Here is a 230686-nt window from a genome sequence, read left to right on the forward strand (position 1 = left end):
GATGGTACTGCAACTTGGTGGTTGTGGGAGAGTAAGTGACTGCCGCAATATTCTTTAGTGGGGAGGCCATCCTGTCGTTGACAGGGTGGCCTTCCTGCATTCAATGGGGTCATTCCGCTTTTGGTGGGGTGGCCCCTTTTCTCGTATTCATGGCCTTGTGTGTTTTCGTGTGCGTGGGGTTGTGTTGGGGGTTGTCTCGTGTGTTGCGGGATGACCCCCTTTTTCATATTCACCGGCCCCTTCGGGGTGGCCGGCAGGTGACAGATGGACTTGTCACAGCCAGGGAGACACGGAACGTCCGTCCATTGTCATTGCTGTGTCATCTCCTCGCGTTACCCTGGAGGCCGAACTACCGAGCAACGGGCTCATGGGCATAAAACTGAGGAGCAGAGTGGAAACGGACAGGCGCACGATCATCAAGTCAGCAAGTGTGGTAGGCGGAGTCGCAGTCGTCGGCTCCTCTGTAGGGCTCACCTCGGCGTGCACCTCGGGGGAGCCAAGCGACTCACAGTCCGACTCCGGCGCAGATGTCACCGTTGAGGCCAGCGAGGTTCCTGTCGGATCCGGAACCGTCGTCGACGAAACCTATGTCATCACCCAGCCGAAGGAGGGCGAGTTCCACGCCTTCTCTTCCGTCTGCACACACCAGGGCTGCCAGGTTCGCACCGTGACCGAAAAGGAGATCGTGTGCCCGTGTCATTCCTCGAGGTTCTCGACCACTTCAGGTGAGGTGACCGGCGGTCCCGCGACCGAGCCACTCGCCGAATATTCGGTGTCTGAAACCGGCGGGAAGCTGACGATCTCCGGCAGTTCCTGAACCGAGCGCACCTCACCTCTTGGGAGGGGCATCTTCGGTGATTTCGGTATTGTACGTTGCCGACGGTCCTAGCTCAGCAGCAGTCCCGGTACCACTAGGGCACCGGAGACGGCGAGCGTGAGGACGCTCGAGACGCTGAGATTGGCCATCTCCGACCGACGCGTCTTCTTATTCGCTGCCCTCCACGAGAGGGTCGGCCACACTGTTGCCGCCAGGTACACCGCGATCACATAGCCGCAGAGGCTGAGCATCCAGACGTAGAAGAACCATGAGTTCCAGCCGCCGAAGTCGGCGATGAGCCGGACGAGCAGCAGCATGGCGACGGCAACGAGAAGATTGCTCAGCAGCATTGTTCGGGTTGTCGCTCGAGTTGCCCGGATAGCGGCGAAGGACCCCCACGCGACGACGACTGCGCTGGCGATCTGAGAGAAGAGTTCGGGATTCATGATCGGTCTCCGGCCGACGAGATCAGATCGGCGGCGTCGTCGACCCAGTGAGCTGAATCGACGAGGACGACGATCCCCTCGCGCGAATTGGGGTCAAAACCGAGGTAGGACCGGTACCCGCCGGTGCCGCCGTTGTGCCAGGTGAGATTCGGACTGCGATCCTTCGTTGTGAACCAGGCCCAGCCGATGCGGTTGCACTCGTCGTAGTCTTCGCGAGGTTCGATCGCCTCGGCGCCTGGAGCTGTCCCATCCATCGTCGCTCGCAGCCAGATGCTCATATCGTGCGCCGTCGACCTGGCGGCGCCCGACGGGGCCGTCCCGCCCAGCGTCCAGGGAGCAGCCGGAAGCCCGGAGGCTGTGTACCCGTGGGGCAGTCCCTGCGCCGATTCGGGCACGTACGTGTTATCCATCCCCAAAGGCTCGGTGATCCGGTCGCGAACGAGATCTCCGTAGCTGGATCCGGTGACCGTCGCGAGGGCCTGGCCGAGGATCCCGAAGGCGAAGTTCGAGTACTCCGGCTTCTTCTCACCCACGTCTGCATCCTTGAGTGAGCCGGCGAGGTCCCTCGCGGTCCCGCGATAGGGGTCGGTGTGGAGATATCTCGAAAGGAGGCTCGCAAGGCCGTCTCCGAAGTTCAGCGCCGGGTCCTGTTTGGGCAGACCCGAACGCTGCGTGGCGATCGAGGTCAGGGTCACCTCGGCGATATCTCCTTCGAGATCGGGCCACACATCGCCAAGTCGGGCGTTCTCGTCGATCTCACCCCGCTCGATGGCGTCGGCGAAGAGCGCAGCGGTGAAGGTCTTCGTGATCGACCCGATCTCGAACTCGGTATTCTCGTCAGCACCGACCCCACCCAAGGTGACCTCATCGCCGTTGACCTTCGCGGCCGCAGCATGGTGCCAGTACGCGCTGCCGAGGGTCTCTTCGACCTGTTTGACCAGACCGGCGTTGCCGGTGGTCTGGCCTTGGAATCCGCGGGGGAACGGTGTGATGACCACGAGGAGAGCGGCAGTGATCACAGCGGCGATGATTGCAGTGAGCCGTCGCTGAGGTATGGCCGGAATCCCGTGCGGGGGAGGGGTGCGCGTGTGCGAGGCGTTGGTACTGGTGTCCATGTGCTGTCCTGTTCCACGGTCAGTGCGGTGTCAGTGGGTGCCGATGAGGATGAGTGTGAGCAGGGGGATGATCTTCTGACCAGGGACCCTCCAGTGCCCGCGCCGAGAATTCTCGAGCCAGCCGGCTCCGGCGAGAGCGTGGACGTGGTGGTAGATCTGGCCGGTTGTGCCGAATCGGTCATCCTGGCCGAGCTGGGACACAGTGGTCGTGCCCTCGTAGACCGCCTGCAGGAGCTCAAGTCGGACGGGGTGTCCCAGTGCTGCCAGGGCAGGGGCCGCCTCGGCGAAGTTGAGGTCTTCGAGTGCAGCCGAGGGCAGACCCATCTGCCAGGAGACCGGGGACTCGGCGCCCGGTGGGGTGGTGTGGCCGGTGTAGACGACACCACCCTCGTCTCCCGCATGGTCGAGGAGGCCGTTGAGAGCCCAGAAAGTATCGTCCTCGGCAGCTCGGGCCGGTCGTCGGCTTGGGACAGAGTCGGATGCTGCCGCGGCAGGAGCAGCGGGTGCGACCGCAGCATTCTCCAGGTCGGCGACCTTGCGCTCGAGTTCTGCCAGACGAGCCTCGACTGGGCTCCTTGAATCATCCTTCGACGGGGTACTCATAGCATCAGAATACAACTGATACGTAATTACGTAAAGACGTGAATTGCTAGTGGCGAGCCCGGTACCAGACAGACTCAGGTGAGAGACCTAAACTGGTGGTGTGATGAGTACCAACGAACCGCGCACCGAGTCCACGCAACCGCGACCTGAAGCACTGCCCCAGGCCATCTCCGAGTCGAAAGCGCTCGGTGCTCCGATGGTCGTCCGCGGAATCCTCGGCGTCGCTTTCGGCTTCGCGACGGTCTTCTGGCCACGTGATGCGGCAAGCCCCAAGCACCTGTCGATGGGCGTCGACATCGTCGACATCCTGTCCATCAGCTACCTCGTGCTCTTCGCTCTCGCCCTTGTCTACCAAGCACTCCGCTCGCCGCTGAGCGTGCGCACAGCGGTCTACGGCCAAGCTGTCATCACGATCCCCGCGATCGTGTTCCTGTTCCTGGCAGACCAGCCCGCGGAGCTGCGCGCGGCAATGAGCATCTGGGCCCTGCTCCACGGACTCATCGAGCTGTACAACTACCGTCAGCTCAAGTCCCACCCGATGGCCTCGGACTTCCTCATCGCGGCGGCCTGCCATGTGCTGCTCGGCGTAATCCTCATCTTCGGAGACGGATTCGGTGCGCTGTGGATCCTCGGCTTCACCGGTGTGGCCACGCTCATCGCCGGCGTCATCTTCATCATCGGCGGCTACTCGCGCATCAGCAAAGCCAAGCAGATTGCAGCCGGCGGCGAATCATTCGTCGATGCCCTCCCCGCAGCCGAGACTGATGATCCAACTGCTCCCGACACACCAGGCACTCCCGACAAACCAGACGCTCCTGACGATAAGAACTGACACTCGCGGCGCAGCCGCCGAATACCACGTCACCCGACGCCCCCAGCCGAACTCGAGAAGACCGAGGTGAGATGAGTACCGTCGAGCACGACTACGAGAATCTTTCCCCACTGACTCCCATCGCCGCCTCCGTCAGCTCCTCGGGCCTCTTGGGTGACTTGGCCGAAGCCAGCCGCGAACTCTCCCCGGAGCTCTTCCGCCGCCTCTTCGAAGTCTCACGGTCGCCCTCACTCCTCATCGCCACCGACTACGACGGCACCATTGCGCCGATCGTCGACCTCCCCGGCCAGGCCTTCCCGCTGGACTCCTCGGTCGACTCACTGCGCGCGCTCGCTCTGCTCCCGTCCACCTCGGCGGGGGTGATCTCCGGTCGCAGCCTCCGCGATCTCGCGGCGATGTCACGGCTGCCCCGGGAGGTCCACCTCTTCGGCTCCCACGGCGGAGAGACGGACACCGTCGCCATCGACAGCCTCATTCCGGAGCAGCGCACGGCTCTCGACGGCCTCCGGCGAGACCTGTTCCAGACGCTGCCGACCACGATCATCGAGCACAAGACCACCGGCGCGGCTGTCCACCTGCGCGGGCTCGACGAGGGGGAACGCCACAAGGTCGAATCTGCGGTGGATGACCTCGTCGACACTCATACGATCTTCCCGACTCGGGGCAAGCAGGTCATCGACCTCTCGGTGGTCCCGTCGTCGAAGGCCGATGCTCTGCAGCGTCTTCGGGAGCAGACCGGGGCAGAGGTGGTCGTGTTCATCGGCGATGACACCGCGGACGAATTCGCCCTCGAAACGCTGGGGGAGGCTGACCTGGGGCTCAAGGTGGGCCGCGACCCTGCAGAGACGCACGCGGACTTTCCGATCAGCTCCCCGGAGGAGGTCTCCGTCGTCCTCGCCGCGATCTATGAGCTGCGCAAATCCTGGCTGTTCGGCAGACGTGCGACCCCGATCCACCGGCACAGTCTGCTGGGTAACGGGCAGTCGACGGCACTGGTCGACCCTTTCGGCAGCATCTGCTGGATGCCGCACCCGCTGCCGCACTCCTCGTCGATGTTCTCTGAAATCCTCGGCGCCGAGGCTGCCGGATTCTTCGCCGTCGACACCGAAGCCGGCACCGTCCCGCTGACACAGCGCTACCTCACCCACTCCACACTCCTGGAGACCCGCTGGCCGGGCCTGAACTGCATCGACTACCTCGCCCCGGTCGACGCCAACAGCGATGACACCATCGTTGTGCGCGTGCTCACCGGCGACACTGCCGCCCGCATCCGCTTCGCCCCACGACTGGACTACGCCACCGTGCCGACGCGTATGATCCGCACCCACGACGGTGTGAAGCTGCTCGGCACCTCCGAGCCCATCTCCCTGATCGCGCCCGGTCTCGACTTCGAGATCAGTGAGACCGGACAGTCACACACCGCCGAGGCGGTTGTCGTGCCCTCTGACATGCCGGGTGGCGTCGTGGTCCTCGTTCTGGCCTGCGGCACCGGCACCGGCGATGCCCGCTACATGGCCGCCGGCGGTGAGCACCATGTGCGCGAGCGCGCCCTCAACTTCTGGACCAACTGGGTCGACACCCTCAACATCCCCAGCCACCACCGCGAAGAGGTCATCCGCTCGGCGGTGACCCTGCGCGCCCTGTGCCACGAACCGACCGGAGGGGTGCTCGCGGCACCGACGACCTCCCTGCCCGAGGGCATCGGCGGCGTGCGCAACTGGGACTACCGCTACACCTGGCTGCGCGACGGATCGATGACCGTGCGCGCGCTGCTCTCCCTCGGGTCCACAGGCGAAGCCGAAGGATTCCTGTCCTGGCTGACGGGAATCCTGGCCCGTACAGTGTCTCCCGAGCAGCTCCACCCGCTCTACGCCGTCGACGGTTCCGCACTGACCACCGAGGCGGTGCTGGCCCACCTGCCCGGATACGCGGGATCCCGCCCGGTTCGGGTGGGCAACGCGGCCGAACACCAGGTCCAACTCGACGTCTTCGGCCCGGTCACCGAACTCCTCAACGAACTCAGCGAACACCTCGGCGATCTTCCGGATTCGTATTGGACACTGACGTGTCAGATGGTCGAAGCCGTGAGCAAACGGTGGTTCGAAGCCGATCACGGAATCTGGGAGGCCAGGCGTCCGCCGAAGCACAACGTCTACACGCGTGTGATGTGCTGGGTGACCGTCGATCGGGCGCTGCAGATCGCAGAGCGCTTCGGCCGCGAACTTCCCGGTGCCTGGCGGCAGCTGCGCGAGGAGATCGCTCACGATGTGCTTGAGAACGGCTACAACGAAGAGGTCGGGGCCTTCACCGTTGCCTACGGTGAGACCGACCTCGACTCGGCGTGCCTGTTCGTGGGGCTCTCGGGCCTGCTGCCGGCCGACGACCCGCGCTTCGTCTCAACCGTCGATGCCATCGAGCGCGAGCTGCGAGCAGGTCCGACGGTCTTCCGCTACCGCTACGACGATGGGCTGCCCGGTCTTGAGGGCGGCTTCCACATCTGCACGACCTGGCTCATCGAGGCCTTCATCAAGGTCGGACGCATCGACGACGCCTGGGACCTGTTCCGTCAGCTGGACAACCTGCTGGGGCCCACCGGACTGTTGGCCGAGGAATACGACCCGGTCGCGGAGATGCACCTGGGCAATCACCCGCAGGCCTACTCTCACCTGGGCTATATCCGCGTCGCGCAGATGCTCGACGCCTACCGCCCCAGCTGAGCACGGCATACGGCAACCGGCAACCGGCAACCGGCAACCGAGAAACGGGGCGAGTGTCGATACACGGGTGCAAGCGTGTGTTTTTCGACATGCAACCCGTGCCTCGCCGCAGGTGGCGTAGCCTCACTCGACGAGGAGGGTGACCACCTCGGCGATGCACGCAGGGCGGTCTTCGCCTTCGATCTCGATGACGTGCTTGAGGATGACCTGGGTGCCCTTGTCGCCGGGAATGACCTCGTTGACGCTGACGGTGCCGCGCAAGCGGGAGCCCACCGGCACCGGCTGCGCGAAGCGGACCTTGTTGAGGCCGTAATTGACGCGGATGGACACGCCCTCGATCGTGAAGATCTCGCTCGAGAACTTCGGAATCAGGGACAGGGTGAAGAAGCCGTGGACGATCGTCGAACCGTAGGGGCCCTCTGCCGCGCGCTGTTCGTCGATGTGGATCCACTGGTGATCGTCGGTGACATCGGCGAAGGTGTTGATCGCGGCCTGGTCGATCGTCGTCCACTCGGACGAGCCCAACTCGGTGCCGACGAGCGAGGTGATCTCAGCGATTCCATTGAGTGTGCGCATTCTTGGTTCTCCTTTGATCCGTGACGGTCGTGCATGATGGTCGTCAGTGGCGAGCGTCTTGCGTGTTCTTAGCGGACATTCGATTGAAGGAATGTCAGTACTTGGCACCTTACTTGTTCGCCTCGCACTTGGCACCGGTGTGTCCGGGATTCGGTAATGACTCGGCGATGGTGTGTCCGGATTTCGGTGAGGTTGGTGGCATGGAACCACTGACTCAGCCGCTCTCGCCCCGGTGGGTCGACCGGCCGGCAGACTACCGACACTTCGAATCAGCCTACTTCGTCGGTCATGGCCGCGAGACTTTCGACCGCTGCGCGGAGGAGCTCCTGCATTGGGAGGTGAAGATCCGCAGCGGATTCGACATCGGTGCGCGGGCTTCGGAGGACGAAACGGGGTCCTTAAGTGCGGGCACGGGGTCCTTGAGTGCGGGCACGGGGTCCTTGAGTGCGGGCACAGGCGCCGCGCGGGTTCGCGCCGGTCAGGAGCCGACGATCTTCGTGCGGCTCGGGCCGTTCCGCTTGCCGGAGCCGGCACGCCTCATCGAGGTATTCGAGACCGAGCCACGACGTGGTTTCACCTACGGGACGAAACCCGGGCACCCGATCACAGGCGAGGAGTCATTCATCCTCATCCACGCTGACGATGATCGAGTCTTCCTCGTGCTGCGCTTCGTCTCACGAGCGGGAATGGGGATCTGGCGCCTCGGCGACCCCTTTGTCCGCCTCGCCCAGATCATCTACCGCAGGCGCTACTCGCGCGCCTTGCGTCGATGAGGACCGCGATTCCAGAGAGGACGAGGCCCACGCAGCCTGGGCAACCGCCATTGTGCGTACCGTCATTGTTGGCTCGCGTTCGAAATTTCCCACGAAATCGCACGCAACTGCACAATGACGCAACTGCGCAACGCAACTCCACAATCACGCACCGACTGCTGCCTTCCAGAGGCTGTCCAACAGTGGCCAATCGGTGCCGTGGGCCCTGCGAAGCTGCCCTGCTGAGACCTCAGGCAGATTCGAGATACTGCTGGAGTGCTGAGTCCTGTGCCTCGGGGTCCGGGAAGATCGCCTCGGTGCGGGCACCGCCGGTGATCGGATCATTGCTGAAGATCAGGCGAATGCCCAGCAGACGGGCCTGCCCCTGTGCGATGACGAGTCCCAGGCCCATGCCGCCGCCACCGGCGGAGACGAAGCGGGTCGGGCCGGTGTTGACGATGTCGGGTGGGTAGCCGGACCCGGAGTCGGTGATCGTGATGCTCCGGGTGCTCGTCTCCAGGCGGATCGGGTCCCCGCCGTGCTTGATCGCGTTGACGAGCAGGTTGGTGATGATGCGTTCGAACCGCCGGACATCGGTGACCAGCGTCGAATTCAGAGCCGCGAACTGGGTGTCGATCTCGTGGCCGCCCAGAGCGCCGGAGGCCGTCATCGTGCCCAGCAGCGACTGGACCGTCTGGTCGATGTTGACGCGGGTGAACTCGGGATTCGCGCGACCCGCATCGAGGCGCGAGACTTCGAGCAGGTCTTCGACGAGAACCTGCATGCGCTTCACCCGATCCTTGACGAGCTCGGCAGGACGCGAATCCTCTTCGAGCAGGTTGGCCGCGTTGACGAGGCCGGTCAGCGGTGTCCGCATCTCGTGCGCCAGGTCCGCGGTGAAGCGCTGCTCGGAGTCGATGCGCTCAGTCAGTCGCGTCACGGCTGTGTCGACCGCCGAGGCGAAGGCCGCGACCTCCTGGTCAGTGTCGTCGACGACATCGGCGATCCTGATGCTCGTATCTCCGGCTGCGATCTTCCGCGCGGCCTGGGCGCCCAGAGTCAGCCTGCGTGAGATACGCCCAGCCACGATGGAGCCGACTCCGCCGACGACCAGCGAGGAGCCGATCATTCCCACCAGCAGCGCCTGGTCGATGCGGCCGATGAGCTCCTGGCTGTCCTTGGTCGAAGCGCGCACGGAGATCACCACGGTGTGGGAGCCGACCTCCATCGGGGCGGCCGCCCACACGATCTCCTCACCGTCGACCTCGGAGCGCATCGTCACGCTCTGGTCCTTGAGCGCCTGGGCGCGGGCATCCTTCGGCAGGTCGGGGTCGTCGATGCGGGCATTGAGGGTGAGCACTCCGGTTTCGGAGAAGATGGCGACGGAGTTCGCGAGCTGCTCGGTCACGGTTGAGCGCATGCGGTCATCCTCGGCACGGGCCGCGGACTGGCGCAGCACGATGGAGCAGGAGAGCACGGCGATGATGACCGAGGCAACGATGAGAAGGGAGATCTTCCAGCGCAGTGACATCGGATCAGCCCGCGAAGCGGTATCCGAATCCGCGGACGGTCTCGATCATGTTGGCGCCGATCTTCTTCCGCAGGCGCTGGATATGGACGTCGACGACACGGGAGTCACCGGCCCATTCATAGCCCCAGACGGTGAAGGCGATCTTCTCACGGGAGTAGACGTGCTCGGGCTGTTCGGTCAGGAGCAGGAGGACTCGCAGCTCGGTGGGGGTGAGGTGGACTTCCTCGCCGTCGATCTCCACGGTCAGGCGACCGGTGTCGAGGACCAGGGAACCCAGCCGCGTCCGGAACGGGCCGAGCTCGCGGTCGGACTCGGTGCTGCCGTTGCTGTTCGCGCCCATACCCTTGTAGCCGCCCTGGCTGGAGCCGGCCTGCATGGCCGGTGAGCTGTCAGGGCGGGGAGGAACGGTGACATCGCCGCCGATCATCTGCTCGTTGCCGCTGTCGTTCATGTCCCCCGAGGTGAACTTTCCGCCCGCGCCCAGGAACGTGTCATCGGACTCGAGTTGGGCCTTGAGGCGTTCGCGGGTGTCCATGCCTGGGCTGGCTCCGAGCACCTCGGGGATTCCGTCCCCAGTGATCATGCCGCCGGGGCCGATCACGGTTTCGTGCTCCTCGTCCATCTCGGTGGTCGGGGAGTAGCCGAGTTTGTCGGTGCCGGTGGTGATGAAGCGGCGGACGACAGCGCGGATGCGGGCGTTGAGCACCTGCATGTCGAACGGCTTGGTGAGATAGTCGTCGGCTCCGGCTTCGAGCGCCTGGACGATGTCGATCGCATCCGAGCGTGCGGAGATGATGATGATGGGAATGGTGGACCGCTCACGCACGGCCCGGCAGATGGATGCGCCGTTCATTGTGGGCAGCATGAGGTCGAGGAGCAGAACGTCGGCACCATGTGCAGCGACGAACTCGTACCCCTCGCGACCGTCGGCGAATGCCGACACCGTGTAATCGAACCGTTCCAGGCCGATCTGGGTTGTCTCCCGGATGACCTCGTCATCCTCAACCAGAACAATATGCATTACGTTTCTCCATTAAGCCGCGTGAAGCGTTGACCCGGTTCAAACCTACCTTCATGCAGGCGGAAGACCTGCACCGACCAACCCGAAGGGCAGCAGGCATCGTCACCGTCGGCGTACATCGCCTCCTGCACCACCAGTGTCCCATTCTTACCTGGGCTGAGTTTCAGCTGGTTGCCGGTGGCGATCAGTTCAAGGCGTGGTTCGCCGTCCTTTTCGCTGATGACGGCGCCCGCAACGATCTCGCTCTTCTGCTGGGGATTGGCCACGGTGACGAGTTGGAACCTCTTATCGTCACTGAGGAAGGGCGTTGAGAATTTGAGGCATTCCTTGCAGTCGGCGACGACCTGCGCAGACTCTGTCGCCTTCCCCGTCACTGCGATTCCCGAAGCGTCGACGATGAGCTTGCGGATCTCCTTGAGCGAGAAGGGCTCGTCGGGTCGACCCGAATCTTTGTTGGCAGGTTCGAACATTGAGGGGGATGTCTCACCTTCAGGTTCGACCCGCAATCCCCTGTCCGGACCGCATGCGGCCATGCCCGCCAGTGTGAGCGTCGCAAGGACGGCTGCGATCACTGTTCTGCTGATCGTGCGCGGGCGCGACTCCTGACCAGGGGTGACCTGGTTCGGGCTGAGCGCGCGCGACACCTCATCAGAGGGGCGCCGAATGGGGTTGGGCACGTAGACATTTTTGCTTGTTCTGCTCGGGTAGTCCACCTGAGCCGCGTTTCGGGCGAATCAGGAACGGTTGATTGCTCACCTCGTCTCCGGGCTGCTGAGCGACCTCGGTGCACCGATTCTCAGCTGAGGTCGGTACGCTGGGGGCATGGCAGCATCGAAGTCTGAGAAGAAGTCCACCAGCACCGTGTCCTACAGGGATGCGTTCAAAGTGGGGCTCGTCTGCGGCATCGCCGTTCTGATCCTGTCGATCATCGTCACCCGCGCCTGGCAGGACGGGACCGCGTTCGGGTTCGCCTTCGTCTATGCTGGTGCCGCGTTCGTCCTGGTCAGCGCCTGCGCCTGCATTCTCAATTGGGTGATGCGCAATGACACCCAAAATGACGATCAGACCTACCCGATCCTCAAATGAGCACAGCGGTCCTCACGTAACCACGGTCAGCAGACATGACCCCCTGCCAGCAGACATGACCCCTGTCGGCTGAGGCCCACCTCGGTGACGTAGGATTTTTCCATGGAGACCTGGAACACAGAACTGACACCGTTGTCCTTCCTGCGCCGCTCTGCCGACGTCTTTCCCGACAAGCGCGCCGTGGTCTACAACGACCAGGAGATGACCTACCGCGAATTCGCCGCGGCCGTGGAGACCCGGGCGCATGCTCTTCGCGCAGCGGGCATCAAGCCCGGCGACCGAGTCGCCTACCTTATGCCCAACCTCCCAGAGGCACTCATCGCGGAATTCGCCGTGCCGCTGGCCGGCGCCGTGCTGGTGCCGATCAACACCCGGCTGGCCCCCGAAGAGGTCCGCTACATCTGCAACCACAGCCAGGCGAAGCTGCTGGTCGTGGACACGCAGCTGTGGCCCAGCGTCGCCCCCGTCATCGATGGCCTCGACACCGTCGAGCGCATCGTCGACGTCGAGGACACGACGATCGATTCCTCCGCCGAGGCGGTCCGCCCGGATTCGTCCTCACCTGTCGTGACCGGCCTGGACGAGTTCCTGTCCGGCGCCGAAGCCGACACCGAGGCACTCAGCTGGAGCGTCGAGGACGAGCGCGCGACGCTGTCGATCAACTACACCTCCGGCACGACAGGACGGCCCAAGGGCGTGATGTACACGCACCGGGGCGCCTATCTCAACGCTCTCGGCGAGGTCATCCACTCCGAACACGACGAGAAGAGCGTGTACCTGTGGACTCTGCCCATGTTCCACTGCAACGGCTGGTGCACCGGCTGGGCGCTGACCGCAGCCGGCGGCACCCAGGTGTGCCTGCGCGACGTGCGCGGAGACGTGATCTGGGATCTCATCGATCGTCACACGGTCACCCACCTCAACGGTGCCCCGACCGTGATGAGCACGGTCATCAACGCCGAGCAGGCCCATTCCCTCGACCGGGCAGTGACAGCAACGATGGCAGGCGCCGCACCGAGCCCGACCCTCATCTGGCAGATGGAGGCACTGAACTTCGAGATCGTGCACGTCTACGGCCTCACGGAGACCTACGGCCCGTACACGGTGTGCGAGTGGCAGGATTCGTGGGATTCACTGGATGACAAGTCCCGAGCCAGGCTCCGCGCACGGCAGGGGGTCGGCATGGTCCAGGCCGATCAGGCTCGCATCGTCGCCCTCGAGTCAGGTGACGAGCTCGTCGACGTTCCAGCCGACGGACAGGCGATCGGAGAGATCGTCATGCGCGGCAACAACGTGATGAAGGGCTACTTCCGCGATGAAGACGCCACCGCGAAGGCCTTCGCGGGCGGCTGGTTCCACTCCGGCGACTTGGGCGTGATGCACGAGGACGGCTACATCGAACTGCGTGATCGGTCGAAGGACATCATCGTCTCCGGCGGAGAGAACATCTCGACCGTCGAGATCGAACAGGCGATCTCCTCGCACCCGGCAGTCCTCGAGGTCGCCGTCATCGGAGTCCCCGACGACAAATGGGGCGAACGGCCGAAGGCATTCATCATCGTGCGTGAGGGACAGCCAGTCACCGAGGCCGAGGTCATCGACCATGTGCGCACGCAGATCGCTAAGTACAAGGCCCCGCGTGAGGTCGAAGTCGTCGAGGCCCTGCCCAAGACCTCGACCGGAAAGATCCAGAAGTTCGAACTCCGCAACCAGGAGTGGGGCGACCGGCCCTCACGAATCCAGGGCTGACGTGTGAGGGCCCTCACTGGGGCTAACCGCGGCGAGGGCCCTCACGCGCTGGAAGTTCTACCTGAACTTCAGCAGCCGCAGGCTGTTGAGGACGACGAAGACCGAGGAGAACGCCATCGCGGCACCGGCGATCATCGGGCTCAGCAGCCCGAACGCCGCGATCGGAACGGCAGCCGTGTTGTAGGCGAAGGCCCAGAACAGGTTGCCCTTGATCAGGCCCAGAGTCTTCCGGGACAGGCGGATCGCCTGCGGGATCTGACGCGGATCCGAACGCACCATGGTGATGTCCGACGCCGCCATCGCCGCATCGGTGCCCGATCCCATCGCGATGCCCAGGTCGGCACCGGCCAGGGCCGCGGCGTCGTTGATGCCGTCACCGACCATGGCCACCGCCTGCCCCTGAGCCTGCAGCTCATTGACCACGGCGATCTTGCCTTCGGGGCGGACATCGGCACGGATCTCGGTGATGGAAAGCTTGCCCGCGACCACCTCGGCGGCTTGGGCATTGTCCCCGGTGAGGAGGACGGTGTTGATGCCGAGCGAGTGCAGCTCGGAGATCGCCTCGGCGGCACCGGCCTTGATCTCGTCCGAGACGAATGTCAGACCCCGGAAGTGAGAGTCGATGGCCAGGGCGACGATCGTGGCACCGATGGGCACATCCACAGCCGAGAACGAGACGTCGATTCCGCGCTCCCGGAGCAGATCCGGGCGCCCAGCGATCACCTCGGCGCCGTCGATCGTGGCCTGCAGTCCGCCGCCGGGAATGTTCTCGAAATCATCCACCGACGAGGCGGCCGATCGTTCCTGAAACGCGCTCGCCTGCGCGAGCGGCTGAGCCTCGACCCGCGAATCCGTGTCGGACCATTGCCGCGTGCTGGCGGACTCGACGATCGCGCGGGCCACGGGATGCTCGCTCTGTGACTCCAGTCGAGCCAGAACCGCGAAGTCCTCGTCACTGAGCTGCGTCGCCTGCAGGGACATGACGCCCGTGGTCAGGGTGCCCGTCTTGTCGAGGACGACCGTGTCGATCGAACGAGTCGACTCGAGTGCTTCGGGCCCGGAGACGAGGATGCCCAGTTGGGAACCGCGTCCGGACGAGACGGCCAGAGCAGTCGGCGTGGCCAGACCCAGCGCACAGGGGCAGGCGATGATGAGGACGGTGAGCGCGGCGTGCAGGCCCATCGCCCAGTCGCCGGTGATCAGTCCCCAGGCCAGGAGCGTGAGGGCGCTGATCGCGAAGACGATCGGCACAAACACCGCAGAGATCCGGTCGGCCAGGCGCTGGACGGCCGGTTTGCCCGTCTGCGCACGGCTGACCAGATCGGCCATGGCGGCCAGGGTCGTATCGGATCCGACTCGGGTGGCTCTGACCTCGAGCGCACCCGAGGTGTTGATCGTGGCGCCGGTGACCGAGTCACCGAGTCCGACCTCGACGGGAACGGATTCGCCGGTGAGCATCGCCTGGTCGATAGCGGAGTGGCCGGCGATCACTTCGCCGTCGGTGGCGATCTTCTCGCCCGGACGGACGATGAAGACATCGTCGACGGTGAGCTCGTCGATCGGGACCTGGACTTCCTCCCGAGCGCCGTCGCTGCGATCGCGCAGCACGCTCGCGGATTTGGCGCCCAGTCCCAGCAGCGCCTTGAGGGCGGCGGTGGCGCGGTTCTTCGCCCTGTCCTCGGTGAGCTTGCCGATGAGCAGGAACACTGTGATCGCGGCCGCGGCTTCGAACCACACGTGATAGTCGCCGGGGATCTGCCAGCCGTGGCCCGCGGCCACCGCCCGACCCAAGGTGATGTAGGAGTAGAGGCTGGCGACGATGATTCCGACGCTGACGAGGGTGTCCATGGTCGTGGACCTGCCCCGTGCGGCCTTGAACGCTGCCGAGTGGAACGGCCACGCGCCCCAGGTCACCACGGGCAGGGCGAGGATCGCGACGATCCACTGCCAGCCGGGGAACTGCCAGCTCATGACCATGGAAACGGCCACGATCGGCACTGCGAGAATCAGGGATCCGAGGAACCGAGGCCGCAGATGCCTGGGATCGTAGTCGACGATCTCAGGCCCGCTCGCCGAGGTGGTCTTGACCGTGGCGCCGTAGCCGGCCTTCTCGACGGCGGCAGTGAGGTCCGCGTCGGTGAGCTCGGATTCGACGACCACGTGCGCGGAATTGAGCGGGAGATTGACCTCCGCGCTGACTCCGTCCAGGCGTGTCAGCTTCTTCTCGATGCGCGCCGAGCAGGATGCGCAGGTCATTCCCGTGATGTCGAGATCGACCTCGCGTGACATCACTTCACCTCATAGCCGGCTTCATCGACGGCGGCGCTGATCGCCCCGTCGTCGAGGTCCCTTTCAGAGGTAATGGTCACGGGGGAGTCGCCGCCGGCATTGAGCTCGACGGCGACGTCGGTGACTCCGGGCAGCGCCCCGAGCTCTTCCCTCACGGCTGCTTCGCAGTGGCCGCAGGTCATTCCGGTGACGTTGATGGTGGTTGTCGTCATGATGTGTCTCCTGTCTTCGCGCGTCAACCGGCAGGTATGCCGATGTTGCCGCCTCAGCTCTTGATGAGCCGGGCAATAGCGGCTGAAGCCTCTTCGATCTTCTTGCGGGCGGCGTCGTCATCCCCTGAGGATGCGGCGTCGACCACGCAATGAGCGATGTGCTCTTCTAAGAGGTTGATGGAGACCGCGTGCAGCGCGGCCGTCGCTGCGGAGACCTGGGTCAGGATGTCGATGCAGTACTTGTCGTCATCGATCATCTTTCCGATCCCACGGACCTGACCTTCGATCCGTTTCATCCGCTTCGCAAGGGCGTCCTTCTGCGGGGTATATCCATGGTGCTCAGTCATGACGATACTCTATACCCCTGTAGGGTATCGGTCAAGGGCGCTCGATCGTTCTCCGCCATTGTGCAATTGGTCTCACCGTGGGCACCGGGCGTCGCCAAGCTCCTACAATCGAATCATGCGTGTTGCCAGACTGTATCGATTCCCCGTCAAGGGGTTCCCCGCCGAAGAGATCTCCGAGGCGGATGTGCGCACCGAGCGAGGCATCATCGGCGACCGGGTCGCCGCGTTCACCAACGGCAGCCTCGACGTCCCCGACGACAGCTGGCACAGATACTCCGCGTTCACCGTGCTCAAGAACAACACCGACCTGCAGAGATGGCAGGTGGCACTCGACCTCGCCGAGGTGCCTGAAGGGTCTGCGGCGACCGTGACCCTGACGTCCCCGACCCAGGAGTTCACGACCTTCCGCACCGATGACCGGGACTCAAGGGCCGCCTCGGCGGACTTCCTCTCTGCCCGCATACCCCCGCAGGGTGACTTCCCTCGCGCACTGAGTGTCGCGGATCAGGGGATGTTCGATTCCAAGGCCTCGGGAATCTCGATCATCAACCCGGCCACGGTCTCGGCGATCTCCCAGACCGCCGAGGGGCAGGCGGCCCTGTCGCCGGACGAAACCGAACTCGACCCGCTGCGCTTCCGCGGCAATGTGCTCGTCGAGGGACTCGCTCCCTTCGAGGAGTTCGCACTCATCGGCAAGATCGTCCGCCTCGGCGGGGTGCGCCTGGCCATCACCCAGGCGATCGAACGCTGCCCGGCGACCACGGTCAACCCCGCCACCACCGAGGTCGACGTCAACGTCCCCCGGGTCCTGGCCTCGGCGTGCGGCCACCTGCACTGCGGCATCTACGGCCGCATCCTCGAATCCGGCCTGGTCAGCACCGGTGATCAGATCGAGATCGAAGGCGAGGCCCCACGTGAGCTCGTCAAAACCGCGCGGACCCCGCGCTTCATGACGGTGCTGGGCAGCCAGCAGATCTGCAACGACATCGTCGAGGTCTCACTGCGCGATGACCAGGGCTGGATCCGCGAATTCGACGAACCCGGCACCAATCTGCGTGTCCACCTCGAACTGGGCGAACCGTTCTGGCGAACCTATACGATCACGGACGTGTCCGAGGACATCGTCCGGGTCGCGGTGCGCACCCAGGGCAAGGGCTCCCGAGCGGTCGCAGAGCTCGCCGCCGGAGAGTCCATTCTCGCCTCCGGCCCGCACGGAACCATGACCGCCGACAGGGTCTTCGGCGGCACGACCGCGTTGGTCACGGCGGGCATCGGAATCACGCCGAGCCTCGGACTGATGCGCGGGGCGGAATTGTCCGGCACGGACAAGATCAGGCTCTTCCACGTCGACCGCGACCACCGGACGGCCTGTCTCTGGGACCGCCTGCAGAAGCGGGCCGAGTCTCGGGCGGTCCCGGTCGAGGCCCACCATCGTGACACCGCGAGCCAGGGCAGGCCGGGTCACGCAGACCTCGTCGACTGGCTGGCAGGCTGCGACAACGTCATGGTCTGCGGACCCGCCGATTTCACCCGCGCAGTGCTCGACGCCAGCGCCGAAGCCGGAGTCCCGGCAGTGCACCAGGAGATCTTCGCCTCTCCGCACACCGGCATGAGTGAGGTCATCGCCCAGTGCCCGCCCGCCGAGGTGACCCTGGAGAACTCGGGGACCAGCTTCCTCTGGGAGCCGCAGCAGGGGACCCTGCTCGATGCGCTGGAAGCGCGCGGACTGCGTGCCGACAGCTCCTGTCGGGGCGGCTCGTGCGGAACCTGCGCCGTGTCCTTGGCCGCCGGGTCAGTCATCTACCCGGTGGAGCCCGCCGCGCGGATCACCGCCGACGAGGTGCTCGTGTGCTCCGCCGTCCCCGCCGGGCCCATCAGCCTCGGGATCTGAACAGCCTCAGGATCTGATGGGCCCCAGCCTCGGACACTGATCGACCCGAGCCTCGGCCTCGGCCTCGGAAACGGATCGACCTCAGTCTCGGCGCAGTGGGTGGCAGAATGGAGCCATGCCTAAGGATCCGCGTGCCGCATTGTCAGGAGGACTGACAAGATCAGTGGGACGTGTGAGCCGACGAATGAAGCTCGGTGTGGCCGGACGCATCATGTTCGCGAACTCGATCATGCTCGTGGGCATCATGGTGCTGACCACGAGTCTCCTCTACATCCAGCTCTCCCAGCTGAATCAGAAGCGCGAACAGGACCTGCTGCGCTCTGCGGCTGACAATATGTCGATCTCGCTGAGCCTCGTCGGGTCCGGTGAGACCAGTTCGGCCGATTTCATCGACCAGGACTCGCATGACAACGTCGAGACGATGCTCGGCAATGTCGTGAGCGAATACGACTTCGATGTGGCCGCAGTCGTCCCGATCGACTACTTTGTCACCTCTCCGTCCTTGGGTTCATCGAACCGGCAGGAGCGCAACGAAGCGAATATCGTGTCCTCGAACTCGGGCGATGTGCCCGATGACTCCATCGATCAGCTCGCCGCAGCAGTCGACGGTTCGCAGGTCTCCGACGGTGAGTCCATCGTCCGCTTCCTCCACGACGGCGGTCCCGGCGGGGGCACGATGTACGTCATCAGTCCGGTCTTCGCGAAGCACCTCGGCGTTGATGAAGTCGGTCCCAACACCGTCGTCGGTGCCGTCATCGTCGGCAACTCCGCCGATTCGGTGCGGGAGGGCTTCTTGGCCCAGAGCAACTGGCTCATCGGCATCGCCATCACGACTCTGGTCCTGGGCATCGCCGCCTCCTGGGCGACCTCCCGCGGCCTGCGCCGAGTCACCGGAGACTACGGGGCCACGGAGCTGCGCAACATGCTCGAGTTCTACTCTTCGGTGCTCAAGGCCGTATCTGAAGGCCTGCTGCTCGTCGACCGCTCGACGGGCATCGTCCTCATCAACGCCGATGCACGCGAACTGCTGGGGCTTCCCTCTGCCGGCGGGGGCTCCACGGGTGAGGAGATCCCAGGCACCGACGACCCAGTCGGGGCGACCTCGCCGATCGGCGGCATCGCGCTGCGCGACCTCCATCTGCCCGATGCCCTCATCGATCTGCTCTCGTCTGGTCGGTGGGCCCGCGATGAGATCCACTACACCGACGATCGGGTGCTCGTCGTCAATCAGCAGCCCACCGATGCCGCCAGCGACACCTGGGTCGTGACGATGCGCGACCACACCGAACTCGCCGAACTCTCCGGTGAACTCGTCTCCGTCCGATCGTTCTCCGACTCACTGCGCGCACAGACCCATGAATACGCGAACCGACTCCATATGGTCGTCTCCCTGCTGGAGACCGGACATGTCGACGAGGCGATCGATTTCGCGGCCAAGGACCTCGATGACCTCAACCGGGTCGCCGGCGATGGCCAGATGAGCTTCGACCACCCCGTGCTCTCCGCACTGCTGCTGTCGAAGATCGCCCAAGCCGCCGAGGTGGGCATCGACATGACGGTGGACACGGCGAGACTCTCGGGCCGCCTCGGCGGGGACGACCGTGACCTGGCGACCATCCTCGGCAACCTCATCGACAACGCATTCGACGCCCTGAGCAGGCAGGACGTGCTGCCTGAGCACAAGCGAGTGCATGTGCACCTGAGCGGGGCAGGCGGGGCAGGCGGCTTCACGATCGAGGTCAGCGACGATGGTCCGGGCATCGACGAAGAGTACGTCGACGCGATCTTCGAGCGGGGCTGGTCGACCAAGCACGACGGCGTCGAGACCGACAAGGGACTCGGCCGACAGGAGACCGGCACCCGTGGGGTCGGACTGTCATTGGTCGTCCAGGCGATCCGGCGCCTCGGCGGGGCCGTGGATGTGCAGGGCCGAGGTGAGGACTGCGACGATTTCCAGGGTGCTGTGCTCACGGTGTGGCTGCCCGACGGTGAGTACGTCGATCCCGGTGCGCTCGGCCAGACATCCGGGCACCTCACCTCGGGTGCTGCGGCATCGAACCAGCCGCGGACGGGAAATCCGCCCACGGGGCCGATCCAGATCGTGCGTGACGACCGCGACGACCGCGACGACCGCGACGACCGCGACGACCGCGACTGAGCCGCCGGCGGCCCGGCAGTTCGCGCCAACTTCGCCGGCGGCCGGCAGTCTGAGCTGCTCAGCGGGCGGCCGCCAGTGTTGGGCGACGTCCCAATGAATGAAACATTTCCGCGCCATCGCCTCGATCCGGCTTAGGCTGTGCAGGAATGCCGGGCTGGTGACCACGTGTCAGCGGCTGAAGCGAAAACGAGTGGAGGAACTATGGACCAGGACATCGTCGTTTGCGAACCGCTGCGCACCGCAATCGGAGGGTTCGGAGGACAGTTCCGCGACATCCCCGCCCACGAGCTCTCTGCCACCGTCGTCCGCGAGCTCATGGCCAGGACCGGACTCGATCCCGAACTCGTTGCCGACGTCATCATGGGGCAGGGCTACTCCACCTCCGAGGCACCCGCCATCGGCCGTGTCACCGCACTCGATGCCGGCTTGCCCGTCACGGTTCCCGGTCGCCAGGTCGACCGCCGCTGCGGTTCGGGACTGCAGGCCGTCGTCGACGCCGCGATGATGGTCGGCTCGGGCAATGGTGACTTCGTCATCGCCGGTGGCGTCGAGTCGATGTCCCACGCACCCTTCTACAACGACACCATCCGTTGGGGAGTCCGCGGCGGCAACGCCGAATTCACCGACTCCCTGGGACGTGGTCGTACGACGCCAGGCGGGAAGAATTACCCCGTCGAAGGCGGCATGCTCGAGACCGCAGAGAACCTGCGCCGCGAGTACTCGATCGGCCGCGAAGAGCAGGACGAACTCGCATACAACTCACACCAGCGTGCAGCCGCAGCCGCCAAGGACGGACGCTTCGCCGAAGAGATCGTGCCGGTGACGATCCCCGGCACCCGCAGAGTCGCCGAACACCAGGTCGACGCCGATGAGCACATCCGTCCCGACACCAGCATCGACAAGCTCGCCAAGCTGCGCCCCATCCTGGGCAAGGGTGATGACCAGGCGACGGTCACCGCAGGAAACGCTTCGGGACAGAACGACGGAGCTGCAGCGAGCATCGTCACCACCCGCGCCGCCGCCGAGGCGCAGGGGCTCAAGCCGCTCGGCCGTCTGGTCAGCTGGGCAGTGGCCGGCGTGCCGCCGAAGACCATGGGCATCGGCCCCGTCCCGGCCACCGCCAAGGCACTCGAGAAGGCCGGGCTGAGCTTGGCCGACATCGACCTCATCGAACTCAACGAGGCCTTCGCCGCCCAGGCGCTGTCGGTGACCCGCGAATGGGGCTTCGGCAAGGACGACTTCGACCGCCTCAACGTCAACGGCTCCGGAATCTCCCTGGGCCACCCGGTCGGTGCGACCGGCGGCCGGATTCTGGCGACGATGCTGCGCGAGATGGAGCGCCGCGACGCTCGCTACGGACTCGAGACCATGTGCATCGGCGGAGGCCAGGGCATCGCCGCAATCTTCGAGCGCGCCTGAGGCTCTGCTGCCGCCAGCGGCGTTCGGCACGGTCAACAGTCGGTAAATGGTGGTCGCCGAACGGCCAATATTCGACCACCATCTACCGACTGTTCGCTGAAGAGCCGGCTGAGAGCTCACTCTGCCGGCTCCACTGCTCCTCCGGGCCATCCAGGCGGCGTTGCGATCCTGTGTCACGGATGTGCCCAGGCTGTAACACGAACAGGGGCAGACCCGCAATGGCGACGGTTAGACTGGCGGCATGTCAGATACAACTGCGCCTGAGTCGAGCATCGGTGTGCTCGTGGTTGAGGACGAGGCAGTCGCCGCCCGAGCCCACGCGAAGTACATCGAGCGCATCGACGGCTATCACCTCGCCGGCGTGGCGAAGAACGCCACTCAGGCGATGGCTGCTCTGACCGGAAAGATCTACGGTCTCAATGCGGACTGCATCAACCTCGTCCTCCTCGACATGAACCTCCCCGACGGCCACGGACTGCAGGTCTGCCGGGCCATCCGCGGTCATCGCGTCGACGTCGACATCATCGCCGTCACCGCGGCCCGGGACATGCAGATCGTGCAGGAGGCACTGTCCTACGGTGTTGCCCAATACATCATCAAACCGTTCACCTTCCCGGTCTTCAAGTCCAAACTCGAGGCATACTCCTCCTTCCGCAACAGCCTCGGCGGGGACAGCACCGAAGGCGAGGTCACCCAGACCGACGTCGACACCGCAATCGCAGCACTGCGCACCCACACGGTGACTGCGACTGCCAAGGGCGTCCCGGATGCCGTGCAGTCCGAAGTGAAATCCGTCCTCGACGCCAAACCCGGACAGTCCGCCGCCGAGGTGGCCGAGGGTCTCGGCGTCTCCCGAGTGACCGCACGTCGATACTTGGAGGCCATGGCCGACGCGGGCATGCTCGCCCGCCGACCCCGGTACGGAGCGGCCGGCCGGCCGGTGCTCGAATACACCGTCGTCACCGAGGACGCCTGAACCACCCCCTCGACACCCGGACCTCGATCCCCACCACCCTCGGAGCCCGGATTCGTACCCCGCGCGTTCACCCAGACGCGTGTTCACCCAGACGCGTGTTCACCCGACTGCTAGTTCACCCACCCGCTCGCGCGCCCGCCAAGTGGACTTACCGAGTGAGCGCATCGATGATTGACCTATGACAAAGAAGTCCACAACCTGGCTGGCCATCGCAATCGTCGTCGTGCTGCTGGTCGGCGCGGGCACCTTCGCCTTCTTCGCATTGCCCCTCAAAGCAGAGACCGCAGCCGAAGACGCCACCGCCGACCTCAACAGCGGAACCATCGAATCGAGCGTCTGGTCGGATGAGAAGACGGCGAAGAAGCTGCACGAACTGGTCCTCGGAACTGTCGCTCAGAGCATGAAGAAGCGCTCGGTCGAGCTCACCGGCACCGAGAAGCATGGTGACGACGTGATCGCGACACTGAAGTGGACATGGACGAACCAGGATGGAGAGCCCTGGGAATACACCTCCGAGCTTCCTCTGCACAAGAGGGGTCTGCTCTGGTCGGCCGAGCTCACCCCCACGGTGCTTCACCCGGACCTCGACGACGGCCGAGTCCTCGTCTCGCAGAAGAGCCCCGGCGAACGCGGTGCGATCCTCGGTGAGGACGAGAAAGAGCTGATGACCGAGGGGCCCGTCGTCGATATCGGCATCCACCCGGCCAAACTCAAAGAAGCCGGGGGCGGCAACAGCGAAGGTGGCCAGGACACTCTCACCACGCTTCAGGACGAACTCGATATCGATCTCAAGGCGCTCAAGGAGCGCATCGACAAGGCCGAACCCGAGCAGTTCGTTCCCGTCATCACCTTGCGCGAGAGCGACTACAAAAAGGTCAAGGACACGATTCACTCCCTGCCCGGCACCGTCTTCAACTCGCACACTCAGCCGCTGAGCCGGAAGAAGGGCTTCGCGGGTCCGACGCTGGGAACGGCCGGAGCCGCCAGCGCCGAGGAGGTCGAGGCCTCGGACGGAAAGCTCACCGGCGAGTCCGTCGTGGGCAAAAGCGGAATCCAGAAGGCCTTCGACGAAGACCTGAGCGGGCCGGGCAGCGAAGCGATCTACATCGCGGACGCCGAGAAGGACAGCGGCGACGAAGGCGCCGGCGAAGGCAGCGATTCCGACGAAGGCAAGGCCGCCGAGCCCGTGCTGGTTCACGAATTCCCCGATCATGACGGCGAGGACATCACCACGACACTCAATGTCGGCGTGCAGGAGGCCGCAGACGAAGCGGCCGCGACGGGCAAGAAGCCCACGGCTCTCGTAGCGATCCGGCCCAGCGACGGTCACATCATCGCTGTGGCCAACCAAGATCCCGAAGGTGCCGCCTGGGACAGGGCGCTGACAGGGCAGTACGCGCCCGGGTCGGTGTTCAAGATCGCCTCGGGCCTCGCCCTGCTGGAGTCAGGTGTCGACGCGAAGACGACTCTCGACTGCCCGAAGACCACAACGGTTGATGGAAAGAGCTTCAAGAACGCCGAAGACCATGTCCTGGGCGAGGTGGCCTTCGAAGATGACTTCGCCGAATCCTGCAACACCGCGTTCGTCAATGCCGCGGAGAAGGTCTCGGCCTCGGACGTGGCGAATGCGGCGTCGAGCCTGGGCATGGACGACGTCGATCTCGGAGTCGATGCGAAGATGGCGACCGTTCCCAGCGAAGATGACGCGGTGACGCACGCGGCGCAGATGATCGGTCAGGGCAAGGTCAATTCCAGCCCTCTCGCGGTGGCGGTGATGGCCGCCTCCGTGGCCGCGGGAGACACGGTCGATCCGCTCCTCATCGTCTCTGGCGAAAGCGAGGATGAGAGCGGCGGTGAAAGCGAGAGGAAGAGCAGCCAGGTGATCGACGCCGATGCCGTCACGACGATGCAGAAGCTCATGCGCCGGGCCGTCACCGACGGGACTGCCGATGCGCTGAAGGACGTCCCCGGCGAACCGGTCCACGGCAAGACCGGCACCGCCGAATACGGTGGAGAGACCCCTCCGCGCACCCACTCCTGGTTCGCCGGGTATCAGGGCGATGTGGCCGTGGCCGTCCTCGTTGAGGACGGCGGATTCGGCGCCGAGGCGGCTGTGCCGGTGGCGAAGACGTTCTTCACAGAGCTCAACTGAGGAAGGACCTCACCCGAGCTGCCCAGCGGAAGAACCTCACTTCATCCGCAGGGCACGCATGACCTCGAAGGCCGTCGTCAACGTGCGAGCGAACCGAGACTGATCGATCGGGCCGAATGGGGCGATGGGAACCAGATTCTGCTCGGCGATGCTGTGCGTGTGCATGAACTGGTAGAGACCCTCAACGCCATGCCGATGGCCCATTCCTGAAGCCTTGACGCCGCCGGCAGGGGAATCGATCGACCCCCAGGCGGCGACGTATGCCTCATTGACATTGACCATCCCGGATTCGAGCTGCCGAGCTGTTTCGATCCCACGGGACTGGGAGTAGACGCTGGCATTGAGGCCGTATTCGGAAGCGTTGGCCCGTTTGATCGCCTCCGCGTCACTGGCCACCGGATACACGGCGACGACCGGCCCGAAGGTCTCCTCAGCAAACAGCTCGGCGTCCTCGGTGACATCGGTGAGCACGGTCGGCGAGTAGAAGTACGGGCCCAGCTCCGGGACCGGGTGGCCTCCTGCGATGACCTGAGCACCGCTGGTTCGTGCCTGTTCGACGTGCTCGCTGACCCGGGCAAGCTGCTTCGGTCCAGCCAAAGTCCCCATTCCCGGCCCATACGCGTAGTCGGCGCTGAGTTCGAGGTTCCGGGTCGCCTCGGCGAAATGGGCACAGAACTCGGGGTAGAGATCCTCATGGACATAGATGCGCTCGATGGACAGACACAGCTGACCGCCCGAGGAGAAGCACCCGCGCACCGCCCCATCCACGGCCGAGGGAAGATCGGCATCGGAGAGGATGAGCATCGGGTTCTTTCCGCCGAGTTCAAGGGCGGTCGGGAGCAGACGTCGAGCAGCCTCGGCGGCAATGGAGCGTCCCGCAGCGGTCGAGCCGGTGAAGGAGATCCCATCGGCACCGGCCATCAGGGCAGGGCCCACCTCTTTGCTGGGTCCGGGAACCAGCTGCCAGGCCTCTGCGGGCAGGCCGCAGGCAATGGCCAGACGACGCATGATGATGGCCGTCAGGGTTGTCTGGCTGTCAGGCTTGTGCACCACCGCATTGCCGGCGGCCAGAGCTGCAAGCAGGTCGGTCGCGCCCAAAGTCAGCGGATAGTTCCAGGGGGTGATGAACCCGACGACGCCCAGGGGAGTGCGGGTGACCTCTGTGCGCGTGAGGACGGGAACGGCACCGCGGCGACGCTCCGGCCGCAGACGGGCGGGAGCGGTCACGCCATAGTGACGGCACACATTGTAGGTGTCGAGAATCTCGTCATAGGCGTGGATGCGGGCTTTGCCGGTCTCGTATTGGATGATGTCGAGGAGGAGATCCTCGTGCCGGCGCAATGCGGAATGCAGGCGCAGCAGCACTCGGGCGCGGTGCTCGGGGGACCGTGCGGCCCAGGCCTCGCCGGCGATGCGCGCAGTGGCATAGGCCCGTTCGATATCAGCCGGGGTGTTGATGGAGAAGCGGGGGAGTTCGAGGCCGGTGAACGGGTCGGGGCTGACCATGGGATCGCCGCTGCCCGACGCCTCGGCGTAGGGATCGCTGTCGAGGAATTCGCGGAGCCGATCGGTGACATGGGTGATGTGGTCCGTGGGGGTGGCGGTGCTGGTGGCGTTCGTGTGCATCATGCCTCCGTGTCGTCAGCGAATGGGTGGAATGCGGCCTGTGGAACCACTAACTTACGCTACAGTATCTTCATGGTCTCACGTGAACTGCGTCACGCTTTGAGTGGGGTCGAGGCCCCCGTCGCTGTGATCGATCTGGAGGCGTTCGACGCGAATGTCACCGCCTTGGCCCAGCGCGCTCAGGGCCTGCCGATCCGCGTCGCCACGAAGTCACTGCGCACTCCCGCTGCGATCGACCGCGCGCTCGCTCATCAGGGCTACTCGGGTGTCTTCGCCTATTCTCTGCCGGAGGCGCTGGTTCTGCACGCCCGCGGAGTCCGTGACATCCTCGTCGGCTATCCCACCGTGGACCGGCGCAGCCTCACCCAGATGTTCGCCGAGGCGGGGGCTGCGCAGAACATCACCCTGATGATCGACTGCCCCACCCACCTCGACATCATCGACAGTGCCCGCAAGGCTGCGGCTGCAGGCGGGACTGAGGTGGCTGGCAGCAGTGCGGCCAGCAGCGACGTGGCGGCCGACATCGCGGCACAGACGGTGCGTGTGTGCCTCGACATCGATGCCTCGTACCGCCTCAGCGAGGGGGTACTCGGCAGTCGGATCCACATCGGGGCCAGGCGCTCGCCGATCCGAGATTCGGCCTCGGCCGTCGATCTTGCCGAACATGTCATCGCTCGACCCGGCGCCGACCTCGTCGGGCTGATGTCCTACGAAGGACAGATCGCCGGGACCGCTGACGCTGGGGCAACGGTCAGGCAGGTGATGGTGCGCGCCATGCAGAAGCGCTCGAAAGCAGAGCTGAGGGTGAGGCGCTCAGGCGTCATCGACGCGGTACGTGAACTGACCGAGCTCGAATTCGTCAACGGCGGCGGCACCGGGTCCTTCGAGTCCAGTGCTGCCGAAGGCACGCTGACGGAACTGGCCGCCGGCTCAGGGCTCTTCTCCCCGGGACTCTTCGACGGTTACACCCACTTCCACCATGAGCCTGCCGCCTACTTCGCCACGCCCGTGGTGCGCCGGCCAGGACCCGGCTGGGTCACGGTGTTCAAGGGCGGTTTCATCGCCTCCGGCGTGCCCGGAGCGGATCGTGTCCCGACGATCGCCTGGCCGCAGGGACTTGACTACGCGGGCCTCGAAGGCGCGGGTGAAGTCCAGACCCCGCTCACTGGTCCCGGCACCGAGGACCTTCGCATCGGCGACCTGGTCTGGTTCCGGCATGCGAAGGCCGGTGAGCTCGCCGAGCACTTCAACGAATTCCTCGTCGTCTCCGGTTCGCAGGTCATCGACACCTGGTCGACCTACCGCGGACAGGGGTGGGCGCTGTGAGCGGGGGCGTGACGACTGCTCGACGGCTGTTCCGGAACTGGTCCGGCCACGTCCACGCCCATCCGCACACCTTCGTGCAGCCCACCTCGGCGGGGGCACTGGCCAAGGTTCTGACATCCGCGGCCGCCGCCGGTCACCGTGTCCGACCCGTCGGTGCCGGGCACTCATTCACCCCCGTCGCCGCAGGTGACGACGTCATGATCAACCTCGACCACCTCAGCGGAATCATCACCGTCGACGAGGCGAGCGGGCGGGTGCGCTTCCACGCCGGCACCCGGCTGCGTGACATCCCGGCCCTGCTCGCACCTTTCGGACTGGCCCTGGCTAACCAGGGAGACGTCAACCCGCAGGCGCTCGCCGGAGCGATCTCAACGAGCACACACGGGACCGGGCTCGGCTTCACCGGATTCGCCGGAACCGTCACCGGTCTCTCGCTGATGGGCCCCGACGGTGCCGTCCGCACCCTGTCTGCGACGAGTGAGCCGGAGATCTTCGACCTGGCCCGCGTCGGCCTCGGCGTGCTGGGCATCGTCACGGAGATCGAGCTGCAGTGCGTGCCGGCATTCGACCTCATCGCCGAGGAGCGCGTGACTGATTTTGACGAACTGCTGGCCGACCTCGCCCCGCGGATGCGTGCGGCCGACCATTTCGAGTTCTACTGGTTCCCGCACACCGATACCGCTCTGACCAAGACGAACACCAGAGTCGGTCTGGGTGAGATCGGCCCGGGCCACCTCGCCGAGGCGGGGGTTCGCAACCGGATACTCAACCTTTTGGACAAGGAGGTCGTGGAGAACGGTGCTCTGCGCCTTGCCGTCGAGCTCGGCGCCGCAGTGCCCAAACTGGTGCCGCACATCAACCGACTCGCCCAATCCGCGATCTCGGACCGGACATACCGGGCACCTGGATACGACGTCTTCGTGACACCTCGGCGGGTGCGGTTCAACGAGATGGAGTACGCGGTCCCCTTCGCATCCGGCACCGAGGTGATCCGGGAGATCCGTGCCGCCATCGAGTCGAGAGGGTGGACGATCTCATTCCCGATCGAGGTCCGATCGGCGGCGGCCGACGACGTTCCACTGTCGACGGCCCACGGGCGAGAGACGATGTACATCGCCGTGCACCGGTTCGTGAAGGAAGACTTCGCCGAGTACTTCCGTGTCGTCGAAGGGATCTGCAGGAGCCATGGGGGCCGCCCGCACTGGGGCAAGATCCACAGCTTGGGCGCCGGTGATCTGAGTGAGCTCTATCCACGTTTCGAGGACTTCTGTGAGCTGCGGAGCCGGCTGGATCCGCAGGCGATGTTCGGAAACCGATTCACCGACTCCCTGTTCGGGCTGGACCCGCGCGCGGGCTGAGAATTTCCAAGCAACCTGACCACGGGCTCTCACCAGCAGTAAGGTGGGCAGGAGAATCTCGACGATCAGCCCTGGCCGCTGCCGTCGAGGGCTCAGGCCGCAGCATTTCCTAAGAAATGGAATCGTCGATGTCAGATTTCGAACCGCAGGCCCCATCGGACCCCGCAGCAAGCTCCAGCCCGCAGCAAGAGAAAGGGCGCCGCCGGTCCATGCTGGTCGCGGCCTTCGGCACCGTCGTCGAGTGGTACGACTTCTCGATCTTCTTCTACGTCGCGACCATTCTGACCACGGAATTCTTCGGTGACCAGACCGATTCGCTGCTGCTGACCCTCGGGGTCGGTGCCGCCGGATTCCTGTTCAGACCCCTCGGTGCCATGGTCTTCGGGCACCTCGGTGACAGAGTCGGCCGTAAGTCCGCACTGGTTGTCTCCGCTGTGCTCATGGCCGTCGCGATGCTCGGGATCGCCGTCATGCCCACCTACGACGCCATCGGCATCTGGGCCGGTGTCGGAATGGTCTTCTTCCGCTGCCTGTCCGGATTCTCCGTCGGTGCCGAATACACCGGAATCATGGTCTTCCTGATGGAATCGGCCGGCAGCAAGCGGCGCGGACTCGCCGCCAGTTGGGCCGCCGCCAACAGTGAGGTCGGAGCCCTGCTCGCTGTCGGCTCCGGCGCACTGCTGGCCAATACGCTCTCGGCCGAGGCAATGAGCTCCTGGGGTTGGAGAATCCTCTTCATCCTCGGTGCGCTGCTCGCTGCACTGATGGTTCCGCTGCGGCGAATGATGGAGGAGACAGACACCTTCAAACGACTGCAGGCCGCGGAGAAGAAGAAGCCCGCAGTCAAGCACACCCGGTCCCCGCTGCTCATCGCCTTCATCCAGCAGCCCCGCGCAATCCTCGTCGCGTTCCTCATCTCCTCGATCGGTTCGGTCAGCTACTTCCTCAACATCACCTACGTGCCGACCTATATCGAAGAGGTCTCGCAGGTGAAGAACTCCGGGTCCCTGGCACTGGGCACGATCGCTGCCGTCGTCGCGATCGTCATCACCCCGTTCTTCGGCATCGCCTCGGACCGGTTCGGACGGAAGAGGACTTTGGCCGTGCTGATGGTCGTCTTCATCCTCACCACCATCCCCGCATACGCGCTGTTGGCCGACGGGAACTCCGGGATCGCGATCTTCGGCGTGGCATTCCTTGCCGTACCTGCCGCCGGCTGGAGCGCTGTGGCGGCGGCCATGGTTCCCGAGCAGTTCACCGGCACCAGCCGCTTCTCCGGAATGGCCATCGGCTACAACGTGGCCACGGTCCTCTTCGGCGGACTTTCGCCGCTGATTGCGACCGCACTGATGTCCTCCACCGGTCTGACGCTGGCTCCGGCGATCTATGCAACCGTCATCGTCGTGGCGGCAGGCGTTCCGACGCTGTTCCTGGCGCGCAATATGGCGGGCAGGCCTTTGGCAGAGGTCGATCGCGACAAGGATCTCGTCCCGGCGTGAGGTCAGTTCTGGGGGAGTCGATCCAACAGCCAGGAGATGATCTCGGGCCAGGCTCTTTCGGCGACCGAGCGTCTCAGCAGGCCGTGATGACCGATTCGGGAGACCTCGAGTTCCTGTGGTGTGAAGGTGCGTCGTTCCACCTCGGCGAGGCGGGCATGGTCGAGGAGTGCGTCGACCTGCGCTGGTGATGCCCAGTTGTCGTCGCTGGTCCCGATAGCGAACACCGGGGTGCGCAGGCGGGCCATCCGGGTGGAGGCTGCCAGGCTCAGATCGTCGAAGAAGTACTCGGACATGCGCACCCACCGGCCCCATTCGAGCATGGCTGCGGTGGGGATGTCCTCGCCGAGGCCGAGACGTCTGCCGGGTGCGTAGCCGACGAGCGGACTGACCAGGGGGCCGAGTATCCGGAGGATGAGACCGACCCGCAGTCGTTCGGCCAGTGGGTTGATGTCGCGCAGCGCCGCTCGCGCGGTGGCCACGGTGACGATCCCGTGCAGGTCTTCGGCGGCGTTCCCCAACAGCAGGGCATGACCGCCGAGGCTGTGCCCGAGAGCGACCTTGGGCAGTTGAGGGAATTCGTTCGCGACCCAGGCGGAGACGGCATTCGCGTCCTGCTGCATCCAATCGCGCATCCGCAGCCGGGCGTGCTCCCGTGCCGGACCGGATGCAGCAACGCCTCGCACATCGTAGGTGAGCACGGCCAGGCCGCGTGTGACTGCATAGTCGGCGAAATTCGTGTAGAAGCGGGCCGGCGTCGCCGTGGCGGAATGGATCGTGAGGAGCCCGACCGGGGGTTCCTGAGGCATCAGCAGTGTGCCGACGATGCAGCTCTGACGGCCGGATTCGCTGCCGTCGGGACTTCCGTCACCGGCGGCAGCGGTGCCCGGGCTGCCGGTGACCGGAATGCGCACGGAACTCATCATTGTGCTCGTCATGAGCACAAGGTTAGTGAAGATCAACCATATTATCTACTGTTCGGTAACAGTGAGTTCCGTGCACCGGGATCAGCCCTGTGTGCGGGCCTTCCAGTCGGCGACCTCTGATTCGGCCAGCTGCGCGGCGACGCCGACGTAGGTGGCCGGAGTCAGTGCGGTCAGCAGTTCGGTCTCTGCCTCGGGCAGTCCGAGACCCGCGACGAAGGACTGCAGATCGGCCTGATCGATGCGCTTGCCCCGGGTGAGCTCCTTGAGCTTCTCGTAGGGGCTGTCCATGCCGGGTACGCCCTGCAGTCCGGCGGCGCGCATGACCGACTGGATTGCCTCTCCGAGGACCTCCCAGTTGGAGTCGAGGTCGGCGGCCAGGGCCTCTTCGTTGATCGCGAGCCGTTCGAGGCCCTTGACCAGGTTGTTCAGCGCCAGCACCGAGTGTCCGTAGGCCACGCCGATGTTGCGCTGCGAGGTCGAGTCCGTGAGGTCCCTCTGCATCCGCGAGGTCACCAGGGTCGACGCGAGCGAGTCGAGCAGCGCGCAGGAGAGTTCGAGGTTCGCCTCAGCGTTCTCAAAGCGGATGGGGTTGACCTTGTGCGGCATCGTTGAGGATCCGGTGGAGCCGGCGACGGGAATCTGCTTGAAGTAGTTCATCGAGATGTAGGTCCACATGTCCGTCGCCAGGTTGTGGGCGATGCGGTTGAACCGTGCGATATCGGCGAAGAGCTCCGCATCCCAGTCGTGGGATTCGATCTGTGTGGTCAGCGGGTTGAACGTCAGTCCCAGGCTGCCTTCGACGAAGGTTTTGGCCAGCTTCGGCCAATCCGCGCCGGGCACGGCGGCCAGATGGGCCGAGTAGGTGCCGGTCGCGCCGTTGATCTTGCCGAGGAACTCGTTGCCTTCGATCCGCTCGTATTGGCGGCGCAGGCGGTGGATGAAGACCGCAAGCTCCTTGCCCATCGTCGTCGGCGTCGCTGGCTGGCCGTGGGTGTGGGAGAGCATCGGAACCTCGGCCAGCGCCGAGGCGGTGTCTGCCAATGAGTCGATGAGCGCCTTCGCACGGGGCAGCCACACATCGACGGTGGCGCCCTTGATGCCGAGAGCCCACGACAGATTGTTGATGTCCTCCGAGGTGCAGCAGAAGTGGACGAGCTCGCTGAGGTCCTCGGCTCCGAGGTCGACTAGCGCTTCTTTGATTGTGTACTCGACGGCCTTGACGTCGTGAACCGTGACAGCCTCATGGGCGGCGAGGGTGGCGATCGTCTCGGCATCGAAGTTTTGGGCGAAGGCACGCAGCCCGATGACCTCATCCTCGGTGAGGCGACGCACGCCCTCGATCACGGTGTTCTGCGCGAGGTGGATGAACCACTCGACCTCGACGGTGATCCGGTTGCGGTTCAAGGCCGCCTCGGAGAGGTGATCGACGAGGTCAGCGGTGTCTTTGCGGTAGCGGCCATCGAGTGGTCCGAGAGCAATGGCGGGCGAGATGTCAGCAAGCGAAACGGTCGGCATGGCCCCATTTTCTCATGAGCTGGGCAAGGACGCGGAACCGACCACCAGGCGGTCGTTCCGAGGTCTGAGGTCCGTGGTGCGACTCGTGCTCATGCAGCTGTGGATTCGGTCGTGACTTCGACGCGGGAGCCCTGTGGAGCGTTGACCGGTTTCCACAGGACGAAGTGAAGCGCTTCCGGTGGCAGATGCCGATTCGTACGGTGAAGGCCGACACCAATTCGGAGAGGAGGACGGCAGTGATCACCGATGAGCTGGCACTCAACCGGGACGGGTGGAAGCGGCGAGCAGACGAGCTGCGCAGCTTGGCGCAGACCTGTCGGAAGGTAGAAGGGTGGGATTCCCCGGCAGGGCGGATGCTCACCGATCGTCTGCTGACATGTTCGGACTCGATCAGCATCCTCGCGGAGAGGGCCGACAAGCTCGCCGAAGCCTACGACCTGCACCTGCAGGTCGTCTCAGTGGGAGGTCGGATCCAGATATGAGAGGCAGGGTGAAGGCATCGGCACGGGTGGGCGGGTCTGTTGCCGAGTCTGGCAGGTCTGCCGTGGGGTCGGGCGGGTCTGCCGTCGGGTCGGGCGGCACGTGGTTCGCCGTCGACATCGCACGGATCATGGGACTGCCCGAGCGGTTGAGAACTCTCTGGCCCCATGAGCTGATGCCACGTACGGAGGCTGCCGAAACCACCTCGGCGGGGGTGAGGGCAATGGGCGTGACCCCGGACGCCGGAAGGGAGATCACGGAAACTGTGATGCTGGGGGAATCTGCAGGCAGGGGCTCAAAACGTGGGCCCGATGTGCTCACTGCCTGGCTGACCGGGTTCACGGCCGAGCTCAATCTCACCCGTTCCCGGATCACCATCGTCATCAGCTCCGGGGATGAGACTGCCCATCTCGAGGTGTCTTTGTGCGATGACATCTGCCTGGCCATTCTGGTGCTGCACGGTGAGGGGTTCGAGGAGTTCGAAGGCTTCGAACTCCTCAGGCGCCTCGAGCCTTCCGAGCTCGGTCGGGTCACCGAGGAGCTGTGCTCTCTGGTTGAGAAGGACTGTGTGTTCACCCTGACCTATCTCAGCGAGGCCGAAGTCGCCGGGATGGAGTTCCTGCACAGGGTTGACGGGACCTGGGCCCGACCGACCTTGGAACGCGATGGTGAGACGATCACAGTGGGGCCCGAACGCAGCCTCGAAGCCAATGCTGTACGAGTCCTGCTTGCGGCGACTCTGACGAGGCTGCAGACGACGACTGGCCGCCGGCCATGATCGCGACCCGAACTGCTGGCGGCCCGCAGCTGAAGATCGATGACCGGGCAGATTCCAGCGGAGACGATCTGCAGCGCATCTGCGGCACCATCGGTGATCTGACCGCGGAAGGATCACTGGCCGACTTCGACCTGGCCACGCTCCTGACGCAGGTCCCCGCTCCGCTCACGGCGCTCAATGTCGACGCCGCCCGGATCGTCTACCTCCACCAGTCGGCGCGCGTGCTCATCGAACTCGAAGCCACCGTCCTCGCCGTCAGAGCCGCAGCCCTCGCCTACAGGCAGGCTGAGAAGGGCATCAGCGACACATTCGGCGGACTCCTCGACTATTTCGGATACGTCACCGGTCGCGTCATCGCGATCACTCTGCCCGTACTCATCCCGATCGGCATCGCGGTCGGGGCACCGATCTGCCTGGGGGTGAAATTGCTCGACGCCACAGGCCTCGACGATGTCGTGGCCAAACACTTCGGCATCGACCTGAGGCAGACGAAGGCAGCGGCCAAGGAAGCCTTCATAGCCCTGGTGTTCGAGAACTCTGATGCCTCCGGGGCCATCATCGAACACGTGCTGCCTGGAATCGTCGTCGGCTTCATGGGGCTGCCGCCGATGGTCTTGGCCGCCGAGGGGGACCATGCGCTGTGGCCACACGACTCGTCATCGATGACGGCGTGGATCCTGGGAGGTGCGAACATGTTCGGACTGCTCCTGCCCTCAGACGTGGAGGTGTGGAGAGCCAAGGGCATCACCCCGGCCGATGACGAACCGCCGCGCGACCTCGAGGACCTCTACGGCAGAGAGGCAGACCGCCACCGCGGCGCCGAATCCGGGCAGGTGAGGATCGAAGAGATCACATCGCCCGACGGGACTACCCGCTATATCGTCTACGTTCCCGCAACGACCGACTGGTCGCCCGAGCCCGGGCAGAACACCACCGATCTGACGACGAATGTGCAGGCGATGGCCGGCAACGACACCGTCATGGCGGAGATGGTCCGCCAGGCCATCGCCGATGCGAATATCGGTTCTGATGCCGAGGTCATGCTGGTGGGGTATTCGCAGGGTGGAATCACTGCCGGTTCCCTGGCCGCCGACCCGGCGTTCTTGGCCGATGTGAATGTCACCGCGCTCGTGACCGTGGGCGCACCGATTTCAGACTTCCCTGTTGACGAGGGCGTCGACGTCCTCTCGATCGAACACGAACAGGACCTGGTGCCTGACCTCGACGGCAATGAGAATCCAGCCGAAGACCATTGGTCGACGATCACAGTCGACTACGATCCCGAGCAGCTGCGCCAGGCTCCGAACCTGAAGGGCAAGACCGATGCCGAACTCGATGAGCTGTTCTCCTCCGCCGGGGCAGCGCATTCCTCGGCCGCCTACACCGCCTCGATCGGGCTGATGCTCGCAGGCGGCCATTCCGGTCTCAACCGGTTCACCGCGAAGAACTCAGGATTCTTCACCGGGGATCTCAAGCAGACGAGGGACTACCAGGGCAAACGCAGATGAACATGCCGCTGGCTGGGAGGGGGCCGGCGGGTGGGCACGGAACCCGGGGACCGCCTCGGCGAAACCGGAGCCCCACCTCGGTGCGGTAAGGCTCTGAAGTGCTCGGACGTGCGTTTGTCGGACGTTGGAGCAACTCTGCGACCATCGACAATTCGACATGGAAGCCTTTGGACGTGGACCACACGCCCGAATTTCGCGTCCTAGGCTGAACCCGACCATAACAATTGGCGCTCGACGCACGTTGCCGATGTGGCATGCGGTCGGTGGATTCGGTATCGTGGTATCACCTGTGAATCACATCACTCGAGGGCGAGAACTCACACCAGAGGTCCCGTCCTCAGGACACCGTCCGCCACTGGTCACCTCCGGTGCGCTTGGACCTTGAACAAAGGAGAACTGGAATGACCTCCAACATTTCAGTGGGAACCGGGACTGCCCACAGTCAGTCATCGGAACCTCGGATGATCCAGATGCTCACCGAAGACGGCAATCGCGTCGAATCCGGTGAATATGACGCCTTCGCAGCAGAACTCACCGATGAGGATCTGCGCGGCTTCTACCGGGACATGGTCCTGGTGCGTCGCATCGATGCTGAGGGTGCGGCCCTGCAGCGCCAAGGACAGCTCGGCCTCTGGGCGCCGATGTTCGGTCAGGAAGCAGCCCAGATCGGAATGGGACGGGCGGCTCGCCCCCAAGACTTCGTATTCCCCACCTATCGCGAACACGGCCTGGCCTACACTCGCGGTGTCGAACCCGAAACCCTCCTCGGCATGTTCCGCGGCCAGGACCACGGCGGCTGGGACCCTCAGGAACACCGTTTCCACACGTACACGATCGTCATCGGATCGCAGACACTGCACGCCACCGGCTACGCCATGGGCGTGTCCATGGACGGCGATGTCGGCACCGGTGACCTGGAACGCGACACCGTGGCGATCGCCTGCTTCGGCGACGGAGCCACCTCGCAGGGCGACGTCTCAGAGGCGCTGACCTTCGCAGGAGCCTTCCACGCACCCGTGCTGTTCTTCTGCCAGAACAACCAGTGGGCGATCTCCGAACCCACCCACGTCCAGTCCGCGGCACCACTGTGCAAGCGCGGAGAAGGATTCGGTGTTCCCGGCCTGCGCGTCGACGGCAACGACATCATCGCGATGTACGCGGTGGCCCGGGCCAGCCTGGACTCGGTTCGCGCCGGCAACGGCCCAATGCTCATCGAAGCCTTCACCTACCGTCGCGGTGCCCACACCACGGCCGATGACCCGACGAAGTACCGTGATCGGGCAGAGGAAGAGATCTGGGAGGATCGCGACCCGCTCAAGCGGCTCAAGGCCTACCTCGACAACCACACCGAGACCGCAGACGAATTCTTCGCCGAGGTGGACGCCGAGGCTGATACTCTCGCCGCGCGCATCCGCCACAACTGCATGACCATGGAAGATCCCGATCCCGTCGAGATGTTCGCCCATGTCACCTCCGAACCTCACCCCCTCGTCGATGAGGAACGTGCGGAATTCCTCGCATACCAGGCCTCATTCGCCGATGCAGGTGAGGCCTGATGGAGAAACTTCCCCTGTCAAAGGCCATCACGGCCGGAATGCGCAAAGCCATGGAGGACGACCCGAAGGTCGTCCTCATCGGTGAGGACATCGGAAAGCTCGGCGGCGTCTTCCGCGTCACCGAGGGTCTGCAGAAGGACTTCGGTCCGCAGCGGGTCATCGATGCGCCGCTGGCCGAATCCGGAATCGTGGGAACCTCGATCGGCATGACGCTGCGCGGCTACCGCCCGGTCATCGAAATCCAGTTCGACGCATTCATCTTCCCGGCCTACGACCAGATCGTGACTCAGGTAGCCAAGCTCTACAACCGCACCCTGGGCAAAGAGAGAGTGCCGATCGTCATCCGCGTGCCCTACGGCGGCGGCATCGGTTCGCCCGAGCACCACTCGGAGAGCCCCGAGACGGTCTTCGCCCACCACGCAGGACTGCGCCTGGTCTCACCGTCGAACGCCCACGACGCCTACTGGATGATGCAGGAAGCGATCAAGAGCGACGACCCGGTGATGTTCTTCGAACCCAAGCGCCGCTACTGGCTGCGCGGAGACGTCGACACCGCGAACCGAGGCAGCCTGGGAATGCACGACGCTCGTGTCGTCTCCGAGGGCACCGACGTCACCCTGGTGGCCTACGGCCCGCTGATGCCCACGGCCAAGGACGTCGTCGCAGCCGCGGCCGACGAAGGCAAGAGCGTCGAACTCATCGACCTGCGCAGCCTGAGCCCGATCGACTTCGCCACGATTGAGAAGTCCGTGCAGAAGACCGGTCGCCTGGTCGTAGCGCATGAGGCGCCGAAGTTCCTGGGGCTCGGCTCCGAAATCGCGGCACGCCTGTCCGAGCGCTGCTTCTTCAACCTCGAGGCTCCGGTCATCCGAGTCGGTGGCTATCACACGCCGTACCCCGGCTCGCGGATGGAAGAGCACTATCTGCCTGACCTGGATCGCATCTTCGATGGTGTCGACCAGGCACTGGCCTACTGACTCAAGGAGAGTTGATATGTCTTTTGAATTTTCTCTTCCTGATGTCGGTGAGGGTCTGACAGAGGCCGACCTCGTGTCATGGAAGGTCGCCGTCGGCGACACAGTCACCGTCAATCAGATCCTCGTCGAGATCGAGACGGCCAAGTCTCTGGTCGAACTGCCGAGCCCACAGGCCGGACCGATCGAGGCTCTGTTGGTCGATGAGGGCCAGACCATCGAGGTCGGAACACCGATTATCCGCTTCGGCGGCGGCGATCCTGCCGGCACCTCCGAGCCCGCAGGAGCATCGTCACCCGCAGCCGGAGATGCGCAGGCCTCGAGCGAAAGCACAGACGAAGCCGAAGGCGGCGCCACCCTGGTCGGCTACGGTGCCAAAGCGGCCTCGTCGAAACGCCGCCCCCGCAAGGGTGCAGGTGTTCCGGCACCGGCTGAGACCACGGCACCGGCCACCGCCTCGGCGGGCAAACCGCTGGCCAAGCCTCCCGTGCGCAAGCTCGCAAAGGATCTCGGCATCGACCTGGCTGCGGTCGTTCCGACCGGTTCCCGCGGTGAAGTCACCCGAGACGACGTCAAGGCCGCGGCCAGCGGCACCGGCGCGGCAGCCACCTCAGCGACAGGCTCGAACGTCGGGGCCGCAACCGCCTCGGCGGGGGCCGGCTCCGCTGACGAACTCGAAGAGCGGATCCCGTTCAAGGGCGTGGCGAAGATGATGGCCAAGGCCATGGTCGACTCCGCGTTCACGATGCCGCACGTCACCGAGTTCCTCGACGTCGACGTGACCGAGACGATGGCCTTCGTGCGTAAGCTCAAGTCCACGAAGTTCCTGGGCGAGGACATCAAGGTCTCTCCCTTGCTGCTCGTGGCCAAGGCTGTGGCCTGGGCTGTTGCCCGCAATCCGCGGATCAATTCGTGCCTCGAAGGCGAAGAGATCGTCGTCAAGAAGTACGTCAACCTCGGCATCGCCGCAGCCACCCCGCGTGGTCTGATCGTGCCGAACATCAAGGGTGCACACGCGATGGGCCTGACCGATCTGGCTCAGAGCATTCAGGATCTGACTGCGCTGGCTCGTTCGGGCAAGACGCCTCCGGCCGACCAGTCGGGTGGAACGATCACCATCACGAACGTCGGCGTCTTCGGCGTCGATGCGGGTACTCCGATCATCAACCCTGGCGAGGCTGCGATCCTGGCCTTCGGGCAGATCAGGAAGAAGCCATGGGTCGTCGGCGACGAGATCGTTCCGCGTGACATCACGACGCTGTCGGTGAGTGCTGACCATCGTGTCGTCGATGGCGAGATCATCTCGAAGTTCCTCGCCGACGTCGGTCGCGGACTCGAGGATCCGACGCTGCTGCTGGCCTGAGAGGGCTGGGCTAAAGCAAGGACAGGTATGAAAGCCGCCTACGTCAATCACCTCGGCGAGGTCGACGAAATTCGGTACGGTGACCTCCCGGACCCCGTCCCGGGTCCCACCGACTATCTCGTCGAGGTGGCTGCGGCCAGCCTGAACCCCGTGGACACCCTGGTGCGCTCCGGACGGTTCCCCACCCTGGCCCCTCTGCCCTTCATCCTGGGCAGGGACCTGGTGGGGACCGTTGTCAGCGCGCCTGTGGGCGGGACTCTCCTGCTTGGTGAGACCGTGTGGTGCAGCAGTCTGGGCTACGACGGACGGCAGGGCACTTATTCCGACTACGCCGTCGTCCCCGCCGACCGGCTCTACCCGGCACCACCATCGGTGCATGCTGGGCCGGATCGGACCAGCGGCGACGTCCATCGGCTCGTGGCGCTGGCCCACCCGGCGACGACTGCGTGGTTGGGGTGGTTCGAACACGGACGACTCGCCCCGGGCCAGAACGTCTTTGTGGGCGGGGGAGCAGGCAACGTCGGCACTGCCGCGATCCAATTGGCAGCGGCCCTCGGAACCACGATCATCGCCAGCAGCCACCCGCGTGACTTCGACGCGGTCAGAGCCGCCGGCGCCGAGGTTGTCCTTGATTACCGAGACCCTGACCTTGCAGAGGCCTGTGCGAAAGCGGTCCCGGAAGGGTTTGACCTGGTCTGGGACACGTCAGGGCACCACGACGGGCAATTTCTTGCTGCTGCGACCGCACCCGGCGGCCGAATCCTGGTCACCGCTGCCGCTGAGGCGTCCACACTGCTGCCCTTGGGGCGGCTCTATACGAAAGATGTGTCGCTCATCGGCTTCGTCATGTCTCGTGCGAGTGCGGATCAGCTGGCCCGGGCGGCGAAGGGGCTGATGCCCGTCCTCGAGCCGGGGACGCCAGGTGCATTGACGACTGCCATCACTCAGGTGCTGGACTTGAGCGAGGCTGCCCGGGCCCACCGCATGATGGAAGCCGGCGAGGTTCGCGGTCGAATCGTGATTGCGGTCTGAGCCGAACGTCGGTGCCCAGGCGCCGTGTTCAGAGCCAGAGTCCTGTCCCGGAGCCCTACTTGTCGAGGTAGGCGCTGTTGTCGGTGGGGCTTCCGTCCGTGACCAGACGTTTGGCGAGGCAGTGGTTGCGGTCCAAGCCCCAGGAGCGGCACTGATCGAGTGCGGGTTCGGGATCGCTGTAGGGGGTGTCGATGACGGTCACCCAGTAGTTGTCGTCCTTGTAGGAATCCCAGTCGCCGCTGCGGATGAGGATCGCACCCGGGTACTTGACGCGGTTGGCCTCGAACTCGTCGACGATGTCCTGTGCACTCCACGTCTTACCGTCGGCCTCCAGACCGACGTCTTTCGCACTGACCTGCGTCACCCACTGCCCCTCGAGGTCATCGGCCTTCTCAGTGCCCTCCTTCGTGTAGGCCGACAGTGCCTCCTGCGGACTCGCTGTCGGCTGCACCAGGGCCTCGGAAGGAGAGGGAGAGGCAGATCCGGTCTCTTCGCCGCCGAAGTCGACGGGCACCGTTCCCGTCGACGGTGCCAGCCAGCGCACTCCGAAGTAGGCCAGGAGCGCGAGAATCATGACGATGGCGATGATGACGACGGTGATCTTGGCCCCGTTGCCCTTCTTCGGGGCCGGAGCCGGCTGGAGCGGGATCTGCCCGGAAGCCGGACCATCGGAGCCGTGTTCGGTGTGTCCCGAGTGTGCGGGCTGGTTGCCCTTGTGACCGGAGCCCTCAGTCTGCCTGCGCGTACCGGTCTGACCCCGTTGTCCTGTCGATGATGCTCCGGGGGAGCTCTGAGATTGTTCCTGGAATGGGGAAGCGCCCGCGGGGGCGAAGACATTGCGCGTGCGACTTTTGGATACGGGTACGTCGCCGGTGTGCTTCTCGAGATATTCGTAATAGGTCGAGTTGTCGAAGTCGGCAGCACTCTGGGCGGACTCGTGGCCCGGCGACGGGGTCGGACTGGCGCGTTCCGATTGGTCCTTCTGCCAGTCATCACTGGTCGCTGGACGGATTCGCGGCCTCGGTGGAACGTCGCTCATCGGTCCTCCTGAGTGCCAGATGTGGTGGCAATCATCTTCTTACCTTGGCACGTCATCGGCACGTGTTCAACACGAGCCAGAGCAGGATGCGTTGTCTGCTGGATGGCGCGCGCGAACATGCGTGCGAGATGAGTGTCAGGTGGGAAGCGGCGTTGGGCCCTCGGATCCGGGCGCAGTGCGTTCTGAGGTCCTCAGCGGCAGCACGTCCAATGAGGTTCTGCGACACTGTTTCAGTGAATTTGCTCTGAGGGCCTGTTTCTCTCTAAGATTGTTATCTGTTGTGTCGTAGCAGTTCGATCACCGATTGATCTGCTCAGGCCAACATGGTGCTCACCCACCGCTGCACTCCAGCTTCGGCCAATCTCTCACAGGCTACGGCTTCAGCGCTGGTGAGACATCTCGCCCGAACGGGCAAACCTGTTTTGGCGTACACAATTTTCATTGCGAACGCCTCATGCCGGGCAGCAGCCTGGTCAGCGGTCGGACACCAGTCCGGCCGAGCAGCATTCGTGAAAATTTGTTGATGTCTTCCGACATCGGCGCAAGCGAGCGTGGATCCCACGCAGACATGCTTGTTTCGAGAGTCGGTAACTTGTGAACTGGAGGAGAGTCATGGCAGCAAACTGCCAAGTAACCGGGGCCGTCCCTGGTTTCGGACACAATGTGTCCCACTCGAAACGAACCACCAAGCGTCGTTTCAACCCGAATATTCAGAAAAAGCGCTACTACGTTCCGTCTCTGCGTCGCAGCATCACCCTTAACCTGTCCGCCAAGGGCATCAAGGTGATCGATGTGCGCGGTATTGACGCCGTCGTCGGCGAACTCATTGCCAAGGGAGTGAAGCTCTGATGGCTAAAGCACAGGACATTCGTCCCATCATCAAGCTCAAGTCGACCGCTGGCTCCGGGTTCACCTATGTGACCCGCAAGAACCGCCGCAACAACCCGGATCGCATGGTACTCAAGAAGTACGATCCAGTTGTTCGCAAGCACGTCGATTTCCGAGAGGAGCGCTGAGCGCATATGGCTAAGAAGTCAAAGATCGCACGCGACAAGCAGCGTCGCGTCATTGTTGAGCGCTACGCGGAGCGTCGTGCGACGCTCAAGCGCCAGCTGACACACCCAGACAGCACCGACGAGCAGCGTGAAGAAGCACGCCTCGGACTGCAGAAGCTTCCTCGCGATGCCTCACCAGTGCGTGTGCGCAACCGCGACCAGGTGGATGGCCGTCCACGCGGCTACCTCCGCAAGTTCGGTCTCTCCCGTGTTCGCTTCCGCGAAATGGCACATAACGGCGAGTTGCCCGGCATCACGAAGTCAAGCTGGTAATCTCGAGGAAGTTCGTTATCGGAAAAACGGACCGGTAACCGACCGACTTGTCCTAAGGAGGACACTTTTATGGCTAAGAACCGCAGTGAGCTCGTAGCAGAAGTTGCAGAGAATTCCGGACTGACCCAGAAGCAGGTCTCGGACGTTCTTGACGGTGTCTTCGATGTCTTCTCAGACGTCGTCGGCAAGGGCGAAAAGCTCACCATCCCTGGATGGCTGTCTGTCGAGCGCACCGAACGTGCCGCTCGCAAGGGACGCAACCCGCAGACCGGCGAAGAGATCCAGATCAAGGCCGGCTACTCCGTGAAGCTGTCCGCTGGTTCGAAGCTGAAAGCTGCCGCTGGCAGCCCTAACTGAGCCTCGCGCATCAGCGTGGAATGACCCGGACCTTTTGGTCCGGGTCATTTCTTGTCTCCTCGCCGAGATCCCGACCACGTCCGCGCCTCGCAATTGGCTCGGTCTCAGGCTCCGGCGATATCCTTGAACCATGAATGAAGCGGCGGTCTGCCACCAGTGAGCACTCAAGTCTTCGAATCGGTCACCCGATTCGCGTCTCGCGCGGCTGTTCCCCTCGTCGTCATCGGCGGCCTCGGTGTGGGTATGGCCGCGATGCTCTTCACCGGAGCAGCGGAGTCAACACTCCTCAACGACCCCGGCCCCTACGTGCGATTCGGTCTTCCGGCCGCGAAATTCTTCTTCAACATTTCGATGGCACTGACTCTGGGCGCACTGATGTTCGCCCTCCTCATCCTGCCCCGCACACAGGGGCGAAGCCGGAACAGGAAGACGAGCCCCGCGGCCGCGAAGTCGGGCACTGCCGATGAGCTCCCATTCAATTCGCTCTGGGAGAAGACCCTGAAGATCGCCGAGGTGGCATCGGTGGTCTGGACGATCTCTGCAGTGGCCGTCCTCGTCCTCACCTTCGCCGACACCGTCGGCGCACAGGCCTACCTGGACTTCTCCAATCAGCTCGGTGTGTTCCTGACCCAGATCGCCTTCGGTCAGCTCTGGACACTCATCGTCGTCCTCATCGCCGTCGCCTCGACTCTGTGCTTCGGCACACGCAGCTACCTCGGCATCGCAGCGGCGGGCGTGCTCGGCGTCGGCGTGATGATCCCGTTGGCACTGATGGGACACTCCGCTGAAGCCTCCGGACACACCCAGGCCGTCAACAGCATCGGTCTGCACCTGCTGGGCGTCACCATCTGGTTGGGCGGCCTCTTCGTCATCGCCCTCCTGGGCTCGGACCTTGCCCGCTCCAACCACCTGCGCAGTACGATCGAACGCTATTCCTCGTTCGCACTCATCGCCTTCGCCCTCGTTGCCTTCTCCGGCGTGGTGAACTCGCTGTTGCGCGTGCACAGCCTCGCTGACGTCATGACTCCCTACGGGCAGGTGATCGTGGCGAAGGCCTTCGCCACGATTCTGCTCGGTCTCATCGGGTTCTGGCACCGTCAGTTCGTCATCCGCCGTCTGGGCACCGCAGCCTCGGCGACCAGGGAATTCTGGCGGCTCATCATCGTCGAGTTCGTCATCTTCGGCGCCACGATGGGCCTCGCGGTCGCTCTGTCGCGGTCCCAGCCCCCGGTCTCACAGGAGCCGGTGGGTGACCCGTCGCCGGCTGAGATCCTCACCGGCGAGCCGCTTCCTCCGCCGCCGAGCTTTGCCCGATACTTCACCGAGTGGTCCCTGGACCCGCTGTGGGTCGTCGTGGCCGTGGGTCTGGCCACGGCCTACATCGTCGGCTTCGTCAATCTCCGGCGCCGAGGTGATTCCTGGCCGGTCCATCGCCTGATCTGCTGGTTGCTCGGCATGATCTTCCTCGTCTACGTCACCTCCGGCGGCGCCAGGGTCTACGGTGAGATCCAGTTCTCCGGACACATGATCCAGCACATGCTCCTGATCATGGTGGTGCCTCTGCCGATGGTGCTCGGCGCACCCATCACGATGCTCATGCGTGGAACGAAGGCTCGTACGGACGGTTCGCGTGGGATCCGCGAGTGGGTGCTCTGGCTCGTCCACACCCCGTATATGCGCTTCTTCGCGAACCCGATCTTCGCCAGCGTGAATTTCGCCGGTTCCCTCGTCATCTTCTACTACTCGGGCGTGATGAAGTACGCGCTCGAATGGCACCTCGGCCACGAGCTGATGATCATCCACTTCCTCGGCGCGGGCTATCTGTTCGCCCAGGCTCTCATCGGCATCGATCCCGGCGTGGAACGCCCGGGATATCCGCTGCGACTGCTCATGCTGCTCATCACGATGGCCTTCCATGCGTTCTTCGGGATCTCGATCATGAGCTCCGAAGTCCTCATCGAGGGCGACTGGTTCGGCAACATCGGCGCCGACTGGGGCTATTCGGCGATCGAAGACCAGCAGACGGGCGGCGGAATCGCCTGGGGCATCGGCGAATTCCCCACCCTGTTCATTGCGATCATGGTGGCCTTCCAATGGTCGAAGTCCTCGGATCGAGAGGCTAAGCGCATCGACCGCAGCGAAGCGCGCACCGACGACGCGGAACTTCGCGCCTACAACGACATGCTCGCCAACATGGCCCAGCGCGACGCGAACAGTGGTCAGAGGAGCAGATGACTGCACACCTCGTGTGCGGGAATGTGCACAGATAATTCCCGGATTCGAGCCCCTTCTGCACCCAATCGCCTGCCGGATGGCGCAGACTGTTGCATGGATCATATTCATCCACAGCGTCACGCAACCCGCGCCGATGACGTGGACCTGAAGCCGCATTGCAGGGGCTTGCAGGTTCACCTCCGCACGGGTCGAGACGCCACAGCGAGTCGATCCGCGCATTCAACGGTGATGCGGATCGTGGAAATCAAGGAGAGTCATGAGTTCTTCGAACAATGCCGAGAGGAAGACGATACGCGCACAACTGCGCAAGGTCGTCGCCGCTTCGATGGCAGGAACCGTCGTCGAGTGGTACGAGTTCTTCCTCTACGGTTCGGCCGCCACCCTGGTGTTCAACCACATTCTGTTCCCACCGTCGGACGACCCTCTGACACCGATCCTGGCGGGCTTCGCCACCTACGCGGTCGGCTTCATCGCTCGACCCATCGGCGGCATCGTCTTCGGCCACTTCGGTGACAAATACGGACGCAAGAAGCTGCTGCAGCTGTCGATCGTCCTTGTCGGTGCGGCCACATTCCTCATGGGATGCCTGCCGACCTTCGACCAGATCGGGCCCTTCGCCCCGATTCTTCTGGTTCTTCTGCGGGTCGTCCAAGGGTTCGCAGTCGGTGGCGAATGGGGCGGAGCTGTTCTCCTCGTCGCCGAACACGCACCGAACAAGGAACGCGGCTTCTGGTCGTCCTTCCCGCAGTCAGGCGTGCCCCTGGGCAACCTGCTCGCCACCGGCGTGCTCTTCGTCCTCACTTCAACACTGACCGAAGAGCACTTCCTGTCGTGGGGTTGGCGTGTGGCCTTCTGGCTCTCAGCCATCATCGTGCTCATCGGCTACTACATCCGCACCCGTGTCTCCGACGCTCCGATCTTCGAACAGGTCCAGGCTGAGGAGATCGAAGAGGGCGTGGACTACGGAATCAAGGCCGTCTTCAAGCGCTACCCGCGTGAGGTCTTCGCCGCGATGGGGCTGCGCTTCGTCGAGAACATCCACTACTACCTCGTGGTGACCTTCTCGATCACCTACCTGGCGATCGCGGTCAAGATCGAAGCCGCAGAGATCCTCGGGCTCCTTCTCGGAGCCCACGCGATCCATGCCGTGCTCGTGCCCCTCGTCGGGGCGATGGCGGACAAGGTCGGGCGCAAGCTGCCCTACGGCATCGGAATCGTGCTCACCGCTTCGTGGGGCTTCTTCGCCTTCCCGATGTACGACACCGGCAGCGGTGTGATGATCTTCCTCGCCTTGCTGCTGGGGCTCATCTTCCATGCACTGATGTATGCCGGACAGCCGGCGATCATGTCAGAGATGTTCCCTACCCGCATGCGCAACTCGGGTGTCTCGACCGGATACCAGGTCACGGCGATCGTGGCCGGATCGTTCGCTCCGATCATCGCCACTGCGCTGCTGCAGAAGTTCGACTCCTCGGTGCCGATCGCGTTCTACCTCCTGGCTGCCGCCATCATCTCGATGGTCGCGCTTCTGTTCACAAAGGAGACGAAGGGCATCGATCTGCGTTCACTGGACCAGGTGGACAAGGACCGCCGTCACGCGGTGAAGCGCTGATACTCACACCTCAGCACTCGAACGCACACCAGTGAGTTCGGAATTCGGGGCGGTGCCGATGATCGTCGGCACCGCCCGAATGCATGACAGCGGACAACACAACAGCGGACAACACCGTCGAATTACGACACGATCGAAGGGACTGCAATGGTCGATCTCAACAAGAAGCGCGCCCTGGTCACTGGGGGAGCCTCCGGCCTCGGCAAGGCGATGAGCGAAGCCTTCGCCGCAGCCGGAGCACACGTCATCGTCGCCGACGTCAACGCGGAATCTGCGGAAGCCGTAGCCAGCGACATCGGAGGAGTGGCGTGGACGGTCAACCTCGCAGACACCTCGGCGCTGGATGGAGTCGACCTCGACGTCGACATCCTGGTCAACAACGCCGGCATCCAGCGGATCCATCCGATCACGGAATTCCCGCTCGACGAATGGCGACTCATCAACACGCTCATGCTCGAAGCGCCGTTCGTGCTGACCAAGGCAGCGCTGCCCGCGATGTACGCCAAGGGATGGGGCAGGGTCATCAACCTCTCCTCGATCCACGGGCTGCGCGCCTCGGCGAACAAATCAGCTTACGTGGCGGCCAAGCACGGGCTCATGGGATTGACGAAAACGACCGCATTGGAAGCCGGTCCGCACGGTGTGACCTGCAACGCGATCAACCCTGGTTATGTGATGACACCGATGGTCAAGGGTCAGATCGCCGATCAGGCGAAGACGAACGGCATCACCGAGGACGAGGTTCTCGAACAGGTCTTCCTCGGACATTCTGCCGTGCCGAAGCTTGCTGATCCCGGCGACATCGCCGCTCTGGCACTGTTCCTGGCCAGCGATGCTGCCGCCGTCATCAACGGCAGCGCACACAGTGTCGACGGCGGCTGGTCCGCCGCCTGAGGCCTGCGGATGACTGAGCTGCCGCGCAGAACCAGGCTCGAGGCAGCGTGAGTGCAGGCCCGATTCAGAGGACCTCGAGGACGCTGCGGACTCCTGCGTTGCGCAGGGATTCGTGGCGGACCGAGGCCCAGTAGGAGACCGGTTTCGAGAATTCCTCGGGCAGCACCTGCACGAGGCGACTGTTGCCCACGGCGAGGAAGTCGGGCAGGATCCCGATCCCGACTCCGTTCGACGTGGCGAGCACGTGCGCATGCACCGAGGTGGAGCGGAAGAACCCCTTGCCGCGCGGCAGCGCATTGCCCGCCTCGTCGAGGTCATCGACCTGGAGCGAGTTCTCGATGTAGTAGATGAGCCGGTGCTCGGCAAGATCATCAAGCGTCGTCGGCATCGTGTGGGACGCCAGGTACTCACGGGAGGCGTAGAGCTGGAGCCGATAGTCGCGGATGTGCTTCGCGACGCTGCGTGGTGCGTCCGGCCTGCCGACGACGACCTCGATATCGACACCCGAACGGTACTGCCGGGCCCGCTGCGTGGCAGTGATGAGTTCGAACTGCAGACCGGGATGGCTGCGTTGCAGCTGGGTCAGGGCCGGGACCGCGAATTCAAGGGCGAAGGCCTGCGGGCAGGCCAAACGGATTGTCCCTGACAGGGCGGAGCTGGCGTGGGCGTCGATGCGTCCCAGGGCAGACTCGATGTCCTCGGCCACGGGAAGCAGGTGACGTCCGGCAGCGCTGAGCTCCCAGCCGTCGGGTGAGGCCACGAGCATACGCTCGCCATAGGCCTTCTCCAGGGCGGCGATGCGTCGGGAGACTGTCGTGTGGTTGAGGCCCAGGCTGTGCGCAGCGGCCGTGAACTTGCCCAGCCGAGCCACGGCAAGCAGCGTCAGCAGATCTTCGGGAGAGATCTGCGAACCGGATCCGCCTGGTGCATATGAAGCCATAGTGCTTCCATCCTATCTGCGTGCACGCACATATCTGGTGCGGAATATGTGATTCCGCTCGACAGGTGTTGGTCGAGCGACTGGCGTAATGTGAGTGGGAACACTGCAGCAGCTGCGTTACAGACTCAGCAGCATTTGAAGAACATGATGCGAGGAGGCATTTTATGTCGACAATTGGATGGGTCGGCCTGGGAAACATGGGGCGTCCGATGACAGCGAACCTGGTCAAGGCCGGTCACACTGTGAATGGCTTCGATCTCGTCGAGATCGCCGTCGAAGAGGCGGCCAAGCACGGGGTGAATCCTGTGAAGTCCATCGCCGAGGCGGTCGCCGGAGCCGACATCGTGTTCACGATGCTGCCCAAAGGTGAGCACGCCCGCGCCGTCTACCTCGAGGCCGACGGCGTGTTGGCCCACGCAGATACCAAGACACTCCTCGTGGACTCGTCAACGATCGACTTCGACTCCGCCCGCGCACTGCATGCGGAAGCGGCCAAAGCCGGCTTCCGTTTCGTCGACGGTCCCGTGTCCGGCGGCGTCACCGGTGCCGAGGCAGGCACGCTGACCTTCATGCTCGGCGGCACCGATGAGGACGTGGCCGAGGCGAAGACGTTCATCGAGCCGATGGCCGGCAACATGTTCCACGCCGGTGGCGAAGCCGCGGGTCAGGCTGCCAAGATCGTCAACAACATGATGCTTTCGATCAGCCTGCAGGGCGTCGTCGAAGGGGCCGTGCTCGCTGATCGCTTCGGTCTCGACCCGAAGGTCTTCTATGACATCGCGACGGTCTCCTCCGGAGATTCCTGGCCCCTGCGCACTTGGTATCCGGTGCCGGGCGTGACGGAGACCGCGGCTTCGAACAACTCCTTCAAGCCCGGCTTCGCCGCGGCACTCATGCACAAGGACGTCGGCCTCGCGCTCGCCGGTGCCGAGACTCAGGGCGTGGACCTGCCTGCAGCGCAGCTCGTCCACGCTCAGCTGCAGAAGCTCGTCGACGCGGGCCTCGAAGGCCTCGACACCTCGGCGCTGATCAAGAACATCGACGCCAAGGCCGAGGGCCTGCCCGAATAAGGACGAGCGCGCGAATCTGACGCAACGCGGCTGCGATGGGCGTCGTTGCGATGAGCACCGCTGCGATGAGCACGGCAGCGACGGCAACAGCGACGTGCGCGGCAGCTGACAGCCTCGTTCCGCCGCACAGACACCAACGGTTGGTCAGTTCTCTTCGATCCACGAGCGAGCGTCGAGGTGAACTTACCAACCGTTTGCTGTGCAACAGGGCGCGGTGCCGGCGACATGCAACTCCGACGGGTAGGGCCTGCGTCTCCGACGGGCAGAACCTGCAACTTCGACGGGTACATGTAAGACTTGAAGCATGAGTTCCCCAGGCACACCTGAATCACAGAACACACCAGAATCATTGGCACCTGACGCCATCGCCTCCATCAGAGACAACCTCGACGAGGTGGCCACTCGTGCGGCAGCCGCCGCCGAGGCGAACGGTCGGACGAGTGATGATGTGAAGGTTCTGCTCGCGACCAAGACTCAACCGGCGGCGAAGATCCGAGTGGCCCTCGAACATGGGTTCACCCTCATCGGGGAGAACAAGGTGCAGGAGCTGGTCGGCAAGGCAGACGACTTGGCCGATCTGGACCATGAAGCCCACCTCATCGGTCCTCTGCAGAAGAACAAGGTCAATCACACCCTGCGCCATGCGCACTGCATCCAGTCCGTCGACAATCTGGAACTGGCGACGAAGATCAACAACCGTCTTGAGGTCCTCGACCAGACTGTGGACTTCTTCGTACAGGTCAACACTTCCCGCGAAGATTCGAAGTCCGGGATCGCGCCCGAGGAGACGGAGGCGCTCATCTCTGAACTCCGGGACCACACGCGGATGCGACTGCGTGGTCTGATGACGATCGGTCTGCCCGGACGCACACCGGAAGAGATCCGTCCCAGCTATGCTGACCTGCGAGAACTCAGCGAGAAGCTCATCGCCTCGGGTGCTATGTCAACCGACGCCACTGAGCTGTCCATGGGCATGAGCAACGACTTCGAGCTCGCAATCGCCGAGGGTGCGACCATGGTCCGCGTTGGTTCCAGTGTGTTCGGTGCCCGCGATTACACCTGAGGCAAGCAATGACCACTCCTGAAGCAAGCGGCGACCACACCTGAGGCAAGCGGCGACCACTGCTGAGACACCCACGGCTGACCGTCACGTTCGAGGACTGGGGCTTTGGTCACATGATGACACCAGGCCTCCCACCGCGGCGGTGAATCTGTGAAGATGGAGCTATGAACACCAGTCCGCAGGAATCCCAAGCGTCCGCGGCGCCTGCCGCCGCGCAGTCCCACCAGGTCAAGGTGCGCGCACCCGAGCTCATCGGCCGCAGGTGGATGAACTCCGGCGGCAAGGAGCTGAGCCTGGCCGATCTACGCGGCAAGGTGATTCTGCTCGATTTCTGGACCTTCTGCTGCATCAACTGCCTCCACGTGCTCGACGAGCTGCGTCCGCTCGAGGAGAAGTACGCACAAGAGCTCGTCATCATCGGCGTCCACTCGCCGAAGTTCGAGTTCGAACGCACCGTCGAAGCCGTTGATCAGGCAGTCGAACGCTACCAGGTCGAACACCTCGTCCTCGACGATCCCGACCTCGTCACCTGGCAGGCATACACCGCCCGTGCCTGGCCCACGCTGGCCGTCATCGACCCAGAGGGCTACCTGGTCGCGACCCTGTCGGGCGAAGGTCATGGTGCCGGCCTCGGTGAGATCATCGAAGGACTCATCGAGGAGCACTCGGCGAAGGGCACACTGCACTCCGGCGACGGGCCCTACGTGCCGCCGCCAGCACCGGAGACCGAGCTGTTCTACCCCGGCAAGGTCACCGCATTGCCATCGGGCAATCTCCTCGTCGCCGATTCGGGACACCACAGCCTCGTCGAATACGATCGTTCGGGCCAGGACATCATTCGGCGCATCGGCACCGGCGAACGCGGCGCGGGCGACGGCGATTTCGCGCAGGCGTCCTTCAGCGAACCCGGCGGCATCACCGTCCTTCCCAGGGACATGGCGGCGAAGGTCGGCTACCACCTCGTCGTCGCCGACACCGTCAACCACACCCTGCGCGGCATCAACCTCGAGACCGAAACCGTGACGACGATCGCCGGCACCGGAGCTCAGCACATGGTCGGCGCGATCGACAACGTGGTCGGCACCCACAGGGAACTCGGCCGCTACGACGGCCCCGCCCTCGACGTGAAGCTGTCCTCACCGTGGGACGTCCTCTACGTCCCCTCCACCGCCGAGGTTGTTGTGGCGATGGCCGGCAACCACACCATCTGGTCGTTCAACCCCGAAGCCGGGTCGATCCGGCTGCTCTCGGGCACCATGAACGAGGGCCTGGCCGACGGTGATGCGGACAGCGCATGGTTCGCGCAGACATCGGGCCTCGACCTCACCTCCGATGGCGAGGTGCTCATCGCCGACTCGGAGACCTCGGCAATCCGACGTCTCGACCCGAACACCGGAGCTGTGTCCACGCTCATCGGTGAAGGACTCTTCGACTTCGGCTTCCGTGACGGTCCCGCCGCAGAGGCCAGACTGCAGCACCCGCTGGGAGTGCGGAGCCTGCCGGACGGATCGATCGCGATCGCCGACACCTACAACGGGGCGATCCGCCGCTATGACTTCACCACGAACGAGGTTTCGACTCTGGCGCGCGGCCTCCGCGAACCATCCGACATCTTCGTCCTCGACGCCGCCGACTCCGCACCGGCCGAGCTCCTCATCGTCGAATCGGCCTCGCACGCCCTGACCAGAGTGAAGCTGCCCAAGAACGCCCAACGAGTCGACGAGGGTGCGCTGACCAGCAAGCGCCCCTCGACTGAGATCTCCTCGGGCCCAGTGGCAGTGTCCGTGAGTTTCACTGTTCCAGCAGGTCAGAAACTTGATGACCGGTGGGGAGACCCCACATATCTGCAGGTCTCGTCGACACCACCGGAGCTGATCGTCTCCGGCGACGGCGGCGCAGAAGGACTGAAGCGCGACATCGTCATCAACCCCGAACTCAAGTCAGGGGTCCTGCACGTGACCGCACGAGCCGCTGCCTGCGATGGCGAACCAGGCGGAGAGATCCCCCTGCACGCCGCGTGCCACCTCTACCAGCAGGACTGGGGCATTCCAGTCGACCTCGTCGCCGCAGCTCCGGCCGAACTCACCCTCGACCTCCGCGGAGCCTAAGGCCCGCCGCAACCTGCTCGTCATTGTGGACTTACGTTCGAAAATCGCGAACTTCTCGCACGCAAGTCCACAATGACGCGGGGCTCAGTTGCGACGGCTGCTGCGCGGGGCTCAGTCGCGACGGCTGCTGCGCGGGGCCTGAAGGACCAGTGAAGCCGTCGTAACAGCCCTTGGGCAGCTATTTCACGGTCACGTCGCCGAGGCGGCGGGGATCGAAGCGGACCTGCGAGGACTTGACGACGACGGAACCTCCCATTTCGAAGGAGAGCGTCTCGTCGAAGTCGTGCTCGGCCGCCGTGACGATGTCGCGATAGCGTCCCTGGATGCGCACCTCGACCGTGGACGGGGTGAGCTCGAGATCGTTGCCCGAGGCGGTCAGGCTGACCTCTGGTTCGCGAGCCAGTGACCACTTCACATCGCCGAGGATCTCGTTGTCCGTCTCGTAGCCGAACACGCAGTCCGAGGGGTAGAGGGTCTTCGACTTCACACATTTCTGCAGATGCTCGGTGACCTGCTCATCGACCGACTGCTCCAGCTTCGCCGTGGGCTCGGGCGAGAGCGCGATCTGGGCGGTGTCGGTCGGGGCGATCACCTCGGCGCGTTCGGGCTTCGACTTGAGGTAGGTCGCATCGAAGCCGACGAGGTAGGTGGCCGGAAACAGCACGGGTACCGTTCCGGCGGCGACTCCGTAGCCGTTGACCGTGGCCGTTGACGACCCTTCGACTTGCAGGTCGAGGGTCGGCCACTCCTCCTGCTCGATCGCCCACCGGTCGAACAGTCCGGCAGTCGCCGGCAGCTTGATCATCGACAGATCCACGGTCTGCGTCTGCGAGGACAGAACATAGCTCAGCGAGACCTTCGCATGGTCGCCGTCCATCGATACCGTCGTCGCCTCAGCATCGCGCGGCAGGTCAGGGGCGGCAGAGAGCACATCATGATTGAGCGCCAGAGTCGACGATGGGGTGGGAGAGGCGAGATAGGAGAACGCACGTTCGGCGTTGGCATCCTCGATCGCGGAAATATAGGCTTCAGCGGCGCGGGCAGGAGTGTAGACGGTGAGGTTGAGGAGGGGAACTGCTGCCACGGTGAGGACGATGACCAGGAGCGCCGCAATCAGAAGCTTGCGCGAAGTTCGCATTGCGTCTCCTGATTCGGTGGGGGATGAAGGAATTTCAGTGTAATGCCAATTGCCCGCCACCCGGCTCTATGAACGGCGAGGACGCGCGGGCAGGGGAGTCGGACGCGCGCCGGTGGGGTCATTCCACCGAGTACGCGTGCAGCGCCTGGGTGTCGACCTCGACGAAGACGTGGGTGCCGACCTTGACGTTGGCACGCAGGGCGGGGATCGACTCGCCGAGGCTGGGGTGGAGCACGCCGAATCCGCTCTCGCTGTCGGACACGCCAGCCAGATCCGCCAGGTCCACGTCGAGGGCGAGTCCCATCTCGGTGTCGACCGGCGACAGCTTCGCCTGCAGACAGGAGCCGCGGTCGCGCAGTCCGATGACGACGGCTTCGAACACCGTCGCCGAGGTGAACGCCGGGTCGTGTTCGTCCAAGGACAGGAGAGCACTGCGCCACCCGAGAGTGACGAAGACCTTCCCGTCGAGTTCGGTCCGAGCCTTCACCGCAGAGTGCCCGATCGACAGCCAGCCCTTGCGTGCCAGCCCGGAGTAGACGTTGACCCTGCTGAGTTCGGCCGGCAGGGAGCCCCTGGGCTCCGTGACGACCTGTTCCAAAGTGCCGAACGAGACGAGCTCGCCTTTTTCGATATCGGCCACCCCCGCCTCGGCGACGGTGAAGTCGGTCAGTGTATTCGAGGTGAAGACGATCCCGCGGCCGTGCGCTGCGGCCAGATCGGCCAGACGACCGCGCAGGCCGGCGCGCACATGTCCGGGGACGGAAGCGAAGGGGTCGATGAAGGTCAACCACGGCAAGCCGCTCGCCCAGGCCACGGCCAGGCCGAGTTTCGCACGCTCACCGGCATCAAGTTCGCCGAACCGGCGCCTCAGGACGTCAGGGTTGACTCCGAACTCCGTGCACGCCAGAGCCAATGCCGCCTCCCCAGATCCGGCATTGGCTTCGCGAAGATATGTTCTGACCCACCTGCGCACACGTGTGAGACCCGACCGGAGCCCGGTCGGGAACCGCGGCGGAGGTGCGACGTCGGAGCGCGCAGCAACGGACAGCACCACCTCAGTGGTGCTGTCCGTGCTGCCCATGAGACCGAGCATTGTCCCTGCTCGGAGACGACCGAGATCGATCTGGTGTCTGCCGAGGTGCAGCCCCGCTAGGGACAATTCATCGTTCAACGGATCTTAGAACTCCGCAGGATCGTCGGAGGCGGTCATCCGCCGACGAGTGATGACGACGGCTGCGGCACCGACGACGAGGAGTCCGACTCCGAGCGCCAGTCCGGTCATCTCGGCACCGGTGCGGGGCAGGTCACTGCCGCTGTCGCTGCCGTTCTCCCCGCCCTCATCGACCGAGGTGCCGTTGGTGACGACGGTGAAGCTGCCGCCCTGTGCCTTGTCGAAGCTGTCGGCCTGGGCTGTGACGTTGTACGTTCCCAGCACAGCCTTGACCTTCGCCTGCACGCCGAAGGTCGCCTTGCCCTCGGAATCGGCTTCCTTGGTCATCGTGTAGCGATCGACCTTGCCCTGAGCATGCTCGACCGTGATCGTGATCTTCTCACCTGGCTGCGCGCCGGTGATGCCGAGCTTGATGCCCTCATTGAGGAAGTCCTCGGAGCTGATCTCGGTCGGGTCGATGATGAGCGCCTGGGCCGCGGTTGCCGCGGCCTTCTTCTCACCGTCATCGGTGCCGGGGCTGGCCGGAGCGGTCGTCTCCGACGGCTCTGCCTTCGGAGCGTCCGACTCCGGAGCTTCGGGCCCGGCCTCGGTGGGAGCAGGGGCCTCCGACTTGTCCTCGGTCTCCGTCGGCTCGGGAGTCTCGGACTCCTTCTCGGTCGGCTCGGGAGTCTCGGACTCCTTCTCGGTCGGCTCGGGAGTCTGAGTTTCGGTCTCCGTGGGCTTGGGTGTCTCGGATTCCGTCTCCGTCGGTTCCGGAGTCTGAGTTTCGGTCTCGGTCGGCTTCGGAGCTGCGGGCTTCGGGGCTTCCTTGGTCTCCGTGGGCTCTTCGCTCGGCTCTTCCGACTTGGTCTCGGTCGGAGCCGACGTTTCGGATGGCTCATCGGTCGCGGTCTCGGACGGTTCTGGGGCCGGTCCTGTTGCAGGTGAGCAACCGGAGCCCTTGGCGTCCTCGTCGATGTCCGAGTCACTGGCCACGACCTCGAAGGAGACCTTCGAGGAGTCCTTCTCGGTCTTCTCATCGGTGAGGTAGAGCGAGTATTCGCCGGAAGGAACCTTGGCGTTGTCCGTGACGGAGAAGAAGTAGGTGCCGGACACCTTGCCCTTGTCGTCGACGGTCAGCTTGGTCTCCGGCGAGTACTTGGACCCGTCGGTACCGACGACCGTGACGGTCGCCTTGCTGTCGGGGGTGAATCCGGTACCGGAGAATCCGATGCCCTTTTTGCGATCCGCGATATCGGCCCGGGTGACCTGTGCCGCAGACAGTGTCGCCTGCGGGTCCGAGCTGTCGGGAACCTTGGAATCTGGGTCGTTTGACTGCTGCGCACCTTCATGTGCACAGAGCGGGCCTGCCGGCACCGGAGCGGACTCTGTCGCTGCGAACGCGGGAGCGCCAGCAAGACCTGTCAATGCAACGGCTACTGCGGGGGCAAGCACAAGACGCGAGGTCTTCACAGTAATGCCTTTCGTTCGTTGTCAACCCACGAAAGACGATGGACTCCCGGCATTCCTTGGCTTAAGAAGAGGAAGGCACCATCGTGCGCGGGTTCGTACAGCTCCTAACTCTAAGGCATTCACGATCGGCTGTGGGGAGACACACGGGAGAAAACCAGCAAAAACACCACTGATCGTTATCGAGTCGTTACCAAACTCCGGTGTGTCGCGGAGTCTGTGAGCAATTTCGCCCCTTCGTGGGTACTGCTCACTGCACTCCTGAGCCCGGGGCGACTACCATCGGATACGTGACTCTCCTTTCCGATCGCGACATTCGCGCCGAGCTCGACTCCGGACGCATCGCCCTCGACCCCTATGACCCTTCTCTGATCCAGCCAGCCAGCGTAGACGTGTGCCTGGATCGCTACTTCCGTCTGTTCGACAACCACAAATACCCGGTCATCGACCCGAGTCTCGATCAGCCCGAACTCACCCGCTTCGTCGAAGCAGCGCCAGGAGAGCCGTTCGTGCTGCATCCGGGCGAATTCGTGCTCGCCTCCACGCACGAGCTCGTCACACTGCCCGACGATGTGGCCGCGCGGCTGGAGGGCAAGTCGTCACTAGGACGCCTTGGACTGCTGACCCACTCCACGGCAGGCTTCATCGATCCCGGGTTCAACGGTCATGTGACTCTCGAGCTTTCGAACGTCGCGACTCTGCCCATCACCCTGTGGCCGGGAATGAAGATCGGCCAGCTCTGCTTCTTCCGCCTCAGCTCGGCTGCGCTCAATCCCTACGGTTCGCAGGCCACCGGCAACCGCTATCAGGGGCAGCAGGGCCCCACGGCCTCCCGTTCTCACCTCAACTTCTACCGGAGGGGCATGTGACCACCCGCCGAGAGCTGCGGATGCAGCGTGAGGCCGCCGAGCGTGTCAGCGACACGGATGTCTCGGCGGACCTGCGCGGCTTCCATCTGCTTCTCCTCGACGAAGGGGTCGAGGTCTCCGATGTGCTCGCGCTCGTGCACAACAGGCTTCCCGACCTCGCGCCCCGCCTGGATGAAAGAGGCCAGCTGAAGCTGAGTCGACACTCGCGTCTGAGTGAGGGAGTCGACCTCGATGCTGCCGCGATCGCCGCGCTCGAGGTTCCCGACTGGGCTCATCACGCGGTAGTCATCGACTGCCCCCGAGACCGCGAACCGGTCCCGCCGCCGGACTGGTTCAGCGACGCAGACGGACTCCATGAGGCGTTCCCGGCAGGGCTGCCCGACCGGGAGGAGGAGCGGATGCTCAGCCTCATCCTGGGCGTCGCATCACGCCTGCACACCGGTGTCCGCCTCGCGGACGAAGCGGGCCTGCCGACTCGGGTCATCGTGCCCGACCCGGAGGCGAAGATCGACCTCTACCTCTACTCGTCCTATTGGCTCGAGCCCGACGTGGCGCTGTCGCTCGTCCGCAAGCACGCTCCGCACGCCTTCCAGCAGGCGCTGCCGACGCCCGACGAGGCAGTCCTGGCTCAGGCCACGATCGACGATCCGCTCTTCGATCCCTCGGCACCGGTCATCCTCGACGGCTATTCGCTCCTCGTCCCTCTCGGGGAGATCAGCGAGAAGGCAGGCATGATTGAGATCCGCGTATCGGAGGCTGACTGGGTGCCGCCGATCATCGGCAAGCATCTTCAGATGCCGCTGATCGAGTACCACGTGCACTGGATGGATACCGAGTCGAAGCGCTACCAGCCAGTCCCGACCCGTCGTTTCCGGCGAATGCGCAACAAGGTGGCCGGCCTCGTCGACAGCATCGGAGCAGAACTGCTCATCGGCTGTGACGGCACAGGCCTGGATGAGATGGGCTTCCTCGTCACGAGCAGCCAGCTCCGCAGCTGACGCAGGTTCCAGCCCGCAGCCCCAGCTCGCCGCCCCCACCCCCTCTGCCAAGTCGACTTCGCCGGCAGTGAACGTTTTGAATCGAGCAGAATTCGCGCAGAACCTGTGTCAAATGGGCGTGGAACGGGCGTGGAATCTGAACAGAATGTGTTCATAATGACTGCTGCGAACGGCCTCATTGATTGGGAGATACGCGGGGTGTCGTGAGAAAATAATGTTGAGCACTACATTCTGGCAAATCTTATAAATGACGGAGGTGTCCGCCGGTGATAGTCATGACAGGAGCCTTTTTCGGGGCTGCTGTCATTGCGTACCCACTGGTCAGACGCCTCGGTCGCAACGGGTTCTTCTTCCTTGCGCTGGTGCCGTTCGCCGCGCTGATCTTCAGCCTGGCCCAGGTCCCCGACATCTTCGGGTCCGCAGGTTCGCCCTTGGTCGAGAGCATGAACTGGCTGCCGGCACTCGGCCTCGAGGGGATCTTCCGCCTCGACGAACTCTCCTGGATCATGAGTCTTCTGGTCACAGGCGTCGGTGCCCTCGTCTTCGTCTACTGTGCCCGCTACTTCCCGCCCGATGAGCCCGGCCTGGCCCGGTTCGCCGCAGTCTTCATGGCCTTCGCCGGAATGATGTACGGACTCGTCGTCGCCGATGAGCTCCTCATGCTCTACCTGTTCTGGGAAGGCACCACGGTCTTCTCCTACCTCCTCATCGGCCATAGCCAATCCCGCCGTCGCTCCCGCCAGGCCGCACTGCAGGCCCTCATCGTCACCACGGCCGGCGGGCTGGCCATGCTCGTGGGTATGATTCTGCTGATGGCCGCGACCGGAACAGGCCAGATTTCCACACTCATGGAACGCGCCAGTCTCGGTCTGGACACCGGGCCCGTCATCGTCACGGCCGTGATCCTCATCCTCGTCGGTGCGGTCTCGAAGTCCGCGCTGATTCCCTTCCACTTCTGGCTCCCCGGCGCCATGGCAGCACCGACCCCGGTCAGCGCCTACCTGCATGCAGCGGCGATGGTCAAAGCGGGGATCTACCTCATTCTGCGTCTGGCACCGGGCTACCACTCACTGCCGGGATGGTCGGAGACCCTGCTCACGCTGGGTCTGCTCACGATGTTCATCGGCGGCTGGCAGGCCCTGAAGCAGACCGACCTCAAACTTCTGCTCGCCTTCGGCACGGTCTCCCAGCTCGGATTCCTCACGACGATGGCCTCTTTCGGCACACCCGACATCACCAAAGCCGCGCTATCGATGCTCATCGCGCACGCCCTGTTCAAGGCCTGTCTGTTCCTGTGCGTGGGCATCATCGACCATCGTGCCGGCACGCGTGACCTGACGAAGCTCTCCGGAGGCTGGAAGGCCTTCCCCGTCGTGGCCGTCTGCGCCACGATTGCCGCAGCCTCGATGTCCGGCCTGCCGCCGCTGCTGGGCTTCGTGGCCAAGGAAGCGGTCTATTCGACCCTGCTGGCCTCTGGGGACAAGGCATCGATCATCGCGCTGATCGGCGTCATGATCGGGTCGATGCTCACCGTGGCCTACTCGGCACGCTTCGTCTGGGGCGCGTTCTCGAGCAAAGCGGGCGTCGACGACATCGCCCGCCGCGATGAGAAGATCACGCTCATCATCTCCCCAGTCATGCTCACCGTGCTCACCGTGGCGTTGGGACCGGCCGCCGGGCTCATCGACGGTTACTTCGGAGCCTGGACCTCGACGCTGCCGGTCATCGACCCCGGCGACGGCGACTACCACCTGGCCCTGTGGCACGGGCTCGAACCTGCACTGGCCCTGTCCGCGATCACGATCGCCGTCGGTCTGGGCCTCTTCTTCCTCCGCGACTCGTTTGCCAAGGTCCAGTCGACGCTGCCCTCGGGCCTGGACTTCCACGACCTCTACAGCAAGCTGATCAGCTGGATGGAGAGGTTGGCCCTGTGGGTCACCTCCCGCACCCAGCGCGGTTCGCTGCCGTTCTACCAGAGCGTGATCTACCTCGTCCTCGTCGCAGGCATCGGTCTGGCCGTGATCTCGAACGACACCTGGAACATCGATTTCAAACTCTTCGACACCCCGCTCGACCTCATCATCGCAGCGGTCCTCATCATCGTCGCGGTCGCAGCCACCCGCGCAAAGAAGCGTTTCACCGCCGTGGTCGTCACCGGAATCTCGGGCTATGCGATGGTCGCCTACTTCGCCTTCGTCGGAGCTCCGGACCTGGCCCTGACCCAGGTTCTCGTCGAGACCATCACCATCGTCGTCTTCGTCCTCGTCCTGCGCCGACTCCCGGCTCGGATCGGTCAGAGCACCGGACGCTTCACCCCGGCCTGGCGTGCCATCATCGGTGCCGCAGTCGGCGTGACCATGATGGTGGTCGTGCTCATCGCCGCCGGTGTGCGCATCAGCGACCCGGTCTCCGTGGACTTCGGTCAGCTCGCCTATGAACTCGGCCACGGCAAGAACATCGTCAACGTGACTCTCGTCGACATCCGCGTCTGGGACACCCTCGGTGAGATCTCGGTCCTCGTCGCTGCCGGCACCGGAATCGCCGGACTGATCTTCGTCCGCGGCCGTGAAGGACACCTCCACCGCTTCGTGTCCCGCCGTGACGGCACCGAGCTGCAGGGGCGGGTGCGCTTCCAGCCCGTCGCCGAGGAGATCGGGAACTTCCACGCCTCTCAGCGCGAGGATGTGACACAGCGGCGAGTCTCCTGGCTCATCGCCGGACGCACACTGGCCCCACGCAACCGATCCATCATCCTCGAGGTCACCGCCCGCCTCGTCTTCCACGCTGTCCTCATCTTCTCCCTCTACCTCCTCTTCGCCGGCCACAACGAACCCGGCGGCGGCTTCGCCGGTGGCCTCGTGGCCGGTCTGGCACTGGTCGTGCGCTACCTCGCCGGCGGCAAATTCGAACTCGCCGAGGCAGCCCGCTTCACCCCCTCGGGCATGCTGGGAACCGGAATGATCATGGCCGTGCTCACCGGCGTCGGCGGTTGGATCTGGGGCGACACCGTGTTCAAGTCCGTCTATCTCGAGGGCGACATTCCGGTGCTCGGGCACCTGTCGTTCGGAACCTCGACGTTCTTCGACATCGGCGTCTACCTCATCGTCGTCGGCCTCATGCTCGACATCCTCAGATCATTGGGCGCCGAGGTGGACCTGCACCAGGAGCGCGATGAGATGGTGCTGACCAATCGACTCAACCAGTCGTACAACCTCTCGGAGAACTTCAGCGCCGAGGCCGAGCACGATGCGGTCTCCTCGATCCTCGACCGTGTCAACCACCTCGACGTGGACAACGGCGCGGAAGGGGGACGGCTATGACTGTGCCCTTCATCATGGTGCTGGCGATGGGATTCCTCTTCGCCTGTGGCATCTACCTCATGCTCGAACGCTCGCTGACCCGTGTGCTGCTGGGCTTCATCCTCCTGGGCAACGGAGTCAATCTCCTCATCATCCTCACCGCAGGCAGGGGAGCTCCGCCGTTGACTGACGGGAAGAACCTGTCCACGGAGGGCATGTCGGATCCGCTGCCACAGGCGCTCATCCTCACGGCCATCGTCATCACGTTCGCGGTCACAGCGTTCCTGCTGGCCATGATCTACCGCTCCTGGCGATTGGTTCGCGCCGATTCGCTGCAGGACGACACCGCCGACCTGCAGGTGGCGATCACGAAGATGATCGACTCCGAGGCGGAGGCGAGCACGGACTACGACGACACCGAGTTCGGTGATGAGGCCGAGAGTCCGATCACCGGAGCCATCGACCTCGACGACGACGGCAAGCCCCACGAACGTGAAGACAACGAGGTCAGCACGGACAGGGCCGAGAACAGCGCGGGCACGGGCAGGGCCGGGGCCACCTCGGCGAACAAGGACGGCGGAGGTTCCGAAGGAACCGAGACGGAGGAGAAGAAATGATGGATCTCCTTCCCATGCTTGTGCCGCTGCCCGTCCTCCTGCCCCTCCTCGGTGCAGGCTTGGCACTGGTGCTGTCGAAGCACTCGCGGGCGCAGAACATCGTGTCGATTCTGATCCTCAGCGCGGTCATGATCATCTCCCTCATCATGCTCTTCGGCGTCGACGCCCACGGCCCGCAGGTCGTGGCGATCGGCGGGTGGGAGCCGCCCGCAGGGATCGTGCTCGTCGCCGACAGGCTCTCCTCGCTCATGCTCGTCGTATCCTCCCTGGTCACCTTGTGCGTGCTCGTCTACGCGCTCAGCCAGGATGCCAACGACGATTCGAACGAGACCCCGATCTCCGTGTTCAACCCCAGCTATCTGGTGCTGTGCGCGGGTGTCGCCAACGCCTTCCTCGCCGGTGACCTCTTCAACCTCTACGTCGGCTTCGAGATGTTCCTCGTCGCCTCCTATGTGCTGTTGACACTGGGTGCCACGGCCGAGCGGATCCGGGCGGGCGTGACCTACGTCGTCGTCTCGCTCGTGTCCTCGATCATCTTCCTGGCAGCGATCGGCGTCATCTACTCGGCGACCGGAACAGTGAACATGGCCCAGCTGTCCGAGCGGCTGAGCGAGCTGCCGCCGGATGTGCAGATGATCCTGCATGTCCTCCTGCTCATCGGCTTCGGCATCAAGGCCGCGATCTTCCCGCTGTCCTTCTGGCTGCCCGACTCCTATCCGACCGCTCCAGCCCCGGTCACGGCTGTGTTCGCGGGGCTGCTGACGAAGGTCGGCATCTATGCGATCATCCGCACCGAGACGCTGCTGTTCGCCGAATCCTCTCTGCGAGTGCCTCTCCTGATAGCGGCAGCATTGACGATGGTGGTCGGAATCTTAGGCGCAATCGCCCAGTCGGAGATCAAGAGGATCGTGTCCTTCACCCTCGTCTCCCACATCGGCTACATGCTCTTCGGTGTGGCGCTGGGGACCACTGTCGGACTCTCTGCCGCCATCTACTACACGGTCCACCACATCATCGTCCAGACCGCGCTGTTCCTGGCCATAGGAATGGTGGAAATGCGAGGTGGGTCGACCTCGACCAGGTCCTTGGGTGGGCTCATGGTGCTCTCACCGGCGCTGTCGATCGTCTTCTTCATCCCTGCCCTCAACCTCTCCGGCATCCCGCCGTTCTCCGGGTTCATCGGCAAGGTCGCCCTCTTCGCCGCCGGCTTCTCCGACCACGACTGGCTCGCTGTCAGCCTCATCGTCGCCGGCACGGTGACCAGCCTGCTGACCCTCTACGTCATCGGGCGTACCTTCAACCTGGCCTTCTGGCGTGACCCCGCGGATGCGGAGGAGCCGAACGAAGAGCTCGTCGCAGAATTCGCCGAACGCAAGAAGGCCAAGCTCGCGGGCAAGCCCTGGAAGTCGCAGATCGGCGTTCCGGGATCGATGTTCGCCGCCACCACTGTGGTCGTGGTTGCGTCGATCGTCCTCACGGTCTTCGCAGCCCCACTGTGGGATATGTCGGACCGTGCCGCGGAGAACCTGCAGTCGCCTGTCAACTATGTGACGACCGTGCTGGGCGGTGATGACTCATGAGCCCGAACAGGCCACCTCGGATGACGAAGGGACGAAGCTTCGTCCAGCAGCTCGTGCTGGTGTTCTTTCTCGTGGTGCTGTGGGTGATGCTCTGGGATGCGGTATCGCTCATGCACATCATCACAGGTGTCGTCCTCTCCCTGGTCGTGACCCGCGTGTTCTATCTGCCGCCGGTGGTGCTCTCCGGCAGGTTCAACATCATCCACGCCCTCAGCTACGGACTGTGGTTCCTCTATTCGCTCATCATCGCCTCCGTCGAGGTGGCTTGGTACGCATTCCGGCCCCGGGCGGTGGGCGCCGGATCGGTCATCGCCTGCGACCTGCGCACGAGTTCGGACCTTCTGATGACGCTCGTCGCCGACACCGCCAGCCTCATCCCCGGATCGATCATCGTCGACAGCGACCGGGCGCTGGGCGTCCTCTATCTGCATGTTCTCGACTGCGATTCCGAGGAGAAGGTCCTCAACGCGAAAGAGCTGGTCTACCATATCGAAGAGCTGCTCATCAAAGCCCTCGGCTCCCACCGTGACCTCGCTGCACTGAAGGTCAACCCCGATCCGTTGGCCGACGAACGCGGAGGTGACCGATGAGCCAGATCGTCCTCGACACCCTCGTGGTCATGGCCTCGGTGCTGCTGGCCTCCTCGGCGATCATCGCCCTCTATCGCATCGTCCGTGGGCCCTCGATCCTCGATCGCATGATCGCCACCGACGTCGTGCTGGCCTCCATCATGTGCGGTTTGGGCGGGTTCATGGCCCTGTCCGGTCGCACGGACCTCCTGCCCGTGCTCATCGTGCTGGCGATGCTCGGGTTCGTGGGCTCCGTCAGCGTCTCCCGGTACGTGTCCAAGTCCGATTCCATGACCCCCGGCGCGGAGGTGGGCTCACTCAGTGACTTCTCCAGCTCGGACTGGCACATGCCCAAGGAATCAGCCGATGGCGCCGAGGGGCACAGTGACACCGAGACCCGCCAGCAGGCACAATCCTCGGTCGGTGAGGAGTGGCCCGATGACGTGGCCCGCGGAATCTCCGATGTCGCCGACGGACCCGATGCGATCACCGTGCAGGAAGACGAAGAGCCAGTGACCGTGGGACTCGACCAGGGAACCGACCCCGGTGCCGTTGCCGACCCCAGCGCCGAACCCAGCGTCGATCCCGACGCCGACCCGGAGGCGCAGGGCGAGGGGTTGGGCACGGGACCCGACTCGGGACCCGAGGACTCCGACGACGGTGAGCGCACCGGACCTGAAACAGATGACGACGAAGGTGGACGCCGATGATCCTCGACATCATCTCTGCGGTGCTCATCCTCCTCGGCGGGGTGCTGTCGCTGGCTGCCGCGCTGGGTCTGCTGCGCTTCGGCGATCTCCTCTCACGCATGCACGCGAGTGCAAAGCCCCAGATCCTGGGGCTGCTGATGGTGGCTGTCGCGATTGCGATCCAGTACCCGGCATGGTCGACGGTGACGACGTTGGCGATCGTCATCTCGTTCCAGCTCGTCACGATCCCCGTGGCCACGCACATGGTCGGACGCGCCGGTTATCGCACCAAGCACCTGCGTCGTTCTATGCTGTACCGAGATGAGCTCGCCGAGGCGGTCGATCGGGCAGAGGCCAGGGAAGCCGCGTGGGAACGCAGAAAAGGAATCGGAACGGACCACAATGACGGTTGACACTCAGCACGAACCCCAGCCCTTGGTGCTGGTCGCCGATGACGAACCCGATGTCCTCGGCGCCGTCGTCCCCTTCCTCGAACGATCCGGTTTTCGGGTGCTCGCCGCCAGCGATGGCTTGCTGGCCCTCGACGAGATCCACCGGCACAGTCCCGATGTCTGCGTCCTCGACGTGCTCATGCCCGGTGCCGATGGCAGACAGGTTCTGCGACGGCTGCGCCAGGAGGAGAACTGGGTCCCGGTTCTGCTGCTGACCCAGGTCGGAGAGGCCGTTGAGCGGGCGATGGCGCTCGAAGAGGGTGCCGACGACTACCTCAACAAGCCCTTCGACCCGCACGAGCTCGTGGCGCGCATCCGCGCGGTGCTGCGTCGGACCCGGACAGACGGGCCTCCCTTGGCCACTGCTCCGGTGCTGGCTTCGAGCTTCGGTCTGCGCGTCGATCGTGTGGGCAGGCGCGCCTGGATGGGCAATCGCGAACTTGTCATCACGCCCAAGGGCTTCACCCTGTTGGAATACCTCATGGTCCACAAGGACGAACTCATCGAACGGTCCCGTCTGCTTGAGATCCTGTGGGGCTTCGAAGAGGCCGTGGGCACACGTGCGGTGGATTCCCGTGTGGCCGAACTGCGCCGAGTCCTCGGGGAGGACGCCGCCGAACCTCGATGGATCGCCACCGTGCAGGGGCGGGGCTACAGATTCGTCGGTGAGGTCCGAGGGGAAGATGGTCAGAGGTCCCCATGACGAACTTTCTGGTCTTCGAGATCCAGATCTGGCTGTTCCTGCTCCTGCTGTTCCTCGTGCTGGCAGGTTTGGCCGTCGGTGCCTTCTTCGCCTGGAGGTATCTGCGCAGACGTGAGGCCGCGTTGAAGGAGTCGATTGAGACGGCGGCGAGTGAGGACTCCCTGGCCAAACGCAATCGGATGCTCATCCGACTCGATCACGAGCTGAAGAATCCGCTGACCGCGCTGCGCACCTCGGCCGCGAGCATCCGCGACGTCGTCCGCGAGGGCGGCTCGATCAGCGAAGTCGAATCCTCAGCCAAACAGGTCGACATCTCCTCGCGCCGGGTCGCGCGACTCCTCGCAGACCTGCGCAAACTCGCCGACGTCGAGACCCGCATCATCGAATACTCCCGAGTCGATCTCGATCGGCTCATCCACCAGGCCGTCGAGGATGCATCGACGGCGCCCGGCGCCGAAGACCGCATGATCGTGGCCACGGTCGCCCGTGCCCCCTGGCGTCTGCCCGATGTCGCCGGTGAGGAAGATCTGCTGCTCACAGCGATCCTCAACCTATTGGGCAATGCGCTCAAATACTCCTCTCAGGCCGAAGTCGTCGAACTGCGTGCCAATGAGCAGATCATCGACAGCCACCGCTGGGTCGTCGTCGAGGTGGCCGACACCGGCAGCGGCATTCCGCTGACCGAGCAGGAGCAGGTGTGGGACGAACTCTCACGCGGCTCGCGCGTTCGGGCAGTGGCCGGTTCCGGCATGGGACTGTCACTGGTGCGGGCGATTGTGACCCGTCACGGCGGTTCGGTGCAGCTGTTCAGCCAAGAAGGTGTGGGCACCTCGGTGCGTATGGTGCTGCCGGTTCTCGGCGACGCCGCGCAGGTGACGGTGCCGCCGATGGCCGATCAGGTCGGGCACGCCGCGGCCGGATCTCATCCGGTCCAGCCGGTGCAGCTTCCCGACTCGGGGCAGTCTCCCGGATTCCTGCCTCCTCGGCAGCCCAATGAGGCGGAGCTTCAGGGACGGATCCTGGGCACACCGCGAAGAACCTCGAAGCGACGTCTCGAGCGAGTCGACGGCAACCTCGTCCACCGGTCGACGGGAGAATCCCTGGGCGGCGGTTTCCCACCGGACTCTGGTCAGCACTCCCAGTTCAAGCCCGGCCCCGGCGTGGGCCGGACACCCGGGAACCCACAGGCATCGCCGCAGTCTGGGCCGCAGCCTGGACCCCAGTCGGGCCCGGTGCAGGGTGCTGGCGGTCCGCAGTCGGGCCCGGTGCAGGCCTATGGAAGCCAGCCGGGACCGCAGCAGTATTACGGCAGCCAGCCCGGACCGCAACAGGCCTGGCAGCAGCAACCGCCGCAGCCTCAGCAGCCTCCGGCGCAGCCGCCTCAGACACAGCAGCCGGATTCGGGACAGCAGCCACGCAGCCGCCGTGAGCTGCGGCCGAGGGACGAACGGTGATGACACGCGCTGCGAAGGTGCGAACAGTCGTGGCGGGAGCGGCACTGTGCAGTCTTGCCCTCAGCGGTTGCTCGGCTCTGCAGATCCGCACCGCAGAACGGGATTCCGGTCCCGTCCGTGTGGCAGTGCAGAAGAAGGCCGGCGAGAACCGCAGCACGGCACCTCCTGACGACGGAATCCCCAAGGGGATGAAGGAAGTCTCGGTCAACCTCGGCGCCGAATGCCCCGTCGACGTCAGCGTTGCGATGACAGATGACTGGACTCAGGGATCGGCCACCGACGATTTCCACTCCTTCTCCCGCGGAACCTCCGTCGCCGACAGCGACACGATCCTCATCACCTGCAGCAAGGGCTACGACGAGTCTCCGCAGTCAGTCGTCGATGCGAAGAAGAAATACACGTTCGCGGAGCCGGACTCCTCGGTGATCTCTCAGCGCACGGGCAGCCTCGCGGCCGGATCCTACTGGTCTTACCAAGGTGTGCTCGGTCCGACGGAGATCTTCGCGATCAACCAGGAGCCGACAGTCATGTACGGGACCCGGATCGGATATCAGACCAATGGGCGCCTCGTCGACATCGGCGTCGAGATGCGCGCTCTCGAAACGGACACGGACGCGGCAGAGGAGTTCAAGCAGATGCTGCCCACGGTCACCATCGACGGCGAAAAGGTTCCCGCCCCGAGATTCAAATAGAAGTTTGCAGGCCCGAACATCGGCGGTGATCCTAGGATGGTTCTATGACGATCAACGACGCTGTGACTGCTCTCCTCGATGCCCGACGACTGCAAGGCCTCCTGACGAACCAGACCGGCCGTGTCATCGCCCAGTATTCCTTCCTCAACGACGAGGGCAGCAGCTACCTCTCTCACCTGGCAGATATCAGCGGTGAACGACCGCACCGAATCACCCGCGGCGATCAGTCCATCGGCCCGGCCGCCATCAGCGACTCGGGCACCGTCTACTTCGCGGCCAAGCGCACCGGCGAAGACGGCAAGGATGCCGAAAGCCCCAGCCTCTGGGCCCTGCCGGAGACCGGGGAAGCACGCAAGCTCGCCGATCATGACGGCGGATTCTCCCGAATCGCGGTCAAAGGCCACTCCATGATCGTGCAGTTCCCCGTCCACACCTGGGCTGCGAACGAGGACGAACACCAGGAATACAGTCAGGAACGCAGGAAATCGAAGGTCAGCGGAATCCTCCACACGGGTTTCCCCATCCGCCACTGGGATCATGACCTGGGTCCGGGACAGGAGACTCTCGCGGTCGCAGACCTGACTGAGATCACCGACGAATTCGACGAGGACCTCACCCCCGACGCCGCACGGGACGCTGCCGAATCCGTAACGACCACGTCCGACGGTCCCACGTCCACAACCCCGACCGCCGAGGCCACCAGCTTCAGCGAAGATTCGACCACAGCCGCATCCACCGGACTCACTTTTCGCTACCTGCCGCTGCCGTCGGGACGACTCGTCGACTGGGCCGTTGACGAGGAAGCACAGTTCGTTCTCGTCCAGGTCGAGAAGCCGATCTCGGGTCAGCTCGAGGCCAGCGAGATCTGGCAGATCGACCTGCACAAACACAGTGCGCCCCGCCTGCTGGTCGAGGCTGCCGCCGACCACGGTTTCGGCATCGACGCGATCAGCCCCAACGGAACCCATGCCCTGGTCACCCGGGAGCAGTTCTGGACGTCGAAGACGAATCTGTCCGCGACGCTCATGCTCCTCAACCTCGACACAGGGTCATTGGAGACAGTCTGGCCCGAAGCCGATCACTGGTTCGACCCCGTCTGGGCCGACGATTCGACGATCGTGGCAACCGCTGACGACCACGGACGCGGCAGTGTCTTCATCGGTGAAGTCAACGACGAACAGCCTCGGCGGCTGGTGGGCGGTCCGGGGCAGAAATATGCCTTTGCAGGACTGCAGGTGCAGGGAATCACGGTCGTGGCGACCGCCTCGGCGATCGATGTCGCACCACTGCCCATCGCCATCGACCTGATCTCGGGGCAGATCAGCGAGCTTGCCAACCCGGCGAACGTCATCGACGGAGCAGGCACCCTCACCGAGGTGGCCGCCGTTGGTGACGACGGCACCGAGGTGCGAGCCTGGTTGGCTCTGCCCGACGGGGAAGGTCCGTTCCCACTCGTCGTATTCGCCCACGGCGGGCCCTGGGGATCCTGGAACTCCTGGACCTATCGGTGGAACCCGGGACCGTTCGCGGCCGCCGGATATGCGGTGCTCCTGCCGGATCCGGCGATCTCCACCGGCTACGGCCAGTCGATGATCGACCGCGGTCAGCAGGAACTGGGCGGGGCACCCTTCACAGACATCCTCGCACTCACGGATGCAGCCATCGAACGCCCCGACATCGATGCCGAGCGCACCGCTCTGGCCGGCGGATCCTACGGCGGGTACATGGCGAACTGGGTGGCCGGGCACACCAGCGAACGGTTCAGATGCATCATCACGCACGCCTCCCTGTGGAACACAACGTCGATGGGACGGACCACGGACAACGCCTCATGGGACGTGGCCATGCGGAAGCAGTCGGGGACGTATTCGCCGCACCTGTTCGCCGACCGGATCGAGGTGCCGATGCTCGTCATCCACGGTGACAAGGACTACCGGGTGCCCATCGGGCAGGGGCAGGAACTCTGGTACGACCTGCTGTCCCGGTCGAAGACACCGCTGGACGCGGAGGGGCACACTCAGCATCGCTTCCTGTACTTCCCCGACGAAGGTCACTGGGTGGCCGGTCGCGGCAATGCCGAGGTCTGGTATCGCACGGTCCTGGCGTTCCTCGACAGGCACGTCCTCGACGTCGACGCCCAACGCGCCCGCACCCTAGGGTGAAGGGGGACTCCGCAACGATGACGACCGACAACGACCGGGTGAATAGGGCGAGGCCCGCGGACACGATCATCCACAACGCCATCATCCTCGACGGCGATCCGGCTGGTTTCACCGTGGAAACGTCCGATGACTGGCTTGCCGAGGCCGGGGGAGTCGTCATTGCGCGCGGCCGCGGTTCGGGCTGGCAGGACCTGAGCACCTCGGCGAGAGTGAGGACCATCGATGCAGAAGGCGTGTACCTGGCCCCCGGTTATGTCGACATCCACTGCCATGGGGCCGGCGGCTCAAGCGCCGAGGACGGGGATGACGGACTCGACGAGGTGCTCGCCGTCCACCGCCGGCACGGAACCCGGGCGCTCGCCCTGTCCTTCGTCTCGGACACGATCGAGGGTCTCTGTGACTCCCTGACGACCGGAGCCAGGCTCGTGAGGGAGAAGCCTGGCGTGCTCGGACTGCATGCCGAAGGTCCGTTCCTGTCCCCGGACTTCAAGGGTGCCCACGCACCCGAAGTGCTCACGGTTCCCACCCCCGAGGCGGTCGAATCGATCCTGACGGCTGCTGACGGAACGCTGGCCCAGATCACGATCGCCCCCGAACTGCCCGGTGCGCTCGACGCGATCTCACGGCTCAGCTCGGCGGGGGTGAGAGTGGCCATCGGGCACACCGCGGCCGGCTACGAGGAAGCGGCCCGTGGCTTCGACGCGGGCGCGAGCATCCTCACCCACACGTTCAACGCTATGCCCGGCATCCACCACCGGGCGCCCGGTCCGATCCTCGCCGCGATCGAGGCAGGACACGTCACGCTCGAACTCATCAACGACGGAGTGCACGTGGCGACTGCTCCTGCAAGGATGCTGACGAGCCTGGTGCCCGACAGGATCGCGCTGATCACCGATGCCATGGCCGCGACTGGGATGGCTGACGGGCGATACATGCTCGGATCTCTGCCGGTGCAGGTGGAGGATTCCGTGGCGCGCCTGCTGGGTGAGGACGGTTCGACCGGGTCCATTGCCGGCTCCACCCTGACCATGGAAGATGCGGTGATGAGAGCAGTCACCGAGGTGGGCATGACTCCACTTGAGGCGGTCCGGGCCGCGAGCCTGGTGCCGCTGCGGGCACTGGGGGTCATCGCCGAGGATGAGCTCAGTCTGCTGCGCGTGGGAATGCCCTCCGAGCACCTGCTGCTGAACGCGGACATGAGCATCCGAACAGAGAACATGGCACGATAGGAGACATGGATGCCCTGCTCCTCATAGACACCGACGACGCCAGTTACATCTCCGACGACAACGCCGAGATCTTAGTCGACATCGTCGGCCGTACTCGCACCGTCGGCGGTGTCCTCATCTTCGCTTCGACGAAGGACGAACTCTTCGACGTCGCCGATGAGGAGCTGTCCATCTTCGTGCCCGACGAAGAGGACCTCGTGCTGCGTTCGGAGAAGCCTGACGTCTTCGACGGCATCCGAGACCTGGCCCCCGGTCTCCACGACATGGGCATTGACCGCATCGTCATCGCCGGTGGGGACGTGAGCACAGTCGAGTCCTTCGACGATGTGGATACAGTCGATGTCGCTGACGATGCCGATGTCGCTGATGACGCGAATGCCCCGGTCGACGCGGATGCTCCGCTCGACGCGGATGCTTCCGACGGCGCCGGCGCTTCTGACGGCACCGGCGCCGGCGATCTGCCGGGATCGGTTCGTGCCTCCGCGATGGCCGCTCTCGTCTGCAACTTCGATGTCATCGTCCTCTCCGACGCGGTGATCGACCCCGAAGGCCAACCTGTGACCTGGCTGGACTCGGCCGAAGAAGCTGGAGCCATGATCAAGAAGACCGCTGACACCTGGCTGAGGATGTAACCTCTCTGGCGTCGCGGGTACTCTTGATTCTACACTGTGTAGAAGATTTGAGTCTCCTGAGGCTCAGCCACGGTGCCATCTGCGCGAGCAGCCCAAGGAGAGGAGAGATATGACCGGTTCGAACAAGTCGGTTCGTGCTCTCTTCGCCGCGCTCATGACGACTCTGCTGGCCGTGCTGATGCACGTCGGCGCCGGTGGCACGACCTCGTTCGTCGGCATCGTGATCGTCTTCGTCTTCGCCTTATGGGCCGCAATGATCCTCGCTGGTCGTCGGCTCGGATATCTGGCATTGGGATCACTGCTCGGCTTGGGCCAGATCCTCATGCACCTGTCGATGGGGTGGTTCACCGCCGCACCCGCTTCCACCGGTGCAACGACGACCGGAACGGCCATGGGCCACCAGCACATGAACCACGGGACCGGTGCTCTCGACTTGGACCAGGCTGGGTCGATGTCCCATCCGATGTCGCACATGGCCGGTGACGGCTCGAGTGCGAGCCTGGCCATGGTACTTGCTCACATCGCAGCGGTCATCGTCACCGCAGTGGCTCTCAAACGCGGCGAAGACATCATTCTCACCATCCTGCAGCTGGCGCTGGGACCGGTCGCCACCGCACTCCGGTCACTCGCCGAGGCGGTCGGCGTACTGGCCGAATTCCCGGCCCGACTCGTCCAGAGCGAGTTCCACCTGCCGCAGGCCATCACCTCTGCCGTCGTCGGCCCGAACTACCGACGCGGACCGCCCGCTCTCGTCTGAACTCAGAACCTCACCATCGGCGGAGACCCCGCCGACCCACACATCATTGGTGACAGCCGTGCACCGTCGCAGACGAGCCGTACCGTGTGCCCGATCGAGTCCATGCGACTGATCGCGTCCGTGTCCGATCGCGTCCGCGTCGACGCTAGTCGCGACCTGTGCTCGGCTGCACCGACAAGCTGAAAGTGCAGACGAAATGCGTAAGAACACCACTCTGATGGTCACCATGTCAGTTGCCTTCATGATCGGCCTCAGCGCTTGTAACCAGAGCCAGGCCAGCGAACCCGAAGACACGAGCAGCTCCCAGGTCAGCGTCGACTCCCTGAGTCTCGACAACGCCTGGGTCAAGGCCGCCGACGATGGCATGACCGCTGTATTCGGAGAACTCAAGAACAACAGCGACAAGGACATCAACCTCGTCGCCGCGAAATACGATGACGCCGACCAGGTCCAACTCCACGAGACTCTCGAAGACAACTCGGGAGGCATGTCGATGCAGGAGAAGAAGGGCGGCTTCACGATCCCTGCGGGTAAGTCCCTGAGCCTCAAGCCCGGTGGGGATCACATCATGGTCATGGGGTTGGCGAAGCCGGTCAAGCCGGGCGAGGAGATTTCGTTGGAGCTCGTCACCGCCGATCAGCAGAGCTTCCCGGTGACCGCCATCGCCAAGGACTATTCGGGTGCGCAGGAGAACTACGCCCCGGGCGAGGCCGATGACGAAGGCGACGGCGCCGACCATAAGGACATGGACCATAAGGGCATGGATCACGGGGACATGGACGATGACGAGATGGACCACGGGGACAGCGGTGACCACTGAGCCCGAGTCCAGAGATGCCTCTTCCGATTCTCACGGCTTCAGCCGCCGACGCCTCATCGCATCGGCAGCCGCGGCCGGAGGGACGGGAGTGGTCGGCGCCGTCGCAGGCTTCGGTGTGGGACGGTCCGGTGCCGACGGCCGTGCCGAGGCCGCGCCGTCCCGGGATCTCAGCGGAGCCAACGGCCCGGTCACCGAACCGTTCTACGCCCCTCACCAGTCCGGGGTGGAGACTCCTCCGCAGGCTCACGCGCACTTCCTCGCGTTGACGCTGAAACCCGGCATCAACGCCGCCGAGGTGGTCCGCTGGCTTCGACTGCTCACCGCAGATGCCGCCGCCCTGACGCAGGGCAGCGGCCCACTGGCCGACTCCGAACCCGAACTCGCCCACGATCCGGCGCGACTGACCATCACATTCGGATTCGGCCGCGGCCTGGTGAAGCTGGCGGGCGCGAAAGCCGTGCCCATCTGGTTGGGTCCGCTGGAGAAGTTCCCAATCGATGATCTCGATCCCGACCGGTGCACCGGAGATCTGCTCCTCCAGATCTGCGGCGACGATCCACTGACCTTGGCACATGCTCGAAGGATGCTGTGGAAGGATTCCCGGACCTTCGCCGAGGTGGCCTGGCAGAGGGATGGGTTCCGCCGTTCCTACGGCAGCAAAGCAGAAGGGAAGACCCAGCGGAACCTCTTCGGACAGTTGGATGGGACAGCCAATCCCGGATCGGGATCCGAAGACTTCGCGCGCATCATCTGGGGACAGGGCACAGGCCGGGAAGATGCGGTGTACTCCGCGCGCGGGGAACCGCCGGACGACCTCGGCGCGCATCTGCCTGAGTGGATGCGCGGGGGAACGACTCTGGTGCTGCGCGATATCGCGATGAACCTGGACACCTGGGACAAGGCTGACCGGCCTGCACGTGAGTTCGCGACGGGACGGACCCTCGATCAGGGTGCACCGCTGTCGGGAACTGACGAGTTCGATACTCCCGATTTCACCGCCGTCGACAAGCGCGGCCTGACGAAGATCTCGGCGGCTTCGCATGTGGCCAGGGCTCGCGATGGGCTGGGTCCGGAGACTCAGATCCATCGGCGAACGTTCAACTATGAGACGGGCGCGGGGGAGGGGGCCGGACTGCTGTTCGCTTCGTTTCAGGCCGACATCGACCGGCAGTTCCTGCCGATCCAACGCCGCCTCGCCGAGGTGGATCTGCTCAATGAGTGGACCACGCCGATCGGGTCGACGGTGTGGGCGATTCCGCCGGGCATCACAGAGGGAGAGTACATCGGGCAGAGCCTCTTCGAGGGCTGAATCGGTTCAGAACAATGGGCGGGGGAGTGCATCCTCGAACTCGAGCAGCCAGCGCTTGGTGGCCAACCCCTCGCCACGACGACCGCCGGAGTAGCCGCCCAGCCCATCGCTGGCGACGACTCGATGGCAGGGGATGACCAGCGGGAGTGGATTCAGGCCCATGATGCTGCCGATTGCCCGTGCGGGGATCCCCGTCCCGCTGCGCCGGGCAAGCTCGCCGTAGGTGACGGTGGTGCCGGGCTCAACCGTCTCGTCGAGAGTGGTGAGCACTGTCCGCGCGGTCGCCGAGATCTGTCCCAGGTCCAGGGGCAGATCGAAGGTGGTCAAGGTTCCGTCGAAGTAGGCGCGAAGCTGTCGCAGTGCTTCGCCGAGAAGCGGGTCAGTGTGGTCAACGTCGGGGCCAGCAGTACCCCGACCGGTGTCGTGGAGCTGGCCGGATTCTGTGTCCGTTTCTCGCCAAGTGACTCGAGTGATGGATCGCCCGTTGCTGGTGACGGTGATGGGGCCGACAGGAGTGCCCGTCGTAGCTTGAGAAGAATCATCCTCGGCATGGAACTCGTGCGAACTCATCGTCACGCATCTCCTCCCTGTTAGTGCAAACGTAGCGCACTATTGCGGCCGGGCCATAGTGCGCTGTGAGAGTCACAGCGCTGAGCTCGTTCAAATTCAGCGAAAGACCCTCCGGCTCATGTGAATGAGCCGAAGGGTCTTTCGAAAGGGTTGGATCACTTCTCTTCGTCGGTGATCTCACCTTCATAGGCGTCTGGGTTCGCCTTCAGCCACTCTGTAATGGCCTTGTCGCCCTTGTCCTTGTATTTGTTGACGACCAGGTCTTCGAGGTCGCCGTACTGAGCATCATCGAGCTTGATCTTGCTGATGTAGTCAGCAGCCTCGGAGAACTCGTCGCTGAAGCCCTTGGTGGCTGTGAAGTGAAGCTTCTCAGGATCACCCATGGCACCCTTCGGGTCCTTGAGGTCCTTGACCGGGTAGGCATTGTTCGCCCAGAACGGACGCCACAGTGTGACGACAATGTCCTCTTCGGCGTCGGTGGCGTTGCCGAGCTCGGTGAGCATGGCTGCGGTCGAGGAGGTGACGAGTTCGTACTCCTTGTCCAAGCCGTACTTGGGGATCATTCCCTTCGTCGCCTTGGTCAGACCGGCGCCGGGCTCGATGCCGATGATCTTCCCGTCGAAGTCTTTGCCTTTGCCCTTGAGGTCTTCGATCGAGTTGATGTCCTTCATGTACTTCGGCACCGCAATGGTGAGCACGGCGTTGTCGTAGTACGCGCCGACGTCTTCGAGCTTGTCGCCGTACTCGTCCATGTACTGCTTGTGCGTGACCTCAGGCCACGACGAGGGGTACATGTCGACATCTCCGTTGGCGACTCCGGCATAAAGGACAGCAGCGTCACTGAAGGTTTCGGTCTCGACGTTGTAGCCGAGCTTGCTGAGCTGGTTCTCCAGCAGCAGCGAGACGCTCTGGCCATCGGTCCAGCCGGTGACGTAGCCGAGCTTGATATCGCCCTTGTCTCCGCCGCCTCCGTCGTCCTTCGCCGCTTCCTGCGAACAACCGGTCAGGGCCAGGCCGAGAGCTGCCACTCCGGCGACGAATGTGGTGAGGAATCTATTTTTCATTTCGTGTTCCTATTCTCTTGTATTCGACATCTTCTGTCCGTGATGGCTTGGGTCGTTCAGGCTTGCGCAGCGACGGCCTTGGTCTTCGCCTTGCGCTTGCGCATCATGGCGACAAGCGAAGTCGGGAAGTCCTTCGCAGTGCCCAAAGCCGCGGTCACTCGATCGAGGTAGACCGCGATGATGACGACACCGAGTCCGGCCTCGACGCCAAGGGGCAGGTTCTGAGTGGCGACGGCCTCGACGACGTTCTTGCCCAAACCGTCGGCACCGACGAACCCGGCGATGACGGCCATAGCTAGGGCGAGCATGATGACCTGGTTGATGCCGGCCATGATCGTCGGCGTGGCCAGAGGCAGTTGGACGCCTCGGAGAATCTGACCCGGTGTGGCTCCGAAGGATTGACCGGCTTCGACCGTCTCCGAGTCGACTCCGCGGATTCCAAGTTCGGTGAATCTCACACCGGGAGGCAGAGCAAAGATGACGGTTGATACGAGTCCGGGCACCACGCCGATGCCGAAGAAGGTCACAGCCGGGATGAGGTAGACGAATGAAGGCATCGTCTGCATGAAGTCGAGCACGGGCCGGATGGCGGAGGATGCCCTGTCGTTCCTGGCGGCCAGGATGCCGACCGGAACCGCGATGACGATCGCAATGACTGCCGCGATGATGACCAGTGCCAGGGTCTGCATCGCCGGCACCCATTGGTCCATCGTCATGATGAAGAAGAGTGTGATCAGTGTGCCGATCGCCATCTGCCAGGACCGCAGGAGCCAGCCGATAAGTGCAAGCAGGACGATGATGACGAACGGATGGAGGTCGACAAGCACATTTGTCAGCGTGTCGATGAGGAAGTTGAAGAGGAAGGTGACGAAGTCGAAGAACCACGAGACGTTCTCTTTGAGCCAATCGAAGAGGGTATCGACCCACGCTCCCACCGGGATTCTGATGTTCTCCATTAGAGATCGCCCCTCCCACTTGCCGCACCGGCTTCTGACGCATCATCCGTCTCGGCGAGGATTTGGTCGATGAGTCCGGTGTCCACTGGTGCAGTCCACTCCAGGCTGTCGTCATCGGGGGTCTGCTCTCCGTCTCCGTTCTGGTTGCCCAAGGCGGCGAGCAGGGTCGCTCGAGGGACGACCCCGACGAGATGCCCTTCGTCATTCGTCACCGGTACAGGAAGAGGGGTCTCCGAGGACGGTAGGAACAGCTCGATGAGCAGATCCTCGGGTGATGCTGATGTCGACATCGGTTGGATGATCTCGTCCAGAGTCTTCCCGCCGTTGCGGAGATGGTCGATGCAGTCGCGATCGCTGACGACACCGAGGAATTTGCGGTGGCGATCGGTGACGTAGATCGCCGAAGCGCTGCTCTCACGCATGTTGCGCAGAGCGAGTCGAGGCCCGTTCTGGTTGGTCACGACCTGTCGTGCCTTTTCCATCACGTTGCTCGCTGTCAGGACACGGGCACGATCGACGTCGTGGACGAACTGTGCGACGTAGTCATTGGCGGGATCGGTGAGGATCTCTTCTGGTGTGCCGACTTGGACGATGCGCCCGTTGCGCATGACTGCGATCCGATCACCGAGGAACATTGCCTCGTTGAGATCGTGGGTGATGAAGATGATGGTCTTCTTGAGTTCGCCCTGCAGCTCCACGAGCTGCTCCTGCATCTCGCGTCGGATGAGCGGATCCAGGGCAGAAAATGCCTCGTCCATGAGCAGGATGTCGGTTTCGGCAGCGAGTGCTCGTGCCAGACCCACACGCTGCTGCATGCCGCCGGAGAGCTGCTCGGGGTACTTGTCTCCCCAGCCTTCGAGGCCGACGGCCTTCAGCCAGCGGTCAGCGACTTCGTCGCGCTTTGCCTTCTCCGTCCCTCGGATTTCAAGTGCATAGGAGGCGTTGTCGCGAACCGTCCGGTGCGGGAGCAGTGCAAAGTGTTGGAAGACCATTGAGACGTGTTCGCTGCGTACCTTGCGCAAAGCTGCCGCATCGATCTTGGCGATGTCTGTGCCCAGGACTTCGACTGACCCCGTGGTCGGAGCCCACAGCCCGTTGAGTGTGCGGATCAGAGTGGACTTGCCCGAACCGGAGAGTCCCATGACGACGAAGATCTCACCCGCTTCGACCTCAAAGCTGGCATCGATGACCGCTGCTGTGCCGAGCTTTGTGAGTTCGTCGCGATCTGCACCTTCTTCGAGACGCTTGACGACTTCCTTCTGGCGCTTGCCGAAGACTTTGTACACGTTTGACGCTTTGACTACGCTCACGTGATTCCTCCTTACATTCTTGAACTTCCGCAAGAACGAGAGGCTTCACCCCCGTTTTTCGATGCGGTGGTGGTCGATCCGAACTGGTTGGATCGCACACTCGCCTCACCGCACACGGATATCTCACTCCCTATTGTAGTTTTGTTCAGGGTTTTCGGTACAGGCTTTGTCGATAGGACGCGGTGTGGCGGACTTGACGACCGCTCTGACCAGGGGCGATGCGAAAGCATACGTTACTTGATTGTTACAAACCGCTCTTGAGGCATATAGGTATGGCCTTATCCGATTTGTTACACAGTGCGGATTTTTGATGGTGAACGAGGTTGGCAGCTCTCCGAGGAGATGTGGCCGTGAGCCAGGGCTATTCAGGAACGTGAGTCAGGGACTCTTCCGGAAGAGGTGTTCAAGACCCAGCGCTCAGGAACCCGAGGATCTCAGGGTTGACCACCTCGGCGAACTCTTCGAAGAAGCCATGCCGACCACCAGGGCAGATGCGGATACGAGAGTGCGGTATGCGCTCATGCAGAAGGTGGGCGTTGGCGACGGGATTCATGAGGTCGTCGTCGCCGTGGACGATGAGTGTCGGTGCAGTGATCTCCGGCAGGCGCTCCCACGCATTGTGACGGGCACTGATGCGCAGATGAGCCGCGGACTCCTGGGCGGTCATCGTGTCATCGCCGAGGAGTTTGCTGTACCTCGGGGCCACGGTCCAGTTCGGAGTGTAGAAAAGTGAGAACAGGTACTGCGTATGTTCACGACCGCGCAGTCGCGCCAGATTCTGGCCCACCTCCCGGGGCCGTCTGACGGAATTCGGACCTCCGGGTGTTGTGCACCCCAGAACCAGCGCGCCGACGCGATCAGGGAAGTCCGCAGCCAGCATCTGAGCGACGCGCCCACCCATCGATGTCCCGTAGACAGCAGTGCGGGTGATGCCCACGTGGTCGAGAACCTCGGCGGCGTCGGCGGCGAAGCTTGCAGTCGAGAGTTCACTCAGTTCACCGCGGCTGCCGCCGGTGCCGCGGTAGTCGAAGGTGACGGTGCGAAACTGAGGTTCGAAGTCCGAGCGCAGTTCGTCCCACCATTCGTGAGAGTTCGACTGCCCCGGGAGAAGGAGCAGGGCTGGTGCCTCCGGTGGGCCGCTGACCTGGATCGCGAGCGGAAATCCGTCTCGAGCGGTGATGGTGAGCTGGTCCCTGGTCTCCACGTGGTGTTCCTCTTCGCTGGTGCGCCGACCCAAGCACCTAGGCTGGGGGCATGAAGCAATTGCCGTTCCTCAATGATGCCGCAGATCCGCAGCGCCCGGCCATCATCGTTCCCGTCCAGGCAACCTCGGCGGAGGACATCGCACGGCAGTGCGGCGCCATCGCCGATACAGCAGTCGTCGACGTCATCGAATGGCGCATAGACCCCGTGATCGACTGCGTCGCGGGTGAGAGCAGCCAGGGGACCGTCGCGATTGACCCCCAAGGGCTCGCCGAGGCGGTCCTGGGCTTGGCGGTACACGTGAGCACGGCTGGACTGCCGGTTCTCATCACACTGCGGACGGGGTTCGAGGGCGGCAGCGCCGAGGTCAGCGAAGACGTCTACACAGAGATCATCAGGGCTGTCATCACTGGACTGCATGAGAAGTCCGGGATATCCGAGGCGCCGGATGGGGCTGCGGGTGTCACGTGGGCACTCGATGTCGAAATTGATCGCCGAGGTGCGGCAGAGCTCATCGACTTGGCGCATGACCAGGGCCTGTCGGTGGTGGCCTCACACCACAACTTCGCCCGAACGGACTCGGCAGAGGCATTGGCAGCCACATTCACCAGGATGGCTGCGGCCGGGGCAGATGTGGCGAAGATAGCGATGATGCCGGTGACTCGTGCGGATGTCGCGGAGCTCCTGCGTGCCACTGCGCTCGCCGAGGAGGCTCTTGAGATTCCCGTGCTCGGAATCTCGATGGGTCAGCTGGGCAGAACCAGTCGCGTCATGGGTGCGGATTTCGGAAGCTGCGCAACGTTCGCACAACTGGGGCAGGCGTCGGCACCCGGCCAGATCGCCGTTGCGGATCTGGCCGGGATCATCGACTCGCTCTACGGCTGAAAGGCCAGCGGGACTGACTGGTCAGTCGACGTCTTCTTCGATCTGCTTGCGGAACTTCTTGGGCAGAGCGTCGTCGCCGAAGCTGTTCCGCACGGTGCTGGCGGCGATGCGCTGCACGACGAGCTGTGCCACTGCCACGCCGACACCGGAGACGATGGTCCAGGCCAGAGCCTCGGACATCGAGATCTCGTCATCGACGGGGTTGTTCGGTGCTGGTCGTTTGGTCGCCTTCTCCCAGGTGAAGGTCAACGCCTTTCGAGCCGCGAATGCTGCCACGATGGGCGCTCCGACGCCGATGACCTGCCATGCGAGCTTTCCCATGCTCGTGTCCTTTCGTTAGACGTTGTGCCTGCGGCGATGATGCGCCGCGCAGATGTCGCTGGGGTGCGAATCCGTACGTGACCACACTAGCGCAGGAGACCCATTCATACGCAGGAGGCAGAACTTCATACTTTCGAGGGATGTGGCGCGCGCATGCGAGCGATAGATTGAAGCTTCAGCGCACGAGAGGAGCTGGAATGCTCAGCAGATGGAAAGTCGCGGTCATCACCGGGCTGTTCGCCTTCGGCGCGCTGAGTTTCGTTCTGGGTCTCTTCCCGCTGCTCGCCGACATCTTCTGGATCCTGTGGTTCGCCGGCTGCGGAGCCTGCATCCTCGCGCTGGTCCTGACGGTGATCGTGCCGTCTCCTCGGTCCGCAGCGAACCGGCATACACTGAGGTCTTCGGCAGCGGATTCGGCCGACGGCGTCAGCCAGCCATGATCAGCCTCTGAAGCTCCGCTGTCAGCTCCTCGTCTCGCGGGATGGGGTTCCCGTCAAGCTGATTGAGTGACACGGCCGTGCGCATCGACGACACATACCAAGCGCCATCGGCCCCGACCACCTCGCTCAGACCGAAGTCCGCATATTCGGCATTGAGCCCGAGCTCTCCCGCATGGTCGAAGATCAGGCGCTGGGTCGTGCCCGAGAGCAGACCTGCTTCCGGATTCGGCGTGAGGAGTCGGTCGCCTCGGCGAATGATGAGGTTGGACGTCGGGCCTTCGAGGACGACTCCATCATGGGAGACGAACAGGGCCTCGTCTGCGCCCTGCTCCGCCGCGTATCTTCCGGCGGCCTGGTTGACCGCATAGGATAGGGTCTTCGCCCCGATGAGCAACCAAGGTGCCTTGCTTCCCAGGTAGGCGTCGTAGCCGCGATCGAGGCTGACGGCGGAGATGCCGTGTGCGCGTGCTCGCGTGATCTTCTCGTCGACGGGAACGTTGAAGGCCCAGCCACGTGGGCTCTGGCTTCCGTCTGGGTTCTGGGTGCCGCGTGACAGCGCGTAGCGGACACCGAACTCGGTGAGGCTCGGATCGGCCGCGCGCACCTCGGCGATCACGGTGTCGAGCCCGCAGTCCCACAGCTCCGGTGCCGGATCGGGCAGGCCCAGCGCCGAGGCAGATGCGCAGAAGCGTGTGAAATGGCGATCACGAGACACCACGGTCACGCTGTCGCCGATGCGCACGAGAACGGTCTCGAAGATGCCGTCGCCACGATGGGCCGACAGGTCCGTGACAGGGAGCTGCGGGGCACCGAGGTCGGCTACCTCGACGATGGACGCGGCAGGGTCGATCAGGACAAGAGCATCGGTCATACAGACAGTCTAGGTTCTCGGAAAACCTGCGCCGAGAGGATGCTGCGCTCAGCCTGTGCGCAGCAGAAGCCGTGGTCAGCCTGCGCTGACGCCGAACAGGAGGCCGAGAGCGTATGTCACGGCTGCTGCACCGAATCCCACGCCAAGCTGTCTCAGGGCGCGTGGTCCCGGAGCGGTTCCGGAGAGCAGGCCGACGGTGCCGCCGGTGAAGAGGAGTGCGATGCCGACGAGGCCGGCGGAGAGGAACACGGCGGGCAGGCCGGACATGCCGAAGATGTAGGGCAGGATCGGGATGAGGGCGCCCGAGGAGAAGAAGGCGAAGCTCGACAGCGATGCCCCCAAGCCGGTGCCCAGCTCGTCGCGGTCGACGCCGGAGTCGAGGCTGGGCAGCTGAGGAGCCACGTTCTTGTTCTTGGCTGCCGCGATCGTCCGATGTGCTCGAGCATCGGCTTCAGGGGAGTCCATGCCCCTGGCGCGGAAGACGAGAGCGAGCTCATTGGCGTCGATGTTGAGATCGGCCAGTGCGTGGCGCGATTCAGGATCCGGCGTCGAGGCATCGAGCAGCTCGCGCTGGGACCGCACGGAGATGTACTCCCCGGCCGCCATGGACAGGGCTCCGGCGAGCAGGCCGGAGACGCCGGTGAGCAGGATGACGTGGTTGCCCACCCCGGCGGCGCCGACACCGAGGACGAGCGCGAGGTTGGACACGAGCCCGTCATTGGCGCCGAAGACCGCGGCCCGGAAATTGCCCGACAGGCGGGCCCGGGAGCGGGCGGCGAGAGCGCGGACAACCTCGGCGTGGATCCGCTCGTCGGCGGCCATCTCTGCCGATGCCGCTTCGTCGTCGTCATAGGGTGAACTCGTCTCCGACTGCTGTGCCAGGGCGAGAACGAAGACTGACCCGAACATCCGACCCAGGAGCGCGAGGCTCAGGGTGACCAGATCGGGGGCTCGCTTCTTCTGCGCATGCTCGCCGAGGAGGTCGATCCAATGTTCCTGATGTCGGGATTCGGCGGTGGCCAGAGCGAGGAGGATCTCCCGATCTTCGCCAGTGCGACGATCGGCCAGATTGCGGTAGACGCGCTCCTCGAGCCGCTCGTTCGCAAGATACCGCTGCCAGCGTCTGATCGTCCGGCGGTCGGGCTCATGGACAGCGCCGGGGGGAGTCGATTCGTTGTTCATCACTGGTCAGATTCTACGTGGAGTAGGCATTTGAATTCAACACTTGCGCAATCGACGAAGTGTGGGTTGTTATCAATTCGTTACCTCAGCGACCCAAGGGATGGACTAGATTAAAGCTCAATGTGAGTTGTGTCACCGTTTCGTTATAGATGTATGTATTTCGTTACCAATGGCGAAGACATTGCGAAACGTGAGAATCAAGCTTCCCCTTGAGCTCGACCGGTTGTCACCGCTGCTGTTGCGAACTTCTGACAGCAGCGGTGGCAGCCGGTCAGCGCTCAGCTATTCGTGTGCTGCGATTACCCCGTGGGTGACGTTCGGTCGATGACCGGGCGCGGTCAGAGATGCCCGCTCGCGAACGTGTGCGAAAAGCAATCATGGTTCGTCTGGCACCTGAGGAGCGAAAGGAACTCCATGAAGTTGCGTACCAAAACATGGTTGGCGGTCACCGCCGCCACCGGTCTGGCTCTCGGCGGATTCAGCCCGGCACTGGCGGCTGGGAACGCGGGACCGACCGAGCACACCGATATGGGCGTCACCGGCGACGCCGTGATGGATCATCTGCAGAAGATCTCCGATATCTCGACCTCCCACGCCGATGAGGGGTTCCGCGCGTTGGGGACTCCCGGCTATGAGGAGTCGGTTGAATACGTCGAACAGACGCTTGAGGCAACAGGTGCCTTCGACGTCGAACGGCAGGCCTTCGAGGTTGACGATCAGACGTTCGGCGAGGTCGCGGTCAGTGTTGACGGCGAGGAGGTCGAGGTCACCCCGGCCAGCTACACCGAGGGCACCGAAGAACCGCTGACCGATCTGTCGGTGGCGCTGCCGGTCGACGATGACTACAGCGACCTGGGCGGCGGTCAGCTGGGCTGCGCGGCCAGCGACTTCGATGACAGCGCCGAGGGCGCACTCGTCCTTGTCGCCCGAGGCACCTGTTCCTTCGGAGAGAAGACCCAGGCGGCCACGGATGCCGGAGCCGCGGCGGTCATCCTCTACAACAACGACACCTCTGCCCCCGATGAAGCACTCAACGCCACCCTCGGCGAACGTGTCGAGAACGGAGCGCCCACAGTCGGCGTCAGCTACAACGTCGGCAACGATCTGCTGACAAAGATCGAAGGTGCCTCCGAGGAAGAGCCGCTGCTGGCTGACTTCACTCTCGAAACCGAATACACCACCTCGACGACCTGGAACGTCGTTGCCGAGACCAAGGCCGGCGACCACGACAACGTCCAGATGTTCGGTGCCCACCTCGACGGTGTCCGCGAAGGTCCGGGAGCCAACGACAACGGGTCCGGCTCAGCTGCACTGCTGGCCAGCGCCGAGGCTCTGGCCAAGCAGCCGACCGAGGCCGACAACGCCATCCGCTTCGGCTGGTGGGCCGCAGAAGAGGTCGGACTCGTCGGTTCGACCCACTACGTCGAAAGCCTCGGCGACGCCGAGCTCGCGAAGGTCAAGTCGTACATGAACTTCGACATGATCGGCTCCGACAACTACATCGTCGGCACCCTGGATTCGGACGGCTCCGATGTACCGATTCCGGACGGCGTCAATGTGCCCGAAGGATCGGCGGAACTCGAGAAGATCTTCACCGACTACTTCGCCGATAATGATCAGCCCAACGTCGGAACTGACTTCTCCGGCCGTTCGGACTACCAGGCCTTCATCGACAACGGCATTCCAGCCAGCGGCCTGTTCTCTGGTGCGGATGGAACGAAGACGGAGCAGGAGGCCGAATGGTTCGGCGGAACCGTTGGTGACAAGCACGACACTAACTACCATCAGCCCACGGACACGATCGAGAACGTGAGCCAACAGTCTCTCGACATCTTCGCGCCGGCCATCGGCTATTCGGTGCACACACTCGCATACGATCTCAGCGATGCGCCGGACCCGACCGATCCGCCGACCACCCCACCGACGGATCCTCCGACGGAGACTCCTACCGAGACGCCGACGGATGATCCGACGGAGGCCCCGGGCGAGCGGAGTCTGAGCATCGATCCGAAGACGATCGACCAGGCTGACTTCGTCGGTGAGAAGGGCGTCCAGGTGGCAGCTGCCGGCTGTACCCCAGACACCACCGCCACGATGACCGTGGAGCCGCAGAACGGTGAGATCGAGACATTCGAGCAGACCGCGACGGCAGATGCCGATTCCGTGGCCAAGTTCGGCGTACGCGGTCTCGACGAGTCCAAGGCCGCAACCTACGTCGGCAAGTACGACGTCACGGTCGACTGCGAGGGCGGTGACCCGCTGTCCGGTTCGTTCGAGGTCCTCGCGGAGGACAGCGATGGCCCGGGTGCCGGTGATGGCGGCGGAGACCTGCCGCGCACTGGCAATGAGGCACTGCCCCTGGTGATCTCGGCTGGTGCACTTATGGTGCTCGGCGTGATCATGACAATGGGAGCTCGCCGCCGCAAGGCCTGAGCATCCCCCGAATGCCACGCGGGCCGGTGACTGAAAAGGTTCACCGGCCCGCGTGCCCATTCACAGCCTTCAGCACCTGCTCATCTTGGTCAGGCAGAATTGGCTCGTGACTCCCAAACTCTTCTTCAAGACCTTCGCCATTGCAGAGACCATCACCTGGACTCTGCTCATCATCGGCATGATCCTCAAGTACACCCATATCACCGAGATCGGGGTGCGCATCGGCGGCGGCATCCACGGGTTCGTCTTCATCTGCTTCGTCATCGCCGTCATCGGCGTCGGCACCTCGCAGATGTGGAGCAAGAAGCGCATCGCCACGGGCCTGGCCTCGGCCATCATTCCCTACGCCACGATTCCCTTCGAAAGATCCGTGGAGAAGACCGGAGCATTGGAGGGCAGCTGGGGACTGGGCGCGAACGGTCGTGCCCCGCGGAACTGGTTCGAGAAGCTCACCTCCTGGGCGATCCGCTCACCATTCCTGGCCATCGGTGCGGGAATCATCTTCGTCATCATCATCTTCAGCGGACTGCTGTTCCTCGGCCCTCCCGGCGAATGGGGCAAGTGAACCTCGCATAGCCTCGGTGGCCTGTCCAGGACACGGCGGGCCTGTCCAGGACAGGCAGACTCGCATAGGATGACCACAACGGGCGCCGTGGTCTCACTGCGCCTGGTCCCTTCCAATCCAGAATCTCGGAAAGGCTCATGTGGATTTCATCCTGGGCGCCGTAGTCATCGGTGTCATAGTCATCATCGCCCTGATCGCGTTCTTCGTGATCATGCGCTCGATCAAGATCGCCTCCCCGTCTGAGGCGCTCATCATCACCGGCCGCAATGCGAGCAGTTCGGGTGGCACCGGTCGCATCATCATCGGTGGGCGCTCAGTCGTCTATCCGATCGTGCAGAAGGCATTCATCCTGTCGCTGTCCTCGCGTCAGATCGCCGTTGCGATCGACGGCATCTCGATGAACGGCATCGCCTTGCGCCTGCACGGAGTTGCGCAGGTCAAGGTGGGCGGCACCGAGGAAGACGTGCGCAAGGCAGCGCAGCGCTTCCTCGATCAGCAGGATCAGATCGAGCCCTACAGCACAGAGATCCTCTCCGGTACGCTGCGTGCCGTCGTCGGTACGCTGACCGTTGAGCAGATCATCCAGGATCGCGCTTCCTTCGCCTCGCAGGTGCAGGAGGAGTCCGCGCACTCGATGAACAACCAGGGTCTGGTCATCGACACATTCCAGATCTCCGCGGTCGAGGACGAGGGCAGCTACCTGAAGGACTGGGGCCGCCCACAGGCAGCCGAGGTCGCGAAGAACGCCGCCATCGCCGAGGCGAACGCCAGTCGTGCCTCGGCCGTCGAGGAAGCGCTGCAGAATGAGTCGACCCAGAAGCAGCAGGCCCTGACGGATCAGGCCATCGCCGAGCAGCAGCAGCAGCTTGCGCTGCGGCGTGCGGCGCTGAAGGAAGAAGCCGATCAGCGTCAGGCGGGTGCCGATAACGCCGGTCCGCTGGCGAATGCGGCGGAGAAGCAGAAGCTGCTCGAACGCGACCGAATCGTCGCGAAGGAAGCCGCAGAGCTGCGTGCCGAACAGCTCGATGCCGAGGTCAGGCGTCCGGCCGATGCGGAGCGGTACCGACAGCAGGCAGAGGCCGACGCGCGAGCCTACGATGTCGAAGCCCAGGGACGAGCCGAGGCAGCCGCCGAGCTGCATCGTCGTTCGAAAGACGCTGAGGCCATTCGCCTCGAGGGCGAGGCTCAGGCCGATGCGATCAGGGCTCGCGGTGAGGCAGAGGCGGGAGCGCTCCAGGCTCAGGCCGAGGCCTACAAGAAGTTCAACGATGCCGCCGTGCTGTCGAAGGTCCTCGAAGTTCTGCCGACCATCGCCGGCGAGCTCGTCGCGCCCTACGCGAATATCAAGGACCTCTCGATCGTGTCGACCGATGGTGAGTCCAAGCTCGCGAACTCGGTATCGAACAACCTCGCTCAGGTACTCGAGGTCGTTCGCGGCACCACCGGAATCGACCTCAGCGATCTGGTCAGCAAGGCCCAGAACCAGGGCGGATCGAACTCCGCTACCGGCTGGGGCCGCGATGACTCGACCGCATTCGACGATGCGGGTGATTTCGCCGGGTCTGAGTCTGCAGGTGGTGGCGCCGGCGACAACGATCAGGTCGTCGACGGTGAGATCTCCGAGGGCCACGGCGGCCAGCCGGGTCGCGGAGATCGTTCGGGTCGCGGAGGGGCGAATCCCGCTGGTTCGGGAGATCCCAGCGCATGGTCGAGTGGGAACTTCGACCCGAAGGACTACCTCGACGAGAACGGTGAGCTCGACCTCACCCACATCGGCGATGACGTGAAGAAGGCCACCGGAATCGATGTGCAGTCCTACATCGCCGAGGCGCTGCGCCGACGCGACGGCCGTGACGGCGATTCGGACGGGCCGGGCGGTCCCGACAAGAAATAGTCTGTGCCGTGATCGGCATTCACACTGCGTGGCGGTGACCCGCGGGGAGTGTGCAGAATTGATGCGTACGTGCTTGGCAGCAGATGCCGGGCACGTACGCTTTCTGCGTCCGAGTCTGCGTCTGCGTCTGCGACCGGGGCCGCTGCTCGGGCCCGACTCGGCGGCAGTTGGAAGCCGGGGCGGGATGGACGGCGGAAACCGGTATGCCCTGAGCTCGCGTGATGACGCACTCATTCATAAAGAAATACGCATATGTTAATGTGATTGCGGAGGAGGTTTCCATGGCTCATGACCACTCGCACAGCTCAGGATCGCGTCGACGGTTGGCGATCGTCTTCGGCATCGTCCTGGTGATCTTCGTCTTCCAGGTGATCGGCTCGATCATGACGGGCAGTCTGGCGCTGCTGATCGACACCGGACATAATTCCGTCGACCTCATCGGCATCGGGATCGCACTCTTCGCCGCCACCCTGGTCCGCAAGCCGCCGAAGGGTCAGAAGACCTGGGGGTTTCGCCGAGCCGAGGTGCTTGCCGCCGGAGCGCAGGCGACTCTGCTGCTGGGACTCGGCGTCTACAGCCTCATCGAGGGCATCCGTCGCTTCTTCGTCCCGCCCGAGGTGCCGGGCCCGGAACTGATGTTCTTCGGTGCCGTCGGACTTCTCGGCAACATCGTGTCGATCATCATCCTCAGTTCCTCCAAAGAGCAGTCACTCAACCTCAAGGCCGCATTTCTCGAGGTCATCGCCGATGCGTTGGGATCCGTCGCCGTCATCCTCGCCGCCGTCTCCATCTGGCTCTTCGACTGGACCCGCGCCGATGCCGTGGCAGCTCTGTTCATCGCCGCGCTGATCGTCCCCAGAGCCTTCTCCATCCTGAAGGAGACCGGATCGATCCTGCTTGAAGTCGCCCCCAGGGAACTCGACCTCGAGAAGGTCAAGATGCACATTGAGGGAGTCGAGCACGTCCAAGAGGTCCACGACCTTCACGTGACGCGCATCGATTCGAACCTCCCGGTGCTCACCGCCCACGTGGTCCTCGCTGACGAATGCTTCTACGACGGACATGCCCCGCGAATACTCACCGCGCTCCAGGAGTGCCTCGCTGAGCACTTCAAGGTCGCCATCGAACACTCGACCTTCCAGTTCGACAGAGCGAAGGACGCGGCCCAGGAGACGCACACCCACACCTGAGGCCGTCTTGGACGGTGGCTCAGCTCGTTCTGCTGCTTTGCCTGCAGGGCTCACTTCGCGGTGGACGCAACCGGAGTCTTCGCGTGGATCGCCTCGAGCTGAGCGACGATTGCCTCCGTCATCTCAAGTGTGTTGGAATCTCCGCCGAGGTCACGTGGGAGGATGCCCGCGCCGGTCACGTTCTCAATGGCCTGCCGAATCTGCAGGGCCTCGGCGGTCAGTCCGAACTGGTCGAGAGCATCGTCCCTGTGATGATCGGAGTCGTGGGTCTGGGACAGTAGGGGCCGGCGCACGACAGTTGGTAAGTCCTGGTCGAAAATCTCGCTCTCGTCGACCAGGAGTTACCAACCGTTTGCCTATTCGGCGGTGGCCGTTCGGCGGCTCAGCTCTGCGGCAGGATCTGCAGCGAGTCGGTCCGGAACTTCTCGAGCCTCGCGGGGTCGATCGAAACGCCGAAGCCGACACCTGTGGGCACGTCGACCTTGCCGTCGTACATGACGATCTCTTCGGTGATGTCCTCGTTGAAGAAGCGATTCGATCCGGAGATGTCTCCGGGCAAGGTGAAGCCGGGCAGCGATGCCAGGGCGGCATTGGCGGCACGGCCCAAACCGGTCTCGACCATTCCGCCGTGCCAGACTGCTACACCATGTGCGGCGCAGAGATCATGGATCTTCTTCGCCTCGATGAAGCCGCCCACTCGCCCAGGCTTGATGTTGATGACGGCTGCCGCACCCATGGAGATCGCATCGGCGGCGGCTTCAGCGGAGTCGATCGACTCGTCCAGACACATCGGAGTCTCCATCAGCTTCGCGAGCTCGCCGTGCTGGCGGATGTCGGCCTCTCCCAAGGGCTGCTCGATGAGGAGGAGGCCGTACTCGTCTAGCCTGCGCAGGTGGGAGGCATCGACGAGGGTGTAGGCGGCGTTGGCATCGACCTGGAAGCCGAAGTCATCGCCGAAGGCCTTGCGCACAGCGGCTATTGGGGCAATATCCTTACCCGGCTTGATCTTGAGTTTGATGCGGGCATAACCCTCGTCCAGATACCCGCCGATGACCCTGACCGTCTCTTCGACAGAATCCTGGATGCCCACAGAGACTCCGGAGGGGACGGAGTCGACGACGCCGCCCAGGTAGGTCTTGAAAGACTGGTCATTGAGTTTGAGCTGGGCCTCGATGACCGCCATCTCCAGCGCCGACTTCGCCATCGGGTGACCGATCACGTGACGCAGATGCCAGGACACGGTCTCCGCAGTCAGATCGTCGACGTCGAAGAGGATCGGAGCCAGCCACCGCTTCGTCACATCGATGCCCGAAGCCACGTATTCAGAAGAGTAGAGCGGGGAGATCATCGCCACCGACTCACCCCAGCCCGTGATCTCACCCTTCGGGGTGTCGAAGGTGGCCTCGACGAGGTAGCAGTCCTTCTCCGTCTCCCGCATGAACGAGGTCTCGAAGGGGGTGACGAGGGGAATGGAGACCTGGTGGAGAGTGATCGAGTTGAGTTTCATGCGCCATGCACCTTCTTTGTGTTCGGGGCTGATGATCCTGTGGCCCAGCCTATAACCACTCGCAGGACCACCTCGGCGGGCATTGGAGTATGGGACGCAGATGGACATCCGAAGTGCGGAACCCGCCGATTTCGGTGGACCAGAATGGTGGGTTCCAGCGGCGAGATCGACATGAGTCTCCCTCGGAATATTCCGACAGGATTCCTTGTGGACACCCGCGGCTCGCATCACCCGTCTCACGCGCCGGTCTGCCGCTGGAGCGCGTGCGCCCGACATTGGTACTGTGAGTCAAAGATCCTGCTCAACTCAAGGGAGAGCTACGTGAACGACTACCTGCGGTCACTCAAAGGCCGGAAGCAGAAGTGGTTCGGACTCAAACTGCCAGTCAAGGCTGCACTTGCGCAGCCGTATCTCCACCCGATGCTGAGGACGGTCGCGCCCCACATCAACGGCATCAAGGTCGGCAGGCTCCCCGCACCGATCGGACTCACCGAGGTTCGCGGGCGTGCCGGAGGCGCCGGCTTCTACCTCGTCGATCCGTTCCGCTGCGAGATCGCCAAGGAATTCTACTGGGGCAAGGGCCGCCGGACGGAGGCAGAGGACGCCTTCGCGCTCGACCTCATGGTCGAACTATCCCGCGACGCGGACGTGTTCCTCGACATCGGCGCCTACACCGGGGTCTTCACGATGGCGGTGCTGGCCGCGAATCCGACCGCGGTCGCTCACTCGTTCGAGATCATCCCCGCCGTCGTCACCGGGTTGGAGAAGAACGTGGCGCGCAACCACCTCGGCGATCGGGTGACTGTTCATCCGACGGGCGTCGGCAAGCCCGGCACCACGATGCAGGTGCCCACCGGCGATGGGGGATCGGCATTGCCGTCGTTCTATGGGACTGGCATGGACTTCGACTCCGGTGCGCAGGTGCGCTTCACCTCGCTCGACGAGCTCCTCCCGGATCTGCCGCCCGGCCGTCCGCAGGTGACTGTGAAGATCGATGTGGAAGGTGCGGAGAACGACGTCCTCGACAACGGTCGGGAACTGATGGGCACACTGCAGCCGGACATCCTGTGCGAGGTCCTCGACGACCGGGCACAGCCCGAGCAGCTGATGCGCATCCTCGACCGCTTCGACTACCACTACTACCTCGTCGGCGACGACCACCTCAGCGCTCATGACGAGATCGTCCCCGACCCGCATTTTCGCGACTGGCTCTTCACGACGAAGAACCCGGAGGATATGCGGGTCGCGGGCTACCCGGTCAGGTGATCGACCAAGTCAGCGCAGCGCGCTGAAACTCACTTCAGCCCTGCGGCCGAAGGCTGGTCTCAGCCCTGGACCTGACCAGTGAAGTCAGCCCTGGATCTGATCGGCGATGAGGGCCGCGAGCAGGGCTGTGCGCGGGGCGATCTCAGCGATGACCGCGTGCTCATGCTCGGCATGCGCACCATCGCCCACAGCACCCAGGCCGTCAAGTGTCGCAATGCCGTCACCGGCGGTGAAGTTGCCGTCCGAAGCGCCGCCCACGGACACGCCCTCCGGAGCGGGCAGGCCGAGCTCAGCAGCCAGGGCAGTGGCACGATCGAAGAGTTCAGCCGACTGCTCGCGTTCGAACGGCGGACGGTTGATTCCGCCGATGACCTCGATCGACGAGCCTTCCAGCTGCGGGCGGGTGGCGAGTTCACGCATGGCTGTGTCGACTCGATCGAGTTCGGCAGCGGTGCGTGCACGCACATCCACATCAACGCGCGCCTCGGCGGGAACCGTGTTCGAGGTGGTGCCCGCACTGATCACGGTCGGGACCACAGAGGTGCCCGCTGAAGCATCGGCAAGATCTGCGACAAGGGGCAGGTGCAGGGCCAGCGCCATGCCCGCGTTGATCCCCTTCTCCGGTTCGAGCCCGGCGTGGGAGGCCTTGCCTGTGAACACGAGAGTGTAGTTGCTCGTGCCCTTGCGCTCGAGCTTGAGCGCACCACCGGCGCTCGCCTCCAACACATACACGGCCTTCGCCTCGGCCGCCTCGGCGCGAATGAGATCGGATGACGAGATCGACCCGATCTCCTCATCACCGGTGACCAGAATCGACAGTCCCTCAAGGGCCCCCTCGCCGAGGTGCTCGCGCAGAATCGCGCTCGCGTGGATGCTCATGATCGCCCCGGTGAGCATGTCGAAGCTGCCCGGACCGCGCAGAATCCCCTCGTCGGTGGAGAAGGGCTTGCGGTCCAAGGTTCCGTGCGGCCACACCGTGTCCTGATGGTTGAGAAGGACGACGCGGGCCGGGCCCGAACCGAAGCGCAGGCGCACATGGGCAGTGTCATCAACGGTGATGACCTCAGCGGTGGCTCCGAGGCGCTCGTGCAGCAGTTCGACGAAGTCCTGGGCTCCCGCGGCCACGGCTGCTTTGTCGTGCGACGGTGTCTCCTTCGTGATGACGCGTCTGATGTCTTCGAGGATGAGTGGGAGACGGTCGGTGGCCTTCGATACGAGGTCAGCGGACTGGAGATCTGAGGACAGTGAGGTGGTCATGCGCCGATTCTACGATGTGGCCTGCAAGGGCGGTTGCGGCGTCCGCATCATGCGACGTGGCTCAGCCTATACGGGCCGAGAAAAGTCGGACTTCACACACGCGCAGACCGGGTCAGTCTGTGGTTTGCTTAACCCATGGGTGAGGCAGTCAATTCCAAGCGGTACACGCCGGAAGAACGCACGCTGTATCGGGAGAAGCTCGCGGAGAACCTCGAGCTCTTCGACACGTATCTGCGCCATGCGGAGTTCAAGTCCGCGGGCACGATCGGTCTGGAGCTCGAACTCAACCTCATCGACTCCGACAATCAGCCGAGCCTGAACAACACGAAGGTCCTCGAGCGCCTCGACGATGAGTACCAGTCGGAGATCGGCGGGTTCAACCTCGAACTCAACCACCCGGTGCTGCAAGTGGCCGGGCGTGGGCTGAAGACGCTGGAAGCGGGCGTGGCGCACCGGCTGGGCAAGGCCCAGAAGGCCGCCGAGGCGGAAGGGCTGAAGGTCGCATCGATCGGGACTCTGCCGACCCTGAGCACCCAGTTCCTCACCGAAGAGACATGGATCACCGAAGAGAATCGCTACGAGGCGCTGAGCAACTCGATCGTCGACGCCCGGGGCGAGTACGTCCGCATCGAACTCGACGGCGAGGAGAAGTACAAGCACGAATTCTCCGATATCGCCCCGGAAGCATCCTGCACCTCGATGCAGCTGCACCTGCAGGTCGCACCCAACAAGTTCGCCGAGGCGTGGAACGCCTCCCAGGCGATCGCAGCAGCCCAGGTCGCGATGAGTGCGAACTCCCCACTGTTCGTCGGTCGCAAACTCTGGCACGAATCCCGGATTCCGGTGTTCACCCAGTCCATCGATACGCGCACCCCCGAACTTGTCAACCAGGGAGTTCGGCCCCGAGTCTGGTTCGGGGAGCGCTGGATCACGAGCGTCTTCGACCTCTTCGAAGAGAACGTCCGCTACTTCCCACCGCTGCTGCCCGAGATCAAGGACTTCGTCGAGTTCAGTTCGGCCGATGCTCCGAAGCTCTACGAACTCAACCTGCACAACGGCACCGTGTGGCGCTGGAACCGACCCATCTACGACTCCTCGGACTCCGGAGCCCATATCCGTGTGGAGAACCGACTGCTCCCAGCCGGCCCGACACCCGTCGACATGGTCGCCGATGCCGCTTTCTACTACGGTCTGGCCGAATTCCTCGTCGGAGAGAACCGCCCCGTGTGGTCGCGGATGTCCTTCAGGGAGGCGGAGGAGAACTTCTTCGCCTGCGCCAAGGACGGCATCCACGCGCGCGTGACCTGGCCGAAGATCGGCCACATCGATGTCGCGGATCTCGTACTCGATGTGCTCATTCCGCAGGCGCGCAGGGGGCTGAGCCGATTGGGCATCGACAAGGACGTCATCGAAGAGTACATGTCGATCATCGAAGGCCGGGCCGAGAAACGGACCAACGGTGCGACCTGGCAGCTGAAGATGCTTGACCGCCTGGCCCCGGACAGTGCGCCGGACTCACCGGAGCGCCGCGAAGGACTCAAACAGATGATGGACGCCTACGTGGCGAACCAGGCCTCCGGCGAACCCGTCCACACCTGGGACGTGCCCGTCTGAGCGTTTGCCTGTCCGAGCATTCGTCCGACCGCGGCGATGTGGGCCCGCTGCGGCGCAGGCACCAGCGGCGCAGCCCCGCTGGGGCGCAGACACCAACGGCGACGCGCGCATCCGACATCGCTTAGGTGGTCGAAATGGTGCGGTCGTGAGCAGCGCGATGCGTCCAAAAAGACCACTTAGGGCCCAATCAGGGACGGTCGGCCTCATGGAGGGGCAGTCAGAGGCGTTCGACCTCGACGAAGACGATGTCGTCGGTGCCATCGGGATTCGAGACCTCATGTTCGGATCCTGCGGCGCGTGTGTAGCTGACTCCTGCTTCGAGATCGGCGACGATCGACGTGCCATCCGAGTTCCGCACGTGCATCGCATCGGTGACCATCGGAATGACGACGTACTCATACTCATGTCTGTGCATCGGGATGACCCCATCAGGCTGGATCGTCCACCTGGTCACGCGGAAGACTCCGTTGTCGAGCTGGACCTCACTTGTCGAACCGGTGTTCTCATCGCTCATGATTGACACTCCTTCTGGTCGTCGCTGATGGTCTGCTCCTCACCCTAGCCTTCAGCACAACAGCATCCCAGCCCTGCACGTGACCCGTGGCACACAGGAACCGCCTCGACGGTTAGCATGAGCAGTATGCGATACCCCTATGCTGACATCGACGATGTCGAAGACGATATCCGCGAAACCATCCTGGCCGTGTCAGAGAAATCGGGCTTCGTGCCCAATGTCTTCCTCTCCCTGGCCCGGCGGCCGGCCGAGTTCCGAGCATTCTTCGCCTACTATGACGCTCTGATGGAGAAGGAGACCGGGAACCTGACCAAAGGTGACCGGGAGATGATCGTCACGGCCACCTCGGCGGTCAACAACTGCCTCTACTGCGTCGTCGCTCACGGAGCCGTGCTGCGGATCATGGAGAAGAAGCCCCTGGTCGCAGACCAGGTGGCAGTCAACTACCGGCAGGCCGACATCACCGACCGTCAGATGGCGATGCTCGACTTCGCGATGAGGGTCTGCACAGAGCCCTGGGCGCTCGGCGACGCTGACTTCGCGGCCCTGGCCGAACACGGGTTCGACGACGAGGACGCCTGGGACATCGGTGCCATCACCGGATTCTTCGGCCTGTCCAACCGCATGGCACACGTGGGCGGAATGATGCCCAACCCCGAGTTCTACCTCATGGGACGCGTCCCGCGCGAGAGGAGGTGACCGATGACCATGAGCACTCAGACGAGCGCACCCCGCGTCTCTGACCGGGCCGGACTCGTCCAGCCCTTCGCCGCCATGAATATCGTGGCCAAGGTCCAGGAGATGTCGCGCCAGGGCAAAGACACCATCGCCATGTGCCTGGGCGAACCGACCCAGGGTGCACCGGGGCCGGTGCGCAGGAGAGCCGCCGAGGTGGTCACCGACGGCACGAACCTCGGCTACTCTCCGATCTTCGGCATCCCTGAACTGCGCACGGCCATCGCCGGGCACTACCGCGACTGGTACGGCGTTGAGGTGCCCACGGAACGCATCGCCATCACCACGGGTTCCTCCGGTGCTTTCCAAACGGCCTTCCTGACCTGCTTCGACGCAGGTGACCGCGTCGCGCTCGCCCGCCCGGGCTACGGCGCATACAAGAACATCCTCGCCGCATTGAACTGCGAGATCGTCGAACTCGACTGCGGTGGAGACCATGGGTTCCAACCGACCGTCGAACTCCTCGAGCAGGCACATGCGCAGGCCCCGCTCAAGGGACTCATGCTCGCCTCGCCGGCGAATCCGACGGGGACGATGATCTCAGGCGACCACCTCGGCGAACTCATCTCCTGGTGCGCCGAACACGGTGTGCAGGTGATCTCCGACGAGATCTATCACGGCATCAGCTACATCGGCACGCGTGGTGAGACCGCGTTGGCCCATGATGACAATGCCATCGTCATCTCCTCGTTCTCGAAGTACTGGGCGATGACCGGATGGCGGCTCGGCTGGGCGATCCTGCCCGAAGAGCTGACTGATGCTGCCCAGAACGTGACCGGAAATCTGTCGCTGTGTGCCCCGGTTCCCGCCCAGTATGCGGCCGTGGCGGCCTTCACCGAGGAGTCCTATGCCGAATGCGAGGCGGCGGTCGAATCCTTCGCCCGTGCCCGCAAGCACGTTCTCGACGCCACTGCTGACCTGGGGTTCTCCGATATGGCCCCGCCCGATGGGGCGTTCTACATGTATGCCCGCATCGACGAGATCCTGCAGCGGTCGAGTGGCGACATCGTGACTGCGACCGATTGGTGTCAGGCGCTTCTCGAGGCCACCGGAGTCGCCTTGGCTCCGGGTGATGACTTCGACTCCCTCAACGGGTCGCGTTCGGTGCGGCTGTCGCTGGCTGTCGGTGCGGACAAGACCGCCGAGGCGCTCGACCGGATCCTTGACTTCATGCGATGACTTCGAACTCGGCCGCGGCCCATGGCGAGGAGCCGCCCGTACAGCCGCCTGCGTCCTCGGGGTCACCAGCCACCTCAGAACCGTCGCCTTCAGGGCTGCCGACACTGGGCATCATCGTGTCAGCACTGCTCCTGGGTTCGGCCGGTCTGTTCGTCATCCTTGCCGAGGCGAGTGCTCCGACCGCGGCATTTCTGCGCTGTTGGATCGCTGTCATCGTCTTGGCGCCCTTGGCGATCCTCGAGCTCCGACGCCATGGGCCCCTGCCGTCCAGGGCCCTCATCGTCGCAGCTGTCTCGGGTGCGGCACTGGGCATCGACTACGTGCTGTGGGCCCAGAGCGTCCTCGATGCTGGAGTCGGCGTCTCCACTGTCCTCATCAGCGTCCAGGTCATCGTATTCCCGGCACTGGTATGGGTCTTCGGAGGAACGCAGCCCGGGTGGCTGTTCATCACGTGCATTCCCATCATGATCATCGGCATGCTGCTGACCGGAGGCGTCTTCGGCGCCGATGAGGGAGCGGCGAATCCGGTGCGCGGCGCGATCTTCGGAGTGCTCTCGGGAATTCTCTACGGCGTCTACATCTTCGGTATCCACCACTGTCGGAAGGCGGCACCGAACTTCGTGGTCGCGCCCGTGGCGGTGGGCACCATTGCTGCGGGAGTGATGACAGCGATCGCCGGTGTCGCACTCGGCGGGCTCGACTTCGACCTGGGCTGGGACGGGTGGGCGTGGATGGTGGCGCTGGCCGTCTTCGGCCAGGCTCTGTCATGGGTGCTGCTGAGCATCTCGAGCCCGCTGGTGACGGTGTCGCGGACCGCTGCCCTCATGCTGCTCCAACCGCTGTCGGCCGTGGTCCTGGGCTCGGTCATCGCCGGAGAACGGCTGCAGTCGCCGCAGTGGATCGGTGCGGTGCTGGTCGTCGTGATCGTCTGGGTCGTCGGTGGTGGACCGGAGGCACTGCGCAGACGACGCTGATGGCGGGGCGAGGCCCGACGACTGATGTGTTCAGTGCTCGTGACCTTCGACGGTGTGGGCAAGAGCGTCGAGGATGATGTGAGCGACGTGGTCGTCCTTGAGCGAGTAGTAGGCTTCGCGGCCGATTCGGTTGACTCCGACGAGGTGGAGGCCGCGCAGGAACTTCAGGTGTTGGGAGACCAAGGGCTGCGAAAGCTCGGTGGACTCAACGATGTGCGTCACTGTCGCCTCACCGTGGGCGAGAACCAACAGCATCTTCAGCCTCGATGGTGTGGCCAGTGCCTTGAATAGGTCGGCGGTCTCTGAGATGGCTTCGAGATTGCCCTCGGGGTTGCGCAGGAGCTGCTTGACTGCGGCATTGACCGGGGTGGAATCTGAAGTGGAGGCCATGGATAGAGATTACCGGAAATTCTGCGGCGAACTCACCGTTCAGCTCAGGGCTTCGACGTCGTCCTGACTGCCGATGAGGTCGTCGGCCAGAGACTCCCACTGCTCATAGGCGTCAGGCAAGGCGGACCGTTGGACGGCCTGTGCCGCCTCGGTGGGGGCCATCGTGTGCCAACCATCGATCTGCACGAGTCCCGGGTTCTCGATGTCCGGGTTGATTCCGTAGAAGGACTTCGTGGCAAAGATGGGGTCGTTGAGGCGCTCCGGTTCACCCCAACCCTGCGACGGGCGCTGTTGGAACAGACCGATCGAGTCGCGGTCACCCGAGTCGAGGTTCCGCAGCGAGGATTCCTGGAGCGCGGTCATGAGAGCGATTCTGATGGCACGGTCATCGAAGTCGCCGCCGCGACCGATGCCGATGATCAGTCGGGCATTGTCGATCTGCTGTTCGGTCAGTTGATTCACTGAAGCCATCTGCATCTGCCTGATCGTAGTCGAGCCGAACGAGACCGGTGAGTTGACGATGACGACGGCGGCAAGGACCAAGGCCGCCACCGCTGCCCCGAAACCGATCAGGGCACCACGAAGCACGGACCGAGAGCCCTTGCGGTGTCGAGTCGTTCCAGCCATGAATATAACGATAATGCAACAAACTGAGGGATGCATGTGTCCACGCCGTGCCCTTTGTCACAGAACGGTCACGGAAGTGAACTTTTTTGTGTGCCTCGGAGGCGATGCTTCCTGTTCCAACTCTGCGACATCTCCTCAGGGCGAACCGACCAGCGTGCTGACTAAGATCGGATCATGATCTTCGTGAGACGACGCAACCCGAGATCTCGACTCTTCGGATGCCTGGTGGGTGTGATCGCGGCAGTCATCATGGTGGTCATTGTCATCGCAGTCGTCGCTGCAGTGGTTCTTGTGGGCGCTGGCACCGACAGGTCGGGCGGGAACTCAGACGCGGACTCGGGTGGGGGCGAGGCACCGAGCAGCGCCCCGGCCTCCCGCGGGCACTGGTCCAGCGGCGGCTGAGCAGCCGCGCGGGCCGGGTTGCTTCAGCTCTCAGTCCTGCTGCCGGCGACTGATCGCCGGGACAGTTCTCGAGATGGTGGTCTTTCGTTTCGCCATGGCCTTGACCTTGACACGATGTCAAGGGCTTCACTGGTCTCAAGGAGGTGGGATCAATGACCAACCCACACAGCACCACGCAGACATATGAGGGCCAGGAGCCCGTCATCGCGGCCTTGTCGTCGTCGAACCCGCAGCAGCGACTGCAGGCGGCGCTCTCCGTCGGAACCACCGCCGAGGATCGCCACCTCGGCGTTCTCGTCCAGCGGTGCAGAGTCGAACCGGACTTCTTCGTTCGTGACATGCTCACCTGGGCGATCACTCGGATGCCCGCCGAGGCGACTGTGCCGCTGCTCATCGTCGAGCTGAGCTCCGATGTGCCGCAGGCCCAGAGTCAGGCGCTGCACACATTGTCGAAGATCGGTGATCCCCGCGGCTGGGAGGCCATGGACCCGGGAGCTATCGGAGACAGTCTGATCGCTCACGCGGACACCGAGGTGGCCCGCAGCGCGTGGAGGGCTGCCGTGGCACTTGTCCCCGGTGATGATCGAGAGCGGTTGGCATTGTCCCTGGTCACACAGCTTGGGAGAGGTGGCATCGAGACGCAGAAGAGCCTCAGTCGAGCCCTCGTCTCTCTGGGTGAGGATCTCGTGTCAGTGCTCGATGGAAGACTGCAGGCAGAGGAAGAAACAGTGCGGACACACGCCATGGCGACTCGGGGGATGTTCACCGACCCGGATGCCGGCTTCGCTCACGCCTTGGGTGAAGCCAAGCGCGTGGTCGCACTGGGGTCCGAGGCGTCAGCATAGGTCGATTTTGGGAAGGGTCGACCGAGGCGGCACTGCCGGGCGGGGCAAGCTCGCGCAGTGCTGCGTGCGACACCTCGGGCTCCTTTCTCATGAACTGGATGCGCTGATGGCGCAGCCGCGACAGCGTGACCTGTCTATAGTGGAAGAGGGAGAGAGGTGCTGATGCTGATCGGCGAGGTGGCCAAACGGTCAGGCGTGAGCGCCCGCATGCTGCGGCACTATGAATCCTTGAGGCTCATCGATCCCAGTGGGCGCACCTCGAGCGGGTACCGCGAGTATTCCGCGGCCGATATCGGACGCATCTTCCACATCGAAGGGCTGCGCAAGCTCGGAATGTCGCTGGCAGAGATCGGGACTCTCCTCGATGATCCTGCGTTCGATCCGCGTCGTCTGATTCGCGAGCTGGTCGAGGCGTCGAGGCGACGCATCGCGGCCGAACAGGAGCTGCTCTCCCATCTCGAGCGCATCGACCGTCTCCACCATGCCGATGGGGAGGCGCTGCTGCTGACCATCGATCTCCTGCGTTCGCTGGAATCCGGCGATGTCATCCAGCGGCATCAGGCAGCACTGGGCAGCGGCGTCGACGGAACTGTGCCCGTGGAGTCCCTGTCGGCAGCCGTTCTCAACGAACCTGTGCTCAACGCTGCCGGGGCCATGCGCTGGGCCCTGGTCCAGTCGGGCCCCGAAGCGGTCCGCTATCTGGCGAAGGGAATGGACGACCTCTCCGTCGATGTCCGTCGCAACGCGCTTCTAGCGCTCGACGAGATTCGTCGCAATACAGGCAAGGACGAGCTCGGGCCCGTCGCTGAGGCGACCATCACCGAGGCGCTGCACTCCGGCCTCGGCGACACTGATTTTCAAGTGCGCAGCGGCGCCGCTCTTGTTCTGGGGCAGATGGGAGATCTCGCTGCAGTCGCGGACCTGCTCGAAATCGCGATGGAGGGCCCCAAGGACATCGAAGCCGCCGAGGCACTCGCCGCCTTCGTCAACGACGCCCCGGAAGAAGGAGAGCGTGCTGAGGTCGCGACGCGGATCATGTCGAATCTGCGTCGGCATGCGCGGTCGCCAGAGGCGATTATGCGGTTCCGAGTGCTGCAGGTCCTCATCGAGATTCCGGGTGCCGAGGTCGATGAGCTCATTGCCGAACTCAGCACCGACGAAAATCTTGAGGTCGCGGCGACGGCGACTGCGACCCTGAATCGCCGCCGCGATCATTAAACTTGTCCCATGACCTCCGGAACAACGACGCCCGAACCTGGGCCTGACAGCTCGGATGCCTCGTTGAACCGACGACAGAGGCAGCCGTTCGCATTCCGGCGCCACCGTTTCACCGTCACCGGGGTTCTCGATTACCTCTTCTTCCTCTTTGGGGGTGCTTCATCGACGTGGTTGGCGATGCTGATCCTGCTCGAGGGGTTCTCGCTCGGGTGGTGGCAGGTGCTGACCCTCCTCGTCTTCTGGGGAGTGGTCTCGTACCTGGCGCTTCCACGGCTGCATCGCATCCTCTCTCAGATCTACGTCCCGAACTATTTCATCGGTCGGGCTCGGACCTCGGACGGACTGCTCGGTGACCCGGTCAACCTCGCATGGCGCGGTGATGAAACGCAGATCCATCACGCGATGAAGGCTGCGGGCTGGATTCTTGCCGATGGCATCACACCAGCCTCAACCTGGGAGATCATCAGATCCACTCTGACGCGGCGAAGCTATCCCAAGGCGCCGGTGTCGCCCCTGCTGCTGTTCGGCAGGCGCCAGGACTTCGCCTATCAGCAGGAGGTCGACGGCGACCCCGGCCAGCGCCACCATGTGCGGTTCTGGAAGTGCCCGGCCGGTTGGATGCTGCCCGGTGGGCATCAGGCGGACTGGCTGGCGGCGGGCACCTATGACAAGAGCGTCGGGATCTCACTATTCACACTGCAGTTCACCCACAAGATCGAAGAGAACACCGATGTCGAACGTGACTACATCGTCGACACGGTGGCTTCGGCCGATGAGGCGATCGTCGTCCAGCACATTGAGGACTTCTCGACTGGTTATCACTCACGCAACGGTGGTGGGGACGCGATCATCACGGACGGGGATCTGCCGATCATCGAAGTCACCGAGGTGACCGCCGACGAAACAGATACTCCTGACCGACTTGAACTCGCCCTCGATGCGACTCAGATCTATTCCGACGCGCGGTCGGTCAGAGAAGTGACGAAGACCCTGTGGCACAAGCGGCCGCTGCAGACGGTCGTCGGTGCCGCCCTCGTCCTGGTTCTGCTCATCTTTCAGGCGTGGGATGTGCTGGGCACAGTGCTCGACTGGGATGGACTGCGCACCGAGGTCGTTGACTACAGCGAAGACATCGAAACTCTCGCCGATGAAACCGCAACACGGATCGTGGCAGGAATTCTCATCGGACTCAGCCTCCTCATCGGCTGCCTGCAGGTGATCGCGAGCATCTCCGTTTTCCGCGGCAGCAATCGGGCTCGATTGTGGATCCTGACTCTTTCCACGGTGTCCGTGATCGTGTCGATGACGAACTATTTCACGGGAGACCGCGACCTCGCGACCAACATGTACGTGCTGACGACGATCGCCATGCAGGTCGCCGTGCTGCTGTCGCTGTCCAGCGATTCCTCACGGCTCTTCACTCGTTTCAGCACCGCGGAGCTGCGAGCCGAACGTCAGGAGCAGGCGCTCGAGGACTGAGTGCCAGTTCCCGATTCGGCACAGAAATACCTGGACCGAGCAGAAAGCTGTGTATCCTGACGGCGACTGCATGACGGCGGGGCGAAGCTGCCGTCGGAACCGGACACCAGCGAAGAGGCGGAACCCCATGACCGAACCGACATCCAACTCACCTGCTCCCACTGAGGGGAATGCTGCCCCCGACGCCACGATCTTCGACACGATTGACCCGGCGCTCAAGGTGGTCAGTGCGGAAATCGAGATCGCAGCACCCGCCTCGGAAGTCTTCGACCTCATCGCGGACCCTGTCCGCCAGCCCGAATGGGACGGCAACGACAATCTGGGCACAGCCGCCCAAGGTCAGCGGCCGACCAGCGCCAGTGGATCCTTCATCACTACTTTGACCAAAGGCGTGGATCGAGAGAACCATATCGTCGCCTTCGAGGAGGGCAGGCTCATCGCCTGGAAACCCTCCGAGGTCGGTGGTGAACCGTTCGGCCAGAAGTGGACATGGGAGATCGAAGCAACAGGAGAACGCTCAAGCCTGGTTCGCCAAACCTATGACTGGACCGAATTGAGAGACCCCCTGCGACTGCCACGCGCGCAGTCGACGACGTCCGAGAATCTCTTGGCGTCGCTTGAGAGGCTCAAGACACTCGCCGAAAGCTGAAGCGAAAAGCTCCTCACCGAGGCCAGGCATCTGCCAAGCGTGAGAGCAGCTGAGCCAGGAGTGCACGCTCCTCATCGGTGAACCCATCAAGGGCCAGGTCGACACTCTCACGTTGGGCTCCCCGGAACCTGTTCGAGATCGCGCGACCCTTCTCCGTCAGCGCAATAAGAGTGCGACGGGCATCATCGGGATCGGCTTCACGTTGGAGCAGCCCCAGTTCGACGCCCTGTGACACGAGGCGGGAGGCGCGAGGCTGGTCGACGCCGATGGACTCGCCGATCGCACTGACGCCAAGTGATCGGTCGGCCTGAGCAAGGGCGATGAGCAGTCGCAGCTGCGCTCGCCCGCCGAAGTGGGCGCCGAATCTCCCTTTCCAGTCGTGTTCGTCCTCGTGCCGACCGCGATCACCGCCATGGCGACGCCTGTCCTCGCGTGCGTCCTCTTCGTGTCGATCGTGCTGGCTCTGTGGGGGTCGCTCATCCCCGCTGCTTTGGGGATGGCGGCCGCGACCGAACGGGAAGTCGCCCCGTCCTGGACCGCCGAACCCGGGATGGCCACCGAAACCAGCCGCACCGCCTGGCGGTCCGAATCCGCGCGGGCCACCGCCGGGGCCGCGCCTCCACTGCAGGCGTGTCAGCGCCTCGGCGATCCTCTGACTGGCATTGTCCGTGCCCTGGTCGCTGTCTCCCTGATTGCTCATACTCCGATTTTACATGTTGATTGACATGCACTCTAAATGCATGTCATGATACATGTACATGTCAGATGACAAGCAAAGGAGACGACATGAACTCGCACAACAACAGCGAACAGAATGACAACAACACCGGCAGTGGCCAGGAAGGTCGCGAGGACCGTGCAGGTGATCGAAGTGATATTCCCAGTCAGGAGAGTATGAATATGAATGATGGACACGAATTCGACGAGGCCGGCCCTGCCGAGAGTGGCCATTCCGACATGCGTGACGAGACCCCGGAGTTGTCGGACCTTCTCAAGCAGGCGAGCCGCCTGCTGCGCCGAAAAGTCTTTGCTGCGGCTGCTGCGGGGGAGTCGGGAAGCCGCGGCCAGACGATCTATGAACAGGTCGATGCGGTGATCGACGAGGCGCTGTCGGATGAGGAGCTCGAGTCTCTGACGGAGCATCTGGGCAAAATCGTTGACGCGCTCGGCGGGCATGCAGGGGGTGCAGGCGATGAATGGAATGATCGCCGAGAATTCGCCGCTCGGCGCGGCTTCGGGCCTGAATTCGGACCCGAGTTCGGACCCGGGCGCGGGCACGGATTCGGTCCTCGCCGCGACCGGGGCCAGCGTCATGAGTGGGCCTCGCGAGGTGGCTGGGACTCACCCGAGGAATGGGGCGATGGTATCGCAGACGAAGGCCGTTTCGTCCACCACCGCGGTCATGACGAGTGTGGACCAGGCAATCGCGGCGCCGACCACCGAGGTCGTGACCACGATGTTCGTGACTATCAAGACCGTGACCACTGTGGACATGACCACCGTGGACCTGGCCACCGCGCTGGCAGCCGACGCCGAGGCATGGGCAGGATGATCGGGGCTGCCTTCGACCACGGATTCGCAGCAGGCTACAAGCGCGGTGTCCGGTCCTGAATGCTCAAGGACTCAGAGCATTAACGGCTCAGCTGCGCTGGAGCACTGACTCCATCGCCTCGAGCACTGCAGGGTCCTCAATCGTCGAGGGCACGGCCGGGGAGTCGACTCCGTCGGCGATCTCGCGCATCGTCTTGCGCAGGATCTTCCCCGACCGAGTCTTCGGCAGGGCAGAGACGATATCGACCTGCTTGAAGGCGGCGACGGGGCCGATCTCCTTGCGCACCAGCGCCACGAGTTCGGCGATGACCGCATCCGGATCAGTCGCCTCGGCGGAATCACCGAGAACGACCAGTGCACGCGGATTCTGTCCCTTCGTGTCATCGTGAACGCCGATCACTGCGGTCTCCGTGACCGCAGGATGGGAGGCGATGACGGCCTCGATCATGCCCGTGGACAGGCGGTGGCCGGCGACGTTGATGACATCGTCGGTGCGGCCCATGACGAAGATGTATCCGTCTTCGTCGAGGTAGCCCGAGTCGCCGGTGAGGTAGTAGCCGTCGAACGCGGACAGATACGAGGACACGAATCTGGAGTCATCGCCCCAGACGGTGGCCATCGTCCCCGGCGGCAGGGGCAGCTTCATAACGATGAGGCCCTCCTCGCCGGCCGGCATCGGCTTACCGGTTGGATCGAGGACTTCGACCTGGAAGCCCGGCACCGGCTTCGTCGGGGACCCGGCTTTGAGGGGGAACTGAGTGAGACCGAGCGGATTGGCCGCGATCGGCCAGCCGGTCTCCGTCTGCCACCAGTTGTCGACGACGGGAATGTCCCGACCGGTCGCCTCGGCGAGGATCTTCGTCGTCCACTCATAGGTGTCCGGGTCGAGGCGTTCACCGGCGAGGAATGAGGCCCGCAGGCTGGAGAGGTCGTACTTCTTGATGAGCTCGCCGTTCGGATCTTCCTTGCGGACGACGCGCATGGCCGTCGGCGCCGTGAAGTGAACGTTGACCCCGTGGTCTTCGATGATGCGGAAGAAGGTGCCCGCATCGGGGGTGCCGATCGGTTTGCCCTCGAACAGGACCGAAGTGACTCCGGCCAGCAGCGGCGCGTAGACGATATAGGTGTGGCCGACGACCCAGCCGACGTCGGATGCGGTGAACATCGTGTCGCCGGGATTGAGTCCGAAGATATTGGGCATCGAGAAGGCCGATGCCACCGCGTAGCCGCCGGAATCGCGCACGATGCCCTTCGGCTTGCCCGTCGTACCGGAGGTGTAGAGGACGTAGAGCTCGTCGGCGGCCATGACGGTGACCGGATCAATGCCCTCGGGAGTGTTCGCGAGCAGTTCGGCGTAGTCGAGATCGTTCTCGCCCATCTCGCAGCGGTGCTCGTCACGTTGGACGATGACGGTGAACTCGGGTTTGTTCTCGGCGATGTCGATCGCCTCGTCAACCATGGGCTTGTACTCGAGGATGCGACTCTTCTCGACCCCGCACGAGGTGGAGATGACAGCCTTCGGTGAGGTGTCGTCGATGCGAACAGCCAGCTCGTTGGGGGCGAATCCGCCGAAGACCACCGAGTGGATCGCGCCGATGCGGGCACAGGCGAGCATGGCGACAGCGGCCTCGGGGACCATCGGCATGTAGATGATGACCCGATCGCCCTTGACCACGCCCTTGTCGGACAGCGCCCTGGCGAAACGGGAGACCTCATCGAGGAGTTCTGAGTATGTGATCGTGCGAATCGTGTCGGTGACAGGCGAGTCGTAGATGATGGCCGGCTGTTCTCCGCGTCCGGCCGCTACATGGCGGTCGACGGCGTTGAAGCACACATTGAGCTCGCCGTCGGGGAACCAGCGGTAGATGGGGGCGTTCGCATCGTCGACTGCGCGAGTCGGTTCGGTGACCCAGTCGATGTGTCGCTTGGCCTGGTCGAGCCAGAACTCTTCAGGATCGGCATCGATGCGAGCGATGACGTCGTCGTAGCTGGGGGGCTGGTCCTGTGCGATCGTGTTCATGGTTCCATTGTGACCCATGGCACAACGCCCAGGGGGCGCGGGGTCAGGTGATTGTGGGGTCCGCGATGGTTGCGCGGGAGCCGTTTGGGGGTTAGGGCACCCCTGCCTCCGTAGCGGGCCCGACCGATCTGCGTCTGGTGGTGGTTCGGACAGGCCGGCCATCTGCACGGTCGTCACAGCAATTGGCTGAGCTCAGACGGCTCACGACAGATATCTGCCGACATCGCCTGATTGCGTTCGCAGACAAGGCACAATGGAGACATGAGATACCTCGTTGCTCTGATCATCGGAATCGGCGTCCTGTTCGGCATCAACTTCTTTGCCGACCTCTTCTCCATGCCGCGTCCGTGGGGTTCGCTGCTGATGGGTGCCATAGTCGGCATCACTATGGTGGTAGTCCTCCTGATTTGGGAAGTCGTCAAGCCGAGCCACAGGGACACAGCTCCTGCGAAGCCCGCGATGAGCGAGGAGGAGCGCGCGAATGCACGCGCCGAACGGCGTGCTCGATTGGCTGCCGATGCGGGCGTGAGCATCGATGATGACGAAGGATCAGGGGCGAAGGCGAAAGCCTCATCCACGGAGCCGAGGGTCCCACCGATACCACCCGCGGCGAACGAAGCAGTGGCGAAGAAGGCCGAGGTGTCACCGGATGCGGATGAGTCCTCGATCGAAGCTGAACCCAAAGACACCGAACGCAGCAGCAGCGACCATAATGACAGCGGGTCAAACGACAGCGAGTCGCAAGTCCCAGAGGTCGGCAGGTCAGAAGAGCCCGATAGTCTCACACACGATGAGTCGATGGTCAATGAGCCGAGGGCTCGCACAGAGGATGAAGTCGATGCAGAGACGGCGGGGTCGTCATTGGAGAACCCTCCGACCGGCGAACCGGGAATCTCCGTAGATGCGCTGAACGGTTCGGAGCCCGCACCGGCTGACGGCCGCGAGAGCGTCGATGATACCGACGACCCTTCTGGGAATGACGGAACCTCGAAGTACTGAATAGGTTTCGCAGTGCGACGCGATCGCTCGTTGATGAGGGCAGTCGATCGATCTACTATCGAGAGATAGCGCACGGATATCCACGACGGGCGCAACGAGGTACAGCCCGTCGGCCTTTGCTGGACGAGGAGGGCGACCATGGCGGTTGAACAATATGTCGAATCGTATCGACAGCTGAGCGGGACAATTCACGATTCCGGACTGCTGCGACGACGCCGGGGCTTCTATCTCACCAGAATCATCATCTGGCTGCTGGCGCTGGCGGGTCTGCTCGCCGCTGTCGTCATCTTCGGCGCCACCTGGTTTCAGCTGATCACTGCCGGCCTGATCGGAATGGTCATGGCGCAGCTCGGCTTCCTCTCGCATGAGGCCGCTCATCGTGAGATCTTCGCGTCCAGGGAGCTCAACGAGTGGACGTCGCGCATCATCGCCGGACTGTTCATGGGGCTGAGCTTCAGCTGGTGGATGGCCAAGCACAATACGCATCATGCGTACCCCAATCAGGAGGGTGAGGACCCGGACATCGAGTCCAACCTGATAGCAATGACACCCAATGCGGCCGGCCGGAGGAGGGGGTTCGGTGCCTTCCTCGCCAGTCATCAGGGTGCCTTCTTCGTTCCGCTTCTGTTTCTGGAAGGGGCGAATCTTCACTATGCGTCATTGAAGACTCTATTCACTGCCCCGAACGTGCCGCACCGGGTGACGGAGATCGTGCTGATCGCGATCCGATTTGGTGCCTACTTGACGTTGCTCTTTCTGGTGCTGCCGTTCGGAATGGCGTGCGCGTTCTTCGGGGTCCAGATCGGATTCTTCGGAATCCTGCTGGGCGGTGCCTTCGCGCTCAATCACATCGGAATGCCCACTGTGGAAAAGGGCATGCATATTGATTTCCTGCGCAGGCAGGTTGTCATGTCCCGGAACATCAAAGACGGGCCGGTGGCACGGTTTCTGCTGGGCGGCCTGCAGTTCCAGATCGAACACCACCTGTTCCCGGCGGCTCCGCGTCCCAGTCTTCCCGTGATGCAGACGATCGTCCGTGAGCATTGCGCCAAGCACGACATACCGTATACGGAGAGAACTCTCACCGAGGCTGCCGCCACGGTGATCGCCTATCTCAGTCAGGTCGGTGTGAAGGGTCAGGACCCCTATACGTGCCCTCTTGTGCGACGCTATCGGGGCTGAGGCTCCTGCCGAGCTCCGACCGAACAGACACGAACGCCGCAGGCCACGAGAGGAAAGATCCCATGAAAATCACTCTTCATGCGAGCATGTGCGTTGCTTCAGGCAATTGCGGGTTCGTCGCCCCCGAGGTCTTCTCCAACCCGGAGGACAACGGTGGTTTCGCCCAACTCAATGACTCCGCCCCGCCTGAATCGGAATGGGAGGCGGCCGCTGAAGCAGAATTCCTGTGCCCATCCAAGGCGATCCAGATCGACAGACACCAGATACCGCCTCGCTGATCAGCCCCGGTAGTGGTCTGCGATCAACCCCGGTAGTGGTCTGCCAGGATCTTCAGTCCCTCTTCGATGCTGACTCGCGGTGTCCATCCCAGAACCTCCTGGGTGCGGCGCTGGTCGAACCAGTGCGCAGTCGACAGCTGTTCGGCCAAGAACCTCGTCAGGGGAGGTTCATCGTCATGCTCCCCCAGATCCCACACCTTCTCCACAATGGATCCGGCCGCCAGCGCGGGCCCCACGGGAACGCGCAGCTTCGGCACCCCGGCGCCGCCGGCGATGGCGATGCGTGACATGAGCTCCCCGATGGGGCGCGGCTGACCGTTCGTCACCACCAGCGACTCACCGTGCGTGGACGCGACGGCGTCGACGGCGGCGACGATTGCCTCGACCGCATTGTCGACGAACAGGGCATCGACGAGTGGTGCACCCGACCCCAGCACCGGCATCCGGCCGGCCCGCGCGCGATCGATGACGCGCTCCGTCAGCTGAGTGTCGCCTGGCCCCCACATGAGGTGCGGGCGCAGGACGAGGACCTTGAAATCCTCGGAGTCGGCGGCCAAGGCGATGAGCTCACCGGCGGCCTTCGTTCGTGCGTACTCACCGCGCGCCAGTTCGGGGGAGGCCGGGCCCGCGCCCTCGCCGATGATCGAGTCCCCGGTGTGTGCCACAGACGGAGAGGAGATGTGGACCAGCCGCTGCACCCCTGCGGCCACAGCAGCATCGACGAGAGTGCGCGTGCCGCCGATGTTCACGGCCTCGAACTCACTGGGGTCGCCCATCATCGACACCTTCGCTGCCAAGTGCACAACAGCCTCGGCGCCGGTGAGTGCTTCGGCGACGCTGCTCGGATCGGTGACCGACCCGATGACATCTTGAACGCCAGCCACCGAGGAGGGGCGACGCTGCAGAGTCGTGACCTCGTGGCCGCCTGCCACCAGTGCGCGAGCGACGGACGAACCCAGGAGCCCGGAGGCCCCGGTGACGGTGATCTTCATGAGGACTCCTCAGACGGTTGGGATTCAGACCTTGGTACGCACCGAACCGCCGGATAGGACGTGATCGGCCCAGGTGGCCAACCGGGATCGGTCGATCTTCGAATTGTGGCGGATGTCAGTCGGGAACGTGGGAGCGACGAGCACCGCGGTGAGGTCATGTCCGAGGACCTCGGCAACCAGCTCCCGCAATCTCGACGTCAGGTCCAGCGGTGCCAGGCCAGGGGAGAGATCGGTCCCTTCGGCATCGAGGACAGCCACCAGAGACTGTGTCCCGGTCGGGCCGATGCCCACGATCGAAGAACGGCTGACCTGCTCGTCGGAATCGATGAGTGCTTCGAGACCACCGGGGCCCACCGGCCCGCGAGGTGTGGTGACCACATGCTGCAGACGGCCTTCGAGCCAGACCCGGCCCTCGGCGTCGATGTGGCCGATGTCGTTCGTCCGGTGCCAGGTCCGACCGTCGAGGTCATCCCGAGCTGAGGCAGCGGTGGTGGCCCAGAGGTTGTCGTAGCCGGACTTGATGTGGGCGGCGCTGACGACGAATTCGCCCAAACGGCCCTGCGCTTCAACGCCTTGTGCCAGCGCGTCTGCAGACGCACCCGAGTCGTCGATCGCAGCCAGTGCCAACTCGACGCCGTCGATGGGTCGGCCCACGCACACGCCGAGGTTGGACGTGGCAGCTGCCGCGGTGACACCGGCACGGTCGATGTCGGTCAGCAGGAGGCCCTCGGTCATCCCATACGGCGAGTGGATGCTCGCGTTCGGGAACACCTCGGCGATGGAATCCATCAGATCCAGCGGTACGGGAGCCCCAGCCGAGAGCACGAGCTCGACCTGCGCGCATGCGGCCTTCTGCTCCTCATTCAGAGCAGAGGCAGTGGCGGCGACATTCTTGTACGCAGCAGGCGAGGCGAAGACCATCGTGGAATGACCGGCGATGATCGCATCGGAGATGGCGCTGGCTGTCAGTGTCTTCGGTTTGGTCACGGACATGTCCGGAGTGACCGAGGTGGCCCCGATGGCCGGTCCCAGGAGAGCGAAGGGCGGGAACCCGGCGACCAGGCCGGTGCCTTCGTGCACGTCGAAGACTCGGGTCAGGACTGCTGCAAGGGCGGAGATGTCGCCGTGGGTGTAGCGCACGCCCTTGGCCGGTCCCGTCGACCCGGAGGTGAAGAGGATCGCGGCATCGTCGGTGGCTGCCGGGGTGGGCAGCTGCGCGTGGTGTGTGGTGCGCGAAAGCGCGGTCAGGCTGGTCTCGACCTTGAACAGTGTGGCCCGCACCGGTCCCAGAGGGGACACGGAGATGCGCCGGCCGGGCCAGTTGAAGGCTCGGGCGAGGCCGAGTCCAGGCAGTTCCCCGATGATCCACGCCGGATCCGCCGAGGTGGTCGCCCGAGTCATGCCCTTCGGCCCCAGTCCGGCATCGGCGACGACCGCGACGGCACCGATCTTCAGACACGCGTAGAGGGCTGCAGTGAGGTTGTTGCCCGGAGGGACGAGCATAGAGACCCGATCGCCCGGGCGCACTCCGAGTTCGAGCAGGCCGCCTGCGATGCTCGTCGTCACGTGCCAGAGATGACGCCAGGTGATCTGCTGCGCCGGATTCTGTGCGAAGTCCACCGAGGCGATGGATTCGTCATCATGGCGTGCGTCGAGGATCGCGGTGACTCCACGCGCAGGAGCTGCCGCAGTCGTGTTCTCGGCAGCGGATGTGCCGGAGGCGGCTTCAGGTCCAGCATCGTCGACGGGGAACTGCGTCTTCAGCCAGTCGGTCACGACACCGGCCACGTCGTAGTCCTCGCTGACTAAGTGTGAGCCCAGTTCGAAGCGGTGCACGTCGGCCTGGGGCAGGCGCTGACGCAGGTCACGCAGATAGCGTTCGAGGAAGACCGGGTCCTTCGGTCCCCACACCAGGAGGGCAGGGTGCTCGTAGGCCGCGATATCGGCGCCCACGCGCTGCAGCTCCGAGTAGGACGGGTGGTTCTCGTTGACGGGGATGTCGGCGACGAAGCCGCCGATCCCATGGCGCTGTGAGGCGGTCTCATACGGGGAACGGAAGGCGCCCTTGATCTCTGGATCGAGATCCCCGAGGCTCATCGTCACCCGCAGGAACCCGTCGGTGGCCACGGTGGCAGTCGGCAGCATGGGTCCGGCCAAGGTTGCCCGCAGAGGTGCCGGGATCGGGGCGTCCTCGGGTTGGTGGACGGCCGTGTTGAGGCTGATCGAGGCGGAGACGAGATCGGTGTTGCGTGCTGCCCATCCCAGGGACAGGACGCCGCCCCAGTCATGACCGATCGTCACGATCGGATGCTCTGCCGAGGCGGTTGCGTCGTCGGGGGCAGAGCTCCCGGCCTCCTCGGCGAGGAGAGACGTGACGACGGCGTCGAAGTCATCGATGCGCTGGGACATCCGGCGCACCTCGGTGCCGTGCGGAGTCGGCAGAGACTCATGCGCCAGCCGCTCAGAGAAGCCCATGTCGAGCTGGTCGGGAGCGATGAGCCGCCACACGCGTCCACCGGACCGGGCTGTGTCCACCGTTGCCTGGGCAAGATGTCGCCACAGGTACGACCAGGTCGGGTTGCCGTGCAGGGCAAGGATCGTGCCGCTGGGTTCGAGCCCGTCGGCGCGCAGCACCTCGAGGGTGTCGAGGACATGGAAGGAATGCTGCCCGTCGGGTGTCGTGGCCTCGACGATTCGGGACCAGGCCGGGTCCCACTCGGGCAGCTTCGGGGGAGCCTGAGCCGGCCGTGCAGGAAATCTCATTGAACCTCTACCACTCGATTTCGGTCATTGCGGCGTTGAGTCCCGACCCGACTCCCATGCACAGGATGCGGTCGCCGGGTCTGAGGTGTGATGCCTCACGGCTGAGCGTGATCGGCAGGGAAGCCGGTCCCACATTGCCGAGTTCGGGATAGGTGACCGGAATCCGATCGGGATCGAGGTTCGCGGCCTTCGTGATCGAGTTGACGTGCACGTCGGAGACCTGGTGCATGACGTAGCGATCCATCTCGCGCCAGTTCCAGCCGTCCTCGTGGGCTTCTTCCCACGCGGCGACGACGAGTTCCATCCCGCCGGCCAGCAGACCCTTGGTGTCGGTGAACATTCCGTTGTGATCGCCCACGCACAGTTCGTGGTGCTGGGTCGCGGCGCGGGTGATGCCGCCCAGGATGCGGTGGCCTTCCGGGTGCTTGTCGGCTGGCCCGAGGACGGCGGCGGAGGCACCGGATCCCAGTGTCAGGGAGGCGAACTCGTTGAGGTATTCCTCGCGGCTGATGCCGGGCCGGGTCAGTCGGCGCAGTGTGGCCTCTTGGACGCGGGAGGCGTCCTCGCCGGCGACGACGAGGGCGTATTCGATCTGACCGGCGTCGATCATGTTCGCGGCCAGGGTCATTCCGTTGACGAAGCCCAGGCAGGCGTTGGCGATGTCGAAGTTCATCGCCTGGGAGCCCAGGCCGATGCCGGCGTGCACGCCGACGGCCACAGAGGGCTCGAGGTGCTCACGCGTGACCGAGGTGTTGACCATCAGTCCGATCGAGTCGGGGGAGACCCCAGACTCGGCGAGGGCCTTCTTGCCAGCGGCGATCGCACCATCGGCGAACTGATTCGGCTGGTCCCAGTTGCGTCGCGCGTAGACTCCCGCAACGCGCTGCAGCAGCCCGGTCGGCAGGTTGAGCATGGACAGGGTATCGGCGAGGCGATCGTCGAATTCTTGAGAGGTCACTTCGTTCGGGGCGAGGATCTCAGTCAGGCCGAGAAGCGCCACGTTCGAGTGCCGGAATGTTGCGTTGCCATTCGCCAATTGAGGTTCTCATCCCTTTGCGGGTCGTTCGTCGTCGTCTGCTGAGGGCCGATGCGACGCACTCTTGGAGCGCGCCACGACGGGGAAGTCCGGAGACTATCTTATATCCATCAGGCTGAATTGTTTCTCAGCGAGTGAACCAGGTGAATCCGTCATAGGCCGTTCCGGTCGCGCAGAGGAACGCGATCCCGGCCAGAATGATCGACGTCACGGTGTGCGAAACCTTCGAAGACTGGAAGCGAACGGCACGCGAATGGGACATGGGGCGGTCGGTGACGAAGCGTCCGAACTGGACGAAGATGCGCCAGTCCATGACGTCGATGAGTGACTTGGCCGCCAGAGTGAAGACGATGATGCAGCCGACGCCCATGAGGATCAGGAAGATGAAGCCCATGAACCCGAATTCGCGGAAGAACTCGACGACGCGATCGGCGATGGCGGTGGCGAAACCGGTGAATCCTTCGCTGAAGGGCAGTGCGGCGAAGGAATCGGTGATGCGGCCCAGTGTGAATCCGTCGCGTTCGGTCTGCTCGGCACCGATGAACATGGCGACGGAGGCGGCCAGGGCCACGAGGAGGTTGATGATGGTGATCGTCGAATTGTCCGGCCAGAATTCGAGGGACTTCAGCGTGTAGGTCGATGCCAATGCCACGCAGATGATCGCGCCGGCCAGCGCGCCTACCGTAGCGGGGAGGAGGAGATTGTTGAAGAACACGAACGCGATGACGGCGATGAGGGCGGCGCCGAAGATATACGTGAACACCGCCAGCGTGTCACCGTTCGAGGAGGTGGCCGCGCGACGGTTCGTCTCGACCATCTGCCCCGACTGGCCGATGTTGTCTCTGAGTTCAGCCTTCGTGGCCCGTGGATCGGTGTCGGCCTCGGTCGCGGGCAGCACACGAGTCTCGTCCTCGCTCATGCCGTAGACGCGCTCGGGCTGCTGGGGATAGGCGCGAGTCGTCTGATCGTCGGCCTGCGTCGGCTGATTGTAGGCACGCGTCGACTGGTCGTAGGAGCCGCCTCGCGGTCGCGCGCCCGGCGCGTAGCCCTGCTGACCGTAGCCACCGGGGCCGTACCCGGGCTGCTGCGGTGCCTGTCCTCCCTGGGGCCGACGCTGCGGAGCCGGCTGCCATCGCCCGATTCGGGACGCGATCAGGTAGATGATGAGAACGACGAGTGCTGCGAGAACTCCGATTGAGATGCTGGCTCCGAGCTCGCTCATGAGGGACTTCCTGGGGATGGACAACGATGGTCGTGTGCTCAGTCTAAGGAGAATCGGCCAGGTAATCACGTTTGAGCGCCGCAACACACCCGGCGACCGGTCAAGACGCACCCGAGAATGGCATCGGTGCCCCAGCGCGCGGGTAGGGTGAGATCACGACCGGATATGACCTCGGCACTGCCGAGGGCCGCCCAGCATTCGAAGGAGAATCGCGATGAGCAACGCCCAGGCATTCACGACATCGGCCATGCCCTTGGACCAGCAGATCGTCCTCATTACAGGGGCCGGCCGCGGGGTCGGATCATCCATCGCGAAGGCCTTCGCCCACGAGGAATCAGCGCTCGTCATCAACTACCGCTACTCTGCCGAAGCAGCGGAGGAACTCGCCGAGGCGGTCCGTGCTCGCGGTGGGCGTGCAGTGGCCATCGAGGCCGATGTCACCGACTCGCGAGCCGTCGATGCGATGTTCGCTGCCGCACACGCTGAGTTCGGGGCGCCGGTGTCGACCGTGGTCAACAACGCCCTCATCGACTTCTCCTTCAACGGTGACGAAAGGCAGCCGGCGGATGAGATCGACTTCTCAGATTTCGCCGACCAGTTTCGCGGCGCTGTCGGTGCCGCGCTCAACACCGTCCAGGCCGCGATGAGCGGATTCCGCGAGATCGGATCGGGACGGGTCATCAACATCGGATCCAACCTGGTGCAGAACCCGGTCGTGCCCTACCACGACTACACCGCGGCGAAGGCGGCGCTGCTGTCGCTGACCAGGACCTTTGCCAAGGACCTCGGGCCGGCGGGAGTCAGAGTGAATATGGTCTCCGGTGGACTGCTGCGCACGACCGATGCCTCCTCAGCGACTCCGGAAGAGGTCTTCGACCAGATTGCGGCCCAGACTCCGCTGGGGCATGTGACGACTCCGGAGGAATTCGCCTCGGCGGTGGTGTTCTTCGCATCACCGGCCTCACGAGCGGTGACGGGGCAGAACCTCGTCGTCGACAACGGCCTGGTGATGGGCTGAGGCGCCAACGGCAAGCCCAACACATTCAACTGAACCGTCGCCGGGAGCCGACCCTACCGTTGAGAGCCGACTATAGCGGCGGCGGGCGACTTCAGGGAGTCGGCCCTCAACGGTGCGGTCGGCTTTCGGCAATGTGTTTCTTGATGGCAGAAAACATGTCGCTGCGGAAGAGGTCGGCCCAGACCAAATTGAATACCGCGAACCCGGCATTGGTCAGCCGCATGTGCCGAGCGTGGTTGTCCTTGCTTGCTCGATCCGGTCCATTCTCATTGAGGTAGTACTTGCCCAGGCCGTGGAACTCCACGATCAGCGGAAGTCGTGCGTGCTTGAAGTCGCACCTGCCGAGAAACTTCCCAGTGCGATCGTGCACCGCTACCTGCGGAAGCATCTCTGCAATCGAGAATCTGTGGAACTTCACTGCACAGAGTGACTCGCCCTGGGATTCGTGCAGCGGATCGGACAGCTCGAGGCCCTGTTTCGCAACTCTGCACCCTCTTCGCCGAATCTTCATCTGATCGAGAAGCTCGGGCTTGCTGATGTTGCCGACCCGAAGGGCCTCGGAAATCATCGGAACCGAAACCTCCAACGGGTAGTCATGAGCGATGTCGGAAAGTGTGCGCGACAGACCTGTGACCGGAAACTCGCCGACAGTGGCCCGGTCCGCCAGGGGAACCGTGCGGTCATAGATGCGCAATGTAGAGAAGTTCTCGTGGTATCCGGTGCGGATGATCTCGGCCTGGTCGGTTGCCGGGAACGGCGGGCGAATGCCGTGAATCAGTGCAGCAGAGATGTGCGAGTAGACATCATCGGAGCGGAGCTCGAACAGTCGCGAACGAATCAATGGCTTGAGGTTTTCGCTCCGGTCTCGGATGTCGCCAAAAGTCTTGGGATAAGAGATCGGCTCGGCAGCCCCAGGCGAGTGCAGAACGGCATGTTGCGGTGAACTGCAAGGGCGGACCACAGCATAGTGCCCACGCCGAATTCTTCGCAGGCAACACTGCTGCGCTCGGCGGACATCGTCATCGGTCAAGCCGAATCTGAGCAGGTCCTGCTTAATGTAAACCTGAACCATTTAAAGATAATGGCATCGAAACACACTAAATGCAATGAAACTGCACAAAAAGACGCCAAGGCGTCCACAGACTCCGCTCCACCGATAGCCCCGAAATTGTCGAGAGCAGACCGGAGCGCCGTCGGGCGACTTCAGGGAGTCGGCTTTGGCCGGTGCCGTCGGCTTTCGGCGCCGCGGTCTGCTTTCGACGTTTGTTGGGTGAGAGATGGGATTGGTGGGCGATTGGTTTGGTGGCTTTGGGGTTCGTTGAGGTGGGAACGAGCATCGGGAGTCAGGCCCGGAGTCAGGCCCGGAGCCAGATCCGGAGCCAGACCCGGAGCCAGACCCGGAGCCAGACCCGGAGCCAGACCCGGCGTCACACTCGGTCGAGGAACGCCAGGCTGCGGTCGAGGAGCAGCTGTGCGCTGTCCTCTCGGTAGTCAGCGACCAGCGGATCGCTGAAGAGGTGGCTGCCGCCTGGGTAGAGGAAATACTCCGCCTGTGCCCCCGCTCGGGCAGCTGACTCCAGCAGAGTCTGTGGCGCAACTGCGTCTCTCCACTCGTCATCGACGGAGAAGTGGATCTGGACGGGCACATTCTCCTGCCATCGCGTGGGCTTGGGGAAGCCGCCGCCGTGGAAGAGGAGCGCGCCGCGTGCCCGCGCGTCGTTCTTGCCCAGCTGCTGGGCGATGCCGGCCCCGAGGGAGAGCCCGGCGAAGACGATCTCACCGGTCAGGTCAGCACAGGCCGCGGCTGCCCGATCGACGAGTCGAGAGAACCCGACGTCCTGCGAGTGACCGACCCCGGCCTCGGCGGTGGTGAACGTGCGTCCCTCGTAGACATCGGGGGCGAGCACGGTGTGCCCGGCGGCTCTGTAGCGATCGGCGATCGCTTCGATGCCGGGAGTCTTGCCCAGCGCGGAATGGAGCAGAACGAGGGTTGCCATGGAGATCTCCTGGTGTCTCAGTTGAATACAGCTCTGCCGAGGCTCGAGGTTTGTCTCAGCGGCTGCGGCCGTGCGGGATGGCGAAGGAGTCGGCCTGTGCCGTCTCCCAATCGGCAGCCCATTCAGCGGGAGCGCCGTTGATCAGTTCGCCGGGCTTGAGCCAGTCGTAGAGCCGAGCGTAGGACCAGGACTCAGACTCCGAGACATTGCGACGCAGCATCGTCGGTTCCAACTCATCCGGATGGGCCACGCCCATCGAAGCCATCAGGCGCACGGCCTCGGTGACAGTGCCGTCGTGGTAGTTCTTCACGCGAGTCGACTTGTCGGGAACATCGATGGCGCGAGCTCGACGAGGATCCTGCGTGGCCACGCCGACGGGGCACTTGCCTGTGTGGCAGACCTGAGCCTGAATGCAGCCGACGGCCATCATCATGGCGCGAGCTGCCATCGTGAAGTCGGCGCCCTGGATGAGTCGCTTGACGATGTCGGAACCGGCCGCGATCTTCCCTGCCGCACCGATCTTGATGCGATCCCGCAGTCCCGCACCCATGAGCGCGTTGTGGACGATCATCAGGCCCTGCGTCAGGGGCAGGCCGACGTGGTTCTCGAATTCGAGCGGCGCAGCTCCCGTGCCGCCTTCAGAGCCGTCGACGATGATGAAGTCTGGAGTGATGCCGGTCTCGACCATTGCCTTGCAGATACCGAGGAATTCGGTGCGCGAACCAACACAGAGCTTGAAACCGGCAGGCTTGCCGCCCGAGAGCTTTCGCATCTGCTCGATGAACTGCAGGAGCTCGATCGGCGTCGAGAACACGGTGTGGTTCGGTGGGCTGACACAGGTCTTGCCGACGGGAATGCCGCGGATCTCTGAGATCTCCTCGGTGACCTTCGGGCCGGGCAGGACGCCGCCGAGGCCGGGTTTGGCACCCTGGGAAAGCTTGAGTGAGACCATCTTGACCTGTGGGTCCTGTGCCTTCTGCGCGAAGACGTCCGGAGCGAATTCGCCCTCGGGGGTTCGGCAGCCGAAGTAGCCGGTGCCGATCTCCCAGATCAGGTCGCCGCCGAACTCCTGGTGGTAGGGCGTGATCGAGCCTTCTCCGGTGTCCTGGGCGAACCCACCCAGGGCCGCGCCTTTGTTGAGCGAGCGCACCGCATTGTCACTCAGCGATCCGAAGCTCATGGCCGAGACGTTGAGAAGCGAGATGTCATAGGGCTGTGTGCATTCCGCACCGCCGACACGGATCCGCGGGGGAGTCGGGGAGCTCGTGATCGGAACCGTGGAGTGCATGAGGGCCTCGTAACCCGTGCGATTAACATCGCGTTCAGTGCCGAAGGCGCTTTCGGAGTGCTTGCCTTTGGCGCGTTCGTAGATTATTGCGCGAGTGTTGCGATTGTACGGACGGCCATCCCAGTTCCGCTCGATGAAGTACTGCTGGATCTCTGGGCGAATCGACTCGAGCAGATACCGTGCGTGACCGGCGACCGGATAGTTGCGCAGGATCGAATGCTTCTTCTGGGTCACATCCCAGGCGGCGAGGGCGCCGAGGCCGAGCGCTGAGACGGCGGCAGCGGCCTGAGCCACGCGCTTTCCTGTTGAGTCTCCTCCGAGCTGACTGACCATGGGGAACCGACCTTTCCTTGAGCTTCTTCGGTCTGTGCTTGATGCGAGCCTAAACCGAGAACACGGGGATTTCAGGAAAGGGTGGGCTAAATTTCCGACCGTCTGGCTCAGAGTAGTCGTGTGAGCAGCGCCTGGACCAGTTCATCGAGCTGGAGGGAGTAGCCGATGATGAGGAGGAAACCTGTGGCAATCCACGCGACTTCTTTCCAGGAGTCGTAACCGCTGAGGGGGCGGTTGTCGTAGCGAAGTCCGCCGGCCATGACGATGACGAGGTCGATGACCCACCACAGGCCCAGTCCGCCGAGGCTGACCAGCTTGAGCCCGCCGGTGAGGAAACGTCCCGTGTAGAGGCGGTCGGCACCGAGGAATCCCAGCAGGAGCGATAGGAGCCAGGTGACGAAGAAGGAGCGGTTGGGATGATTGCGCTCGGCCTCATTGTCGGAGTTCGGTCGTTTCATGGAACCCGGACGTTCAAGGGAATCAAGGGAATTGATGGGGCCGAAGGGGTCGATGGAGGGCAGTTCGGGGACCAGAGGCGACACGGACACGGTGTTCTCCTTCTCTTGCGTCGCCGTTCTCCGTGAAGCGAGCGACGTGATGTGATCGACATGCCGCGGAGAGCCGGGGGATGGGCGTCAGGTGAGGGACCTGAGTACAGCCTAGGAAACACGTGAGTGTTCGCGCATTGGGGTTTTCCCCAGTATCGGCATAGCGTTGGATCTATGAGTACTGGTGAGCCGAGCGCGACGAGTACTCGGCGAACCATCGTGGCGGTGTTCCTGGCCGGAGTCTCGGTCTTCCTCGTGCTCTATGAGACGCAGGGACTGCTCCCCGCCATCCGCGGCGCCTACGACATCGACGCTCCCACAGCGAGCCTGACGGTCTCCGCCACCAACGTTGCCATGGCCGTCTTCCTCATCCCGTTCTCCGTGCTCGCCCCGCGCATCGGGCATGCCAGGCAGATCGCCGGCGGGGTGGTCCTGGCCGCGCTCCTCGCGCTCATCCTGCCGTTCATGCCGAGCCCCGAACTGCTCATCGCCGTCCGCTTCCTCCAAGGCGTGGCGATCGCCTCGGTGCCTGCCACCGCAATGGCCTATCTTTCGCTGCGGCTGCCGGCTCAGGCACTGCCCGGCGCGATCGGCGTCTACATCGCCGGCAACACGATCGGCGGACTCGCCTCCCGGCTCCTGACCGGTCTTGCCGCGGAGGGCCTCGGCTGGCACGGCGGCCTGGCGTTCACCGCGGCAGTCTCTCTGGTCTTCGGGCTCATCGTGGTCTGGCTGCTCCGCCACGATCTCTTCACCACCTCACGAGTGATCGCCGCCCGCGAATCCTCGGCGACCGCGGACACCGCACAGCCACCTCGGCGGGCGACCATTCCGCTGGGATCGGGGCTGTGGCGGATCTACCTCACCGGCTTCCTGTGCATGATCGTCTTCGGCGGGTCCTTCACGATGCTCGGCACTCGGCTGCAGCACGATCCCTGGCGGCTGAGCGAAGGCGCGGTCGCACTGTTCTTCCTCATCTACCTCGTCGGCACCGTTGTCACCACGTATTACGGTCGGTTGGCCACGAGGCTCTCGCGCACCTCGTTGACACTGATCGGGATGGTCACAGCACTTGTCGGCGCCGGACTCACTCTCGTCGATCAGCTGCCGGTGATCGTCATCGGCATGTCCCTGCTCACCGGCGGCTTCTTCCTCGGCCACACGGGCGCATCCGCGTCAGCCAGCGCCTCACGGCCCGGTGTCGACTCCACCCGATCGGCGGCCATCTATCTCACCGTCTACTATCTGGGCACCAGCCTGGGCGCCTGGCTGTCGGCGGTTCTGTTCACCGATTTCGCGTGGCCGGGCGTGGTTGTCATGTGCATGACCTCATTGTTCGCCGTTCTGATCTTGACGTTGACCGGGGCTTCGATAGGGTTCAAGAAACGCAGCTGATCATTCGTTCAGCTTTGGAACCGGAGGACTTCATGCCCCACGCAGCACATTCGAACGTCACCTATACAATCGACCGGGGCGTCGCCCATGTGGAGATCGACCGCGCCGAGAAGCTCAACTCACTGACCAGAGAGGTGTTCGAAGACCTCGTCGAGGTCGGCCTCGCGCTCAGGGAATCGACTGAGGTCAGGGCCGTCGTGCTCTCCGGCCGCGGGCGGGCGTTCAGTGCTGGCCTGGACTTCACCGAGATGTCCAGGCTCGCGGAGGAAGGCACCGCGACGACCTCCGCCGAGGCGGGTGCGGGGTCCGAGTCATCGACCGAAGGCGCCGTCGACGTGGGTGAGCGGCTCGGGTCCGCTCGGGCACTGGCGCAGAAAGCCGTGCACGTGTGGTCCCTGATCGAAGTTCCGGTCATCGCCGGACTCAGGGGTCCGGCGCTCGGCGGTGGGATGCAGATCGCGCTGGGCACGGACATCCGCATCGCCGGACCCGACGTCCAGCTTTCGCTGATGGAGATCAAATGGGGGATCATCCCGGACATGTGCGGGACTCAGCTGCTGCCGCGCCTGGTCGGACCCGGAACGGCGAAGAAGCTCATCGCCACAGGCGAGGCCATCGGCGCCGAGGAGGCGCTGCGGATCGGTCTCGTCGAAGAGCTGGCCGAGGACCCGGTCGAGCGAGCTCTCGAACTTGCCGCCGACATCGCGGGGAAATCACGCTCGGCACTCGTGTGGGCGAAGAAGCTCGTGGACCTCTCCTATGAGGCTGACCTGGCCACGGGCCTCGATGCAGAGCAGGAGGCGCTGGCCTCCCTGATCGGCACCGACGAGCAGCGCGAGGTCGTCACAGAACGGCTGGCGCGCATGGCCAAGCGGTCGAAGGGCTGAGGCGCAGCGATGCAGTTGTGATGTGCGGGCTGCTCAGCTGACGGCCCGCCGCGGCTCAGCCGTGACGACCCTGCGAGGCTCAGCCGTGCTTGCCGGGGAACTCCGGGCGGACCGGGTCGATGCTCCGGTCGGATCCGACGACCTCGGCGACGGTGTCGAACATGTCGAGCTCGCGCATGAGCACGAGTGTCGGGCGCATCAGCTTCAGACGCTCCTCGGCTTCGGCGGTCAGGATCTGGGCCACCGACATCCATTCACTCGAATGCGCCTCGGTGGTCTGATGATGGGCCGACTCAAGGTCGCCGGCCGAGAGCGCGTAGAAGTAGGTGTCGAATCGCTTCGGTCGCCCCGCCGGGGTCACCCAGTTCGCCCACGGCTTCAGCCCTGCCGGGTCGAGCACGGCTCCTGTCTCCTCTTCGACCTCACGCACAGCGGTGGCAAGCAGGATGCGCCAACCATCGGCCACCTCGGCGATGGTGGAGTCCTTCCACGCTGCCTGATGACTCTGCGGATCGGGGACCGCGATGGAGGCCGCGGTCTGCTCATCGATGGGATCGACGCGGCCGCCGGGGAAGACGACGACGCCGGCTGCGAAGTCCATCGTCGATACCCGGTGCTGGACGAAGACCTCGAGCCCGGTGGCACCGTCGCGGATCATGAGCACGCTGACGGCGGGCTTGATCGGCACGGCCGAGGGGTCGGGCACATCGGGTCCGCTGCTGGAGGAATCGGCGAGGTCCGAACGGTCGGACCCCTCGGGGGAGATATCTCGAATCACTGTCAGCACCTTCGCTTCTGTGTCTGGTCGTCACCTTCCATTATGACTCTGACTGTTGTCCTCGACGGAGGTGGGGTGGGCTGCTGGGGCGATCTCCTGAGGATTCGTGCGGCAGGATACGATGGTGCCAGATGAGAACGACGACGAATTTCTCAGGGCAGCTTGGCTCTGGTGCCTGGGTGTCTGAGCGCGGCACCGGGCGTTGACGGCCCGAAGACCGGAAGAGTAAGGACATGACCGGATTGGAGAACTATCTTTTCTTCTCAATCGATCAGGCGTGGCCGAACTGGCTGATTGTCACCCTTCTGGCGATCGACATGATCATCCGCATCGTTGCGCTGGGCTGGATTCCGCACAATCGCAGACCATCTGTCGCGCTCGGCTGGCTGCTCGCAATCTTCCTCATCCCCTATGTCGGGATTCTCGCGTTCCTGCTGCTCGGCTCAGCGAAGCTGCCGAAGAGGCGGCGGGACAAACAGGTGCTCGTCAACGACATCTTCCGGGACCAGACCGATGATCGGGCGATCATCGGCGACTCCAGCCACATGCCCGAACCGCTGAGCACCGCAGCGCAGCTGAACTACGATCTGGGCGCGCTGCCGATGACGCACGGCAACGCCTTCGACCTGCAGATCGACAACCATGCGTGCATGGAGGCGATGGCCGACGAGATCGATGCGGCCACCCGGTTCGTCCACTTCGAGTTCTACATCGTCGCCATCGATGACACGACGAGGCGGCTCTTCGAATCGCTGCTGGCCGCGCACGAGCGCGGGGTGGAGGTGAGAATCCTCATCGACCATCTGGGCTCATTGGGATATCCCGGCTACTCGGAGCTGGTCAAGCGGCTCAACTCATCGGGAGTGGCGTGGCGCCGAGCCCTGCCGATCCGTCCTTGGAAGGGCGAATACCAGCGACCCGACCTGCGCAACCACCGGAAGATCCTCGTCGTCGACGGCGAAGTCGCCTTCACCGGGTCGCAGAACATCATCGACCGGTCCTACAACAAGCGACGCAACCTGCGGAAGGGCTTCCAATGGATGGACCTGTCGCTGAAGTGCACAGGCCCAGTCGTCGATGAACTCGATGCGGTCTTCATCACGGACTGGTATTCGGAGACGGGGGAACTCTTCGACGAAGCCTCGCAGGGGGAACTCCGGGCCCCGCAGAACGGCGGTATCCAGGCGCAGGTGGTGCCGTCGGGACCAGGGTTCGAAGACGAGAACAATCTGCGTCTGTTCAACCACCTCATCTACAACGCGAACCGCAGCGTCGTCGTCTGCTCACCGTACTTCGTGCCCGACGAATCACTCATGCACGCGCTCACGACGGAGGCCCGGTCCGGAGTCGACGTGCGCCTGTATGTGGGGGAGACGAGCGACCACTGGGTGACGCAACGAGCCCAGCAGTCCTATTACGCCGATCTGGTGCGCGCCGGAGTCCGAATCTTCCTCTACCACGCCCCGACCGTTCTGCATTCGAAGTTTCTCTTGATCGACGATGAAGTGTCGATCATCGGATCCTCGAACATGGATGAGCGATCGTTCGCGATGAATATGGAGGTCACAATGTTCATCGTCGACAAGGAGTTCACCCAGCGGATGTACGACCTCGAAGCGCAGCGATACGCGCCGAACTCCGTCGAGCTCGACGCCGAACGCTGGAACGATCGGCCGCTGCTGCACAAGTATGTGGAGAACGTCGCCAGGCTCACGAGCTCGCTGCTCTGAACTGCCACGAGCTCGCTGCTCTGAACTTCGCGGGATAAGACAACGCTCCCGCCCACTGATCAGTGTGCGGGAGCGTCGTCTCTTACGAGCCTCAGGTGTCTTCGGAGAGTCCGGATGGGCCTTCGTCATCGAGATCGCGCATGGGGTCTGCCATGACATCGTCCTTGACCTCAGGGGTGCCCGTGGAGGTGCCACCTGGGGTCCCAGCGGACTTGCTGCCCGTGGAGGCTGCACCGGCTCCAGCAGCACCGGTGCCTGCTGTGCCGGCTCCAGCGGCGGAGTTGACCTTGTCGGCTGCTGTCTGCACAGCATCGGCGACGGCCGGTGACTTCTCGCGGATCGACTGGTTGGCCTTCTCGACGGTGTCCTGCACTCGCGGGTCGGCCCAGAGATCCTGTGCCTGGGCCTTGAGCTTTTCGTAGCTCTGACGTCCGGTGCGTGATCCGAGCACGTAACCGACTCCCAGACCTGCCAGGAGAATCAATCGCTTCTTCATTTTCCTGCTCTCCTTCTCAGCTTGCCGTGACTGCATGCAACACGTGTGAGTGCGCAGACCGACGATGATCGACGATCGTGCGCATCGGCACTGTGCCCTGGTTCACCACCTTATACTGCCGATGGTTCCACAGTGAAAGGATATCGTCCCAGATCTGTGGAGAAGATACAGTTCTTCGACGTTCAGTCCACCGTGGGCTGCTGCTGGGTGATGCAGTGGATCCCACCGCCGCGGGCGTAGAGTTCGCGTGCATCGACGCCGACGACCTTGCGCCCTGGGTACACCTTCTCGAGCACGGCGACCGCTTCGGCGTCCATCGGATCGTCGAAGGTGCAGGCGATGACCCCGTCATTGGTGACGAGGTGGTTGACGTAGGAGTAGTCGACCCAGTCGTCATCATCGCGCAGCACCTCGGGGGCCGGAATCGGCACGACGTCGAAGGGTTGGCCTTCGGCAGTGGTCTCGGCGGTGAATCGGGTCTTGAGCTGCTGAGAGAATTCGAAGTCCGGGTGTTCGGGATTGCGCTGATCGTGGATGAGGATGACGCCCGGGCTGGGCATGGCCGCGACGATGTCGACATGGCCGCGCGTGCCGAAGGTCTGATTGTCGCGGTAGAGGCCGTGGTCGAGCCAGATGACCTTCTTCGCCCCGATGGTGCGGGCGAATTCGGCCTCCACCTCGGCCTCGGTCAGGTCGGGATTGCGACCAGGATCCAGCTGTACGCTGCGCGTGGCCAACACGGTGCCCTGTCCGTCGACGTGGAAGCCGCCGCCCTCATTGCGCAGCTGGGAATCCACGATCGGGACGCCTGCCTGGTTCGCGACGAAGACGCCGATGTGCTCATCGTGATCCCACTTCGCCCACTCCTGGGCACCCCAGCCGTTGAACACCCAGTCCACCGCGTGCAGTGCACCGTTGTCGTCGACGACGAAGCTCGGTCCGATATCGCGCATCCACGCATCGTCGAGTTCGGCATTGACCACAGTGATCGGATGGCTGATCCCCTCGCCGAGGTGGCGGCGGGCATTGTCCGTCTGCGAGGTCGAGACCACGACGGTCACCGGAGTGAACTCGCTGGTGGCACGCGCCACCGCGGCCCAGGTGCGGCGGGCGGCTTCGGCCTCGTCCTCGGTGTCGCCCAAGGCATAGCCGGAGGATGGGAACGCCATCCAGATGCGGTCATGGGCAGCGGTTTCCGCGGGCATGTGAAACGTCATCGTTCATCCCTTCGAGTCTGGCTGACTGGTGAGTCTCGTGGTCGGTTGAGCTTCGCACCGCAGTGAACTCTCCCCGGTGCCGCAGGCAGCAGTTGGCTTGTCCCGAGTGTAGCGAGGTTCGGCTCGTGGGGGTCAACGGATTCCGTACCTCCCGGGCCCCGTCTGCGGCGGGAGAAGTCCGTATAGTCTGGCGTGGAAGACAGGACGCCTGGATATCAGGGGTCGAACGCGCCATGGGAGGCAGCACGTGGAACAGCAGGATCTGCAGGAATTGTTCGGTCGGTCCGGGACCGGCCCGTTGGCGGGAGTGGTCGTCGCCGATTTCTCGCGTGTGCTGGCGGGGCCCTACGCGACGATGATGCTTGCCGACCTCGGTGCCACAGTGATCAAGGTCGAGGGCAGGACCGGTGACGATACACGGCACTGGGCGCCACCTCGGCGAGGTGATGATGCGACGTATTTCCTCACGGCGAATCGGAACAAGCATTCCGTGGTCCTTGACTTCAAGGACGATGAGGAGCTGGGTCTGGCGCAGGAGCTGGCCAGACGGGCCGACATTCTGGTTGAGAATTTCAAGGCCGGCGGGCTGGCGAAGTACGGGCTCGACTACGACACCGTCAAGGTCGAGAATCCGGGCATCATCTACGCCTCGGTGACTGGATTCGGCCGCGACAACCCGCAACCCGGTTACGATCTGCTCATCCAGGGACTGTCGGGTTTCATGAGCGTGACCGGTTCGCAGGAGTCGGGCCCGGTCAAGGCAGGGGTCGCCGTCGTCGACGTGTTCACCGGCTTGCACACGACCGTCGGCATCCTCGCCGCGCTCGCCCACCGCAAGGACACCGGTGAGGGGCAGCTGGTGGAGACGAACCTCCTGTCCTCAGCACTGTCGGGGCTGGCGAACCAGACCTCGGCGTACGTGGCCGGCGGTGTCGTCCCGCAGGCCATGGGCAACGCTCACCCGAGCCTGTACCCCTACCAGCCGATGCCCACCGCCGAGGGGCAGATCATCATCGCCGTCGGCAACGACAACCAGTTCCGTTCGCTTGCGGCGGTGCTGGGCCATCCCGAGTGGGCCGAGGATGAACGCTTCGCGAACTTCTCCGACCGCAACGAGAACCGGGCCGAACTCGAGCCCGAACTCATCGCTGCGCTGAGTGAGAAGACGAATCAGGAATGGTTCGACATCCTGTCGGACGCCGGTCTGCCGTGCGCTCCGATCAACACGATCGCCCAGGGTGTCGACCTGGCGAGTTCGCTGGGTCTCGAGCCCGTCGCCGAGGCGGGGGCCGGGGACCGTGTGATCCCGACGGTGGCCAATCCGATCCGTCTGTCCCAGACCCCGCCCAGCTACGATCTCGCGCCCCCGCAGCTGGGGGAGAGCACGGAGGCAGTCAAGGACTGGCTGCGCGGCCCGCGCTGAGCTCAGTCATTTCGCCGTCATTGTTTGGGTCATACCCGGAGCGTTGTCCGGGTCACACCCGGAGTCATGCCCAGCATTGCCCGTGTGTCGGCTCCGGCTGATGGCAGTCATGCGTTCTCACAGCTGTTCTGGCAGGTCGGGTTCGTGAAACACGGGGGATGCTCGGGCTGAACTTCCGGATTCACTGACGTACCCTAGAGTCTGTATGAATGCACCCTAGCCACTGGGGAGATCCTGAGCAGTCCAGTTCTGGTCAAGGCGGATTTCGCAAAGTGGCGCACCAGATTCCAGGACTGAGATGGACACAGACAAGACTGAGACGAAGGCCGCCAAGCGGCCGGTCGTCAAACGCGTGCTGATGGTTGTGGCCATGCTGCTGACAGCGTTTCACCTGCTCGCAAGCTTCCTTTGGATCGCTCCGTCGTCGACGGCGCGGGAAGTCTTCCCGGGGAACCTCCTCTCCGAGTACATGATTCCGTTGTGGGGCCAGTCGTGGAGCGTCTTCGCACCCGAACCGATCAACGGCGACTACTACTTCGATGTTCGCGCGGTCGTGAAGACTCCCGACGGTGGAGAAGAGGTCACCGATTGGGTGCGTGCCACCGATGTCGAACTCGACCATTCGACCTACAAGCTCTTCCCGCCACGCTCGGCCGGGCTGGGCATCGGGGTCGCCTCCGACATCAAGGGGTCGTGGGAGGACCTGCCCAACGATCAGAAGGCGATCGTCAAGCTCGACTACTTCAAGGGTGCTGATTCCGTCGACCGGTTGACGACGAAGTTGGAAGAGTACGACGATCCCGACGGCGCCGTGGACGGATATCTGGAAAGCGAGCACCTGGCCACGGCCTACGCGACTCAGGTGGCCAAAGCGATCTGGGGTGAGGACGTCCAGCGCGTCCAGTACCAGGCGTCGAGACAGAATGTTGTGCCGTTCGCACAGCGCAACGACGACGGTGCCGAACGGCCGAACGTCCAGCCGGTTCCGGTCGGCTGGAGAGCACTGGTGACCGAACCTCACCAGTCCGATGAGGAGTTCGCGAAGTACTTCTGTGCCTCCGACGAAGTGAGGTGCGCAGATGAGCAGTGACAAGGACACCCGCGTCAAGGGCGAAGAAGTCAAGGGCGAAGACATCGGCGCGCACGGATCGAAGTCCGGGAAGGCAGAGCCGACGAAGACTGCGGCGCCGACGACAGCGGATTCGAACGAGCATATTCCGATGTCTTCCCGTGTTCTTGGGAGCATCTCGCGAGGCTGGAATTGGCTGGAGGAGATGCTGACCGGTCGCTATCACGCGACATACGGCCTCGCGGTGACGCGTATCCTCATCGGCGTGACCGGACTCGGCCTGCTGCTGACGAACTTCAATGCCAGGCACTATGCCTTCGGCGTGGGCAGCGCCTGGAACGGGGAGATCGCCGAACCCAAGAGCGACTTCCCGAACATCTGGCTGTTCTCGCTCTTCCACAGAGCGGTGACCAACCCGCCGCTCTTCACCGTCATGATCATCGGTCTGGCCATTCTCGCCGTCGTCATCATCCTCGGATGGCGGACCCGCATCGTTCTGCCGTTCTACCTGGTCCTGTGGGTGAGCTTCATCGAGCTCAACGACGGTGCCGGCGATCAGGGCGACAACGCCTATCGCATGTTCATGATCGCGATGCTCTTCGCCGACACCACCCGGCGGTGGTCGCTGGATGCCAGGCGCAAGAGACAGCAGAACCCGGAGTTCCCTGAGACCGACGGCGGCAGCTACCGCTGGGCCCTCATCATGGCCAACAACCTCGCGATCGTCGTGCTGGCCTTCCAAGTCTGTGCGATCTACATGTCGGGTGGACTGTACAAGGCAGGCGGTGCCGCATGGCAGCACGGATTCGCGGTGTACAACCCGCTGCACACACAGCAGTTCGGAACCTGGCCGGTGCTCTCGGACCTGCTCACGGCCTGGGGGCCGATGGTCGTCGCCGTCTCTTGGGCCTCGGTCCTGTTCCAGTGCGCGTTCCCGTTCATGCTGTTCAACCGGTACACGCGAATCGTAGGCTTGGTGGGCATCCTCTCCTTCCACCTGGGAATCGCCCTGCTGATGGGACTGCCCTGGTTCTCGCTGACGATGATCGCCGTCGACGCCATCTTCATCCGCGATCGCAGCTTCGAAAAGCTCCACAAACTGGTGGGACGCTGGTGGGCGTCGACCACCGACGGCATGGAACGCGCGAAGGCGAAGCCCTCGCGCTGAGCGCGTGAGCGTCGTGAGCGCGTTGGATCTGAGGCTCGCGGTCTGCGGAAACGTTGGTGAATCACCAGTCGAAGTCAGACTGAGTGGGTTGCAACCCACTCAGTCTGACTTCGACTGTCGCTGGGCGCCGGGACGCTCTGCTTCGGCAAGCGCCGCACGCCCCGCGCCGCACGCCCCGGGCACATCACCGCTTCGGGCGCAGCTCCAGGCCGGTGGTTTCCGGATCCTCGGGCAGGCCGATGACGATGTCGTCGCCGTCGGCCACGTCGCCGGACAACAGTCCGCGGGCCAACTTGTCTCCGATCTCGCGTTGGACCAGCCTGCGCAGAGGGCGGGCGCCGAAGGCAGGGTCGTAGCCTTCGAGGGCGAGCCAGTCCTCGGCGGCATCGGTGACCTCGAGCGTGATCCGCCGTTCGGTCAGGCGAGACGCCAGTCGCTGGATCTGCAGGTCGACGATCGAGGACAGTTCCTCGGTGCTCAGCGCATCGAAGAGCACGATGTCGTCGAGGCGGTTGAGGAACTCGGGTTTGAACGTCGAATTCACGACGCCCAGCACCGCATCCTTCTGCTCCTGGGCACTCAGCGACTTGTCGACGAGGAACTGCGAACCCAGGTTCGAGGTCAGGATGAGGATCGTGTTCCGGAAGTCGACCGTGCGTCCCTGACCATCGGTGAGGCGACCGTCGTCGAGGACCTGCAACAGGATGTCGAAGACGCTCGGGTGCGCCTTCTCCACCTCGTCGAGAAGGACGACGGAGTAGGGACGACGACGCACAGCCTCGGTGAGCTGACCGCCCTCGTCATACCCGACATAACCCGGAGGAGCACCGACGAGACGGGACACGGTGTGCTTCTCCCCGTACTCACTCATATCGATCCTGATCAGGGCCTTCTCATCGTCGAAGAGGAAGTCCGCGAGGGACTTCGCCAGCTCCGTCTTGCCGACGCCCGTGGGTCCGAGGAACAGGAACGAACCGGTCGGGCGGTCAGGGTCGGCGATGCCGGCACGTGAGCGACGGATCGCATCGGAGACCGTGCCCACGGCACTCTTCTGGCCGATGAGACGCTTGCCGAGGACATCCTCGGCGCCCAGCAGCTTCTCGATCTCGCCTTGGAGCAGACGGCCTGCGGGGATGCCCGTCCAGGACGCGACGACCTCGGCGATGTCGTTGCTCGAGACACGGTCGCTGACCATCGGATCGGTCTCGGATTCGGCATTCGCCTCCTCCGCTTCGGCGAGGTCGATCTCCTTCTGCACGGCTGGGATCTCCCCATACAGCAGGCGGGATGCAGTCTCTAAGTCCGTGTCGCGCTGAGCCTTGTCGGCTTGGGAACGCAGCTCGTCGAGCTTCGTCTTGAGCTCGCCGACGCGGTTGAGGCCGGCACGCTGGGATTCCCAGGTGGCCTCGAGGCCGTGCAGCTCCTCTTCCCGATCGGCCAGATCTGCACGCAGGGCACCGAGGCGCTCCTTCGAGGCCGTGTCCGTTTCCTTGGACAGGGCCATGTCCTCCATCTTCAGGCGGTCGACGGTGCGGCGGAGCTCATCGATCTCGACCGGAGCCGAGTCGATCTCCATGCGCAGCCGGGATGCTGCCTCGTCGACGAGGTCGATGGCCTTGTCCGGCAGCTGACGTCCGGTGATGTAGCGATTGGACATCGTTGCTGCGGCGACGAGCGCTCCGTCGTTGATCGAGACCTTGTGGTGGGCTTCGTAGCGTTCTTTGAGTCCACGCAGGATCGCGACAGTGTCCTCGACGCTGGGTTCTCCGACGTAGACCTGCTGGAACCTGCGTTCCAGAGCCGGATCCTTCTCGATGTTCTCGCGGTACTCGTCGAGCGTGGTCGCGCCGACGAGGCGCAGTTCACCGCGGGCGAGCATCGGCTTGAGCATGTTGCCGGCGTCCATCGCGGAGTCTCCGGTGGCGCCGGCGCCGACAACGGTGTGGAGCTCATCGATGAACGTGATGATCTGACCGTCGGCGTTCTTGATCTCCTCGAGGACGGCCTTGAATCGCTCCTCGAATTCGCCGCGGTACTTCGCTCCGGCGACCATCGCGGACAGGTCGAGGCTGATCAGCGTCTTGTTGCGCAGGGATTCGGGTACGTCTCCGGCCACGATCCGCTGGGCCAGTCCTTCGACGACGGCGGTCTTGCCGACGCCGGGCTCGCCGATGAGGACAGGGTTGTTCTTCGTCCTGCGTGAGAGGACCTGGATGACCCGGCGGATCTCCTTGTCGCGTCCGATCACCGGGTCGAGTTTGGCCTCACGCGCGGTGGCCGTGAGGTCGACGCCGTACTTCTCCAGGGACTGCATCGTGTCCTCGGGATTCTCCGAGGTGACCTTCTTGCCTCCGCGCAGCTCCGGCAGAGCCGCCAACAGGGCATCGCGACCGGCACCATTGCGGCGCAGGGCTTCACCTGCGCCGTCCTTGCCTGCGGCGGCGGCGAGCAGCAGGTGCTCCGTCGACACGAACTGGTCGCCGAGGCTGGTCATCTCCTCCTGCGCAAGATTCATCATCTCGAGTCCGGCCCGTGACAGCCCGGGTTGGGACACGGTCTGACCGCTGACGGTGGGGAAGCCTTCGATGGCCGAGCGGACCTCTGCCAGCACGGTTCGTGTGTCGGCACCGACCTTCGTCACCAGGTTCGAGGCCAGCGAGTCCGGCTGGTCCAGAAGGGCCGCGACCAGGTGGGCGGGCTCGATCTGATTGTTCCGCCGAGCCACGACGTCATTGATGGCCGATTGCACCATCTCGCGAGATTTGGTTGTCAGCTGTGCGTCCATGCGCATCTCCTTCACAAATGTTCTTCGCAGCTGTTCTGTGAACAGCTTTTGCTCTCGAAGAGTTCAACACCAACAAAGTTGAGTCTATTCCACTCAACTTTGAAAAAGCGAGTGGGTCTGCGTCACCTCAGCAGCACGGATTGGAGATCGAATCGGCGCAGCACTCTGTCGGCGATCTCCGGATCGGTGCCGCGTTCGCGTCGGGCCTTGAGCACTTCCGTGCGGGCGGACTGCAGTGCCTTGGTCTGCACCTTCGCCATCGCCTCGCGGTTCTCCTTCAGCGTCGCCGCCTGCTCCGCGCTGACCTGGTCGTCAGAGGTCCCCACCAGCTGCGAGTAGAGGACCTTGAAGCGTGCGCGCAGAGGCTCGGCCACCTCGTCGGGCAGGTTGTCGTCGTTCTTGATCTGGAGGAGCGCGGCCTTGTAGGCACGACGTGCGATCTCCGCGGTGTCCGCTCGCTCCTTCTCCGCCTCGTCGTCGATGCCGAGGACGTTGACGATGGTGGGGAAGGTGAGCCCGGCCAGCACCAAGGTGACCAGCAGGATCACGGCGGCCGCGACGAGGATGGAGGAGCGGCCGGGGAACGGCTCCCCGGTCGCGGTGGTCGCCGGAATCGACAGAGCCAGAGCGATCGTCGCCAAGCCGCGCATTCCGCCCCAGGTCATGAGGGTGGCATCCCTGATATTCAGTGGTGCGGCATCCGGATCCTCCTCCCGGCGCTTGTTCTCCAACACGGTTCCGATGAGCAGCCAGCCGAACCGCACAACGATGACGATGAGCGCGATGCCCAGCCCCACCAGTACCGCTCGACCCAGGTCGGCATGCTCTGATTCGACGACCATGCGCAGGTCGAGGCCGATGAGGCCGAAGGCGATGCCGGTGATGAGCATCTCGAGGACCTGCCACGTCGAGGCCTGGGTGACACGTTCGGCTGAATTGGCTTCGACGTCGCGTCGGCGCACCTCGAGAGCGGCCACGACGACGGCGATGACGCCGCTGGCATGGAGGTGCTCGGCGATGAGGTAGACGCCGAAGGGCAGCATGAGCATGAGTGAGGAGCGGGCGATCGTATGGTCGATCTTCTCCATCACCCACCACACGATGAACACGACGACGAGACCGACCGTGATGGCGATGATCGCAGAGATGAGGAAGGACAGGGCCAGCTGCCCGAAGTCCACCTCGGTGCCGGCCATGGCCGCCGCCATCGCGGTCTGGAAGATCACGAGTGACGCGGCATCGTTGAACAGCCCCTCGCTCTGCAGGGTCGACATGATCCGCCGAGGTATCGACACGGTTCCTGCGACCGCATCGACGGCGACGGGGTCGGGAGGGGCGAGCATGGCTCCCAGCGCCACCGCAGCGGCGATGGTGATTCCGGGAATGAGGAGCACCGCGGTCCCGGCCACGGCCGCCACCGTCACGCCGACCAACGCGACCGCCATTCCCAGGATCGTGCGCCAGCGGATGGCGAAGAGCGCCCATGACGTCTTCTGTGCTGCCGCGAACAGAAGCGGGGGCAGGAACAGGGGCAGGATGAGCTCGGGCTCGATGGTGATCTCAGCGAACGTGGGAATGAATGCACCGGCGATGCCGATGACCACCATCAGGGCAGGCCAGGGGAGACGCAGCTTCTGGCCCAGGCCGACGACCACGCTGGTTGCCGCACCGAATCCGATGATCATCAGCAGGGTTGTCATAGCCGTCTCCCTCGGTATGGGTGGCATGTCTGCGCACCGCCAGCTGAGGACCTCGAAGGAAATCCCCGTCAGGTTTCCGCGCCGGACCAACGATATTTTGGCAGAATGCTGTTATGTCTGACTCAATTGTATTCTCTCTGGCCGACGACGCAGTCGCGACGATTTCGATCAACGAACCGGAGACTCGGAACGCGCTGTCTCGTGCGGTGATGAATGAGCTCATCGCCATCCTCGCCGAGGTGGGGCAACGCACCGACGTCCGTGCAGTGATCCTGTCCACCGCAGGACACGTATTCAGCTCCGGCCATGATCTCAAGGAGATCCATGGGGCCGAGCTGGAATCACAGCAGGAGACCTTCGCCGTCTGTTCTGAACTCATGCAGCTGATTCAGTCGCTCCCACAGCCGGTCATCGCGCAGGTCCAAGGGGTGGCGACCGCAGCCGGTTGCCAGCTTGTCGCCAGCTGTGACCTGGCGGTGGCTGCGCAGTCGGCCCGATTCGCCACACCGGGGGTGAAGATCGGCCTGTTCTGCTCCACGCCCATGGTGGCGCTGACCCGGGTTGTGCCGGCGAAGACGGCGCTGCGGATGCTGCTGACCGGAGACTTCCTCAGCGCTGCCGATGCACTGACATTCGGACTCGTCTCCGATGTGGTCGCCGATGACGAACTCGAGACAGCGACTGCCGATCTGGCGCGGAAAGTCGCGTCAGCCTCGTCGGCTACAGTGGCAATAGGCAAAGCAGCGTTCTACGAACAGCGTGATCTGCCTCTGGCAGAGGCCTATGCGCACATGTCGGAGGTGATGGCGCACAACGCCGTCGCAGCCGATGCACAAGAGGGAATCGACGCATTTCTGCACAAGAGAGAACCTCAGTGGCAGCATCGGAACTGACAGTGTGATTTCCTATGACTGTGGACTTGTTCGGATGAACCGGATGAGACGCTTCAGACGATGATGGAGGATCAGACGTGGCGGTAATCGTGACCGGAGCCAGCGGCTTCATCGGTGGCGCCATCGCCCGTGCCCTGGCGACCAGGGACGAGACGGTCTATGCCCTGGGGCGGCGCGATCCTGAGATCCCCGGTGTGAATTTCCAAGAGTGGGATATCACGGAACCCGCGGACGGTGCGGTGGAGTCTCTGGCGAAGAAGGCCACCGCGGTCTTCCACTGCGCGGGCCTCTCGAAGGTCAATGCCGATGACGATGAGCTCTACGCTGTGAAGGTCACCGGCACCAGAAACGTGCTCGACGCATTCCCCAAGGCTCGGATCGTACACATCTCCTCGACGACGGTCTATTCCTCGAACGTGCATCATGCGGACCTGTGGGAAGAGGCCGGCCCCAAAGACCCGAACGATTTCCACGATGCCTACTCCAGGACGCATGCTCTGGCTGAGCAGCTCGTCACGCGGATCCGACCCGATGCGGCGATCCTCAGGCCGGCTGCGATCTACGGCCCCGGTGAGTCGATGCTCATGCCGTATCTGAGCCGAGTGGCGAAGAAGGGGGTCCTGCGACTTCCCGGCGGCGGCAGGCAGAAGCTCACCCTGACCCACATCGACAACCTCGTGCGAGCGGCGATCGCCTGCGTCGATGTGCCTTCGGCCTCGGGCCCGTTCAACATCGGCGATCCGACCCCGTACAAGCTCAAGGACGCTGTGTCCACTCACTTCGCGCGCATGGAGTACGACCCAGTCGTCATCGAGGCGATCGCGAAGGACAAGGCGCTCTTCGCTGCGAAGCTGGGGCTGAAGATCAAGACATTCTTCAAACGCGGCAACAGCACCGAGTTGTTCCTCGTCGAGTACCTCCAGCACGATCGCACCTACAATCTCACTCGTCAGCAGCGGGTGCTGGGAATCTCGACGACGCAGTTCCTCCTGCCCTCACGATTCCAGTAGCAGCTCTCGGGTCAACTGCCGCTCTCGGTCAGCAGCCCCAGCAGCTCTCGGTGAGTAGCCTCAACAGCCCCAGCGTGACCTCAGCGCCGAGAGCCAGGGCCGTGGGATCGTGGGGAACTCACCGCTTGAGCCCGTGCTGGCCGGCGATGATCCGCGACACCACGCTCCGCGGTAGTGCTCGTTTGAGCAGGAACGGCAACGGTGACCGGCTGCCCACAGCATAGAATTCGCGAGGTTTGGCGGCGTCGATGGCCTTGACGATGGTTGCAGCGACGGTCTCGGGCGAGATTCCCTGCCGCTCATTGTCATCGAGGTGCGAAAGCATCGTGATCACATCGTCGGTGTAGACGGAGCCGGGGTTGAGGTACTTCGTGCGCCGGTTGCCGATGCCGGTGGCGATGGACCCGGGCTCGACGATGCTGATCCAGACCCCGAACGGTGAGAGTTCTTGGCGCGCGGCCGTGGCGAATCCGCGCAGGGCCGCCTTGGCCGCGACATAGGAACTGCGATGTGCCAGGGGGAAGCTCGCGAGCATTGAACCGACCATGATAATCCGGCCGCGACGCCGTTTGCGCATGCCGGGCAGGGCGAGTTGGCTCAGCCGCACCGGCCCGAAGACATTCGTCCGGAACAGGCGGTCGACGGCCTCGGGCGGGAGTTCTTCGAAAGGACCGGACTGGCTCTCGCCGGCGTTGTTGACGAGAACGTCGACCTCGGCGACCTCGTGTCCGAGAGCCTCGAGGCTGTCGGGATCGGCGAGATCCAATTGAAGATAGCGCACGCCGGGGACCCGCTCCGATTTCCCAATCCGCTCAGGGTCTCGGCTCGTGGTCAGGACCGTGCAGCCTCTGTCTGCCAGCACCCCGACCAGTGCGGCACCGATGCCGGAGGTGCCGCCGGTGACGAGCACCGTGAGATCTGTGTTCACCATGGTCAGCGCTCCGCTCCCAAGCCTTTCGCGACGGCTCGTCCAGCGCGCATCCCGGAGAAGATGCACCCGCCCAGGAAGGTTCCCTCCAGCGCGTTGTAGCCGTGCATTCCTCCGCCGCCGAAGCCCGTGACCTCGCCAGCGGCGTACAGTCCGGGAATCGGGGTGCCGCTTCCCCCGATGACCTGGGCGTCGAGGTTCGTCTCCAAGCCGCCCAGCGTCTTGCGTGAGAGCAGGCTCAACCGCACCGCGATGAGCGGCCCGTGGGCGGGGTCGAGGATCTTGTGTGGTTTCTGCACCCGTACGATCTTGTCGCCGAGGTAGTTCCTGGCATTGTGGATCGCCTGCACCTGCGCATCCTTGGAGAATGTGTGATCCATCTGCCGATCACGCTCGATGATCTGTTCGACGAGGTGGTCATGATCGATGGCGGGCCCCCGGGAGCGCTCATTCATCCCGGCGACCAGCTCTTCGGTGGTGTCGGCGACGACGAAGTCGGAGCCGAAGCGCTTGAACGCTTCGACCGGGCCGGGCGCATCGGAGGACCGGACACGGTCGAGGGTCAGGCGCCAGTCCTTCTTCGTGATGTCGGGATTCTGCTCCGAGCCTGAGAGCGCGAACTCCTTGCGGATGATCGACTCGTTGAGCACGAACCACGAATAGTCGTGGCCGGTCGACAGAATGGTCTTCATGGTCCGGTTGGTGTCGAAACCGGGGTAGTTCGGCGCGGGGAAGCGATTGCCCTCGGCATCGAACCACAGTGACGAGGGTCCTGGAATGATGCGGATCCCGTGGTTCGGCCAGACCGGATTCCAGTTCTCGATGCCCTCCGTATAGGCCCAGATCCGGTCCCGATTGATCAGGCTCGCACCTGCGTCCTCGGAGATCTGGAGCATCCGTCCATCGACATGGGCGGGCACTCCGGCGAGCATCTTCTGCGGGAATTCGCCGAGGCGCTCGATCGGCCAGTACTGACGCATGAGTTCGAAATTGTGTCCGATGCCGCCGCTGGTGACGATGACCGCGGGAGCACGGAGTTCGAAGTCTCCGAGCTCCTCGCGGTTCGAAGCAACCCCTCTGCCGGTGTGGCTGGGGGCAAGTGTTCGTCCGCGAACCCCGACGACACCGCGTCCGTCGCTATGGCCGTACTCACCATTGCCGCCGTCTTCGACGATCAGCTCATCGACACGATGCCGGAAGCCCATCGTCACGAGGCCCGCGGATTCCGCTCGCTCCACTGGTTCGCGGAAGACTCTGACCACCTCGGGGCCGGTGCCCCAGGCGAGGTGGAACCTCGGCACGGAATTCCCATGTTCGGAGGCGCCGGACCCGCCCCTTTCCGCCCACCCGACGATCGGTGTCAGGCGCAGCCCCAGATCGTGCAGGTAGCGGCGTTTGTCTCCGGCGGCGAACTGCAGGTATGCCTCGGCCCATTGCCGGGGCCAGTTGTCCTCGTCCCGATCGAAGCCCGCCGAGGTGGCCCAATCCTGGCGCGCTAGGTCGAGGGAATCGTGGACACCGAGTCGGCGCTGTTCGGGGGAGTCGACGAGGAAGAGGCCGCCGAGGGACCAGAAGGCCTGACCGCCGAGGTTGGCCCGATTCTCCTGGTCGAGGATGAGCACTTTCTTCCCGGCGAGACTGAGCTCATGGGCGGCAACAAGTCCCGCGAGGCCGGCCCCGACGACGATAGCGTCGTAATCCTCGGTGCCACCGTGCGCGCTGTTGGTGCCGGTTGCTTCTGAACCGGTGGCCGGTGAAGTGATTTCCATGGGCGACTCCTTCGTCGATGTGTGGGCCGTGCGACCCGTGCATACTCAGACTATTGTTCTCCGAGCCGGCAGAACCCCCACGCGCCAGGCTTGAAAGTGGACTCCCGTTCGATATCAGCAAGGATATCGAACGGGAGTCCACAATCACGACGGCTACGTGAAGCTCGGCAAGATCGCGGCGGTTCGAACTCAGCGGCTTCAGCCGTTCAGCGTCGAATCCAGCCAGGCGGAGGCGGCCGCGAAGGAGTCGTCCGTGGTCGTCGGGTCGAGGGGCACCGTGGTCTTCGATGCACTGGGATAGCTGCCGAGGAAGCTCAGACTGCGGGTCACTCGGTGGACTCCCTGCAGGGCATCGGCCATTCTGGCCTCGTGCACATGGCCCAACAAGTCAATGGAGAATTGGTAGAGGCCGAGCCCGTCACCAGTGGGCCGAGATTCGATGCGCGACATGTTCACACCACGGCTGGAGAACTGTTCGAGCATCTCCAGCAGCGCACCGGCGCGGTCGGAGCGCAGTGAGGCTACCACCGTGGTTTTGTCCGACCCTGTCGGCGCGGGAATGGTGCCGGGACGGGTGACGACGACGAACCGGGTTTCGGCATCCTGGCGTTCCCCGATGTCGTTGGCGAGGATCTCGAGACCGTAGCGTTCGGCGGCGATGGCAGGGCATACGGCCGCCACATGGTCGGCGGCGTCGTTGGCCAGATCCCGTGCGGCCGCGGCCGTCGATGAGGTCGGGCGGTAGACGGCATCGGGGAAGTTCGCGGACATGAACGTGCGTACCTGTGCCTCACCGTGCGGGTGGGACCCGAACGACGTCAGCGTGCTGGGATCGGTCCCCGGCTTCACCGCCAGGACGAAGCGAACGGGCACGACCACCTCGGCGATGATCTGCAGCCGACCATGATCGGTCAGGGCATCGATGGTGGCGGGAACACCGCCCTCGATGGAGTTCTCGATCGGCACCACAGCAGCCAGGCAGTCGCCGTCGAGGACGGCGTCCAAGGCTGCGGCTCCATTGCGCATGGGCTGGGTCAACGCGCTCGAGCGCAGGTCGTGGGAGTCGAGGTACTGCAGGAGTGCTGCCTCGGTGAATGTGGCCTCGGGGCCCAGGTAGGCGTAGCGATCGGCGTTCACTTCGACGACTCCTTCTGCGTACGCGGCTTCTTTGAACTCAGCTTCTCAGCGCGCAGTCTGCGGACGACGATGGCGCGCGCGACATCGCGGTACTGGGCCGCACGGTGCATCTGTGATTTGAGGTCCTTGCCGGTGACGCGGTGGTGGAGATCGCATTCGACCTCTTCGACACGAAGCCCGGCATTGATGACGTCGATCGTCATTGCTGTTTCGACGCCCCAGCCAGCGGCGAATGGCAGCGCCGCGTCGAAGGCCTCACGGCTCAGGCAGCGCATGCCCGAGAGCGGCTGGGTCGCTTCGAATCCGCTGAGCTCGGCGATGCCCTTCTTCGCGAGCCCGACGACGAAGCCGAATCCGCCGCCCTTGCGCTTCTGGGCGGGCAGGATTGCAATCGTCATATCGGCGTCACCGGCGAGGACAGGTGCAGCGAGCGGGGCCGTGTTGAGTGCTGAATCCTCCAGATCTCCGTCGATGAAGAGGAGAGCGCGATGGTCGGGGTGCTGGTCGGGATCTGAATCGGAGATCTCACGATTGCGGATCGCGAACGCACCGGTCATCATCGCCGCGGCCTTGCCTTTGTTCTTGCGGTGGGTGACCACCTCGGCGCCGGCCCTGCGAGCGTGGGCACCGGTGTCATCGGAGGAACCGTCATCGACGACCATGATGATGTCGACACCGGGAATCTGTTTGGTGCTGCGCACCGTCGCTGCAATCCGATCGGCTTCGTTCATCGCGGGGATGATCGCAGCGATCGCGCGCGGAGCAGTCGCCGAGGAGGCATCCGGGTGTGCGGGATTCGACTGTTCGGGCATGGAAACTCTTCTCCTGTCCGGCTCACGCACCGGCGGAGTCGAATCGACTCCCGCCGGTGGCCGTGGCGACGGAACTCAGTGGATGGTCAGCTGGCGGGCAATGATGCCCGAGCGTGCACGACGCGCCTCGGTGCTGAGAGGTTCACTCGTGTTCATCGCGTTCTCGATGCGCTTGCCGAATTCGGCGATGGGCTCTTCGATGTCATCGACCTGTGTGCCGAATTTCAGTTCCCAGACGGGCACGACGATGCCGTGCGCGCGGAAGTAGCCCAGGAACGTGCCGGGGCCGCCGAGGTCGTTGAGGCCCTCGACCTGAAGACGGGCGAGAGCGTCGACGAGTGCATCCTCGCCCTCGGGCCGTGCCCAGCGCACGTAGGTGCGGCCGGACATCTCGGTCCAGTACGCGGACTTCACGGAGACGACCTTCTCCGTGGGGGAGATGGAGTCATTGGCCTGTTCGAGTGCCGCTGCGACATCGGAGTCCGTCTCGGCTTCTGGCAGCTTCCAGTATTCGAAGGTCTCGAGCACGCGGATCTCGAACGGGTGGTCGGTGTCGAGGATGTCCTGAAGACGCGGACCCTGACCGGGTTCGGTCGTCGCCTCGATCGTGGTCCCCGGCTGCGCCTCGATTGCGGCGAGGATGCCGTGCGCGACATCGCGGGAGGCATCGGTGGATGACACCGGAACCTGCATTCCAGCCAGGATCTGGCCGTCCTCACGGTGCCAGGCCTGCCACGCGGCGGGCAGCAGAGAGGTGACCGTGATCTCCTGACCACCGAACTCCTCTTTCAGCTTCGCCGAGGCGGTCGCCGCCGGCACCAGCTCGCGCAGGCAGATGAGGTCCGCCTCGAACGGCAGGCCCTCGAACGGACGCGCAACGAAGGCCGTGGCCTCTGCACGTGCCAGTCGCTTGGCAATGACATCTTCTTTGGAACGCTTCGACTTCTTACCCATGGAAAACAAGTCTAGTCGGTCTGGCGACTCAGGAAGCATCCCGTTCACCGGGACGAATCAGCGCTGCACGGCCACCGGGATGAAGTAGCGGGTGGTGTTCGACTCGTCCATCGTCACCTGCAGTTTGTCGCCTGGGCTCGGAAAGGCCGACCTCTCGGGATTCTCCGGAGTGAGTCCCAGGTTCTCCAGGCGGATGATCCCGTGCCGACCGACCTCGTCGGCGGCGAGGACATAGGAATGATTGAGCTCGCGGATGGTGACCTCTATCGACGGAACCTCAGCCGCGGCATCGACATTCGTCACGGTCCGAGGTGGTGAGGCGTTCCCCATTCCCAGATAGGCGCCGACATCGTCGGCGATATAACCGGCAACCACATCGGCCTGGGCCAGAAGACCGGAGAGGACGACTGAGAGACGCTCCTGCTGGGCGTCCGATTTCAGTGCCTGACCGGGCTTGAACAGGTGCTCCTCGGCGAGCACGCACCATGCATCCTGCATGATCGTGCGCAGCTGCAGCTCAACGAGCACCGATGGTTCGGCGTCGAAGGGAACTTCGATGATGAGATGGCGCCCGCGATAACCGGAGGGCTTGGGCTGGGCAAAGTAGTCCCGCACCTCGGCGACGGAGAGATTCGATTCGTCATTGCTGTCGGTGAGCAGATCCCACAGCGCCGTCTGTTCACGCTCGGTGCGGCACACGGCACGGGCACCGACGACATCGATGACCTGGTTCTCGACCTCGACGGCCTCATGGATCTCGTCATTGGCATCGGCAAGTTTGCGGCGCAGCTTCTCCCCGGCTCGGAGTCGGTCCTTGATCCGTCCGCGGCCGACAGTGACTCTCTCACCCGACAACAGCGCGGAGCCCGAGCACGCGGCCTCGACCCAATCGTTGACCGTCTCCAGGGCGGCCCTCCACGTCGACTCGCGCCTTTCGTAGGCTTCGTCGACCAGTTCGCGGACTGTTGCTGACATCCTCGTCACCTTCCTAGCTCCTGATTCAACTTCACCAGAAGACGAGGTGGATGTCCATGCTTTCCGCGCGAAGCTTTCTTCGTGAAGATGCGGGCGGTGCTTTGGGCGACGGCTCAGCCGTCAGCGATCGGTGGGGAGGTACCCGTATTCGTAGCCGCGAGCCAGCGCATCCCGACGATTGCGGACGCCGAGGCGCGCGTAGAGATTCGACAGTTTGTTCTTGACCGTACCTTCGACAAGGCTCAGTTCAGCCGCGATGGCGGACACAGACGACTGGGTGTCCAGCAGGGCCAGGAGCTGCCTCTGCGAGGGGCTGAGCAGGGTGTGACCGGCGCGGATGCGAAGTGTCTCCCCGAAGCTCAGCAGCCGCTGCCGAAGTCGCTCCCCGGCACCGAGTCCGCCGGGCCCGCCGATGGAACCGTCGCCGAAGCGGGTCTCGCCCAAGCGGAGGTCGTCAACAGGTCCGGGTCCGTCAGCCAGTCCGACTTCGTCAGCTGAACCAGGGTCGTCAACAGGTCCGGGTCCGGTCGGAAAGACCGGTGCGATCAGATCCCACTCGGCGGCGTTGGAACTGCGCTCGATCAGCTGATCGCGCAGAGACTTGGGAACCATCGCAACGGGAATGAGGCTGGCCGCGATCCTGCAGTACTCGAGCGCGTCGACGAACGCAGAATCTGACTCGACCAGTTCACCCTTGCCCAACAGGCTGGCAGCCTGAACCGCTCGAGCAGAGGCCTTGGTGTGCAGATCGAGTGAATTCTGAGACAGAACTCTGTTCGCCAGGTGCGCCGCGGTCCCGTGTTCGCCGATGGTCAGATGGAGCTGAGCTCTGGCCAGGATGATGTACGGCGATTCGGTCTCGGCATCGAGCAGAACGTTCTGGGCGAGGTGAGTCTGCCCCTGAGCCAGGTGGAGGCCGACCAGAGTGAGCTGCAGAGTATGCAGCAGGAGTCCGTCAGCCGGCAAGGATGAGCGATTGGTGTCGATGACCTGCTGCAGCCGTTTGGCCTCGATCCCGACATCGCTGTGCAGAATGGCGAACAGTGATCTGTACTGAACGACTCCGAGCCACGAGTGATGACCCAGAGAGGGGTCGGCCAGACGTGCCGAGTACTGACTTGCCTCGTCGAGGTCCAGTGCGTCCATGGCACGAATCATGCGGGCCAGAGAGTAGGCGGTGAGCGTGTGGGGGCTGCTGAAGCGAGTCCGCTCCTTGAGTTCGTCGAAGTGGCGTAGGTGCACGTCACTCGATGGCCCGTTTCCGAGCATCGCGTGTGCCAGGGCGCTGTAGGCGTGCGCCGGGAGCAGGAGATAAGGGGAGGACGCGGAGGCGAGCTCTGTGAGGATGATCGACCGACGCAGCAGTTGGGCACTTTCCGTGAGATCGCCGACGAACATGCTGGTGATCCCATATTCGAGGTGAAATCGTGCTTCGCAGAGCCGGCTGGGTGCCGACTGGAAATGCCGGGTGTCGTTGATGAGTTCCTGGGCCGCTCGGGCGATGTGGACGCCCTGGTCCGACTGGCCGAGCAGCTTCTGGCGCCGCATCGATGCGATGGCCATGATCATGATGTCATCGACGGTGAAGTCGCCGTCCTTGATCCGTTCCAGCCGCGAGTCGAGCGTCGGGACTGCCGCATGCTCGAAGTTGACTTCGTTGAGAACGGTCAGAGCGTCGTTGACGCCGAGGCGCCGTCTGACTTCGTCGACCTGCAGACAGTCGCCCAAGGCCTCGGCCAATACCGCCGAGTTGTGAGCCTGGGCCTCAGGGACCTTCGAGAACGCCTCGAGCGTCGCGTCGAAATGGTCGACCATGAGTGCATGACCCCGGTTAGCCCAGAGTTCTGTCAGTGCCTTCCACTCTCCGGTCTCCGCAGCCTGCAGCAGAGCTTCGTCGAAGCCCTCGGACTGATATGCGGCCGGGGCCTGCAGCCATTCGGCGGCGCTTGCACCAAGTGCTCGGCGGGACCGTGATTCGCTGTGTCGATCTCTGGCGTCGTAGAGGCGCCTCAAGATCGTTCTCATGACAGGAGCAATCGTGTGGTGACCGGTGCGGTCCAGAGCTGGGAGCAGCACGCCGTCTTCGTTCAGTTGCGCTGAGAGGTCAGAGACCTCGAACGGACGTGTGTCCTCTGGAGCAGCGGGTATGGAAAACGATCCCAGATGGGGCATGGCGCCGGCGGCGATTGCGAGGGTGTCGGCGTTGACGTCGCGCATGAATGACAGCAGATGGGCAAACCTCAGCTCGGGGCTGTCCGGTGCCTGACGTCTGATCTGCGTGAGAACGTCGGCGGAAGGAAGATCCGAGTAGTGATCGGCATCGACTGCAGAGAGGTCTTGTCCTATTGAGTCAGCGCCCTGCAGAACGGCCCGGCCCGCCAGGAGGTGGCCAGACGTCTGTTGGAACAGATTCTTCCACACTGTGTCAGGCAGTTCGGGCGCGATGTCGGCGAGGCCAGCTGCGAAGGAGCGGACCGTCGTCGCGCGCTCGCCGGGAAAGACGCCATCACCTGGCGAGGGGGCCGTCGGGGAAACGGGACCGCTCTGGTCAGCGGAATCATGCATGGTTGGGGACCTCTGGCAGCGGGGATACGGGGATTATCTACCACTGAGTAATCTATCCGATCTCCGTGATCGAATTCTGCTTACTCAATGTCATTATGATGTGATTTTCACTAAGCCTGTGTTCAAAAATGCCTGCGCAGCGTTTCGGGGAATGAACAGCGACACATTTTCCTCAAGGATCACCTTTGAAGTGATGTTTCGTCAATACGGATCAGCATTGACAGGGATCCGCATCGGTGCCGAGCATCTCCGTGGCGGCCGCGGTAGGAGTGTCGACCGCGGAGTGCAGCGGCGTGCGGCGACGGCCGAGGTGACACTGGCGTGCAGCTGAGGGGGCGCTGCGGTGAGAGAAGCTGTGGGGTGCGGTTGGTGCTCCAGTGGGTGAATCTGTGGGGCGTGGTTGCGGTGTGAAGCGGCGCCTCACACGTCGAAGTCGACGATGACGGGAGCGTGATCGGACGCGCCCTTGCCCTTACGTTCCTCGCGGTCGATCTCCGCGCCGGTGGCCTGCGCGGCCAGGGACGGTGAGGCGAGTTCGAAGTCGATGCGCATGCCCTTCTTCTTCGGGAAGGCCAGCCTCTGGTAATCCCAGAAAGTGTAGACCCCAGGGCCAGGTGTGAACTGCCGAGTGACTTCGCTGAGCCCCGCGTCCAGGAGGGCGTTGAAGGCCTGGCGCTCGGGTTCGGACACGTGGGTGAGTCCGTCGAACTCCTCCATGTCCCAGACGTCCTCATCCAGAGGCGCGACATTGAAGTCGCCGCACAGGACGAGCTTCTTATCAGGAGTATCGCGCAGCTGCGCAGAGATATCGGCAGTCAGCGCCCGATACCATTCGAGCTTATAGGTGTAGTGAGGGTGGTCGAGTTCACGACCGTTGGGGACATAGAGCGAATACACCCTGACTCCGCCGCAGGTCGCTGACAGAGCACGGGCCTCGACCACGGGCTCGTCGTCGCCGAACGAGGGAATGCCGGCGAACCCGATCTCGGGGTCCTCAAGGCCCACTCGAGAGGCGATTGCAACGCCATTCCACTGGTTGAGGCCGTGGAAGCTGACCTCATAGCCTCGGGAGGTGAACAGTTCCTTCGGGAACTGTTCGTCCTTGCATTTGAGTTCCTGGATGGCCAGGACGTCGACGTCTGAGCGATCCAGCCAAGCACCGATTCTGTCGTGTCGGGCGCGGATCGAGTTCACATTCCAGCTCGCGATTCTCACTCTCCCACCCTAAGCTGTCCCGGCCGCAGGCCCAAGCTCAACGGGCAGAACAAGCCAGCGGACGCACCCGCTGGCCCCATCGCCTCGGCGCCGGTCCGATACCGATAGCCTGGGTTCATGCCTGAAGCACGCAACGAACATCTCGGCCACGACGGTGCCGCCTGCCCCGATTCCTACTATGTGCGCACGGCACCGGAGGCCTTCGTCTCGACGCTGCACAGTCAGGGTGCGTGGCAGCCGGGCGAACAGCATCTGGCCCCGGCCGCAGGGCTGGTGTTGGCGGAGATCGAACGCCGGCTGCCTTCGGACAAGATGGTCTCGCGGGTCAGCTTCGACATACTCGGCGTCATCCATTCGGGCGAATTCACCATCGACGTCAACGTCATCCGACCTGGTCGGACCATCGAACTCATCGAGGCAAGCATGCGCCACGGTGAGCGCACGAGCGTCCACGCCAGAGTCTGGCGCCTGCTGCCGGGCGACACCGGAGACGTCGTCGGCGACGAATGGCCGACTCTGCCTGAGCCCGAAGAAGCTCCCGCCGTCCCGTTCACCGGCCGCTGGGGTGGAGGCTTCATCGCCTCGTTGGGCGGCGGTCAGTTCGCCGACGCCCGTCCCGGATTCGCCCGTTCCTGGATCAGGTCCCCCTATCCGCTCGTCGACGGGGAGGACGATCCCGCGACCGCGGCCTTCGTGAAACTCGTCGACACCGCCAATGGGCTGGCCGTGAGAGAAGACCCGAAGACGACGTTCTTCCCCAACGTCGACCTCACCATCCACCTCACCCGAGTCCCCGAACCAGGTTGGGTCGGCTTCGAGACGAAGGTTGCGTTCGGCCCCACCGGGATCGGTGAGACCACAAGCGTCCTCAGCGACGTGAACGGGCCGATCGGCACCGCTGCTCAGTCGTTGACGGTGCGCGTGGGCCAAGGCGCGAAGTGACGAGACCGCGCGCACTCGTCACCGGTGCCAGCTCAGGGCTGGGGCGCGGGTATGCACGTGCCCTCGCCGCCGATCAGTACGACCTGGTCCTCGTGGCCCGTGATGAGGTCCGTCTCCAGGAGCTGGCGACGAGCATCGAAGATGACAGCGGCACCCACGCCGAGGTTGTTCTGGCCGATCTGTCGACCCGAGCCGGCATCGACGTGGTCCGGACCGTGATCGATTCCTCGCGGATCGATCTGCTCATCAACAACGCCGGATACGGACTCAAGCAAGGTCTGCTCGAGTCGGAGATCTCGGAGCTCGAGGACCAGGATATGGTGCTCACCGGCGCGGTGCGCGAACTCTCTCTGTCCGCGGTCAGGCGGATGCGCGAGCGTGGGCGCGGCGGCCTGATCAATGTCTCGTCAATGGCGGCGCTGACGACGATGGGCCAGTATGCGGCCTCGAAGATGTCGACCGTGATCTTCACCGAAGCTCTCGCCGGTGAGCTGCGCGGAAGCCCTGTGACGGCCACCGTCGTGCTGCCCGGATTCATTCGCACCAGGTTCCACGAACGACTCGGCGTCGACCGACCGGGACCCGGATGGATCTGGCTGAGTGTGGAGCAGGTCGTCGCCGCATCCTTACGCGATGCGCGACGCGGCAAGGTGGTCTCGATCCCGGGGGCGAGCTATGGGCTGGCGGCTCGGGTCGCTCGCTTCGTTCCCCGCTCTCTGGTGCGCTGGGGGTCGACCGGTTTTACTCTCAGCAGGCGAGACGATCACTGAGGTCGCAGCAGCGGAATTGCGACCCGCCGTATGAAGTTGAGTCTTGAATTATTTTCAGTGAACCCTGTGACCTGGGGTTTTATCGGGTGTTAGGGCTCGGTGAAACGCCACGGCGCGATTCAGAGAGGGCAGAACAATCTTTACAAGTGGGATCGATGTGTGATCCAATAATGGTGTTCGCCCGGTGGGGATCGGGTGGACACAACGGACGTATGGGGATGCGTCCGGGTACTCGAGGGGAGTGCTGCGAGGGCCCCGGGATGTCGCGATTACGCGCCCCGGGGTCTTTGTCATTCACAGCTGAACACTGCGCTGCCTCCTCTGACGTGACCGGGCGATTCCGATCTCCACTCCCACGGCGGAAAGCGGGACGCCAAGAGCCTGGCTGCAGTTGCAAGCTACGCGTTCTGCGATGTCGGCGACGACCGTATCGAAATCGGCGCGTTCGTCGACATCGACGTGGAGGATGAGCTCGGGTCGTCGCGCAGTTCCGCGCAGGATGGCTTGCGCATCGACGACCTCAGGGGTGGCTTCGAGGTCATCTTCCACGGCAGCGGCAACGACGTTTGCCGTCACTGTGGTCACACCGCTCCGAGAATCCTCCTGCATGCGCAGGGGCTTGGCGGAATCCTTCCGTGGGACCTGCACAGCGAGCCAACGGACCCCGATCATGGCCAGGATGAGAGCCGCCACCAGCGCGATGCCTGCGGAGAACGGCAATGCGAACACCGCGGCGATTGGCTGCAGCTGCGCGTCCGGCGACAGGCCGGGTGCCGCCGTCGCTGCCAGACCGAAGCTGATCGCGAGCGCGGCGAATCCGGCCCCGAGGGAGATCAGCCCGACGATGATGAGACCGGTGCGATTGGCACCTGCGGCCATTCGTCTCATGCCTGCCTCCTCTGTACGCGGACTTTGACGGTGGGCGTGCGGTTGAACGCGATCGAAGCGAAGCGCTGGGTGACTGCGGCATCGACGTCGCGGCGGATCCCGTCATTGTCACGTACGGGAGTAGAGAAGGTGACGATCGTCGACGAGGCATTGGATGCGGCACGGACGCTCGAAACGCCGTCGACGGAGTCCGCCGCTGCCGCTGCCAGGCTCGCCAGGGCCGAGGTCGGCAGAATCACCTCGAAGCGTTCGATGTGCTCTGGCGCTTCCGTGCGATAACCGATGTTGCGTTTGGCTCCTGGTGAGATCCCTATGACGAGGAGGATCAGTCCCAGAAGCGCGATGATGACAGCGGCAGTGATGACTGGTGGCGCACCCCATGTCATCGCGCCGAGGCTCGCGAATCCGGAGAACCCGGACGATAGTGCCGAGTCCCCAGATCCGCCAGTTGCAATTGCGGCGATCGCGACCCATCCGAGGGCCGCTGCGATGGCCAGGATGACGATGGCGACGATGACGGCAGGGACGACGCGAGCCGGGCGTGACCGAAACAGACGTGGACTCATTTCAGGTGCCTCACTGAGCTTCCGGACCCCGAGGTGTGAGGTTTGAGCCATTTGACCGCTACGTCGACCTGATGGACGCTGACTCCGGTGAGTGCTTCGACATCGGTGCTCAGGCGACGACGGACCGATTCGGTCGCCTCGGTGATGGGGGAGGGATACGCCAGCCCCAGGTGGACTTCGAGGGTGCAGCTGCGGCCGGACAGGGTCACGTCCACGCTGGGACGGCTGTCGAGGTCGGCATTCGAACCGAACCCGAACAGGCCCGACTTCGCGCCGCCGACCCCGGGCAGACTCTTGAGGATCTGGGAGGCCGTCTTCTCGATGACTCGGTCAGCGATCGTGAGGCCACCACGTGATGAAGCCACGATGCTACCTCCGGGTCGTCGAGCGCGAACTCAGCGCGCTGAGATCGAGACGTCCGTCAAGGACGAGGCCGATGACCAGCCCGAGCCCGCCGCAGATGGCGACGATGAGGAACGCGAGGAAACCACCGAAGAACGCAACGATGCCCAGCGTCAGTCCGACGAACAGCCCGATGAGAGTTTTCGACATGTCAGTCCTTCGTCTCAGTTGAGTTCGACGGTGTCATCGGTGTTCTGCTGATCATCGTCATCGCCGGGGAGATGGACGTCAGCGACCTCGATGTTGACCTCGACGACCTGGAGGCCGGTGCCCTGCTCGACGGCACGGATCACGTTGCGACGGATCGCCTCGGCGACGTCGACGATCGACGTTCCGTACTCCACGACGATGGTGAGGTCGATCGCAGTCTGCTTCTCACCCTTCTCGACGGAGACTCCTCCGGAGACATTCGTCTGCGAGCCGGGGATGCGTTCGGCGAGGGCGTCGAAGGTGCGGCGTGCAGCATTGCCCATCCCGAACACGCCGGGGACCTCACGGGCGGCGATGCCGGAGAGCTTGGCGACGACGTTCTCAGCGATCGTGGTATTGCCCATGTCGGTCACGAGAGGGCTGCGAACCGAATCGTCGGTCCTGGGCTGCTGGGAAACGGTGGAGTGCTGGTCTTCTGGCATCTGTCTTCCTTGTTGCTTCGACGATCCTGTTGCGAGAACAGGCTAGTTATGAGTACAGACGCGCATGACCGACAAACCTCACGCATGATTGCGAAAGAATCTTCTCGCCGGTGAAGATCTTCTCGCCGGTGAAACAGGTTCGTCCCGACGTGGCGAACATGCTCACGGCGATTGCGGTCACATACGATGTGGATATGACAAGGCACGATGATCGCTTCGATATCGTCACCCTCGTTGTGCGCGCGAGAGAGGGCGATATCGACGCCTTCGAGGCGTTGGTTGACCGGTATGAGACGAAGCTCCTGCGATTCTGCCTGCGCACGCTCGGCGACCGGCAGGACGCGGAAGACGTCGTGCAGGACACGCTGGTGCAGGCGTGGAAATCGATGAATGCTCTGACCGAGCCGGCCGCTTTCGGCACGTGGATCTACCGTCTGGCATCGAACAAGTGCACCGACCTGCTGCGCAGGAGGATGGCCAGACCTTCGGACGCGCAGGATCCCGACGATATGAGCATCCACGCGGATGGGCGGGCTTCGGTTGAGAAGTCCGTCGAGGCGCGTACAGCTCTGCAGCATTTCTCAGACGTTCTCCAGACGCTCTCATCAGAACAGCGGGTAACGTGGGTACTCCACCAGATGGAAGGCCTCAGCTACGCCGAGGTGGCGACAACTCTGGGTATCAGTGAAGGCAGTGTGCGCGGCCGAATTCACAGAGCCCGCACTGCCATCATGGAGGGGATGGAAGGATGGACATGAACGAGCATGTCGGCTCCGGCTCTGAACCCGACCAGACGAGCGACGATTCCCAGCGGGAGTCAGACGCCCAACTTCGCGGTGTCATCGACGAATACATGAGCACGTTCCAACCCGAGCCCGAAGATACGGCCGGAGTGCGTGAGCGCATCCTGCAGCTGGTCAGAGACGATTTGTACCGGGGGCCCTCGACCAGTCTGCAGACACAGCAGGGACACCCGTTCTCGATCTCGACCGCTTCGGTGCGCTCAATTGTGCGCAATGCCGTTGATGCGGTGGACGGGATCCGAGCCCGCAGCGTCGACGTCGAGCCTGCCGGGGATCCTGAAGGGAGTGCGGCGATGGTGTCGCTGACGGTGGCCATGCGCGCCGGCATCTCCTTCGCCCCGACCGCCGAGGCGATCCGACGATCCGTATCCGCCGAGGTCCTGGCCGAGCTGGGGATCCCCGCGGCCCGGATCGATATCAATGCTGAGGATGTGTACGTTGACTGATCGTGGCGAGTCGAAGGACTCCAATCTCGTGTACAGCGGCAATGGCTCTGTCAACGGCAGCAACAGCGGTAAAGAGGTCGTGGAGTCGGCCCGGCTGGCTGACTCCGTGACCTCGATCGCCGGGGTCAGAGCCCTGGCACCGGGACTGCGTGATCTGGTCGCCACCGCCACGGCCAAGGTGCTGCGCCGCACCGGCGATGAGCCCGTGGGCGTTGACGTGACCCGGGGCGGTGATGGTGTGAAGGTGAGGATCGACGCTCACCTTGACCACACCCGTGCGGTCGCCGAGGTCGTCGATGAGATCTTCTCCGTCGTCGAGGCCGACATCGCTCGCGGGGCCGTGGAGGTCAGCGGACGGCTCGACATCGACCTGCGCGTCGTCAGCCGGGGGTAGTCGCGCGACCAGCCGTCGGCGACGGTGGGCGGCAGCTGGGACTGCCGATGGCAGTTGGGACCGCAGGTGATAGCTGGGACTGCGGGTGAATGTGAAGAGGCTCGGAATCCAGTGCTGGATTCCGAGCCTCTTCACACGCTGGGCGTGACTCGACAAGGGTCGAATCGTGCCTGAGTCAGATCATGATCAGGCTGCTTTGTCCTTCTTGCCCATCTTGTTGGTGATGAAGCCCCAGATGATGAGGACGATCAGCGCGCCGCCGATCGCACACAGCCAGGAGGACAGCGAGAAGAACGCATCCATCTGGACTCCGAAGAGTGCGCCTCCGATCCAACCTCCGAGCATGGCTCCGATGACGCCGATGATGAGTGTGGCGATGATGCCGCCGCCTTGCTTGCCCGGCAGAATCGCCTTGGCAATGGCGCCGGCAATGAGTCCGAGGATCAAATATGCGATGAAACCCATGAGGTTCACATCCCTTCTGAAGTAGCTGATGATCGGGCTTGTTGGGTGGAGCTGTCTCCCATGGTAGATCCGATTCTCACGGAACGTACAGCTTCGCCCGATCTTTTATGACATTGGTACAGACGTTCGCTCGGTGGAAACCTCACGTACGGATTCGATTCGAATGCCGTGATCCCCATCACCACCTCGGCGGGGGCAGCCAGAGCTCACCACCACCTCGGCGTGGGCAGCCGGAGATTCGCGACCACCTCGGCGGGGGAGGCCCTCTGATGGGAGGCGTGGGAGCCCGTGACAGCCTCGATGTGAAGAGGCCCTGGGCGTGTGTGACGGCCCTGGTCTGCGCAACGGCACTGGCCGTTTAGACTTGGGGGCATGACCGATAGTGCAGACACCCGCCGACAGTTGCTCGACCTCATCGACGAACTCGCTGTTGTTCGTGGCAAGGTGACCCTCTCATCTGGCAGGGAAGCTGACTACTATCTGGATCTGCGCAGGGTCACTCTCGACCATCGCTCCGCACCACTGATCGGTGATGTGGTGCTCGATCTCCTGGCCGCCGAGGGGCTGCTCGACAAAGTCGACGCCGTGGGCGGGCTGACGATGGGTGCCGATCCGGTCGGAACCGCCGTCATGCACCGCTCAGTGGTTCGCGGCACTCCGGTGGATTCGTTCGTCGTTCGCAAGGAGGCGAAGAAGCACGGGATGTCTCGTCGAGTTGAGGGCCCAGACGTCAAGGGCAAGCGGGTCGTCGCCGTCGAGGACACCTCGACCACTGGCGGTTCCGTGCTCACCGCGGTCGAAGCCCTCAAAGAGGCCGGCGCCGAGGTGGTGGCCGTGGCTGTGGTCATGGACCGGGACACGGGCGCCAAGGAGCGCGTCGAGGCAACAGGCATTCCGTATCTCACGGCGTTGACGACAAGCGATCTTGGGTTGGATTGAGACGTTTCTCGGAGCTTCACGGGTGGATCTCCACCCGTCGATCACCAGCTGGGACTCGACTGGCAATTCTGTCGTAATCGGGGTCCTGGTTTGAAACATCGTGGTCGATTCAACACGATAGATGAGACACTCCCACAGTACTGCTTCAGGAAAAGTAAGGATGACGCGTGCTCACACTGAAAGAGGTTTCCCTGCGCAAGGGAAAGCGAACTTATCTCGACGAGGTGAGTTTCACCGCACAGGCAGGCCGGATCACTGCAATCGTCGGAACCCGTTCGGCCGGCCGGACCGAGCTGGTTCGCGTCATCATGGGGCTGATCTCGCCCGATGAGGGCACCGTCAAGCTCGAGGACTTCGAGCTCGACTTCGGCGATCGTCAGAACTTCGGATATCTGCCCGCCGAGCGCGGCGGCTACCCGAACATGCGTGTGATCGATCAGATCGTCTACCTGGCGCGTCTGCACGGCATCACGCTCGGTGCCGCAGAGCGCAATGCGCTGACTCTGCTCTCGCGCCTCGAGCTCGCCGATCGCGGGTATGCACCGCTGAAGAACCTCAGCGGCACGGAGATCGCCCGCGTCGACATCGCAGCGACACTGGCCGCCGACCCCGATGTCGTCGTCATCGACGATGCCTTCTCCGGTCTCGACTCACAGTCAACCGAACTTGTGATGTCTCTCCTGCGCGCCCACGCCGCCTCCGGGGTGCCCGTCATCCTGGCCACCGACAATTGGGAGGCCGCGCAGACCCACGCCGACGATGTCATCGTCCTCAGCCAGGGCCGGACCAGCGTGTCCGGCAGCGTGGAAGAGCTGCGCTCGGACGTGAAGTACCGTGTGGAGCTTGCCGACGCCGAGGCGGCCGCCAAGACATTGGAGAGCCGCGCGGGCATCAGCGAGGTTGCGGTGCTCGATTCCGCAGACAACATCGTCAGCTTCCGGGCAGCCGATGCAGGCTCGGCCGCGCAGACCGTGGCAGCACTGAATGGTGTGAAGAGTTTCGAGAGTGTTCGCCCGACATTGGCCGAGCAGTACAAGGAGGCTTTGTGATGGCAGGCAAGGACGAAGGCCAGGACGGGGACACCCCGGAGCCGCAGGTGTCGAAGGGCACTGCGGGAGAGAACATCGATGATCTGGGCACACCCGTCGGCGACGACGTCGCGGTGACCGACAACGATGCAGACTCAACACAGGGCACAGGCGCGAAGTCGGCCGAGACCGCGAAGTCGGCGAAAAAGGCCAAGGGCGCGAAGCCCGCAGTGGCTGCCGACGATGCTGACGCAGTGGCTGCCGACGACGGGCTCGACGAGGTTCCGTTCGAACTTGCCGAGGACCGGCCATCGGCCGATGAACTTCCCGAGACCGGTCTGGTCTCCGAGTTCGTCGACGTGAACAGGCGTCAGGCCGCCTGGCTGGTATCGAACCGGGAGAGTACGACCGCATTGCGCAGTCCGTTCTTCCTGGTCACCGGTGCAGTCATCGTGCTCGGAATCCTTGCTGCGATCATCTCGGGCGTCGTCGCTGGATCAGACTCGAAGTCGGGTACTCCGAGCATGGCTATGGTCGGTGTGGGTGAGCAGGCTGCCATGTACGAGCAGCAGCTGGGCGTGAAGATCACCGACGCCAAGGACGCTCAAACCGCAGAGAAGCTGGTCAAGGAAGGCAAGGTCGACGCGGCCTTCATCCAGGACCCCAGCGGACAGGCACAGCCGACGATCATCGCCTTGGACGAACAGCCCGAGGCGCTGCTGGAGAAGCTGGCACCGAAGACTGAGGCCACTCTGCTGAACTCGCCGGCGGTCGGCGACGAGGTCGCCACTCCGCTGCTGTGGGCCATGGCAGTGTTCGCACTGCTCGTGGTGGCCACACTCGGCACCGCGCTCTATCAGAACCTGCGCCTGGAGAAGCGCAATCGGATCACCGAGATCATCGCCGCCACGATCCCCCCTCGCGCCTCGGCGTCGGGTCGGATCACGGGCATGCTGTCTCTGACAGCTGTCCACCTTGTCGTCGCGATCGTTGTGGCCGAACTAGGACTCTCCATCACAGGCAAGACCTCACTGGCGTTCGCCATGCTGCCCGGCCTGGGCTGGTTCGCACTGACGCTGCTGTTCACTGCGTGGGCGATCTACGCGCTCCTCGTCTGGGCATCGACGGTGTCCGGCAGCAAGGCGCGCAAGACCTTCGTCTCGATCATCGGCGTCATCACCGTGGCTGGCTTCATCGCACCCGTCATCGTGGGAGCATCGGGAACAGCTGCCAAGGTGCTGTCGTGGACTCCGTTCACCTCGCCGCTGGGAATTGCCGGACGTTTCTTCGGCAGCCCACCCGCATGGTGGGAGGGCCTCGTCGCCGCAGCCATTGCCGCCCTGGTCGCCCTCATCATCCACTCCTTGGCCAGCAGCGCCTACGTTCGCGCGGTGCTCACCGGCGGAGGACGCGGCGGCAAGACCGTGAAGATGAGCAAGCGTGCGCAGAAGGTCTCCGTCGGCTCAGCCGGCAAGAAGGCTGGTTCTCAGGACGTTGCCGCGGAATCGGACATTGATGCAGACTCTGACTCCGACTCAGACTCTGACTCCGTCTCGGACGACGGGATCGACTCGGACGCCGACGACACCTCGGCGAAGAAGACGAAGGTTGATGAGTCAACGGATGAAACCGATGACAAGAAGTGACTGAAGACAGCACGCCACAGGTAGGGGTCGGTCCGTGGACCGGCCCCTGGCCTGTGTCTGAGCACTTTGATCCCGAGCTGCTGGCTGAGGGCGACCGTCGCAATGTCGTCGACAGATACCGCTACTGGAAGCTCGATGCGATCGTCGCCGATCTCGACACGACACGGCACGAATTCCATGTCGGTGTGGAGAACTGGCAGCACGACCTCAACATCGGGTCGGTCGTCAGGACGGCCAACGCCTTCAACGCCGCCGCGGTGCACATCGTGGGCAGGCGGCGGTGGAATCGGCGTGGGGCGATGGTCACCGACCGGTATCAGCACATCATCCACCACCCGAGCATCGACGACCTCCTGCAGTGGTGCACCGACAATTCCGTACCGCTGATCGGAATCGACAACTTCCCGGACTCGGTGCCGTTGGAGACCTATGACCTGCCGCGACGCAGCCTGCTGCTCTTCGGGCAGGAGGGGCCGGGCCTGAGCGAGGAAGCGCACCAGGCGAGCACAGCGGTGCTGTCGATCGCACAGTACGGTTCGACCCGGTCGATGAACGCGGCCGCCGCTGCGGCGATCACCATGCACTCCTGGGTCCGCCGCCACGTCTACGACCAGCCGGTGGACTGAATCGGTTGCTGCGGACAGCATCGCAGCGCTGCGATGCCTCTGTCGGCGAGACTGCTCCCAACAGTTGGTAAGTTCGTCTCGATCCGGGCGCTTGGATCGCGACGAACTTACCAACCGTTCTACTTCACGTGCTCAAGCCGCGTCGTGCTGGAACACCACCACCCAGAATTCCATCCGACGGTTTCGCATTGTCATTGGGTCAGGCGTCAAAGTTCTGAGTCCCAATCTCAAGTTCGCGAGCCGAGTTCCACAACCAAGTGATACGTTCAGATGACCCTGGCTGAAAGGCGGTCCAAATAGCCCAGTTCCAGTGCCGTCAGTGCACTGACACTCTTGCGAAGGAGAACTTATGCATGCTGCTCGTCCACTAAAAATCGTCATCGCCTCAGCAGGTCGCCGTGCCCACTACATTGAGTGGTTTCGCAGTGCTTTGAGTTCTCAGGGAATCAGCGGAGAGATCATCGCGATGGAGTATCGAACTACCAGCCCGACGTTCGGACTCGCGAACAGAAACATGGTTGCTCCGGCCTATAACAGCCCCGACTACAGCGATTTCATTCGAGATTGGGTACGCGCCGAGCGGCCCGACCTTTTTCTGTCGCTCAACGACTACGAGAATCAGATTATGTCCGATGGATTAGCCGATGAGCTGCGGGAACTTGGCTGCAAGGTCGCCGCTCTATCCCCATTCGCCCAGTCAGTCGTACTCGACAAATACCGCATGGCTGCGGTTCTCGCTGAACACGGCCTGGCCACACCCATCACTCACCTTGGCAGCCACGCAACGTTGGTCAAAGGCGAACGGCCGCAAGGTCGGTTCGTCGTGAAGCATCGCTTCGGGAGCGGGTCTAGAGGCTTGCAAGTCGCCTCAGGCTGCGATCTCGAGGAAGCCGTGACCGAGTCCGCCAGAACAGCAATTGGAAAGCATGGCACGTTGGACGGCGGGAAGGTCGACAACGTCGTCGTACAAGAGCTGTTGCCCGGGACCGAATACGGCATCGACGGAATGTTCTCACTCGACGGGAGCGGAAGCTTGCTCGGAGTTCTCGCCCGGCGCAAAGACGTTATGCGGGACGGCGACACGGATATTGCGACCACTGTTTCAGCAGACAGGTTCGTACCGGCAATGTCGGGCCTGGGCGATCTTCTCAAACCGATCGGGCCCATCGATGTGGATTTTCGTGAAACTGCGGAAGGTCGTCCAGACATCATCGACATCAACCCCCGTCTTGGCGGAGGCTATCCCTATTGCCATCGTGCCGGGGCTGACCTCCCGGCGGCAATAGTCAGGACTCTCGCTGGTTTGGAAGACGAACCATCATTGTTGACATACCGTTTCGGGGTCACGACTGCACGACGAGAAGACTTTACAGTGGTGCACGAAGACGTGGACATGCCCGTAGGGAGCCGCTGAACTGCACTGCAGCAAGCTGACTTCTGAGCCGGGTTCGAGTAAATCGCATCTCCGTCAGCGTCGGCAGATCTGCTAGTGGACCTAACCGAGACAAAGAGCGCCCTGCTCTGGCAGCACTGGTGGTCATCGGCCGCGCTTTGGCAGCTAAACCAGTGCGACTCAGTTCTCACTGAGAATAGAACGAGCGCCGGGGATACAGTCGCAATGCAGTCCCCGGCGCTCTATCGCTGGCTCATCTGAGCTCGTCGGCCAGCCTCAGTTCAGGTCGGCCGCCTGGGGCTCGATGAGCCCACCGATCTCTGCCAGCTCGGCAGTCAGCGAATCGGCATCGTCGAAGGTGCGCGAGATGACGGTCAGGCGCTTTGCGTAATGACCGATCGGGTACTCCATCGTCATGCCGATTCCGCCGTGCATCTGAATCGACTCCTGGCTGATGGTGCGAGCCGACTGATCGATGATGATCTTGGCAGCGATGACATCACGGTGGCGGTCCTTCTCGGAGCCGGCTTCCTCGTTGGTGACAGCAAGACGTGAGTACAGGGCCATGCTGCGCGCATACTCGAGGTCCGCGTAGAGGTCGGCAGCACGGTGCTGCAGGGCCTGGTTCGCACCGATCGGGGCACCGAACTGCTCACGGGTCTTGAGGTACTCGGCGGTCATGGTCAGCGAGGCTTCCATGACACCGACTGCTTCGGCCATGATCGCAGCGTTCGCAGTGTCGAGCAGCTCAGCGACGACAGCATGTGCATCGGCAGCACCGAGGCGCTGGGCCGGTGCGTTGTCGAACTTCACGCTGGCGCTTCCCTGGCCGTCGGCCTGACGGTGAGTGACGCGGGAGACTCCGGTTGCCGTCGCAGCGACCAGGAACAATCCGAGTTCGCCATTCTCCGAGGCTGTGACGATGAACTGGTCGGCGACGTCGCCGCCGAGCACGCCGTTCTTCTCGCCACTGATCGTGAAGGCACCGTCAGCGCCCGCCGAGGCGGTGGTGGACGGAGCATCGACCGCGTAGCGCAGGCCGGGCTCGAGTGCCGCAAATGCGAGGAAGGTCTGGCCTTCGCACACGGAGGGCAGGATCTCCTGCTTCTGCTCTTCGCTGCCGGCGGCGGCGATCGCGTTGGCACCCAGCACTGCTGTGGCCAGGAACGGCTCGAGCACGAGTGAACGGCCGAAGGCTTCCAAGACCACAGCAACCTCGGCGAAGGTCATTTCTGCTCCACCGTAGTTCTCCGGGATTGCCAGGCCGAGCAGGCCCATCTCTGCGAACGCCTCCCACTTCTCGCGGGAGATGCCCTCTTCGCTGTGCAGAATGGCTTCGCGGGCTTGGGTGTCGTACTCGCTGCGCAGGTACTTGTTCAGGGTGCTGGCGAGTTCTTGCTGAATGTCGTTGAGTTCAAGATCCATTGTTGTCCTCTTCTTAAGTGTTCTGGGGTCGCAGAGAGACCTCAGAGACCAAGCAGTGCTTTCGAGATGATTCCGCGCTGCACCTCGGACGAGCCGCCGTAGATGGTGACCTTGCGGGTGTTGAAGTACGCGGGAAGGGCGTCGACTGCTCCGAGCGGAAGGTCCGAGAGTCCCTCGCCCTGAGCGCGGTCGGTGACGAAGTCCAGGCCCTGGGGACCGAGGACGTCGACGAGCAGCTCGCTGATGTCTTCCTGCAGCTGTGAGCCCTTGAGCTTGAGCACGGAGGAGCGTGGATCCGGCTTGTCAGATCCGGCGGCCTGAGTCGAGAGGATCCGCAACTGGGTCATCTCGAGCGCGGTGAGCTCGGCTTCGATCCGAGTTAGGCGGGCGGAGAACAGCGGATCGTCGAGCAAGGTGCCGCGTGCCGTCTTCGTGACCGCAGCGTAAGCCTTGGCACGGGCCAGGTTAACCTTCGAGCCGCCGATCCGGGCGATGCCTGTTCGCTCATTACCGAGCAGGAACTTCGCGTAGGTCCATCCCTTGTTCTCTTCGCCGACGAGGTTCTCGACGGGAACCTCGACATTGTCGAAGAAGACTTCGTTGACCTCATGGCCGCCGTCGATGAGCTGGATCGGGCGAACCGTGACTCCGGGCGTCTTCATGTCGATGAGCAGGAACGAGATGCCGGCCTGCTTCTTCACATTCGGATCGGTGCGGACCAGGTTGAACATCCAGTCGCCGTACTGGCCCAGGGTCGTCCACGTCTTCTGTCCGTTGACGATGTACTTGTCGCCGTCACGGACCGCGGAGGTCTTCAGCGATGCGAGGTCAGAGCCGGCATCGGGTTCGGAGAAGCCCTGTGACCACCAGATGTCGATATTGGCGGTGGCCGGAAGGAAGCGCTCCTTGATCTCCTGGCTGCCGAAGGTCGCGATGACCGGGCCGACCATGGAGACGTTGAAGGGCAGCGGCTGTGGAACGCAGGCCAGCTGCATCTCTTCAAGCCAGATGTGACGCTGTACAGGAGTCCAGTCCTGGCCGCCCCATTCGACGGGCCAGTTGGGTACGGCGAAACCGTGCTGATTGAGGATCCGCTGCGAAGTGACCATGTCCTCCTTGGTCAGCTCCTGGCCGGTGGCGACCTTGAAGCGCAGCTCCTCGGGGATCTCCGTGCGATAGAACTGACGCATCTTCTGAGCGAACTCGCGCTCCTCTGCATTCAGCAAGGTGTCCATGAAAACTCCTGATTGATCGTTCGGTAACTTAGCTCCAATAGTACGGTTCGGTGTTCGGGCTCACAAGTGGGGTAAGGGGTGAGCGCGACCGATGGCCGCGGAAGATCACACCGTGCGGTCGTCATCGATGATCCAGTCGTTCGAGGCGAGAGTCAGAGTGGTGCGGTTCGGGCGGGATCTTCGTGCCTGTTATCGGACATCCCTGAAGTCGTGCCTTTCTGTGACATTCGATCGTCTGGAATGTTACAACTCCTTAACATTGCGGTGCTGGAGGTCCAGTTGATCACGAAGCAGATCTAGAATCGAATGAGTACCGCCCCGTTTATCGGGAGCGATTAGCTAATCAAGAACAACCGGTTTGTCGCATAATCGAGCGATTCCACCAAAGCACACTCGAAATGCGCTCTTTGAGAGAAGTGAACGGGATGAATCTCGTGTCCCAAGAACCTCGCACATTCAATGTCGAATTGTGTGAGACTCTCCGCCGTTTCGGCGGGAGTGTGCGCCATCGTCAGTCGGTTCCTCTGGTCCGGAGCAGTCGCCTCAGCGCCGTTGTGCACCCGGCTGCTACTGTGGCGTGCCTGCAGCGCTGCAAGCACGCATCGACGCAGTCGGCCGCTCGAGGAACGATACTCGAGCGAGCGAGCGTGTCGAAGTGAAATCGGATACCGCCCTACGTCCATCGATGAGTGCTGTCAACAGCGGCAGTCAGGCACAGGTCGCGGAGATCACCAGAAACCTGGCGAAACCCGATGTCTATGGTTCGCTGGTCATCGGTGCCTCGGGAATGGGCAAGACCACTGTCATCAATGCGGTTGCTGCGAATGTGGACCCGGAGGTGCCCGTATTCCGTTTCCGCGGCTCAAACCTGATCGCTTCCAGGAATCTGGGCATCTTCGAAGTTCTGCTCTCGTGTGAAGTCGAGGCGAGCCACGAGATCGCGCCTGGCGCCGCGCTGTCGATCATCAGTCGGATATTCGAGCGAGAGCGCACTCCTGTTGTGATCATCGACAATGCTGATCGGGTCGATGAGCATTCCCTATCGATCGTCTCCCAATTGGCTGCCGCTGGTCGGATCAAGCTTGTGGCAGCGGCGGAGACGATCAGGCCTCCGGTTGATCTGCTGGCGGCCCTCTGGACAGCTGGCAAGGTCGCGCGCACGGATCTTGAGGGCCTTGACGGACCGGCCATCGCAGCCGTTGCTCGGGAGCTGGGGTATGAGCTCGATGATAGGAGGATCGCCGCTTACCGGGAGAGGTCCCGGGGCAACCCCCGGATGCTGAGAAAACTCATTGTCGGCAGAACCACTAAAGTCGCTTCCCGGCGTGGGGGCGACCATCGGGCACTGTGGAATGTGCTGCCGGCTCAGAAGCGGATTCTCGAAATGATCGCCATGGCTGGGGCGCTGCCCTATGAAGCACTGCGAAGCATGTATGAGCCGGAGCTCCTCGACAGTCTGGAGGAACGCGGAATCATCAGCATCACCAGAGGCAGGCGCGCCGAGGTGGCTGTGGTCGAACCTGCGGTCGCTCAGCACCTGCGTGACAGCGTTCAGCCCTCGCAGGGCCTGCAGCTGCTCAGGGACATCACACCTGTTCTGGAGACGACTCCCCTCGTTGGAGCTTCGCTGTTCGGGCAGGTGAGATGGACGCAGGACTGGGGCGTCCCAGTGGACTCGGTCAAGGTTCTCGGTGCTGCCATGTGGGCGAATGAACGGGGAGACTTCGCTGGCGCGATCGACGTGCTGCGTGATTCGAAATCTGAGGACCCCGAGATCCACCTCGAGCTGGCGCGTGCAGAACGCGGTCGAGGGGACACCGTGGAGGCAGAGCTGATCGTCGATCGACTGGTCTCCTCGCCCCAGGCGAGTCAGGGATCGGACAGATATCTCTCCCGACTGGCGTGCCTTGAGCTGAGATTGACCGATCCGCGTGAACCGCACACTCTGCGCACCGAATGGGTTCGTGATCGGCTGAAGAGCACTGTCGACACCGGCCGCTTGGATGTCACCCGAGCCCAGTTCGAGGTGCGCGGCGGGCGTTTGGAGGAGGGGCGGAAACTGTCCGAGCGCGTCTTCCGCGATCGCGACTGTCTGCCCCGGCACCGACAGCGTGCATGCTCGCTTCTGGGCCAGGTTGAAATAATGTGTGGCCGAATCGAGCGGGGGCTCGAGTACCTGGCTCAGGCCGAAATGATGTTCAGTCTGCCGGATACCACCAGCTTTGAGGTGGAGGACTCGGTGCCGCAGATCTTTATGGGTCGCTATTTGGCCGGAGACTGGGACCGTGCTCGTACGACCTTACGGCGACTGGTTCCCCTGCAGGCTGACTCGGCCTCCGTCACAGCACTTGTCGATTTGTGGACCGGACACATCACTCGAGCGCAGCAGACTCTGGACAAGGCCTTGGCCGATGCGACCGAGCGTGAGGACAACCGTGCTCTCATGCAGGCTGCCCTCCGCCTGGCCGAGGGGCTTCTGCGGATGCGTGAAACTTCGACTCGGCGTGCAACGACACCGGTGTCGGGCGATCGGACGACCCACCTTCGCAGGGGCGAGCGGATTCGCAGGGGCGAACGGTCCGGCGGCAGCAATGTCGCTGATGGCACGGAACCGACGCGCGGAGTTCCCAGAGCCGATTACGATTGGTGCCTTGACTTCCTTACCGACCTGCTCGAGCTCGAGGCCGAGGCGCTGACCAATCCTGCAAAGATCGCAGACGAGATGTACGGCCTTGGTGCGGAGGCTGCGGAGCGTGGGGCCCACACTCTGGCTGTCTACGCCTGGATGGAGGCGAGCCGGCACGGCAGTCCAGCGGCGCAGCTGAATCTGATCGATGAGGCTGAGAACGTGGACGGCGATCTTGGGCGTTTGGCGTCTGCAGTCGCCAAGGCCTGCCTCGGAGAAGACGACGGTGCAGAGATCAAAGCCGCAGATGAAGCGCTGAGCTTCGGTGCTGTCGTGATGGGCGCTGATCTGGCACGATCGGCACGTGACAGAGCTGTGCGGAACCACGATTCTGCCGCTGTCAAACATGCTCGGATCTTATTGGACTCGAGTCTGCGCGCGATCACCTTCGATGCTGGCGGTGCGAATCTGTCGGAGATACTCACCGCGATGGAGAAGCAGCTGGTGAACGGTGTGGCGGAGGGAGCCAGCAACTCGGAGCTCGGGGCTCGACTGCATCTTTCGGTGCGTACGGTGGAATGGCACCTCGGCCGACTCTATCGACGTCTGCACGTGAGCGACCGTCAAGAACTCAAGCAGATCGCACGGAGTCTGGCGTGACACGTCAACGGGCGTTCAGTCGCCCGCCGCTCTTCGGTCGCGTGGACGAGCTTCGAATCATTGAGGAATCGCTGAGTGATTCGTCGATGGTCGGCATCCTCATCGAAGGCGATATCGGCATGGGGAAGACATGTTTGGCGAGGGAGGTGCATCGGCGCCGAGGTGGGCAGGAGCACTGGCTGCGCGCCGATCGTGTGCTCAGTGAAATTCCGTTCGGAGTCTTCGCGATGATCGTCGACCTCGATGACCCAGGTGGTCTGCCAGGGCGAGTCATATCGGCGGTGACGGGGAATTCCCAGGTGCCGGCTGTATTCGTCGACGACGCTCACTATCTCGATGAGCACAGTCTCCGCATGCTCACACAGCTCGCGGCCAACGGCACGATCAAACTGGTGGCGATGACTCGCCACTCCGTGGTCGAAGGGTTCTGGCCGTTCGCTGACCTGGTAGACGAACAGGCGCTGACGCAGATGGTGCTGGAGCCGCTCGCTCAGGAGGACCTGCGTAACGCAGTCGAATACAGTTTCGACGGGATCGCCGCACAGGGCGTGCTCGACATCGTCGATTTTCACTCGGGGCGCAATCCCGGCAAGCTGCTGGAGCTCCTCGAATACTGCCGGAGGAAGAACCGCCTGCTGTCGCGGAATGGTGTGCTGTTGCTTGACGGACTCGACATCGATTTCGATGTACGGGCACGCGATTTCGCCCGCATCGATCTCGACCAGCATTCGACGGAGGAGAAGGAAGCTCTCGAACTTGTCGTCATGGCCGGTGAGATCGACATCGATCTGATGCTCTCGATCGGACTCGGGCCAGCAGCAGACCGCCTGGTCGACGGCGGTGAGCTGCGCATCCTCGGAGACACCGCCCGAGTCTACGTTGCACGCGAGCATCACTCGTCGGAGACGATTCGATACAGCGCCCCGATCGGCCGCAGCCGGAGGTGGTACGGCATAGTCCGCGACTACCCGGGCCATCCCAGTCGAAGGTCTCAGATGCTCAGAACGGAATGGGCACTGGGATGTGGGGTTGACGTGGACGAACGGCAGGTCATCGATGCTGCGATAACCGCGATCGAGACAGGTGACTGGCATCGAGCTCTGCGAATCATGTCCGATGTTCCGACTGATCGGCTGAGCGCTCACGAACTCTACGAGCTGGCGAGTCTCTATTGCAACGTCGGGCAGGTGGCGCTGGGCCTGGACCTGCTTGCCTATTGTCTGCATAAGGCGTGCTGTCCGGAACTCGTCATCACCGCGGCAGTGCTCTGGGCCAACCGCCAGGTCACCCACAAGTCGGTGGCAGTTGAGGCCGCCGACTTCCCAGCGGCTCTCGACAGGGTCGCTGCACAGGAGCGAGACTGCTCCACGGATGAGACCTGCCATCACAACGGTAAGAGGCAGGATCAGACGACGAGGGGATTCGCCGCTGGGGGTCTTGACGACGCGACCGCGCGAGCCTTGCTGCAGACCGTGAATTCCGTTGTGAGCACTCATGGTCAGCCGAACAGGGAGCTGCTGCACCGGCAGGCGCTCGACGTCTCTCTGCCGGATGCGTACCGATTGGGGGCATTAGTCGTCTGCGTATCTCTCGAGCTGGAGCAGGGGCGGATTGAGCAGGCGGACGAAATTATGACCCTGGTGAAACGCGAACTCCCCGGCTTGGGGATGGGAACCGTGGTGCTCAGAATGCTCGGCGCTCGGGTGCTGATGGAGCACGGCGATCTGAGTGCCGCTCGGAGATCACTGCAGATGCCGCAGTCGAGCGATATCGCCCATATTGCGTCTCAGAGCGGGACCAGCGACATGATGGCGGCAGAGCTTGCACTGCTCGAAGGCAACCTGGACGCGGCATTGCGATCGGCTCGGGCCGGTGTCGAGGCCCTGGAATACTGGGAGCAGCTTTCATTGCTGGCTGCGGCTCTGGGCGTGGCACAGTACGTTGCCACACTCAGCGGCGAGAGGGACTTGGCAGCGGGTTTCGATGCTCGGTTCGCCCGGTTGGCGCGCTTTGGTCTGCACCTCGAGTCCAGGCGCGCGCTGGTGTACACCCTCATCTCCCGGTGGCTGCGGACATCTGATCCGGAGTCCGAGAGGCAGCTGCGGCAGCTGCTCGACGATGCGGAACGGGACCAGGCATACGGCCTGTCCGCGCAGATCCGCTTTCTGCTGTTCCGCCACCTCGGGGAAGTCGATATTGAGGAGATGCGCCGTATCTCCGGATTGGGCGAGGGGCCAGCATTCCGAATCCTCGGGGCGGTGGGGGAGGCGCTGTGGACGAAAGACGCCGCGGCGCTGCTGAGGATCGCTGATGCCCACCGATCCTCTGCCCCTGACGTCGCTGCACGATGCGTGCAGATGGCCAAGGACCGCCTTCACCACCGCGGCAGCGTACCGTTATCGCGAGGATCCTACGACCTGTCCGTGGAGTTGACGGAACGGGAGCGAGAGATCTGCGGCTTCCTCGTCAAGGGAATGTCGAACGCTGAGATAGCCGCTCTGCTCGGAGCCGCGGTGAGGACGGTGGAAGGACATGCCTATCGCCTGTATCGAAAGCTCGGTGTCACCCGGCGTCATCAGGTCGCCGAGGCTTTGGCACGACTGAACATCGAGGCTGTGGGAGCCGCAAAGCAGGAGTCCGAGAACTCCTAGCCTCACACCGTTCATGAGCTCAGGTTGATGCGGTCGAAACACGGTCGACTGACGCAGTGCGCAGACTGTTTTCGGGAAACCGCAAAGATGGCGAATTCCATTCATGAGGTAGGCGTAGTGAAACTACTATGAGGTGGCATCGGGATGATCTGCATTGACCGCTGAAACCGGACTTAATGCGTCATTCTGAGTGAATATTCGTGTCATTGTGACAGCAATGCATTTCGGTGCGGGATAAATGTCCGGTAACTCCGATTGATCGGCACGGCGATTTCAGGAGGGCGAATTGACAGATGCACCTGTGACGATTGTGATTGGCTCAGCAGGTCGACGTCTCTATCTCATTGATTGGTTTCGCGCCGCGTTCGACACACTCGGGCTCAGCGGGCGAATCATCGTCGCTGAGAATGACGCTTCGAGCGCTGCTGCGTCCTATGGTGACGAGACCCGATTGCTGCCGAGATACACCGACCCGGCCTATGGAGAGGAGGTCCTGCGCCTGGTTGACGAGGTCGAGCCGAGGCTCTTCCTGACGGCGAACGACTTCGAGCTGATGCAACTCCATGTGAACTCGGGAATAGCGGATGCACTGCGTGATCGTGGCGTTTTCGTTCCCGGAGTGTCTGCCGCATGGCAGGTCGGCTGCGCCGACAAGCTCCGGATGGCGCAGATGCTCGAGGACGTTGACGTCCCGACGCCGAAGACGGTGAAGGGGAGCGATCTGGACCTTCTCACAGACGTGGGGGAGAACGGCGAATTCGTGGTGAAGCACCGATTCGGCAGTCGTTCTTCCGGATTGGCGGTGGTGACCGGAGGTGATGTCGACGAGGCTGTGGTGAATTCTGCGAAGAGTGTTCCGCCGCGTGCTGATCGTACGGACCCCCGGGACGACGTCGTCGTCCAGCCGAGGATGCCGGGCAGCGAATACGGTGTCGACATCGTCTCCAGCCTGCTGGACCCAGGCCCCCTCACCGGGGTGTTCGCACGTCGCAAGCTGCGGATGCGCGCCGGCGAGAGCGACAAAGCTGTCACAGTTGACCCCGGGCCGTTCCGGGAAGCTTCGGGAAAGATCGCTCGTGCCGCCGAACTGTCCGGCCTCATCGATGTCGACATGTTCCTTGACGATCAAGGCCGGGCTTCGGTGATCGATATCAATCCTCGGTTCGGCGGCGGATATCCGTTCGTCCATCTGGCAGGTGCCGACGTTCCGCTCTACTACGTGAGCCAGATCTTCGGGATCCCGATCGACGAGGGATGGAATCAGTACGAGGCAGGAGTCATCTCTGCCAAATATCAGGAAACCCGGGTGACGGCCCGTGGGTCGCAGGAGATTTCCGACTCGTCCACCGCGGTGGAACACACATAGACGTCAAACTCGCATAGACGATGTGCGAGAGCACTGCTGCAATGACGAGATTGTTGAAGACGTTTAAACTCAATGAGGAAGGCAGCCATGAGCTCCATAGAACATCCACGGATCGCCGGCCCGCCGACCCCGGCGTTTGTCATCGACGAATCTGCGTTGAATATTCTGGTCAATCGCTTTCGGGATGCGTTGGCAGAGCATTGGCCGAATTCTGTCATGTCATACTCCGTGAAAACGAACTCCCTGCCCTGGCTGCTGTCCTATATGAAACGGCAGGGTGTCTGGGCAGAAGTCGTCTCCGACTCCGAATATAAGCTGGCATGCGCGGTCGGCTACACGCCCGAGCAGATCGTGTACAACGGTCCCGTGAAGAGCCGAGCGGTTCTGCGGTCTGCCCTGCGCAACGGCTCACTCACCAACTTGGACTCCAAGCGCGAAGTCAGGTGGGCAGCCGAGCTGGCAGCGGAGGACCCCAGCCTGAATGTGAGGGTCGGGCTCAGGGTCAACTGGGACCTCGACGCATTGTGTCCCGGACAGAGTACGGTGGTCGGAGACATGAGCAGGTTCGGTTTCGACTACGTCAACGGTGAATTCGAGGCAGCCATCGTGCAGTTGACCGATGCCGGGGCCAGTGTTGCGGGCCTCCACATGCACCGGAATTCCCGAAGCAACAGCCCGCAGGTATATCAGGCGGCCGCCGGCGTCGCCCGCGAGATCATCTCGACGTTCGATCTCGAGCTGGACTGGATCGATATCGGTGGTGGCTTCTTCGGAAGTCTCGATGACACTGCACTGTTCGACGACTACATTTCCTGCATCCGCGCGGAACTCGAGGGCGCAGTCGATCTCAGTCGAACTCGGCTGGTCATCGAACCCGGAGGTTCCGTGATCGCAGCCCCTGTGGAGTTTCATGCGCAGGTGCTCGACACCAAGGACATCGGACAGCGGCGTTTCGTCATCACTAATGTGAGCAGGACCGACATCGATCCGCTCTTCCGCAAGCAGGCCCCCTACTACATCGTTACCGAGGCTGCTGCGGACACGGACCACCCCGAGCAGGTGATCGCCGGATTCACCTGCATGGAGGACGATCGTCTGATGGTGCTGAAGGATTCTCCGAAACTCATCGAGGGAGACCGTATCGTCTTCAGGAGAGTTGGTGCGTACACCATGTCGTACGGCTCCTCGTTCATCGAGTTTCCCCCGGCAGTCTATGTTCTCCACGAGAATCATCTGACGCTGGTGCGACGCGCAGGTGACGTCGAGGACTACCTTCAGGGCAATATATGGACAGGCGGACAGCTGCAGCCCACGGGCGCTCAGCCCGAATAGGTCACGGCAACGCAATCGCGCCCTCAGACGTTGCCCAGACTGCGCTCACCGCCGTTCAATTCGCCTGAGTAGCGGAACCAGTGCTGTCTCCATCGTGACTGAGTACTGACCGGAATATGTCCGGGCATGACCACCTGTCTGTGTGCTCTCGACGACGGAATCATGAGGGCATGGACAACAACACGCCGCTGCGCGCGCAGCTGAGGAACGACGATGAATCAGGAACTGAGCGGAACACATCATGCATACGCTGATCCGCCGTCGCGAGCTTGATCAGCTGCGCAACCTGCTCGATCGTCACAGCGCGGCCGCGATCATCAGCCCACCTGGCCTGGGCGGTGACGAGATGCTCATGGCATTGGAAGCTGATTCGACCGTCCCGATCATCCGAGTTCCCAACGGCCAGGCGGAGTTCTCTCGGACCTATGCGGGCTTGGAGATCGTTCTCGCCTCGCTGCGCACCCTCAAGCTCGGGGACTTCGAATCGACGGAGCTGGAGAGTCGGCTGAAGGCAGAGAATTCCGACAGCCCGGAATCGGTGCGGGAGATTGCCGACGAGGTCACCCGGCTGATCGGCAGCATGGAATCGGGACAGGGCGTTCTGGTCATCGTGCCGGCAGCCGATGAGATGGATCGGCCCTCGCAGCTCGTCCTCAGTCACATGCTGCGACGCATGGCAGGGCACAGGCTGAAGATCGCAGTCACAACCGGTGCGCTGTCTCCGACCAGTCCGCTGGCCGGAGTCCCCAGCGTGGAGCTGCGATATCTGGACGAGATCCGAATGCACGAGTTGGCGGAAGAGCTGACATCCGGACGCGTTACCGCCGCAGTCGCCGCTGCGGCAGTGCGGACCGCCTCGGGTCGGCCGTCTGCTCTGCGTCAGCTGCTCGAACGGCTTCCTTCGAACCAGTTGGAGGGATCGCAGGCACTGGACATGCCGTTGCATCTGGAGCCGAACGCTGACGCGATGATCTTGGGTGCCAAGAACAGACTCGGCGAAGAGGCCGATGCGCTGCTCGACCTCATGTCCTTGGCTCCGCTGTCTCCGCGGCCCACAGTTCTCGGAGCGTCGAGGGAAGCACAGGAATGGTTCTCGGAACTCGAATTCCGGGGCGCCGTCGAGAAAGACGGTGTGTACTGCCGCTTCTCTGAGGAACTGGCTCGTGCCTGCAGGCACCGGACGTTGAGCGTCGATGAGCGTCTGGCAGGGCACTCGCTGCTCGCGCAGAGGTGCGAGGAAGGTTATCCCGAACTTCACCACTGGCATCGGTCGTTCATCGACGCCACGGATGAGACCCCATGCCAGCTGCTCTCCGATGCCTGTGCGCTGGTTTCGGAGGGGCTGGATTGGGCCGGAATCGAGTTCGCCGAACGAGCTCTCGCTCTCAGCATGGAACTCGGACCGGTCTCCACGCAGCTGAACGATCTCGCTGCGCGGCTGATCGACCGAGGGCAGATCGACTTCGCACTGCGCTACCTCACCTACGCCGCTCGAAGCACAGACGTCAGAGTCCTCGTTCGAGCTCGCATGCTGCGTGTGTGGGCCGAATTCCTTGTTCACCAGTCGGTTCCGTTGCGTCTGCGCAACCAGTGGAGTCGCAGCGAAGTCGCTGCGGCGCCCGCCGAGGTGGCCCACCTGCAGTTGGTCATCGCCTTGTGCCATGCGCTGAGGAGAGAAACCGCCGAGGCGCAGGAGCTGTTGGACAATGCAAGCAGCCTGAGCGCTCACTTCGACGATCGATCGCTGCGCCTACACCGTTCTTTGGACGTTCTGCTCGAATGTGGACGAGGCCATGACGCCCGTGCCGTGGAGGAATTCCGGGACCTCGACTCCAGTGAAGTCTCAGACCCGGTCTGTCTGCTTCTGCTGTCCATGGGTCTGATGGCGGCTGAGAACTACGGCGCGGCCCTCGCAACGTTGGACTGTCTGGACGCGCGTGGGGCACGGGAGACTATCTGGGACACACAGTCCAAGTGTGTGCGTGCCGAGGTCGCGATTCGCCGAGGCGAAATCGGTCTGGCCATCGCGCTCATCGACAGGTGTGCGTCTCAGGCCACCGCCAGTGGAATGATTCGGCGGGATCGTCAGCTGCTGCTGCGGTGCTGGAGTCTTCTGGCGCAAGGACGTGCCAGTGATGCGGAGACAGTGGAAGCTGCGCTGACGGCGCATGCCATGGCCTCCCAGAACTTCAGTCTGCTGGCTGAGCTCAATGCGATGCAGGGCAACTACCTGCTGCGCATGGGGCTCGCCGCCGAGGCGGTACGCCATCTGCATCGCTGCGAAGAGTTGGCTCTGAGCGAGCTCAACCCCAATGTCATTCGCTACGAACCTGATCTCATCGAGGCGCTGATCGCGACAGGGCGTCGAGAGCATGCGGGAATGCTGGTTCGTGTCTTCCACGGCAGAGTCGAGAGGGCACCGTCGCGCTGGGCGGAACTGGCACTTGAGCGGTCTCGTATTCTTCTGCTCCCAGAAGACGCGGGGATCGAAGCCATGGGCAGGCTGCTCGGCTCGTGGCGTCCTGGGGACTCCCAATTCGACAAGGGAGTGACACTCCTGGTGATGGCTGAACGGCTTGCCGATTCTGGTGCTCGTGCAGGTGCCGCAGAGCGAGCCAGCCTGGCGGTAGGGATCTTTCGCGAAGTCGGTTCTGACCATCTGGCCACCGTCGCCCGACCCGAAATTACAGCAGCTCGGGAGGAGCCGGCACGAAACAGTCTGCTGGAACGTTTGAGCGCTGATGAGCGGGCAGTCGTCGAGCTGGTGCGGGAAGGACTGAAGAATCGGGAGATCGCCCTACGGATATTCGTCTCGCTGCGCACGGTTGAACTTCGGCTGACCTCTGTGTACCGCAAGTTGGACGTCACGTCTCGGACCGGACTCATCGCCCGGCTGGCGAATGGTGCCGGCGCCCCCGTGGCCTGAGCGCGAAGACGACCGCAGGAACTCAACGGTGTCCCGCAAGACTTCGGCAAGACGAGTGGCGGCACCGTCGTGCATGCCTAGCCTGAGAACCAGAAGATAGTGAGGAGTGCGTTGCCATGTTGACAACCGAAACGAGCTTCAGCTTTGAGCCATTCCGCCAGGGACCCGGCCCAGCTCCGGTCGGGACCGTCCTACCGGCCCGGGGAGCAGCAAGATGAACGGATATCACTTCGTCAAGAGGGTGCTTGATGTTCTCGCCGCTCTGGTCTTTCTGATCGTGCTCTCGCCGGTTCTCATCGTCGTCTGCCTCCTGATTCTCCTCTTTCTCGGAGCGCCGATCTTCTTCCACCAGGAGAGAGTGACAAAAGGCGAAAGGGTCTTCCAGCTGTGGAAATTCCGCAGTATGCGCAACCCTGATCCCGAGCGGGGACTCGTCTCCGATAGTCAGAGGATGACACGCTTCGGTCGATTGCTGCGGTCGAGCAGCTTGGATGAATTGCCGAGTCTGTGGAACGTGCTGCGCGGAGACATGAGTCTGATCGGCCCGCGGCCATTGCCCACCCGCTATCTGCCCCACTACTCGGACCAGCAGCGTCGTCGGCACCAAGTGCGTGGAGGGCTGAGCGGACTGGCGCAGATCAGCGGACGCAATCGTGTGCGCTGGGACGACAGATTCGATCTTGACGTCGAATACGTGGATACGGTGAGTTTCGGCCTCGATCTGCGCATACTCATGAGCACAATCAGAATCGTGCTCCGTGCGGATGGAATCAGTCAGGACGGCGAGGTGACAGCGGAGAACTTCGGCGGCACATTGAAATCCGAGCTGTTGGTGTTTGATCAGCGAAATCGGGCAGAGACCATCACGACATGGTCGGTGAGCAGCTCCGACGGTCACGAGATCGGATACTGCGAAATTACGGTCATGAGCGAGCACGCTCTCCTGATCCGATTCGATGACTGCACGGAATCAGATCCGGCCATCGAGATTCGACGAGAGGTCGTCAGACTGCTGACGAACCGTACGCGGGCGACCGAGGCCGAATTCGCCGTCTGCGTGGTGCGCGCCGACAGTGTGGACCGTTCGGTGCTGACCGAAGCCGGATTCAAAGAAATCGCCGACCCGGGGGAACAGCTGAAATTCGGACACCTTGCTTCAGCCGACCGGATTCTTGCCGTCTGCAGGCTGTGGCCGGACGAGTCGGCCGATGCCGGTGCTGATGCGCATGCCGATACCGACGCCGGTCGGAGCCGACTCATTTCGTATGGTCGGGTGCCGGACGAGGCAGGTCGAGGCGAATCGGCAATGCGGAGGCTGCCGAAGGCGGACGCAAGCCAATGACGAACGCAGCTGTGAACGGAGACTGGGCAGTGATGCCCACAGGATTTCGGATACTCGTCGTGGGGCTGAGCAATATCTGCCGTTCCCCATTGGCAGCACGGATGCTGCAGCACGAGCTCGACACCGAGGCGCCAGGTGAGTTCACCGTGCGCAGCGCGGGAACCCAGGTCACGCCTGGGCATCCAGCTGCGGTGGAAGTCTTGAGATTGGCATCGCGCCGCGGAATTCGTCTGCACGGATTCGTCGTCAGCCAGCTTGATGAGGCGATGATCTCTGAAGCCGATCTCATCCTGGTCATGGACAGAGCACTCAGACGGCAGGTCGTGAAGGTGAGTCCGCGGGCACTGCGGACCACGTTCACCCTGCGCGAGTTCGCGCGCATCCTTCCCACCGTGCGTCCCGAGCAGCTGGCAACGCCGACAGGGAGGTGGCAGTCCCTCGTCGCTCTTGCGCCCCGATATCGAACTCCTCCACCAGGGGGCGCAGCCGATGATGATGTCATCGATCCGCACGATCGCCCGACACGGGCATACGAGCGGATGAACACCCAGATCGTCTCCGCGATCGATGTGATTCGCGAATGGGAAGTGCGGGGATGTGCCCCCGACAGCAGGCAATGAGAATGCGGCTCTGGTCGAAATCCCCAGGGGTGAGTCAGTGGGTGACGAACGCCTCCGCAGGGCCGTTGCGGGACGCCGCAAGCTCGGTGACGCGACCGACCGTTCTGCCGTCGCCGACAGTACAGTTGGGGCCAAACATCATCGCAGCAGTTTCCCTTCAGACTGGATTGGACCCGAGATGACCATCATCGATTTTCTGCGGATTGTGCGGAAGAACATCGTCCTGCTGATCGTGATGATTGCAGCAGGCGGTCTTGGCGGTGTCGGTGTCTACCTCCTGCTCCCCGACGAGTACACCTCGCAGACCGAGCTGTTTGTGTCCACGGTCGAGGCCTCGAACCCAGACCAGAAGCAGATCGCCTCTGCATTCGTCCAGGAACGGCTGCGAACCTATGTTGATCTCGCCGACTCCCGGCTTGTGCTTGAGCCCGTGATCCGCGATCTGGACTTGAAGATCAGTCCCGAGAAGTTGGCGGAGTACGTCACGGCCTCATCCGACCACGGGACCGTGCTGCTCACAGTCAGCGCGACAGCCACGACACCGGGAGGAGCCGCTCGAGTGTCGGAGGCGGTGGCAGACAGCCTCACCACGACGATCACCGACCTCGAATCCCGTCATGGCAAAGCACAATCGGGTATCCGGTTGGCTGTGGCCAACGATGCGAGCGTCCCTTCGTCAGCGAGCGGTCCGGCCCGGTGGCTCTGCGCAGCAATCGGAATCCTCCTGGGGGCGGCACTCGGCATCGCTATTGCGCTGTTCCGCTCCGCAGTGGACTCCAAGATCCGCGATATCACAGGTGTTCGCGAGGTGACCGCCGCGCCGATCCTCGCCTCGGTGCCAGTGCACAACGAGTCCTCAGCGCATCCGGAGCCGACAGCGATCCATCAGGATTCTCCCTATGCCGAGGCCATTCGTCGCCTGCGAGCCAACTTGCGTTTCGCTCGAGTCGAAGACTCGAACAACGTCATCGAGGTCACCTCATCGGTGCCCTCCGAAGGGAAGACATCAACCAGTGTGAATCTGGCGATATCGCTGGCACAGTCCGGGCAGAGAGTGGTTCTCGTTGATGTCGACCTGCGCCAGCCCGCCGTTGCGGACAGGCTCGGTCTTGAGAACTCGGCAGGGCTGACTACTGCACTGCTGGGAACCGCAGATGTTCACGATCTGCTGCAGCCGTGGGGACAGGACGAGCTGTACGTGCTGACCGCCGGCGACAAGGTGTCCAATCCGGTGGAACTCATTGACTCGCGGTCGATGTCCAAACTGATGACGGTCCTGCGCAATGATTTCGACACTGTCATCCTCGACTGTCCGCCGGTGCTTCCTGTTGCAGACGGGCTGATTTTGGCCAAGATGGCCGGTCGGATCATCCACGTCATCGCGGTGAATGAGACCTCACGCAACGAGCTGGAGGAAGCGCTGAACGATCTGTCCGTGGTCGAAACTCCGCTCAGCCTCGTCGTCAACAAAGTCCCGCTGGGACATTCCGACCTGACCGGATATACGAAGACCTATTCGGCGCGCCAGTCGGCTGCCGGCCTGTCACCCGCTTCCGGTCACGGCACGACGCGCGGTGGAGAAGAGCCAGCCCGCACCGAAGGCATGGAGCCGGTCGGATGGCTGCAGGGGGAGCTCGGCGCCGAGCAGTCCGCGCGCACACCTCGAGTCTGGCCCGGAAGCCGGACTCGGCGAAGAGCACAGCGCACCGGGGGATCCGGACGCCTCACCGCACGCTCCGATCGACCGGCTGGAGAATTGGATCAGGCGGCAGGAGCCGATGACACCAAGAGAATCAGGGCCGGAGAGCGGACTGCGGAGCAGTGACGACCAGGAGTGAGCCGCCGACCTACCCACCGACCCACCTGCCGACCGACTCGCCGACTGACCCACTGACAGGCCCGACCGCCTGGTCCGCCGAGGCTGGCCGTTGCGACCGTTTCAGAATCCTCGTCGTCTGCACCGGAAATCTCTTTCGTTCGCCGCTGGCCGCTGGACTTCTCCAACAGGGACTCGACGAAGTCGCCCCCGGACGGTTCGCCCTCGACAGCGCGGGCACCGAGGGAGTGGCCGGGGTCGGTGTGACCGATGATGTGCAGTCCCTGGCGGCAGACTGGGGATTCGACCTCAGCGAGTTTCGCGCCAAACGTCTGCACTCTGCTCAAGTCACGAACGCGGATCTGGTGATCGGCATGGAGCGGTGGCACCGGAGCCAAGTGGTGACTCTTGAGCCGCGCGCGCTCAGACGAACCTTCACACTGCGGGAATTCGCTCGCATCATTCATTCCCTCTCGACGAGCGAAGATCTGGCGACTCGGCAGCGCTGGGAGAACCTGGTCGCTCTGGCACAGCGTTCCCGCACGCCGGCTCCCGGTGGACCGGACTTCGACGATGTGGTCGATCCGCACGATGATTGGGACCTACTCAGCCCGGTGATGACCGACCAGATGCTCCCAGGCGTGTACGAGATGGTCGACTGGGAGTACAGGAACAGCAGCCTCGGCGAAGCCTGAAGCGGCGCACGTTCTCCGAGTCTTCGGTACTGACCGTCGTGGACTCGATCACACCGTCTGAGACTCAATGACGTTATCTGGACTCAATCACAGAGTGACCGGCGATGACTCATGACGGGGCCGGGAACAGTAGAACTCGCCCAGCAGCCGTGTCAGCGAGCCGACGAACACCGCGAGGCAACCTGCTTCCACGGCCGACATTCCGGCCATGCCGGCGACCCCACCGCTGGCGAGGACAGTGCCGATCGCAGCTGCGCCGACGAAGAAGGTCGCCCAATAGCGGTTGAGGACAAGCAGATTCGCCGATGCCAGATAGGTCGGCAATGTGCAGAGCGCCGCCAGGGCGAGGAAGAGCACGGCTTCTCGGGAGAGGACGAAGTCGGCGCCGTAGATGGTCGACAGCAGCCACGGTCCGATGAACAGTGCGAGCACGACAAAGGGGACAAGGCTGGTCAGAGCGATCGCGCACAGTCGCTTCACTCTGCGTCGCAGCACAACAGGCCCGTCGCCGTCGTGGATGGTGCGGAAGGCAGGTAGGACGACCGTCTCGATCGACGCGCCCACCAGATTGGCGAAGACGACGAGGTAGGCGGCCGAAGCGTACCGTCCGACGTCGCTGGGTGATCCGAACCAGGCGACCACGGCAAGCGGCACATAGGACAGCAGGGAATAGACACCCTGCATCAGGGACATCGGAACACCGGCCGAAATGAGTGCACGGATCTCCTCGCGTACCGAGGTCCGTGACTCTATCGCCTCAGGCATTTCGGGTGGTTTGGCCGAGGCCACCCAGATGGTGACGACCGTGCCTGCGGCAGACACCACGGCTGCCGACCAGAGTGCGGTGACGACTGAACCGGTTGTGAGGATCACCGCGGTGACTGTGATTGCGCTGACTGCGGCCACGCCGAGGAGGATGAGTCCGAAGGTGAAGAGACGCTCGGTCTTCTGCAGTCGGGCATAGAACAGATCACCGATCGAATCGCTGACCTTGATCATCAGCAGTGGACAAGCGAGAGCAGAGTGGATCTGAGCGGGCCCGTAGATGACCAGCCCGCTGATGATGAGGACGGACAGGCCGACGGTGGACAAGCGGCACCCGAGATAGATGCGCCAGCGTACAGTCTGCTGCAGGGTGACGAAGAGATTGCGCAGACCAAGCTGCGTGGCGATGAATACCGGTGTCATCATTGCGATCAGCGTGGAGTAGTGGCCGACGGCGATCGGTCCGCTCTGCTGAGCGAACAGCCACACCAGATACCACTGGGCGCCGGCAACCGCGACATTACCCAAAGTGACCAACGCAAAAGCGGATCGGGAGCTGTGCACCGGAGGTTTCCTCCTCGACTGTGGGCGCGACCTCAGGATGGCCAGGGCCGGACTCCAGTATCGTCCCCATCGACGGTTCCGTGGCCGGCTTCGCTGCCGGATTGCGGATGCGCCACTGACATGTGCGGTATTCCGTGCATCCATCGCGGTGAACCGTAGTCAGGGGCGGGAAGGGGTCCTTCCCGAAGCAAGTCTCACTAGGCTGAGAGCGCGAGTACGAGTCCCGGACATCGAGCTGAGCTGCGATGTCGTCTCATGCCGGTTCTCCGGCCCGACTGAAGCTGATCTCTGATGAAACTCCAGCAATTTCTCCACCTCCTCCGCCGTCATATCGTGCTGCTCATCCTCACCGTCCTACTCGGCGGGCTGGGAGGATTCGGAGTCTCGACCCTGCTCCCGCCGACGTATACAGCGCGTACAGAGCTGTTCGTGTCGGTGCCCACCTCAGGAGATCCCTATGAGATGCGCATGGCTTCGGATTTCATCAAGGAGCGCATCCAGACCTATGTGGGCATGGTCAGCAGCGAATCCGTCCTCGAACCAGTGGTCTCAGATCTGAGACTCGACACCACTCCAGAAGCGCTGGCTGGCCAGGTCGAAGCATTCAGCGACCCCGAGACGGTGCTCATCACCGTTCAGGCTCGGGCCGAGGACGCGGACGGCGCGGCTCGGCTGTCGACGGCAGCGGCTCGCAGCCTGACGGAGAGGATCGAAATGCTCGAGAACCCGGGAAAGACCGATACAGCGTCCATCGACCTCATCGAGGCGAATGCGGCGGTGGTGCCGGAAGCTTCAGACGGCCTGCCGACCTGGGTCTTCGCGCCCATCGGTGCACTGCTCGGTCTGGCGGCAGGCATCGCCATCGCGATTGTGCGTGGAACCTTCGACAACGTAGTCCGGACGAAGGACGACCTGGCGGCCATCACCTCGGCGCCGTTGATGGCGTCGGTCCCGGAAGACCGCGCCATCGTTCACGAGTCTGCCAAGGGCGGACCCGCGATCTCAGGAGTTCGCGGCGAGTCGATTCTTCGTCTGCGAACCAACCTCCGCTTCGCCCACGTCGACGAAGAGAGCACCGTCCTGCTCATGACCTCAGCCCAGGCAGGGGAGGGCAAAACCACGCTCAGCCTCGATCTGGCCATCGCGAGCGCCCGAGCGGGGCAGCGTGTCGTCCTCGTCGATGCCGACCTGCGACGACCGAGTGTCGCCTCACGTCTGGGGTTGGAGAATGCGGCCGGCCTCACGACCGCCCTGGTCGGAGGCCTCGACTTGAGTGAGCTGCTGCAGACCTGGGGTGATCACGACCTCAGTGTGCTCACGGCCGGAGAGATTCCGCCCAACCCCTCGGAGCTGCTCGAGACCCGTGCAATGGCAGAACTGGTGTCCGAACTGGCAGGCAGGTTCGACCTCGTCATTCTCGACAGCCCACCATTGTTGCCTGTGGCAGACGGACTCGTCCTCTCCCGACTGGCCAGCAGGACCCTCCTTGTCGCGGGCGCCGGACGGGTGAAGTCCCGCGCCGTCGCAGAATCCGTCAGGGCTCTGGACGAACTGGGAGCTCCGATCGGTCTCGTGCTCAACAGGTCCGAACTGTCCGCGGCGGAGGCCGACCGAAACCGAACCTACGGAATTCAGTCCGAGCCCCCGATCGCTGCTCTGCCGCTGATGGTCAACGACGGTGGCACGAACCGATCATGATGGCCATCTGGTTCGGGGTGACGACTGTCTGGGTTCTCATGCTCGTTCTGAGCTGGAGAGTCCCGCAGCTGCGGCATTGGAGCAATGCTCTGCTTCCGCTGATTTCGCTGATCCTGATCAACGCCATCGTCGCAGCCTTGGGCAACTACGACATCTCCGACAAGGCGATCTATTCCACGGAATTCCAGATCCTCAGCTTCGCGCCCACCGGCGAGGTCTTCTACACCTACGACAGTGAAGGTCGCGAACCTGCCTTCCTCCTGCTGGGCTGGTTCATCGGTCTCTTCACTCATGACCCGCAGGTCTACTTCTTCGTCATTGCCCTGCTCGGCTCGATCATGCTCGCCCTCGCCCTGCTCTGGCTGCTGCGGTCGGTATGGCAGGTGACCATCGTCTACTACATCACCTTCTGCTTCGGCTTCTTCACCGGGTATTCGAGCTATCTGCTGCGTCAGGGACTGTCTCTGCTGTTCATTCTGCTCGCTCTGGTCTCGATCTGCCGGCAGGCCCGCCTGTGGCAGACGCTCGTGTGGCTGGCCGTTGCGTCTCTCTTCCACTGGTCGGCGATTCCTGCGGCGCTGCTGCTGCTGGGCATCCGCTTTCTTCCGAAGTCCTCCACCAATTTCCTCGTGGGGGTGTGGGTGGTGTTCTCTCTGCTGTTCCTCACGGGACTCAACGCGAGCCTTTTGGCGCCGTTCGCCTCCGGATCGGAGGCACTCGAAACCTACACCGATCCTGAGAACGCCGATCTGTACACCGGCGGGACGAACAGACCGGACTTCTGGATTCTCGGCCTCTGCGTCCTGGTGATGGGCTATATCGTTCTGAGGACGATCGATGGTCTGCCGGATTGGTACCGACACTTGTTCCACGCCTTCGTCATCCTCAATACGTACTACCTGGCATTGGGGTTCGTCTACTACAGCGACAGGGTCGCAGCTTATTCCTGGTCGATCGTGCCGCTGATCGTGACTGTCCCGGTGCTCTGTCTGAAAGGGTGGAGACAGGGACTGGGAAGTGTCGGTCTCATGGTCGCTTTCCTCGGCTGGAGTCAGTACATCGGTGCGATGGACAATCTGCTCAACACCTGATGGCGGGCAGGCTGCTCAGCCCCTGAAACCTGTGTCGATGCGGCGCATCGCCGGCGCGTGTCGCTTCAGCGAATGGCCCGCCGGTTCGCCGCGGCGAGGAACCCGGTGAGGAAGAACAGCACCCGATGATCGAGCAGATTGTAGACGGCACCGAACATCAGCTGAACGGGTCTCAGTCCGCGGATGGCCACCCGTGTTGCCGCACTCCGATATGTCTTGGCCGCTGCCAACTTCTCCCGCAGGGGGAGAGGACACTGCCGGTGGTGGAGGTCCCTGGTCGAGGACACCGCATTCTTGGCTCGGATATATCCGGCCGCTGCGATCAGCTCGGGCGAGCTCAGGTCCGAGGCGAACTGCTGCAGATCGTCGTTGACGAGCATCAGCTCATCGTGTTTTCCGGGGACGAACCTTTTGGTCACCGAGGCTGAATTGTCTCGCCGGTAGTAGTAGCCCAGCAGGGGAAGGTGGCTCCCTGTCGAAGCTGCACGGGCGAAGGAGAGATTGAACAGCAGATCTTCGCCGAGGTGGATCCCGACGGGGAATCGCGCCCCCGACCGAGCCACAGCCGCACGACGATAGGCCTTGTTCCACACTGTATTGAACGATTCGTCGATGATCTTCGGGACCAGATAGGACGAGTTGAGAACCCGCTTCGGCCTCCTCAGGCGAGTTTCACCGGCGATGCACCTGTGCCGCGCGAGGAGCGCGGCGTCGTGGGCATCGGCGATGTCGGCGGAGTTGCTGCTGGTCTCGAAGGTGACCACGTCGAGGGCTGAGTCCGAGCAGTCGGCTATCGCCTTGAGCAGACAAGGGCTGAGGAGCTGGTCGTCGGCGTCGACGAACATGATCCATTCGCCTCGTGCCTTCGCCAGCGCTGCATTGCGAGCCGCCGAGGCCCCGGCATGATCGGTCTGAAGACGAATGATCCGCGGGTCCCGGGAGCTGAAGTCCTCAAGGATCTCCGGTGTGTCGTCGGTGGATCCGTCGTCGACGACGATGAGCTCCAGATGGTCGTGGCACTGTGTGAGTACCGACCACAGGCAGTCCTGCAGGTACCTCTCGCCGTTGTGGACGGGGATGATGACGGAGATCAGAGCATCATTCGACATGAGGTTCTCTCCGCCTGTTCGACGTCGACGACACGGTGTTGATGAAGCTGGGTAGGAACTGCCGGATCGCATCGGCGGCATGTGAGTAGTCGAGGAGTTCTCGGTCGAAGTCCAGTGGTCGGCGCAGTCGCCCCGAATCCCAGTCAGCGGCGATCCGGGTGGCCAGCTGCGCTGCATCGCCGTCGACGCTCAGCTGAGCCAGAGGAATGTCACGCACACCCTTGACGTCGAAGGCATAGCTGCCTCGGCCGATCGCCAGGCTCTCCAACATGACGCGGGGCAGACCTTCCCACTGTGCGGTGTGGACCAGAGCATGGCTGTCCGCGAGCGCAGCGGCCGCATCACCCGGACCATCCGCGGAGACGAATTCCGACAATCCTCTCTCGGAGATCTCGGCACGGATCTGCGCGCGAAAGATTCCCTCGCCGAGCATCTCGAGATGGAAGTCGAGTCCTCGCCGTTGCAGTTGGGCCGCTGTGTCCAGAGCCAGATGCGGACGTTTGCGAGGGGAGAACTCCCCGATCCAGCACAGTCGGAGAGGCCCGTCCGGCAGGTCTCTGACAGGGTATCGAGCCAGGTCGAGACCGACCCCGGCCGACAGATGCAGCCGACGACGGCTCTCAAGACGGTCGGCAAACCATGCCCGGTCGTCCGAATTGAGCGAGATGACGCCTGCGGTGCGCGACAGGAGCAAGCGCTCGATGACTGGCCACACCCGGTCTCCGACCGAACGGAGCTCGTTCCAGTGCAGGCCGTGACAGAAATAGACGACAGGTGCTCTCGTCCCTGCAAGTCTCACCAGCGCCGAGGCGGTTGCCGAGTTCGTGACGATGACATCGAGATCTTCGCCCTCCGACCACTGCCGCAGGCCGGACAGCGCTCGAACCATACCCGGGTCGGGACGACGGGAGAGCCCGGGGATCAGAGTCGCCTGGCCCGAGATCATCGAGGACCCGGCGGCGAAGCTGACGGTCTGCCCATATGATCGCCATGATTGTGCGATCTCGATGAAGAAGGAGTCCAACATCCCACCGGTGCTGGCCAATAAGCCGATTCTCACGCTGCTTCACCGTCCCTGATCTCTGCTCTCGCTGACGCTCTCAGAATAGGAGAACGCGGGACGTGAAACCCTCGGGATCATCGCGGTCTACGGTCATCCGCAGACTCCGTGCGGTCAGCCGTCGAGGGCGGAATCTCGGGGCAGCCGAGTGTCTGAGGGGTGATGTGAGAGGGTTTGATCCACGAGTTCCAGGTCATAGCGGGTGACTGAGTATCGGGAGCCAGTGATGACCTGATCATGACAGAGTAGTGACACGCGGCTGTCCGGAGGTAACCCCCTATTGGCTGGGCGATGAGTGGGCAATCCTGGGCCTCGTGAAAACAATGAATGATCTCCCAGCCCACTTGCCATCCGCCGGAGACGGTCCTCGTCGCCGGCCCTACTCCAGTGCTCTCGGTCTGGCTTGTCTCGACGGGGCAGCACTGATCGTTTCGTGGTTCCTCGTCGTCTCCCTGTTCGGGCGGGTCTGGGGCGGCGAGTTTCTGCTCCTGCTGCCGACACTCGTCGTCGGGCAGCTCGGTTTGGGCTACCTGCTCTCGCTGTATCGGAATCGGTATCAGCTCGGCTCCGACCGCGAACTGCGCAATCAGGGCGTGGTCGCTGCCGTCCTCTTCACCGGCACCGCCGTGATGGGAGCAGTGCCGGAATACCGGGAGGACATCCCCTGGCTGCTTCTGGCTCTGCTCTTCGCCCAAGCCCTCATGGTCTTCGTCAGGCAGCTCGTCCGGGTCCTCCAACAGCTGCGACTCGTGCCCGTGGCCGGCGAGCCGGTCATCATCGTCGGTGCCGGTGACCTCGGTGCTTCCCTGGTCTCCCAGATGATGGCAGATCCGCTCAGCCCTTACCGTCCCGTGGCCATCATCGACGATGACCCGAGCAAGGCCCGGCAGCTCATCCACGGTGTTCCCGTCCGCGGCACCACTTCTTCCGTCGCCGAGGTGGTTGCCGCTTCGCATGCCGCCGGAGTCATCGTCGGCATCGCCGATGCACCGGCGCAGGTGTTCGCTTCACTGGTCCAGCGCCTGGAACCGGAGACGACTTGGGTGCGGGCCGTGCCCTCTCCCTTGGACATGCTCTCATCGGACATCGGGCTCTCCGATATCCGTGACCTCGACGTCACAGACCTCATCGGCAGACCTGCCATCGAACCCGAGAGCGATCAGATCTCTCGTCTCGTCGAGGGCCGTACCGTCCTTGTCACCGGTGCCGGCGGCTCTATCGGTTCTGAGCTGTGCCGGATCATCTCGCGACATGACCCGAGCCGACTGATCATGCTCGATCGCGACGAGTCTGAGCTGCACGCGCTGTGCATGAGCCTCGAAGGCCGAGCGCTGATGGATTCTCCTGATCTCGTCCTCGCCGATATCCGTGACCCGCAGGCCTTGGATCACGCCTTCGCCAAGCACAAGCCCGACATCGTCATCCATGCGGCTGCGCTCAAGCATCTTCCGATGCTCGAAAGCTATCCCGCTGAAGGGTGGAAGACCAATGTGCACGGCTCGTTGAACGTTCTGCGTGCGGCCCGGAAACACGGTGTCGGCCGATTCGTCAACATATCCACGGACAAGGCAGCGAACCCCAGCAGCGAGTTGGGACGGTCGAAGTTCGTCGCAGAACGCTTCACCGCCCACTATGCGGCCGCAACGGGCCTTCCCTATGTGTCGGTGCGTTTCGGAAATGTCCTCGGCTCACGGGGGTCGGTGCTCATCTCCTTCGCCGATCAGATCCGTCGCGGCGGACCACTGACCGTGACACATCCGGACGTCACACGGTTCTTCATGACCATTCCCGAAGCCTGCCTTCTGGTGCTGCGGGCGGCAGCGCTGGGCGGCAGCGGCCAGACTCAGGTACTCGATATGGGCAAACCCGTCCGCATCGTCGATCTGGCGAAACGAGTGATGGCACTGACGGGGCGGTCCTGTCCCATCGTCTACACCGGCCTGCGCGCGGGGGAGAAGCTGCATGAAGAGCTGTTCTCTCCCGACGAAATCGACCGCACTTCGGCCAATGGGGTGTCGTGGACGGTAGAAGTCGCACCATTGGATCCGGCGGAGGTTCCCACTCCAGGGGCCACTCTCGAGAACATCCGGGACTGCTATGTGGAGGTCGTGGACGGCGCGGATGGCGCACTGACAGCCGCCGAGGCTCTCACCGAGATGCCTGCCGCCGATGATCTGGCCGAAATGCCTGCCGCCGACCTCGCCGAGGTCAGCCAGACAGCGGGCAAGCTCGACCTCGCCGGGACGAGCTGGTCATGATGGCGATGCGTATTCCCCTGTGCCTTCCATCAGTGGGGGCGAAGGAAGAAAGAGCGGTAGTCGCCGCGCTGCGATCCGGCTGGGTGGCTCCGGCCGGGCCTCAGCTCGATGAGTTCGAATCGCGTTTGGCCACTGCCACGGGCCGCACCCATGCAGTGGCAGTGAGTTCTGGAACCGCGGCGCTGCATCTGGCTCTGCTGGCGCAGGGGATCGGTCGCGGAGACCGCGTTGCGGTGTCGACGCTCACCTTTGCCGCGACGGTCAATGCCCTCCACTACGTGGGCGCCGAACCGGTGTTCATCGACTGCGACGAAGCAGGTCTGATGGAGGTCGAAGCGCTCGAGGCCGCCTGTGTCGACTCCCTCGCCACAAGGCATCCGATCCGTGCGGTGATGCCCGTCGATCTCTATGGGCGCCCTGCGGACTACCCGCGAATCGGGCAGATCGCGGCAGCCTATGGGGCCGTCGTCATCTCCGATGCCGCGGAGTCAGTGGGTGCCAGTCTCGGTGGGGCTCCGGCCGGATCGTTCGGTGAGGTTGCCGCACTGTCATTCAACGGCAATAAGATCATCACCACCTCCTCGGGCGGTGCAGTCCTCTGCTCTGATCCTGAAACTGCGGAACGGGTCCGCTACCTCTCGACCCAGGCGCGGCAGCCGGTGGTGCACTACGAACACACCGAGGTGGGGTACAACTACCGATTGTCCAACCTTCTCGCAGCACTCGGTCTGGCCCAGCTCGAGAGGCTCGAGGAGATCGTGGCGATCAAACGCTCCCACTACCGGGCTTATGACGAGGCCCTGAGTGGAGTCAGAGGGATGCGAGTCCTCGACGCCGCCGACGGCAACTGCTGGATGAGCGTGCTCATCGTCGGGACCGAATCCGGCACCGATGCCGGGTCGCTGAGCGAATCTCTGCTGCGCCGCGGAATCGAGACTCGCCCCGTGTTCAAGCCGATGCATCTGCAGCCCGTCCACAAAGGCTGCGATCAGCGTTACATCACCGGGCGCGCAGAGGGGTTGTTCCGGACGGGGCTTGCGCTGCCGTCCAGTACGGATCTTCCTCCGGAGGACCGGAGCCAAGTGGTTGCGGAGATCGCAGCCCTCATCGATGAGGCGGTCGGAGTATGAAGAAGCAGAGGATCATCATCGTGGTGGGCCTCACGGTCGTCGCCCTTCTCCTCTTCGGCGCGGGTGCCGGCGTGTACACGGGGTACTTGGGGCTGTCATGGGACGCGGGGACTGCGAAGTCGGACGACCCTGCTCTGGCGAAACAGCTGAAATCATCGAAGCAGCAGGACAGGAGCGCTGGGCCGGAGGCGACCGACATTCTCTTCCTCGGCACCAACGCTCCGGAATCTGCCCCGGACTCCACAGCCCCCACAGACTCCACAGCCTCCACTGGATTCCCAACGGACATGATCATGGTCGTCCATATCCCCGCCGACCGCAGTGGGGTCCAGCTCGTCTCCATCCCGAACGAAACCTGGGTGCCGGTACCCGGACACGGGCAGGGCACGATCGATTCCTCTGCTGAAATCGGGGGTCTGCCGCTGGCCGTGCAGACGGTATCCGAGTTCCTTGCCATCACCATCGACCATGTTGCGGTCATCGATCTCGCTGGTCTCAGCGATCTGACCGACCTCGTCGGTGGGGTGGAGGTCGATTCGTCGACGGCATTCGAATCAGGCGACCATGAGTTCAGGGTCGGTTCCAACACGCTTGACGGCGCAGCTGCGCTCGCCTTCATATCCGAGCGCACAGCATTCCCGAACGGAGACCTGCAGCGAATTCACAATCAACAGGAATTCATCCGTGCAGTCGGTACTCAGCTGTTGTCTGCGGACTATGAGTTCAACCCGCTGAAGATGTCTGAACTGGTCCGAGTGCTCAGCCCGTTCCTCACCGTGGACTCCGGACTCAACGCCAGCACGCTGGTCAAACTGGTATCCCAGCTCGAGGAGATCAGCGAGGACGATTTCGACTTCGTCACCGCTCCGGCAGAGGTCCCGCTCGTCCCTGACGACGATGGAGCGCGACTGACCGCCGATCACGGCGGTCTCGAGAAGCTGAAACAGGCGATCGCCGATGACACCGTCTCCGACTATGGCTTCGAAGCGGAAGACACCCGCCGATGATCGACCAGGCTGCGAAGAAGCTCACAGCTGCCCAGCTGCAGGAAAAATTCAATCTCGATGAAGACGCGGCGCGGATCATCCACACTGCCAGCGGAGGCTGGGAGTCATTTGCCGGTGTCGCCGTGTCGGCAGTTCAGACTACCGGGCGGAGTCTGGACGAGCTGCTGGGGTCGGCCGGGCTGGCGGACTTCGTCGTCTCGCAGACAGATGATTTCTCGTTTCCGCTCTCGACGTCTGACCAGCATGCGCTCGAGGTGCTCTCGCTTCTCGACGGATTCGACGAAGGCGTCGCCCGGGTCGCATTCGAAGTGTCGGCCGAGGCCTGGATGGATCCTGCCTGGGCTGATGTTCCGACCGTGCTGCTGCGCCTGCAGATGTCCGGCGCAGTGACGGCCGGATCGGAGGAGACTCATTGGTTCGTACCCCTGTTGATCGCAGCTTGGGCCCGGAAGAGTCTGATCGAGGAGGGGTTGGAAGGTGTCTCTGCGACAGTCGAGAGGTCACTGGCGGAAGCGTTCACCGCGCAGCTCGAATTGGCCAGCTCTCCCGACTCACTGCTGGTGGACAACGCCGTCGTGCTGGCGCGGAGGGTGCGCGCTTGGGATCTGCTCGACCGCATCTTCCTCGCCTGCGGATATCCGCTCTTCTATCGCCACCAGCGATCCAGCGTGGCGGCATTCGCCCAACTGCCCGCGACGGCGCTGCGTGCCGTCCCGGAGTTGAGAGAGGTCACCACGGTGGCCACCATGCTGCAGGAGTCGTTGCTCGACGCCGGTCCCGGGGCTCCCTCGAGCCAGTTGATTCGCGAGCACGTCGCTCGGCTGACAGCACCGGGAGCGCTGCTCAGTGACCTGGAGGCAGAGGGCAATTCGGTCGGTCAGTTCGCTGAGCGAGTGCTGCTCGGTGATGCAGGGGCACCATCGCATTTCCACGCAGTGATGGGTGAGATGGCCCGCCTCGGCGCTGCCGGAGCGCATCATGCCGCGGCAGAGGCGGGCGCAGGGTGGGTCGCCAGCGGAGCGGCGCGACGTCCGCGCCGAATCGTTCGCCTCTATGCATCGATCCACAGCGTGCTCGCCTGTGCGCCGGGACGTGCACTGGCTCTGCTGAGGTCGATCGAGGACGAGGTGAAGGAGGACAGCGTAGTCGGGGACTTCCTCTCTCCCGCTGTCACGGCCTGGACGGCTCTGGCCTCTTACCTCGCCGGTGACCACGAACGTGCCGACACGGAGCTCGTCGAATTCGCTCGTCTCGACGCTCCACCGTACGTGCAGGAGCAGACCTTCCGGCCCGCCGCTCTCATCGTTGAGGCCTATCGCAGCCTCGATAAGCTGGATCTGGCTGCGGCGGAGGAAACGGTGCGCCGGATGCGCGACTACGCGGAGATGGGCGACCTGTGGTTTCACGTGCCGATCATCGAAAGGGCGCTCTCGCAGGTGGTGGCGCGCTCACGGTCGACTCTGCTGCGGTCAGAGGAGTCCATCGACATGCACGCTCATGGAGTCTGCGCGACGGGTGGAGCAGCCGAGATGCTCATGGCCTCGCGCATCGGTATGCTCATCAGCCTCGGTCAGCTGCATCGGGCCGAAATGCTGTTGGAGAAGCTGCCCGGCATCTTGGGGGTCAGCCAGGTGCTGTTTGCACGAAGCGAGTTGGTGGCTGGGCGCAATGAAGCCGCGATCCGCATTGCGGAGGCACAGTACTACGAGAACCACGTCGACACCCGCAACCGAGCCGAACTGACGGGGATCAAAGCTGCGGCGCTGCTGCGCATCGGAGATCGGGAGGCGGCGCATCTGTCGTTTGTGGAGCTGTTGGAGCTCTCCGCTCTGGTGGGCACGGTGATGCCGATCGTGCAGGTGCCTTTGGACGTGAGGCAGGAGCTGATGCGCATGAGCGTCGAGGAGCCGATCTGGCAGAAGATCACGGAGGTTCTCGTCCCGTTGGCCCATTCAGCGAGCCGTCGCTCCTTCGACAGCGAGTCCCTCGCCGTCTGCATGGACAAGCTGAACAGCCTCGGCGAGGCTGTGGTCGGGCTGGTCGACTTCCCGATGCTCGGACGCAGAGAGATGACTCTGCTCGAAAAGCTCGACCGGGGGTCCAGCGTCGCCGAGATCGCCCACGATCTGCTGCTGGTGCAGGGGACGGTGAAGAACAACCTCTCCTCGCTCTACCGGAAGCTCGGAGTCAGCGGACGGGAAGCGGCAGTCACGCGCGCTCGGGTGCTGGGCTACCTCGGCGACTGAGGCGTCTAGTCACTGGAGAGGCCGCGGGCTCAGGAGGTGAGCAGGCGCTGTCTGATCGAGCGTTTGCTGATGGCTTCGGTGACGAGGCGCTCGGCTACTGCGTCCGCGAGTTGGATGATCCGGGCCACGCTCTCGATATGCCAATACGCCGAGCCGCCGCCATGGTGCCCGGCGATCAGCGGTCCGAGGACGAAGATGCCCGGCGCCGCTTGGAACTTCTCATTCAGGGCGAGTCCGGTCCTCGACGCTGAGGCCCGGACGGTTCCCGAGCCGAGCATCTGCCGCAGCAGCGGGGAGCGGGTGTCCGTCACCCGTTCGAAGCCCGTCCCATTGACGATCACAGCGTAGCCATGGTCAGGGGCGTCCGAAGCCTCGTCGTGTGAGGTGCCTTTGCCTGAAGTCGGCGTCGCACCCGGAAGCTGATCCACGGTGGCGAACAGCATGTCCTCGCGAACATGCGCTTCGCGGAACCGTCCGGGAATGCAGGTGATGGTGCCGTCCGCGATGCCGTCGGTGAGGAAATCGAGGGAGTCGCCGCCTGCGCGGCGCAGCAGATCGGAGATGGCGACTCCGTGGTCGGTGGCCATCGAGTACAGCTCGAAATCGTCCATATATCGCAGGGATGAGCTAACCGCAGGGATGAGAGCCGCGATTGTCGAGTTGACGTTACCGTGGGTCAGCGCCGCTGCGAGTTCTGCGCGCACTGCCTCATACAGGTCTCGAGCGCGCAGAGGAGCGCCAGCCTCGGCGGTCTCGAACAGTCGGTCGAGGGTCGGCGTCGAAGCCTGCTCGCCTGGTCGGTCATGGTGCCAATAGTGAGGACGCCCCCGCGAGGAGAGGATGTAGAGTCGGGTGCCGGTGTCCTGCCTGAGCCGGTGTGATGCGAGCAGGAACTCAAGAGCATCGGCGTTCCCGCCGATCAGCAGAATCGTCCGCTTCTCGACAGGCAGGGACTCAAGCCGAACAGTGATCCTCTCGATCACGTGCTCGATCTCGGGAGTGTGGATATCGGTGACCAGCCCCAGGTCGAGAAGGTCGTCGACGGCATCACTTGGGACATCGGACACGGCGAGGCTTCGCACAGGGGGCGAGCCGATGGCCAGCAGCACGGAATGGGCGTGGACCTCGAACCGAACCTCTCCGTCGCTGCTGCGCTCGCGCAGAGTGGCACCACCACGGCCCTCGCGTACCACCTCATTGACATCGGCGTGAAGGAAGTCGACCTCGACGAGTCCCCGGGCTGCTTCGACGGCGTGCTCAACCAGCTCCGACAGATGCTGGCCGTAGAGCCTTCGCGGAAGATAGAGGTCCTCCCATCGCCCGTCGCGCACTTCATCCTCATGGCGAAGGATCCAGTCACGTTCCATGGCCTCGGCCAGAGGCGAGTCGGGGGTTCGACTGTCGCTCGCCCAGTCGAGCATCTCCTCTCGTCTCTCCTCCAGCCAGCTGATGAATTCGCTGCGTTCACGATCGGGCAGGAAACTCTCCAATGCTGAGATCAGCAGAGAGGACCGACCGGAGCGGTGACCGTAGGGGATGCCGGAGTGAAACTGGTGATCACGATCGATCACCGCGATGCGGATCACGTCATCGACCGATGACTCCCGGTCGGTGAGACGGGCGAGGATGCGAAGCAGCCCATGAGTGCCGGATGCTCCTGAGCCGAGGACGGCAATGTCCAGGCCATGTGTTGAAGAGTTTCTCGTCATTGGGAATGCTTTCGTCGAAGCGGCACACGATGGTCTCAGGATAGATCGTCCCGAGGTCATCTGGAGGTGACGAATTGGTCTCGCTTCGGCCCGTCTCTGGTCTTCGGCCCGGTCCTCATGCCGTCATGAGGTTCCTGCGCCGGAACCCGAAAGCACCGAGCGCGACGAGAACCGCGGTTGCCGCGGTCAGGGTCACGACCGCCTCGGCGGCCAGATCCTGGGCCGGGTACTGTCCGATGTGGACGAAGACGGAGGTGTTGAGGACGGCCTCGTCGAGGCGCATCATCTGCCCGAACAGGGCCAATCCCGCGCTGTAGACGAAGGCGAGCCAGACCAGTCCCTGCAGCCTCGGCGCGAAACCGTAGAGCGCGAGGGCCAAGCCGAAGAGGGCCCAGATCGAGGGAGTCTGTGCGAGGTGACCGAGGGCTGCCGGTCCCAACAACGACCAGTCACCGGTCGATGCGGCCGCGCCCAGCCCTTCGCCGGCACCCGCCAGAACCATGAGCCAGAGCGAGCCGAACAGCGTTACCAGCGTCCAGGACAGGACCCACCGGCCACGCCCCACGGCCGTGGCGAGAACCGGTTCCGTGCGGAACCCCGATTCCTCGGCCCGCAGACCCGAAGCGGCGATGATCGCATAGGCGGAGACGATCATGGCGAAGTAGAGGGCCATGTAGCCGATGTAGCCGTCGACGATCCCGCGCGAACCACCCATGAGGTCGAGGATCTCCTGCGGCATTCCCGCCGCCCCCTCTTGCATGGCTCCGGTGAAGGAGCCGAAGATGACCGCCATGGCGAAGACTCCGATGGACCACCAGAGCAGACTCGACCGCTGCAGGCGCAGCGCCAGCCCGATGCTCGTCGACAGTCCAGACGAAGCGTGAGCCCGACCGAGGCGATCGGCGAAGATACCGGCCGACAGATCACGGCGGGACTGCAGGAACAGGCTCACGGGAACGAGGACGACCACGGCTGCCAGAGACAGCAGCAGAGGAGCCCACCTGTCGAGGGTGTACGGAGCCGTCTGCTGTGACCAGCCCAAGGGCGAGAGCCAGGACAGCCACTTGAGATCGCCGCCGGCCACAGCCGACATGTCTCCGAGTCCGCGGACGACGAAGCTCGCGGCCAGCACCGCCCCGGCGATCCCCGAGGCTGCGCGGGCGAATGAGGTCAGCTGCACGGTGACTGCAGAGATCGCAGCGAACACGCACCCGGCTGCGGCGATGCCGGCACCGAAGAGGAGCGCGGAGGAGAACGGCTCGGGCTTCGCCTCGGAGAAGAAGAACGTCAGGGACATGAGAGCCCCTGCCAGGAGGTTCATGATCAGGGTGAGAGCGAGTGCTGCAAGGAGCTGCGTGTGGCGGCCGGTGACATTCGCGCGGATCAGCTCCGCCCGACCTGTCTGCTCCTCGGCACGAGTATGTCGAGTCATCGTCGTGATCGACATCAGCGCGGCACCGAGCATGAGGAAGACACCGTACATGCCCACGATGAAGCGAGGGATCGTGATGTCATCCAATCCATAGCCCGGGCCGGTGATCAGGCCCATGACGGGATTCTTCGCGAATACCACCATCGATGCGAGAGTGTCGCCATCCATGACCACGGCGATCGCATTCGCGAAGTAGGCGGTGAGGGCGGCGAGGCTGAGGATCCAGAGGGGCGCTCGCCACCGGTCCCGTCTGATCATGAGGCGCAGCAGAGTCCGCAGTCCTGTCACCTGTGAACCGGCACGGTCCTCGCCGTGTCGTCCGTGACGGGTGCGGTGGGGCGGCTTGCCTGTGTGAGCGGTGGCGCCATCGGGGCTCGTCAGCAGAGTCATGGTTCCTCCCTTGCGAGGATTCCGTCAGCGGATTCGCTGCTTTCGGTGGAATCGCCGTAGTGGCGTAGGAGCAGCTGCTCGAGGGTCGGGGGAGTGGCGGTCAGCGATCGGATGTCGTGCTCGCCGAGGGTGCGCATGATGGCAGGGAGTTCGGCGGTGTCGGCGCTGAAGTGCAGCTGCGTGCCCTCCCGGACCAGATCGTGGACTCCGAGCATGGTGACCAGCTGCGGAATGTCCGTCTCCACCTGCACGGTGACAGTTGTCCGCGACAGGTGGCGCAGATCTGCCAGGGCACCGGATTCGACGATTCGTCCTGACCTGATGATCGATACCCGATCGGCCAGCGCCTCCACCTGAGCCAGGATGTGGCTCGAGAGCAGAACCGTGCGGCCCTCCTCCTTGGCCTCTCTGATGCACTGTTGGAATACGGCCTCCATGAGTGGGTCGAGGCCGGCCGTCGGTTCATCGAGGAGCAGGATGTCGACATGGGAGGCCAGCGCGGAGATCAGTGCGACCTTCTGCCTGTTTCCCTTCGAGTACGTCCGGCCCTTCTTGCGTGGGTCGAGGTCGAAGCGCTCGATGAGTTCGTTGCGTCTGCTGATGTCGACCCCGCCGCGCAGGCGGGCGAACAGGTCGATCGCCTCACCGCCGGTCAGGCTCGGCCAGAGTTCGACGTCGCCGGGGACATAGGCGAGTCTGCGGTGCAGCGACACCGCCTTCGCCCAGGGATCCTCTCCGAGGAGCCTGATGCGCCCCGAATCATGTTTGAGGATTCCGAGCAGAATCCGGATGGTCGTGGACTTTCCGGCGCCGTTCGGGCCGAGGAAGCCATGGACCTCGCCGCGGGCGACGTCAAGTGACAGTCCGTCGAGTGCGCGTACGCGTCCGTAGCTCTTGACGACGTCCTGCATGGAGATGGCCGCACGTTCGTGGTCGGCCGCCGCCGAGGCGGGGCGCGGGGTGCGTGTCGTCGTGGTCATGATTGATCGCCTCCAGAGGGATCGGTGGGGTCGGAATCTATGTCGGCACGATCAGGTCGGGCAGCGTCGGGCACGGGTCCGGTGTCTGCACGATCGGGCTGCGACGGATCGGGCTGTCCCTCGGGCGTCGCTGAGAGGACGCCGTTGAGGTAGAGGTCGAGCAGGTGAGGCGCGAGGCGTGTCATCGTCTCAGCCGTACTGTTCGTGCCCAGGGACGTCTGCAGCCGCTGGGCGAGTATTGACGGGGAGAGCGCGAGGGTCGCGATCGTCGCCGCCTGGCCGCGCGGGTCGTCGCTCTGGCGGAAGGCGTACCCTGCGAAGCCGTGGGAGATGTAGTCCTCAACCAGGTCGACATAGTGCTCGAAGTAGCGCTGGCCGTGTTCGCTGGGATCGAGCAGGGACTTCATGAGGTAGTCGATCTTCGTGCTCATGTCCGGATCGTTGAAGATCATCTGCATGGCGTGGACCGCGTACTCGGCGTTCTGAGCCTTCGACTCGGCGATCGCGGCGAAGACATGATCGTCACAAGCCGTGCGCAGACCTTCCTTCGACCCGAAGTGGTGGATGACGAGCCCAGGAGAGACCCCAGCCGCCGAGGCGATGCTGCGGATCGTCGATTTCGTGAACCCGTGCTCGGAGAACTCTCGGACCGCGGCCGTGAGGATCTTCTCCGCAGTCTCCGGCGAGGAGTTGGGGGAACGAGTGGGCTTCGCCCCTGCCGTGCCCTGGTTCTTCGTAGTTCCCGGCTTCTGCGGAGTCGAGTCATCATGTTTTGAACGCATGTTTAATATTAAACGCATGTTCAATGCTGGAGTCAATGGGTAGCGGATGAATTCATTCACCCCTTGACGTACAACCAAATGGTTGTATCATTGATGCCATGGAGGCACTTCTGGACGATCAGGTGGATGCGATGTTCCAGGCATTGGCCGATCGGACGCGTCGGGACATCGTGCGGCGAGTCATGGAAGAGGAGCTTTCAGTGTCCGAGCTCGCCGATTCCTATGAGATGAGTTTCGCGGGGGTGCAGAAGCACGTTGCGGTGCTTGAGCGCGCGGGACTCGTGTCGAAGCGACGAGTCGGCAGGGCACAGATCGCTCGAGTCGAGATGAGCGCGATCCGCACCGTGGCGTCGCTGCTGAACGAGCTCGAGGACATGTGGCGTGCGAGAGTCGCGCGCATCGATGACCTGCTTGCCGACGACGAGGCCGCCGGTCGATGAAGTGACCCGATCCCGTCAAATGGGCGGGAGATGAGACATTCGAGGAGAAGCCATGCCAGTTCTGGACACCACTCATGATGAAGAGACGCTGACCCTGACGATGGTCGCTGAATTCGCGGCGCCGCCGGAGCGAGTCTGGGAGGTCTACGCCGACCCACGCCAGTTGGAGAGAGTCTGGGGGCCACCCACCTATCCGGCCACGGTCGTCGACCACTCGCTGACTCCTGGCGGCAGGGTCACCTACTACATGACCAGCCCTGAGGGCGAGAAGTTCTGCGGTCTCTGGGAGGTCTCCGCAGTCGAAGCCCCGAAACGATTGGCCTTCCGCGACTATTTCGCGGATGAGGAGTTCACCGTTGACTCATCGATGCCAGGAAGCAGCAGCGTCTACACCTTCGAAGCGATCGACGGTGGGACTCGCGTCACCTACGAATCCACTTTCGATTCCCTTGAGGGCCTCAAGACCGTACTCGATATGGGCATGGTCGAAGGTGCCACAAGCGCGATGGCCCAAATCGACGAGCTGCTCGCTCAGGACTGAGGCTGGCCTGCCTCGAGATACCGGCCCTGCATGAGGCGTTCCTGCCTCGAGATCCTGAAATGGTTGGTATGTTCTCCTCGATCCCGAGCTCCGGGTCGAGAAGAACTGACCAACCGTTGGGCTATCGGTAAAGTGAATGGAGCAAGTCGCAAAGCTGCATCTCACCCCTCGACCTGCGCCTGCATCGACTTGGCCGGGGCATCGGGCCTGACCGGGATGATGAGGAGCAGGCCGATGAAGAGCACGAGCAGGATCCCCAATGTGCCGGCTCGTTGGAAGCCGAAGATCGAAATCGAGACCGCGAACATGGCCGGGCCCAGGAAGCTCACTGCGCGACCGGTCGTGGCGTAGAGCCCGAAGTTCTCTCCGGCCCGTTCGGGCGGGGTGATCCTGGCCAGGAAGGACCTGCTCGACGCCTGCACAGGTCCGACGCAGAAGCTGAGCACGAGCGCGCAGACCCAGAACACGGCTGCGGTATCGCTGAAGAGGATCGGCATGCCGCCGAGGAGGATGATGATGAGTCCGGTGATGATGACGGGCTTCGGGCCGAGCCTGTCATCGAAATGACCGGCGATCATGGCACCGGTGCCGGCTGCGACGTTTGCAGCTACGCCCAGGATGATGATCTCCGAGGCTGAGAATCCGTAGCTGCCCGCCGCGAGGACACCTGCGAACGCGAAGATCGCGGCCAGCCCGTCGCGGAACACCGCCGAGGCGATGAAGAAGCGCAGAGTCTGGTGCTCCTCCTTCCACATTCGCACCAGGCGGCGGACCAGCGCGCCGTAGTCGGCGATGAACGCCCGGATCGGGTGTCCCGACGATGGGTTCGCGACCTTGGCGCTCGGCGCAGTGAACAGCACCGGCAGCGCGAAGAGTGCGAACCAGACTGCGGACAGGGCGGCGACGACGCGGAATCTCATTCCGCCCTCGTCGCCGGCTCCGAAGAGCCCCACCTCGGGCGAGATGACGAGGAGGAGAAGGAGGACGAGGAGCACGAGACCACCGACGTAGCCCATGCCCCAGCCGAAGCCGGAGACCTTCCCGACATTGTCAGGCTCGGTGATGCGGACCATGATGCCGTTGTAGGAGACCTCGGCGAATTCGAAGAACACACTGCCCATGGCGATGAGGAGGAGGCCCAGCCACAGATACTCGGGGGAGTCGCGGACGAAGAAGAGCCCGAACATCGTGAGGATGACGATTCCGGTGTGGACTCCCAGCCACAGCTTGTGCCGCCCGCCGGAGTCGGCCCGAGTCCCAGCGGCCGGTGCCACCAGGGCGATGACGAGTCCGGCCGCGGCCGTCGACCAGCCCAGAGCCGAAGACCCGGCCTCCTCGGTCGCTGCCACACTCTTCGTCAGATAGGGGGCGAAGACAAACGTGATGATGACCGCGTTGAAGGAGGCCGACCCCCAGTCCCAGAGCGCCCAGCTGAGAATTCTGAATCGGCGACTCCCACGGGTGCTCGCTTGTGTCTCCATGGTTGCACTGTACGCAATCGTTGTCAGTGCCGCTGTCGGTGACCGGGGCCAACTGTTGAACTGTGGATATGGGGACTTTCCGGGCAGTTTTCTGGGAATAGCTTGATAGCGAGGGTGAGGTGCGGCAGAGTGGATTGACGTTCACGTCCACTCAATGCGAAAGGCCTCATGGATACCTCCGACGAGAAGGAGAGCGTTGGGGCGGACGAAGCGTCCGCCTCGGCGCCGACAAGCGATCGTGACCACCCGCACATGCTGGTCGAGGGGCCGAATCCGATCAGACTGCACCTGCCCCGGAATGTATCGATCTCCGAGGATGATGACGATGACGCGATCACCGCCAAGCTGCGAGCTCAAGGCGTGCGCATCGGCAAGGGGATGGTCGCCCCGGCCGTGTTCTGGCCCGCCCTGATCACCATTCTGGTCATCGCGGTGTTGGCGATCATCCTGCCCGATGGCACCAGCAAGATCCTCACGAGCATCAACGACTGGATCGTCGCCGACCTCGGTTGGTACTACATGCTCGTCATCGGCGGCCTCGTCATCTTCTCCATCGTGCTCGGATTCTCGAAGTTCGGAAAGATCACGCTCGGTCGTGACGGGGAGAAGCCCGAATTCGGAGTCTTCTCCTGGTTCGCGATGCTCTTCGCCGCTGGCATGGGAATCGGACTGGTCTTCTACGGCGTCGGCGAGCCGCTGTCCTACGCCACCTCTGATCCCAAGCCGGGCTGGTCGGGCAGTGAGGCGGATGTGTCCAAGCTGGCGATGGCGCAGACGTTCATCCACTGGGGGCTGCACCCTTGGGCGATCTACGCCGTGATCGGTTTGGCGCTGGCCTACGCGATCCACCGTCGCGGACGGCCGGTCTCGATCCGATGGGCGCTGGAACCGCTGCTCGGGCACCGCGTCAAGGGATGGATGGGCGATGTCATCGATGTCCTTGCCATCTTCGGCACCGTGTTCGGCATTGCGACCTCTCTCGGTCTGGGTGTCAATCAGATCTCGTCCGGTCTCAAGGAGATCGGCGTCGTCAGTGATTACGGCGACTGGTTCCTCGTCATCCTCATCGTCATCATCACATTCCTGGCCACCTTGTCTGTGGTCTCGGGAGTCGGTGCGGGAATCAAATGGCTCTCGAACATCAACCTGTCGATGGCGGGTCTGCTCCTCATCGCAGTGCTGCTGCTCGGCCCCACCCTGTTCCTGTTCCAGAACCTCATCGAATCTCTCGGCGTCTACCTCGCGAACTTCTTCAACATGACCTTCGACGTCGGTGCCTACACCGGTGAAGAGGGCGCCACGTGGAGTTCGACGTGGACGATCTTCTACTGGGGCTGGTGGATCTCCTGGGCGCCGTTCGTCGGTGTGTTCATCGCCCGCATTTCGCGTGGCCGGACCGTGCGCGAGTTCATTGCCGGTGTGCTCCTTGTGCCGACCGTCGTCGGGTTCATCTGGTTCGCGGCACTCGGCGGCTCAGGAATCTACCAGGAGCTCTTCGGGTCCGGCGGACTCGTCGATCCCGAGGAAGGAGTCGTCGCAGAGAAGGTGCTCTTCGACGTGCTCGGCTCTCTTCCCATGGGCAGCATCCTCTCTGTGGTGGCCATCATCTTGGTGGCGATCTTCTTCATCACCTCGTCGGACTCCGGATCGCTGGTCGTCGACATGCTGGCCTCCGGCGGACATCCGAACCCACCGGTATGGTCCCGCATCCTGTGGGCCGGACTCGAGGGCGCGCTGGCGATCGGGCTGCTCCTGGCGGGCGGGCTGGGCGCACTGCAGGCGGCCTCTCTGGCTACGGCTCTGCCCTTCAGCATCATTCTGATACTGATCGCGGTATCCACGGTGCGGGCATTCCAGCTCGAAGCCGCTCGAACCCGAGAGATCGAGACCGGACAGCGCTACCATGAGGTCGGTGAACACATCGCCGATGACTTCGACGAGTACCTCGGTGATAAGGTCGATGCCCGCATCGACTACCGCTTGTCGCGGACCAAGGGTGTCCTGGGCAGGAGGCCCAAGGAGGACCGGAAGCCCAAGGGCGTTCACTAGGCAGCCGGCCACAGACGGCACTGCCGAAACGACAGAGGCGACTTGGGGTGAAACCCGGGTCGCCTCTGTCGGTGGACAGGCCATCGACGAGAATTTGGTGTGCACGGCGGGGAGTGCTTCTGTCGCCAGCCGGAGACCGAGTAGTCTGGGGGCAACCGAAAGCGCATCGAATCCACCGATTAAGGAGCCCCTATGCCCATTGCAAGCCCCGAAGTGTATTCCGAGATGATCAACCGGGCGAAGTCGGAGGGCTTCGCCTATCCCGCGATCAACTGCACCTCCTCCCAGACGATCAACGCGGCCATCCGTGGTTTCGCTGAGGCCGGATCCGACGGCATCGTCCAGATCTCGACCGGCGGTGCCGAGTACATCTCCGGCCCGACGATCAAGGATCGCGTCCGCGGTGCCATCGCGTTCTCCGTCTTCGCCGCCGAGGTGGCCAAGAGCTACGACGTCAACATCGCACTGCACACCGACCACGCCCCGAAGAAGGAGGTCGAAGAATGGGTCAAGCCGCTGCTGGCTCTGTCGACCGAACGCGTGAAGAACGGCGGCGAGCCCTACTTCCAGTCGCACATGTGGGACGGTTCGGCCGTCCCCCTCGATGAGAACCTGGTCCTCGCCGAGGAGCTGCTCGAGCTCTCGGCGGCAGCTCACTCGATCCTCGAGATCGAGGTCGGCGTCGTCGGCGGCGAAGAGGACGGCGTTGAGAACGAGATCAACGAGAAGCTCTACACCTCGGTCGCCGATGGTCTGGCCACGGTCAAGGCCCTGGGCTCCGGCGAGAAAGGTCGCTACCTCACGGCGCTGACCTTCGGAAACGTCCACGGCGTCTACAAGCCGGGCAATGTGAAGCTGCGTCCCGAGCTGCTCGGTGAGATCCAGACCGACGTCGGCGCGCAGGTCGGCAAGGACAAGCCCTTCGACCTCGTCTTCCACGGCGGCTCGGGTTCGAGCGCAGAGGAGATCGCCGAGGCGGTGCGCCACGGAGTCGTGAAGATGAACATCGACACGGACACTCAGTACGCTTTCACCCGCCCCGTCGTCGAGCACATGTTCCGCAACTACGACGGAGTGCTCAAGATCGACGGTGAGGTCGGAAACAAGAAGATCTACGACCCGCGCGCCTACGGCAAGGCAGCAGAGGCCAGCATGGCCGATCGCATCGTCGAAGCCTGCCAGAACCTCGGCTCCGCCGGCACCAGCCTGAAGTAAGCGGCACCAGCCTGAAGTAGGCGGTACACGCCGAAGCTCCTGAGCAGCACGGCAGCTTGTGGAGACACAGCAGCACGGCGGCGTGTGGAGAACACACAGCAACAGCGGTAAGACGCGAGGTCCGGGACGCCATTGTCCCGGACCTCGCGAGCATTCATCGCTGTGTATCCAATTGTGGTGCCGGTGTCGGTGCCGATACCGGTGTCGATGCCGACCTGCGATCGGCACCGACGGCGTGTGATCAGCCCTCCGAGACTGCTTCTCCCGCCTTCACCTTGGCCATGCGCTTGTCCCAGAAATCAGCGTTCCTGATGTTGAGCGCTTTGGGATCGAAGACCGGATCCAGGCCCTGCTTCTTCTGACGCTCGAAGTCCCGGAGGAGCTTGAACGCCGGACCCTGCAGGAAGAGGATTGCGATGATGTTGAGCCATGCCATGAGTCCCACGCCGATATCGCCGAGCGCCCAGGCACTGCCGGAGGCCGACATCGCGCCGACGGCGACGGCGATGAGGATGAGCACCTGCAGGACGCGCTTGCCGATGGTCAGCGGCAGGGTGTTCTTGAACCGGCCCAACAGGTAGACCAGGTTGGTCTCGGCCATGTAGTAGTAGGCGACGATCGTCGTCAGGGCGAAGAGGAAGATCGAGATCGCGATGAAGCCGGCACCGAGGCCGGAGATCATCGTGTCGAGACCGGCCTGGGGCCACTTCTCGCCCGGAGTCGCAGCGATCGACTCGACCATCTGTCCGCGGCCGGTTCCGATGATGGTCTCACCATCGTCACCGAAGACCGTGTACATGCCGGTGGAGAGGATCATGAATGCGGTTGCGGAACACACGAACAGGGTGTCGATGTAGACCGACCCCGCCTGGACGAGGCCCTGCTTCGACGGATGTGAGACCTCGGCGGCGGCAGCAGCGTGAGGTCCGGTGCCCTGACCGGCTTCGTTCGAGTAGATTCCGCGCTGGACGCCCCACTGGACTGCCATGCCGATGATTCCGCCGAAGGCGGCCTCTGGTCCGGCGTCGATGCCGAAGGCGGACTTGAACACGAGCTCGAAGACCGGGATGATCTGGTCGGCGTTGATCAGGGTCACGGCGATCGCGGCGATGATGTAGATGACGGCCATGAAGGGCACAGCCAACGAGGCGAAGTGCGCGATGCGCTTGACTCCGCCGATGACGATGAAGCCCATGATCACGGCGAGAATGATCGCAGTCACCCAGGTCGGAGTGCCCCAGGCGTTCTCGACGGCACCGGAGATCGCGTTGGACTGGATGCCCGGGAGCATGAAGCTCATGGCCATGACGGTCACTGCTGCGAAGATCATGCCGTAGACCTTGAACAGGCCTCTGGCCTTGGTGTGGCGGTAGGCCTTTTCGATGTAGTAGGCCGGGCCGCCGCGGTATTCGCCGGTCTTGGGGTCCTGCTCTTTGAACACCTGGCCGAGAGTGGATTCGACATAGGAGGTCGACGCGCCCAGCAGTGCGGAGATCCACATCCACACGATGGCACCGGGCCCGCCGAAGCCGATGGCGGTGGCGACGCCCGCGATGTTGCCGACTCCGACACGACCGGCCAGCGATATCGCCAGGGCCTGGAACGAGGAGACACCTTCATCGGAGCTCTTGCCACGGAACATCTGGGTGAAGATCGCTTTGATCTGTCGGATCTGGACGGCGCGGGAACGGATCGTGAAGTAGACACCGGCACCGAGGCACAGGTAGACGAGGGCAGACGACCAGATGATGCTGTTGAGCCATTCGAGGACTGCGGACATGCTTCTCCTATCAGGAGGCAAAAGACGGGTTTGATCAATGGGCGGGATCCAGCAGTGAGCTGGATCAAGCATTTATTTGGGCGATCACCGAAAGGGGCATGGGCTTTCGCTGTGATCGACTTCATAAGTCAAACGGATTGTGACCCGTGACGCAAATCCGGTGGTCACGGCCCGGAAAATCAGCCCGGACGCCGATTTCCGTGAGGCCGCCGGCACATTTCAATGTGGTGACAGAGTGGGCCGAATCATACTGTGCAGTTCACTATTTGGGACGCGAACCGTAAGATGTGGTGCGGATCTCTCCGAGCAAAGACGACACGGAGAGCACTTTGGATGACAAGGAACACAATGAAACGTCGAACTGGTGCAAAGGCAGTGGCCATCGCCGCTGCCGGCGCTTTGCTACTCTCGGCATGCTCGACCTCGACCACTGGTGGAGACGGCGAAGAGGGCGGTGGTTCCCTCACAGTGGGCACCACGGACAAGGTTGTCGCTCTCGACCCGGCTGGTGCCTATGACAACGGAAGCTCGCTCGTCGAACAGCAGGTCTACCCGTTCATCTTGGCTTACAAGCCGGGCACGGCAGAGCTCAATCCCTCCATCGCTGAATCAGCGGATTTCAGTGAGCCGACGAAATACGAGGTCAAACTCAAAGAGGGGCTGAAGTACGCCAACGGAAACGAACTCACCTCCTCGGATGTGAAGTTCTCCTTCGAGCGACAGCTGAAGATTCAGGATCCGAACGGGCCTTCGTCCCTCCTCGGCGGTCTGAAGTCGGTCGAGACCCCGGACGAGCAGACCGTCGTCTTCAACCTCAAGCGCAAGAACGACCAGACCTGGCCGGGTGTGCTGGCCAGCGCCGCGGGACCGATCGTCGATGAGGACGTGTTCGAGCCGGACAAGATCACCGAAGACCAGGCCATCGTCGATGGCAAGGCCTTCGCTGGTCCCTACACGATCGACGGCTTCAAGTTCAATGAGCTGCTGACCTACAAGGCCAACCCCGACTATGAAGGCTTCATCGAGCCGGCGAAGACCGAGACCGTGCAGATGAAGTACTTCTCTGACGCGAACAACATGAAGCTCGAGGTCCAGGAGGGCAAGATCGACGTGGCCTGGCGATCGCTGTCGGCCACCGACATCGAAGACCTCGGCACCAAGGAGGACCTCAAGGTCCACAAGGGCCCCGGTGGCGAGATCCGCTACATCGTGTTCAACATGGACACGATGCCCTTCGGTGCGAAGACCGATGAGGCCGATGAGAAGAAGTCGCTGGCAGTGCGCCAGGCAATGGCCGATTCCGTCGACCGTCAGGCCATCGCCTCGCAGGTCTACAAGGACACCTTCACCCCGCTGTACTCCCATGTCCCCGACGGACTGCCGGGAGCCGACGAGCCGCTGAAGTCGGAATACGGAGATGGGAAGGGAGGCGCCGACGTCGACAAGGCCAAGAAGGCCCTCAAGGATGCAGGCGTCAAGACCCCGGTCAAGCTCAACCTCCAGTACAACCCCGACCACTACGGTCCCTCATCGGGCGACGAATACGCCTTGGTCAAGGACCAGCTGGACAAGACAGGGCTGTTCAAGGTCAACCTCCAGTCGACCGAATGGGTGCAGTACAACAAGGACCGCACCGCCGACTCCTACCCGATGTACCAGCTGGGTTGGTTCCCGGACTACTCGGACGCCGACAACTATCTCGTGCCGTTCTTCTACGACACGAAGGAGACCCCGAGCTTCCTGGACAACAACTACAGGAACAAGTCGATGAACAAGGCGCTGAACGCTCAGTCCTCCATCGACGACAAGGGCAAGCGCGCGGAAGCGCTGAAGAAGATCCAGGGTCAGCTCGCTGAAGAGCTGCCGACCCTGCCGCTCCTTCAGGGCAACCAGATCGCGGTGTCCGGCAAGGACGTCAAGGGCGTCGATGACACCCTCGACCCTGCGTTCCAGTTCCGTTTGGCACTGCTGAGCAAGTGAGAGCGCGAACCACACTCGTCGCCAACGGCGTGAGAGTGCGCACGGCGATGCTCCGACGATCAACGAACTGATCGTCGATACGAGGTGCAGGTGAGCCGTCTGGCCCACCTGCACCTCGTGGTGCATTCGCACGGGCATCAAGCCGTGTCCGCACCCTGTGGCACCGAACGAGAACCACGTCGGCCTGCGAGATCTTGAAGCGTCGACGCCAGCAACGAAGGAACACATGACTGCAGCCATCAGCGAACCAGGGGCAGAAGCCGCCGAGACCTCGGTCGCGGTGAAGAAGCCCTCGGGAGGCGGACTGGGACGCTACGTCCTCATCCGATTCCTCCTCATCATTCCCACCATCTTCATCCTCACCACACTCGTCTTCTTCCTGATGAGGATCACCGGCGACCCGATCTCCGCATCAATGGGCGGGCGCCTGACGACGGACCAGCTGGCCGAGCGCATCCACGCCGCCGGCTATGACCGACCGATCCTCGTCCAGTACTTCGAGTACATGGGCAATCTGCTCAAGGGCGACTTCGGCACCGCGATCTCCGACGGACAGCCGGTGTCGTCGATCCTCCTCAACTACGGAACCGCGACCGTCGAGCTCGTCTTCTACGCCCTCATCGTCGCGTTCATCATCGGCATCCCGCTCGGGATGCTCGCCGCCTACCACCGCGACAAGGCACCCGATGCCGCGCTTCGCATCCTTGCGATCCTCGGCTACGCCACCCCGGTGTTCTTCGCCGGCATGATCCTCAAGCTGGTCTTCGGCGTCTTCCTGCCCATCCTGCCCGTCGCCGGACGCGGCACCACCGAGACCGAGTACATCATGTCGGGCGTGGTCGGTCCCACCCGGTTCTACATCATCGATGCGATCCGGATCGGAAACGTCGAGGTCCTCGGCGATGTGCTCGCTCACGCGGTTCTGCCTGCCATCGCCCTCGGCGTGCTCACGGCCGGAGTCTTCCTCCGGCTCGTGCGCACGAACCTCATCGGCACGCTGGGTCAGCAGTACATCGACTCGGGCCGCTCCCGCGGCATCTCCGAATTCCGGCTGGTCACCAAGCATGCCTACCGTCCGGCACTGATCCCGATCATCACGGTCATGGGCATGCAGATCGCCCTGATGCTCGCTGGCGCCGTGCTCACGGAGACGACGTTCGAATGGAAGGGACTGGGCTTCAAGCTCGCCGAATACCTCACCGCCCGTGACTTCGTGGCCGTCCAGGGAATCGTGGTCTTCCTCGCTATCATCGTGGCGCTGACCAACTTCCTCGTCGACGTCATCGCCGCCTTCATCGACCCCCGAGTGAGGTACTGATGTCCACTCCAGACAGCACATCACCGACTCCTGGCAGCAATGACAACGTCGCCGAGGTGGCCCCTGGTTCCGGTGTCCCCGCCATCGCGTATGACGACAAGGCCAAGAAATCCTGGTTCAACCGCCTGCCGATCGTCTCCCATTTGAGGCAGTCGGTCGGACTGCAGCGAGGAATGCTCATCACGGGACTCATCCTGTGCGGCATCGTCCTCATCTGTGCAGTATTCGCCCCGCTCATCGCCCCCTACGGGTTCAATCAGCTGGGCACCGCCGACGGCAACTTCGGATCGAAGCTGCCACCCGGCGGAACCCACATCTGGGGCACGACAGTAGGTGGCTACGACGTGTTCTCCCGGGTGGTCTGGGGAGCCCAGACCGCGGTGGCCGTCATCATCGTCGCCGTGATCATGTCGCTCTTCGCCGGTGTCATCCTGGGACTCGTCTCGGGCTACCTCGGTGGCTGGCTTGACCGAATCCTCGTCGTCATCGCCGATGCGGTCTACGCCTTCCCGACCCTGCTGCTGGCTCTGGTCATGTCGATTGCGATCTCCGGGGGCCAGTCGAGCGCGTGGGGCGGCATCGCCGCGGCCGCGTTCTCGATCACCGTGGTCTTCATTCCGCAGTACTTCCGCGTCGTCCGTGCCGAGACTCTGCGACTCAAAGCAGAGCCCTTCGTGGAGTCCGCGATCGTCCTCGGGGCTTCGAAGACCAGGATCATCTCGAAGCACATCTTCCGCAATGCCACACGCACCCTGCCGCTGATCTTCACCCTCAACTCCTCCGAGGCGATTCTGACCTTGGCCGGACTGGGGTTCCTGGGCTTCGGAATCGAACCCACCTCGGCGTCGGAATGGGGCTATGACCTCAACAAGGCACTGCCCGACGTCACCAGCGGTGTGTGGTGGACTTCGGTCTATCCGGGTCTGGCCATCGTGCTCACGGTCCTGGGCATCACCCTGGTCGGTGAGTCGATGAACGACCTCAACGATCCGCGTCTGCGGGTGCGCCGCAAAGCGAAGACGAAGGATGCCAAGTGATGAGTGAGAACGTGAACGAAACGAACACAGCCAAATCCATCCTCGACGTCGAGAGCCTCAATGTCACCTTCTCCACCGACGGTGGTGATGTGCACGCCGTCAAGGACGTCTCTCTGTCGGTGACCCCGGGCGAAGTGCTCGCGATCGTGGGCGAATCCGGTTCCGGCAAGACCGTGACCGCACGCTCCATCCTCGGGCTCCTGCCCGAGACCGCCCAGCGTTCGGGTGCAGTCATCGTCTCAGGCAAGGACGTGCTCAGCGTCTCCGGGGAACAGCTGCGCAAGATGCGCGGAACAGATGTGTCGATGGTCTTCCAGGAGCCCTCGACGGCACTCAACCCCGTCTACACGGTGGGATGGCAGATCGCCGAAGGGCTGCGTGCGCATAACCGAAAGGCGAGCAAGGCCGAACTCAAGGCCAAGGTCATCGCCGCCATGGAACAGGTGGGCATCCCCGATGCGCAGAACCGCTTCGACTACTACCCGCACCAATTCTCCGGTGGACAGAAGCAGCGCATCGTCATCGCCATGGCGCTCGCCCTCGGTGCCGAGCTCATCGTCGCTGACGAGCCGACGACTGCCCTCGACGTCACCGTCCAGGCAGAGATCCTCGACCTGCTGCGTGCCCTGCGCGATGAGACGGGAACAGCGATCGTGCTCATCACCCACAACATGGGCGTTGTCGCCGATCTCGCCGACCGCGTTGCCGTGATGTATCGCGGAGACCTCGTCGAGGTCTCGTCGGTCAAGCAGCTCTTCAGCAATCCGAAGGAGCAGTACACGCGCGACCTCCTCGGCGCCGTTCCCCGCTTGGGGTCAACGGTCGTCGGCAGCCGTAAGGCCGCTGCCGCCTCGGCGAAGCAGGATCGTGCTGACGAATCCGCCGGCGCTGATGCGGAGGCCGGCAGGTCTCGCGATGAACGCGATTCCATCGTCGTTGCGCGCAATCTCGACATCGTCTATCCGGGAGGATTCGGACGGTCGGACTTCCAGGCGGTGTCCTCGGTCAGCTTCGACATCAAGGCCGGTGAGGTCTACGGATTGGTCGGCGAATCGGGATCGGGCAAGACCACGATCGGTCGCGCCATTGCCGGCCTGACGAGGGCCAGCGGGGGCAGCCTCCAGGTGCTCGGGCACGAGATGGTCGGATTCAAGGAACGTGCTTTCTCTCCGATCAGGCGCCGCATCGGGTTCGTGTTCCAGGATCCGGCGGCCTCGTTCAACCCGCACCTGACGATCGGGGAGTGTGTGGCGGAGCCGTTCGCCATCCACCAGCGGGACATATCACCGAGGGACCGTGAGCAGCGAGTGCGCGAACTGCTCGACTCGGTGCAGCTGCCCAGTGCCTACGGTGCCAGGTACCCGCACGAACTCTCTGGCGGTCAGCGCCAGAGAGCGTCCCTTGCCCGTGGTCTGGCACTCGATCCGGAGCTGCTCGTCGCCGATGAGCCGACCTCTGCCCTGGACGTGTCGGTGCAGGCCAAGGTGCTTGAACTGTTCGTGGAGCTGCAGAGCAGGTTCAACTTCGCGGCCTTGTTCATCAGCCACGATCTGGCTGTCGTCGACATGCTCTCCGACCGCATCGGAGTGCTGTTCCACGGTGAGCTGCTGGAAGAGGGCACGGGGGAGCAGGTGCTCGGGTCGCCGAGCAATGACTACACGAAGCGGCTCATCGCTTCACTGCCGGTTCCCGACCCTGACGAGCAGGCCGAGCGCCGCGAACTGGCCCGCAGCCTGCGCACCACGTCCGGCTGAGTCAGAGCACACTCCACCCGCTACAACTACCTGACGGCGGCCCAGCAACCTCGCGCGAGGTTGCTGGGCCGCCGTCAGGTAGTTGGGAGGGCGTGTTTGCTGGGTGCTCAGGCCTGGTCGTCGGAGATGAAGTCGAGCATGCCTGCCTGGTTGACGGGCAGAGCAAGCAGGCGGTCGAGCTCGGTCTTCGAGGGGTCGATGCCGAGGATACGCAGCGAGTATTGCGTGAAGTCGCGTTCGATGTCGTCGGGCGTCAGGTCGCCGGTCGGGCGGTACCAGAGCGAGAGCGAATTGCAGATCGAGTGGATCGCACGTGTCGCAAGCTGGGCGCTGTCGACGTGGAATGCTCCGGCGTCGATGCCTGATTGGACGATGTTGCCCATGATGACTCGCGCCTCCTGTTGGAGCTCTTTGACGCGGGCGGCGTTGTCACCGGTCAGTCGCTCCGTGTCGCGCAACAGCACTGTGGACACCGATACATTTTCCATGCGGTACCGGGCCAGGTAGCGCACGGCCACGGTCAGCTGCTCGGTGGGATCATCTCCCACCTCGGAGATGACGGCTCGGCTGTGCTCGCTGTACCAGGAGTATGCCGTGTGCACGAGCTCGTAGAGAGCTTCCTGCTTGGACGGGAAGTAATAGTAGAGTGCGGACAGGCTCAGTCCGGCAGCCTGCGCGATATCGCGGATGGACGCGCCATCGAATCCCTTCGCCGCGAACGTGTCCCGAGCCGAGCGGAGGATGTTGTTGCGGCCGTTGGTTGATCTCACGGTGCTTATGCTCCTTGACGGTCGGATATCGAACAATCTTTCACTTGCCAACCGAGGATACATGACGTTGGGCTGACATTGGCCGTTTCCGGCCAGAATTCGCGGATCTCGCGCCGCCGAGGTGTGCGCTGGCTGCGTCCGGCAAGTGCCGGGCCCACCCCAGACAGGCTGTCAGAAGTGACGCCAATCACAGCGTAGAACGGGAATGATTGACGGTTCAATCATGTTGGGCAGATGTGGATGGCACGGACGAAGACTGCCGGTGCCGATCACCTGAAACCAGCATCACCTGACATTGCACCCTATGAATGAACTGAGGACGGACATGCTCAACATCGCCATCATTCCCGGAACTTCGCGCCCGCAGGCACTCAATCCGCAGGTCGTCGCCTGGGCCAAGGACCAGCTGGCTGGTCGCGAGGACGTGCGCGCCGAGATCGTCGACTTCGGTGAGTTCAATCTGCCGCTGCTCGACGAGGTCATTCCGGCTGGCGCGAACATGTACCAGAACGACCACACCAAGGCGTGGGGCGCCAAGCTCGCCGAATTCGACGCCTTCATCTTCGTCACCCCTGAGTACAACCACTCGATCTCCGGATCGCTGAAGAACGCCCTGGACTTCGTGGCCAGCGAGTTCAACCACAAGGTCGCCGGCATCGTGAACTACGGCGCCGACAAGGGCGTGCGTGCCGCCGAGCACCTGCGCCACATCCTCGCCAACTACAAGCTCGCTGTCGTCCGTGATCAGGCCTCCTTCAGCCTCTTCACCGACTTCGCCGATGGCGTCTTCACCCCGACCGAGGTCTCCGCGACTCCGTTCGCTTCGATGGCCGATGACCTCGTGTCCTGGGGCGAGGCCCTGAAGTCCGTGCGCGAGGATTCCGCCTCCGAAGAGCAGGCAGCCTGACCTTCCTCAGCGCACCCTGCGGATGAGGCAGTCCCTCCTCAGCAGCTGACACGTCCGAAGCCCGCCGCACCGAATGGTCGGCGGGCTTCGTCGTCTCCGGACCCGACGGACTTGCGTTAAAGTCGAACCAACTCAAACGTTCACCTCAGCCATGCGAAGGATGCTCATGGATCTCAACAACACAGTCGCACTCGTCACCGGCGGTGCCTCCGGGCTCGGCCGCGCCACCACGGAACGGCTCCTGGCCGCCGGCGCTCAGGTCGTCATGGTCGATCTCAACGCCGAGGTGGGTCAGCAGGTGGCATCGCAACTGGGTGACGGCGCTCATTTCGTCTCCGCCGATGTCACGAACGAAGAGCAGGTTCAGGCCGCCGTCGACATGGCGACCGGTCTCGGGCAGCTGCGCGTCGTCGTCAACTGCGCGGGAGTTGCGACTCCCGGCAAGCTCGTCTCGCGCAAGGGCCCACTGGCTTTGGACGCGTTTTCGAAGGTGCTGGGCATCAACGTCGTGGGCACGGTCAACGTGTGCCGCCTCGCCGCCGCCGCAATGCAGGCGCAGGAGAATGTGGGTGAGGAACGCGGCGTCATCGTCAACACCGCTTCGGTCGCGGCCTTCGACGGTCAGATCGGACAGATCGCCTACTCCGCGTCCAAGGGCGCAATCGCCTCGGTGACGCTGCCGATGGCACGCGAACTTGCTTCCTCACAGATCCGTGTCGTGACGATCGCACCGGGTATCTTCGAGACCCCGATGATGGCCGGTCTGCCCGAAGAGGCTCAGGAGTCTCTGGCGAAGTCGATTCCCCATCCCTCTCGGCTGGGCAAGCCCGCCGAATACGCGCAGCTCGTCGAATCGATCGTCGCCAACCCGATGCTCAACGGCGAGACCATCCGCCTCGACGGCGCCATCCGCATGGCCCCGAAATGATCTGATCCACTCCGCGCTCAACGCCACTCGTTGACGAGCAGGGCCAGCTGGACCCTGGTGCTGACGTCGAGCTTGTCGAAGATGCGCGCCAGATGGGTCTTGACCGTAGCCGTTGACACGAACAGCGCCCGCGCCACCTGAGCGTTCGTCATCCCCTGCGCAACCGCCTCGGCGATCTCGCGTTCACGTGAGGTCAGCGGCTCCAGCGGATCCGGTGCGTTCGGGTTCCGCGGCACAGCGGCTCCGCCCGCATCCCGCGCCGAGGTGGTGGTCCGTCCCAGCAATGTGTCGATAGCCGCGGGGGACAGGGCCCGCGTGCCGTTCGCCGCCGCCCGGACCGCGTGGATGAGCTCTTCGGGAGGGGTGTCCTTGAGGATGTAGCCGGCCGCACCCGAACGCAGAGCCTGGAGCACGAACTCGTCGGTGCCGAAAGCGGTGAGGATGAGGACCTCGGGGCGCGAGGCCTGCGCCATGAGCGTCCGGGTGGCCTCGAGTCCGTCCATGATCGGCATGCGGATGTCCATGAGGATGAGGTCTGGACTCAGCTCGCGGGCGAGTTCGATGGCCTCGGCACCGTTGGCCGCCTCGGCGATGATATCGATGTCATCGGCTGCGCCGAGGAGCAGGCGCAGGCCCGAACGCATAAGGGACTCGTCGTCGGCGATGACGGCTCTGATGCTCATGCGTGCGTCTCCTCCACGTTCTGGACGGGGATCCGTGCGCGCAGTTCGAAGTCGGGGTAGTGCGTGACGTCGAGATCGCCTCCCATCGCCTCCATCCTTTCTTTGAGACCTAGAATCCCCAGGCCGGAGCCGGCGATGTACTGTTTTCGGCTGTGCGCTTCGTGCACCGTGGAACCGAGCGGGTTGTCGGGGTAGCGATTGCGTGCGGTCAGTGCGATCCAATCGCCTGCTGCCTCTCCTTCACCGTCGCTGATGGTGATGGCCAGGGACTGTCCGGGGGCGTGTTTGAAGGCGTTGGTCATCGCCTCCTGGACGAAGCGGTAGATCGTCGTGCGTTCGAGGGTGCCCAGGGAGTGCAGCGACTCGGAGACCAGAGGCTGGGCGTAGTCGAGCGTCACCGTGTCCGGGCCCTCGGCGACGAGGCGGTCGATATCGGGGTCGATCACTGTGCCTTGGTCGTCTCCGCGCAGCATCGTGAGCACTTCGCGCAGTTCGATTCCGGACCGTCGGGCGCTGCTGGCGATGAGCCGGGCGCTCTCATGGACGGACTCGGGATCGAGGTCCCGGCGAACGGACAGCGCACCCGAGTACATCGCGATGACACTGAGATGGTGTGACAGCGAATCGTGCATGTCGCGGGCGATGCCGCGCCGCACCTCAGCGACGGCACGGTCCTGGCGCGAGCGTTCGCGCAGAAGCGTCTGCGCGGCGGTGTCGATGAGCCCTTGTTCGCGGGATCCGCGGATGACGCCGATGACGACGATCATTGCGTAGACGGTTCCGTTGACGAGGAACAGTGGAAGTTCGAAGGCTCCGACCGCCGTCGGGGTGAGCGTGTACGTCAGGCCCTGGGAGATGATCGCGGCAGCGAGGCAGGTGAAGTCGAGTGACCAGCTGCGTCGAGACGTGAGGGTGATGAGGATGAGCAGTCCGGCGAATGCGCCGAGGACGCCGATCGTACCGGTGACGATGCCGAGGAATCCGACCGCCACCGGAACCCAGCCGCCGGGCCGACGCTGCAGGGATTCGACGGAGCCGTCCGAGGCGAGGAATTCTACGCCGCCGCGACCAGTGTTCGTGAGGAAATCGCGCAGCTTTTCGGCCGCAATCACCTTGGGGCGCAGTGATCTGCGGGGGATCGTCCGTCCGTCGAAGGCAAGGACGATGGGTAGGCAGGCCAAAGAGATGAGGCCGAAGAGGATATGGATGAACAGTTCGGCACCGAGCGCTCCGGTGCGGGCACCCGCCTCCTCGAAATCCGGCCATTCGGTACCGACGATGACGATGAGCGCGAACACGCCGATGGCCGTCGAGATGCCCGTCCAGAGGAGGGCATGGGTCAGGGCGCGCCGGTCGGGTCGAAGTCTCACTCTTCGAGGCTACCGCTCACGCTCGCTTGACGCTGTCGCCCGAAAGGATGAGATCAACCGCTCGGATGGCCAACGGCCCTCGCCGACTCCCATCCGCCCCGAGGCTTCAGTCCGCGGGCAAGGTCGCGAGTACCTCGAAACCGCTGTCGACAGTCGGGCCCACGTGCAGTGTTCCGCCGAGGGCCTCGACCCTCTCGCGCATGCCTTTGAGGCCGAATCCACCGCTGAGGTGGCCCGCAGCGGGGTTGTCCCGATCGGGTTCGGGCCTGTCTGATCGGTGCCGGTCCGGCGCCCCATTGACCACGGCCACCCACAGCTGCGAGTCATCGGTGCGAACGGATACCCTCACTGGTGCACCGGGAGCATGGCGCAGAGCATTCGACAGGGCCTCCTGGACGAGGCGGAAGGCGGTCAGCCCGGTGGTCGGGTGCAGGGGGAGCGGAGCTGCGGGGAAGTCGAGTTCCACCTCGGCGCCCGAACCGCGCGTGGCCTCGACGAGGTCGGGAATGTCATCGATCATCGGCTGCGGAGCCAGATCGGCATCACGGCCACCGCGCAGAATCGCCAACAGACCGCGCATCTCATTGAGCGCCTGTCGAGCGGAGCCGGCGATCGAGTCGAACTCCTCAACGCTTCGGGTATCGAGTTCGGGCAGTCGGTAGCGGGCCGTGGTGGCCTGGACGCTGATGACGGACATGCTGTGAGCGACGACGTCATGGAGTTCTTGGGCGATCCTGTTGCGTTCCTCGAGCTCCTGACGCTTGGCCAGCTGCTCGGCACTGAGCTGTCGCTCCGTGGCCAGCTGAGTGCGACCGCGAATCCACAGATTGCCGATGACCGCGACGATCGAGATCCCTGCAGTGAGCGAGACCGTCGTGATGACATTCGCCAGCGCCCCGGACAGCCCTCCCGCATGGGGCAAGGTCAGGCTCAGCACGCCGAGCACCGTGGACAGTGACCACAGGATGACGAGGTGGAGCCAGCTGTGCCGCAGCCCGATGATGAGGTGGAGGAAGAGCAGTGAGAGGATCGACGTCGCCGTCCATGGCCACACCAGACCGAAAGAGTCTGCGGTGAGGATGATTCCGGCCGCAGCCGAGACCAGCCCGACGATGATCGCGGCGACCGGTCTGCGCACGGCGAGCACCAGTGCACCGCTCTGGCCGAGGGCGACGAGCATCGCAATGACGGTCGACGATTCATACAGCGCTGCAGTCACTGGCCATCCGACGGCCACGAGCACCACGCCGACGAAGATGCTGATCAGCCAGAACCAACCCTCGCCGGCGGCCCGCGTCAGAAACGAGTTGGCTGCCGGTAACCCCAGGACTCGCGATCCCGCGGAAGTCGCCGAGGCGGTCCCGTCGGAAGCGTGGCCCATTGGATCACCGGCTCGTGCTTTTCCCGCCGAGGTCACCTCATCGTGGCCGGGCGCCAGCCCAGCCGTGATCGCTGCGATCTCCAACCGGGCCATGGCATGCAGGACGAAGGGGAAGGTGACGAGGAGGATGAGTCCCGCGATGAACTGGAAGGTCGCCTCGGCGCCGAATCCCAGAGCCACCACGGAGGTGTCGTTCCACCATGCTGCGATGAAGCTGATGAGATCGGTGTTGTCGTAGGGAAGGAACCGTCCCCAGAAGAAGTAGGTCATTCCGCCAAGGGCACCGAAGAACCAAGGGATCACCACGGAGAAGGTGAAGAGCCGGATGGGCAGTGCGAAGACCGTCTCGAAGAGCAGATCGAGCCAACGCCGTCCTTCGGCCATGACACCGAACCACCCGCTGACTCCGTGCCCACGGGGACGATGGACCACCTCGGCGATGGGGGCTCCCCACTGCCGGGCGCGGGCCCGGGAGAGGTTCGCGAACCCGGTCGCGACGTAGAGAGTCACAGGCAGGAGCAGGGCGCCGATCCAGATGATGATAGTGGGGATTGAGAGCGAGAACATCGTGATGAGAACGATGAACCCGATGAGGGAGATGAAGAATCCGGGGAGGACGAGGATGGCATCCCGGCCCAGGTTGTGCCACATCCGCGACCACCATGACCGGGTCTGCGGCGGCGTATCTGGGTGACGGGGCACGTTCTCAGAGTACGTGCTCGGCCACGAAGGCGCATCAGTGTATGTCTGGTTCATGATCGGATTCCTTGGTTATTGTGAGCCGGTGTTCGCGGCTCTGGTGAGAGGTGTGCGGGAACGTCTGTGGGGATGCGGCCTGTGGAGGCCGTTTTCGATTCGAGGACGCGGGGATGGAACTGCGAGAGCATCCAGACCCCGGCGATCCCACCGCCCGCGGCGAGCAGCAGCAGGCCGATGGCCACGGGGGTGAGGCCCGCATACTCGCCGAAGAAGGCGGCGCCGATGACCACCGCCACGATCGGGTCGATGACGGTCAGCCCTGCGAGCACCGTCTCCGGAGGACCAGAGGCGTAGGCGGTCTGGACCAGCCAGAATCCCACCGCCGAGGCGAGGGCCACGGCTGCCAGCATCATCCACCACCGCGAGCCCGATGTTTCGAAATCGGGCAGGCCCTCGGTCACGACGGTCCTGGCGAGGACGTGGGTCGCGGCGGCGACGGTGCCGAAGATGATGCCGGTCATGATGACTCGTGGGATGTGCCCGGCCCGGCTGAGTGCGAAGAGTGCGCCGAAGACGCTGAGGGCGACGAGGAGCGCCAGCAGCCAAGTCACCGATTCCTCCGTGGCGACGAGTTCGTGGGAGAACTGCGCCGAGGTGGTCACGAACGCGAAGATCGAGAACATCGTCACCCCGATGCTGATGAGCAGTGGGGCGCCGAGCTGCAGGCCGAAGTACCGGCGGCTGATGAGCGTGGCGAAGACGAGGGAGATCGCGCCGATGGGTTGGACGATGGCGACGGGGCCGAGTCCCAGGGCGATGACGTTGAGGACGGTCACCATGCCCATCAGTCCCAGGCCCGTGACCCAGGTTGCACGACGTTTGGGCCCGGGTGTCATGGTGGCGACGGCGTACTGCTGGAAGTGCGTGCCGAGTGCCAAGGCGAAGGCTGCGAGCGTGGCGAGGATTATCGCGGTGATGATCATGGTGTGCACGCTAAGGACCCGGTGTCATGGGGCGCATCATACGAAGGAGTGATTGTGCCGACGCAGGAGTGCTACTTTCGGATGAAATCGGCGCAGGCAGGGAGTCGTTCGCCTGATTTCACGGGCTTTCGAAGGTCTCCGGCAGTGCGGGTCGGGTAGCGTAAGAGCATGCCAGAAGCAGGAGCGTCAGGTCCGAGTCCGAGCCCAACGCCGAGTCCCGCGCCGGGATCGATTGCGCGCGACGGGGTGCCGCCGCCCTCGTCCGAGACGACGCGGGTCGCCATCGTTGATGACCAGGCCATGGTTCGCCAGGGGTTCGGAGCCCTCCTCGATGCCCAGCCGGACATGAGTGTCGTCGGCAGTGCTGAGGACGGTTCGCAGGTCGTCGACCTCGTGCGCAGAACCTCGCCCGACGTCATCCTCATGGACATCAGGATGCCGAAGCTCAACGGCTTGGATGCCACTCGGGCGGTGTTTTCGATGCCTGGGGACCACCCGAAGATCATCATGCTCACCACCTTCGATGCCGATGAGTACGTGTTCTCGGCACTGCGCGCGGGAGCGAGCGGGTTTCTGCTCAAGGACGCCACAGCCGAGGACATGATCACAGCTGTGCGCGTGGTCGCCGACGGTCAGTCGCTCTTGGCGCCGTCCGTGACCCGCCGTCTCATCTCCGAGTACGTGAGCGGGCCCAAAGTCGCCAAGGACACTGCCGTCCTCGGGCAGCTGACGGACCGTGAGATCGACGTCATGACGCTGGTGGCCAAGGGCCATGCCAACGCCGAGGTGGCTGCGCACCTGTTCCTGGCCGAGCAGACGGTGAAGACCCACGTGTCCCGGATCCTGTCGAAGCTGGGACTGCGCGATCGCACCCAGATCGTCGTCGCCGCCTACGAATCCGGGCTGGTCGTCGCCGGCAGCTGAAACTCTAGGGAGTGCCCGAGTTCCCAGCGCCCGAGAGCCGCAGGCACGCTCGAAGTGCTCTTAGCTGGACGTTTTGGGCAGAAGAATCGCTGCTAGATCCGACCAAAACGTCCATCTAAGGTGCTCCGGGCACCAAGTCACCGGCTAACGAGCCACTGGGTAGCCCGGCCTCGCGAATCGTCGAGGAGTGCTCAGCTCCGGGCGAAATGGGCGCCGAGCTCTTTGACGATCGTCTCCGCTGAGCCTGTCTGGGCGCTGCGGTAGCCGGTGCCAGCCCAGAGGTGCAGCCCCTGCGGATCGTCGGTCTTCTTTGCGTGGGCGCGGAACGTCTTCGTCAGATGATGGACCGCTGGATAGGCGTCCACCGCGATCGGCTCGAACTTGCGCACGAAATCATTGACCAGCGCACGAGCCGGCCGACCAGTGAACGCCCTGGTCAGCTGTGTCTCGTCGAAATCCTCGGACTGCAGGGCAGCCCGATGGGTCGGCGCAGTGCCTGCCTCATCGCTCAGCAGCAGAAGAGTACCCACGACCACAGCGCTCGCCCCAGCCTGCAGCAGTTCGTCCACGGCGTCCGCGCCGTCTACTCCACCTCCGGCAGCCACCGGCAGATCCACCTCGGCGAGGACATCTTTCACGAGATCGACGGTGGCCCGATCCTCGATGGACCGTGTCGGATCGGCGGTGCCCGAGTGCCCGCCGGCGCGAGGCCCCTGGACGATGAGAGCGTCGATGCCGCGATCGGCAGCCGTGCGCGCCTCAGCGGCGGTCGTCACGGTGGCCACCACTTGAGTGCCGACGGAATGGAAACGATCGACCACCTCGGCGGTGGGGATGTTGAACGTCATCGACACCAGGGGCACGGGGTTGTCGACGAGGTAGTCGACCTTGTCGGTGTAATGATCGTCGTCATCAACGGGCTCGGGATCGATGCCGACGCCGCGATCGGCGGCAACGGGCTCGAGTGCCGAGACGAAGGCGTCGAAGGCCCCGCGATCGATGGGCACAGAGTTCGGGGCGAAGAGATTGACGCCGAAGTTCTCGGTCGTCTCCCGCATGCGCTCGACCAGAGGGGCCAACGCTTCGGCGCTGAGATACCCGCCGGCCACGAAGGGGAATCCGCCGGCACGGGCGACCGCTGCTGCGAGCTCGGGTGTCGTCGTTCCGCCCGCCATCGGGGCTCCGATGATGGGCAGGTCGGTGGTCTCGAAGGCGATCGTCGTCATCGTTGCGCGCTCCTCAGTAGGACGTTCGAGACCAGTCAGGTCCCTGATCGGGTGATGCTCTCGTTGCCATTCTTGCACTCACGTTGGGCCGAGGCTCTCGGAGGGCGGGGTCGATGAGGGTACGGAGTCGGGGCGTTCCGACTCACCCGAAAGTAGTGCATGGGCGGGCTCAGGTCGGAACTCAGAGGTGATGTGTGGGCGGCGATCGCGCCCATAGCTTCGGATATATCGAACGACGAGCTCCGCACTCCGTGCAATCAGCGGAGCTCAATCCGACAAGGAGCCGACATGTCACTGACCCTCAGCAGGCCGCCCGAGGCCGGGGTGAACCACCTTCCCGTCCCGCCCAACGGCACCACTGATCGACCGCACCGAGACCGGGCGATCGATCTGATCCGCTTCGGCTGCCTCGTCGTCGTGGTGATCCTGCATTCAATGATGAGCGCAGCCGTGCTCGGAGCAGACGGTGACGTTGTGCCCACGGTGGCGCTGCTGCATACCGCAGGCTTCACGGCCGCCTCGTGGTTCTTCCAGATCATGCCGCTGTTCTTCTTCATCGGCGGATACGCCGCCATCAACGGCTGGCGACGCACCCAAGCCGCCGGAGACACCTGGGCCGACTATATTCGTGCCCGTCTGCGCCGCCTCGTCATTCCGGTCGCCACCCTCATCGGCCTCGCCGGTGCAGGACTGTCGATCGCCTCGGAACTGGGTGTTCCCGCAGACCTGCTCGCCGAGGCGAGCACTCGCCTTGGGCAGCCCCTGTGGTTCCTCGCCGTCTACGTCGGGCTGACCTCCCTGGTTCCCCTGGCGGTGCACTTTCACGAAAGGGCGCCGAGGCGGACGATCGCAGCGCTCGCCGGTGCAGTGGTCGCGGTGGACGGCTTGGTCGCACTCACGGGAGTGAACGGACTGGGGTATCTCAACTTCCTGTTCGTATGGCCCCTGATTCAGCAGTTCGGCTTCTTCTACGCCGACGCCATTCACCGACCTGTGCGGACCTGGTCGGCCTGGACCATGATGGTGCTGTCCCTGGTGAGCCTCGGATTGCTCGTCGGACTCGGGGTCTACAGTCCGAATATGCTCATCAACCTCAACCCGCCGACCGGTGCCTTGGTGCTGCTGGGCATTGCGCAGATGTGCATCCTGCGGCTGAGCCATGCGCGTCTGAACGAGATCGTGTCCGGTGGTTCGGATCGGACTGCGGCCGGACACGAGTACCGTGCTCGCATCTGGGAGCGTGTCATCTCCTGGGGCAACACCTACGGCATCCAGGTCTACCTGTGGCACATGCCGATCGTCATCACCCTCATCGGAGCTCTGGGCTACGCAGCTCAGCTGCTGTCTGGGGTGTCGGCAGGCGATGGGCTGTCGGCAGCCGGGATCGTACTGCCTGAGATCGAATCGAGCTGGTGGTGGCTGACCAGGCTGCCATGGCTGATGACGGTGATGGGACTGGCTGCGCTTTTGGCCATGGCCATGTCGAAGGTCCCGTTCCCCAGCGAGGCGAAGTTGGCCAGATTCGGGCGCGCAGTCGCGAGGGTTGTGAGCGAGAGTTTCTCGACTTCCGAGGCTCGAGGTGGGTCCCGAATCAGCATGTCGCGCATGGCCGTGTCTCGACTGGGTGAGCGCCTGTCGAGTCCTGTTCCTCGGGCACTCACCGCGGTCGCTCTGGCAATGGACGGCATCGCGATCGCTCTCCTCGTGGGAATCGCCCCACTGATCTGGACGCTCGTCTCCGTTGCGGCGCTCCTGACTTCACTGGTGCTGGCCGCCACCATGAAGGCACCGATTCCAGGGCGAAGTGAGGAGACGGCTGCGAGTGAGGTACCGCCTGCGGCGGATGGTGGAAGGGCGCTGGTCAGCCTCGGCTGAGGAGCGATCGGGACCGCCGTGCCGCTCGACTCACTCCACGGACTTCGCCAGTTGCTCGGTGACGGTGCCCCAGCCGTCGAAGAAGCCGAGCTCCTCGTGACGGGCGCGCTGCTCGGGGCTGCCATGGCGGACGACGGCCTGATAGTCGGTGCCATCGGCATGGTCACTCAGGATGATCTCGGTGGTCATGGAGACAGGGTCGGGAAAAGCCGGGTGCCAGGAACTGTTGACGGCGTTGGTGAACACGAGGCGGTTGTTGTCCTCGATGACGATGAAGACTGCGTCAACGTGCGGCGCAAACGATTCGCCGTCCTCGCTCATCATGGTGGAGAAGGCCCCTCCGGGGCGGAGTTCAAGGGCATCGACGCGGAGGGTGAGCGGTTCTGGAATCCACCACTTCGCCAGCTTCTCAGGATCCGTCCATGCGGACCAGATGGTTTCTTTGGGTGCCCGAATGACTCTCTGGATCGTGAGGTCGAGAGCGGAGTCGAAATGCCGGGTGCGGGCGAGATGTGCGGTCATGATTCTTCCCTACTGTGAGTGGTGTCGCTGTCGCCGGACGTGTGTGCTGTCGCTGTCGCCGGTGACGAACTGCTCGAGACGCTCTGTGCTGGCCTCCCAGATGAGTCTCTGCTCGGCCAGCCAATCATTGAGCAGTGTCAGGCGATCGCGGTTGAGTACGCAGGTGCGCACTCGTCCTGACTTCCGTGTCCGAATCAGCCCACACGATTCCAAGGTGCGCACATGCTTCATGAACGACGGGAGCGAGATCGACAGGGGCTCTGCCAACTCTCCGATGCTTGCCGGCCCGTGGCCGAGGCGATGAATCACGGTGCGCCGCGTGGGATCGGCAAGTGCGGTGAACATCGCATCGAGCTCCTCCGAATACTTAGCCATGAAGCTAAGTATTACATGGCTTGGGGAGAAAAGAACCACGGGTCGAGAAATTTTCCAGTTCGGACCCTTTCGTGACAGAAGATGACGCCGGAAGACCGTCACATGACGGCTGGTGACATCCCAGGTCGTGCTCGAAGACATCGAGCCCACTAGCGGTTGAGACTGGTGGAACTTCGGCAGCGAAGTCGAAGCGTCATCAGTGAAGGAAGGACCCGCCATGAGCATCACCCAGAACGGAATCTCAACCCGCTCGGTGCATTCGGGCGCCGCCCCTGAATCGCACACCGGTTCGGTCGTCGCCCCCATCTTTCAGACCTCGACCTTCATGATGGACATTCCGGGCCAGACCCGCGCCGGCTTCGACTACGCGCGCACCGGAACCCCGAATCGCAGCGACCTCGAGCAGGTGCTGTGCGAACTGGAGAACGCCTCCTTCGCGGCGGCGGTGAATTCGGGGACTTCTGCTGAGGTCGCAGTCTTCTCTGCCCTGCTGGGCCCCGGCGATGAGATCATCATCCCGCGCGACATCTACGGCGGCACCTACCGACTGCTGAAGAACGAATACGAGCGCTGGGGTGTGCGCGTCCGCACCGTCGACCTCACCGACACCGAGGCGCTGGCCGCCGCCATCTCGGCCAAGACCGCGATCGTCTGGGTCGAGACCCCGAGCAATCCCGGTCTCGACATCGTCGACATCGAGGAGACGGCCAAGCTCGCCCACGCCGCGAACGCCATCCTCGCCGTCGACTCCACCTTCGCCACCCCGATTCTGCAGCGCCCCATCGAGCTCGGCGCCGACGTCGTCATCCACTCGACGACGAAGTTCATCAACGGCCACTCCGATGTCATCGGCGGTGCCGTTCTCGCCGGTGACGGTTCGACCTGTCCCCGTGCCGCCGAGGTTGTCGAACGTCTCGAGTCCTACCTCGCATCCGTCGGGTTGGGCATCGCCCCCTTCGACGCATGGCTGACTCGCCGCGGCATCAAAACCCTGCCGGTGCGGATGGCTAAGCACTGTGAGAACGCGCAGGCCGTGGCGCAGTGGTTGGAGAGCCGTCCTGAGATCGCTGAGGTGTATTACCCAGGTCTGTCATCTCACCCGGGTCATGAGGTCGCGAAGAAGCAGATGAGCGGCTTCGGGGGAGTGGTCTCATTCCGCACCGACACCGAGGCAAGAGCTCTGTCGCTGGTGAGGAGCACGAAGCTCATCACCCTGGCCGAATCGCTCGGCGGAGTCGAGTCCCTCATCGATCATCCTGCGACCATGACTCATCTGGCGGTCGCCGACTGCGAACTCAGCGTCTCGCCGACGTTCATCCGCCTGTCCCTGGGCATCGAAGACATCGCTGACATTCTCGCCGACCTCGAATCGGCGCTCGCCGCGGCGGCGCAGACTCCGGACGGCGTGAGCTCCGACGCGGAGGTCTTGGGAGCGGATGTTCCAATTGCGGACCCCTCACCGTCAACTCTTCACCATCCTGTTGCAACGGTATGAATTGATGCCCACAGCGCCAGCGGTGGCGCGTGGCGCGTGTGTGCGTGGGATTCACCGCTGGCGGTGCGTGGCGTGTGTGCGTGGTCACGGGTCGTGGGGAAAACCCGACGCAGGCTAGGTGGTCAACGTGCTGTTGGCAGCTTGTCGACTCCCGTAGCGTTACTGCTATGAGTGAGAACACCCCCACGAACCCACCCGAATCGGAGCCGCAGAGCGCCGATTCCCTGGAGTCCCAGGCACCAGAAGAAGCACCAGAATCGGACAGGCCCATCGGCGCCGAGGCGATCGTCAACGCGCCCCCGACCGCAGAGACTCCCGCGGCTGCAAAGACCTCCGAGGCCGAGGAGTCTGCAGACCGCTCCGAGCCTTCGGGCAACGGCGCAGTCGACGAGTCCGCAGACACACCGTTGGCGACGGAGGCCGGACAGTTCCGGACGGCTCCCATGGATATGGAGGTTCCCTTCAGCCGCGGTGCCGCTCAGCAGTACTCACAGGCCTATCCCCAGACCCGCGTGATGAATGCGAACTCCCCGCAGGGGTTCTCGCAGCAAACACCCTCACAGCACCCCACTCAGGCGTACCCGCCCCAGCGCACCCACTCCTCCGGACCTGGCACTCTCCAGCAACAGGGCGCTCTCCAGCAACCCGGCAATCTGCAGCAGCCCGGCTACCAGCCGCGCACCTACTCCGCCCAGCAGCAAAGCCCACAGCAGGGCCAACACCCCAATCAGCTCCCAGCGCCCGTGCCCGGTCCCAACGGCCAGATGCCGATGCAGCCGATGCAGCCACCTCGGCGGAAGAAGCCGAAGTCGGAGAACGTCACGTACGCACCTGCGACGGGGGCGATGCCGCTGACGCGTGAGGAAGGCACCGAGATTCCCGCCGACGGTCCGATCGAATGGCCGCAGAAGCGAGTCGGGATCGTCGGCGTCGCGAACCTCGTGCTCTCCGCCGTGATGGCTGTGGTCTGGGCCTGGATCCCGCTTGGCCTGCTGTTCACCGGCTTCGGCGGAATCTTCGCACTCGGCCTCGGTGTGCTCGCACTCGTCGCCTGGGTCGTCGTCCAACAGGGCGCGAACGTGTTCGAACGTTACCGGGCCGAACTCATCTACGGCGACCGGATCCCGGTCCCGAAGATCGAACGCAGCACCCGAGAATCCGCCTTCGGTCGCTTCTTCCACAATCGATGGCTGCACGTGAAGTCGGGATCCTTCTGGCGCTCGACTGCCCACCACTACGTGAAGATGCTGCTCGGCGCGATCATCGTCGGCGGCACCATCGCCGGCATCTGCGGTGCAATCATCGGCATCTTCAGCGCCATCAATCCTGAGGGCATCACTGACTTCTTCTTCCGTGGAACCACCGGTGGGCTGGGGCGCACCGGCATCGCCATCGGCTCTCTCATCGTCCTCGCCAGCTCACTGGCGATCCTGTGGTTCGCCCCGTACCTCGACAGGGCACTCGACCGCAGCCTCCTGCCACCGGCACGCACCGCTGCCCTGCAGGCCGAGGTCACCGATCTCGACCGGGCCCGCATGGCCGGGATCGAAGCTGCGGGTGCGGAGCGACTGCGCATCGAACGCGACCTCCACGACGGAGCCCAGCCACGACTCGTCGCCCTGAGCATGACGCTGGGCATGGCGAAGTCGAAGATCGACAAGGATCCAGAACGCGCCAAAGAGCTCGTCTCCGAAGCCCACGCCGAGGCGAAGGGCATCGTCAACGAACTCCGCCAACTGGCACGTGGAATCCACCCTGCTGTGCTCACAGACCGCGGCCTCGACGCGGCCGTCTCCGCATTGGCCGGACGCTCGACGATTCCCGTCGAGGTCGACGTTCGACTCGCCGGGCGCATCGATCGTGAGGCCGAAGCCGTGGCCTACTTCGTCGTCGCAGAGTGCCTGACGAACATCGCCAAGCACTCGGCTGCGACACATGCCCGGGTCTTCATCGCCCCCATCGAGGCGGGAGTCCAGATCGTCGTCACCGACAACGGTCAGGGCGGAGCGCGCATCGACCGTTCGGGCCGTCACACCGGGATCGCCGGTTTGGTCGATCGCGTCGAAGCCGCTCGTGGGACACTGAACCTGACCAGCCCTGCAGGTGGGCCAACTACTGTCGTTGTGGAGGTGCCATGCGCATCGTAATTGCCGAAGACTCTGCCATCTTGCGAGCCGGACTCGAGAGGCTTCTGGTTGATGCCGGGCATGAAGTGATTGCCGCCGTCCCCGATGCCAACGAGCTCCTCGCCACAGTCCACAACACACCGCCGGACCTCGCCATCATCGACGTGCGCATGCCGCCGACGTTCACCGACGAGGGCATCCGCGCCGCAGTCCTCATCCGCAAGCAGAACCCCGACGTCAAGGTGCTCGTGTTCAGCCAGTACGTGGAGGAGCAGTACGCATCCGAACTCATCGCTGAGAACACCGGTGGCTTCGGATACCTGCTCAAAGACCGGGTCGCCGATGTCGAGGACTTCCTCGCAGCCGTCGACGAGGTCGCCTCCGGCGGCACCGTCTTAGACCCCGAAGTCGTCTCGCAGATCCTCGTGCGCACACGCAAGAAGGACGGGCTGTCCACGCTGAGCCCGCGCGAACTCGAAGTCCTCCAGCTCATGGCCGAAGGCAAATCCAACGCCGCGATCGCCCGCACCCTCTACCTCAGTGCGGGAGCCGTTGAGAAGCACATCAGCTCGGTCTTCACCAAGTTCGGCCTCACCGCCGACACCTCTGACAACCGACGCATCCTCGCCGTCCTCACATTCCTCGGAGCATAGAATGCCTGCCACAGTCCACGTCAGCGAATCCACCCGCGCGAGCATGCGAGTGATCATCACGATCGCCGCGCTCGTCGTCCTCCTCGTCCCGATCGCCTTCAGCGTCGCGCACGGAGCCTCTCGTCTGAACTACGCGAAGCTCGACGTCACGAAGCCGCTGTCGACCTCGGTCACGGATCTGAAGTTCCTCCTCGACACCACCGCATCAGTGACCGTCAAGACCACCGAGACCGATGAGCCGACCGTCCGGCTCACCGCCACCGGGCCCCGCGACGAAACACCGACGCTGCAGGTGAGAGAGGCCGAGGACTCGTCGACGGTGTCCGTAGACGATCAGCGAAACCTCGAGAACGCTCAGATCGAAGTCACCCTTCCTGCGAAGACCTCAAAGGAGATGAAACTCGACTTCAACGGCGGCTACGGTGCCATCGACGTCGTGGGTGACTACCAGGAGATCGTCGCGAAGACAGATGGCGGCGCAGTCGATGTCAGCGGCTCGGCCGAGCGTCTGCAGACATCGACCGACTACGGAATGACTGACCTGAGCGGGACTTTCGACACCATCGAATCCAAGACCGGTGTGGGCACACTCAACGGTTCGAATCTCAACGTTCGCGATCACGTCGACGCCGTGACCTCGACGGGAACGATCGATCTCGATTTCACCAACGACATGGTGCCGATGTCCGGCATCGTTGCCAAGGCCGACGAAGGCACGATCGACATCCGCCTGCCGCGCTTGGACCTGGCCCAGGAGAGGATGGCCGCCGAGGCCGCCGCTTCCAAGGATGACGATGGCAGTGCCGCTGACGCCAAGGATCTGTTCTACCGCATCAACGCGAACTCGAATGAGGGGAACGTGGATCTGGCCAAGGACGTCAAGAAGTACGACGCTGCACGGTCCTCGAAGGATGCCGAGGGCAAAACGATCATCCCTGTCTCGGCGAGCACCGACATGGGTACGATCACCATCGAGCAGAACTAGACTGGTCCATACGGTGCCCGTCGGCGCAACCGCCGGCGGGCACCGCCATTCGGTCAGCGTTCCGCTGGCCCTGTGACTCGACAGTCGCCGATCCACCGAATCCAGGGGATGAGACATGCAGATCACCGTCTATGGAGCCACCGGCACATTCGGCCGCAGACTCGTGGCACACCTGCGTGAACGTGAGCACTCGGTGATCGCGGCCCACCGCGGAATCGGGGTCGACACCTATGCCGGAGAGGGAGTCACCGAGGCGGCCGAAGGCAGCGATGTCCTCGTCGACTGTGTCAATTTCATGACGAACAACCGCCACAAGGCACTCGACTTCTTCTCCCGCAGCTCCCGGTCGATCGCCCTGGCCGCGGCAGAGAACCCGGGAGCAGCGATGGTGTGTCTGTCCATCGCCTTCAAGCCTGAGGTCGCGGCGTCCAAGCTGTTGGGCTACTACCAGGCCAAGGAACTGCAGGAACGGGTCTACCGCAGGCTGATCCCCGCCGACCAGCTCATGATGTTCCGATCAGCCCAGTGGTTCGAACTTGTTGACACAATGACGTTCACCGCGGGTCCGGTGGCATTCGTGCCGAAGATGCGAGTCCAGGCCCTGACCGCCGACGAGGCCGCTCGAATGATGGCCGAGGCCATCGATGCAGGAGAACGCGGAACCATCGAGGTCGCCGGCCCCGAGGTCAGCGACTTTCCGACGATCGCCGGCAGGATCGCGGCGGCCGACGCAGACTCGGCCGTGAGTGTCGGAGCAGGTCCGAGTGGCGGATCCCGTGCGAGGGGTATCCCGAAGATC

Annotated in this window: 199 protein-coding genes (1 of these 199 cut by a window edge); 119 read left to right on the top strand and 80 right to left on the bottom strand. The window is 63.6% G+C overall.

Features of this window, described 5'->3' with window-relative positions:
* Positions 1-391 precede the first annotated feature (391 nt).
* The gene (locus JFC13_RS03330) at positions 392-817 is read left to right on the top strand and encodes a QcrA and Rieske domain-containing protein (RefSeq protein WP_332839325.1); all 426 of its coding nucleotides are present in this window, start codon (positions 392-394) and stop codon (positions 815-817) included.
* 68 nt (positions 818-885) lie between these two features.
* Here JFC13_RS03330 and JFC13_RS03335 read toward each other — a convergent pair whose 3' ends face one another.
* From JFC13_RS03335 to JFC13_RS03345, 3 genes are read right to left on the bottom strand one after another with little or no spacing between them, the layout of a single operon-like run.
* On the bottom strand, positions 886-1263 hold the full coding sequence (locus JFC13_RS03335) for a hypothetical protein (protein WP_198395708.1): 378 nt from the start codon (positions 1261-1263) through the stop codon (positions 886-888).
* Positions 1260-2378 (bottom strand): serine hydrolase domain-containing protein, encoded by a 1119-nt coding sequence (locus tag JFC13_RS03340; RefSeq protein WP_198395709.1) that lies wholly within the window; start codon positions 2376-2378, stop codon positions 1260-1262. Before JFC13_RS03340 ends, JFC13_RS03335 begins: the two co-directional genes overlap by 4 nt.
* Before the next feature lie 30 nt (positions 2379-2408).
* Complete coding sequence (locus tag JFC13_RS03345) at positions 2409-2981, bottom strand: helix-turn-helix domain-containing protein (RefSeq protein WP_232488162.1); 573 nt, start codon at positions 2979-2981, stop codon at positions 2409-2411.
* Between the two features lie 103 nt (positions 2982-3084).
* Here JFC13_RS03345 and JFC13_RS03350 point away from each other — a divergent pair, with 103 nt between their 5' ends.
* Both JFC13_RS03350 and otsB read left to right on the top strand, forming a co-directional pair.
* Positions 3085-3813 (top strand): HdeD family acid-resistance protein, encoded by a 729-nt coding sequence (locus JFC13_RS03350; RefSeq protein ID WP_232488203.1) that lies wholly within the window; start codon positions 3085-3087, stop codon positions 3811-3813.
* A 71-nt stretch (positions 3814-3884) separates the two neighbouring features.
* Positions 3885-6530: a trehalose-phosphatase gene (gene otsB, locus JFC13_RS03355; protein WP_198395711.1), complete on the top strand. Its 2646-nt coding sequence runs from the start codon at positions 3885-3887 to the stop codon at positions 6528-6530.
* A gap of 123 nt (positions 6531-6653) precedes the next feature.
* Here otsB and JFC13_RS03360 read toward each other — a convergent pair whose 3' ends face one another.
* On the bottom strand, positions 6654-7106 hold the full coding sequence (locus JFC13_RS03360) for a MaoC family dehydratase (RefSeq protein ID WP_198395712.1): 453 nt from the start codon (positions 7104-7106) through the stop codon (positions 6654-6656).
* Positions 7107-7306: 200 nt separating this feature from the next.
* Between JFC13_RS03360 and JFC13_RS03365 the strand changes: the two genes are divergently transcribed.
* Positions 7307-7879: a DUF1990 family protein gene (locus tag JFC13_RS03365; protein WP_198395713.1), complete on the top strand. Its 573-nt coding sequence runs from the start codon at positions 7307-7309 to the stop codon at positions 7877-7879.
* A 229-nt stretch (positions 7880-8108) separates the two neighbouring features.
* Here the strand turns inward: JFC13_RS03365 and JFC13_RS03370 are convergent, their stop codons facing one another.
* The 3 genes from JFC13_RS03370 to JFC13_RS03380 are packed head-to-tail and all read right to left on the bottom strand — an operon-like array spanning position 8109 to position 11087.
* Complete coding sequence (locus JFC13_RS03370; protein WP_198395714.1) at positions 8109-9389, bottom strand: sensor histidine kinase; 1281 nt, start codon at positions 9387-9389, stop codon at positions 8109-8111.
* 4 nt (positions 9390-9393) lie between these two features.
* Positions 9394-10410 carry a response regulator transcription factor gene (locus JFC13_RS03375; protein ID WP_198395715.1) on the bottom strand — a complete coding sequence of 339 codons (1017 nt, stop codon included), beginning with the start codon at positions 10408-10410 and terminating at the stop codon, positions 9394-9396.
* Complete coding sequence (locus JFC13_RS03380; RefSeq protein ID WP_332839326.1) at positions 10410-11087, bottom strand: hypothetical protein; 678 nt, start codon at positions 11085-11087, stop codon at positions 10410-10412. The genes JFC13_RS03375 and JFC13_RS03380 overlap by 1 nt, the downstream gene beginning before the upstream one ends.
* 145 nt (positions 11088-11232) lie before the next feature.
* On the opposite strand from JFC13_RS03380, the gene JFC13_RS03385 reads away from it, so the two are divergent.
* Together JFC13_RS03385 and JFC13_RS03390 are read left to right on the top strand one after the other, a co-directional pair.
* On the top strand, positions 11233-11496 hold the full coding sequence (locus JFC13_RS03385; RefSeq protein ID WP_198395717.1) for a hypothetical protein: 264 nt from the start codon (positions 11233-11235) through the stop codon (positions 11494-11496).
* Between the two features lie 102 nt (positions 11497-11598).
* A complete protein-coding gene (locus tag JFC13_RS03390; RefSeq protein ID WP_198395718.1) occupies positions 11599-13245 on the top strand; it encodes a long-chain-fatty-acid--CoA ligase in 1647 nt (548 codons plus the stop codon).
* Between the two features lie 57 nt (positions 13246-13302).
* Here JFC13_RS03390 and JFC13_RS03395 read toward each other — a convergent pair whose 3' ends face one another.
* The 3 genes from JFC13_RS03395 to JFC13_RS03405 are packed head-to-tail and all read right to left on the bottom strand — an operon-like array spanning position 13303 to position 16093.
* A complete protein-coding gene (locus JFC13_RS03395) occupies positions 13303-15534 on the bottom strand; it encodes a heavy metal translocating P-type ATPase (RefSeq protein ID WP_198395719.1) in 2232 nt (743 codons plus the stop codon).
* Positions 15534-15746 carry a heavy-metal-associated domain-containing protein gene (locus JFC13_RS03400; protein ID WP_198395720.1) on the bottom strand — a complete coding sequence of 71 codons (213 nt, stop codon included), beginning with the start codon at positions 15744-15746 and terminating at the stop codon, positions 15534-15536. Before JFC13_RS03400 ends, JFC13_RS03395 begins: the two co-directional genes overlap by 1 nt.
* A 53-nt stretch (positions 15747-15799) precedes the next feature.
* Positions 15800-16093 carry a metal-sensitive transcriptional regulator gene (locus JFC13_RS03405; protein WP_009882215.1) on the bottom strand — a complete coding sequence of 98 codons (294 nt, stop codon included), beginning with the start codon at positions 16091-16093 and terminating at the stop codon, positions 15800-15802.
* 115 nt (positions 16094-16208) lie between these two features.
* On the opposite strand from JFC13_RS03405, the gene JFC13_RS03410 reads away from it, so the two are divergent.
* The 5 genes from JFC13_RS03410 to JFC13_RS03430 all read left to right on the top strand — a co-directional run bounded on the left by JFC13_RS03410 (position 16209) and on the right by JFC13_RS03430 (position 24689).
* Positions 16209-17984 carry an MOSC domain-containing protein gene (locus tag JFC13_RS03410; protein WP_198395721.1) on the top strand — a complete coding sequence of 592 codons (1776 nt, stop codon included), beginning with the start codon at positions 16209-16211 and terminating at the stop codon, positions 17982-17984.
* 115 nt (positions 17985-18099) lie between these two features.
* The gene (locus tag JFC13_RS03415) at positions 18100-20142 is read left to right on the top strand and encodes a sensor histidine kinase (RefSeq protein WP_198395722.1); all 2043 of its coding nucleotides are present in this window, start codon (positions 18100-18102) and stop codon (positions 20140-20142) included.
* Positions 20143-20343: 201 nt separating this feature from the next.
* Positions 20344-21561 (top strand): acetyl-CoA C-acetyltransferase, encoded by a 1218-nt coding sequence (locus JFC13_RS03420; protein ID WP_198395723.1) that lies wholly within the window; start codon positions 20344-20346, stop codon positions 21559-21561.
* 241 nt (positions 21562-21802) lie between these two features.
* Positions 21803-22537: a response regulator gene (locus JFC13_RS03425; RefSeq protein WP_198395724.1), complete on the top strand. Its 735-nt coding sequence runs from the start codon at positions 21803-21805 to the stop codon at positions 22535-22537.
* Positions 22538-22715: 178 nt separating this feature from the next.
* Entirely contained in the window at positions 22716-24689 is a 1974-nt protein-coding gene (locus tag JFC13_RS03430) for a penicillin-binding transpeptidase domain-containing protein (protein WP_198395725.1), read from the top strand.
* A 36-nt stretch (positions 24690-24725) separates the two neighbouring features.
* On the opposite strand, the gene JFC13_RS03435 is transcribed toward JFC13_RS03430, so the two are convergent.
* Positions 24726-26318, bottom strand: a complete 1593-nt coding sequence (locus JFC13_RS03435; RefSeq protein WP_198395726.1) for a succinic semialdehyde dehydrogenase — start codon at positions 26316-26318, stop codon at positions 24726-24728.
* A gap of 69 nt (positions 26319-26387) precedes the next feature.
* Between JFC13_RS03435 and JFC13_RS03440 the strand changes: the two genes are divergently transcribed.
* The 3 genes from JFC13_RS03440 to JFC13_RS03450 all read left to right on the top strand — a co-directional run bounded on the left by JFC13_RS03440 (position 26388) and on the right by JFC13_RS03450 (position 30498).
* Entirely contained in the window at positions 26388-27641 is a 1254-nt protein-coding gene (locus JFC13_RS03440) for an amino acid deaminase/aldolase (RefSeq protein ID WP_198395727.1), read from the top strand.
* Between the two features lie 8 nt (positions 27642-27649).
* Positions 27650-28999 (top strand): D-arabinono-1,4-lactone oxidase, encoded by a 1350-nt coding sequence (locus JFC13_RS03445; RefSeq protein ID WP_332839327.1) that lies wholly within the window; start codon positions 27650-27652, stop codon positions 28997-28999.
* A 128-nt stretch (positions 29000-29127) separates the two neighbouring features.
* Positions 29128-30498 (top strand): MFS transporter, encoded by a 1371-nt coding sequence (locus JFC13_RS03450; protein WP_198395729.1) that lies wholly within the window; start codon positions 29128-29130, stop codon positions 30496-30498.
* A gap of 2 nt (positions 30499-30500) precedes the next feature.
* Here the strand turns inward: JFC13_RS03450 and JFC13_RS03455 are convergent, their stop codons facing one another.
* Together JFC13_RS03455 and purB are read right to left on the bottom strand one after the other, a co-directional pair.
* Positions 30501-31433: an alpha/beta hydrolase family protein gene (locus JFC13_RS03455; protein WP_232488163.1), complete on the bottom strand. Its 933-nt coding sequence runs from the start codon at positions 31431-31433 to the stop codon at positions 30501-30503.
* 69 nt (positions 31434-31502) lie between these two features.
* Positions 31503-32936, bottom strand: a complete 1434-nt coding sequence (purB, locus tag JFC13_RS03460) for an adenylosuccinate lyase (RefSeq protein ID WP_198395730.1) — start codon at positions 32934-32936, stop codon at positions 31503-31505.
* Positions 32937-33121: 185 nt separating this feature from the next.
* On the opposite strand from purB, the gene JFC13_RS03465 reads away from it, so the two are divergent.
* The 7 genes from JFC13_RS03465 (at position 33122) to JFC13_RS03495 (ending at position 40627) form a co-directional block, all read left to right on the top strand.
* Complete coding sequence (locus JFC13_RS03465) at positions 33122-33418, top strand: hypothetical protein (RefSeq protein ID WP_232488164.1); 297 nt, start codon at positions 33122-33124, stop codon at positions 33416-33418.
* Positions 33415-34194 (top strand): hypothetical protein, encoded by a 780-nt coding sequence (locus JFC13_RS03470; RefSeq protein ID WP_198395731.1) that lies wholly within the window; start codon positions 33415-33417, stop codon positions 34192-34194. Before JFC13_RS03465 ends, JFC13_RS03470 begins: the two co-directional genes overlap by 4 nt.
* Complete coding sequence (locus JFC13_RS03475; RefSeq protein ID WP_198395732.1) at positions 34191-35702, top strand: hypothetical protein; 1512 nt, start codon at positions 34191-34193, stop codon at positions 35700-35702. The genes JFC13_RS03470 and JFC13_RS03475 overlap by 4 nt, the downstream gene beginning before the upstream one ends.
* Before the next feature lie 401 nt (positions 35703-36103).
* Positions 36104-37258 carry a pyruvate dehydrogenase (acetyl-transferring) E1 component subunit alpha gene (pdhA, locus tag JFC13_RS03480; RefSeq protein ID WP_198395733.1) on the top strand — a complete coding sequence of 385 codons (1155 nt, stop codon included), beginning with the start codon at positions 36104-36106 and terminating at the stop codon, positions 37256-37258.
* The gene (locus JFC13_RS03485) at positions 37258-38235 is read left to right on the top strand and encodes an alpha-ketoacid dehydrogenase subunit beta (RefSeq protein ID WP_198395734.1); all 978 of its coding nucleotides are present in this window, start codon (positions 37258-37260) and stop codon (positions 38233-38235) included. The genes pdhA and JFC13_RS03485 overlap by 1 nt, the downstream gene beginning before the upstream one ends.
* Before the next feature lie 16 nt (positions 38236-38251).
* Positions 38252-39595, top strand: coding sequence for a dihydrolipoamide acetyltransferase family protein (locus tag JFC13_RS03490; RefSeq protein WP_198395735.1), 1344 nt, complete (start codon positions 38252-38254; stop codon positions 39593-39595).
* A gap of 27 nt (positions 39596-39622) precedes the next feature.
* The gene (locus tag JFC13_RS03495) at positions 39623-40627 is read left to right on the top strand and encodes an NADPH:quinone reductase (RefSeq protein WP_198395736.1); all 1005 of its coding nucleotides are present in this window, start codon (positions 39623-39625) and stop codon (positions 40625-40627) included.
* 55 nt (positions 40628-40682) lie between these two features.
* Here JFC13_RS03495 and JFC13_RS03500 read toward each other — a convergent pair whose 3' ends face one another.
* The gene (locus tag JFC13_RS03500) at positions 40683-41666 is read right to left on the bottom strand and encodes a protein kinase (RefSeq protein ID WP_198395737.1); all 984 of its coding nucleotides are present in this window, start codon (positions 41664-41666) and stop codon (positions 40683-40685) included.
* A gap of 612 nt (positions 41667-42278) precedes the next feature.
* Here JFC13_RS03500 and rpmB point away from each other — a divergent pair.
* From rpmB to JFC13_RS03535, 7 genes are all read left to right on the top strand, one after another.
* Positions 42279-42515 (top strand): 50S ribosomal protein L28, encoded by a 237-nt coding sequence (gene rpmB / locus JFC13_RS03505; protein ID WP_198395738.1) that lies wholly within the window; start codon positions 42279-42281, stop codon positions 42513-42515.
* Positions 42515-42682: a 50S ribosomal protein L33 gene (gene rpmG, locus JFC13_RS03510; RefSeq protein ID WP_143923870.1), complete on the top strand. Its 168-nt coding sequence runs from the start codon at positions 42515-42517 to the stop codon at positions 42680-42682. The genes rpmB and rpmG overlap by 1 nt, the downstream gene beginning before the upstream one ends.
* A 6-nt stretch (positions 42683-42688) precedes the next feature.
* Positions 42689-42994 carry a 30S ribosomal protein S14 gene (gene rpsN, locus JFC13_RS03515; RefSeq protein WP_009882241.1) on the top strand — a complete coding sequence of 102 codons (306 nt, stop codon included), beginning with the start codon at positions 42689-42691 and terminating at the stop codon, positions 42992-42994.
* 69 nt (positions 42995-43063) lie between these two features.
* Positions 43064-43351: an HU family DNA-binding protein gene (locus tag JFC13_RS03520; RefSeq protein ID WP_009882243.1), complete on the top strand. Its 288-nt coding sequence runs from the start codon at positions 43064-43066 to the stop codon at positions 43349-43351.
* Positions 43352-43507: 156 nt separating this feature from the next.
* Positions 43508-45586: a cytochrome c oxidase assembly protein gene (locus JFC13_RS03525; RefSeq protein ID WP_198395739.1), complete on the top strand. Its 2079-nt coding sequence runs from the start codon at positions 43508-43510 to the stop codon at positions 45584-45586.
* 256 nt (positions 45587-45842) lie between these two features.
* On the top strand, positions 45843-47198 hold the full coding sequence (locus JFC13_RS03530; RefSeq protein WP_232488165.1) for an MFS transporter: 1356 nt from the start codon (positions 45843-45845) through the stop codon (positions 47196-47198).
* 147 nt (positions 47199-47345) lie between these two features.
* A complete protein-coding gene (locus JFC13_RS03535; RefSeq protein ID WP_198395740.1) occupies positions 47346-48092 on the top strand; it encodes a 3-hydroxybutyrate dehydrogenase in 747 nt (248 codons plus the stop codon).
* Between the two features lie 64 nt (positions 48093-48156).
* On the opposite strand, the gene JFC13_RS03540 is transcribed toward JFC13_RS03535, so the two are convergent.
* Complete coding sequence (locus tag JFC13_RS03540; RefSeq protein ID WP_198395741.1) at positions 48157-49032, bottom strand: LysR family transcriptional regulator; 876 nt, start codon at positions 49030-49032, stop codon at positions 48157-48159.
* Positions 49033-49196: 164 nt separating this feature from the next.
* Here JFC13_RS03540 and mmsB point away from each other — a divergent pair, with 164 nt between their 5' ends.
* The 3 genes from mmsB (at position 49197) to JFC13_RS03555 (ending at position 53273) form a co-directional block, all read left to right on the top strand.
* Positions 49197-50102, top strand: a complete 906-nt coding sequence (gene mmsB / locus JFC13_RS03545) for a 3-hydroxyisobutyrate dehydrogenase (protein ID WP_198395742.1) — start codon at positions 49197-49199, stop codon at positions 50100-50102.
* Positions 50103-50406: 304 nt separating this feature from the next.
* Positions 50407-51165 (top strand): YggS family pyridoxal phosphate-dependent enzyme, encoded by a 759-nt coding sequence (locus JFC13_RS03550; protein ID WP_198395743.1) that lies wholly within the window; start codon positions 50407-50409, stop codon positions 51163-51165.
* 164 nt (positions 51166-51329) lie between these two features.
* Positions 51330-53273: an NHL domain-containing thioredoxin family protein gene (locus tag JFC13_RS03555; RefSeq protein ID WP_198395744.1), complete on the top strand. Its 1944-nt coding sequence runs from the start codon at positions 51330-51332 to the stop codon at positions 53271-53273.
* Between the two features lie 178 nt (positions 53274-53451).
* Here JFC13_RS03555 and JFC13_RS03560 read toward each other — a convergent pair whose 3' ends face one another.
* The 3 genes from JFC13_RS03560 to JFC13_RS19795 all read right to left on the bottom strand — a co-directional run bounded on the left by JFC13_RS03560 (position 53452) and on the right by JFC13_RS19795 (position 57034).
* Positions 53452-54411 (bottom strand): hypothetical protein, encoded by a 960-nt coding sequence (locus tag JFC13_RS03560; RefSeq protein ID WP_198395745.1) that lies wholly within the window; start codon positions 54409-54411, stop codon positions 53452-53454.
* A gap of 118 nt (positions 54412-54529) precedes the next feature.
* Positions 54530-55492, bottom strand: a complete 963-nt coding sequence (locus JFC13_RS03565; RefSeq protein ID WP_232488166.1) for an ATP-binding cassette domain-containing protein — start codon at positions 55490-55492, stop codon at positions 54530-54532.
* Positions 55493-55588: 96 nt separating this feature from the next.
* Positions 55589-57034 carry an LPXTG cell wall anchor domain-containing protein gene (locus JFC13_RS19795; RefSeq protein ID WP_198395747.1) on the bottom strand — a complete coding sequence of 482 codons (1446 nt, stop codon included), beginning with the start codon at positions 57032-57034 and terminating at the stop codon, positions 55589-55591.
* A gap of 287 nt (positions 57035-57321) precedes the next feature.
* Between JFC13_RS19795 and dcd the strand changes: the two genes are divergently transcribed.
* The 17 genes from dcd to JFC13_RS03655 all read left to right on the top strand — a co-directional run bounded on the left by dcd (position 57322) and on the right by JFC13_RS03655 (position 75862).
* Entirely contained in the window at positions 57322-57900 is a 579-nt protein-coding gene (gene dcd / locus JFC13_RS03575; RefSeq protein ID WP_198395748.1) for a dCTP deaminase, read from the top strand.
* Positions 57897-58898, top strand: coding sequence for a hypothetical protein (locus JFC13_RS03580; protein WP_198395749.1), 1002 nt, complete (start codon positions 57897-57899; stop codon positions 58896-58898). The genes dcd and JFC13_RS03580 overlap by 4 nt, the downstream gene beginning before the upstream one ends.
* 275 nt (positions 58899-59173) lie before the next feature.
* On the top strand, positions 59174-62218 hold the full coding sequence (locus tag JFC13_RS03585) for a Na+/H+ antiporter subunit A (RefSeq protein ID WP_198395750.1): 3045 nt from the start codon (positions 59174-59176) through the stop codon (positions 62216-62218).
* Positions 62215-62814 carry a Na(+)/H(+) antiporter subunit C gene (locus JFC13_RS03590; RefSeq protein ID WP_198395751.1) on the top strand — a complete coding sequence of 200 codons (600 nt, stop codon included), beginning with the start codon at positions 62215-62217 and terminating at the stop codon, positions 62812-62814. The genes JFC13_RS03585 and JFC13_RS03590 overlap by 4 nt, the downstream gene beginning before the upstream one ends.
* Positions 62811-64394, top strand: a complete 1584-nt coding sequence (locus tag JFC13_RS03595) for a Na+/H+ antiporter subunit D (RefSeq protein WP_198395752.1) — start codon at positions 62811-62813, stop codon at positions 64392-64394. Before JFC13_RS03590 ends, JFC13_RS03595 begins: the two co-directional genes overlap by 4 nt.
* Positions 64391-64984 carry a Na+/H+ antiporter subunit E gene (locus JFC13_RS03600; protein ID WP_198395753.1) on the top strand — a complete coding sequence of 198 codons (594 nt, stop codon included), beginning with the start codon at positions 64391-64393 and terminating at the stop codon, positions 64982-64984. Before JFC13_RS03595 ends, JFC13_RS03600 begins: the two co-directional genes overlap by 4 nt.
* The gene (locus tag JFC13_RS03605; protein WP_198395754.1) at positions 64981-65673 is read left to right on the top strand and encodes a monovalent cation/H+ antiporter complex subunit F; all 693 of its coding nucleotides are present in this window, start codon (positions 64981-64983) and stop codon (positions 65671-65673) included. The genes JFC13_RS03600 and JFC13_RS03605 overlap by 4 nt, the downstream gene beginning before the upstream one ends.
* A complete protein-coding gene (gene mnhG, locus JFC13_RS03610; RefSeq protein WP_198395755.1) occupies positions 65670-66065 on the top strand; it encodes a monovalent cation/H(+) antiporter subunit G in 396 nt (131 codons plus the stop codon). Before JFC13_RS03605 ends, mnhG begins: the two co-directional genes overlap by 4 nt.
* Positions 66055-66807: a response regulator transcription factor gene (locus JFC13_RS03615; RefSeq protein ID WP_198395756.1), complete on the top strand. Its 753-nt coding sequence runs from the start codon at positions 66055-66057 to the stop codon at positions 66805-66807. Before mnhG ends, JFC13_RS03615 begins: the two co-directional genes overlap by 11 nt.
* Positions 66804-68261 (top strand): ATP-binding protein, encoded by a 1458-nt coding sequence (locus JFC13_RS03620; RefSeq protein ID WP_198395757.1) that lies wholly within the window; start codon positions 66804-66806, stop codon positions 68259-68261. The genes JFC13_RS03615 and JFC13_RS03620 overlap by 4 nt, the downstream gene beginning before the upstream one ends.
* Entirely contained in the window at positions 68261-68953 is a 693-nt protein-coding gene (locus tag JFC13_RS03625; protein WP_198396067.1) for a hypothetical protein, read from the top strand. Before JFC13_RS03620 ends, JFC13_RS03625 begins: the two co-directional genes overlap by 1 nt.
* A 44-nt stretch (positions 68954-68997) precedes the next feature.
* Positions 68998-71115 carry a S9 family peptidase gene (locus tag JFC13_RS03630; protein WP_198395758.1) on the top strand — a complete coding sequence of 706 codons (2118 nt, stop codon included), beginning with the start codon at positions 68998-69000 and terminating at the stop codon, positions 71113-71115.
* Between the two features lie 17 nt (positions 71116-71132).
* A complete protein-coding gene (locus JFC13_RS03635) occupies positions 71133-72344 on the top strand; it encodes an N-acetylglucosamine-6-phosphate deacetylase (protein WP_198395759.1) in 1212 nt (403 codons plus the stop codon).
* A gap of 5 nt (positions 72345-72349) precedes the next feature.
* The gene (locus JFC13_RS03640) at positions 72350-72976 is read left to right on the top strand and encodes a hypothetical protein (protein ID WP_198395760.1); all 627 of its coding nucleotides are present in this window, start codon (positions 72350-72352) and stop codon (positions 72974-72976) included.
* A gap of 109 nt (positions 72977-73085) precedes the next feature.
* Positions 73086-73733, top strand: coding sequence for a hypothetical protein (locus tag JFC13_RS03645; RefSeq protein WP_198395761.1), 648 nt, complete (start codon positions 73086-73088; stop codon positions 73731-73733).
* Between the two features lie 196 nt (positions 73734-73929).
* Positions 73930-74553: a copper chaperone PCu(A)C gene (locus JFC13_RS03650; protein ID WP_198395762.1), complete on the top strand. Its 624-nt coding sequence runs from the start codon at positions 73930-73932 to the stop codon at positions 74551-74553.
* Positions 74516-75862 carry a Dyp-type peroxidase gene (locus JFC13_RS03655; protein WP_232488167.1) on the top strand — a complete coding sequence of 449 codons (1347 nt, stop codon included), beginning with the start codon at positions 74516-74518 and terminating at the stop codon, positions 75860-75862. The genes JFC13_RS03650 and JFC13_RS03655 overlap by 38 nt, the downstream gene beginning before the upstream one ends.
* Positions 75863-75868: 6 nt before the next feature.
* Here JFC13_RS03655 and JFC13_RS03660 read toward each other — a convergent pair whose 3' ends face one another.
* From JFC13_RS03660 to JFC13_RS03680, 5 genes are all read right to left on the bottom strand, one after another.
* Entirely contained in the window at positions 75869-76432 is a 564-nt protein-coding gene (locus JFC13_RS03660; RefSeq protein ID WP_232488168.1) for a methylated-DNA--[protein]-cysteine S-methyltransferase, read from the bottom strand.
* A 155-nt stretch (positions 76433-76587) separates the two neighbouring features.
* Complete coding sequence (locus tag JFC13_RS03665; RefSeq protein ID WP_198395764.1) at positions 76588-77496, bottom strand: glycine betaine ABC transporter substrate-binding protein; 909 nt, start codon at positions 77494-77496, stop codon at positions 76588-76590.
* A 56-nt stretch (positions 77497-77552) separates the two neighbouring features.
* Complete coding sequence (locus tag JFC13_RS03670; RefSeq protein WP_198395765.1) at positions 77553-78452, bottom strand: ABC transporter permease; 900 nt, start codon at positions 78450-78452, stop codon at positions 77553-77555.
* Entirely contained in the window at positions 78452-79762 is a 1311-nt protein-coding gene (locus JFC13_RS03675; protein ID WP_198395766.1) for a quaternary amine ABC transporter ATP-binding protein, read from the bottom strand. The genes JFC13_RS03670 and JFC13_RS03675 overlap by 1 nt, the downstream gene beginning before the upstream one ends.
* A gap of 403 nt (positions 79763-80165) precedes the next feature.
* A complete protein-coding gene (locus tag JFC13_RS03680; protein WP_198395767.1) occupies positions 80166-80966 on the bottom strand; it encodes an alpha/beta fold hydrolase in 801 nt (266 codons plus the stop codon).
* Between the two features lie 50 nt (positions 80967-81016).
* Here JFC13_RS03680 and aroD point away from each other — a divergent pair, with 50 nt between their 5' ends.
* Positions 81017-81850: a type I 3-dehydroquinate dehydratase gene (aroD, locus tag JFC13_RS03685; RefSeq protein WP_198395768.1), complete on the top strand. Its 834-nt coding sequence runs from the start codon at positions 81017-81019 to the stop codon at positions 81848-81850.
* Positions 81851-81871: 21 nt separating this feature from the next.
* On the opposite strand, the gene JFC13_RS03690 is transcribed toward aroD, so the two are convergent.
* On the bottom strand, positions 81872-82171 hold the full coding sequence (locus tag JFC13_RS03690) for a DUF4235 domain-containing protein (RefSeq protein ID WP_198395769.1): 300 nt from the start codon (positions 82169-82171) through the stop codon (positions 81872-81874).
* A 197-nt stretch (positions 82172-82368) separates the two neighbouring features.
* On the opposite strand from JFC13_RS03690, the gene JFC13_RS03695 reads away from it, so the two are divergent.
* On the top strand, positions 82369-82611 hold the full coding sequence (locus tag JFC13_RS03695) for a hypothetical protein (protein WP_198395770.1): 243 nt from the start codon (positions 82369-82371) through the stop codon (positions 82609-82611).
* On the opposite strand, the gene JFC13_RS03700 is transcribed toward JFC13_RS03695, so the two are convergent.
* Together JFC13_RS03700 and JFC13_RS03705 are read right to left on the bottom strand one after the other, a co-directional pair.
* The gene (locus JFC13_RS03700; RefSeq protein ID WP_198395771.1) at positions 82598-83482 is read right to left on the bottom strand and encodes an aminotransferase class IV; all 885 of its coding nucleotides are present in this window, start codon (positions 83480-83482) and stop codon (positions 82598-82600) included. The genes JFC13_RS03695 and JFC13_RS03700 overlap by 14 nt on opposite strands.
* 75 nt (positions 83483-83557) lie before the next feature.
* A complete protein-coding gene (locus JFC13_RS03705; protein WP_198396069.1) occupies positions 83558-84664 on the bottom strand; it encodes a VIT1/CCC1 transporter family protein in 1107 nt (368 codons plus the stop codon).
* Between the two features lie 414 nt (positions 84665-85078).
* Between JFC13_RS03705 and JFC13_RS03710 the strand changes: the two genes are divergently transcribed.
* The 4 genes from JFC13_RS03710 to JFC13_RS03725 all read left to right on the top strand — a co-directional run bounded on the left by JFC13_RS03710 (position 85079) and on the right by JFC13_RS03725 (position 90746).
* On the top strand, positions 85079-87097 hold the full coding sequence (locus JFC13_RS03710) for a M28 family peptidase (RefSeq protein WP_198395772.1): 2019 nt from the start codon (positions 85079-85081) through the stop codon (positions 87095-87097).
* Positions 87098-87203: 106 nt separating this feature from the next.
* A complete protein-coding gene (locus JFC13_RS03715) occupies positions 87204-87662 on the top strand; it encodes a DUF3817 domain-containing protein (protein ID WP_198395773.1) in 459 nt (152 codons plus the stop codon).
* Positions 87663-87801: 139 nt separating this feature from the next.
* Positions 87802-89556 carry a flotillin family protein gene (locus JFC13_RS03720; RefSeq protein ID WP_198395774.1) on the top strand — a complete coding sequence of 585 codons (1755 nt, stop codon included), beginning with the start codon at positions 87802-87804 and terminating at the stop codon, positions 89554-89556.
* 281 nt (positions 89557-89837) lie between these two features.
* Positions 89838-90746, top strand: a complete 909-nt coding sequence (locus tag JFC13_RS03725) for a cation diffusion facilitator family transporter (protein WP_198395775.1) — start codon at positions 89838-89840, stop codon at positions 90744-90746.
* A gap of 50 nt (positions 90747-90796) precedes the next feature.
* On the opposite strand, the gene JFC13_RS03730 is transcribed toward JFC13_RS03725, so the two are convergent.
* Positions 90797-91039, bottom strand: a complete 243-nt coding sequence (locus JFC13_RS03730; RefSeq protein ID WP_198395776.1) for a hypothetical protein — start codon at positions 91037-91039, stop codon at positions 90797-90799.
* Positions 91040-91128: 89 nt separating this feature from the next.
* Complete coding sequence (menC, locus tag JFC13_RS03735) at positions 91129-92253, bottom strand: o-succinylbenzoate synthase (protein ID WP_198395777.1); 1125 nt, start codon at positions 92251-92253, stop codon at positions 91129-91131.
* 321 nt (positions 92254-92574) lie between these two features.
* On the opposite strand from menC, the gene JFC13_RS03740 reads away from it, so the two are divergent.
* Complete coding sequence (locus JFC13_RS03740; protein ID WP_198395778.1) at positions 92575-93519, top strand: FkbM family methyltransferase; 945 nt, start codon at positions 92575-92577, stop codon at positions 93517-93519.
* Between the two features lie 84 nt (positions 93520-93603).
* Here JFC13_RS03740 and JFC13_RS03745 read toward each other — a convergent pair whose 3' ends face one another.
* Entirely contained in the window at positions 93604-94776 is a 1173-nt protein-coding gene (locus tag JFC13_RS03745) for a M20 family metallopeptidase (protein ID WP_198395779.1), read from the bottom strand.
* Between the two features lie 135 nt (positions 94777-94911).
* Between JFC13_RS03745 and JFC13_RS03750 the strand changes: the two genes are divergently transcribed.
* On the top strand, positions 94912-96390 hold the full coding sequence (locus JFC13_RS03750) for a glutamate-cysteine ligase family protein (protein WP_198395780.1): 1479 nt from the start codon (positions 94912-94914) through the stop codon (positions 96388-96390).
* Between the two features lie 217 nt (positions 96391-96607).
* On the opposite strand, the gene JFC13_RS03755 is transcribed toward JFC13_RS03750, so the two are convergent.
* Positions 96608-96904 (bottom strand): cupin domain-containing protein, encoded by a 297-nt coding sequence (locus JFC13_RS03755; protein ID WP_198395781.1) that lies wholly within the window; start codon positions 96902-96904, stop codon positions 96608-96610.
* A 117-nt stretch (positions 96905-97021) separates the two neighbouring features.
* Here JFC13_RS03755 and JFC13_RS03760 point away from each other — a divergent pair, with 117 nt between their 5' ends.
* From JFC13_RS03760 to JFC13_RS03770, 3 genes are read left to right on the top strand one after another with little or no spacing between them, the layout of a single operon-like run.
* Complete coding sequence (locus tag JFC13_RS03760; protein ID WP_232488170.1) at positions 97022-97603, top strand: peroxidase-related enzyme; 582 nt, start codon at positions 97022-97024, stop codon at positions 97601-97603.
* A gap of 9 nt (positions 97604-97612) precedes the next feature.
* Positions 97613-98818, top strand: a complete 1206-nt coding sequence (locus JFC13_RS03765; protein WP_198396071.1) for a pyridoxal phosphate-dependent aminotransferase — start codon at positions 97613-97615, stop codon at positions 98816-98818.
* Entirely contained in the window at positions 98815-99792 is a 978-nt protein-coding gene (locus tag JFC13_RS03770) for a DMT family transporter (protein WP_198395782.1), read from the top strand. Before JFC13_RS03765 ends, JFC13_RS03770 begins: the two co-directional genes overlap by 4 nt.
* Positions 99793-99822: 30 nt before the next feature.
* Here JFC13_RS03770 and JFC13_RS03775 read toward each other — a convergent pair whose 3' ends face one another.
* Both JFC13_RS03775 and JFC13_RS03780 read right to left on the bottom strand, forming a co-directional pair.
* Positions 99823-100182: an ArsR/SmtB family transcription factor gene (locus JFC13_RS03775; RefSeq protein ID WP_143923918.1), complete on the bottom strand. Its 360-nt coding sequence runs from the start codon at positions 100180-100182 to the stop codon at positions 99823-99825.
* Positions 100183-100221: 39 nt separating this feature from the next.
* A complete protein-coding gene (locus tag JFC13_RS03780; protein ID WP_232488171.1) occupies positions 100222-100809 on the bottom strand; it encodes a peptidoglycan-binding protein in 588 nt (195 codons plus the stop codon).
* A 174-nt stretch (positions 100810-100983) separates the two neighbouring features.
* On the opposite strand from JFC13_RS03780, the gene JFC13_RS03785 reads away from it, so the two are divergent.
* From JFC13_RS03785 to JFC13_RS03805, 5 genes are all read left to right on the top strand, one after another.
* Positions 100984-101211, top strand: coding sequence for a hypothetical protein (locus JFC13_RS03785; RefSeq protein WP_198395783.1), 228 nt, complete (start codon positions 100984-100986; stop codon positions 101209-101211).
* Positions 101212-101363: 152 nt separating this feature from the next.
* A complete protein-coding gene (locus JFC13_RS03790; protein WP_198395784.1) occupies positions 101364-102056 on the top strand; it encodes a HEAT repeat domain-containing protein in 693 nt (230 codons plus the stop codon).
* Positions 102057-102218: 162 nt separating this feature from the next.
* The gene (locus JFC13_RS03795; protein WP_198396073.1) at positions 102219-103274 is read left to right on the top strand and encodes a MerR family transcriptional regulator; all 1056 of its coding nucleotides are present in this window, start codon (positions 102219-102221) and stop codon (positions 103272-103274) included.
* A gap of 9 nt (positions 103275-103283) precedes the next feature.
* Entirely contained in the window at positions 103284-104753 is a 1470-nt protein-coding gene (locus tag JFC13_RS03800) for an LssY C-terminal domain-containing protein (protein WP_198395785.1), read from the top strand.
* Between the two features lie 127 nt (positions 104754-104880).
* Positions 104881-105402, top strand: coding sequence for an SRPBCC family protein (locus JFC13_RS03805; protein WP_198395786.1), 522 nt, complete (start codon positions 104881-104883; stop codon positions 105400-105402).
* A gap of 13 nt (positions 105403-105415) precedes the next feature.
* Here JFC13_RS03805 and JFC13_RS19245 read toward each other — a convergent pair whose 3' ends face one another.
* On the bottom strand, positions 105416-106102 hold the full coding sequence (locus JFC13_RS19245; RefSeq protein WP_232488172.1) for a MarR family winged helix-turn-helix transcriptional regulator: 687 nt from the start codon (positions 106100-106102) through the stop codon (positions 105416-105418).
* Positions 106103-106302: 200 nt separating this feature from the next.
* Between JFC13_RS19245 and JFC13_RS19250 the strand changes: the two genes are divergently transcribed.
* A complete protein-coding gene (locus tag JFC13_RS19250; protein ID WP_232488173.1) occupies positions 106303-107013 on the top strand; it encodes a hypothetical protein in 711 nt (236 codons plus the stop codon).
* Between the two features lie 28 nt (positions 107014-107041).
* Here JFC13_RS19250 and JFC13_RS03820 read toward each other — a convergent pair whose 3' ends face one another.
* Positions 107042-108973: an acetate--CoA ligase gene (locus tag JFC13_RS03820; RefSeq protein ID WP_198395787.1), complete on the bottom strand. Its 1932-nt coding sequence runs from the start codon at positions 108971-108973 to the stop codon at positions 107042-107044.
* A gap of 261 nt (positions 108974-109234) precedes the next feature.
* Here JFC13_RS03820 and JFC13_RS03825 point away from each other — a divergent pair, with 261 nt between their 5' ends.
* The 3 genes from JFC13_RS03825 (at position 109235) to JFC13_RS03835 (ending at position 111432) form a co-directional block, all read left to right on the top strand.
* Positions 109235-109972, top strand: coding sequence for a prolipoprotein diacylglyceryl transferase (locus tag JFC13_RS03825; protein ID WP_198395788.1), 738 nt, complete (start codon positions 109235-109237; stop codon positions 109970-109972).
* A 138-nt stretch (positions 109973-110110) separates the two neighbouring features.
* Positions 110111-111154: a fatty acid desaturase family protein gene (locus JFC13_RS03830; RefSeq protein ID WP_198395789.1), complete on the top strand. Its 1044-nt coding sequence runs from the start codon at positions 110111-110113 to the stop codon at positions 111152-111154.
* A gap of 62 nt (positions 111155-111216) precedes the next feature.
* The gene (locus tag JFC13_RS03835) at positions 111217-111432 is read left to right on the top strand and encodes a ferredoxin (protein WP_198395790.1); all 216 of its coding nucleotides are present in this window, start codon (positions 111217-111219) and stop codon (positions 111430-111432) included.
* A gap of 23 nt (positions 111433-111455) precedes the next feature.
* Here JFC13_RS03835 and JFC13_RS03840 read toward each other — a convergent pair whose 3' ends face one another.
* The 4 genes from JFC13_RS03840 to JFC13_RS03855 all read right to left on the bottom strand — a co-directional run bounded on the left by JFC13_RS03840 (position 111456) and on the right by JFC13_RS03855 (position 117445).
* Positions 111456-112424 carry an NAD-dependent epimerase/dehydratase family protein gene (locus JFC13_RS03840; RefSeq protein WP_198395791.1) on the bottom strand — a complete coding sequence of 323 codons (969 nt, stop codon included), beginning with the start codon at positions 112422-112424 and terminating at the stop codon, positions 111456-111458.
* Positions 112425-112448: 24 nt separating this feature from the next.
* Positions 112449-115187: an alpha/beta fold hydrolase gene (locus JFC13_RS03845; protein ID WP_198395792.1), complete on the bottom strand. Its 2739-nt coding sequence runs from the start codon at positions 115185-115187 to the stop codon at positions 112449-112451.
* A gap of 7 nt (positions 115188-115194) precedes the next feature.
* The gene (locus JFC13_RS03850; protein ID WP_198395793.1) at positions 115195-116223 is read right to left on the bottom strand and encodes a 3-oxoacyl-ACP synthase III; all 1029 of its coding nucleotides are present in this window, start codon (positions 116221-116223) and stop codon (positions 115195-115197) included.
* 127 nt (positions 116224-116350) lie between these two features.
* The gene (locus tag JFC13_RS03855) at positions 116351-117445 is read right to left on the bottom strand and encodes a VIT1/CCC1 transporter family protein (protein ID WP_198395794.1); all 1095 of its coding nucleotides are present in this window, start codon (positions 117443-117445) and stop codon (positions 116351-116353) included.
* 214 nt (positions 117446-117659) lie between these two features.
* On the opposite strand from JFC13_RS03855, the gene JFC13_RS03860 reads away from it, so the two are divergent.
* On the top strand, positions 117660-118463 hold the full coding sequence (locus tag JFC13_RS03860) for a 3-oxoacyl-ACP reductase (RefSeq protein ID WP_198395795.1): 804 nt from the start codon (positions 117660-117662) through the stop codon (positions 118461-118463).
* A gap of 106 nt (positions 118464-118569) precedes the next feature.
* On the opposite strand, the gene JFC13_RS03865 is transcribed toward JFC13_RS03860, so the two are convergent.
* From JFC13_RS03865 to JFC13_RS03880, 4 genes are all read right to left on the bottom strand, one after another.
* Positions 118570-119304, bottom strand: coding sequence for a hypothetical protein (locus JFC13_RS03865; RefSeq protein ID WP_232488174.1), 735 nt, complete (start codon positions 119302-119304; stop codon positions 118570-118572).
* Between the two features lie 586 nt (positions 119305-119890).
* Positions 119891-120460, bottom strand: coding sequence for a dienelactone hydrolase family protein (locus JFC13_RS03870; RefSeq protein WP_198395796.1), 570 nt, complete (start codon positions 120458-120460; stop codon positions 119891-119893).
* A 55-nt stretch (positions 120461-120515) separates the two neighbouring features.
* Positions 120516-122081: an FMN-binding glutamate synthase family protein gene (locus tag JFC13_RS03875; protein ID WP_198395797.1), complete on the bottom strand. Its 1566-nt coding sequence runs from the start codon at positions 122079-122081 to the stop codon at positions 120516-120518.
* A gap of 107 nt (positions 122082-122188) precedes the next feature.
* Positions 122189-122629: a TM2 domain-containing protein gene (locus JFC13_RS03880; RefSeq protein ID WP_332839328.1), complete on the bottom strand. Its 441-nt coding sequence runs from the start codon at positions 122627-122629 to the stop codon at positions 122189-122191.
* Positions 122630-122803: 174 nt separating this feature from the next.
* On the opposite strand from JFC13_RS03880, the gene JFC13_RS03885 reads away from it, so the two are divergent.
* Together JFC13_RS03885 and JFC13_RS03890 are read left to right on the top strand one after the other, a co-directional pair.
* On the top strand, positions 122804-124024 hold the full coding sequence (locus JFC13_RS03885; RefSeq protein ID WP_198395798.1) for an MFS transporter: 1221 nt from the start codon (positions 122804-122806) through the stop codon (positions 124022-124024).
* Between the two features lie 32 nt (positions 124025-124056).
* Entirely contained in the window at positions 124057-124911 is an 855-nt protein-coding gene (locus tag JFC13_RS03890; RefSeq protein ID WP_198395799.1) for an enoyl-CoA hydratase-related protein, read from the top strand.
* Positions 124912-124990: 79 nt separating this feature from the next.
* Here the strand turns inward: JFC13_RS03890 and JFC13_RS03895 are convergent, their stop codons facing one another.
* Entirely contained in the window at positions 124991-125689 is a 699-nt protein-coding gene (locus JFC13_RS03895; RefSeq protein WP_198395800.1) for an NUDIX hydrolase, read from the bottom strand.
* Between the two features lie 233 nt (positions 125690-125922).
* Between JFC13_RS03895 and cls the strand changes: the two genes are divergently transcribed.
* The gene (cls, locus tag JFC13_RS03900; RefSeq protein ID WP_198395801.1) at positions 125923-127419 is read left to right on the top strand and encodes a cardiolipin synthase; all 1497 of its coding nucleotides are present in this window, start codon (positions 125923-125925) and stop codon (positions 127417-127419) included.
* Positions 127420-127510: 91 nt separating this feature from the next.
* Here the strand turns inward: cls and JFC13_RS03905 are convergent, their stop codons facing one another.
* Together JFC13_RS03905 and JFC13_RS03910 are read right to left on the bottom strand one after the other, a co-directional pair.
* Positions 127511-127915, bottom strand: coding sequence for a YtxH domain-containing protein (locus JFC13_RS03905; protein ID WP_198395802.1), 405 nt, complete (start codon positions 127913-127915; stop codon positions 127511-127513).
* Between the two features lie 182 nt (positions 127916-128097).
* On the bottom strand, positions 128098-129132 hold the full coding sequence (locus tag JFC13_RS03910) for an agmatine deiminase family protein (protein WP_232488175.1): 1035 nt from the start codon (positions 129130-129132) through the stop codon (positions 128098-128100).
* Between the two features lie 247 nt (positions 129133-129379).
* Here JFC13_RS03910 and JFC13_RS03915 point away from each other — a divergent pair, with 247 nt between their 5' ends.
* The 3 genes from JFC13_RS03915 to JFC13_RS03925 all read left to right on the top strand — a co-directional run bounded on the left by JFC13_RS03915 (position 129380) and on the right by JFC13_RS03925 (position 132792).
* Entirely contained in the window at positions 129380-130555 is a 1176-nt protein-coding gene (locus JFC13_RS03915; protein ID WP_198395804.1) for a CaiB/BaiF CoA transferase family protein, read from the top strand.
* A 298-nt stretch (positions 130556-130853) separates the two neighbouring features.
* Positions 130854-131645: a DUF5819 family protein gene (locus JFC13_RS03920; protein ID WP_198395805.1), complete on the top strand. Its 792-nt coding sequence runs from the start codon at positions 130854-130856 to the stop codon at positions 131643-131645.
* Positions 131635-132792: an HTTM domain-containing protein gene (locus JFC13_RS03925; protein ID WP_198395806.1), complete on the top strand. Its 1158-nt coding sequence runs from the start codon at positions 131635-131637 to the stop codon at positions 132790-132792. Before JFC13_RS03920 ends, JFC13_RS03925 begins: the two co-directional genes overlap by 11 nt.
* Positions 132793-132976: 184 nt before the next feature.
* Here JFC13_RS03925 and clpB read toward each other — a convergent pair whose 3' ends face one another.
* Both clpB and JFC13_RS03935 read right to left on the bottom strand, forming a co-directional pair.
* Entirely contained in the window at positions 132977-135577 is a 2601-nt protein-coding gene (gene clpB, locus JFC13_RS03930) for an ATP-dependent chaperone ClpB (protein WP_198395807.1), read from the bottom strand.
* 122 nt (positions 135578-135699) lie between these two features.
* Positions 135700-137277 (bottom strand): Na+/H+ antiporter, encoded by a 1578-nt coding sequence (locus JFC13_RS03935; protein ID WP_198395808.1) that lies wholly within the window; start codon positions 137275-137277, stop codon positions 135700-135702.
* A 113-nt stretch (positions 137278-137390) separates the two neighbouring features.
* Between JFC13_RS03935 and JFC13_RS03940 the strand changes: the two genes are divergently transcribed.
* Both JFC13_RS03940 and JFC13_RS03945 read left to right on the top strand, forming a co-directional pair.
* Positions 137391-138170: an enoyl-CoA hydratase gene (locus JFC13_RS03940; RefSeq protein ID WP_198395809.1), complete on the top strand. Its 780-nt coding sequence runs from the start codon at positions 137391-137393 to the stop codon at positions 138168-138170.
* Positions 138171-138247: 77 nt separating this feature from the next.
* Positions 138248-139180, top strand: a complete 933-nt coding sequence (locus tag JFC13_RS03945; protein ID WP_198395810.1) for an NAD-dependent epimerase/dehydratase family protein — start codon at positions 138248-138250, stop codon at positions 139178-139180.
* A gap of 118 nt (positions 139181-139298) precedes the next feature.
* On the opposite strand, the gene JFC13_RS03950 is transcribed toward JFC13_RS03945, so the two are convergent.
* From JFC13_RS03950 to JFC13_RS03985, 8 genes are all read right to left on the bottom strand, one after another.
* Complete coding sequence (locus JFC13_RS03950; RefSeq protein WP_232488176.1) at positions 139299-140111, bottom strand: SDR family oxidoreductase; 813 nt, start codon at positions 140109-140111, stop codon at positions 139299-139301.
* 2 nt (positions 140112-140113) lie between these two features.
* Positions 140114-141877, bottom strand: coding sequence for an FAD-binding dehydrogenase (locus tag JFC13_RS03955; protein WP_232488177.1), 1764 nt, complete (start codon positions 141875-141877; stop codon positions 140114-140116).
* A 198-nt stretch (positions 141878-142075) separates the two neighbouring features.
* The gene (gene pheA, locus JFC13_RS03960) at positions 142076-143014 is read right to left on the bottom strand and encodes a prephenate dehydratase (protein WP_198395811.1); all 939 of its coding nucleotides are present in this window, start codon (positions 143012-143014) and stop codon (positions 142076-142078) included.
* Positions 143011-143826, bottom strand: a complete 816-nt coding sequence (locus JFC13_RS03965) for a glycosyltransferase family 2 protein (protein WP_198395812.1) — start codon at positions 143824-143826, stop codon at positions 143011-143013. Before JFC13_RS03965 ends, pheA begins: the two co-directional genes overlap by 4 nt.
* A gap of 75 nt (positions 143827-143901) precedes the next feature.
* Positions 143902-144780 (bottom strand): DUF5926 family protein, encoded by an 879-nt coding sequence (locus JFC13_RS03970; protein WP_198395813.1) that lies wholly within the window; start codon positions 144778-144780, stop codon positions 143902-143904.
* A 57-nt stretch (positions 144781-144837) separates the two neighbouring features.
* Positions 144838-145755: a GTP pyrophosphokinase gene (locus tag JFC13_RS03975; RefSeq protein ID WP_198395814.1), complete on the bottom strand. Its 918-nt coding sequence runs from the start codon at positions 145753-145755 to the stop codon at positions 144838-144840.
* Positions 145756-145875: 120 nt separating this feature from the next.
* Entirely contained in the window at positions 145876-148320 is a 2445-nt protein-coding gene (locus JFC13_RS03980) for a response regulator transcription factor (RefSeq protein ID WP_198395815.1), read from the bottom strand.
* A 420-nt stretch (positions 148321-148740) separates the two neighbouring features.
* The gene (locus tag JFC13_RS03985; protein ID WP_198395816.1) at positions 148741-149535 is read right to left on the bottom strand and encodes an exodeoxyribonuclease III; all 795 of its coding nucleotides are present in this window, start codon (positions 149533-149535) and stop codon (positions 148741-148743) included.
* A gap of 117 nt (positions 149536-149652) precedes the next feature.
* Between JFC13_RS03985 and JFC13_RS03990 the strand changes: the two genes are divergently transcribed.
* The gene (locus JFC13_RS03990; RefSeq protein WP_198395817.1) at positions 149653-150477 is read left to right on the top strand and encodes a thioesterase family protein; all 825 of its coding nucleotides are present in this window, start codon (positions 149653-149655) and stop codon (positions 150475-150477) included.
* Positions 150474-151247: an SDR family NAD(P)-dependent oxidoreductase gene (locus tag JFC13_RS03995; protein WP_198395818.1), complete on the top strand. Its 774-nt coding sequence runs from the start codon at positions 150474-150476 to the stop codon at positions 151245-151247. The genes JFC13_RS03990 and JFC13_RS03995 overlap by 4 nt, the downstream gene beginning before the upstream one ends.
* A 294-nt stretch (positions 151248-151541) precedes the next feature.
* On the opposite strand, the gene JFC13_RS04000 is transcribed toward JFC13_RS03995, so the two are convergent.
* From JFC13_RS04000 to JFC13_RS04020, 5 genes are read right to left on the bottom strand one after another with little or no spacing between them, the layout of a single operon-like run.
* Positions 151542-152135, bottom strand: coding sequence for an alkaline shock response membrane anchor protein AmaP (locus JFC13_RS04000; protein ID WP_232488178.1), 594 nt, complete (start codon positions 152133-152135; stop codon positions 151542-151544).
* Positions 152132-152701 carry a DUF6286 domain-containing protein gene (locus tag JFC13_RS04005; protein WP_198395819.1) on the bottom strand — a complete coding sequence of 190 codons (570 nt, stop codon included), beginning with the start codon at positions 152699-152701 and terminating at the stop codon, positions 152132-152134. Before JFC13_RS04005 ends, JFC13_RS04000 begins: the two co-directional genes overlap by 4 nt.
* Complete coding sequence (locus JFC13_RS04010; RefSeq protein WP_198395820.1) at positions 152698-153066, bottom strand: Asp23/Gls24 family envelope stress response protein; 369 nt, start codon at positions 153064-153066, stop codon at positions 152698-152700. The genes JFC13_RS04005 and JFC13_RS04010 overlap by 4 nt, the downstream gene beginning before the upstream one ends.
* 4 nt (positions 153067-153070) lie before the next feature.
* On the bottom strand, positions 153071-153253 hold the full coding sequence (locus JFC13_RS04015) for a DUF2273 domain-containing protein (RefSeq protein ID WP_198395821.1): 183 nt from the start codon (positions 153251-153253) through the stop codon (positions 153071-153073).
* 14 nt (positions 153254-153267) lie between these two features.
* Positions 153268-153735: an Asp23/Gls24 family envelope stress response protein gene (locus JFC13_RS04020; RefSeq protein WP_198395822.1), complete on the bottom strand. Its 468-nt coding sequence runs from the start codon at positions 153733-153735 to the stop codon at positions 153268-153270.
* 194 nt (positions 153736-153929) lie between these two features.
* On the opposite strand from JFC13_RS04020, the gene JFC13_RS04025 reads away from it, so the two are divergent.
* The 3 genes from JFC13_RS04025 to JFC13_RS04035 are packed head-to-tail and all read left to right on the top strand — an operon-like array spanning position 153930 to position 155378.
* Positions 153930-154493 (top strand): RNA polymerase sigma factor, encoded by a 564-nt coding sequence (locus JFC13_RS04025; RefSeq protein ID WP_198395823.1) that lies wholly within the window; start codon positions 153930-153932, stop codon positions 154491-154493.
* Positions 154490-154984 carry a hypothetical protein gene (locus tag JFC13_RS04030; RefSeq protein ID WP_198395824.1) on the top strand — a complete coding sequence of 165 codons (495 nt, stop codon included), beginning with the start codon at positions 154490-154492 and terminating at the stop codon, positions 154982-154984. The genes JFC13_RS04025 and JFC13_RS04030 overlap by 4 nt, the downstream gene beginning before the upstream one ends.
* Positions 154977-155378 (top strand): hypothetical protein, encoded by a 402-nt coding sequence (locus JFC13_RS04035; protein WP_198395825.1) that lies wholly within the window; start codon positions 154977-154979, stop codon positions 155376-155378. Before JFC13_RS04030 ends, JFC13_RS04035 begins: the two co-directional genes overlap by 8 nt.
* A gap of 186 nt (positions 155379-155564) precedes the next feature.
* On the opposite strand, the gene JFC13_RS04040 is transcribed toward JFC13_RS04035, so the two are convergent.
* On the bottom strand, positions 155565-155843 hold the full coding sequence (locus JFC13_RS04040) for a GlsB/YeaQ/YmgE family stress response membrane protein (RefSeq protein WP_198395826.1): 279 nt from the start codon (positions 155841-155843) through the stop codon (positions 155565-155567).
* A 372-nt stretch (positions 155844-156215) separates the two neighbouring features.
* Here JFC13_RS04040 and pyrE point away from each other — a divergent pair, with 372 nt between their 5' ends.
* The 5 genes from pyrE to JFC13_RS04065 all read left to right on the top strand — a co-directional run bounded on the left by pyrE (position 156216) and on the right by JFC13_RS04065 (position 161496).
* Positions 156216-156782, top strand: coding sequence for an orotate phosphoribosyltransferase (gene pyrE, locus JFC13_RS04045; RefSeq protein ID WP_198395827.1), 567 nt, complete (start codon positions 156216-156218; stop codon positions 156780-156782).
* Positions 156783-156949: 167 nt separating this feature from the next.
* Positions 156950-157831, top strand: a complete 882-nt coding sequence (locus JFC13_RS04050; protein WP_198395828.1) for an ABC transporter ATP-binding protein — start codon at positions 156950-156952, stop codon at positions 157829-157831.
* A complete protein-coding gene (locus JFC13_RS04055; RefSeq protein ID WP_198395829.1) occupies positions 157831-159456 on the top strand; it encodes an ABC transporter permease in 1626 nt (541 codons plus the stop codon). Before JFC13_RS04050 ends, JFC13_RS04055 begins: the two co-directional genes overlap by 1 nt.
* Complete coding sequence (locus JFC13_RS04060; RefSeq protein ID WP_198395830.1) at positions 159453-160082, top strand: TrmH family RNA methyltransferase; 630 nt, start codon at positions 159453-159455, stop codon at positions 160080-160082. The genes JFC13_RS04055 and JFC13_RS04060 overlap by 4 nt, the downstream gene beginning before the upstream one ends.
* A gap of 349 nt (positions 160083-160431) precedes the next feature.
* Complete coding sequence (locus tag JFC13_RS04065; RefSeq protein WP_198395831.1) at positions 160432-161496, top strand: ATP-grasp domain-containing protein; 1065 nt, start codon at positions 160432-160434, stop codon at positions 161494-161496.
* A 255-nt stretch (positions 161497-161751) separates the two neighbouring features.
* On the opposite strand, the gene JFC13_RS04070 is transcribed toward JFC13_RS04065, so the two are convergent.
* Both JFC13_RS04070 and JFC13_RS04075 read right to left on the bottom strand, forming a co-directional pair.
* Positions 161752-162900 (bottom strand): acyl-CoA dehydrogenase family protein, encoded by a 1149-nt coding sequence (locus JFC13_RS04070; RefSeq protein WP_198395832.1) that lies wholly within the window; start codon positions 162898-162900, stop codon positions 161752-161754.
* A gap of 41 nt (positions 162901-162941) precedes the next feature.
* Positions 162942-164135, bottom strand: coding sequence for an acyl-CoA dehydrogenase family protein (locus JFC13_RS04075; protein ID WP_198395833.1), 1194 nt, complete (start codon positions 164133-164135; stop codon positions 162942-162944).
* Between the two features lie 655 nt (positions 164136-164790).
* On the opposite strand from JFC13_RS04075, the gene JFC13_RS04080 reads away from it, so the two are divergent.
* The 9 genes from JFC13_RS04080 (at position 164791) to JFC13_RS04120 (ending at position 180169) form a co-directional block, all read left to right on the top strand.
* Positions 164791-167421, top strand: coding sequence for a LuxR C-terminal-related transcriptional regulator (locus JFC13_RS04080; RefSeq protein ID WP_332839329.1), 2631 nt, complete (start codon positions 164791-164793; stop codon positions 167419-167421).
* Entirely contained in the window at positions 167418-170072 is a 2655-nt protein-coding gene (locus JFC13_RS19800; RefSeq protein WP_198395835.1) for a LuxR C-terminal-related transcriptional regulator, read from the top strand. The genes JFC13_RS04080 and JFC13_RS19800 overlap by 4 nt, the downstream gene beginning before the upstream one ends.
* Positions 170073-170373: 301 nt before the next feature.
* On the top strand, positions 170374-171438 hold the full coding sequence (locus JFC13_RS04090) for an ATP-grasp domain-containing protein (RefSeq protein ID WP_198395836.1): 1065 nt from the start codon (positions 170374-170376) through the stop codon (positions 171436-171438).
* 87 nt (positions 171439-171525) lie between these two features.
* The gene (locus JFC13_RS04095) at positions 171526-172770 is read left to right on the top strand and encodes a type III PLP-dependent enzyme domain-containing protein (RefSeq protein WP_198395837.1); all 1245 of its coding nucleotides are present in this window, start codon (positions 171526-171528) and stop codon (positions 172768-172770) included.
* A gap of 241 nt (positions 172771-173011) precedes the next feature.
* Positions 173012-175696 carry a LuxR family transcriptional regulator gene (locus tag JFC13_RS04100; RefSeq protein WP_198395838.1) on the top strand — a complete coding sequence of 895 codons (2685 nt, stop codon included), beginning with the start codon at positions 173012-173014 and terminating at the stop codon, positions 175694-175696.
* A gap of 214 nt (positions 175697-175910) precedes the next feature.
* Positions 175911-177038: a sugar transferase gene (locus JFC13_RS04105; RefSeq protein ID WP_198395839.1), complete on the top strand. Its 1128-nt coding sequence runs from the start codon at positions 175911-175913 to the stop codon at positions 177036-177038.
* Complete coding sequence (locus JFC13_RS04110) at positions 177035-177658, top strand: arsenate reductase/protein-tyrosine-phosphatase family protein (RefSeq protein ID WP_198395840.1); 624 nt, start codon at positions 177035-177037, stop codon at positions 177656-177658. The genes JFC13_RS04105 and JFC13_RS04110 overlap by 4 nt, the downstream gene beginning before the upstream one ends.
* A 178-nt stretch (positions 177659-177836) precedes the next feature.
* A complete protein-coding gene (locus JFC13_RS04115) occupies positions 177837-179483 on the top strand; it encodes a polysaccharide biosynthesis tyrosine autokinase (protein ID WP_198395841.1) in 1647 nt (548 codons plus the stop codon).
* Positions 179480-180169: an arsenate reductase/protein-tyrosine-phosphatase family protein gene (locus tag JFC13_RS04120; RefSeq protein WP_198395842.1), complete on the top strand. Its 690-nt coding sequence runs from the start codon at positions 179480-179482 to the stop codon at positions 180167-180169. Before JFC13_RS04115 ends, JFC13_RS04120 begins: the two co-directional genes overlap by 4 nt.
* Before the next feature lie 87 nt (positions 180170-180256).
* On the opposite strand, the gene JFC13_RS04125 is transcribed toward JFC13_RS04120, so the two are convergent.
* A complete protein-coding gene (locus JFC13_RS04125) occupies positions 180257-181498 on the bottom strand; it encodes a lipopolysaccharide biosynthesis protein (RefSeq protein ID WP_198395843.1) in 1242 nt (413 codons plus the stop codon).
* Positions 181499-181789: 291 nt separating this feature from the next.
* On the opposite strand from JFC13_RS04125, the gene JFC13_RS04130 reads away from it, so the two are divergent.
* Both JFC13_RS04130 and JFC13_RS04135 read left to right on the top strand, forming a co-directional pair.
* A complete protein-coding gene (locus JFC13_RS04130) occupies positions 181790-183196 on the top strand; it encodes a polysaccharide biosynthesis tyrosine autokinase (protein ID WP_198395844.1) in 1407 nt (468 codons plus the stop codon).
* Positions 183193-184287 (top strand): EpsG family protein, encoded by a 1095-nt coding sequence (locus JFC13_RS04135; protein WP_198395845.1) that lies wholly within the window; start codon positions 183193-183195, stop codon positions 184285-184287. Before JFC13_RS04130 ends, JFC13_RS04135 begins: the two co-directional genes overlap by 4 nt.
* A gap of 65 nt (positions 184288-184352) precedes the next feature.
* Here the strand turns inward: JFC13_RS04135 and JFC13_RS04140 are convergent, their stop codons facing one another.
* Together JFC13_RS04140 and JFC13_RS04145 are read right to left on the bottom strand one after the other, a co-directional pair.
* The gene (locus JFC13_RS04140; RefSeq protein WP_198395846.1) at positions 184353-185396 is read right to left on the bottom strand and encodes a glycosyltransferase family 2 protein; all 1044 of its coding nucleotides are present in this window, start codon (positions 185394-185396) and stop codon (positions 184353-184355) included.
* Complete coding sequence (locus JFC13_RS04145; RefSeq protein WP_198395847.1) at positions 185386-186456, bottom strand: glycosyltransferase; 1071 nt, start codon at positions 186454-186456, stop codon at positions 185386-185388. The genes JFC13_RS04140 and JFC13_RS04145 overlap by 11 nt, the downstream gene beginning before the upstream one ends.
* 323 nt (positions 186457-186779) lie before the next feature.
* On the opposite strand from JFC13_RS04145, the gene JFC13_RS04150 reads away from it, so the two are divergent.
* The 4 genes from JFC13_RS04150 to JFC13_RS04165 are packed head-to-tail and all read left to right on the top strand — an operon-like array spanning position 186780 to position 193097.
* Positions 186780-188714: an SDR family NAD(P)-dependent oxidoreductase gene (locus tag JFC13_RS04150; protein WP_198395848.1), complete on the top strand. Its 1935-nt coding sequence runs from the start codon at positions 186780-186782 to the stop codon at positions 188712-188714.
* Positions 188711-189844, top strand: coding sequence for an aminotransferase class I/II-fold pyridoxal phosphate-dependent enzyme (locus JFC13_RS04155; RefSeq protein WP_232488179.1), 1134 nt, complete (start codon positions 188711-188713; stop codon positions 189842-189844). The genes JFC13_RS04150 and JFC13_RS04155 overlap by 4 nt, the downstream gene beginning before the upstream one ends.
* Positions 189841-190851: an LCP family protein gene (locus JFC13_RS04160; RefSeq protein ID WP_198395849.1), complete on the top strand. Its 1011-nt coding sequence runs from the start codon at positions 189841-189843 to the stop codon at positions 190849-190851. The genes JFC13_RS04155 and JFC13_RS04160 overlap by 4 nt, the downstream gene beginning before the upstream one ends.
* Complete coding sequence (locus JFC13_RS04165) at positions 190848-193097, top strand: LuxR C-terminal-related transcriptional regulator (protein WP_198395850.1); 2250 nt, start codon at positions 190848-190850, stop codon at positions 193095-193097. The genes JFC13_RS04160 and JFC13_RS04165 overlap by 4 nt, the downstream gene beginning before the upstream one ends.
* Positions 193098-193126: 29 nt before the next feature.
* On the opposite strand, the gene JFC13_RS04170 is transcribed toward JFC13_RS04165, so the two are convergent.
* The 4 genes from JFC13_RS04170 to JFC13_RS04185 all read right to left on the bottom strand — a co-directional run bounded on the left by JFC13_RS04170 (position 193127) and on the right by JFC13_RS04185 (position 198390).
* A complete protein-coding gene (locus JFC13_RS04170) occupies positions 193127-194806 on the bottom strand; it encodes an FAD/NAD(P)-binding protein (protein ID WP_198395851.1) in 1680 nt (559 codons plus the stop codon).
* A gap of 115 nt (positions 194807-194921) precedes the next feature.
* A complete protein-coding gene (locus JFC13_RS04175; protein WP_198395852.1) occupies positions 194922-196628 on the bottom strand; it encodes an ABC transporter permease in 1707 nt (568 codons plus the stop codon).
* Positions 196625-197608 (bottom strand): ABC transporter ATP-binding protein, encoded by a 984-nt coding sequence (locus JFC13_RS04180; protein WP_198395853.1) that lies wholly within the window; start codon positions 197606-197608, stop codon positions 196625-196627. Before JFC13_RS04180 ends, JFC13_RS04175 begins: the two co-directional genes overlap by 4 nt.
* Positions 197605-198390 carry a TetR/AcrR family transcriptional regulator gene (locus tag JFC13_RS04185; protein WP_198395854.1) on the bottom strand — a complete coding sequence of 262 codons (786 nt, stop codon included), beginning with the start codon at positions 198388-198390 and terminating at the stop codon, positions 197605-197607. The genes JFC13_RS04180 and JFC13_RS04185 overlap by 4 nt, the downstream gene beginning before the upstream one ends.
* Positions 198391-198488: 98 nt before the next feature.
* Here JFC13_RS04185 and JFC13_RS04190 point away from each other — a divergent pair, with 98 nt between their 5' ends.
* Together JFC13_RS04190 and JFC13_RS04195 are read left to right on the top strand one after the other, a co-directional pair.
* Positions 198489-198830: an ArsR/SmtB family transcription factor gene (locus JFC13_RS04190; protein WP_198395855.1), complete on the top strand. Its 342-nt coding sequence runs from the start codon at positions 198489-198491 to the stop codon at positions 198828-198830.
* A 52-nt stretch (positions 198831-198882) separates the two neighbouring features.
* Positions 198883-199371, top strand: a complete 489-nt coding sequence (locus tag JFC13_RS04195; protein WP_198395856.1) for an SRPBCC family protein — start codon at positions 198883-198885, stop codon at positions 199369-199371.
* 161 nt (positions 199372-199532) lie between these two features.
* Here the strand turns inward: JFC13_RS04195 and JFC13_RS04200 are convergent, their stop codons facing one another.
* Entirely contained in the window at positions 199533-200852 is a 1320-nt protein-coding gene (locus JFC13_RS04200) for an MFS transporter (protein WP_198395857.1), read from the bottom strand.
* A 252-nt stretch (positions 200853-201104) separates the two neighbouring features.
* On the opposite strand from JFC13_RS04200, the gene JFC13_RS04205 reads away from it, so the two are divergent.
* Together JFC13_RS04205 and fbaA are read left to right on the top strand one after the other, a co-directional pair.
* The gene (locus JFC13_RS04205) at positions 201105-202901 is read left to right on the top strand and encodes a BCCT family transporter (RefSeq protein WP_198396081.1); all 1797 of its coding nucleotides are present in this window, start codon (positions 201105-201107) and stop codon (positions 202899-202901) included.
* A gap of 192 nt (positions 202902-203093) precedes the next feature.
* Positions 203094-204116 (top strand): class II fructose-bisphosphate aldolase, encoded by a 1023-nt coding sequence (gene fbaA / locus JFC13_RS04210; RefSeq protein WP_198395858.1) that lies wholly within the window; start codon positions 203094-203096, stop codon positions 204114-204116.
* Positions 204117-204357: 241 nt separating this feature from the next.
* Here fbaA and JFC13_RS04215 read toward each other — a convergent pair whose 3' ends face one another.
* On the bottom strand, positions 204358-205896 hold the full coding sequence (locus tag JFC13_RS04215) for an alanine/glycine:cation symporter family protein (protein ID WP_198395859.1): 1539 nt from the start codon (positions 205894-205896) through the stop codon (positions 204358-204360).
* A gap of 348 nt (positions 205897-206244) precedes the next feature.
* On the opposite strand from JFC13_RS04215, the gene JFC13_RS04220 reads away from it, so the two are divergent.
* The 4 genes from JFC13_RS04220 (at position 206245) to JFC13_RS04235 (ending at position 211985) form a co-directional block, all read left to right on the top strand.
* On the top strand, positions 206245-207876 hold the full coding sequence (locus tag JFC13_RS04220) for an ABC transporter substrate-binding protein (protein ID WP_198395860.1): 1632 nt from the start codon (positions 206245-206247) through the stop codon (positions 207874-207876).
* A gap of 226 nt (positions 207877-208102) precedes the next feature.
* Positions 208103-209194: an ABC transporter permease gene (locus tag JFC13_RS04225; protein ID WP_096178050.1), complete on the top strand. Its 1092-nt coding sequence runs from the start codon at positions 208103-208105 to the stop codon at positions 209192-209194.
* Positions 209194-210231 carry an ABC transporter permease gene (locus tag JFC13_RS04230; RefSeq protein ID WP_232488180.1) on the top strand — a complete coding sequence of 346 codons (1038 nt, stop codon included), beginning with the start codon at positions 209194-209196 and terminating at the stop codon, positions 210229-210231. Before JFC13_RS04225 ends, JFC13_RS04230 begins: the two co-directional genes overlap by 1 nt.
* Positions 210231-211985: a dipeptide ABC transporter ATP-binding protein gene (locus JFC13_RS04235; protein WP_198395861.1), complete on the top strand. Its 1755-nt coding sequence runs from the start codon at positions 210231-210233 to the stop codon at positions 211983-211985. The genes JFC13_RS04230 and JFC13_RS04235 overlap by 1 nt, the downstream gene beginning before the upstream one ends.
* A gap of 107 nt (positions 211986-212092) precedes the next feature.
* Here JFC13_RS04235 and JFC13_RS04240 read toward each other — a convergent pair whose 3' ends face one another.
* Positions 212093-212755 (bottom strand): TetR/AcrR family transcriptional regulator, encoded by a 663-nt coding sequence (locus JFC13_RS04240; RefSeq protein ID WP_198395862.1) that lies wholly within the window; start codon positions 212753-212755, stop codon positions 212093-212095.
* 304 nt (positions 212756-213059) lie between these two features.
* Here JFC13_RS04240 and JFC13_RS04245 point away from each other — a divergent pair, with 304 nt between their 5' ends.
* Both JFC13_RS04245 and JFC13_RS04250 read left to right on the top strand, forming a co-directional pair.
* Positions 213060-213662, top strand: coding sequence for an NADPH-dependent FMN reductase (locus tag JFC13_RS04245; protein WP_226833596.1), 603 nt, complete (start codon positions 213060-213062; stop codon positions 213660-213662).
* 166 nt (positions 213663-213828) lie between these two features.
* On the top strand, positions 213829-214590 hold the full coding sequence (locus JFC13_RS04250) for a 3-hydroxyacyl-CoA dehydrogenase (RefSeq protein ID WP_198395863.1): 762 nt from the start codon (positions 213829-213831) through the stop codon (positions 214588-214590).
* Between the two features lie 17 nt (positions 214591-214607).
* On the opposite strand, the gene JFC13_RS04255 is transcribed toward JFC13_RS04250, so the two are convergent.
* The 4 genes from JFC13_RS04255 to JFC13_RS04270 all read right to left on the bottom strand — a co-directional run bounded on the left by JFC13_RS04255 (position 214608) and on the right by JFC13_RS04270 (position 219706).
* Positions 214608-215273: a response regulator gene (locus tag JFC13_RS04255; RefSeq protein ID WP_198395864.1), complete on the bottom strand. Its 666-nt coding sequence runs from the start codon at positions 215271-215273 to the stop codon at positions 214608-214610.
* Entirely contained in the window at positions 215270-216643 is a 1374-nt protein-coding gene (locus JFC13_RS04260) for a sensor histidine kinase (RefSeq protein WP_198395865.1), read from the bottom strand. The genes JFC13_RS04255 and JFC13_RS04260 overlap by 4 nt, the downstream gene beginning before the upstream one ends.
* A 106-nt stretch (positions 216644-216749) precedes the next feature.
* Entirely contained in the window at positions 216750-218780 is a 2031-nt protein-coding gene (locus tag JFC13_RS04265; protein ID WP_198395866.1) for a sensor histidine kinase, read from the bottom strand.
* Entirely contained in the window at positions 218777-219706 is a 930-nt protein-coding gene (locus tag JFC13_RS04270; protein ID WP_198395867.1) for a hypothetical protein, read from the bottom strand. The genes JFC13_RS04265 and JFC13_RS04270 overlap by 4 nt, the downstream gene beginning before the upstream one ends.
* Before the next feature lie 168 nt (positions 219707-219874).
* Between JFC13_RS04270 and JFC13_RS04275 the strand changes: the two genes are divergently transcribed.
* Positions 219875-220630: a response regulator gene (locus tag JFC13_RS04275; RefSeq protein ID WP_269769990.1), complete on the top strand. Its 756-nt coding sequence runs from the start codon at positions 219875-219877 to the stop codon at positions 220628-220630.
* A 191-nt stretch (positions 220631-220821) separates the two neighbouring features.
* Here JFC13_RS04275 and JFC13_RS04280 read toward each other — a convergent pair whose 3' ends face one another.
* On the bottom strand, positions 220822-221856 hold the full coding sequence (locus JFC13_RS04280) for a nitronate monooxygenase (protein ID WP_198395868.1): 1035 nt from the start codon (positions 221854-221856) through the stop codon (positions 220822-220824).
* Between the two features lie 288 nt (positions 221857-222144).
* Here JFC13_RS04280 and JFC13_RS04285 point away from each other — a divergent pair, with 288 nt between their 5' ends.
* Positions 222145-223731 carry an acyltransferase family protein gene (locus tag JFC13_RS04285; RefSeq protein ID WP_198395869.1) on the top strand — a complete coding sequence of 529 codons (1587 nt, stop codon included), beginning with the start codon at positions 222145-222147 and terminating at the stop codon, positions 223729-223731.
* Positions 223732-223761: 30 nt separating this feature from the next.
* Here JFC13_RS04285 and JFC13_RS04290 read toward each other — a convergent pair whose 3' ends face one another.
* A complete protein-coding gene (locus tag JFC13_RS04290) occupies positions 223762-224253 on the bottom strand; it encodes an SRPBCC domain-containing protein (protein WP_198395870.1) in 492 nt (163 codons plus the stop codon).
* A 9-nt stretch (positions 224254-224262) separates the two neighbouring features.
* The gene (locus JFC13_RS04295; RefSeq protein WP_232488182.1) at positions 224263-224628 is read right to left on the bottom strand and encodes an ArsR/SmtB family transcription factor; all 366 of its coding nucleotides are present in this window, start codon (positions 224626-224628) and stop codon (positions 224263-224265) included.
* A gap of 217 nt (positions 224629-224845) precedes the next feature.
* Here JFC13_RS04295 and JFC13_RS04300 point away from each other — a divergent pair, with 217 nt between their 5' ends.
* The 5 genes from JFC13_RS04300 to JFC13_RS04320 all read left to right on the top strand — a co-directional run.
* Complete coding sequence (locus JFC13_RS04300) at positions 224846-226123, top strand: trans-sulfuration enzyme family protein (protein ID WP_198395871.1); 1278 nt, start codon at positions 224846-224848, stop codon at positions 226121-226123.
* Between the two features lie 167 nt (positions 226124-226290).
* Positions 226291-228270, top strand: coding sequence for a sensor histidine kinase (locus JFC13_RS04305; protein ID WP_198395872.1), 1980 nt, complete (start codon positions 226291-226293; stop codon positions 228268-228270).
* A complete protein-coding gene (locus JFC13_RS04310; protein WP_009881760.1) occupies positions 228258-228902 on the top strand; it encodes a response regulator transcription factor in 645 nt (214 codons plus the stop codon). Before JFC13_RS04305 ends, JFC13_RS04310 begins: the two co-directional genes overlap by 13 nt.
* Before the next feature lies 1 nt (position 228903).
* Positions 228904-229887, top strand: a complete 984-nt coding sequence (locus JFC13_RS04315) for a hypothetical protein (RefSeq protein ID WP_198395873.1) — start codon at positions 228904-228906, stop codon at positions 229885-229887.
* 115 nt (positions 229888-230002) lie between these two features.
* Positions 230003-230686 carry the 5' portion of an SDR family oxidoreductase gene (locus tag JFC13_RS04320; RefSeq protein WP_198395874.1) on the top strand. 102 nt of this gene lie beyond the right edge of the window, so 684 of the gene's 786 nt are visible here — the first part of the coding sequence; it begins with the start codon at positions 230003-230005; its stop codon lies beyond the right edge, outside the window.

It is taken from the genome of Brevibacterium antiquum (assembly GCF_016107655.1).
Lineage (GTDB): Bacteria > Actinomycetota > Actinomycetes > Actinomycetales > Brevibacteriaceae > Brevibacterium > Brevibacterium antiquum.

Coding starts and splice junctions, on each gene's coding strand:
- JFC13_RS03335 (WP_198395708.1), bottom strand. CDS start 1,263: ATGAATCCCGAACTCTTCTCTCAGATCGCCAGCGCAGTCGTCGTCGCG.
- JFC13_RS03340 (WP_198395709.1), bottom strand. CDS start 2,378: ATGGACACCAGTACCAACGCCTCGCACACGCGCACCCCTCCCCCGCAC.
- JFC13_RS03345 (WP_232488162.1), bottom strand. CDS start 2,981: ATGAGTACCCCGTCGAAGGATGATTCAAGGAGCCCAGTCGAGGCTCGT.
- JFC13_RS03350 (WP_232488203.1), top strand. CDS start 3,085: ATGAGTACCAACGAACCGCGCACCGAGTCCACGCAACCGCGACCTGAA.
- otsB (WP_198395711.1), top strand. CDS start 3,885: ATGAGTACCGTCGAGCACGACTACGAGAATCTTTCCCCACTGACTCCC.
- JFC13_RS03360 (WP_198395712.1), bottom strand. CDS start 7,106: ATGCGCACACTCAATGGAATCGCTGAGATCACCTCGCTCGTCGGCACC.
- JFC13_RS03365 (WP_198395713.1), top strand. CDS start 7,307: ATGGAACCACTGACTCAGCCGCTCTCGCCCCGGTGGGTCGACCGGCCG.
- JFC13_RS03370 (WP_198395714.1), bottom strand. CDS start 9,389: ATGTCACTGCGCTGGAAGATCTCCCTTCTCATCGTTGCCTCGGTCATC.
- JFC13_RS03375 (WP_198395715.1), bottom strand. CDS start 10,410: ATGCATATTGTTCTGGTTGAGGATGACGAGGTCATCCGGGAGACAACC.
- JFC13_RS03385 (WP_198395717.1), top strand. CDS start 11,233: ATGGCAGCATCGAAGTCTGAGAAGAAGTCCACCAGCACCGTGTCCTAC.
- JFC13_RS03390 (WP_198395718.1), top strand. CDS start 11,599: ATGGAGACCTGGAACACAGAACTGACACCGTTGTCCTTCCTGCGCCGC.
- JFC13_RS03395 (WP_198395719.1), bottom strand. CDS start 15,534: ATGTCACGCGAGGTCGATCTCGACATCACGGGAATGACCTGCGCATCC.
- JFC13_RS03400 (WP_198395720.1), bottom strand. CDS start 15,746: ATGACGACAACCACCATCAACGTCACCGGAATGACCTGCGGCCACTGC.
- JFC13_RS03405 (WP_009882215.1), bottom strand. CDS start 16,093: ATGACTGAGCACCATGGATATACCCCGCAGAAGGACGCCCTTGCGAAG.
- JFC13_RS03410 (WP_198395721.1), top strand. CDS start 16,209: ATGCGTGTTGCCAGACTGTATCGATTCCCCGTCAAGGGGTTCCCCGCC.
- JFC13_RS03415 (WP_198395722.1), top strand. CDS start 18,100: ATGCCTAAGGATCCGCGTGCCGCATTGTCAGGAGGACTGACAAGATCA.
- JFC13_RS03420 (WP_198395723.1), top strand. CDS start 20,344: ATGGACCAGGACATCGTCGTTTGCGAACCGCTGCGCACCGCAATCGGA.
- JFC13_RS03425 (WP_198395724.1), top strand. CDS start 21,803: ATGTCAGATACAACTGCGCCTGAGTCGAGCATCGGTGTGCTCGTGGTT.
- JFC13_RS03430 (WP_198395725.1), top strand. CDS start 22,716: ATGACAAAGAAGTCCACAACCTGGCTGGCCATCGCAATCGTCGTCGTG.
- JFC13_RS03435 (WP_198395726.1), bottom strand. CDS start 26,318: ATGATGCACACGAACGCCACCAGCACCGCCACCCCCACGGACCACATC.
- JFC13_RS03440 (WP_198395727.1), top strand. CDS start 26,388: ATGGTCTCACGTGAACTGCGTCACGCTTTGAGTGGGGTCGAGGCCCCC.
- JFC13_RS03450 (WP_198395729.1), top strand. CDS start 29,128: ATGTCAGATTTCGAACCGCAGGCCCCATCGGACCCCGCAGCAAGCTCC.
- JFC13_RS03455 (WP_232488163.1), bottom strand. CDS start 31,433: ATGACGAGCACAATGATGAGTTCCGTGCGCATTCCGGTCACCGGCAGC.
- purB (WP_198395730.1), bottom strand. CDS start 32,936: ATGCCGACCGTTTCGCTTGCTGACATCTCGCCCGCCATTGCTCTCGGA.
- JFC13_RS03465 (WP_232488164.1), top strand. CDS start 33,122: ATGCCGATTCGTACGGTGAAGGCCGACACCAATTCGGAGAGGAGGACG.
- JFC13_RS03470 (WP_198395731.1), top strand. CDS start 33,415: ATGAGAGGCAGGGTGAAGGCATCGGCACGGGTGGGCGGGTCTGTTGCC.
- JFC13_RS03475 (WP_198395732.1), top strand. CDS start 34,191: ATGATCGCGACCCGAACTGCTGGCGGCCCGCAGCTGAAGATCGATGAC.
- pdhA (WP_198395733.1), top strand. CDS start 36,104: ATGACCTCCAACATTTCAGTGGGAACCGGGACTGCCCACAGTCAGTCA.
- JFC13_RS03485 (WP_198395734.1), top strand. CDS start 37,258: ATGGAGAAACTTCCCCTGTCAAAGGCCATCACGGCCGGAATGCGCAAA.
- JFC13_RS03490 (WP_198395735.1), top strand. CDS start 38,252: ATGTCTTTTGAATTTTCTCTTCCTGATGTCGGTGAGGGTCTGACAGAG.
- JFC13_RS03495 (WP_198395736.1), top strand. CDS start 39,623: ATGAAAGCCGCCTACGTCAATCACCTCGGCGAGGTCGACGAAATTCGG.
- JFC13_RS03500 (WP_198395737.1), bottom strand. CDS start 41,666: ATGAGCGACGTTCCACCGAGGCCGCGAATCCGTCCAGCGACCAGTGAT.
- rpmB (WP_198395738.1), top strand. CDS start 42,279: ATGGCAGCAAACTGCCAAGTAACCGGGGCCGTCCCTGGTTTCGGACAC.
- rpmG (WP_143923870.1), top strand. CDS start 42,515: ATGGCTAAAGCACAGGACATTCGTCCCATCATCAAGCTCAAGTCGACC.
- rpsN (WP_009882241.1), top strand. CDS start 42,689: ATGGCTAAGAAGTCAAAGATCGCACGCGACAAGCAGCGTCGCGTCATT.
- JFC13_RS03520 (WP_009882243.1), top strand. CDS start 43,064: ATGGCTAAGAACCGCAGTGAGCTCGTAGCAGAAGTTGCAGAGAATTCC.
- JFC13_RS03530 (WP_232488165.1), top strand. CDS start 45,843: ATGAGTTCTTCGAACAATGCCGAGAGGAAGACGATACGCGCACAACTG.
- JFC13_RS03535 (WP_198395740.1), top strand. CDS start 47,346: ATGGTCGATCTCAACAAGAAGCGCGCCCTGGTCACTGGGGGAGCCTCC.
- JFC13_RS03540 (WP_198395741.1), bottom strand. CDS start 49,032: ATGGCTTCATATGCACCAGGCGGATCCGGTTCGCAGATCTCTCCCGAA.
- mmsB (WP_198395742.1), top strand. CDS start 49,197: ATGTCGACAATTGGATGGGTCGGCCTGGGAAACATGGGGCGTCCGATG.
- JFC13_RS03550 (WP_198395743.1), top strand. CDS start 50,407: ATGAGTTCCCCAGGCACACCTGAATCACAGAACACACCAGAATCATTG.
- JFC13_RS03555 (WP_198395744.1), top strand. CDS start 51,330: ATGAACACCAGTCCGCAGGAATCCCAAGCGTCCGCGGCGCCTGCCGCC.
- JFC13_RS03560 (WP_198395745.1), bottom strand. CDS start 54,411: ATGCGAACTTCGCGCAAGCTTCTGATTGCGGCGCTCCTGGTCATCGTC.
- JFC13_RS03565 (WP_232488166.1), bottom strand. CDS start 55,492: ATGGGCAGCACGGACAGCACCACTGAGGTGGTGCTGTCCGTTGCTGCG.
- JFC13_RS03585 (WP_198395750.1), top strand. CDS start 59,174: ATGACAGGAGCCTTTTTCGGGGCTGCTGTCATTGCGTACCCACTGGTC.
- JFC13_RS03590 (WP_198395751.1), top strand. CDS start 62,215: ATGACTGTGCCCTTCATCATGGTGCTGGCGATGGGATTCCTCTTCGCC.
- JFC13_RS03595 (WP_198395752.1), top strand. CDS start 62,811: ATGATGGATCTCCTTCCCATGCTTGTGCCGCTGCCCGTCCTCCTGCCC.
- JFC13_RS03600 (WP_198395753.1), top strand. CDS start 64,391: ATGAGCCCGAACAGGCCACCTCGGATGACGAAGGGACGAAGCTTCGTC.
- JFC13_RS03605 (WP_198395754.1), top strand. CDS start 64,981: ATGAGCCAGATCGTCCTCGACACCCTCGTGGTCATGGCCTCGGTGCTG.
- mnhG (WP_198395755.1), top strand. CDS start 65,670: ATGATCCTCGACATCATCTCTGCGGTGCTCATCCTCCTCGGCGGGGTG.
- JFC13_RS03615 (WP_198395756.1), top strand. CDS start 66,055: ATGACGGTTGACACTCAGCACGAACCCCAGCCCTTGGTGCTGGTCGCC.
- JFC13_RS03620 (WP_198395757.1), top strand. CDS start 66,804: ATGACGAACTTTCTGGTCTTCGAGATCCAGATCTGGCTGTTCCTGCTC.
- JFC13_RS03625 (WP_198396067.1), top strand. CDS start 68,261: ATGACACGCGCTGCGAAGGTGCGAACAGTCGTGGCGGGAGCGGCACTG.
- JFC13_RS03630 (WP_198395758.1), top strand. CDS start 68,998: ATGACGATCAACGACGCTGTGACTGCTCTCCTCGATGCCCGACGACTG.
- JFC13_RS03635 (WP_198395759.1), top strand. CDS start 71,133: ATGACGACCGACAACGACCGGGTGAATAGGGCGAGGCCCGCGGACACG.
- JFC13_RS03640 (WP_198395760.1), top strand. CDS start 72,350: ATGGATGCCCTGCTCCTCATAGACACCGACGACGCCAGTTACATCTCC.
- JFC13_RS03645 (WP_198395761.1), top strand. CDS start 73,086: ATGACCGGTTCGAACAAGTCGGTTCGTGCTCTCTTCGCCGCGCTCATG.
- JFC13_RS03650 (WP_198395762.1), top strand. CDS start 73,930: ATGCGTAAGAACACCACTCTGATGGTCACCATGTCAGTTGCCTTCATG.
- JFC13_RS03655 (WP_232488167.1), top strand. CDS start 74,516: ATGACGAGATGGACCACGGGGACAGCGGTGACCACTGAGCCCGAGTCC.
- JFC13_RS03660 (WP_232488168.1), bottom strand. CDS start 76,432: ATGAGTTCGCACGAGTTCCATGCCGAGGATGATTCTTCTCAAGCTACG.
- JFC13_RS03665 (WP_198395764.1), bottom strand. CDS start 77,496: ATGAAAAATAGATTCCTCACCACATTCGTCGCCGGAGTGGCAGCTCTC.
- JFC13_RS03670 (WP_198395765.1), bottom strand. CDS start 78,452: ATGGAGAACATCAGAATCCCGGTGGGAGCGTGGGTCGATACCCTCTTC.
- aroD (WP_198395768.1), top strand. CDS start 81,017: ATGAAGCAATTGCCGTTCCTCAATGATGCCGCAGATCCGCAGCGCCCG.
- JFC13_RS03690 (WP_198395769.1), bottom strand. CDS start 82,171: ATGGGAAAGCTCGCATGGCAGGTCATCGGCGTCGGAGCGCCCATCGTG.
- JFC13_RS03695 (WP_198395770.1), top strand. CDS start 82,369: ATGCTCAGCAGATGGAAAGTCGCGGTCATCACCGGGCTGTTCGCCTTC.
- JFC13_RS03700 (WP_198395771.1), bottom strand. CDS start 83,482: ATGACCGATGCTCTTGTCCTGATCGACCCTGCCGCGTCCATCGTCGAG.
- JFC13_RS03705 (WP_198396069.1), bottom strand. CDS start 84,664: ATGAACAACGAATCGACTCCCCCCGGCGCTGTCCATGAGCCCGACCGC.
- JFC13_RS03710 (WP_198395772.1), top strand. CDS start 85,079: ATGAAGTTGCGTACCAAAACATGGTTGGCGGTCACCGCCGCCACCGGT.
- JFC13_RS03725 (WP_198395775.1), top strand. CDS start 89,838: ATGGCTCATGACCACTCGCACAGCTCAGGATCGCGTCGACGGTTGGCG.
- menC (WP_198395777.1), bottom strand. CDS start 92,253: ATGAAACTCAACTCGATCACTCTCCACCAGGTCTCCATTCCCCTCGTC.
- JFC13_RS03745 (WP_198395779.1), bottom strand. CDS start 94,776: ATGACCACCTCACTGTCCTCAGATCTCCAGTCCGCTGACCTCGTATCG.
- JFC13_RS03750 (WP_198395780.1), top strand. CDS start 94,912: ATGGGTGAGGCAGTCAATTCCAAGCGGTACACGCCGGAAGAACGCACG.
- JFC13_RS03755 (WP_198395781.1), bottom strand. CDS start 96,904: ATGAGCGATGAGAACACCGGTTCGACAAGTGAGGTCCAGCTCGACAAC.
- JFC13_RS03760 (WP_232488170.1), top strand. CDS start 97,022: ATGAGCAGTATGCGATACCCCTATGCTGACATCGACGATGTCGAAGAC.
- JFC13_RS03765 (WP_198396071.1), top strand. CDS start 97,613: ATGAGCACTCAGACGAGCGCACCCCGCGTCTCTGACCGGGCCGGACTC.
- JFC13_RS03770 (WP_198395782.1), top strand. CDS start 98,815: ATGACTTCGAACTCGGCCGCGGCCCATGGCGAGGAGCCGCCCGTACAG.
- JFC13_RS03775 (WP_143923918.1), bottom strand. CDS start 100,182: ATGGCCTCCACTTCAGATTCCACCCCGGTCAATGCCGCAGTCAAGCAG.
- JFC13_RS03780 (WP_232488171.1), bottom strand. CDS start 100,809: ATGGCTGGAACGACTCGACACCGCAAGGGCTCTCGGTCCGTGCTTCGT.
- JFC13_RS03785 (WP_198395783.1), top strand. CDS start 100,984: ATGATCTTCGTGAGACGACGCAACCCGAGATCTCGACTCTTCGGATGC.
- JFC13_RS03790 (WP_198395784.1), top strand. CDS start 101,364: ATGACCAACCCACACAGCACCACGCAGACATATGAGGGCCAGGAGCCC.
- JFC13_RS03795 (WP_198396073.1), top strand. CDS start 102,219: ATGCTGATCGGCGAGGTGGCCAAACGGTCAGGCGTGAGCGCCCGCATG.
- JFC13_RS03800 (WP_198395785.1), top strand. CDS start 103,284: ATGACCTCCGGAACAACGACGCCCGAACCTGGGCCTGACAGCTCGGAT.
- JFC13_RS03805 (WP_198395786.1), top strand. CDS start 104,881: ATGACCGAACCGACATCCAACTCACCTGCTCCCACTGAGGGGAATGCT.
- JFC13_RS19245 (WP_232488172.1), bottom strand. CDS start 106,102: ATGAGCAATCAGGGAGACAGCGACCAGGGCACGGACAATGCCAGTCAG.
- JFC13_RS19250 (WP_232488173.1), top strand. CDS start 106,303: ATGAATGATGGACACGAATTCGACGAGGCCGGCCCTGCCGAGAGTGGC.
- JFC13_RS03820 (WP_198395787.1), bottom strand. CDS start 108,973: ATGAACACGATCGCACAGGACCAGCCCCCCAGCTACGACGACGTCATC.
- JFC13_RS03825 (WP_198395788.1), top strand. CDS start 109,235: ATGAGATACCTCGTTGCTCTGATCATCGGAATCGGCGTCCTGTTCGGC.
- JFC13_RS03830 (WP_198395789.1), top strand. CDS start 110,111: ATGGCGGTTGAACAATATGTCGAATCGTATCGACAGCTGAGCGGGACA.
- JFC13_RS03835 (WP_198395790.1), top strand. CDS start 111,217: ATGAAAATCACTCTTCATGCGAGCATGTGCGTTGCTTCAGGCAATTGC.
- JFC13_RS03840 (WP_198395791.1), bottom strand. CDS start 112,424: ATGAAGATCACCGTCACCGGGGCCTCCGGGCTCCTGGGTTCGTCCGTC.
- JFC13_RS03845 (WP_198395792.1), bottom strand. CDS start 115,187: ATGAGATTTCCTGCACGGCCGGCTCAGGCTCCCCCGAAGCTGCCCGAG.
- JFC13_RS03855 (WP_198395794.1), bottom strand. CDS start 117,445: ATGAGCGAGCTCGGAGCCAGCATCTCAATCGGAGTTCTCGCAGCACTC.
- JFC13_RS03860 (WP_198395795.1), top strand. CDS start 117,660: ATGAGCAACGCCCAGGCATTCACGACATCGGCCATGCCCTTGGACCAG.
- JFC13_RS03870 (WP_198395796.1), bottom strand. CDS start 120,460: ATGGCAACCCTCGTTCTGCTCCATTCCGCGCTGGGCAAGACTCCCGGC.
- JFC13_RS03875 (WP_198395797.1), bottom strand. CDS start 122,081: ATGGTCAGTCAGCTCGGAGGAGACTCAACAGGAAAGCGCGTGGCTCAG.
- JFC13_RS03885 (WP_198395798.1), top strand. CDS start 122,804: ATGAGTACTGGTGAGCCGAGCGCGACGAGTACTCGGCGAACCATCGTG.
- JFC13_RS03890 (WP_198395799.1), top strand. CDS start 124,057: ATGCCCCACGCAGCACATTCGAACGTCACCTATACAATCGACCGGGGC.
- cls (WP_198395801.1), top strand. CDS start 125,923: ATGACCGGATTGGAGAACTATCTTTTCTTCTCAATCGATCAGGCGTGG.
- JFC13_RS03905 (WP_198395802.1), bottom strand. CDS start 127,915: ATGAAGAAGCGATTGATTCTCCTGGCAGGTCTGGGAGTCGGTTACGTG.
- JFC13_RS03910 (WP_232488175.1), bottom strand. CDS start 129,132: ATGACGTTTCACATGCCCGCGGAAACCGCTGCCCATGACCGCATCTGG.
- JFC13_RS03920 (WP_198395805.1), top strand. CDS start 130,854: ATGGACACAGACAAGACTGAGACGAAGGCCGCCAAGCGGCCGGTCGTC.
- JFC13_RS03925 (WP_198395806.1), top strand. CDS start 131,635: ATGAGCAGTGACAAGGACACCCGCGTCAAGGGCGAAGAAGTCAAGGGC.
- clpB (WP_198395807.1), bottom strand. CDS start 135,577: ATGGACGCACAGCTGACAACCAAATCTCGCGAGATGGTGCAATCGGCC.
- JFC13_RS03935 (WP_198395808.1), bottom strand. CDS start 137,277: ATGACAACCCTGCTGATGATCATCGGATTCGGTGCGGCAACCAGCGTG.
- JFC13_RS03940 (WP_198395809.1), top strand. CDS start 137,391: ATGTCTGACTCAATTGTATTCTCTCTGGCCGACGACGCAGTCGCGACG.
- JFC13_RS03950 (WP_232488176.1), bottom strand. CDS start 140,111: ATGGTGAACACAGATCTCACGGTGCTCGTCACCGGCGGCACCTCCGGC.
- JFC13_RS03955 (WP_232488177.1), bottom strand. CDS start 141,877: ATGGAAATCACTTCACCGGCCACCGGTTCAGAAGCAACCGGCACCAAC.
- JFC13_RS03965 (WP_198395812.1), bottom strand. CDS start 143,826: ATGCCCGAACAGTCGAATCCCGCACACCCGGATGCCTCCTCGGCGACT.
- JFC13_RS03970 (WP_198395813.1), bottom strand. CDS start 144,780: ATGGGTAAGAAGTCGAAGCGTTCCAAAGAAGATGTCATTGCCAAGCGA.
- JFC13_RS03975 (WP_198395814.1), bottom strand. CDS start 145,755: ATGTCAGCAACAGTCCGCGAACTGGTCGACGAAGCCTACGAAAGGCGC.
- JFC13_RS03980 (WP_198395815.1), bottom strand. CDS start 148,320: ATGCATGATTCCGCTGACCAGAGCGGTCCCGTTTCCCCGACGGCCCCC.
- JFC13_RS03990 (WP_198395817.1), top strand. CDS start 149,653: ATGCCTGAAGCACGCAACGAACATCTCGGCCACGACGGTGCCGCCTGC.
- JFC13_RS04000 (WP_232488178.1), bottom strand. CDS start 152,135: ATGAGACGAATGGCCGCAGGTGCCAATCGCACCGGTCTCATCATCGTC.
- JFC13_RS04005 (WP_198395819.1), bottom strand. CDS start 152,701: ATGAGTCCACGTCTGTTTCGGTCACGCCCGGCTCGCGTCGTCCCTGCC.
- JFC13_RS04015 (WP_198395821.1), bottom strand. CDS start 153,253: ATGTCGAAAACTCTCATCGGGCTGTTCGTCGGACTGACGCTGGGCATC.
- JFC13_RS04020 (WP_198395822.1), bottom strand. CDS start 153,735: ATGCCAGAAGACCAGCACTCCACCGTTTCCCAGCAGCCCAGGACCGAC.
- JFC13_RS04025 (WP_198395823.1), top strand. CDS start 153,930: ATGACAAGGCACGATGATCGCTTCGATATCGTCACCCTCGTTGTGCGC.
- JFC13_RS04030 (WP_198395824.1), top strand. CDS start 154,490: ATGAACGAGCATGTCGGCTCCGGCTCTGAACCCGACCAGACGAGCGAC.
- JFC13_RS04040 (WP_198395826.1), bottom strand. CDS start 155,843: ATGGGTTTCATCGCATATTTGATCCTCGGACTCATTGCCGGCGCCATT.
- pyrE (WP_198395827.1), top strand. CDS start 156,216: ATGACCGATAGTGCAGACACCCGCCGACAGTTGCTCGACCTCATCGAC.
- JFC13_RS04055 (WP_198395829.1), top strand. CDS start 157,831: ATGGCAGGCAAGGACGAAGGCCAGGACGGGGACACCCCGGAGCCGCAG.
- JFC13_RS04065 (WP_198395831.1), top strand. CDS start 160,432: ATGCATGCTGCTCGTCCACTAAAAATCGTCATCGCCTCAGCAGGTCGC.
- JFC13_RS04070 (WP_198395832.1), bottom strand. CDS start 162,900: ATGGATCTTGAACTCAACGACATTCAGCAAGAACTCGCCAGCACCCTG.
- JFC13_RS04075 (WP_198395833.1), bottom strand. CDS start 164,135: ATGGACACCTTGCTGAATGCAGAGGAGCGCGAGTTCGCTCAGAAGATG.
- JFC13_RS04095 (WP_198395837.1), top strand. CDS start 171,526: ATGAGCTCCATAGAACATCCACGGATCGCCGGCCCGCCGACCCCGGCG.
- JFC13_RS04100 (WP_198395838.1), top strand. CDS start 173,012: ATGCATACGCTGATCCGCCGTCGCGAGCTTGATCAGCTGCGCAACCTG.
- JFC13_RS04105 (WP_198395839.1), top strand. CDS start 175,911: ATGAACGGATATCACTTCGTCAAGAGGGTGCTTGATGTTCTCGCCGCT.
- JFC13_RS04110 (WP_198395840.1), top strand. CDS start 177,035: ATGACGAACGCAGCTGTGAACGGAGACTGGGCAGTGATGCCCACAGGA.
- JFC13_RS04115 (WP_198395841.1), top strand. CDS start 177,837: ATGACCATCATCGATTTTCTGCGGATTGTGCGGAAGAACATCGTCCTG.
- JFC13_RS04130 (WP_198395844.1), top strand. CDS start 181,790: ATGAAACTCCAGCAATTTCTCCACCTCCTCCGCCGTCATATCGTGCTG.
- JFC13_RS04135 (WP_198395845.1), top strand. CDS start 183,193: ATGATGGCCATCTGGTTCGGGGTGACGACTGTCTGGGTTCTCATGCTC.
- JFC13_RS04140 (WP_198395846.1), bottom strand. CDS start 185,396: ATGTCGAATGATGCTCTGATCTCCGTCATCATCCCCGTCCACAACGGC.
- JFC13_RS04150 (WP_198395848.1), top strand. CDS start 186,780: ATGAATGATCTCCCAGCCCACTTGCCATCCGCCGGAGACGGTCCTCGT.
- JFC13_RS04155 (WP_232488179.1), top strand. CDS start 188,711: ATGATGGCGATGCGTATTCCCCTGTGCCTTCCATCAGTGGGGGCGAAG.
- JFC13_RS04160 (WP_198395849.1), top strand. CDS start 189,841: ATGAAGAAGCAGAGGATCATCATCGTGGTGGGCCTCACGGTCGTCGCC.
- JFC13_RS04165 (WP_198395850.1), top strand. CDS start 190,848: ATGATCGACCAGGCTGCGAAGAAGCTCACAGCTGCCCAGCTGCAGGAA.
- JFC13_RS04170 (WP_198395851.1), bottom strand. CDS start 194,806: ATGACGAGAAACTCTTCAACACATGGCCTGGACATTGCCGTCCTCGGC.
- JFC13_RS04175 (WP_198395852.1), bottom strand. CDS start 196,628: ATGACTCTGCTGACGAGCCCCGATGGCGCCACCGCTCACACAGGCAAG.
- JFC13_RS04180 (WP_198395853.1), bottom strand. CDS start 197,608: ATGACCACGACGACACGCACCCCGCGCCCCGCCTCGGCGGCGGCCGAC.
- JFC13_RS04185 (WP_198395854.1), bottom strand. CDS start 198,390: ATGCGTTCAAAACATGATGACTCGACTCCGCAGAAGCCGGGAACTACG.
- JFC13_RS04190 (WP_198395855.1), top strand. CDS start 198,489: ATGGAGGCACTTCTGGACGATCAGGTGGATGCGATGTTCCAGGCATTG.
- JFC13_RS04195 (WP_198395856.1), top strand. CDS start 198,883: ATGCCAGTTCTGGACACCACTCATGATGAAGAGACGCTGACCCTGACG.
- JFC13_RS04200 (WP_198395857.1), bottom strand. CDS start 200,852: ATGGAGACACAAGCGAGCACCCGTGGGAGTCGCCGATTCAGAATTCTC.
- JFC13_RS04205 (WP_198396081.1), top strand. CDS start 201,105: ATGCTGGTCGAGGGGCCGAATCCGATCAGACTGCACCTGCCCCGGAAT.
- fbaA (WP_198395858.1), top strand. CDS start 203,094: ATGCCCATTGCAAGCCCCGAAGTGTATTCCGAGATGATCAACCGGGCG.
- JFC13_RS04215 (WP_198395859.1), bottom strand. CDS start 205,896: ATGTCCGCAGTCCTCGAATGGCTCAACAGCATCATCTGGTCGTCTGCC.
- JFC13_RS04220 (WP_198395860.1), top strand. CDS start 206,245: ATGAAACGTCGAACTGGTGCAAAGGCAGTGGCCATCGCCGCTGCCGGC.
- JFC13_RS04225 (WP_096178050.1), top strand. CDS start 208,103: ATGACTGCAGCCATCAGCGAACCAGGGGCAGAAGCCGCCGAGACCTCG.
- JFC13_RS04230 (WP_232488180.1), top strand. CDS start 209,194: ATGTCCACTCCAGACAGCACATCACCGACTCCTGGCAGCAATGACAAC.
- JFC13_RS04235 (WP_198395861.1), top strand. CDS start 210,231: ATGAGTGAGAACGTGAACGAAACGAACACAGCCAAATCCATCCTCGAC.
- JFC13_RS04245 (WP_226833596.1), top strand. CDS start 213,060: ATGAATGAACTGAGGACGGACATGCTCAACATCGCCATCATTCCCGGA.
- JFC13_RS04250 (WP_198395863.1), top strand. CDS start 213,829: ATGGATCTCAACAACACAGTCGCACTCGTCACCGGCGGTGCCTCCGGG.
- JFC13_RS04255 (WP_198395864.1), bottom strand. CDS start 215,273: ATGAGCATCAGAGCCGTCATCGCCGACGACGAGTCCCTTATGCGTTCG.
- JFC13_RS04265 (WP_198395866.1), bottom strand. CDS start 218,780: ATGAACCAGACATACACTGATGCGCCTTCGTGGCCGAGCACGTACTCT.
- JFC13_RS04270 (WP_198395867.1), bottom strand. CDS start 219,706: ATGATCATCACCGCGATAATCCTCGCCACGCTCGCAGCCTTCGCCTTG.
- JFC13_RS04275 (WP_269769990.1), top strand. CDS start 219,875: ATGCCAGAAGCAGGAGCGTCAGGTCCGAGTCCGAGCCCAACGCCGAGT.
- JFC13_RS04280 (WP_198395868.1), bottom strand. CDS start 221,856: ATGACGACGATCGCCTTCGAGACCACCGACCTGCCCATCATCGGAGCC.
- JFC13_RS04285 (WP_198395869.1), top strand. CDS start 222,145: ATGTCACTGACCCTCAGCAGGCCGCCCGAGGCCGGGGTGAACCACCTT.
- JFC13_RS04290 (WP_198395870.1), bottom strand. CDS start 224,253: ATGACCGCACATCTCGCCCGCACCCGGCATTTCGACTCCGCTCTCGAC.
- JFC13_RS04295 (WP_232488182.1), bottom strand. CDS start 224,628: ATGGCTAAGTATTCGGAGGAGCTCGATGCGATGTTCACCGCACTTGCC.
- JFC13_RS04300 (WP_198395871.1), top strand. CDS start 224,846: ATGAGCATCACCCAGAACGGAATCTCAACCCGCTCGGTGCATTCGGGC.
- JFC13_RS04305 (WP_198395872.1), top strand. CDS start 226,291: ATGAGTGAGAACACCCCCACGAACCCACCCGAATCGGAGCCGCAGAGC.
- JFC13_RS04310 (WP_009881760.1), top strand. CDS start 228,258: ATGCGCATCGTAATTGCCGAAGACTCTGCCATCTTGCGAGCCGGACTC.
- JFC13_RS04315 (WP_198395873.1), top strand. CDS start 228,904: ATGCCTGCCACAGTCCACGTCAGCGAATCCACCCGCGCGAGCATGCGA.